The sequence below is a fragment of the Ramlibacter sp. P4_H7 genome (genome assembly GCF_056400765.1).
The window spans coordinates 1-222,014 of the sequence record NZ_JBFUKP010000002.1; the positions used below are offsets into that span (position 1 = coordinate 1).

The window sequence follows — 222,014 nt, forward strand, 5'->3', positions numbered from 1 at the left end:
GCGCCGGGGCGCCGGGGCCGCCGAGCGGCGCTGCGGCAGCGAGAAGGCGGTCGCGCGGCCTTCGATCCAGTCGATCTTGTTGGGCGTGATGAAGCAGCCGCGGTTGAGGCCCTCCGCCGCCGGCTCGCCGGTGACGTGCACCGCGCACACCAGCGCCTGCAGGGTGCCGCTGCTGTTGTCCAGGTGGTAGACCGGCGAGCCGCTGTTGCCCTTGAGCGTGAGCAGCGGGTACTCGATCACCTCCAGGTTGCTCTGGCTGGTGGCATAGCCACCGTGCAGGTGCTGCTTGTCACCATCGATCGCCTGCGTCAGCTGCGGCACCGTGACGGACCGCTTGGCGTAGCCGCACACCACGATCGGCATGCGGTCGGACGGCGTCGCGTTGAGGAAGCGGAACCACTGGCCGTTGGGCGCTTCCAGCGGCACGTTGTCGATGACCGCCAGGTCGTTCTCCCAGTTGCCGTCGGTGGTGTAGGGCGGCCGCGCGATGCGCCAGGACGCGCTCTGCACGGTGGTCTCGCCGAAGGGCTTGTCCGTGCCGTTGCGCCCCGGGATGATGGTGACGCTGGCCATGCCGTCCAGGTTGTGCGCGCAGGTGAGGATGCGGTTGGCGCCGATGTAGAAGCCGGTGCCGATGTAGCGCTTGCCGTCCGGCGCCGTCATGCGCAGCTGGCAGATCGCCGAGTGCGGGAACTGCGTGGTGTCGGCCACGCCCATGAACCATTCCTCGCGCGCCAGGCTGAACGCATTGTCCTGGCAGGTCAGCGCGCTCATCGGGTCCGACTGGTCATAGAACGGCGTGATGATTTCCTGCGCCTGCGCCAGCACCCGGCGGCCCAGCGCCTGCGAGACGGCGGGCGCGGCGGATTGCGCGGCGAGCGCGTCCGCCTCCTCCTGCACCATCGCCATGTAGCGCTCCCAGTCCCAGACGGAATTGGGGCAGTCGGTGTGGGTGGTGTGGGTGTCGGCCTCGGCGTGGCCCAGCACGTGGGTGCGGTCTATCGGCAGTCCGAACTGGCAGCACAGCCAGGCCACGAGGCGGGCCGAGCCGCGGTATTCGTCGTCCGTGGGCAGCAGCCGGCGCGTGCTGTTGGCGACGTGCTCGATGCCGATGCTGTGGGCGTTGGCCGCATTGGCGTGCCACGCGATGTCGTTGTTGCGCACCATCTGCACGACCTCGCCGTCGCGCCCGACCACATAGTGCGCGCTGACGTGGATCGGCTGGTTGCGCGCGTTGCGCTGGTTGGGGTTCTGGAACCACCCGATGGTGCCGGTGATGCGGCTGCCGCCATCGGTGATGTGGATCACGATCTGGCGGATCTCGCGCGGCGTGCGCACCGTGCGGAAGTTGGAGGCATGCGCCGGCGCGAAGCGGCTGGCGCCTGGATATTCCGGCTGCGGCGTGTCGAGCGCCTGCGAGCGCAGGGCCTGCTCCACCGCGGCGGCGGTTGCCTCGTCGTCGGGGATGGGGCCTTCGATCCCTGCGCCTTCGCCATCGTCCGCGTCGGCATCGAGTGCGCGCGGCTGGCGTGCGAGTGCCTGCGCGGTCGCGGGTGCGGCGGCACTGGCCGGGGAACTGCCTGCTGCGCCGGCAGGACCGGGCGCGGCCGTCACCGGTGCGGTCCCCGTAGACGCAGCCGGGAATTCGCCGAAACCGTCGTCGTAGTGCGCGGCCGGGCCGGGCGACGCAGCGCCGCTGCCGTTTCCGTTGCGGGTGGCCGGCGTGGTCGGCGTGGCCGGTGCGACGGGCGCCGCCTGCGCGGCTTGCGGCTGCGCGTCGCCGCCCCAGTCGAGGCTGGGATCGTGCCCGGCCACCGCGCCGTAGGCCGAGCCGGAAGGCCGCAGCGCCAGGCGCCGCAGGCCGCGTTCGGTCAGCCCCGACAGGTTCACGTACATGTGGCCCTCGGTGGGCGCCTGCACGAAGTCGGGCACGCCGCCGCTGCCGTCGCGGTAGGTGGCCAGGCCGAAGTACAGCCTGGGTTGCCCGATGAAGTTGGCCAGCACGTCCGGCGGCACCAGGTACACCGCTTCGCCGCGGCGGGCGCGGATCGCGCCGTTGATGCGGCTCGAATGGAAGTTGGCGTGGGCGCGCCGCTCGCGGTTCTGCGTGCTGAACAGCCGGGGGTCGGTGGCCACCGCCACCTCGAACAGGGGACTCTCGGTGCGCACGGTGAAGCCGAGCACGCTGAAGCGGTCGTCGATGGTGTCGCGGTTGGCCTGGATCCGGGGCATGGCGCTCTCCTGTGTTCGCGCGGCGTTCAGCGGCCGTGGCGCTGGGGCTTGCGCACCGGCAGCGGCGCCGCCGGCGGCGGTTCCGGGGCCACGAGGTCGTCCACGTGTTCCCAGAAGCGCATGGGTTCCTCGATGCCGAGCCGGACGAGGCGGGGTCTCATGAACGCGATCACGGCATCCAGCTCCGTAAAGAAACTCCGCTCGCCACTGTCGACCTGCTCGATCGAGCCGCGCCAGGCCCGCACCGCCCCCGGGGTCTCGCCGCTCTCGCACCACACCCGGACGATGAACGCGGCACTGCGGTCTTCGAACAACGGCATGGTGTGTTCCAGTCGGCCAAGCGGCGGAGGCGCTTGCTCGGTGGATGGAGTGTCGACAGCACCCGTCACGGGCCGGTCACACGCGCATCACACGGTGATCTCAGGGGCTGGCATGAACATGCGAGGCGACGGGGCCGGGGCGCGACCGGGCCCTGCTCTCGCCGGGGCCGGTACAATCGACCCTCTACGCGGCTGTAGCTCAGTGGATAGAGTATTGGCCTCCGAAGCCAAGGGTCGTGGGTTCGATCCCCGCCAGCCGCACCAGAATCCTCACTCCCCCCGCTTCCCGGCCGGGTGCCTGCGGGCGCAGCTTCTTCGCCGGCTCGGGTTCGCGTGCCACGGCACAACCTGGTTTGCCCAAGCCGCCGGCGCCCCGCACAATCCGGCCGCATGACCTCCCCCAAGCGCATCGGCATCCTCACCGGCGGCGGCGACAGCCCCGGGCTGAACGCGGTCATCCGCGCGGTCGCCAAGAGCCTGATCCTGGATGCCGGCGCCGAGGTGATCGGCATTGCCGACGGCTTTGCCGGCATGGTCGAGCGGCGCGTGCGACCGCTGGGGCTGCCGGACGTCTCGGGCATCCTGGCGCTGGGCGGCACGGTGCTCGGCACCAGCAACAAGGCCAATCCCTTCTCCTGGCACGATCGCGGCGGCGCGGACGTGTCGGCCGAAGCGATCCGCTACGCCCGCGAGGACCTGAAGCTCGACGCCGTGGTGGCGATCGGCGGTGACGGGACCATGTCCATCGCCCACCGGCTGCAGCTGGGCGGCCTGCCGATGGTGGGCGTGCCCAAGACGATCGACAACGACCTGGTGCACACCGACCGCACCTTCGGCTTCGACACGGCCGTGGCGATCGCGACCGAGGCCATGGACCGGCTGCGCACCACCGCGGAGAGCCACCATCGCGTGATGATCCTGGAGACCATGGGCCGCCATGCCGGCTGGATCGCGCTGTATGCGGGTGTCGCGGGCGGCGCGGACGTGATCCTGGTGCCGGAGATCGACTACGACGTCGACGAGGTCGCGCGGGTGTGCCGCGTGCGTGAGCAGGGCGGCCAGCGCCATACCCTCATCTGCATCGCCGAAGGCGCCAAGCCCCGCGGCGGCGAGCAGGCGGTGCGGCAGGTCGTGGCGGACAGCCACGATCCTGTGCGGCTGGGAGGCATCGCGCACGTGCTCGAGCGCGCGCTCGCGCAGCGCCTGAGCAGCGAAGTGCGCACCGCGATCCTGGGGCACGTGCAGCGCGGCGGCCCGCCCACGGCCTACGACCGCACGCTCGCCACGGCCTTCGGCGCCTACGCGGCCGCGCTGGTCGCGGCGCGGCGCTACGGGCGCATGGTCGCCGTGCAGGAGGGCCGCCTGACCAGCGTTGCGCTGGCCGACGTGGCGGACCGCCAGCGCACGGTGCCGCAGGACGCGCCCATGGTGGCCGCCGCGCTCGCGATCGGCACCTCGTTCGGCGCGGCCGGCCTGGGCCTGTGCTTCGACCCGGCGCGGCCGTCCGCCCTGATGACCTGAGGTTCAGCCTTCCTTCTTGGGGATCTGCAGGCCGCGCAGCACCGCAGGCCGCTGCACGAAGGCCTCCAGCACGCGCTGCACTTCCTTGAAGCGGGAGAAGCCGACCAGGTCACCGGCGCCGTAGAAGCCCACCAGGTTGCGCACCCAGGGAAAGATCGCGATGTCGGCGATGCTGTAGTCATCGCCCAGCATCCATGACTTGCCCTTCAGGTGGCCATCGAGCACGGTGAGCAGGCGCCTGGCTTCATCCACGTAGCGGTCGCGCGGACGCTTGTCCTCGTAGTCCTTGCCGGCGAACTTGTGGAAGAAACCGAGCTGGCCGAACATGGGACCGATCCCGCCCATCTGGAACATCAGCCACTGCAACGCCTGGTAGCGCCCGGCGGAATCGGCCGGCATGAGCTTGCCGGTCTTGCCGGCGAGGTAGACCAGGATCGCGCCCGACTCGAACAATGCGAGCGGCTCGCCGCCCGGCCCGTCGGGATCGAGGATCGCCGGGATCTTGTTGTTGGGGTTGAGTGAGAGGAATTCGCTCGAGAGCTGCTCGTCGTTCTCGAAGGCGACGCGGTGCGCCTCGTACGGAAGGCCCAGCTCTTCCAGCGCGATCGACACCTTCACGCCGTTCGGGGTCGGCAGTGAATACAGCTGGATGCGGTCCGGATGCTGCGCCGGCCACTTGCGGGTGATGGGGAAACGGGAGAGATCGGTCATGTCGGTCCTGATGGGATCCGACAGTTTGCCGTGAGCCCAATGACCGAGGGTGCATGGGGGCAGGCCGTGTACGCGCATCGCGTGCTGCCTCAGCCGCAACGGCTGCATCGCTTGCAGTCGCCCCATTGAAAAAGCCTCCCGAAGGGAGGCTTTCAATTTGGTTGCGCGGGCAAGATTTGAACTTGCGACCTTTGGGTTATGAGCCCAACGAGCTACCAGGCTGCTCCACCGCGCGTCAGAGGGGCAAGTATAGCTTATTCAGCGGCCGCTTGCTCGTCGCCGGCAGCTTCCGTGATCTCGGGACGGTCCACCAGTTCGACCAGCGCCATCGGCGCGTTGTCGCCGACGCGGAAGCCCATCTTCAGGATGCGGGTGTAGCCGCCCGGACGCGCCTTGTAGCGCGGGCCGAGTTCGTTGAACAGCTTGCTGACGTTGTCGCGGTTGCGCAGGCGGTCGAAGGCCAGGCGCTTGTTCGACAGCGTGGGTTCCTTGCCGAGCGTGAGCATCGGCTCGATCACGCGGCGCAGTTCCTTCGCCTTCGGCACGGTGGTCTTGATGACCTCGTGCTCGATCAGCGAATTCATCATGTTGCGCAGCATGGCGAGGCGGTGCTCGCTGGTGCGATTGAGTTTGCGAAGGCCGTGTCCGTGACGCATGGTGTGTTCCTTTCCTTATGCATCCCGCAGCCGTATCAGGTACTGCGGGGTCACCATCGATTGATTAACGCTTGTCGAGGCCGGCGGGCGGCCAGGATTCCAGTTTCATGCCAAGGGTCAGGCCGCGCGAGGCGAGCACTTCCTTGATCTCGTTGAGCGACTTGCGGCCCAGGTTCGGGGTCTTCAGCAGCTCGTTCTCGGTGCGCTGGATCAGGTCACCGATGTAATAGATGTTCTCGGCCTTCAGGCAGTTGGCGGAACGCACCGTCAGTTCGAGTTCGTCGACCGGGCGCAGCAGGATCGGGTCGAACTGCTGCGAGCTGCGCTGCACCGGCTGGTCGAAGGCGGCCAGTTCGGAGCCTTCCAGCTGCGCGAACACGGCGAGCTGCTCGACGAGGATCTTGGCGGAGGCGCGCACGGCGTCCTCGGCGGTGATCGCGCCGTTGGTCTCGATCTCCATCACCAGCTTGTCCAGGTCGGTACGCTGCTCGACGCGGGCGCTTTCCACCGTGTAGCTCACTCGCTTGACCGGCGAGAACGACGCGTCCAGCACGATGCGGCCGATCGACTTGGTCGGCTCGTCACCGTAGCGGCGGACGTTGCCCGGCACGTAGCCGCGGCCCTTCTCCACCTTGATCTGCATGTCGATCTTGCCGCCTTGCGACAGCGTGGCGATCACGTGGTCGGGATTGATGATCTCGACGTCATGCGGGGTCTGGATGTCGGCGGCCGTGACGACGCCTTCGCCATCCTTGCGCAGCGACAGGGTCACCTCATCGCGGTTGTGGAGCTTGAACACCACGCCCTTGAGGTTCAGCAGGATGCCCACGACGTCTTCCTGCACGCCGTCGATCGACGAGTACTCGTGCAGGACGCCGGCGATCGTCACCTCGGTCGCCGAGTACCCGACCATCGACGAGAGCAGCACCCGGCGCAGCGCGTTGCCGAGGGTGTGGCCGTAGCCACGCTCGAACGGCTCCAGGGTCACCTTGGCACGGTTGGTGCCAAGCTGTTCCACGTTGATGGATTTGGGTTTCAGCAGGTTGGTTTGCATGCAGGACTTCCTCTCAATACCCCCGGCTCGTTACACCGGTAAGGCTGGTGAAGCACCTTGCCGCGAGGCGGCAAGGAACAAAAAAATTCGACCAAGGACGAGGCTGCGCAAGCGGCCTCGTTTTCTCCTCGTGCTCGCGTTTAACGCGAATACAGTTCGACGATCAGCGCTTCCTTGATGTCGGCGCCGAACTCGTCGCGGTCCGGGACCTTCTTGAAGGTGCCTTCGGCCTTGTCGACGCTGACTTCCACCCACGCGGGCAGGCCCACTTGCGTCGCCAGTTGCAGCGCCTCGACCACGCGGTTCTGCTTCTTGGACTTGTCGCGCACGGCCACCACGTCACCGGCCTTGACCAGGTAGGACGGGATGTTGATCACGGAACCGTTCACGGTGATCGCCTTGTGGCTCACCAGCTGGCGCGCTTCGGCGCGCGTGGAGCCGAAGCCCATGCGGTACACCACGTTGTCCAGGCGGCACTCCAGCAGGAACAGCAGGTTGGCGCCGGTGTTGCCCTTGCGGCGGTCGGCTTCCTCGAAGTAGCGGCGGAACTGCTTTTCCAGCACGCCGTACATGCGCTTGACCTTCTGCTTCTCGCGCAGCTGCAGGCCGAAATCGGAGGTGCGCTGGCCCGAGGTGCGGCCGTGCTGGCCGGGCTTGGAGTCGAACTTGGCCTTGTCGCTGATGGAGCGGCGGGCGCTCTTCAGGAACAGGTCGGTGCCTTCACGGCGGGAGAGTTTGGCCTTGGGGCCGAGGTAACGTGCCACTTTCTCTTTCCTTCAAATGACTACCGCGGCCTGTTGCCGCGGGAGCTGGCAGCGGGTGCGCCGCCAGCGGTGGTCTTCAAACACAAGTGCAAGGCGTGCCGATAGGCATGCCTTGTTTTGCCCTTAAATCCTACGGCGCTTTTGCGGGCGGCAGCCGTTGTGCGGGACCGGCGTCACGTCGGAGATCGACGTGATGCGGATGCCCAGCGCGGCCAGCGCGCGCACGGACGACTCGCGGCCCGGGCCGGGGCCACGGATCTCGACGTCCAGGTTCTTGATGCCCTGCTCCATCGCGGCGCGGCCGGCCACTTCCGAAGCCACCTGGGCGGCGAACGGCGTGGATTTGCGCGAGCCCTTGAAGCCCTGGCCACCCGAGGAGGCCCAGGACAACGCGTTGCCCTGGCGGTCGGTGATCGTGATGATCGTGTTGTTGAAGGACGCGTGCACGTGGCAGACGCCGTCCGACACGTTCTTGCGAACCTTCTTGCGCACACGCTGCGCGGCGTTGTTGGCAGGAGCCTTGGCCATGTCTGATCTCTTTCCGATTTATTTCTTCAGCGCCTGTGCCGCCTTGCGCGGACCCTTGCGGGTGCGGGCATTGGTGCGGGTGCGCTGGCCGCGCATGGGCAGGCCACGGCGGTGGCGGAAGCCACGGTAGCAGCCGATGTCCATCAGTCGCTTGATGTTCATCGTCGTCTCGCGGCGCAGGTCGCCCTCGATCGTGAACTGGGCGATCTGGTCGCGGATCTTCTCCAGGTCGGCGTCGGTCAGGTCCTTCACCTTCTTGGAGTAGGGGATGCCCGTCGCTTCGCAGATCAGGCGAGCGCGCGTGCGGCCGATGCCGAAGATCGCGGTCAGGCCGATCTCGGCGTGTTGGTGCGGCGGGATGTTGATGCCAGCAATACGTGCCATGTCGTTCCTCTAAATCTCTCTCAGCCCTGGCGCTGCTTGTGACGCGGATCGGTGCAGATCACGCGGACCACGCCCTTGCGGCGGATGATCTTGCAGTTGCGGCAGATCTTCTTGACGGAAGCCGAAACTCTCATGTTCTTTCTCCTGTATCTCTAAATCAGCCGCCAAGCGACGTCTTGAAATTGGCCTTCTTGAGCAGCGATTCGTACTGCTGGCTCATCAGATAGTTCTGCACCTGCGCCATGAAGTCCATCGTGACCACGACGATGATCAGCAGCGAGGTTCCGCCGAAGTAGAACGGGACGTTGTACTTCAGGATCAGGAACTCGGGCAGCAGGCACACGAAGGTGATGTACACCGCGCCGGCGAGCGTCAGGCGCGCCAGGATCTTGTCGATGTACTTCGCCGTCTGCTCGCCCGGACGGATGCCCGGGACGAACGCGCCGCTCTTCTTCAGGTTGTCCGCCGTCTCGCGGCTGTTGAACACCAGCGCCGTGTAGAAGAAGCAGAAGAAGATGATCGCCGCCGCGTAAAGCATGACGTAGATCGGCTGGCCGGGGCTCAGCGTGCTCGCGATGTCCTTGAGCCAGCGCATGCTGTCGCCGGTCGAGAACCAGCTGACCACCGTGGCGGGCAGCAGGATGATCGACGAGGCGAAGATCGGCGGGATCACGCCGGCCATGTTCAGCTTCAGGGGCAGGTGCGAGGACTGGCCGCCGTAGACCTTGTTGCCCACCTGGCGGCGCGCGTAGTTGACCAGGATCTTGCGCTGGCCGCGTTCCACGAACACCACGAAGTAGGTCACCAGGGCCACCAGCGTCACGATGAGGATGGCCGCGAGCGGTCCCATCGCACCGGTGCGCACCAGCTCCAGCAGTCCGCCGATCGCGTTGGGCAGGCCCGCGGCGATGCCGGCGAAGATCAGGATCGAGATCCCGTTGCCGAGACCGCGTTCGGTGATCTGCTCGCCCAGCCACATCAGGAACATCGTGCCGGCCGTCAGGCTCACCACCGCGGTCATGCGGAAGCCGAAGCCCGGGTTCATCACGAGGCCCGCGGTGCCTTCGAGCGCCATGGCGATGCCCAGCGACTGGAACAGCGCCAGGCCCAGCGTCCCGTAGCGGGTGTACTGGGTGATCTTGCGACGTCCGGCCTCGCCCTCCTTCTTCAGCTGCTCCATCGACGGCAGCACGTACGTGAGCAGCTGCATGATGATGGAGGCCGAGATGTACGGCATGATGCCCAGCGCGAACACCGTGAAGCGCGACAGGGCCCCGCCCGAGAACATGTTGAACAGGCTCAGGATGCCGCCCTGCTGGCCCTTGAACAGCTGCGCGAGCTGGTCCGGGTTGATGCCGGGCACGGGGATGTGCGCGCCCACGCGGTAGACCACCAGGGCGAGCATCAGGAAGACCAGCCGGCGACGCAGGTCGCCGAACTTGCCGGTCTTCGCGATCTGGGCTGCGCTCGTTGCCACGAATGTCCTTGTCTGGTCAGGCCAGGGAGCCGCCGGCCGCCTCGATGGCAGCCTTGGCACCCGCGGTCGCACCGATGCCCGTCAGCTTGACGGCGCGCTTCAGTTCGCCGGTCTTGATGACCTTGACGTTCTGCACGATCTGAGCGACCAGCTTGGCGGTCTTGAGCGCCAGCAGGTCGACTTCGGCCAGGCCGAGCGTCTCGAGGTCCGCCAGCGTGACTTCGCCGTTGAACTTCAGGTTCTGCGAGCGGAAGCCGCGCTTGGGCAGGCGGCGCTGCAGCGGCATCTGGCCGCCTTCGAAGCCGACCTTGTGGTAGCCGCCCGCGCGGGACTTCTGGCCCTTGTGGCCGCGGCCGGCGGTCTTGCCCAGGCCGGAGCCGATGCCACGGCCGACGCGGCGACGCGCCTTCTTCGAGCCGTCAGCCGGCTTGAGGTTGTTCAGTTCCATGTCAGAGCACCTTCACCAGGTAGTCGACCTTGTTGATCATGCCGCGCACCGCGGGCGTGTCCTGCAGTTCGCTGACGGAGTTCAGCTTGCGCAGGCCCAGGCCGCGCACGGTGTCGCGGTGGGACTGCTTGGTGCCGATGGGGCTGCGCACCAGCTGCACCTTGACGGTCTTTTGTTCGGTTGCCATTGCGTGTTTCCTCAGGCGGTGAAGATCTCTTCGACCGACTTGCCGCGCTTGGCCGCCACCTGACCCGGGGTCGTGGCGTTCTTCAGCGCGTCGAACGTGGCGCGGACCATGTTGTAGGGGTTCGTGGACCCGTGGCTCTTGGCCACGATGTCGGTGATGCCCATCACTTCGAACACGGCGCGCATCGGGCCGCCGGCGATGATGCCGGTGCCGCGGGGAGCCGGCGACATCATCACGCGGGCGGCGCCATGGTGGCCGAACACGTTGTGATGGATGGTGCCGTTCTTCAGCGTGACGCTGGTCATGTTGCGGCGCGCTTCTTCCATCGCCTTCTGCACGGCCAGCGGCACTTCCTTGGACTTGCCCTTGCCCATGCCGACCTTGCCGTTGCCGTCGCCGACCACGGTCAGTGCCGCGAAGCCCAGGATCCGGCCGCCCTTGACGACCTTGGTGACGCGGTTGACCGCGATCATCTTTTCCTTCAGGCCGTCTTCCGGACCGTCACCCTGACGATTTGCTTGAATCTTTGCCATATCGAGTTTCCGTGTCCGTTAGAACTGCAGGCCGGCTTCGCGGGCCGCTTCGGCCAGCGCCTTGACGCGGCCGTGGTAGGCGAAACCGGCGCGATCGAAGGCGACCTTCTCGACGCCGGCGGCCTTCGCCTTCTCGGCGATGCGCTTGCCGACCGACTGGGCGGCGGCGACGGTGGCACCCTTGCCGGCTCCACCGAGCTCCTTGCGGATGTCGGCTTCGACGGTGGAGGCGGTCGCCAGCACCTTGGAGCCGTCGTCGGAGATCAGGCTCGCGTAGATGTGCAGGTTGGTGCGGTTCACCGTCAGGCGGGCCACACCTTGCGTCGCAATGCGGATGCGGGTCTGGCGCGCACGGCGCAGACGCTGCTCTTTCTTGGTCAACATCATGTGGCTCCTTACTTCTTCTTGGTCTCTTTGATCACGATCTTCTCGTCCGCGTAGCGGATGCCCTTGCCCTTGTACGGCTCGGGCGGACGGACAGCTCGGATCTCCGCGGCAAGTTGGCCCACGCGCTGGCGGTCGGCGCCCTTGACCACGATTTCCGTCGGGGTCGGGGTGGCCACCGTGATGCCGGCGGGCATTTCGATGTTCACGGGGTGCGAGTAGCCCACCGTGAGGTTCAGCTTGTTGCCTTGCGCGGCGGCCTTGTAGCCCACGCCGACCAGCGACAGCTTCTTCTCGAAGCCGTTGGTCACGCCCAGCACCATGTTGTTCACCAGCTGGCGCATGGTGCCGCTCATGGCATTGGCTTCGCGCGATTCGTCGGCGGCCGCGAAGGTCAGCTTGCCGCCTTCGTTGCTCACCTTGACCAGGGCGTTCTGGGTCAGCGACAGCGTGCCGCCCTTGCCCTTGACGCTGATCTGGTCATCCTTGATGGCCACGTCGACGCCCTGGGGGACGGCGACCGGCATTTTTCCGACTCGGGACATTTTCTTATCCTTCCCTTAGGCGACGTAGCACAGCACTTCGCCACCGACGCCGGTGGCGCGCGCCTTGCGGTCCGTCATCACGCCCTTGGGGGTGGTGACGATCGCCACGCCCAGGCCGTTCATGACCTGGGGAATGGCGGCGCTGCCCTTGTAGACGCGCAGGCCGGGACGGCTCACGCGCTCGATACGCTCGATCACAGGACGGCCTGCGTAGTACTTCAGGGCGATCTCGAGTTCGGACTTGCCGTTCTCGCTCTTGACCTGGAAGCCGTCGATGTAACCCTCGTCCTTCAGCACCTGGGCGATGGCCACCTTCACCTTGGAAGAAGGCACGCTCACGGTGGCTTTGGAGACCATCTGCGCGTTACGGATACGCGTCAGCAGGTCGGAGATGGGATCACTCATGCTCATATCTGAATCTCCTGCCCTGGCTTACCAGCTGGCCTTGGTGATGCCGGGAATGTCGCCGCTGAAGGCGAGTTCGCGGATCTTGGCGCGGGCCAGGCCGAACTGGCGGAAGGTTCCGCGCGGACGGCCGGTCATTTCGCAGCGGTTGCGCTGGCGCGTGGGGTTCGCGTTGCGCGGGAGCTTCTGCAGCTGCAGGCGGGCGGCCATGCGCTCTTCGTCGCTCTTCTTCGCGTCGTTCGCGATGGACTTCAGTTCCTCGTACTTCTTCGCGTACTGGGCGACCAGCTTGTCGCGCTTGAGTTCACGCTGGATCAAAGCAGTTTTTGCCACGTCGTACTTTCAGTTCTTGAACGGGAAACGGAAGCCCGCGAGCAGCGCCTTGCACTCGTCGTCGGTCCTGGCCGTCGTGGTGATGGAGATGTTCAGGCCGCGCAGGGCGTCGACCTTGTCATACTCGATCTCCGGGAAGATGATCTGTTCCTTGACGCCGATGTTGTAGTTGCCGCGGCCGTCGAAGGCACGGCCCGACACGCCGCGGAAGTCGCGCACGCGGGGCAGGGCAACCGTCACGAAACGGTCCAGGAATTCGTACATGCGGGCGCCGCGCAGGGTCACCATCGTGCCGATGGCCTGCTGTTCGCGGATCTTGAAGCCGGCGATGGCCTTCTTGGCCTTGGTCACGACGGGCTTCTGGCCGGCGATCTTGGTCAGGTCGGACACCGCGTGTTCCATCACCTTCTTGTCCGCCACGGCCTCGCTCACGCCCATGTTCAGCGTGATCTTGGTGATGCGCGGAACCTGCATCGGCGACTTGTAGCCGAACTTCTCGGTCAGCTGCGGGACGACCTTCTCGCGGTAGTGTTGTTGCAGTCGGGACATGGTCAGGCCACCTTGATTTCTTCGCCGGACGACTTGAACACGCGGCTGCGCGCGTTGCCGTCGACCTTGATGCCCACACGGTCAGCCTTGCCGGTGGCGGGGTTGAAGATCGCCACGTTGGACTGGTGGATCGGCATGGCCTTTTCCACGATGCCGCCGGTGGTGCCCTTCATGGGGTTGGGCTTGGTGTGCTTCTTCACCAGGTTGATGCCCTCGACGACGAGATGCTCGTCGTCCTTGCGCAGCACGACGCGGCCGCGCTTGCCCTTGTCCTTGCCGGCCAGGACGATGACTTCGTCGCCTTTGCGGATCTTGATCATGGCGGGTTCCTTACAGGACTTCCGGGGCCAGCGACACGATCTTCATGAACTTCTCGGTACGCAGTTCGCGCGTCACGGGTCCGAAGATGCGGGTGCCGATCGGCTCCAGCTTGTTGTTGAGCAGCACGGCGGCATTGCCGTCGAACTTGATGAGGGAGCCGTCGCCGCGGCGGATGCCCTTGGCGGTGCGGACGACCACTGCGCTGTAGATCTCGCCCTTCTTGACGCGACCACGCGGAGCGGCTTCCTTGATGCTCACCTTGATGACGTCGCCGACGCTGGCGTAGCGACGCTTGGAGCCACCGAGCACCTTGATGCAAAGAACGGACTTCGCGCCGGTGTTGTCGGCAACTTCGAGCCGGGATTCAGTCTGGATCATTTCGTTTGTTCCCAACTTGTCCCGAATGCACCCTGCAGGACGATCCGGCAGGACATCGGGGCAGTCTTGGGCCCGCCGTCGCCTCCGGCCGCCACCGCGTGACAGACCGGAAACTTCGTTTGGGCAGAATCTCGCCTCCAAAAAGGCGAGCCCGCGATTATGGCAGATCTCGCGGGCTTGTCAAACGCCTCCTACAGACACCGCCCTCCACGGGCAGCTCAGGACGGCATCTGTAGGTAGCTCGCGGCCAGTTCCCGGAAGGCGGCCGCCTGCGGATCCACCCCGGTTTCCTGGCGCAGCAGTTCGCCCACTTCGGCGGCCAGCCCGGCGGCCTGGGCCGCATCCAGGAACAGCAGGCGGATGCGCCGGGCCAGCACGTCCTCGACCGTCCGCGCATATTCATGACGGGCGGCGAACCGCACCATGGCGACGGTGAGCCCACCGCCCAGGTGGCGGTTGCCGCCGGGCAAGGCCGCGACCTCCGCCGCTTCGCTGCCATACAGATGCAGCCCCGGCGCGGCGCTGAGGGAAGTCGCGACGGCGTCGGTTGAAGGTGCCCCGACCAGCGGCAAGTTGGCGGTCACTCCAGCCGGATGCCTCGCCACCAGACGAGCCTCGAAACATTTCTCCAGCACGTCCTCGGCCATCGCGCGGTAGGTCGTCCACTTGCCGCCGGTGACCGTCACCAGGCCGCTGCGGCTCACCAGCACGGTGTGCTCGCGGCTGAGCGACTTCGTCGGCTCGCCATCGTCCCCCACCGGCTTGACCAGCGGGCGCAGGCCCACCCACAGGCTGCGGATGTCCTGGGCACGCGGCGCGCGGACCAGGTAGCGGCCGGCTTCGTTCAGGATGAAGTCCAGCTCCTCGCGGAACGGCCGGGGTTCGCGCGGCAGGTCCCCGCGCGGGGTGTCGGTGGTGCCCAGGATCAGCTTGCCCATCCAGGGCACGCCGAACAGCACCCGACCGTCCGCGGTCTTCGGGACCATCAGTGCATGGGAGCCCGGCAGGAACTCCCGGTCCACCACCGCATGCACCCCCTGGCTGGGCGCCACCATCGGCCGGACTTCCCGGTGCATGGCTTCGGCATCCTGCCGCCGCAGTTCGTCGACCCATACGCCCGTCGCGTTGACGACGCAGGTGGCCCGCACGTTGAATTCGCGCCCGGTCTCCGCATCGCGGCAGGTCAGGCCGCTGAGCTTGCCGTCGCGGTGCACCAGCGCCGTCACCGGGCAGTAGTTGACCACCAGCGCGCCGTGCGCCGCGGCCGTGCGCGCCAGCGCCAGGGCCAGCCGGGCGTCGTCGAACTGCCCGTCCCAGTATTTGACGCCGCCCTTGAGCCCCTCGGGCCGGGCGGTGGGCAGGCAGGCCAGCGTCTCGCTGCGGCTCAGGAATTCGGTGTCGCCCAGGCCCGAGTGGCCGGCCAGCGCGTCGTACATCTTCAGGCCGATGCCGTAGAAGGGGGTCTCCCACAGCTTGTACGACGGCATCACGAAGGGCAGCGGCTGCGCCAGGTGCGGCGCGTTCTGCAGCAGCGTGGTGCGTTCGCGCAGCGCCTCGCGCACCAGGGCGACGTTGCCCTGCGCCAGGTAGCGGACGCCGCCATGCACGAGCTTGGTGGCGCGGGACGACGTGCCCTTGGCGAAGTCGTGCGATTCCAGCAGCACGACGCGCAGCCCGCGCGCCGCCGCGTCGAGCGCGACGCCCAGCCCGGTGGCGCCGCCGCCGACGACGGCGATGTCCCAGGTGCCCCCCTGGGCGAGTCGCGCCAGCAGGTCCTCGCGCCGCGTGGCAGCGGCAGTGGCATGCACGGGGGCGTTCAAGGACGCGCCCAGCCCTTGGACCGCTCGACCGCCTCGCGCCAGCGCGCGAGCTTGGCCTGGCGTTCGCCCTCGGCCAGCCGCGGCTCGAAGCGCCGGTCCGCCGCCCATTGCGCGGAAATGTCCTCGGCGCCTTGCCAGAAGCCGGTCGCCAGGCCCGCGAGGTAAGCGGCGCCCAGCGCCGTGGTCTCGGTGACTTGCGGACGCACCACCGGCACGCCCAGGAAATCAGCCTGCAACTGCATCAGCAGGTTGTTGCGCGAGGCGCCGCCGTCCACGCGCAGTTCACGCAGCGGGATGCGGGCGTCGCGGCTCATCGCACCGAAGACGTCGGCCGACTGCAGCGCGATCGCTTCCAGTGCGGCGCGCGCGATGTGGGCGCGGCCGGTGCCGCGCGTCATGCCCACCAGCGTGCCGCGCGCGTAGCCGTCCCAGTCGGGCGTGCCGAGGCCGGCGAACGCGGGCACCAGGTAGACGTCGCCGGTGTCGTCCACCTGCGCCGCGAGCGATTCCACTTCGGCGGCCGACTGGATCATCTGCAGGCCGTCGCGCAGCCATTGCACGGTGGCGCCGGCCATGAACACGCTGCCTTCCAGGCAATAGGCGGTGCGGTGCGGCCCGATGGGGCCTTGCCAGCCCACCGTGGTGAGCAGGCGGTTGCGGCTCGTCACGGGCTGCGCGCCGGTGTTCATCAGCATGAAGCAGCCGGTGCCGTAGGTGTTCTTGGCCATGCCCGGCGCGAAGCAGGCCTGGCCGAAAGTGGCGGCCTGCTGGTCGCCGGCGATGCCGGCGATCGGCAGCGCGGCGCCGAACAGGGACGACTCGGTTTCCGCGAGCACGCCGCTGGAAGGCACCACGTCCGGCAGCACGGCGCGCGGCACCCGCAGCAGCGCCAGCAGCTCGTCGTCCCAGTCCTGTGTGTGCAGGTTGAACAGCAGGGTGCGCGAGGCGTTGCTGGCGTCGGTCGCGTGCACGCGGCCGCCCGTGAGGTTCCACACCAGCCAGCTGTCGATGGTCCCGAAGGCGAGCTCGCCCGCCTCGGCCCGCTCGCGCGCGCCGGGCACGTGGTCCAGCAGCCATTCGAGCTTGGTGCCGGAAAAATACGCATCGATCACCAGGCCCGTGCGCTGCTGGATGAGGCGCGCATGGCCGGCCGCGCGCAGCGCGTCGCAGCGCTGCGCCGTGCGCCGGTCCTGCCAGACGATGGCGTTGGCGACCGGCTGCCCGGTGGCGCGGTCCCACAGCACCGCCGTCTCGCGCTGGTTGGTGATGCCCAGGCCGACGAAGGCCTTCGCATCCGCGCCCGAGCGCTCCATCGCCTCCAGAGCGACGCCGTGCTGGGTGGCCCAGATCTCGCGCGCGTCGTGTTCGACCCATCCGGGCTGCGGGAAGATCTGGCGGAACTCGCGCTGGGCCTGCGACACGACCCGGCCTTCCTGGTCGAAGACGATCGCGCGCGAACTGGTCGTTCCCTGATCGAGCGCCAGGATGTATCTCATGGTTCGTTACTGTAGTGCAGGGTGGCCGGCCGGCGCGGCCACGCGGAAGCCGATGTTGCTGGTGCTGGTGCCGGGCGTGTTGGAGCCGCGCGCCGCCACGCGGTAGCGGTCGCAGTAGGACGCGTGGCACAGGAACGAGCCGCCGCGCAGCGAGCGGCGGCCGGTGGCGTGGCCCTGCAGCGGATCGAGCGCCGCCGTCGCACCGTGGTACTGCGGGCTGAACCAGTCGGCACACCACTCCCAGGCGTTGCCGGCCATGTTGAACAAGCCCCAGCCGTTCGGCGCGAAAGCGGCGGCGGGCAGCGTGCCCGGTTGCCAGCCCGGGGTTGGCTGCGACGGGAACTCGCCCCGCCAGATGTTGCAGCGGCGCGCGCCGTCCGGCTCCAGCTCGTCGCCCCAGGGGTAGCGCGCGCCCTCCAGGCCGCCGCGCGCCGCGAACTCCCACTCGGCCTCGGTCGGCAGCCGCAGGCCGGCCCAGGCGCAGTAGGCGGCGGCGTCGTTCCAGGACACGTGGACCACGGGATGGCCCAGCCGGTCGTGGATGCCCGAGCCCGGCCCGGCCGGCCGCTGCCAGCAAGCGCCTTCGACCGGCAGCCACCAGGGCAGCTCGCGCGAGACCTGGCGGACCGCGCCGCGGCGCTCCGGCTCGAGCTGCAGGTAGAACACGAAGGACGACCCGGCCTGCTCCGCCTCGGTGATGTACGAGGTGGCGCGCACGAAGGCCCGGAACTGCGCGTTGGTCACGGCCGTGCGCGCGATGGCGAACGGGCTCACGCGCACGCGGCGCGCCGGCCCTTCGCCATCCTCCGCGAAGCCTTCGGCCGAATCGGTGCCCATCGTGAATTCGCCGCCGGGCAGGTCCAGCAGCTCGGCGCGCGCAAGCAGGCCGCTGCCGCCCCGGGAGGCGGCCGGCGGCGGCAGGGGCGACGTCGCCGCCAGCCCGGGCAGGCAGCAGCCCTTCACTCTTCTTCCCAGAAGGCCTTGGTCACGCCCTGGCTGCGCATCAGCGCGACGACCTTGTCGCGCGGCAGCACGCCGCAGCGCGCCGCCCAGGCTTCGTACTGCCGCTGCATGTCGGCGACCCGATCGGGATGCTGCGCGGCCAGGTCGCGCGTCTCGGTGCGATCGGCCTCCATGTCGTAAAGCTCCCAGTCCCTCGGGTACTCGCGCACCAGCTTCCACTTGCCGATGCGCACCGCGGCATTGCCCTCGTGCTCCCAGAACATCGGGGGGCGATCGCCCGCGTCCGCCGCGAACGCCCGCTTCAGGGAGTGTCCCTCCAGGGGGAGGATGCCGCGGCCGTCGAGGGCCTGCGGATAGGCCGTTCCGGTCACGTCGCAAATGGTGGCCATGATGTCGGGCAGGTAGCCGGGCGTATGGCGGATCTCGCCGCGCTGGGCGATGCCGTTGGGCCAGTGGAAGATCAGCGGGGTGGAGATGCCGCCCTCGTGGATCCAGTGCTTGTACAGGCGGAAGGGCGTGTTGGACAGGTTGGCCCAGGCCTGGCCATAACTCTGGTACGTGTCCTCCGGCCCCGGCGCGATCTCCGGCTTGTTGCCGAAGCGGACCTCGGCGCCGTCGCGCGTGTGCGAGCGCGCGATCATCAGCTTGTTCACCAGCTCGTCGATCGTCACGTTCTCCGGGATGTCCTCGGCGCAGGCGCCGTTGTCCGACAGGAAGATCACCAGCGTGTCGTCCAGCTGGCCGGTCTCCTCCAGCGCGCGCAGGATGCGGCCGATGCCCTGGTCCATGCGGTCGATCTGCGCGGCATAGACCTCCATGCAGTTGGCCAGCCAGGCCTTGTGCTCGGCATCGGTCCAGGCCGGCTGGCGCGGATCGCGCCCGGTCAGCTGCCACTGCGCGTCGAGAATGCCCGAGTTCACCAGGCGTTCCAGCCGCTGTTCGCGCAGCGTGTCCCAGCCGGCGTCGAAGCGGCCCTTGTACTTGGCGATGTCCTGCGGGTGCGCGTGCAGCGGCCAGTGCGGCGCGGTGTAGGCGACGTACTGGAAGAACGGCTTCGCCGCGTGCTTCGCCTTGTGCTCGCGCACCATGCGCACGGCCTCGTCGCTGATCGCGTCGGTGTAGAAGAAGCCCGGCTTGCGCGCTTCCTGCTCGGCGTTCTCGTTGCCGCGCGTGAGCGTGTTGGGATCGTAGAAGCTGCCCGCGCCGATGATGGTGCCGAAGAATTCGTCGAAGCCGCGCTGCATCGGCCACGAGTCGGTAGGCTGCGTGAGGTTGCTCGACACGTGCCATTTGCCGCTCAGGTAGTTGCGGTAGCCGGAAGGCTTGAGCACTTCCGCGATGGTGGCGCAGCGCTGGTTCAGGTTGCCGGCGTAGCCCTCGGGGCCGGAGTCGTAGGTGAGGATGCCGATGCCCGTCTGGTGCGGGTGCAGGCCTGTCAGCAGCGAGGCGCGCGAGGGACTGCAGCGCGCGGTGTTGTAGAACTGCGAGAAGCGCAGGCCGCCCTGCGCCAGGCGGTCCAGGTTGGGCGTGTCGACCTCGCCGCCGTAGCAGCCGATGTCGGAATAGCCCATGTCGTCGTTGAGGATCAGCAGGATGTTGGGGCGCTTGGTCATGGACGGTCCTTCGTCAGAAATTCAGTTCAGGCGCGCGCCGCTGGCGCGGTCGAACAGGTGCGCGGCGCCGGGCGCGAAGCCCAGGTGGATGGTCTCGCCTTCGCGCACCCCGGCCTGGCCCTCGGCCTTGAGCCTCAGCCGGGTGTCGCCGGCCTTCAGGTCGACGATGCAGTGGTCGCCGAGCTCCTCGATGTATTCCACGCGCGCCGCGGTGCCCGCGCCGCCGGCGCGCAGCTCGCCCGGGCGCACGCCCAGCGTCACCTCGCGCGGCTGCGGCGTGCGCGCGCCGACCGGATGGGCCACGTCGTCGATCACCACGGCGTCGTCGCGCCAGAGGGCCGGCACCAGGTTCATGGGCGGCGTGCCGATGAATCCGGCCACCGCCACCTGCGCCGGCCGGCTGTAGATCTCGCGCGGCGTGGCGACCTGCACGATGCGCCCGTCCATGAAGACGGCCACGCGGTCGGCCAGCGTCATCGCCTCTTCCTGGTCGTGCGTCACGTAGACGGCCGTCACGCCGAGCGCGCGCTGCAGCTGCTTGAGCTCCAGCCGCGTTTCCAGCCGCAGCTTCGCGTCCAGGTTGGACAGCGGCTCGTCCAGCAGGAACAGCTTGGGCTGCCGCACGATGGCGCGCGCCAGCGCCACGCGCTGCTGCTGGCCGCCGGACAGCTGACCGGGCCGGCGCTGCAGCAGGTGGCCGATGCTCACCCGCGCCGCGGCATCGGCCACGGCCTGCGCGATCGCGTCTTTCGGCGTGCCCACCATCTTCAGCGGGAAGCCGATGTTCTGGGCCACCGTCATGTGCGGATACAGCGCGTAGCTCTGGAACACCATGGCGACGTCGCGCGCGCCCGGCTCGGTGCCGGTCACGTCGACGCCGTCCATCAGCACCTGCCCGGCGCTCACCGATTCGAGCCCGGCCAGGATGCGCAGCGTCGTCGTCTTGCCCGAGCCCGATGGCCCCAGCAGCACGAAGAACTCGCCCGCGCGGATCTCCAGGTCCACCCCGTGCAGCACGGTCGTCTCGCCGTGCCGCTTGACCACGCCCTGCAGGCGGACGTTTCCCAACTGGCTCATCGCCGGCCCCCTCCCTTGACCGCACCCACCGTGAGGCCCTTGACGATGTGCCGCTGCGCCGCCAGCCCCACCAGGATCACGGGGGCCATCGCCACCATCGCCCCGGCGGCCAGCCGCGCCCACTGCGTCTGCTCCACCGAAATGAAATTGAACATCGCGACCGTCACCGGCCGCACCTTGTTGCCGCCCAGCACGACCGCGAACAGGAACTCGTTCCAGGCATTGAGGAACACGAACACCGTGGTGACGGCGATGCCGCCGCCCACCTGCGGCAGGATCACGTACCACAGCGTGCGCAGCCGCCCGGCGCGATCGAGCAGCGCCGCCTCCTCCATCTCGTAGGGGATGTCCTCGAAGTAGGACACCATCAGCCAGACCGCGAACGGCAGCGAGAAGGTCAGGTAGATCGTGACCAGCCCGCTGTACGTGTCCAGCCCACCGATGCGCTGCAGCACCAGGTAGTACGGGATGATCAGCCCCACCGGAGGCAGCATCTGCGTGGCCAGCACGAAGAAGCCGCTGGCGCGCTTGCCCGGATAGCGCAGGCGCGCCAGCGCGTAGGCCGCGGGCAGCGCGAACAGCATCGTCAGCACCGTCGCCCAGCAGCTCACCACCAGGCTGGACCACAGGTTGGGCAGGATGGAGGAACTGCCGAACAGCACTTCGCGGTAATTCGCCAGCGTGGGCGCGAACACCAGTACCGGCGGATACGCCAGCACGTCGCGCTCGGTCTTGAAGGACGTGAGCAGCGCCCACAGCACGGGGAAGGCCCAGACCGACACCAGCAGGCCGGCGATGGTGAACAGCGCCACGCGGCGCGCAACGGAGCGCTGCATCACGGCGCCCTCCGCCGGCGGAACAGCAGCCAGGACACGGCCAGCGTGATCGCCAGCAGCACCATCGCGAGCGCCGAGCCGTACCCGATGTTCAGCTCGGTGAACGAGGTGCGGTAGGCGTACAGGTTCAGGATTTCCGTGGCGGTTCCGGGACCGCCCCCCGTGGCCGCGAAGATCGCGGCGAATGCCGAGAGCGCGGTCATCGTGCGCAGGATCACCACCATCACCACGGCGGGCCGGATCAGGGGCAGCGTGATGTGGCGAAAGCGCTGCCAGGCGCTCGCCCGGTCCAGCCGTGCGGCCTCGTACACATCGGGTGGCAGCGTGGCCAGCGTCGCCAGCAACACGAGGAATGCGAACGGCGTCCACTGCCAGGTGTGGATCGCGATCACGGAAACCAGCGCCAGCTGCGGGTCGCCCAGCCAGTTGTGGCTGCCCAGGCCGAGCGCGCGCGTGACCAGGTCCACGAGGCCGAAGTCGGGCGCCAGCACCAGCGTGCGCCAGAACAGGCCGACCACCACCGGGGCCAGCACGATCGGCAGGATGGCCGCAACGCGCAGGAGTGCCTGGCCCCTGGGAATCTGCAGCACCAGCAGCGCGAGCGACAGGCCGACCAGCACCTGCAACGTGACGGTGGACGCGGTGTAGATCACCGTCAGCGACAGCGAATTCCAGAAGCGCGGGTCCTCGCCCATCTTCACGTAGTTGGCCAGGCCGGCGAAGCCCTTGATCCAGGGCATGCCCAGGTCCAGGTTCTGCAGGCTGTTCCAGGCCAGGAACACCAGCGGCGCCGTGGTGGTGAGAAGCAGCAGCAGGAACGCCGGCGCGAACAGGGCGAGCGCAAAGCGCCGCTCCTGCCGTTCCAGCGTCCCCACGCCCGCGGGCGTGGCCGGGCTCATCGCGTCGTCAGCCCTTCATGATCTGGGCGATGCGCGCCTGCGCCTCGTCCAGCGCTTCCTTGGGCTTCTTCTGGCCGACCAGCGCCGCCTGGATGGCGGTGGCCATGGTCTCGCCGATGGCGGGCCACTGCGGCACGCGCGGGCGCCATTCGACGTCGGTGTCGTGCTCCAGCGATTCCAGCGCCGCCTCGATGAAGTTGTCGCCCGCGCCCTTCATCGCCGCGGCGAACTCCGGCGCCTTCCACAGCGACAGGCGGTTCAGGCCGGAGCGCTTGGCCGGGCCATCGAACTTCCAGGAAGTGCGCGCCTGCGTCTCGGCGGACGCGGCCCAGCTGATGAACAGCCAGGTTGCCTTCTTCTGCTTCTCGCTCAGCGCGGCGTTGATGGGGAAGCCCCAGTTCCAGATCGAGGTCACGCCCTTGCCGTTGGGACCCTTGGGCCAGCGGGCATAGGCCACCTTGCCCACCACCTTGGACTTCTCCGGATTGGTGATCACCGCCGCCGACGAGTGCGCATCGAGGTAGCAGCCCACGGTGCCCTGCGAGAAGGCGTCGGCGATGTCGGGCCAGTTCCAGTTGCGCACTGCGGGCGGCGCGTACTGCGCCAGCGCATTCACGTACCACTCCAGGGCCTTCACCGCTTCCGGGCTGTTGACGACCAGCTGCTTGTTGTGGAACCAGTCGCCGCCGAAACCGCGGAACAGCGACGGGTAGATGTACATGTTCTGGCCGGCGCCCGCAAAGCCGCGCAGGGCGAGGCCGTACTGGCGGTTGCCCGGATCGTTCAGCGCCTTGGCGTTGGCCAGCAGCTGGTCGTAGGTGTCGGCGGGCTTCAGGCCCTTGGCCGCGTACAGGTCCTTGCGATAGACCTGCACCGTCACTTCGCCGTCGTAAGGCATGCCATACAGCTTGCCGTCCATGGAGTTCGCGTCGCGCCAGGCCTTGAGCACGTCGTTCACGTTGAACCACGCCGGGTCGGTCAGAGTCGTGTCCGCCAGGTACTTGTCCAGCGGCTCGACCCACTTGTTGGACACATACAGCGGGTAGTACATGGGGTCCGCCGCGTGCGTGGCGTAGGTCGCCGTCTTGGACGACAGGTCCAGCATCGCCTTCTGCCGGATCTGGCCGGGCGGCACCTTCTCGGCCCGCACCTTGACGCCGGTGAGCGCCTCGAATTGCGGCAGCAGCCCCAGCAGGTTCTCGAAATAGCTGGCCGGGATCACGGCCACCGAGATGGACTCCCCCTCGGCCTGCTTCCAGTTGATCTTGGCGCGCGTGTAGGGCGCGAGGTCAGGCTGCTGGGCCAGCGCGGTGCCGACCCAGCCGCCGCCCAGGCCGGCCGCGCCGAGCGCCGCGGCCTGGCCGATGAACTGCCGGCGGGTCGCGGGCAGGGCGCCGGATGCCCCGGGGTTCGCTTTCTTCATCGCTGTGTCTCCTTCGTGTTCTGGCAAGGAAAGCCGCCGGGGCCGGCTCATCGTGCCGGCGCGGGATGTCGACCTGCCATGCAATCGATTACATGACCGTCTCAGTCTACCGGTCATCCGCGGGGGTGCGCACTCCGGGATTTCCCTGCGACAGAGGGATTTCATTGGCGATTTGATCGGGTTACAGTCCGGCCCAATGGGCGCGGTCGCGCTTGCAACCGATTACATGAAGGACCCATGGAGAGGCCGGATCCCGCGGAAAAGGGCGCGCCGCAGAAGTCCCGTTCGGGCGCCAAGGACGTCGCCCGGCTGGCCGGAGTGTCCACCGCCACGGTCTCGCGCGTCCTCAACCACTCGCTGCAGGTCGATCCGGCCACCCGGGACAAGGTGCTGGAAGCCGCCAAGAAGCTGCGCTACGTGCCGCACGGCGCCGCCCGCACCCTGCGCAGCCACCGCAGCAAGATGGTGGGCGCCATCGTGCCTTCCTTCGACTACGCGCTCTATGCGCGGACCACCAGCGCACTGCAGCAGCGGCTGGACGAGCGTGGCTACGCGCTGGTGCTGGCGGAGCACCACTACCAGCTGGCGAGCGAGACCCGCATCGCCGGCCAGCTGATCGAGCACGGCGTGGACGCGTTCCTGCTGGTGGGCCTGGACCACGAGCAGGGCCTGTTCTCGCAGCTGGAGGACTATGGCCGCCCCTACGTCCTCACCTGGGGCGTCGATCCGCTGCGGCGCCATCCCAGCGTGGGCTTCGACAACCGCGCGGCCACCTACCAGGCGGCGCGCCACCTGATCGAGCTGGGCCATCGTCACATCGGCCTGCTGAGCGCACCGCTGCCCGGCAACGACCGCGCCCGCGCGCGCGGCGAAGGCCTGCGCGCGGCGCTCGCGGACCACGGGCTGGTCCTGCCGGAGCATCACGTGGCCTATGCGCCGATCTCGCTGCCCGCGGCGGAGGCCGCCATGGCCGGCCTGCTCGCCCTGCCCGACCGGCCCACGGCCGTCGTCGCGACCAACGACGTGTTCGCCGTGGGGGCGATGGTGGCCTGCCGGAAGGCCGGCGTTCGCATCCCCGAACAGATGTCGATCACCGGCGTGGACAACACCGACCTGGGCGCCACGCAGACGCCGGGCCTGACCAGCGTGGCGACGCCCATCACGGACATCGGCCGTGCCGCCGCCGACCAGCTGGTCGCGCGGCTGGAGGGACGTCCGTTCGAGAGCTTCCTCGAGTACCCGGTCGAACTGGTGCGCCGCGGCAGCACCGCCCCGCCGCCGCGCTGAGCCCGGCCGCCGGCGCCGATAGACTTCCGGCCCATGTCCCTAGTTCGCCGCCGCACCGGCCTGGACCGGCGCACCTTCCTGCGCGGCACCGCCGCCGCCACGGCCTTTGCGCTCGCCGGTTGTGCCGCGCCTCCCGCTCCCACGCCAGCCACCGGGCCCGTGCGCCTGCGCCTGCTGGGCGAATCGCTGCTGCCGCACGGCCTGCAATTCCGCGGCACGACGGTCGGCGGCCTGTCCGGCATCGACCACGATCCCGCGACCGGCCTGTGGGTCGCCTTGAGCGACGACCGCTCGGAGCTGCAGCCGGCGCGCTTCTACACGCTGCGCGTCGAGCTGCAGCCGGCCAAGCTCGACGTACAGCTGCTCGACGTGGTGACGCTGCGCGACGCGCGCGGACAGCCTTTCCCCAAACGGCAGTCCGGTGGCGAAGTGGTGGACCCGGAAGCGATCCGGCTGCTGCCCGGCGGCCGCGGCGTGCTGTGGACCAGCGAGGGCGACTACCGCAACAACCAGTCACCCACGCTGCGCGAAGCGCGCATGGACGGCACGCACGTGCGTGACTTCGAGGTCCCGCAGATGCTGCACTTCGCGTCCCGGCCCGGCACGGGTCCGCGCGACAACAACACGTTCGAAGGCCTGGCGCTGACGCCCGATGCGCGCACGGCCTGGGTCGCGATGGAAGCGGCGCTGGAGCAGGACGGGCCGGTGCCGGGCGTGGGCCGGCCGGGTGGCCCTTGCCGCTTCACCGCCTTCGACGTGGCGAGCGGCCACGCCGTGCGCCAGGTCGCCTACCTGCCCGATGCGGTCCCGCGTGCGCCGCCGATCCCCGGCGGCTTCACCGACAACGGCGTGAGCGAGATCCTGATGATCGATGCCGACCGCATGCTGGTGCTGGAGCGGGCCTTCATCATGGGTGTCGGCACCTCGCTGCGCATCTACGAAATCGACGCCCGCGAGGCGAGCGACACGCTGTCGCTGCCGCGCCTGCGCAGCGGTGAGTACCGGCCCGCGGCCAAGCGCCTGGTCGCCGATTTCGACCATCTGGGCCTCTCGCGCCTGGACAATACCGAGGGCATGTGCTGGGGACCCCGGCTGCCCAACGGCCACCGCAGCCTGGTGGTGGTGAGCGACGACAATTTCAGCGCGCGGCAGGTGACGCAGTTCGCCGCGTTCGACTACGAGGAATCCGCATGAACGACCAGCACACCCGCATCGCCTTCATCGGCGGCGGCAACATGGCGAGCGCCATCATCGGCGGGCTGATCCAGCAGGGCCTGCCGGCTTCGCAGATGATGGTGGTGGAGCCCTTCGCCGAAGCGCGCGCACGGCTGCGGCAGCAGTTCGGCGTCGCGGCGGACGAACACGCCGGACCGGCGCTCGTCTCCGCCAGCCTCGTTGTCTGGGCGGTGAAGCCGCAGACCTTCAAGGAAGCGGCGGCGCAGGCCCGGGCGCACGTCGCGCAGGCGCTGCAACTCAGCGTGGCCGCCGGCATCCGCTCCGACAGCATCGCGTCCTGGCTGGGCACCGAGCGCATCGTGCGCTGCATGCCCAACACGCCCGCGCTGGTGGGCAAGGGCATGACCGGCCTGTACGCACGCCCCGCCGTGGGCAGCGAGGACAAGGCGCGCGTGGAACAGGTGATCGCCACCACCGGCGAGCACCTGTGGGTGGCGCAGGAGCGGCACCTCGACGCGGTGACGGCGCTGTCCGGCTCCGGCCCCGCCTACGTCTTCTACTTCCTGGAAGCGATGACCCAGGCCGGCACCGAGATGGGCCTGGATGCGCAGCAGGCCCGCCGGCTCGCGGTGGGCACGTTCGCCGGCGCCTCCGAGCTGGCGCGCGCCTCCACCGAGCCGCTGGCGACGCTGCGCGAGCGCGTGACCTCCAAGGGCGGCACCACCTACGCCGCGCTGACCTCGCTGGAGCAGGACCAGGTCCAGGCGGCGTTCGTGAAGGCGCTGCACGCCGCCTGCAGGCGCGCGGAAGAACTCGGGGACGAATTCGGCAAGTGAGTCCGATGCTGTGGCGTCGTAGGCTGGGGTGACGCAGGAACCCCAGCGATGCGCGCAAGCGCTGGGGTTCGGCTGCGCGCTCACCCCAGCCTACGAATTCCTACGCGTTCAGCGCGTACCCGGCCACCGTGCCCGCGAACAGCGTGAACCCCACCCAGTGGTTCAGGCGAAACGCCTTGAAGCATCCCTCGCGCGAACGATCGCGGATCAGCGCGAAGTGCCACAGCGCCTGCCCCGCCGCCGCCGCGGCGGTGAGCAGGATCACGGCCAGCGGAATGCGCCCCACCAGCACCATTGCCCACACGGCGATGGCGGCGGCGTAGCAGGCCATCACCACGGCCACGTCGGCGCGCCCCAGCGTGATTGCCGAGGTCTTGATGCCGATACGCATGTCGTCGTCGCGGTCCACCATCGCGTACTCGGTGTCGTAGGCCAGCACCCAGAACAGGTTGCCCAGCAGCAGCACCCACGCGAGCAGCGGCACCTCGCCCTGCACCGCGGCGAAGGCCATGGGAATGCCGAAGCTGAAGGCCACGCCCAGCACCGCCTGCGGCATCGACACGTAGCGCTTGGCATAGGGGTAGGCGATCGAGATCGCCAGCGCCGCGAAGGACCAGGCGACGGTGGCCGCGTTGGTGGTGAGCACCAGCAGGAAGGCGGCCAGCGCCAGTGCCGCGCCCAACACGAGCGCCTCGCGCACCGACACCGCGCCGGTGGTCACCGGCCGCTGTGCGGTGCGCTTCACGTGCCGGTCGAATTCGCGGTCGGCCACGTCGTTCACGCAGCAGCCGGCGCTGCGCATCAGGATGGTCCCGAGCGTGAACACCGCGAGCAGGTGCCAGCCCGGGAAGCCCCCCGCCGCGATCCACAGTGCATAGAGCGACGGCCACAGCAGCAGCAACCAGCCCGCGGGACGGTTCCAGCGGATCAGGTCGAGGTAGAGCGCAAGCCTGGTCTTCACGTCACGCCGAGGCCCAGCCGGCGCAAGTCCAGTCGCCCGTTGCGCATGGGCGGGCACCAGAAGTAGGCGCCATCGACCGGCCTGGAGATGGTGAACAGCGCATCGACGATGCCGTCCTCGTGGCCCGCCATCCGGCGCATCTGCTGCTCGAAGGCCTGGTGCGACTGGCCGAAAGCCACGAACATCAGCCCCGCCTGCATGCCGGCCATCCACGGCATCGACCGGCGCAGCACGAAGGCTTCCGGCTCGAAGCTCTCCTGCGCGGTGCGCTTGACATGTGCCGCCTCCGGGGCGTCCTCGATCTCCTCGTTATCGGCCAGGCGCCGGCCGAAGCAGTTGTCGCGCTCGGCGTCGCCCAGGGCCTCGAAGGCGTCGAGGTCGTGCAGCCATTGCTGCACGGCGACGTAGCTCGCGCCGTCGAGCCCATCGCCCAGGCCGTGCGCGAAGGCGGCTTCTTCCGCCTTCTCTCCGGTCGGGTTTTCCGTTCCGTCCTCGAAGCCGGTGAGGTCGTGGCCATGCCCGCCCTCCCGGTACGCATGCCGGAAGCCATCGACCGCGCCTTGCACCGTGAAGGCCGGCGCGAGGGCCTGCTGCACCTTGCGGGTGACGTGCAGCAGGTCGCCCAGGTCCGAGCCGCGCAGCCAGCACCACAGGACGCCCGGCGTCACCGGCACCGGCACGCCTTCGCGCGAGAAATCGGGGAACTCGTGCAGGCCGGGAATCTCGGCGCCCAGCGCCCGCACCAGCGACGGACCGACACCGACCACCACGTCGCTGCCGTTCACCAGCGGCGTCAGGCGGGTCAGTGCCTCCTTGATGGCTACGGCGTCGACGTCCCGGCCCAGCTTGAACAGCACGTAGCGGGCCACCGGCGGAACGCCGTCGAAGATGCCCGGCTGGTACAGCTTGTCGCCGGGCGTCGTGCTTTCTTTTCTCATGACAGTCTTTTCACGCCCGGCAGCTCGCAGGCGTAGATGGAATTGCGCAGGGCGGCGATGGCCTCGTAGCGCGTGAAGCTGCGGCGCCAGGCCAGCACGACACGGCGGCTGGGCGGATCGCCGTCGAAGGGGATGTACTTGACGAAGGACTGGTCGTCGCTGCGCCGCCTGGGACGCGTGGCGAACGCGTCCTTGGGGACCGACAGCCGCGGCACCAGCGTCACGCCCATGCCCGCGGCGACCATGTGCTTGATGGTTTCCAGCGACGAGCCTTCGAAGCTCTTGCGGATGCCTTCCGCATTGCTGGAAAAGCGCGCGAACTCGGGGCACACCTCCAGCACGTGGTCGCGAAAGCAGTGGCCGGTGCCCAGCAGCAGCATGGTCTCCTGCTTGAGCTCTTCGGACGTGATGGTCTTGCGCTCCGCCAGTGGATGCGTGCTGGGCACCGCAGCCAGGAAGGGTTCGTCGTACAGCGGGGCGATCGCCAGCCCGGTGTCGGGAAAGGGCTCCGCCATGATGGCGCAGTCGATCTCGCCGGTGCGCAGCATCTCCAGCAGCTTGACGGTGAAGTTCTCCTGCAGCATCAGAGGCATCTGCGGCGTGCGGGCGATGGCCTGGCGCACCAGGTCGGGCAGCAGGTAGGGGCCGATCGTGTAGATCACGCCCAGGCGCAGCGGGCCGGCCAGCGGGTCCTTGCCGCGCTTGGCGATCTCCTTGATGGACGCCGCCTGCTCCAGCACGCTCTGCGCCTGGCGCACGATCTCTTCACCCAGCGGGGTCACCGACACTTCGTTGGCGCTGCGCTCGAACAGCTTCACCTCCAGCTCATCCTCGAGCTTCTTGATCGCCACCGACAGCGTCGGTTGCGACACGAAGCAAGCCTCCGCCGCGCGGCCGAAGTGCTTCTCGCGCGCGACAGCGACGATGTATTTGAGTTCGGTGAGCGTCATGCGGGTTGTTCTTCGGTTCTTCTCACGCTTTCAGGTACTCCGATTTTCCACCCAACCAGCGGGCCACGTGCTGGGAGGCCAGGCCGGGATGGCGGTCGAGCAGGAGCGGCGCCACTTCGCGGGCCCATTCCAGCAGGGCGACGTCGGTCGTGAGGTCGGCGAAGCGCAGCAGCGGCGCGCCGGACTGGCGGGCGCCGAGGAACTCGCCGGGCCCGCGGATCTCCAGGTCGCGCCGCGCGATCTCGAAGCCGTCGTTCGTCTCGGCCATGGCCTTCAAGCGGGCCCGCGCCGTTTCGCCCAGCCGGCCGTTGTCCCCCGCCGCGTACAGCAGCACGCAGGCCGAGGCGGCGGCGCCGCGGCCGACGCGCCCGCGCAGCTGGTGCAGCTGGGACAGGCCGAAACGCTCCGCATGCTCGATGACCATCAGCGAGGCGTTGGGCACGTCCACGCCCACCTCGATCACGGTGGTGGAGACCAGCACGCCCATCTGCCCGCCGGTGAAGAGCGACATCACCGCCTTCTTCTCCGGCACCGGCATGCGCGAATGCAGCAGGCCCACCATCACCCCGGGCAGGGCGTGGCTCAGTGCCTCGTGGGTGGCCGTCGCATTGGTGAGGTCCAGGCTCTCGCTCTCCTCGATCAGCGGGCAGACCCAGTAGACCTGGCGTCCTTCGGCCAGCTGGCCCCGGATGCGCTCGACCACCTCGTCGCGGCGGCTGTCGGAGATCAGCTTGGTGACCACGGGCGTGCGGCCCGGCGGCAGTTCGTCGATGGTGGAGACATCGAGATCGGCGTAATAGCTCATGGCGAGCGTGCGCGGGATCGGCGTGGCAGACATCATCAGCATGTGCGGTTCGCCGCCGCCTTCGTTCATCTTGCCGCGCAGGGCCAGCCGTTGCTCGACACCGAAGCGGTGCTGTTCGTCGATCACCGCCAGGCCGAGCGACCGGAACTGCACCTGGTCCTGGATCACGGCGTGCGTGCCCACCACCAGCGCGGCTTCGCCGCTGGCGACCAGCTCCAGCATCTCGCCCCGTTCCTTCTTGCGCTGGCTGCCGGTCAGCCACGCGACGCGCAGCCCGCGCGGCGCCAGCAGCGGCTCCAGCCAGCCGATCAGCTTGCGAAAGTGCTGTTCCGCCAGGATCTCGGTCGGCGCCATCAGGGCGCACTGCCAGCCGGCGTCGATCGCGATGGCGGCGGCCAGGGCCGCGACGATGGTCTTGCCCGATCCGACGTCGCCCTGCAGCAGACGGTGCATCGGCCGGTCGCGCAGCAGGTTGGCCGCGATCTCCTCGCTCACCCGTCGCTGCGCGCCCGTGAGCTGGAACGGCAGGGCCGCGAGCAGCTGTTCATGCAGGCCACCAGGCCGCGCCACCAGCGGCGGAGCGCTCAGCGCATCGTGGGCACGGCGGCTTTCGACCTGGGACAGCTGCTGCGCCAGCAGTTCCTCCGCCTTCAGCCGCAGCCAGGCCGGATGGCTGCGATCCTCCAGCGCGGCCAGTGAGGCCTCGGGCGTCGGGTGGTGCAGGAAGTGCAGGGCCTCGCGCAGGCTCCAGCGGGTCGCCTGGCCCGGCGCCGGCGGCGCGTCGGCGGGCACGGTCTCGGACAGGTCGGCGCGCGACAGGCCGCTGGCCACCGCCTTGCGCACGTAGGCCTGGGGCAGCGCGGCCACCGTGGAATACACGGGGGTCAACGCGTTGGGCAGTTCGCCGCCCGCCGCCTTGTAGGTGGGATGCACCATCTGCCAGCCGAGGAAGCCGCCTTTCAATTCGCCGCGGATGCGCAATCGCGTCCCCGCGGCCAGCGCCTTCTGCTGCGAGGGATAGAAGCTGAAGAACCGCAGCACGCAGGTGTCGCTGCCGTCGTCCACCGTCACCACCAGCTGGCGGCGCGGGCGGAATTGCACCTGCGCGTCGGTGACCGTCGCCTCGATCTGCACCGTGTCGCCCTCGCGGGCATCGCGCAGGGCGACGATGCGGGTCTCGTCCTCGTAGCGCAGCGGAATGTGCAGGGCCAGGTCGATGTCGCGCGCGAGGCCCATCTTGTGGAGGGCAGCCTGGGGCCCTTCCGGCCGCCGCGCAGCAGCGTCCGCTCCCGCGGTAGGAGCGGAACCCTTGCGGCGCCCCGGCGGTTTCCGGGGCTCGGACAGCGCCTTGTTGTCGGGCATGGGACAATTCTGCCCTCTTGTTTGGAACGGGCCTGTCCAGCCCTCAAGCGCATGCGCCAGTTCACCCTGGGCGATTTCGACTTCGCCCTGCCCCCCGACCTCATCGCCCAACAGCCCGCCGCCCAGCGCAGCGGCTCGCGCCTGCTCGATGGCACGGGCCCCGCGCCGGTCGACCGCGTGTTCCACCAGCTGCCGGACCTGCTGCGGGCGGGCGACCTGCTGGTGTTCAATGACACGCAGGTGGTGAAGGCACGCCTGTACGGCGAGAAGCCCACCGGCGGCAAGCTGGAGCTGCTGGTGGAACGCGTGCTGGCCGGCCACGAGGTGGTGGCCCACATGAAGGTGAGCAAGAAGCCGCCGGTGGGCACCGCGCTGCGCATGGACGGCGGTTTCACCGCCACCCTGCTGGGTCGCTGGCCGCAGGAGGATGGCCCCCTGTTCCGCTTCGCGTTCAGCGAAGATCCTTACCGCCTGATGGAACAGCACGGGCACGTTCCACTGCCGCCCTACATCACTCACGAGGACACGGCGGAGGACGCGCGGCGCTACCAGACGGTGTTCGCGAAGAATCCGGGCGCCGTCGCCGCGCCGACGGCCGCCCTGCACTTCGACGAAGACCTGCTCGCGGCACTGGAGGCGAAAGGTGTGCAGCGCGCCAGCGTCACGCTGCACGTGGGCGCCGGCACCTTCCAGCCGGTGAAGACGGAAGACATCGCGCAGCACCGCATGCACAGCGAGTGGTACGAAGTGCCGGAGGCCACGCAGCAGGCGATCGCCGCGCTGCGCGCGCGCGGCGGCCGGCTGGTCGCCGTGGGCACGACCACCGTGCGCACGCTGGAGTCCTGGGCGCGCAGCGGCCAGGCCAGTGGCGACACCGACATCTTCATCACCCCGGGCTTCGCCTTCCGCGAGGTGGACCTGCTGGTCACCAACTTCCACCTGCCCAAGTCGACGCTGCTGATGCTGGTGAGCGCCTTCGCCGGGTACAACGCGATGATGCAGCTCTATCGGCACGCGGTGGAAAGCCGCTACCGTTTCTTCAGCTACGGCGATGCCATGCTGCTGGCGCGCAAGACTTCCTGAGACCCCCACGATGCTCCAGTTCGAACTGCTGAAAACCGAGGGCCTCGCGCGGCGCGGCCGCATGACCCTCAACCACGGCGTGGTTCAGACGCCGATCTTCATGCCCGTGGGCACCTACGGCACCGTCAAGGGGGTGATGCCGCGTTCGCTGGAGGAGATGGGAGCGCAGATCATCCTGGGCAACACCTTCCACCTGTGGATGCGGCCCGGCCTGGACGTGCTGCGGCAGTTCGGCGGCCTGCACCGCTTTGAGCAGTGGAACAAGCCGATCCTCACCGACTCGGGCGGCTTCCAGGTCTGGAGCCTGGGCGAGATGCGCAAGATCGCCGAGGAGGGCGTGAAGTTCGCGTCGCCCGTCAACGGCGACCGGCTGTTCCTCACGCCCGAGATCTCCATGCAGATCCAGACGACGCTGAACTCCGACATCGTCATGCAGTTCGACGAGTGCACCCCCTACGACACGCAGGGCCACGTCACCACCGAAAAGGAGGCGCGCTTCTCGATGGAGCTGTCGCGCCGCTGGGCGCTGCGCTGCCAGGCCGAATTCGCGCGGCTGGAGAACCCCAATGCCCTGTTCGGCATCGTGCAGGGCGGCATGTTCGAGAACCTGCGCGAGGAGTCGCTGGCGGCGCTGGTGGAGATGGACTTTCCCGGCTACGCCGTGGGCGGCGTCAGCGTGGGCGAACCCAAGGAAGAGATGCTGCGCATCATGGCGCACACGCCGCACCGGCTGCCCACCCACAAGCCGCGCTACCTGATGGGCGTGGGCACGCCCGAGGACCTGGTGGAGGGCGTGGCACAGGGCGTGGACATGTTCGACTGCGTGATGCCCACGCGCAATGCGCGCAACGGCCACCTGTTCACGCGCTTCGGCGACCTGAAGATCCGCAATGCCAGGCACCGCAGCGACGAGCGCCCGCTGGACGAAACCTGCGGCTGCTACACGTGCAAGGGAACCACGAATCCGGATGGCAGCGTGACGGGCGTCTTCTCGCGGGCCTACCTGCACCACCTGGACCGCTGCGGCGAGATGCTGGGCCCGATGCTGGCCACCATCCACAACCTGCACTTCTACCTGAACCTGATGCGCGAGATCCGCGATGCGCTGGACACCGGCCGCTTCGCCGCCTTCGCGGCGGAGTTCCGCGCCGACCGCAAGCGCGGGATCTGAGCCCGCGCCGCGGCGTTCAGTAGCGCGGCGACGCGCCGGTGAAGGACGGGTCGTACCTCTGCATCTGCTTGCGGTCGTCGCGGTTGCGGATGCCGCAGGACAGGTACTGGTCGTGCAATCGCGCGAGCGCCTCGCGGTCCAGTTCGACACCGAGGCCGGGCCGCGTCGGCACGCGCACCGCGCCTTCGGTGAAGGCGATGCGGCCGCCGCGCACGATGTCCTCGTCCTGCCAGGGATAGTGCGTGTCGCACGCGTAGGCCAGGTTCGGGATCGCCGCAGCCACGTGCGTCATCGCCATCAGGCTGATGCCCAGGTGCGAGTTGGAGTGCATCGAGATGCCCAGCCCCCACAGGTCGCACATCCGCGCCAGCTGCTGCGTGGCGCGCAGCCCGCCCCAGTAATGGTGGTCGGACAGGATCACCTGCACGGCCTTCTTCTCGACGTTCTGCCGGAACTCCTCCAGCGTCGTCACGACCATGTTGGTCGCCAGCGGGAGCCGCGTGTGCCGCGCCAGTTCGGCCATGCCGTCCAGGCCGGGGCAGGGATCCTCGTAGTACTCCAGCAGCGCGTCGAGTTCCTCGGCCGCGCGCTTGCTGGTCGCGACGGACCAGTTGGCGTTGGGATCGAGGCGCAGCGGCAGGCCCGGAAAGGCCTCGCGCAGGGCGCGGATGGTGGCGATCTCGTGCTGCGGCTCGAACACCCCGCCCTTGAGCTTGATGCTCTGGAAGCCGTACAGGTCGATCATGCGTCGCGCCTGCGCGACCACCTGCTGCGGGCTGATGCCCTCGCCCCAGGCATCGGGTTCGTACGGGCGGCCGTTGTGCTCGGCGTACTTGAAGAACAGGTAGGCGCTGTACGCCACCTGCGGACGCAGCGCGCCGCCCAGCAGGTCCACGATGGGCGCACCGATCACCTGTCCCTGCAGGTCCAGCATGGCGACCTCGAAGGCGCTGACCGCCTTGGCCGCGTTCTTGGCGCTGTGCGAACCGGGGGCCAGCGTGTATTCGATCGCGCCGGGTTTCGGGCGGATCGCCGCCTTCAGACGCTCTTCCATCGTGTTGAGCGCGAAGGGCGACAGGCCCAGCACGTGGGCACGGGCGTCGTCCAGCACGGCCAGCATGGGCGCGTCGCCGTAGGTCTCGGCCAGGCCGACGCGGCCGTCGGACGTCTCCAGTTCGACGATCGCGCGCAGCGCCCAGGGTTCGTGGATGCCCGCGGCGTTCAGCAGCGGGCCGTCGCGAAAGGCGACCGGGGTGATGCGAATGTGGGTGATGCGGACGTCGCGGCTCATGCGCTGCACCTCAGTTCGCCGAGGCGCCGGACTTCTTCACCAGCGCGGCCCAGCGCGGGATCTCCCGGGCCATCAGCGCGGCCAGTTCGTCGGGACCGCCGGCCACGATCTCCATGCCCATCTGCTTGCCCAGCTTGTCCTGCACGTCGGGCAGCCGGAGCGCCTTCTGGATCTCCTGCGCGAGGCGCTGCACGATCGGCTTGGGCGTGCCCTTGGGCGCATAGATCGCCTGCCACGAGGACACGTCGAAGCCGGCCACGCCGGACTCGATCAGGGTCGGCGTGTTGGGCGACAGCGCGATGCGCCTGGCCGTGGTCACCGCCAGCAGCTTGAGCTTGCCGGCCTGCAGCAGCGGCAGCGCCGCGGTCATCTGGTCGAACATGAAGGTGACCTGGCCGGCGGACACGTCGATCATCGCGGGCGGCGTTCCCTTGTACGGCACGTGCGTCAGCGGCACGCCGATCAGGTCGGCGAACAACTCGCCCGCGAGGTGCGTCGAGGTGCCGTTGCCGGACGACGCGAAGGTGCGCCGCTTGGGGTCCTTCTTCAGGAGCGCGACCAGGTCCTGCACCGAGTTGACGCCGGCGTTGGGGTCCACCAGCAGCACGTTGGGCAGGAAGGCGACCAGGCACACGGGCTCGAAGTCCTTCACCGGGTCGTAGGGCAGGTTCTTGTACAGGCTGGCGTTGATCGCGTGCGTGCTGATGGTGCCGCCGAACAGCGTGTAGCCGTCGGCGGGTGCCTTCGCCACGTAGGCAGCGCCGATGCCGCCGCCCTGCCCCGGCTTGTTGTCCACCACCACCGACTGGTGCAGGGCGGCGGCCAGCTTCTCGGCGACGGCGCGGGCGACCACGTCGGTGGAACCGCCGGGCGTGAAGGGCACGACGTAGGTGATGGGCTTGGCCTGCGGCCATTCGGTGCCCTGCGCGAAGGCAGGGGCCGCCAGCGAGGCGGCGATGCAGGTCAGGACGGAACGGCGCTTCATGGGATGTGTCTCCTCGGGGGTCGTTGCGCGGCCCGGCGTGGCCGCGAGCGGTGCAGTAAAACACAAATATATTAGTACGTCAATGCACGGTCGCGCCCTAGAATCGCCGCATGCCCACCGCCCTGTCCACCCCCGCCCACGCGCGCAAGCCGCGCACCCTGGACCCCAAGCGGCAGGCGGCGCCGCAGGTGTTCGACCGCCTGCGCGAAGCGATCCTGGCGCTGGAGCTCGCGCCCGGCGCGGTGCTTGCCCGCAACGAGCTGGCCGCCATGTTCGGCGTCAGCCAGACCCCGGTGCGCGACGCGCTGATCAAGCTGAGCGAGGAAGGCCTGGTCGACATCTTTCCGCAGCACGCCACGGTGGTGAGCCGCATCGACATCGCGCAGGCCCTGCAGGCGCACTTCCTGCGCCGAGCGATCGAGCTGGAGGTGGCGGGCACGCTGGCGGCGCAGCCCACCGAGCTGCTGGTGGCGCAGCTGCGCGCCCAGATCGAGGTGCAGGCGGCCGTCGCCGCCGGCGACGACTACGGCAAGTTCATCGCCGCCGACCGCGAGTTCCACCGCCTGATGTACGTGGCCGCCGGCGTGCCGGACCTGTTCGACCTGGTGCGCCAGCGCAGCGGCCACGTCGACCGCCTGCGGCGGCTGCACCTGCCTGCGGCCGGCAAGGCGAAGTCCGTGGTGCGGGACCATCGGCGCATCGTGGAAGCGATCGCCGTCGGCGACGCCGCTCAGGCGCGCGAGCGCGTGCGTGAACACCTGTCGGGGACGCTCAGCCAGGCGGACCGCATCCGGGCCGAGCACCCGGACTACGTGGTCTGAAGGCGAAGCTCAGCCCGCCAGCAGCTTGGCGACTCGTCCCTGCAGCAAGGCCGGCTCCACCTGCGCCGGAGTCATGGGCGCACCCACCTTCAGCCCCACGCGGCTGAACACCCCGCGCCGGAACGGCCGCACCATCGCGCCGCCCTGCTCGATGCGGCTGAAGAAGGAGCCCCACAGGTTGGTGAGCGCCATCGGGACCACCGGCGGCTCGACGCCTTCGGCCCGCGCGAGCGCCAGCACCTTCATGATGCCGGCCTTGAACTCCTGCAGCTCGCCATCGCGCGTGATCGCGCCTTCCGGGAAGATCGCCAGCAGGTCGCCGTCGCGCAGCACCTGCGCCGCGCGCCGGAAGGCCGCTTCGTAGACCTCGGGATCCTCCTTCTGCGGCGCGATCGGGATCGCCTTGGCCAGCCGGAACAGCCAGCCCAGCACCGGCTGCCGGAAGATGCGGTGGTCCATCACGAAGTAGATCGGCCGCGGGCTGGCCGCCATCATCAGCACGGGATCGACGAAGCTCACGTGGTTGCAGGCCAGCACGGCCGGGCCGGCCACCGGGATGTGCTCCTCGCCCTCGACACGGAAGCGGTAGGCGACGTGGGTCGCCATCCACGCGACGAAGCGCAGCAGGTACTCCGGCACCAGCAGGAAGATGTAGCCGGCCACGACCGCGTTGGCGATGCCCACCAGCAGGAAGATCTGCGGGATGGTCGCGCCGGCGCCGAGCAGCGCCCCGGCGATCAACGAGCTGGCGATCATGAACAGCGCGTTGAGGATGTTGTTGGCGGCGATGATCCGCGCGCGGTGCGTGGGCTGGGCGCGCAACTGGATCAGCGCGTACATGGGCACCGAGTAGAGCCCCGCGAACAGCGACAGCAGCGCCAGGTCCGCCATCACGCGCCAGTGCGCCGGGACCGCCACGAACTGCGCCACGCCCAGCGTCGCCGAGGGCGGCAGTCCACGTGCGGCGAAGTACAGGTCCACCGCGAACACCGTCATGCCGATGGCGCCCAGCGGCACCAGCCCGATGTCCACGTGCCGGCGCGAGAGGACCTCGCACAGCAGCGAGCCGGCGCCGATGCCGATGGAGAACACCACCAGCAGCAGCGAGGCGACCTGCTCGTTGCCGTGCAGCACCTCCTTGGCGAAGCTGGGGAACTGGCTCAGGAACACGGCGCCGAAGAACCACATCCAGCTGATCCCGAGCAGCGAACGGAACACCACCTGGTTGCCGCGCGCGAGCTTCAGGTTGCGCCAGGTCTCGGTGAAGGGATTCCAGTTGATCCGCAGCCCGGGATCGATCGGCGGCGAGGCCGGGATCCAGTGGGCCACCAGGCGCCCCGCCGCCGCCAGTGCGATGCAGGCGGCGCCGACCCAGTGGGCACCCACTTGCGGGATCGCGACGATCAGGCCGCCGGCGACGTTGCCCAGCAGGATGGCGACGAAGGTGCCCATCTCCACCATGCCGTTGCCGCCGGTGAGCTCGCGCTCGTCCAGGTGCTGCGGCAGGTAGGCGAACTTCACCGGGCCGAACAGCGTTGAGTGCAGCCCCATGAGGAAGGTGCAGGCCAGCAGGATGGGCACGTTGGCGGCGAAGAAGCCGATGGCCGCCAGCACCATGATGCCGACCTCCAGCCACTTCACGAACAGCACCATGCTGCGCTTGTCGTACTTGTCGGCCAGCTGTCCGCTGGTGGCGGAGAACAGCAGGAAGGGCAGGATGAACAGGGCGCCGATCACCAGGCCGGCCATGGCCGGCGGCATCCAGGCGACCTGCAGCTGGTAGGTCACCAGCACGGTGAAGGCGAACTTGAACAGGTTGTCGTTGGCGGCGCCGGCGAACTGCGTCCAGAAGAAGGGCGCGAAGCGGCGCTGGCGCAGCAGGGCGAACTGGTTGGGATGCACGGGCGCGTGCGCTTGCGTGCCGGCCCCGGCCACGGCGGTGTTGTCCATCGTCCTCTCCTCCTGCTCAGGCCGCGCGCACGGCGGGCTGCGCGCCATTCTGCCGCTGCGCCAGTGCGGTCAGCCCCGCGATCACCGGCCACGCCGCGAAAGCGGCCACCACGTGCTTGAGCGTGTGGCCGGACAGCAACTCGCCGCTCGCGTGGAACACCTGGTGATCGCCCAGCTCGAGCAGCTTGGCCACCGCATACGCCAGCAGCACGAAGACCCAGCGCACGTCCAGGCCCTGCGCGGGCCGGGGAGCGAACGCGGCGACGAGCACGATCAGCACCATGCCGGCACCTTGCCCCAGCACCCAGGGCAGCAGGTTGCCCGTGACGTACCACTGCGCGACGGCGGCCGGTGCGCACAGCAGCAGCGCCGCCATCAGCGCGCGGCCGGCCCGCTCGCTCACGCCGCAGGCGGCCACCAGTCCCAGCAGCCCCGCGAACGCCACCGACATGGAGAGCCGGTCGATCGCCAGGCCCGGGTCGTGCGGTGCGAGGTGGTACCAGCTGGACCCGGCGGCGGTGACCAGCAGGCCCACGAAGAACAGGCGCGCGCAGCGGCGCTGCACCGGCGGCATGGCGTCCTGCGGCACGCGCCCTAGCACCGCCAGCCCCACCAGCCCCGCAATCGCGAAGGGCAGGTTGGACAGCACGTCCAGCGCGTGCGGGATGCCCCACAGCGCGCGCTGTTCGGCGAAGGCGTGGAAGCCGGCGGGCTGGCCGACCCCCGGCGCGAACAGCGCGACGGCGACCAGCAGCGCGGCGGCTCCCAGCAGCAGGACTTCGGACCGGTTCGGGCGCATGGCATCTCTCCTCGTGGGTGAAGACCCAGTCTCGGACGCAAGGCTGGGATGGTCGCGCCTTTTCGGCTACATTGCCACCGCATTGGCCGATGGGTATCGCAAACCTGTACCTCCATGAGCACCACCGCCGACCTCGTCACGGTCCTGAAGAAAGAGCTGAAGTCCGCGCAGATGACGTACGCGGACCTGGCCAAGGGACTGGGCATGGCCGAATCCAGCGTCAAGCGCATGCTGGCCAAGGGCGACATGGCGCTGTCGCGGATCGACGCGATCTGCCGCGTGCTCAAGATCGATTTCGCCGAACTGGCGCGGCGGGTGGCCGACGCCCAGCCGCTGCTCCGCGAGCTGACCCAGGAGCAGGAACGCGCCGTCGTGGCCGACAAGAAGCTGCTGCTGTGCGCGTTGTGCGTGCTGTCGCAGTGGACGCTGGAGCAGCTCACCACCGAGTACCGCCTGACGCAGGCCGAGGGCATCAAGTACCTCGCGCAGCTCGATCGCATCGGCATCATCGAACTGCGGCCGCAGAACCGCTACCGGCTGAAGCTGGCCAAGACCTTCCGCTGGCGGCCGCACGGCCCGGTGATGGACTACTTTCGCGACCACGCCGTGCTGGACTACTTCGGCGGCGGCTTCGACGGCCACGGCGAGACGGTGCTGCTGGTGCACGGCTCGGTGAGCCGCGCCATCGCCCCGTCGTTCGTCGACCGGCTGCAACGCGTGGCGCAGGATTTCGCCCAGCAGCACCAGGCGGACCAGAAGATGCCGCAGAAGGAGCGCGAGGGCTACACGCTGGTGCTGGCGATGCGCAACTGGGAGTTCTCGGCCTTCACCCAGTTGCGGCGGACCTAGCGCACCGCGGCCGCCCGGTCCGCGCAGCGCGCTAGCGGAAAACGGTCAGCACGCCGGTGTAGCCGTACAGGTGGCTGCGGGCAATCTCGCCCCCGGCGAAGAAGCCCACCAGCGGCACGTCGCCCAGGGCGCGGCGCACGATCTGCATCTCGGCGCTCGGTCCGCCGAAATGCGGCCCGCCGCGGCCGGCGCAGCTGACGTAGACGGCGCCGGCGATCTGGCGGTCGGGCGTCGGCGCGGCCATGGCGTTGGATGCGGCGAGCGCGCTCGCCACCGCCAGCGGCAGTTCCTCCGGCTCCAGTTCCTCGCGGATCTCCGAGCAGATGCGCACGAGATCGGCGCGCGCCGCCTCCACGTTGCGCCGGCAGAAGGCGAGCTTCATGCCCTCTTCCACCTTGTTCGCGATGGCGACCCCGCGCCGGCGCGGATCGATGCCGATGATGTGCCGCACCACCACGTCGTTGCCGAAGTGGCCGGCGCGGTTGGTCACGTCTTCCGAGGCCTGGGTCAGTCCCACCAGCGTCCCGCGCAGCGCCGCCATCGCGGCCTCCGGCTGGTCCAGGGTGACGCGCAGGTCTTCCAGCAGGACGTCCAGCGCCGGCTCGCCATCCAGCTCGGTCACCAGGTTGTGGTCCGCGCCCGTGATGGTGCGCGCGGCCGCGACCGGCTGGCAGCCTTGCGTCACGCGCGAGAGCAGGGCGACCTCCTCGGAGAAGGCGACTCCGGAGAGACCGCCCCTGAACACGCCGCCGGCCTTGCCGTGGCCCTGCAGGTTGCCGTTGCCGCCGATGGCGAACTGCACGACGTCGCCGCGGCTGGACGCGAGCCCGCCGAACAGGTAGCCGGTGGTGGTGCGGTCCGACAGTTCCGCGATCAGTTCCGCGACGTCGGGCATGCCGGCATCGGCATGCACCAGCGCCGTGTGCGGCGTGAAGGTGGCCGGCAGGGGCGCGACGCCGGAGAAGACGCGGTACTGGTCGGACGGCACGGCGCACAGCATCACCGCCATCGCGGGCTCGTCGAAGTACTCGACGTTCGAGGAGGCGATGCCCACGCCCACGGTGCCCGACCAGTCGGTGACCAGCGGCAGTTCGCCGCCCAGGTGGTCCAGGATGTCCTGGGCGTCGGCCGCGTAGTGGTCGGTGATGTAAAGCAGGCCCAGCGTGGGCGCCGGGGCATACCCGTGCAGCGTCATCTGCGCGCGCAGTTGCGCGAGCACGAGCCCGGCCGCCATCTGCCACTGCGGATGCGTGGCATGGCCGAAGGGGAACAACTGCATGGCCGCCCCTCAGCCCTTGCCGGCGCTGCGCTTCCGTGAAGGTGTCTTGGCGGCCGCGGATTTCTTCGCCGCCTTGCCCGCTTCGGCGGCGCCGCCGGCGGCCTTGTCCTTGCCGGTGTCGGTGGCCTTCTGCGCCGCGTCCTTCATCGCGTTGGCGGCGATTTCCTGGAACTGCTGCGTGAGCGCGCCCCACCACTGCATGGGGTCCACCGGCGCGGCGCCGGCACTGCCGTCACCCTTGGCGGGCTTGGCCTTCTTGGCTGCGGGCTCGTTCTTGCGGCGCGCCGCCTCGGCTGCACCGGTCACGGCGTCGGCGGCGTCGCTCACCTTCTGCACGCCCGAGGCCACCTTCTCGACGGTCTTGAGCTTCAGCGCATTGGCGACGTCGCCCATGCTGAAGTTCATGCCCTGCAAGGTGGCCAGCGTCATCTTCTGCACTTCCAGCGCCTGGATCGTGGCGCCCAGCGCCTTGGAGTTCTGGTCCAGCCAGAAGTGCACCGCCTTGAGTTCGCCGATGCGCTTGTCCAGCTCCTCCACGTTGATCGTGGGCGCGACCCAGCTGGAGAGACTGGGCATGTGGGGCAGGTTCTGCGACGCGCCCTTGGCCAGGTTCTGCAGGAAGTCGAAGCCCGGGACGAGTTTGGCGAAGCCGAAGGGATTGTTTTCGCTCATGGCCGGTCTCCGGTGGTCTGTCGGCTGACAGCTTACCCCAAGGACGGGCTGGCGAGAGCGACGGTCAGCGGTGGGCCGGGGGGCCGCCGGCCGCCACCGGCACGGTGACCGGCAGCGTCTGCTCGGCGCCCTTGGCGTCGCGCAGGCGCAGCGTCAGGCGGATCTCGCTGCCGGCCTTGAACGGCGCCTTGAGGTCCATCAGCATGAAGTGGAAGCCGTTCGGCTTGAGTTCCAGCGGCTTGCCCGGAGTCAGCGGCAGCGTCTCGGTCGCACGCATCTTCATCACGTCGCCGACCATGCGCATCTCGTGGATCTCCACGATGCCGGCCGCGGGCGACTCGGCGCCCACCAGCGTGAGCGGCGCGCGGGAAGTGAGCGTCATGTAGGCGCCGGTGGAGTCCTGCCCCGGCACGATGGGGCGGGCCCAGGCCCCCTGCACGGCGACGGGCGCCGAAGCATCGGCGCAGGCGGCGGCGGAGGCGGCGAGCAGCAGGGCGGCGAGGACGGTCTTCATTGCCGGGGATTATCCCGCGCCGGCCCTGGCTTGCCGTTGGCCGCCTTCATCTGGATGTCCCGCACCGTGCCGTCGGGTCCGTGGCGCGTGATGCTCGGCGTTTCGCAGCGCGAGCAGTCGACGTTCATGGCATCACCTGGGAGAGGGGAAAGGAATGCGCTGGACCTGGAAGCCCTGCGCGCGCAGCAGTTCCGGCAGCGCCTTGGGACCGGTCATGTGCAGGGCGCCGACCGCCGCGAAGAAGCGCCGGCCCTGCACCTGCAGCCCCACCAGCCGGGACGCGATCGCCTCGTTGCGGTCGTCGTTCACCTGCTGCATGAAGCGCCGCTGCGCCGGCGTGTCCAGGCAGTGGCACCACTGCGGATAGCTGCCCAAGGCCGCCTCGTCGCCCCGGGCCCAGGCTGCCAGCAGCCGCCCGAACAGCGGGCCGCTCTCGCCGGACTCCAGGTCGTGCACGCCCTGCTCCAGCAGCTGGCGCTCGTCGTCCTCGCTGGCCGGCGTCAGCGCGGCCAGCTGGGACGCGACGGTCTCCAGCGCCACCACCGGCTTGTCCAGCCGGCGCGCCAGGCCCCACAGTACGGCGTCCACCGCGAACTCGGGATGAAAGCCGTCGCGGCGTCCCTCCGACAGGCTCAAGGTCGCGAGCTGCAGCAGGGGCGCGATGCCGGCGAGCTGCTCGGCGGGCAGGCAGGCCCGGGCCGCCAGGCGCGCGAGGCGCGGCTGCAGGCCGGCCGCCACGCGGGCCCCGCGCGCCGGGTCCGCCGACGTCTTGAACGCGGTCGGAAGCGCCGGGTCGCCCAGGTCCAGTTCCAGCGCCAGCACGTCGCTGCCCGCCAGTGCCGCCTGCACCGCTGGCCCCGGAACCAGCCACTCGATCCGGCTCGCGTGCACCGTGCCATAGAGCCAGGACGTGCGGCCCTCCTTGTCCAGGCGCCACAGGAAGCCGCGGTCGCGCACGTCGGCGCGCAGCTGCTCGGGACGCAACGCGTCCGGGCGGGGGGCGGCGGGCGGGCAGTTCGCCTGCGCGAGCGCGCGGCCGGCCACCAACAGCAGGCCGGCGACCACCAGGGCGTGGCTCAGGAATCGGGCGATGCGCATGGCCGGCCATTGTGCGGCAGGCGCTATCCTCACCGCATGACCGCGCTGTTCCACCTCGCCTTCCACGTGACGGACCTCGACGTCGCGCGCCGCTTCTACCGCGACGTGCTGGGATGCCGCGAAGGGCGCAGCACGGACACCTGGGTGGACTTCGACTTCGAGGGCCACCAGCTGTCCCTGCACCTGGGCGAGCCCTTCCGGACCACGCGCACCGGCCGGGTGGGCGACCAGCTGGTGCCGATGCCGCACTTCGGGCTGGTGCTCGAGCTGCCCGCGTGGCAGGCGATGGCGCAACGGCTGGAAACAGCCGGCACCGACTTCGTGCTCGAGCCGCAGGTGCGCTACCCCGGCGAACCGGGCGAGCAGTGGACGATGTTCTTCTGCGATCCGTTCGGAAATCCCATCGAGGTCAAGGGCTTCCGTTCCCTGGCGGGGCTGTACGCACGCTGATCCACCCCGGCCGCCTGTAGGAACGCTCCTACGGAGTGCGGCGTCGGGCGGGTGTGGCGTGGCGGGCCCGGCTTTGGTACGGTCAGGTCGCATGACGCTTGCGGAGATCCTCCATCCCTCCTGCGCCCTGTTTCTCGACTTCGACGGGACCCTGGTCGACATCGCTCCGCAGCCGCAGGCGGTGCATGTGCCGGAACCCTTCCTCGGCGTGCTGCAGGACCTGCACCAGTACCTGCACGGCGCCGTCGCGGTGATCTCCGGGCGGCCGCTCGCACAGATCGACGCCTTCCTGCATCCGCTGCACCTGCCCGTGGCGGGCGTGCACGGCGCCGAGCGGCGCAGCGACGACGGCCAGGTGCACCTGCTGGACACGCATCCGCTCGGCCACGTGGAGGCGGTGGCGGTCGCGCTCGCGGCCGATCATCCCGGCCTGCTGGTGGAGAACAAGCGCGGCTCGGTCGCCCTGCACTACCGCCAGCGCCCCGAGCTGGCAGACCTGTGCCTGGGCGCGATGCAGCGGGCGGTGGACGAATCCCCTGGGCTGACCCTGCAGCGCGGCAAGATGGTGGCCGAGGCCAAGCCCGGCGGCGCCAGCAAGGGCCGCGCGATCGAGGAATTCCTGGCGGAGCCGCCGTTCACGGGCCGCATCCCCGTGTTCATCGGCGACGACGTCACCGACGAGGTGGGCTTTTCCACCGTGCAGCGCCTCGGCGGCATCGGCATCAAGGTGGGCGAGGGCGCGACCGTGGCGTCGCGCCACCTGCCCGACCCCGCGGCGCTGCGCCGCGAACTGGCGGCGGCCCTGCCCGCCCGCCCGACGAGAACCGAATGAACGACAACGCATCCTTCGTCACCCCCAACTCGCTGCAGGTCGCCATGATCGGCAACTGCGCGTACAGCGCCCTGATCGACCAGCAGTCGCGCGTGGTCTGGTGCTGCCTGCCGCGCTTCGACGGCGACCCGGTGTTCAACGCCATGCTGGACCCCAGCGCGAACGGCGGCCTGTGGGCGTTCGAACTGGAAGGCTACGAGCGCAGCGAGCAGTTCTACGAACCCAACACCGCCGTCGTGCGCACGCGCATGTACGACGGCAAGGGCCAGGGCATCGAGGTGACGGACCTGGCGCCGCGCTTCTGGAGCCGCGGCCGCACCTTCCGCCCGCTCACCATGGTGCGGCGGGTGAAGGTGCTGTCCGGCTCGCCGCGCATGCGCGTGCTGCTGCGCCCCCGCTTCGACTACGGCCGCCTGACGCCCGCGGTGACGCAGGGCAGCACCCACATCCGCTACGTCGCGGGCAACAGCACCATCCGCGTCAATACCGACGCGCCGATCTCGTACGTGCTGTCGGAGACCTTCTTCGTGGTCGACCGCCCGATGAACTTCATCATGGGACCGGACGAGACGCTGGCCAGCGGCATCGAGGACACGGCACGCCTGTTCGAGCAGGAGACGGTGAGTTACTGGAAGGCCTGGACCCGCGCGTTGTCGCTGCCGCTGGAATGGCAGGACGCCGTGATCCGCGCGGCGATCACGCTCAAGCTCTCGCTGTTCGAGGACACCGGCGCGATCGTCGCGGCGATGACCACCAGCATCCCGGAGGCGCCGTTCAGCGGCCGCAACTGGGATTACCGCTACTGCTGGCTGCGCGATGCCTTCTTCGTGGTGCGGGCGCTCAATTCGATCTCGGAAGTGGCGACGATGGAGGAGTACCTGCGCTGGCTGATGAACGTGGTGATCCGTTCCGGCGGCGGCCACATCCAGCCGTTGTACGGCATCGGCCAGGAGGAAAAGCTGCCCGAGCAGATCCTGGACCACCTGCCCGGCTACCGTGGCATGGGCCCGGTGCGCGTGGGCAACCAGGCGCAGGAGCACTTCCAGCACGACGTGTACGGCAACATCCTGCTGGGAGCCGCGCAGGCCTTCCACGACCACCGGCTGCTGCGGCGCGCCGGCCGCGCCGAGTTCGCCCACATGGAGGCCGTGGGCGAGCAGGCCTTCAAGATCTACGACACGCCCGACGCCGGCATGTGGGAGCTGCGCACGCGCGCCCGCATCCACACGTCGTCCGCGCTCATGAGCTGGGCGGCTTGCGACCGGCTGGCGAAGATCGCCTCCACGCTGGGCATGCCGGAGCGCATCCGCCACTGGCGCGAGCGCGCCGACCTGATCCGCGGCCGCATCCTCAAGGAGTCCTGGAACGACCAGCGCCAGGCCTTCGCGGAGAGCTTCGGCGGCCGCGACCTGGACGCCAGCGCGCTGCTGATGGCCGAAGTGAACATGATCGACCCGAACGACGCGCGCTTCGTCGCCACCGTCGATGCGCTGGAGAAGTCGCTGTGCGACGGCCCCTACATGCGGCGCTACGAGGCGGCCGACGACTTCGGCAAGCCCGAGACCGCGTTCAACATCTGCACCTTCTGGCGCATCGACGCACTGGCGCGCATCGGCCGCAAGGCGCAGGCGCGCGAGATCTTCGAGGTGATGCTCAAGAGCCGCAACCACGTGGGCCTGCTGTCCGAGGACACGCACCCGGTGACCGGCGAGATGTGGGGCAACTTCCCCCAGACCTATTCCATGGTGGGCACGATCAACGCCGCCGTGCGCCTGTCCGCCCCCTGGGACACGGTCATCTGAGAGCACGCGTTGGGCCGCCTGGTCGTCGTCTCCAACCGCATCGCGGACCCGCGCAAGACGGCGGCCGGCGGCCTCGCCGTCGCGCTCGCGGAGGTGTTGAACGGCACCGGCGGCCTGTGGTTCGGCTGGAGCGGCAAGATCGTGGACCACAGCGAGGACGACGACGTCCGCATGCAGCAGGCCGGGCCGGTCAAGCTGGCGATGGTGGACCTGTCCAAGGTGGACCACGACGCCTTCTACCTGGGTTATTCGAACGGCGTCCTGTGGCCGGTGTTCCATTACCGGCTGGACCTCGCCGATTTCGACGCGGGCTACATCACCGGCTACCGGCGGGTGAACCAGCTGTTCGCGCGCAAGCTGCTGCCGCTGCTGCGGCCCGACGACGTGATCTGGGTGCACGACTACCACCTGATCCCGCTGGCCGCGGAGTTGCGCGCGCTGGGCTGCACGCAGCGCATCGGCTTCTTCCTGCACATCCCGCTGCCGCCGCCGCTGATCCTGGCCGCCATCCCCGGACACGACTGGCTGATCCGCGCCCTGTTCGCGTACGACCTGGTCGGCTTCCAGGCCAAGGCGGACCTGCACCACTTCGCCGGCTACGTGGAGACCGAGGCGCACGCGCAGCCCCTGGGCGGCCACCGCTGGCGCGCCTTCGGCCGCACCGTGCATGCCGGCGCCTACCCCATCGGCATCGACGTGCAGGAGTTCGCCGAACTCGCGCGCAGCAAGGAGGCCGTGGAGATGTACGAGCGCATGCGGCGCGAGTACTCCCGGCGCAAGCTGCTGGTCGGCGTGGACCGCCTCGACTACTCCAAGGGCCTGCCGCAGCGCATGCGCGCCTTCCGCGAATTCCTGGACAAGAACCCCGACCTGCGCTCCAGCGCCACGCTGATCCAGATCGCCTCGCCCAGCCGCGAGAACGTCAGCGCCTACACGGACATCCTGCACGAGCTGGAAAGCCTGTGCGGCTCCATCAACGGCAACTTCGGCGAGCTGGACTGGATGCCGGTGCGCTACATCCACCGCACCGTCGCGCGCGCACGCCTGCCGGGGCTCTACAAGGCGAGCCGCGTGGCGCTGGTGACGCCGCTGCGCGACGGCATGAACCTCGTCGCCAAGGAGTTCATCGCCGCCCAGGACGAGCAGGATCCGGGCGTGCTGGTGCTCTCGCGCTTCGCCGGCGCGGCGGAGCAGCTGAAGGAGGCCCTGCTGGTGAATCCCTACGACACCGAGGGCACGGCCGCCGCGATCCTGCTGGCGCTGCAGATGCCGCTGGAGGAACGCCGCAACCGGCACGAGGCACTGATGCGCACGGTGCGCCAGTACGACGTGCACTGGTGGTGCGACACCTACCTGCAGGACCTCGCCGAGGCGCAGGCGGAGGAAAAGGGCACGTCGTGGCTGCGGCTGTGAAGCCGGCCGCGCAATCTCCTGAATCCGGCGGAGCGTTCGCCGCGTATCCATCGGGTGGGCCGGCATCGTGCCGGTCCCGTCCCACCGACAGGAGACCCTCATGCAACGCCACCTCATCGCCACCCTCGCCGCCACGCTCGTTGCCGCCGGCGCCGCCCACGCCGACGGCTACGGCCGCGGCTTTCCCGACAACAACGCCTTCCTGCCCGCGGCCACCATGACCATGGGCGCCTCGGCTTCCACCAAGATGGTGGGCGGTGCGGCGATGTACCCGACGCGCGACATCATCGACAACGCGGTGCACTCGAAGGACCACACCACGCTGGTCGCCGCCGTGAAGGCTGCGGGCCTGGTCGACACGCTCAAGACGGCAGGTCCGTTCACCGTGTTCGCACCGACCAACATGGCCTTCGGCGCGCTGCCGGCCGGCACCGTCGACACCCTGCTCAAGCCCGAGAACAAGGCGACGCTGACGCAGGTGCTGACCTACCACGTCGTGCCCGGCCGGGTCGACGCCGCGGCGCTGGGCGAACAGATCCGCGCCGGCGGCGGCAAGGCGATGCTCAAGACCGTCAGCGGCGGCATGCTCACCGCCACGATGCGCGGCAACGACGTCGTGATCGTCGACGCCAAGGGCAACCAGTCGGTGGTGACGACGGCCGACGTGTACCAGTCCAACGGCGTCATCCACGTGGTGGACAAGGTGCTGCTGCCGGGTTGAGCGATCAGAACACCGTCGCCAGCAGCCCGGTGATGCCGATCGCGAGCGCCGCCAGCGCGTCGCCCGCGATCAGCCCGCCCCCGAACAGGGATGTGCCGCTCATGTCCTCCGGCACGCCCGGCCGCTGCGGCGTGCGCCGACCGACCAGGCTGGCGACCACGCCGCCCGCGCCCAGCCACAGCGAAGTCGGCAGGTTGACGAAGCCGCCGAACGACAACGCATACGGCGAAGGCAGCAGCACCGCGTCGACCAGGAAGGAGCGCGGCTTGAGCAGCTTGCGCAGCACTTCGATGGCCAGGCCGATCGCGATGCCGATCACGATGGCCGTACGCTGGTACGGCTTGTCGTCGGTCAGGCTGCGCAGCACCCCGACGAACTTGTAGGTCATGGCGGAGCTCCACTCCGCCGGCTGCTGGCCCGCCTTCATCACCGTCTGGTCCAGCGCCAGCACCGGGTAGGCCGCCATGAACACCCGCGCGAACACCACCGCCAAAACAGCGCCCACCAGGATGCCGAGCACCTGGTAGCGGAACTGCAGCACGCGCGGCGTGCCGAGCCGCCAGCCGGTGGAGCGGTCCTGCTGCATGTCGCAGGCGACGCTGGTCGACACCAGCAGGATCGCCCCCGCCATCAGGCCAGCGCCGGCGTCTGCGAGGCCCAGCATCGCCATCACCACGATCGACACCACGAACGCGGAGGAGATGGGATTGGAGTCGCTGACGCCGACCGAGATGCCGTTGACCAGCGCGAACAGGAAGACCAGCGCGACCGCCAGCGCGAGGAAGAACAGGGGCTGCCGCAGCAGCAGGTGGCCGGTCGCCAGCGTCGCCGCGCCCCAGGCCAGCACCCACAGCCAGAGGCGGCCCCGGTGCACGCGGCGCCAGTCGTCGGCGGGCGGATCTTCCGCGAGCTGCCGCCGCGCGCCGGGCAGCGCGCGCCAGAAGATCAGCGCGAGGTCGACCGCTGCGGCGCCCATGATGGTGCCCAGCGCGATGAGGAACATGATCTTGCGGAAGGGATCACCGGGCGCGAGCCAGCCGATGGAGACGAAGAAGGGCTGCGTCGCCCACCCCAGCAGGCCGCCGATCACCGCCGGGACGCCGATGCGCGCACCGACGACCATGCCGGCCCCGAACGTCGACGCGGAAAATTCGATCGCTCCGAGGAACGCGATGCGGGTCGCCGCCAGGCCGCCGGCGAGGCCCAGCGCGGCGCCCGAGCCGAGCTGCCCGACCGAGCGCCGCAGCAGCGCGGTGTCGGTCAGCGCGCGCAGGATGTTGGCCACCGCCAGGCCCGAGGGAAAGGCGAGCCGCAGCCGGTCCACCAGCACCGGCGTGTAGAGCATGCCCACGCCGACGCCGAACATGCCGATGCACACGAAGTAGGCGACCAGGTGCCAGGCAGGCGGCTGCGGCAGCCCCATCCACACCATCGCCTGCACCAGCACGCCCATGCCGCTCATGCTCGCCACCGACGCCGCGGCGGTCTGGATGTAGTTGGCGCCGTGCCGGCCCTCGCTGCCATAGCCCGCGGTCACGGCCGACCCCAGCAGCCCCGCCAGCACCTGGCCGCCCACGAAGAAGCCCAGCGAGAAGTTCATGTACGCCGCGGTGACGCCGGCCAGCGGACCGAGCACCAGCATGCCGGTGGCGGCGAGCAGGAAGTGGTAGGCCCAGCTGCCCTGCTCCGGCAGCCAGGCCCAGCGCGGTGCGGCGGGACGACCCATCGCGCGGAGTATGCGGGCGGGTGCGCGATTCAGTCGTCGCCCGCCGCCAACAGCCACTCCATCGCGTCCTCGTACGCAAGGAAGGCGCGCACCCGCGTGAAGCCGTGGCTGGCCGCCAGCAGGCTGAAGAAGCGGGCGTTGTCGAAGCGCTCGCGCGGGCACAGCACCGCCGTCTTGCGCAGGAAAGTGGGCCCGTGCGCGACCAGCGCGCCGGCGAGTTCGTGCAGGTCCTCGGGCGTGAGTCGGCCGACCGCGTCGCGGATGTCGATCAGGACCTGGTAGTCCTCCAGCGGCGCGGCCGCGGCGGCGACCTTGGCCAGCAGCTCCTTGCCGGTCTCGCGGTCCACCTGGCCGTCCGCCCGCGCGCGCAGGAAGTCCGAGGCATGGATCACCCTCACGTGGTTGCTCATCAGGCTCTCCGGTTGGACCGACCCGCCATTGTTCCGGAGTGCGGGGCGGCGCGCATGGGACGAAGGTCCCAGTGCGCACGCTCTGCTAGGCAGCCTGCGGACCGACCACTTTCTGCTCGATCACGCCGAAGACGCTCTGGCCGTCCTTGCCCTTCATCTCGATGCGGATGGTGTCACCGAAGCGCATGAACTCGGTGGAGGGCTTGCCGTCCTGGATGGTCTCGATCGCGCGCTTTTCGGCGATGCAGCTGTAGCCCTTGGGCCATTCGGTCTTGCCGCTGGCGTCGGTCACGCCCTTGTTGCTGACCGTGCCGGAGCCGACGATGCTGCCAGCGCGCACGTTGCGTGTCTTGCAGACGTGGGCGATCAGCTGGCCGAAGTGGAAGGTCATGTCGGGGCCGGCTTCGCACATGCCGACATTGCGGCCGTTCCAGCTGCTTTGCAGCACCAGGTTCACCCGGCCGCCCTCCCACGCGTCGCCCAGTTCGTCCGGCGTCACCGCCACGGGGCCGAAGGCGGTCGCGGGCTTGCTCTGGAAGAAGCCGAAGCCCTTGGCCAGCTCGTTCGGGATCAGGTTGCGCAGGCTCCAGTCGTTGGCGATGAGGAGCAGGCGCACGCCGTCCAGCGCCTCGTCGGGCGTGGCCCCCATGGGCACGTCACCGGTGACCACCGCGACCTCGGCTTCGAAATCGATGCCCCAGTCCTCATTCAGGAACTTCGCCGCGTCCATCGGCCCCAGGAAGTCGTCGCTGCCGCCCTGGTACATGAGCGGGTCCTCGTAGAAGCTCTTGGGCACTTCCGCATTGCGGGCGGCGCGCACCAGCTCCACGTGGTTGATGTAGGCCGAGCCGTCCGCCCACTGGTAGGCACGCGGCAGCGGCGCCATGCACTGGGCCGGATCGAAGGGGAAAGCGTGGCGCGCCTTGCCGTTGTTCAGCGTGTCGTACAGGTCCTGCAGTTGCGGGGCGAGGAAGTTCCAGTCGTCCAGGACCTGCTGCAGCCGGCCCGCGATGCCGGTCGCATAATGCGCCGACTGCAGGTCCCGCGACACCACCACCAGCTGCCCGTCGCGCGAGCCGTCCCTGTACGTTGCCAATTTCATCGATGGACCTCGTCCTCCGGATGCGCTAGAGTGCCGCGCCGGACATTACGCATTGTGAAATGAGTTTACCTAATCGTAATTCTATCGGAAGCTCTTGCCGATGAAGGAACGCGCGGGCATCCAGTCGGTGGAAGTGGGCTTCGGGCTGCTGCAGGTGCTGGGCGAGGCGCAGGGACCGCTGATGCTGCGCGACCTGGCGCGAGCCGCCAACATGAGCGCGGCCAAGGCGCACCGCTACCTGGTGAGCTTCCAGCGGCTGCAGCTGGTGGTGCAGGACGCGGGCAGCACGCGCTACGACCTGGGTCCGGCGGCGCTCAAGCTGGGACTGGCATCGCTGTCGCGGCTGGACGCCGTCAAGCTGGCGCGCGAGCGCATCACCCCGCTGATGGAGCAGATCGGCCACACGCTGGCGCTGGCGGTCTGGGGCAACCACGGACCGACCATCGTCCATTGGGAGGAATCGCCTTCCGCCGTCACCGTGAACCTGCGACTGGGCGACGTGATGCCGCTGCTCACGTCCGCCACCGGCCTGTGCTTCGCCGCCTACGCTCCCAAGGAGGCGATCGCATTGATGCTCAAGGAGGAGATGGGGCGGGCGCAGAAACAGGGCCGCGGCGACGTGCCCGGCACGCTCGCGGAAGTGCGCGCACTGCTCGATGCCGTGCGCCAGCGGGGCGCCGCGCGCGTGGTGGACACGCTGCTGCCCGGCATCGTCGGCTTCTGCGTCCCGGTGTTCGACTCCGACGGCCACATGGCACTGGGCATGGTGGCGCTCGGCCCGGCCGGCAGCTTCGACGCGGAATGGGGCGGCGCGGTGGAAAAGCCGCTGCGCGCCGCCGCCGACCAGCTCTCGAGCGACCTGGGCCACCGCGCATGAACCAGGGGCCGGCGCCGCTGTGGCGGCGGCTGTGGCCGCTGGCGGGCGTGGTGCTGGCCGCCCACCTCGCGCTGCTGCAGGGCGGCTGGCAGGCCCTGGTGCCCACCCGCGACCGCTGGGTGCAGCGCTTCACCACCCGCACCATCAGCGTGGCGCGGCCGGCCGAGGCGCCGCAGCCGCCGCACAACCCGCCGCAGGCCGTCGCAGCGGCGGCGACAACACCGCCGCCTGTGGCGCAAGCCCTTCCCCGTCGGGAGCAACGCGCGGAAGCTCCCGCCACCAGCGCGACGCCGGCGCCGTCCGTGCCGCTGCCACCGTCGGCAGCGCCGGTCGCGCCGCAGACGCCCGCGCCCCAGCCGCAGGACAAGCCGCGCTCGACCGACCCCGGCAGCGCCGCGCCCGACACCGCGGTGACGCCTTTCACGCCGACGGTCCTCGGCGTGCCGCAGCCCTCGGTCATGCGCTACGAAGTCACCTTGCGCAGCCGCGGCTTCACCGTGCAGGGACAGGCCCGCCTCGACTGGTGGCACAACGGCCAGCAGTACGACCTGCGGCTGGAAATCGCCGCGCCCGGGCTGCGCGAGCGCGTGCAGCACAGCGCCGGCCAGATCACCGAGGAAGGGCTGGCGCCGGATCGCTTTTCGGACAAGTCGCGGGGCGAGCAGGCCACGCACTTCGACCGGGCGCAGCAGCGCCTGGTGTTCAGCAACAACCGGCCGGAAGCCGCCCTGGCGGCCGGCATGCAGGACCGCCTGAGCGTCGTGGTGCAGCTGTCCATGCTGGTGGCCGGCGACGCGGCCCGTTTCTCGCCCGGCACCCAGATCGCGATCCCCACCGCCAGCACCCGCGAGGCGGAAGACTGGGTGTTCCGGGTCGAAGGCGAGGAAGAACTGGAGCTGCCGGGGGGGCACCTTCGGGCCCTCAAGCTGGAACGCCTGCCTCGCCGAGAATTCGACCAGAAGGTGGAATTGTGGCTGGCCCCCGGCAAGGATTACGCCCCGGTGCGCCTGCGTCTGACAAACCCGGACGGTGGCACGGTCGATCAGCGCTGGGCCTCAACCGACAGGGGCTGAGCTCCCGGGGGACTAGATTGGGGATGTGGCCAATCGGGCCGGTCCCTGCGGTGTTCGGTTTTGAGTGCCACACTTGAATCGGAGCCCATCGCAGCCAGCTAGGGCAAAAGGAATAGACCATGCAAATGCTTTATGACTCCGATTCTTTCGTGGTGGTGCACCTCCAGGCGAACGAGCCTGTAGAGGGAGAGCTGCACAACGGAGCCGTGCGCCACGGCTTCGAGATCGTGGACAAGCGGTCGAACAAGGAGGTCTACCTCGACGGGATGTGGGCCGACGCGTTCCAGCGCCAGATCAACGCCTGGCAGCTGAATACCCCCACCCAGGAAGAGGTCGAAGAAACCCTGGACGGCTACGCCGAACTGGCGCAGAACCCCCTGGTCATCCACTGAGTCGAGTTCACGCGGGCGGTCCGGCCTGGCCCGGCCCGACCCGGCGGTACAGCGGCTCGACCAGCACGAGCACCGCCACCAGCCGGCAGACCTGGAAAGCGGTCACCACCGGCACCCCCAACTGAAGCACTTTCGCGGTGATCGCCATCTCGGCGATGCCGCCGGGCGACGTGCCCAGCACCAGCGTCGCCGGGTGCAGGCCGGTGCCCCAGGCCAGCAGCCAGGCGAAGGCCGCGCACAGCAGCACCATCGCCAGCGTCCCCAGCGCCACGTCCAGCAGCCAGCGCGGCGCCGCGTGCAGGAACTCGCGCTGGAAGCGCACCCCCAGGCTCACCCCGATCAGCAATTGCGCGGCGTTGGTCAGCTGCGTCGGCATGGCCGACAGTTCCACGCCCGCCATGGTGATCCCCATGCTGGCGACCAGCGCGCCCATGAACCACGGATTGGCCCGGCCCGTGCGCGCCAGCAGCCAGCCGCCCGCCGACGTCGCCACCCCCAGCAGCGCGAGGCCGGTCCCATTGACGACTCGGGCCCCGGGCAGCGTGGCATCGGCTCCGTGCAGGCCTGCGTACTGGAAGGCGAAGGGGATCAGCAGCGTGACGATCACCAGGCGCACCGTGTGCGCCGCCGCCACCAGGTCGCTGCGGCCCTGCTCGCGCTCGGCCAGCAGCGTCATCTCGGAAGCACCGCCGATGGCGCCGGCGAAATAGGTGGTGGCCCAGGCCGTGCGCCCGCCACCGCCGATGCGCTGCGCATGGCGCGCGTGCAGCCAGCGCCCGAAGGTCCAGCCCAACGCCAGCGCCCAGGCCACCGCCAGCGCGATCGCCCACCACAGGCTGGCCACCAGGGCGGTGACCTGCGGCGTGAAGTAGAGGCCGAGGGCGGAGCCGATGACCCACTGCGCCGCGTTGCGCAGGGGCGGCCAGTTGCGCGTGGGCGTGCCCAGCACCGATGCGATCGAGGTCGCCAGCAGCGGGCCGATCATCCAGGGCAGCGGCGTGCGCAGCCACGCGCACAGCAGGGCCGCCGCGAGGGCGAGCACCAGCGTGCCCACGGTGCGCAGCAATAACGGAAGGGACATTGGGCCAGGTCAACTTGTCCGGCCCGTCGTCGCGGGCGGACCGCGTAGTATGGGTGAATGCGCCTTCCCCTCGCCGTTGCCGCCTGCGCACTGCTTGCCGCCTGCGCCGCCCCTCCCCGCCTGCCCGACGTCACCGGCGTCGACGCCCTCCTGATCGGCGAACAGCACGACGCCGAAGCCCACCCGCAACTGCAGGAACGCTGGGTCCGCTCGCTCGCAGAGCGCGGAACGCTGAGCGCCGTGACGCTGGAAATGGCGGAGCGCGGCACCAGCACCGCGGGCCTGCCGCGCACGGCGACCGAAGCGCAGGCGCGCGAGGCGCTGCAGTGGAACAAGAACGGCACCGGCTGGCGCTGGGAACGCTACGGGCCGGCCATCATGGCCGCCGTGTCCGCGGGGGTGCCGGTGATCGGCGCCAACCTGCCGCGCGACGACCAGCGCAAGGCGATGAAGGACGAGACGCTGGAGGCGCTGCTGCCGGCGCCCGCGCTGCAGACGCAGCAGCAGGCGATCCGCCGCGGCCACTGCGAGATGCTGCCCGAGCACCAGGTGCTGCCCATGACGCGCGTGCAGATCGCGCGCGACCTGGCGATGGCCCAGACCATCACCGCCGCCACGGCCGAGGGCAAGACGGTGATCCTGCTGGCCGGATCGGGCCACGTGATTCCTCAGCTGGGCGTGCCGCAGTACCTGCCGGAACGGCTGAACGTGCGCTCGGCGGTGCTGCCGCCGGAAGAAACCAACAAGGACTACTGCGCGGAGTTCAAGAAGCAGCAGGCGGCGCCGAAAGCGACCAGCTGAAGCGCGGGGGTTCGTGCCTCACCCCAGCCTACGAGGCCTGAACCCCGTAGGCTGGCGGTGAGCCTTGCGAACCCCAGCTCACCCGCCGCCCTGGCCCACCCGGGCTTCACCCTCAGGCGTGCGCCCGGATCGAATCGGCCAGCGTGTTCACCAGCCGGTCGATGTCCGACTTCTCCACGATGTAGGGCGGCGCGATCACCACGACGTCGCCGGCCGGGCGCACCAGCGCGCCCTTCTTGAAGCAGTCCACGAAGATGTCGTAGGCCCGCTGGCCCGGGGCGCCGGCACGCGGCGCCAGTTCCACCGCGGCGGCGCAGCCGAGGCTGCGGATGCCGATCACGTTGGGCAGGCCCTTGAAGGTGGAGTGGAAGGCATCGCCCAGCACCTTGCCCATTTCACCGGCGCGCTGGAACAGGCCTTCCTTCTGGTACAGGTCGAGGGTGGCGACCGCTGCCGCGCAGGCGACCGGATGGCCCGAGTAGGTGTAGCCGTGGAAGAACTCGATGACGTGCTCGGGCGCTTCCGTCTTCATCAGCGCGTCGTACAGCTTGTCGCGGCAGATCACGCCGCCCAGCCCGATCACCCCGTTGGTGACGCACTTGGCGAAGTTCAGCATGTCGGGCACCACGCCGTAGAAGTCCGCGCCGAAGTTGGTGCCCATGCGGCCGAAGCCGGTGATCACCTCGTCGAAGATCAGCAGGATGCCGTGCTTGTCGCAGATCTCGCGCAGCCGCTTCAGGTAGCCCTTGGGCGGCAGGTACCAGCCGGCCGATCCGGCCACCGGCTCGACGATGATCGCGGCGACGTTGCTCGGGTCGTGCAGCGGCAGGATGCGGTTCTCCAGCTCCAGCAGGTAGTCCTCCTGGCTTTCCGGCTCCCTGTTGTGGATGTAGGCGTTGGCCGGATCGTGGATGAAGCGCATGTGGTCCACGCGCGGCAGCAGCGCGCCGCCGTACACCTTGCGGTTGGCCGGGATGCCGCCCACGCTCATGCCGCCGAAGCCGACGCCGTGGTAGCCCTTCTCGCGGCCGATGAACACGTTGCGATGGCCTTCGCCGCGGGCGCGGTGGTAGGCCAACGCGACCTTCAGCGAGGTGTCGGCCGCTTCCGAACCGGAATTGCAGAACAGCACCTTGTTGAGGTCGCCGGGCGCCATTGCCGCGATCTTCTCGGCGGCCAGGAAGGCCTGGTCGTTGCTGGCCTGGAACGCGGTGGAATAGTCCAGCGTGTCCAGCTGCTTCTTGATCGCCTCGTTGATCGGCAAGCGGCGGTGGCCGGCGCCCACGCACCACAGGCTGGAGATGCCGTCGATGACCTGGCGGCCATCGTGCGTGGTGAAGTTCATGCCATCGGCGGCGACGAACACGCGGGGGTCCTTGCGGAACGCACGGTTCGGCGTGAAGGGCAGCCAGTGGCTGTCCATGTTGAAGTCGTTGGGGGCCATCGGTACTCCTGGGAACAGGCCCCACATTTTGCCCCTACTTCATTTCAGCGCACCGAACACCCGGGACAGCAGCGCGCTGCCTGTGCCCACCGGATCGCGGCGGATCTTCTTTTCTTCCTCGCCGATCATGAGGTACAGGCCGTCGAGCGCCTTGCGCGTCACGTAGTGGTCGATCGTCGGGTCCTCGGGCCGGTACAGGCCCATGCCCTGCGCCTTCTGCGACACGCGCTCGTACTGCTCCACCGCGCCGACCTTGGCGGTGGCCTGGTGCACCACGGGCATGAAGGTCCCGGTGAGCGGCGTGCGCGTCTTGTCCGCGAAGAAGTCGGTGACCGAGGTGTCGCCGCCGGCGAGGATCTTCTTGGCGTCGGTGACGCTGATGTTCTTCACGGCGTCCACCAGCAGGTTCCTGGCCATCGGCACGGCGGACTCGGCTGCGCGGTTCATCGACACTTCCAGCTCCTCGAGCTGCTTGCGCATGCCGATCGCGCCGAGGAATTTCGCGATGTCCTGCAAGGCCTTGGGCAGCGGGATGTGCACCTGCGGGTTGGCGAGGAAGCCGTCGGGCTTGCCGAGCAGCTGCACGGCGGCGAGCGCGCCCTTCTCCAGCGCGCCCTTGAGGCCGCGGCTGGCATCCAGGTCGCTGATGCCGGCGAGGCCTTGCGCATGCAATGCCAGCGGCCAGGCGGGCAGGGTGACCAGGGACAGGGTGGAGCAGAACCGGCGTCGTTGCATGGGGAGGGCGTGAGTGGCTGTGCGGACCATCATGCGCACCGGGCGTGCGTGCGTCAATTGGCCGGCGCGTCGAGCGCCGCCGGGCGTCGCAAGGAGCGCACAAGTGGCGTTACCAGTCGTTGCGCGCCGAGCGCGCTCAGGTGGCTGCGGTCCTTGTAGAAGGGACGGCCGGGCATGCCGACGGCGCAGCGCTCCGCGTCGCACAGCACGCTGTCGAAATTCAGCAGCTCGCGTGGCGCCAGATCGGTTGCGCGCAGCACCGACACCGCGAAAGCCTGCTGCAGGTGATGGCGGGCCAGCGTCACGGAAGCTTCCGACAGCAGCGCCTGCGCCTGCGCGCCGCCTTGCGATTCGAGCCGCTTGTAGAGCGCCCGCGGCTCCTGCTCCTGCTGCGGGACCTGCTCCACCACGTGCAGCCGGACACCGGCGGCGGCGTAAGCGCGCACGGTCGCCTCGTAGCCGTGGCGAAAGGCGCGCCGGCTGCCTTCCACCGTGGACGGATCCGAACGGCTGAGCCCCAGCGCGTTGACGAAGCCGGTGGACCACGCCTCGGTGTAGTAACTCCACTTGGCGACCAGGTAGACATCGCGGATGCCGGCGCGGCGCACCTGCGCCAGCATCTGCGTGTTCATGGCTTCGCAGTCCCGTTGCGCACGATCGGGGCTGTACAGCAGCACCACGTCGAGCAGCGGCGGGCAGGCGCTGAAGCCGGCGAACAGGCCGCGGCGGCCTGCGGCGCGCGCCGCGGCCTCGAAGGCTTCCAGCAACTGCAAGGCATGGCTGTCACCGTACAGGGCGAAGCTCGGAGTCGCCTCGGCCTCCGCGTTGATTGCGCACCAGGCCTCGGGGCGCGCGTGCCCCTGAGGCAGGTCGAAGCAGGTGGCGGTGCGCGGCGGCGGCTCGAACGCGTCGGCGATACCGCTGGCCGTGGTGGGGAGCAGGCGCGCCGCGGCCACCACGCCGATGCCGCCGGCGAGGACCACCGCGAGCGACGCAGCGCCGGCGAACACCAGGGTCCGGCGCTGGCCGCCGGCGCGGCCCGCGCGGAACGGCTGCTCGACGAACTTCCAGGTGAGCGCCGCCAGCAGCAGGCTCGCCGCGATCGCGCCCCAGCGCCATGCCGGCGGCAAGGGCGCGCCAAGCGCGATGCGGGAGAAGGCCAGCAGGGGCTGGTGCCACAGGTACACGCTGTAGGAAACGAGGCCGATGCCCACCAGAGGCCGCAGCGCCAGCACGCGGCCGGCCAGCGTCCCCGTGTCCGCGCACAGGAGCACCAGCACCGTGCCGGCCACCGGCAGCAGCAGCGCGACGCTGGGCGACGGCGTCGCGCGATCGAACCCGAAGACCGCCGCCGCGATGGCGACGAGACCGCCGGCCGCCAGGGCCTTGCGCCATGCACGCGGCAGCGCTTGCGCACGCGCAGCGCCCATCGCCGCGAGACTCCCCGCGAGCAGCTCCCAGGCGCGCCCGAACGGCAGGAAGAAGTTGGCGTTGGCGTGGCTGATGGCGCCCTGCTGGGCCACCGCGAGCGAGACCAGGGCCAGAAGAGCCAGCAGCGCGAACCGGCCAGCGGACCGCCAGCGCGCCGTCGCCACCAGCAGCAGCGGAAAGACCACATAGAACTGTTCCTCGACGCCCAGGCTCCAGGTGTGCATCAGCGGCTGGTCTTCCGCGGCGCCGTCGAAGTAGCCGGTGGTGGCGGCCAGCACGAAGTTGCTGCCGGCCACCGCGACGCTCGCCAGCAGCCGGAAGAACGCACGCAGCTCGCGCGCGTCCATCAGCAGCCAGGCGGGAACGATGCAGGCGAGGCTCACCGCCAGCAGCGCCGGGCCGATCCGGCGCGCGCGCCGCGCGTAGAAGCCGGCGAGCGAGAAGCGGCCCTGCGCCTGCTCGCGCAGCAGGATGCCCGTGATCAGGAAGCCGCTGATCACGAAGAACACGTCGACGCCGACGAAGCCGCCGGCGAACGGTCCCAGCTGCGCATGGAAGAACAGCACCGACAGCACGGCCAGCGCGCGCAGGCCGTCCACCTCGGGGCGGTAGGACAGGGCGGGGGCGGGGCCCGCGGCGGACGCGGGCGGCAGGGCGACGGGCATGGGCCGCGCCATTCTAGGGATCGCTTTCCCGCAGGCGGCGCCTGCGACAATGTGCCCCTATGTCCGAAGCCTACATCCTGACCCTCTCGTGCCCGGACCGACCCGGGATCGTCCATGCCGTTTCGGGTTTCCTGCTCGAGCGCGGCGGCAACATCGAGGAAGCCGCCCAGTACAACGACCACGATACGGGCCTGTTCTTCATGCGCGTGCGCTTCGCCTGCGGGCAGCTCACGCAGGACGACCTGCGCCTGCAACTGAAGATGTTCGCCGAGGGCTTCCAGATGCAGTGGAAGCTGCACGACTCCGCGCAGCCGATGAAGACCGTCATCTTCGTCAGCAAGGAAGGCCACTGCCTGAATGACCTGCTGTTCCGCTGGAAGAGCGGCCTGCTGCCGCTGGACATCCGCGCGATCGTGTCCAACCACCGCGACTTCTACCAGCTGGCGGCGAGCTACAACGTGCCCTTCCACCACATCCCCATGACGGCCGCGACCAAGGCGCAGTCCGAGGCGCGCCAGTTCGAGGTGATCGAGGCCGAGGGCGCGGAACTGGTGGTGCTGGCCCGCTACATGCAGATCCTGTCGGACGACCTGTGCCGCAAGCTGTCGGGCCGCGCGATCAACATCCACCACAGCTTCCTGCCCAGCTTCAAGGGCGCGAAGCCTTACTACCAGGCGCACGACCGCGGCGTGAAACTGATCGGCGCCACCGCGCACTACGTGACCGCCGACCTCGACGAAGGCCCGATCATCGAGCAGGACGTGGCGCGCGTGGACCACAGCTACACGGTGGAGACCCTCACCGCCACCGGCCGCGACACCGAGAGCATGGTGCTGGCGCGCGCGGTGAAGTGGCACAGCGAGCACCGCGTGCTGATCAACGGGCACAAGACCGTCATCTTCAAGTGACATGGCCGCGGTGCGCATCCCGCCGATCCAGTGCCTCCTGACTTTCGAGGCGCTGGCGCGCTTGCGCTCCGTGACGCTGGCCGCCGACGAACTGTGCGTGACGCCCAGCGCGGTGAGCCATCGCGTGCGGCAGCTGGAACAGATCCTGGGGGCCAAGCTGTTCGGCCGCGCCGACTTCTCGCTCACGACCGAAGGCAGCGAGTACCTCGCGCACGTGCGCGAGGGACTGGCGGTGCTGGAACGCTTCCCCGGGCGGGACGGTGGCGCCGGCAAGCGCAAGCTGCGCGTGGCGGTGACGCCCACCTTCGCGCGCTCGATGCTGATGCCGCGGCTGCGCGGCTTCACCGAGGCCTACCCGGAGGTGGACCTGACGCTGCAGGTGTCGATCCCGCTGCTGGACGTGGTGGCGGAGGACGCCGACCTCATGATCCGCTTCGGCACCGGCCGCTACGCCGACGTCGAGCACCTGTGCCTGATGACCGACGAGGTGACGCCGCTCGCCTCGCCGGCCTACCTGCGCGAGCACGGGCCCTTCGACACGGTGGAGGAGCTGCTGCAGGCCAAGTTGATCAAGAGCCCGCTGGAGCCCTGGCGCACCTGGTTCCTGGCGCACGGGGTGGACGCCCCGGAACCGGCCGAAGGCTCGACCTTCAACGACATCGGCCTGATGTGCGATGCCGCCGCGCAGGGCCTGGGCGTGGCGCTGGTCCGCCTGAAGCTGGGGCAGCCCTGGCTGGAGAACGGCACGCTGGAGCGGGTGTCCGAGCGCAACGTGCCGAGCCCGCACGCGCACTACCTGTGCTGGCGCACCGGCACGATGGACCGCTGGGAGTGCGCGGCCTTCGCGGAGTGGCTGAAGAAGACCCTGGCGTAGCGGCGCAGCGGCGGCACACCCCGGTGGCGAGGGCCGCGGTCGTGCCGGACCGCCGGCTTCCGCTCCCTGCTTTTTCAGCGTCCGCCGGAAAATTCTTCATGCCCGCGGGCCGCCGGCGCGCCTAAAGTGTCGCCATGAACGCCCCCGCCGATCCCGACGTCCTCCAGCGCGCCGAGCGCCAGGCCCAGGTCGTGGCCGCCCTGAAGCCAGTGCTGCCCGCGCACTGCCTCATCTGGCACGAGGAAGAGACGACGCCCTATGAATGCGACGGCCTGACCGCGTACCGCCAGCGACCGCTGGTGGTGGCGCTGCCCGAGTCGGAGGCGCAGGTGCAGGCGGTGCTGAAGGCCTGCCATGCGATCGGCGCGCCGGTGGTGGCGCGCGGCGCCGGCACCGGCCTGTCCGGCGGCGCCATGCCGCACCGCCTGGGCGTCACCCTGTCGCTGGCGAAGTTCAATGCCATCCGCAGCGTCGATCCCGTCGCGCGCACGGCGGTCGTGGAGTGCGGCGTGCGCAACCTCGCGATCAGCGAGGCCGCGGCGAGCTACGGCCTGTACTACGCGCCCGACCCGTCCAGCCAGATCGCCTGCACCATCGGCGGCAACATCGCCGAGAACTCCGGCGGCGTGCATTGCCTGAAGTACGGCCTGACGGTGCACAACGTGCTGAAGGTGCGCGGCTTCACCGCGTCCGGCGAGCCGGTGGAATTCGGCAGCGCCGCGCTGGATGCGCCGGGCTTCGACCTGCTGGCGGTCATGGTCGGCAGCGAGGGCATGCTGGCCGTCGCCACCGAGATCACGGTGAGGCTGGTGCCCAAGCCGCAGCTGGCGCGCTGCATCATGGCCAGCTTCGACGACGTGCGCAAGGCCGGCGATGCGGTCGCCGCGGTGATCGCCGCGGGCATCATCCCCGCGGGCCTGGAGATGATGGACAAGCCGATGACGGCCGCGGTGGAGGACTTCGTGCACGCCGGCTACGACCTGACGGCCGAGGCCATCCTGCTGTGCGAGAGCGACGGCACGCCCGAGGAAGTGGAGGAAGAGATCGGCCGCATGAGCGAGGTGCTGCGCAACGCGGGCGCCACCGCCATCGCGGTGAGCCGCGACGAGGCCGAGCGGCTGAAGTTCTGGAGCGGCCGCAAGAATGCCTTCCCGGCGTCGGGCCGCATCAGCCCCGACTACATGTGCATGGACTCCACCATCCCGCGCAAGCGCCTGGCCGACATCCTGCTGGCAATCCAGCAGATGGAGAAGAAGTACGCGCTGCGCTGCGCCAACGTGTTCCACGCGGGTGACGGCAACCTGCACCCGCTGATCCTGTTCGACGCCAACGATCCGGACCAGCTGCACCGCTGCGAGCTGTTCGGCGCCGACATCCTGGAGACCAGCGTGGCCATGGGCGGCACGGTCACCGGCGAGCACGGCGTGGGCGTGGAGAAACTCAACTCGATGTGCGTGCAGTTTAGCCCCGAGGAGATGGAGCAGATGCGCGGCGTCAAGCGCGCCTTCGACCCGAAGGAGCTGCTCAACCCCGGCAAGGTGATCCCGACGCTGAACCGCTGCGCCGAGTACGGGAAGATGCTGGTGCGCGGCGGCCGGATCGCGCATCCGGACCTGCCGCGCTTCTGAAGCAGCACGCTGCCGCCGCGCCTCCATGCGCATCTTCCTCAGCATTGCGTCGTACTGCGATCCGGTGCTGCCGTTCACGCTGCAGCGCGCGGTGGAAACCGCGAGCGCGCCGCAGCGCCTGCACTTCGGGGTGGTGGAGCAGTCCACCGCCGGCGGCCCGCGCATCGACCTTTCCGGGCCGGCGCGGCTCACGCAGGTGCAGCTGCAGGCGCGCGACGCGCGCGGACCGTGCTGGGCGCGCGCGATCGCGATGTCCGTGTCCGACGGCGAGGACTGGTTCCTGCAGCTGGATTCGCACATGGACTTCGATCCCGGCTGGGACGAGCAGCTGATCGCCCAGGCGATGGCGCTCGGGGCGCCCGAGCGCGGGCTCGTGCTGTCCACCTATCCGCAGGCCTTCCGCTTCGTGGAGGGACAGGCCGTGCGGCAGGTTCCGGACCCCGGCGTGCTGGTGCAGGTGGTGAAGGCCGGCGCGCGGTTCGAGCCCGGCCACCCCGTCCTGCCCTTCGAGGCCCAGCCGTTCGACACCGATGCGGCGGTGCCGGCCTTCCACCTCGGCGCCGGCTGCCTGTTCGCGCCGGGCCGCATCGCGCAGCTCTTTCCCTACGACCCGTGGCTGTACTTCCACGGCGAGGAGCAGGCGCTGGCGCTGCGCCTGTACACGCATGGCTGGGACCTGTTCCACGTGCCGGCGCTGCCCATCCACCACCTCTACAACGACGAAGGCTCCGGCGCGGCGCGGCGGCCGCTGCACTGGGACGCGCAGCAGGAAGCGGGACGCGACGTGCACTGGTGGGCGCACGAGCAGCGTTCGCGCGCGCGCCTGGGCGCGCTGGTCGCGGGCGAGGACCTGGGCGTTTACGGGCTGGGACGGCAGCGCAGCCTCGCGGACTTCGCGGCGTTCAGCGGGATCGACTACGCCGCGCGCACGCTGTCACCGGCGGCCCACCTGCCGCGCTCGCGCTAGGCCTGTCCGCGCAGCACCGCCTGCGCCAGGCACAGGTCGGCCCAGGCCTTGGCCTTGTCCGGCAGGTTGCGCAGCAGGTAGGCCGGGTGGTAGGTGACCACCACCGGCACGTCGTTGTAGCGATGCACGCGGCCCCGCAGGCGGCCGATCGGTTCGCTCGATTGCAGCAGCGTCTGCACCGCGAAGCGGCCCACGGCCAGGATGATCTTCGGCCGCAGCAGTTCCACCTGCCGGCGCAGGAAGGGCTCGCACTGGGCGATCTCGTCCGGCTCGGGGTTGCGGTTGTTGGGAGGCCGGCACTTCAGCACGTTGGCGATGTACACGCCCTCGCGCCGCGAGATCTTCAGGGCGCCCAGCATGTTGTCCAGCAGCTTGCCCGCCTGGCCCACGAAAGGTTCGCCCTGCAGGTCCTCGTTTTCGCCCGGGGCCTCGCCCACGACGAGCCAGTCGGCCCGCTGGTCGCCGACGCCGAACACCGTGTTGTGGCGCCCGGCGCAGAGCTTGCAAGCCTGGCAGCCGGCCACGGCCTCCCGCAGCGGCTCCCAGTCCATCTGCTCGATGCCGGGCAGGCGCTGGCGCGGCGCGGCGATCGGCGCGGTCCGCTCCGGGGCTGCCGGCGCGGCGCCAGTGGGCTCCGCAGACCGCGGATCCGCTGTCCCCCTCGCCTGGCTGGCTTCAGGGATGGCGACGTCGACAGCCGCAAGCCCATCGGCCTGCGGTGCGAACACCCGCACCCCCATCTCCTCCAGCATCGCGCGCTGGCGTGCATCGAGCCCCGCGCTCATAGCTTCAGGCTCATGACGATCGCGTCCTCGCGCCCGACCGCGGCCGGGTAGTAGTTGCGGCGTTCGCCCACCCGGCGGAATCCGTAGCGCAGGTACACGTCCTGCGCGCGCGCGTTGCTGGTACGCACCTCCAGCCACAGCCACTGCGCCTTCTGCGAGCGGGCCCACAGCGCGAGCGCATCGAGCAGGACGCAGCCCCAGCCCTGTCCCTGGTAGGGCGGATCGACGGTGATGTTCAGCAGGTGCACCTCGTCGACGCCTTGCATGGCGACGAAGTAGCCGAGGAGGGTGTCGCCGGCGCAGAGCAGCTGCGCCTGGTAGCCGGAACGCAGCGAGTCCGAGAAATTGCCCCGCGTCCAGGGATGGCCGTAGGCGCGCCGCTCGATGGCCACGACCTCGTCGAGCCGGGCCTCGGTCATGGGCTCGAAACCCGCTTCCATGGACTTGAAGACTGCGCTCATCTGGGCTCCACCGCGGACGCGCCGCGAAGCAGGTCCTTGCGCGCGCGCTCGGCAGCACGCTCCTCCGTAGTTTGCGCCACTTTGTCCCGGATGTAGAGCGGCAGGGCGTGCGCGGCGGCATGGTCCGCGCCGTCCGCCAGTGCCTGCGGTGCCAGCCGTAGCAGCGCCCGCGCGGTCGGCAGCGCCGGCACGCGCGCGGCCGCGGCGGCCAGCCGGTCCCCATGCAATTGCAGGACGTTGCCGGCCAGGGCCCAGCCGGAGGGCACCGTCACGTCCTCCGGGCGGCCCAGCGCCGGCGCCTGCCGCGTCAGCCAGCGGCCCTGGACCCGCTCGTAGCCGGCGAAGTAAACCTCATCCATGCGCGCGTCCAGCAGCGCCATCACCTGCTCGGCCCCCGACTGGGCGTGCGCCTCGTCCGCCACCGCCAGCAAGGTGTCGATCGGCAGTACCGGAACCCCGGTGCCGAAGCCGAGACCCTGCGCTACGGCCGCCGCGGTGCGCAGGCCGGTGAAGGAACCGGGCCCGCGTCCGAAGGCGATGCCGTCCAGGTCCCGCAAGGCCAGGCCGGCACGCGCCAGCAAGTCCGTGATCGCCGGGATCAGGGCGGCCGAGGCCTGCGCGCCACCGGCCCCGGTGTGCTCCAGCACCGGCGCATCCCCTCCGGCGCTGACCGCAATGGACAGCGTTTCGGTGCTGGTGTCGAAGGCGAGGAGTTTCATGGGCAGGCAGCGAACCCGCCATTATCGAAGGTCCGGCCATCCCATAATCACGCGCATGCCGCCCTGGTTCCGCCTTGCCTTGTTCTGCGTTGCCTGGGCGACCGCCGCCGTGTCCGCCCAGGGCCTGCCGCCGGAGGTGGAGCGCGCCCTGGCCGAGCAGGGCCTGCCGCGCGACGCCGTGGTGATGCTGGTCGCGCCGGCCGAAGGCGGGACGCCGCGCGTGGCGCACCGCATCGACGTGCCGGTGAATCCGGCATCGATCGCCAAGCTGGCCACGACCTTCGCGGCCCTGGATCTGCTGGGGCCCACCTTCGCCTGGACCACGCCGGTGTATTTCGACGGGCCGGTGCGCCTGGGCGTGCTGCAGGGCAACCTGGTGATCAAGGGCCAGGGCGATCCGAAGCTGGTGATCGAGCGGCTGTGGCTGCTGCTGCGCCGCGTGCGTGCCTTGGGCGTGCACACCATCTCGGGCGACATCGTGCTGGACCGCAGCGCGTTCGCCCTGCCGCCGCACGATCCGGCCGCGTTCGACGGGCAGCCCCTGCGGCCCTACAACGCCAGTCCCGACGCGCTGCTGGTGAACTACAAGGCCGTCACCGTCACCATCACGCCGGACGGATCGCAGGCCCGGGTGCGGACCGACCCGCCCCTGGCGGGCGTCCAATGGCCGGCGACCGTGCCGCTGTCCGCATCGGATGGCTGCGGCGACTGGATCACGGCCCTCGGTGCCGATTTCCGCAATGCCGCCCAGGTGCGCTTCACCGGCGGCTTTCCGCGCGGCTGCGGCGAGCAGGTGTGGCAACTCGCGTATCCCGACGCCGACCGGTACGCGGCGCGGGCCATCGCCGAGATGTGGCGCGAGGTGGGCGGCCACTTGCGCGGCGAGGTGCGCGACGGCGCCGTCCCGGCGGGGCTGAAGCCGGCCTTCGAATTTTCTTCGCCGCCGCTGGCGGAAGTGATCCGCGACATCAACAAGTTCAGCAACAACGTGATGGCGCAGCAGCTGTTCCTGACGCTGAGCCTGCAGCAGCGCGGCAGCGGAACTTTCGAGGGATCGCGCGACGTGCTGGGCGTCTGGTGGCGCGAGCGCCTGGGCGGCGAGCCGCCGGTGACCGGCAACGGCTCCGGGCTCTCGCGCAACGAGAGCATGACTGCGCGCCAGCTCGGGCTGTTGCTGCAGGCCGCCTGGGTCTCGCCGCTGATGCCGGACCTGGTCGCCTCGCTGCCCGCGCTGGGGCTGGACGGCACGCTGCGCCGGCAGCGCCAGAACGTGGGACTGGCCCACCTGAAGACCGGCAGCCTCAACGAGGTGTCCGGCGTCGCCGGCTACGTGCATGGCCCCCAGGGTCGGCGCTACCTGCTGGTGGCGATCGCCAACCACCGCAAGGCCTCGGCGGTGCGGCCGGCCGTGCAGGCGCTGGTGGAATGGGCCGCGCGCCAGCCATGACCGCAGGCATCGGCATGCAGGAACTGATCGGCTACTGCGCGGCCTTCCTGACCACCCTCAGCTTCGTGCCGCAGGCCTGGCTGACCTACCGCACGCGCGACGTCCGCGGGATCTCGCTGGGCATGTACAGCGCGTTCACCCTCGGCGTCGCGCTGTGGCTGCTGTACGGCGTGCTGATGGGCGCCTGGCCCATCGTGCTGGCCAATGCCGTGACGCTGGCGCTGGCCAGCGTCATCCTCGGCATGAAACTGCGCTACGGCTAGCGCTTACCAGCGCTCGCGGATGCGGTTCAGGGCGAATTCGCCGAGCAGCTGGTGGCCCCGGGGCGTGGGGTAGATGCGGTCGGCGAACAGGTAGCGCGTGTAGTTGCTTCCGGCCACCACCGTGGCCGGCGTGCACAGCAGCGAGTTCACCTGGTTGGCACCGGTGCCGATGCCGGGACCAGGATCCACCGTGGTGCAGACCGCGTTGACCACGTTGTCCAGGCCGGCACTGGCCGGATTGGCCGTGTCGAGGTTGAACATCAGCGCGGAGTCCACGTACAGGACGTTCGCGCCCAGGTCGACGATGGAGATCAGCAAGGCGTCGGTGAATCGCGTGCTGGTCCTCTCCATCAGCCCGCCCTGGCCGGTCTGCACGGACCACACCGAGCGGCCGAGGTTGTAGGGACCGATCGCGACGACGTGCTTGGCGCCCGCATCCACCAGGCGGCGGATCTGGGCCCCGAAGTCGCGTGCGGCGGCCTCGAGGTTGGCGCGTGCCTGGTCTTCCGATTGGGAACCCTCGATCACGCCGCGCAGCTGGACGATCATGTCCGAGGTGCCGGCGCTCACCAGGATCAGGTCGTTCTCGGCCGGGTGGTCCGCGGCCAGGAAGGCGTCGACCTGCTCCTTGACGGTCGGCGTGCTGCTGTCGCCCGCCGCGTCCGGCTTGGCCGTGATGCGCGCATTGCCCACCGCGAACGCCAGGCCGCCGGCCTTGCGGGCCGTGAGGGGGCGGCCGTAACCGCTCGCCACGTACTGGGTCCAGTTGTTGTTGGAGCCGTCGTTCACCGTGTAGCGGGCGCCGGCGCTGTTGTTGCCCAGGTCGCCCATGCCGTCGCCGAAATTGACGACGCGCGTCGGCTCGAGCTTGGACACGATGGTGCCGCCGCCGCAGGCGGCGAGCAGCACGGCCGAAGCGGCCAGCAGCCACGCACGGCGCAACCACTGAGTTGCCATGGAATTTCTCTCCGGTGAAACGACTGAGTTTAACGAGGGCGGGTAAAGCGCTGGTGATGCAGGGTTGCCCTCAGCCTGCCGCTGCGCGGCGCAGCCGGTCGCGCACGCCGTCCCAGGCGGGATCCTCGGGCAGCGTCTCGACCCAGATGAGCTTGACGCCGGCGGCGTCGAAATCGCGCAGCACAGCGAACAGCTGCTTCGCCGTTTCCACCGCGTCGTCGGGCATGCGCCGGTAATGCGGCGTGCGGGTACGCAAGGGGCTGCGCGCGTAGACCGCGATCGCGGCGCTGTCCCGGCCCAGCAGGTCCAGGGCGGTCTGCAGGCTCTTGGCCTCCATCAGCCGCACCTTGGCATGGGGGGCGTAGTGCGATTCCAGCGTGCCGGACGCGCGCGGCGCGGCGCCTGGCATCTCCTCCGGCAGCCACAGGCGTTCGCCGCAGGCGGACTCGATCTGCGCGCGGGTGAGCGTCCCCGGCCGTAGCAGCACCGGACCGCCACGCGTGCAGTCGACGATCGCCGATTCGATGCCGACCTGCGTGGCGCCGCCGTCGAGCACCAGCAGCTGCTCGTCGAATTCGGCCGCGACATGGGCCGCGGTGGTCGGGCTCACGCGGCCGAAGCGGTTGGCGCTCGGGCCGGCCAGCCCGTGCACCGGTGGCTGCGCCTGCGCGCAGGCCAGCAGCAGCGCATGCGCCACCGGATGCGCGGGGCAGCGCAGGCCGATGGAGTCCTGGCCCCCGGCGGCGGCGCGCCCGACTTCGGCGCGGCGCGGCAGGATCAAGGTGAGCGGGCCCGGCCAGAACGCCCGCATCAGGCGCTGCGCAACCGGCGGGATCGCGGCGGCAAAGCGCTCGGCGCCGGCGGCATCGGGCACGTGGACGATCAGGGGATGGTCGCTCGGGCGGCCCTTGGCCGCGAAGATGCCGGCCACCGCCTGCTCGTTGCCGGCGTCGGCGCCCAGGCCGTACACGGTTTCGGTCGGGAAGGCGACCAGTCCGCCAGCGGCAAGCGTCTGCGCAGCCTGCGCGATCGCGCCGGGCTCGCGGCCGTCCAGGATCATGGCGCCAAGGGCGCGATGCCCAGGCGCTGCGCGGCCTGCGAGGCCGTGGCGCGCACTTCCTCCACGCGCTTGCCGGTCACGGTGAGGTGGCCCATCTTGCGGCCCGGCCGCGCGCTCAGCTTGCCGTACAGGTGCAGGTGCGTGCCGGGCAGCGCCAGCACGCCGGCCCAGTCGGGCGTCGTTTCCGGCGCACCGTCGCGGAACCACAGGTCGCCCAGCAGGTTGAGCATGATCGCCGGGCTGTGCTGGCGCGGCTGCACCAGCGGCAGTCCCGCCAGCGTGCGCACCTGCAGCTCGAACTGCGACACGTCCGCGCCCTCGATGCTCCAGTGCCCGCTGTTGTGCGGGCGCGGCGCCATCTCGTTGACCACCAGCGTTCCGTCCTGCAGGCCGAAGAACTCCACGCACAGCACGCCGACGTAGTCGAGGCCCTGGGCGATCGCGCGCGTTGCGTCGATCGCGCGCCGCGACTGGTCGGGGCTGACGGCCCCTTCGTGCACCTGCGTCACCGCCAGGATGCCGTCGCGGTGCAGGTTGCGCTGCACCGGCAGGTGGACCATGGCGCCGTCGCGGCCGCGCGCCACCACCACCGAGCATTCGAAGGCGAGCGGCAGCATCTTCTCGAGCACGCAGGGGGCGCGCTTCAGGCCGTCCCAGGCGGCGCTCAGTTCGGCCCGCGTCGCGACGCGGACCTGGCCCTTGCCGTCATAGCCCAGCCGGGCCGTCTTGAGGATGCCCGGCAGCAGCGCGTCGTCCACGCGCGCGAGCTCCGCCTCGCTGGTGATCACGGCGTGCGGCGCGCACGGCACGCCGCAGCGGGTGAAGTGCGCCTTTTCCGCGGCGCGGTCCTGCGCGATTGCGACCGCGGCGGCGCCCGGCGCCACGGGGCGGTGCTCGGCCAGCCGCGCGAGCGCATCGGCGGGCACGTTCTCGAACTCGGTGGTGACCGCGTCGGCATGGCCGCACAGGCGGGCCAGGCCGATCTCGTCCAGGTAGTCCGCCTGCACGTGATGGTGGCTGACGCGGCCGGCGGGACTGGCGGGATCCGGATCGAGCACCGCCGTGAAGTAGCCCATGCGCTGCGCCGCGTGCACGAACATGCGCCCGAGCTGGCCCCCGCCCATGACGCCCAGCGTGGCCCCCGGCAACAGCACGGTCATGCCGGGTCCCGCGGCGGCAGGGTCATGTTGCGCGCCGCCTCGGTCTGGCGGGCACGGAAGGCGTCGAGCTTGGCGCGCAAGGCGGGGTCGGTGACGGCGAGCATGGCGACCGCGAACAGCGCCGCATTGGCGGCGCCGGCGGCGCCGATGGCGAAGGTGGCGACCGGGATGCCCTTGGGCATCTGCACCATGCTGTGCAGCGAATCCACGCCGTGCAGGTGGCGGCTGGCCACCGGAACGCCCAGCACGGGCACGGTGGTCTTGGCCGCGAGCATCCCCGGCAGGTGGGCCGCGCCGCCCGCGCCGGCGATGATGGCCTTGAGGCCCCGCCCGGCCGCGGCTTCCGCATAGGCGAACATGTCATCCGGCATCCGGTGGGCCGACACGACCCGGGCTTCGTGGGCGATCCCGAATTCCTGGAGAATCTCCACCGCGTGCTGCAGGGTGTCCCAGTCGCTGCTGGACCCCATGACGACTCCGATGGACACGGCGTTGATGTTCATAGAATTCGAAGAGAGAAGCCCCAAATTTTACTTTGACCTGCCAAGGGAGCCGGAATGATCGACGTCACCATCGAAAACTTCGAACAGGAGGTGATCGCTGCCTCGATGAGCCAGCCCGTGCTGGTGGATTTCTGGGCCGAGTGGTGCGGCCCGTGCAAGGCGATCGGCCCGATCCTGGAAAAGCTGGAGACCGCCTATGGCGGTGCCTTCAAGCTCGCCAAGATCAACTCCGACGAGGAGCAGCAGCTCGCGGGCGCCTTCGGCATCCGCAGCATTCCCACGGTGGTGCTGCTGAAAAACGGCCAGCCGGTGGACGGCTTCATGGGCGCGCTGCCGGAGGGCAAGGTGCGCGAATTCCTCGACAAGCACGTGCAGGCACTGGTCGAGGAGGAAGAGGAGGCACCGGAGCTGGAAGAAGAGGCGCCCGGCGCCGCCGACCCCGAGGCACTGCTGGAAAAGCTGCAGCACGCCGTCGCCACCGACCCCGCTAACGACGAGGCCCGCTTCGACTACGTGAAGACGCTGCTCGCCATGGGCCGCGAAGCGGAGGCGCGCCGCGCATTCGAGCCGGTGGCCAGCAAGGTGGTCGCCTCCCGCAAGCTGGACGCACTGGCGCGCTGGCTGGATGCCGTGGCGTTCGCCAAGGCGCATCCGAACCCGGGCGAAGAGGACGCGAAGATCGCGGCCAACCGCCGTGACTTCCATGCGCGCTTCGACCGGGCCCGCCTGTTGATGGCGGAGCAGCGCTGGACCGCCGCGATGGACGAGCTGCTGGAGATCCTGATGCGCGACAAGGCGTGGAGCGAGGAACTCGCCCGCAAGACCTACATCGCGGTGCTGGACATCATCGAGCCGCCCAAGCCGAAGGTGGCCGAAGGCCAGATCCCGCCAGACGACCCCACCGTGGCCACCTACCGCCGCCGCCTGTCATCGGTGGTGCTGAGCTAGCACCTGCTGCTAGCGCGTCACCATCACGACGCGCTCGCCCGGAACGCGCACGCGCAGCTCCACGAGTTCGCCGCCGGTGCGCAGCTTCGGGAAGCTCACCTGCTCGACGTCCAGCACGCCGGCCGACAGCGCCGGCACCGGCGTCTTGCGGCCGGCCGGCTCGTTGTCGGCGCTGGCCAGCGCGTTGTCGCCGTCGCACTTCGAGAGCAGCGCCGGTTGCGCCAGGCGAACCTGGCGCACGCCGGCCAGCAACTGCTTGCCTGGGCCGGTCACCGCCTGGCCGCCCGGCCCCAGCAGCTGGAGGCCCGCCATGCGCGGCGCCCACTGGCCGTCGCTGATGCGGCCGGCAACGATGCACGGCGCGTCGGATTGCGCGAAGACCGGCGCGGCCAGGGCCGCGCCGGCAAGGACGAGAAGGAAGCTGGCTTTCATCGGGCCAGCATAGTCCGCACGCGAGGCCGGTGCGAGGCCCTTTACACCGGGCTACGAAACGAGCCGGTCCAGCGCTTCCCGGTACTTCGCGGCGGTCTTCTCGATCACTTCCTTGGGCAGGCGCGGCGCGGGCGGCGTCTTGTCCCAGGGGTGGCCGTCGACTTTCACGGCCTCCAGCCAGTCGCGCACGAACTGCTTGTCGTAGCTGGGCGGGTTCTGTCCCGCGGCAAAGGCCTGCTGGTAGCCCTCCACCGGCCAGTAGCGCGAGGAGTCGGGCGTGAGCACCTCGTCCATCAGCACGACGTCGTTCTGCTCGTCGAGACCGAATTCGAACTTGGTGTCCGCGATGATCAGTCCCTTGGTGAGGGCGAAGTCGGCGGCCTCCTGGTAGATGCGCAGGGACAGATCGCGGATCTTCGCGGCCACCGCGGGGCCGATCATCTCGACCACCTTCTCGTAGCTCACGTTCTCGTCGTGCCCCGAGACCGCCTTGGCGGCCGGCGTGAAGATCGGCTGCGGCAGCTTGCTCGCGTTCTTCAGGCCGGCCGGCAAGGCCACGCCGCACACCGACTGGCTCTCCTGGTATTCCTTCCAGCCGCTGCCCGCCAGGTAGCCGCGCACCACCGCTTCCACCATGATCGGCTTGAGCCGCTTCACCAGCATGGAGCGGCCCTTCACCTGCGCCGCTTCGGCCGGCGTCACCACGCTTTCGGGCGCCTCGCCGGTGAGGTGATTGGGGCACACGTGGCCCAGGCGAGCGAACCAGAACAGCGCCATCTTCGTGAGGATCTCGCCCTTGCCGGGAATCGGCTCGCCCATGATGACGTCGAAGGCCGAAAGCCGGTCGCTCGCCACCATCAGGATGCGGTCGTTGCCGACCGCGTAGTTGTCGCGCACCTTGCCGCGCGCAAGCAGCGGCAGCGAGGTGATGTTGGAGGTGTGGAGGGCGGCGGTCATACGGGAAGGCTCTGGAAAGAAAACGGCCCGCCGTGGGGCGGGCCATCGATTATCGCAAGCGCGGCAGGCCTCAGTTGACCGTCTGCGCCAGCTCGCCCTTGGCGTACCTGGCCGCCACGAGCTGCAGGTTCTCACCCTTGATCTTGCCGGCCTGGCCTTCGCAGCCGAACTCGATGAAGCGCTGCTTGCAGATCAGCCGGGCAGCCTCGCGCGCCGGCTTCATCCACTCGCGCATGTCGAACTTTTCCGGGTTCTCGGCCATGAACTTGCGCACCGCGCCGGTCATGGCCAGGCGGATGTCGGTGTCGATGTTGATCTTGCGCACGCCGTGCTTGATCGCTTCCTGGATTTCCTCCACCGGCACGCCGTAGGTTTCCTTCATGTTGCCGCCGTACTGGCGAATGATGGCCAGCAGATCCTGCGGCACCGAGGACGAACCGTGCATCACCAGGTGCGTGTTGGGGATGCGCCGGTGGATTTCCTTGATGCGGTCGATCGCCAGGATGTCGCCGGTGGGCTTGCGGGTGAACTTGTAGGCGCCGTGGCTGGTGCCGATGGCGATGGCCAGTGCGTCCAGCTGGGTCTTCTTGACGAAATCGGCGGCCTGCTCGGGGTCGGTCAGCAGCTGTTCGCGCGTCATCGTCGCATCGGTGCCGTGGCCGTCTTCCTTGTCGCCCTTCATGGTCTCCAGGCTGCCCAGGCAGCCCAGCTCGCCCTCGACGGTGACGCCCAGCTTGTGCGCCATGTCGACCACCTTGCGCGTGACGTCCACGTTGTAGTCGTAGCTGGCGATCGTCTTGCCGTCGGCTTCCAGCGAGCCGTCCATCATCACCGAGGAGAAGCCCAGGTCGATCGCGCCCTTGCAGACGTCGGGGCTCTGGCCATGGTCCTGGTGCATCACCAGCGGGATCTTGGGATAGGCCTCGATCGCGGCCTGGATCAGGTGCTTGATGAAGGACTCGCCCGCATATTTGCGCGCGCCGGCGCTCGCCTGCAGGATCACGGGCGCGCCCGTCTCCTTCGCGGCCTCCATCACGGCCTGGACCTGTTCGAGGTTGTTGACGTTGAAGGCCGGGATGCCGTAGCCATTGGCGGCGGCATGGTCCAGCAGTTCGCGCATGGAGACGATCGGCATGGAAATTCCTGGAGGGACTACAGAGGGGAGACGGTCGAGGTAACCGCCCCGTAACTCCCGGAATTCTAGCGGCTGAGGCTTGCGCCGGCGGCGCCGTGCAGACCTTACGCGGCCCGGATGATCTTCAGCATGTTGGTCCCGCCGGGCGCACCCATCGGTTCGCCGCAGGTGATGGCGTAGATGTCGCCCGAGGTGACGATGCCACGGCTCTTGAGGTGCGCTTCCGCTTCGGCCAGGGCCGTGTCGCGGTCGGCGCTCTGGTCCATCAGCAGCGGCGAAACGTTGCGGTACAGCGCCATGCGGCGCTGCGTGGCCAGCCGGGGCGTGAGCGCATAGATCGGGATGTGGATCCGGTGCCGGCTCATCCACAGCGGGGTGGAACCGGAGTCGGTGAGCGCCACGATCGCCTTGCAGCCCAGGTGGTACGCGGTGAACAGCGCCCCCATCGCGATCGACTGGTCGATGCGGGAGAAGGCCATGCCGGTGAAATCGGCATCCAGCCGGACGTCCTCGGCCATCTCGGCCTCGGCGCAGATGTTCGCCATCTGCCGCACCACTTCCACCGGGTACTTGCCGGTGGCCGTCTCGGCGCTGGTCATCACGGCGTCGGTGCCGTCGAGCACCGCGTTGGCGACGTCGCTCACCTCGGCGCGCGTCGGCACCGGCGCGGAGATCATGGATTCCATCATCTGGGTCGCCGTGATCACGACCTTGTCGTGTTCGCGCGCGAGCCGGATCATGCGTTTCTGCAGCGCGGGCACCGCCGCATTGCCGACTTCCACCGCCAGGTCGCCGCGCGCCACCATGATGGCGTCGCTGGCCCTCAGGATCTGCTCCAGGTTCGGGATCGCCTCCGCGCGTTCGATCTTGGCGATCAGCGCCGGCTTGTGCCGGAACTCCGCTGCCGCCACGTTGCACAGCTGGCGCGCCATCTCCATGTCGGTCGCGTTCTTCGGAAAGCTCACCGCCACGTAGTCGGCATGGAAGCTCATGGCGGTCCGGATGTCCTCCATGTCCTTGGCCGTCAGCGCGGGAGCGGTCAGGCCGCCGCCCTGCTTGTTGATGCCCTTGTTGTTGGACAGGACGCCGCCGAGTTTCACCGTCGTGCGGATCTGCTCGCCCTTGACCGAATCGACGGTCAGCACGATCAGGCCGTCGTTCAGCAGCAAGGCATCGCCCGGCTTCACGTCGCGCGGCAGCTCCTTGTAGTCCAGCCCCACCGCATGGATGTCCCCCGCCTCGGTGCGGCCGGCGTCCAGCACGAACTTCGCGCCCGGCTCGAGGTTCACCTTGCCCTCGGCGAACTTGCCGACGCGGATCTTGGGGCCTTGCAGGTCGGCCATGATGGCCACCTCGCGGCCGGCGGCCTGGCTCACCTGCCGGACGAGGTTCGCCCGGTCGATGTGGTCCTGCGCGGTGCCGTGGCTGAAGTTCAGGCGCACCACGTTCACGCCTGCGCGCAGCATCTGCTCGAGGACGGCAGGATCGCTGGAAGCGGGGCCGAGGGTGGCGACGATCTTGGTGGCGCGACGGGCCATGCAGGCGTTCTCCATGTAATTTAGTTTCGGATTCTCACACGGAAGCGGTTACGACCCGGTTACCAACCCGGTTGCTTGGTCGCGGTTGACGCAGATCAGCCGCACCTGCCCGACCGTGGATAGCATGGCCGGTCCATGTCGATCCCGCCCGCCCCCATTCCGCCCTCCGCGGCCATGCCGCACCGCAAGGACATCCGCCAGTGGCTGCTGTCGCTGTCCACCCGCACCACGTTGTATCCGATCGCGCTGCTCGCCTTCGACTACGTTCTGCTGCTGTCCGCACTGGCTGGCGCCGTGCTGCTCGATGCCTGGTGGGCGCGGCTGCTGTGCGGGATGGCCGCGGGTTTCGTGACCGGCCGCCTGTTCGTCATCGGCCACGACGCCTGCCACCAGAGCCTGACGCCGCACCGCCGCCTGAACCAGTGGCTGGGACGGATCGCCTTCCTGCCCTCGCTGACGCCCTACAGCCTGTGGGAAGTGGGACACAACGTCGTGCACCACGGCTACACCAACCTCAAGGGTTTCGACTTCGTCTGGGCGCCGTGCACGGCGCAGGAATTCGCCGCGCTCACGCCGACCCAGCGGCTGCTCGATCGCATCTACCGCAGCGGCTGGGCGCCGGGGCTGTACTACATGAACGAGATGTGGTGGCGAAGGATGTTCTTCCCCAGCCGCACGCAGATGCCGACGCGCCGTCGCGTGTTCCTGCTGGACAACCTGCTGGTGTCCGCCTTCGGCCTGGTGTGGATCGCCGGCCTGGCTTTCATCGCCGGCATCACGGGACAGGACCTGCTGCCGGTGCTGCTCACCGGTTTCGTCGTGCCCTTCCTGTTCTGGTGCGCCATGATCGGCTTCGTGGTCTACGTGCACCACACGCACACCGAGGTCCAGTGGCATTCGGAGCGGGCGGCGTGGTCCCGCGCGCAGCCTTTCGTGTCGACCACCGTGCACCTGACCTTTCCCTTCGGCATCGGCAGCGCGATGCACCACATCATGGAGCACACCGCGCACCACGTGGACATGACGATCCCGCTGTACCGTCTCAAGGGTGCGCAAAGCACGCTGGAGCACATGCTGCCCGGTCGGATCGTCGTCCAGCCCTTCTCCTGGCGCTGGTACTTCGACACCGCGCGGCGCTGCAAGCTGTATGACTTCGAACGCGGGTGCTGGACCGACTACGCGGGCGAAGCCACGAGCGCGGCGACTGAGGTGACGCCGGGATCGGCGGCGCAGGGCGCCTGAAGGTTCAGGTCAGGCCCAGCCCCGCGAAGGTGCTGAGGGCCGACGACGGGCGCGGCGGCGGCGTGAGCGAGGCGGAAGTCATCGTCTCGCCTTCGTACTCACTGGTCAGCATCCAGCTGGCGACGCTGCCCACAGCGTCATGCACGCGCACGTAGGTCTCCGGCGAGATGCGGATGCTGCCGGGTGCGGCCTGCCGGGCCACGGACTCCGCCTGTTCCACGGCGCCGCCCACGAAGGTGCGGATCTCCCGATCTTCCAGCTGCAGCGTGGCGAGGTTGCAATCGCCGGTGACGAGGCCGATCTGGAAGCGCGCCTCGCAGGCCATTTGCTGCATCTCCAGCGCCATCTCGAGCGCCGCGAACGGATCCTCGAAGTGCACCAGCACCGTGGCCGGCGGGCACGGGTCCAGCTCGCCGCCGTGGGCGGCGGCCAGGAGGGCCAGCTCCGACGCCAAGCCCGCGCCGGGACTCCACGCCGGCAATTGCGCCGCAGCGAACAGCAGCGTTCCGCCGACGCTGCGCCAGCGCATCACCTCCTGGTGGGGTCGAAGGAAGATCTTGCGCCATGCCACGGGGGCGAAGCTGTGAAGCACACGCGTGGACAGCGCATCCAGCAGCAGGGAGGGATCTTCGGCAGGGGACATGGGCTCCTCACGACGTTCTTCTTGGAGCCAGTGTCGCGACTGTGACGGGGCGCCACAAGCCGTAAATGTATGTAAGCGGATGAGGGAGCCCCCTAAGCTCCCCCGCCACTTCAGCCCGCTGCGCGCTTCTGCAGGATTTCGAACGCGGGCAGGACCTTGCCTTCCAGCACTTCGAGGAAGGCACCTCCCCCGGTGGAGATGTAGCCCACCTTGTCCTCGATGCCGTACTTGGAGATTGCCGCGAGCGTGTCGCCGCCACCGGCGATGCTGAACGCCGGGGACTCCGCGATCGCACGGGCGATCGCTTCCGTGCCCTTGCCGAACGCGTCGAACTCGAACACGCCCACGGGTCCGTTCCACACGATGGTGCCGGCAGACTTGAGCTGCTGCGCGAGCTTCTGCGCGGTCTGCGGTCCGATGTCGAGGATCATGTCGTCGGCAGCGACGTCGGGCGCAGCCTTGACCGTTGCCGGCGCGTCGGCGGCGAAGGTCTTGGCCACGACGACGTCGGTCGGGATCGGCACTTCGGCGCCGCGCGCCTTCATCGCCTCGATCACTTCCTTCGCCTGGCCCAGCAGGTCGGGCTCGGCCAGCGACTTGCCGATCGGCAGGCCCGCGGCCAGCATGAAGGTGTTGGCGATGCCACCGCCCACCACCAGCTGGTCCACCTTGTCCGCCAGCGACTTCAGGATGGTCAGCTTCGTCGACACCTTCGAGCCGGCCACGATGGCCACCAGCGGGCGCTTGGGCTGCGCCAGCGCCTTGGTGAGCGCATCGATCTCGGCGGCGAGCAGCGGCCCCGCGCAAGCGACCTTGGCGTACTGCGCGATCCCGTAGGTCGTGGCTTCCGCGCGGTGGGCGGTGCCGAAGGCATCGTTGACGTAGATGTCGCACAGCGCCGCCATCTTCTGCGCGAGCTCGGGACTGTTCTTCTTCTCGCCTTTGTTGACGCGGCAGTTCTCCAGCAGCACGACTTCACCCGGCTGCACGTCCACGCCGCCCACCCAGTCCTGCTTCAGCGGCACGGGACGGCCCAGCAGCTCCGACAGCCGCTTGGCCACCGGCGCCAGCGAGTCTTCCGGCTTGAACTCGCCCTCGGTCGGGCGGCCCAGGTGCGAGGTCACCATCACCGCCGCGCCGCCGGCCAGCGCCAGCTGGATGCAGGGCACCGACGCGCGGATGCGGGTGTCTTCGGTGATGTGGCCCGCATCGTCCAGCGGCACGTTGAGATCGGCACGGATGAAGACGCGGCGGCCGCGGGCGCGGCCTTCGTCGCACAGGTCGGAAAAGCGCAGGACGTTCATGACAGCTGTTGGTAGGTGGATCGGGAAACCCACCATTCTAGGAAGCGCCGGCGACGCCGGGCTTACCAGCCCAGGCCGAGGTGCAGCGCCAGGTACACCGCCATGCCCAGCACGAGCGTGAGCAGCACGCTGCGCCGCCAGAAGTACACCAGCGCCCCAACGCACGCAGCGAACAGGCGCGCGTCCTGCCAGCTGGCCACCAGGTGGCCGTTGCTCATGACCACCTCGGGTACCACCACGCCCGCGAGCGCGGCGACTGGCGCGTAATGCAGCGCGCGGTGAGCCCAGGAAGGCAGGGACCAGGGCCGGTCGAGGATGAAGAAGAAGCAGCGGGTGAGCACGGTCACCCCGGCCAGCCCCAGGATGACGAACAGGGTCCAGGCATCGGTCACCCCCCTCACGTGGCCCGCTCCCGCGGCGCAGGCATGCGGCCCTCGAGCCAAAAGCAGGCGAGCACGGCCACCGTGATCGCGGCCACGATGTTCAGCTTCAGCGGCAGCGCGTAGGCGGCGACCGCGGCTGCGCCCGCCACCACCGCGGCAAGCAGGCGCAGCGGCGTATTGGCGAGCGAACAGAGGATGCCGACCAGGCACAGCACGCCGGCGAACCCCAGGCCCCAGGTCGTGGGGATCAGGTTGCCCAGCGCGATGCCCGCGAGGCTCGCCCCGGTCCATGCAACCCAGGTGACGAAGTAATTGCCGGCCAGAAAGGACTCCTGCGCGAGCCGGCCCGGGGCGTCGGCGGCGGGCTGCGGAAAGCGGCTGGTGAATACGGCGTAGGTGAGGTCCGCCGTGAGAAAACCGTTGACCAGCCGTCGCCAGCGCGGCAGGTGCATGAGGTAAGTGCGCAGGTGGAGGCTGAACACCACGAAGCGCAGGTTGACGCAGAAGCCGGTCGCCCAGATCACCCACGCCGGCGCGCCCGCCACGATCAGCGGGATGGCGGCGAGCTGGGAACTGCCCGCGTACACCAGCAGCGTCATGGCCGTCGCCTCGATGACGCTCATGCCGGACTTCACCATCGCAACGCCGGTCATCAATCCCCAGGCCGCGATGCCAGGTGCCACGGAGGACGTGGCCCGAATGCCTTCGCGGAATTGGGCATGCCGGTAGATCGAACGCAGGAAGAACATCAGGCCTCGAAGCGCATGCCGGGCTCGAGCGGAAAGCCGCGCAGGAAGTCAGCCGCGGGCAAGCGCTTGCCCCCCGCGCGCTGCAACTCCGAGATCTCGAGGCGGCTGCCGTCGCCGCAGGCCACGCCGATGCCCTGGTCGTCGAGGGACACCACGGTCCCGGGTGCAACCGTCCCGCGGCCCGGAACGGCGTGGGCGCGCCAGACCTTGACGGTCTCCGCGCCGACGCGCGCGATGGCGCCCGGGAACGGATCGAACGCGCGGATGCGCCGCTCGATCGTGGCAGCGGAGTGCGACCACGCGATCGCGGCCTCGGCCTTGTCGATCTTGTGGGCGTAGGTGACGCCCTCCGCGGGCTGCTTCACGGCCCGCAGGCCGCCGCAGGCAGCAAGCTCGAGGGCCTCCACGATCATGCGCGCGCCGAGCACCGCGAGCCGGTCGTGCAGCGCGCCCGTGGTGTCATCCGGAGCGATTGGGACGCGCTCGGCCAGCAACATGTCGCCGGTGTCGAGACCGGCATCCATCTGCATGATGGTGACGCCGGTCTCCAGGTCTCCGGCTTCGATGGCCCGGTGGATGGGAGCCGCGCCCCGCCAGCGCGGCAACAAGGAAGCGTGGATATTCAGGCAGCCCAGGCGCGGCAAGTCCAGCACCCACTGCGGCAGGATCAGGCCATAGGCAGCGACCACCAGTACGTCGGGCTTCGCGCTTTCCAGCGCATGGCGCGCCGCGGCGGCCTCCTCGGGAAACTTGCCGTCCAGCCGCAAGCTGCGCGGCTGCGCCAGCGGGATTCCATGCGCCTGCGCGAACTGCTTCACCGGCGAGGGCTGCAGCTTCATGCCGCGGCCGGCAGGCCGGTCGGGTTGGGTGAGCACCAGCGGAATGGCGAAACCCGCGGCATGCAGGCGTTCAAGGGCGGCCCGGGCAAATTCGGGCGTGCCGGCAAATGCAACCCGCATTCAGTGCCTGGGCGTCCGGTCGTTCAGGAATTCCATGCCCGGATGGGCGCGCTGCACCACGCCCTGTGGATCCACGTAGACCCAATAGAACATGTCGGTGCCCGCCATGTCCTTCCACCGGTACGTCAGCACCCGCCCGTAAAAGCTCGAAACGGCGTCGACGCGCGCCGGCGGCCCGAACTCACGGTCCACGTCGGCGATGGTCCAGCGGCCAGGTTCGATGCGGTTGAAGTTGGCCTCGGTCAGCACCTGCCGGCTGTTGACGACGCGGCCGGAAGCATCCAGGTCCACCATGAAGGCGTATTGGCCCATGGGCTGCATGGTGTACTGCATGCGCTGCCCGCCCTGGGGCAATGAAACGACACGCAGCGGGGGACCCGCTTGGGCGATCACCTGGTCCTGCGTGCTGCCTGGCGGGATCTGCATGGCGTTCCAGGGATGGGCGCATGCACCGAGCAGCAGTGCCGCGGAGAGGAGGGCGGGCCAGGTTCGCATGACGGCTCCTTTCAAACCCGCTCGGTGTCGCGGCGGGCCTTGAGCATCTTGGTACGGATGCGATTCCTCTTCAGCGGGGATAGGTATTCCACGAAGACCTTGCCCGTCAGGTGGTCCATCTCGTGCTGGATGCACACCGCGAGCAGGCCCTCTGCGTTGAGCTCGCGCGACTGCCCGTCAGCGTCCAGTGCCCGCACGCGTACTGCGCGCGACCGTTCCACGCCGTCATAGATGTTCGGCACGGACAGGCAGCCTTCGTCGCTCACCTGCTTGTCCTCGCTGGCCCACACGATCTCGGGGTTGACCAGCACCAACGGCTCGTTGCGCTCTTCGGAGACGTCGATCACCACCAGGCGCTCGTGCACGTCCACCTGCGTGGCGGCCAGGCCGATGCCATTGGCTTCGTACATCGTCTCGAGCATGTCGGCGACGAGCGCACGGATGCGCGCGTCGACCGCTGCAACGGGCCGGGCTACCGTATGCAGCCGCGGATCAGGGTAGGTAAGGATTGGAAGGAGTGCCATGGACGACAGATGGAACCGGTGTCGCTATTTTCGCCACTTTTGCCGTTGCCGGTGGACCACAGCGGCCATAAACATTGCCCAATCAAGGACTTGACGCCAGAATCGCCAGCAACTTGTCAAGAGCGGACGAAAACGAGATGGCTCCAACCAAGGCAGCTTCTGGCCTGACGGCAACCCGCACGATCGCGGCCTGCGCGGCACTGATCGTGGGAGGCGGGTTCGCATTGTCGGCCTCCGCGCAGAACTTCCCCATCACACCGGGGCAGCGATCCACGGCGGAGCAGGTGGCCTCTGCGGGGGTGCCGCTGTCCGAACTGGCGACCGATGCGCCGGACAGCTACACCGTCAAGTCCGGCGATACCTTGTGGGCCATCTCCGGCAAGTTCCTCAAACGCCCCTGGCGCTGGCCCGAGCTCTGGGGCATGAACATGGAAGAGGTGCGCAACCCGCACCTGATCTATCCCGGCCAGACCCTGTATCTCGAAAAGGGCAACGGCATGGCGCGCCTGCGGATGGGCAAGCCCAGTGCGGGCGACCCGATCGACACAGTTCGTGTCTCGCCGCGCACGCGCATTTCCGGTCTCGCCGACAACGCGATTCCCGTCCTGCCGGCTCACATCATCGAGCCCTTCCTGAACGAAGCGATCATCATCGACGCCAATGCGCTGGAGCTCGCTCCCCGCATCGTCGGCCTGCCCGAGGACCGGGTGCTGATCACCCGTGGCGACCGCGCCTATGCACGCGGCAAGGCTGGACTGCCGCTCGTGGAGAGCGATCCGCGCGCGGTCGACACCTACCGGATCTATCGCAACGCCACGCCCTTGACGCACCCCGTCACCGGCGTCGTCCTTGGCTATGAAGCGCGCTACCTCGGCTCGGCAGAGCTCGTGCGCAGCGAATCGGTGCAGCCGGTACTCGTCGCCAACGGCCAGGCGCGGCCGACCGTGGTTCCGGCCAGCCTCGACATCAAGCGTGCCAAGGAAGAAATCCGGGTTGGCGATCGCCTGATGCCCGAGCCTCCGCGCGCGGTCAGCAACTATGTACCGCGCGCACCGTCGCTCCCTGTGGACGGAGCCATCGTGTCGGTCTATGGCGACGCCGTGTCGCTCGTGGGCCAGAGCCAGGTGGTGGTGGTGAGCCTGGGCACGGCGGACGGTCTGGAGCCCGGCAACGTGCTCTCGATCCTCCGCACGGGCCGGCGTGTCGACGACCGAACCGACATGTCCGAGCGCACGACGATCAAGCTCCCCGACGAACGCAACGGCTACGCGATCGTGTTTCGCACCTTCGACCGCCTTTCCTATGCGCTGGTCATCGACGTGGAAAGTGTCGTGACCGTTGGCGACCGGGTGATCAACCCGCGCTGAGCGCCGGCATGCAGCGCGACGAGCTGGCCGGCTGGCTGCGCCTCGCGCTGAACCCAGCGATCTCGGCACCGGTCGCGCGCAGGCTGCTCGCCAGCTTCGGCCTTCCGGCCTCGATCTTTGCGCAGGACACCGACGCGCTGGCCCAGGTCGTGGACCGCGCGCGTGCCGAGGAGCTGCAGCGCGATCCCGAACGCTTGCAGGAACTGATCGACTCCACGCTGCTCTGGCTGGACCAGGACCGCAGCTGTCGCGAGGTGCTGACCCTGGGCGATGCAGCCTATCCGCAGGCGCTGCTCGCCCTCGAAGATCCACCTTTGATGCTGTACCGCATGGGCCTGCTGTCCCAGCCGCCGCAACGGGCACTTGCCGTCGTCGGCAGCCGCAATCCGACGCCGCAGGGGTTGCAGAACGCGCGCCAGTTCTCGCGAGCGTTCGCCGAGGCAGGGGTGACCGTCGTCTCGGGCCTGGCACTGGGCGTGGACGGTGCGGCACACGAGGGGGCGCTCGAAGGGGCGGCCGCCGACGCGGTGGCCACTATCGCCGTGGTGGGGACCGGCCTGGATCGCGTGTACCCCAAGCAGCACCTGGACCTGGCCCATCGCATCGGCGAGCGCGGCATGCTCGTCAGCGAATACCCATTGGGAACGCCCCCGCTGCAGCACAACTTTCCGCGCCGCAATCGGCTGATCGCGGGGCTGAGCCAGGGAACCCTGGTGGTCGAGGCCGCGCTTCAGTCCGGATCCTTGATCACGGCTCGGCTTGCCAGCGAGCAGGGCAAGGAGGTGTTCGCCATCCCCGGGTCGATCCACTCACCGCAGGCCCGCGGCTGCCATGCCCTGCTGCGGCAAGGAGCCAAGCTGGTGGAAAGCGCGCAGGACGTACTCGAGGATCTGCGCTACGTGCTGCCGGCCTCGCCCGAGACCGCTCCCTCCGCCGACCCGGAAGACGATGACGCGCTGCTCGCTGCGCTGGGTTTCGACCCCATGGGCCTGGACGCGCTGGTCGCGCGCACCGGCATTCCCGCACACCTCCTGCAGGCGCAACTGCTCGAGCTGGAACTCGCAGGTAAAGTCGCGCGCCTTCCGGGCGGCCTGTTCCAGCGGCTTGCAAGCGCGTAGCCTCCAAGGTCCGACGCGCGACTGCAACAGCCGTCGCAAAAACGTTTGGCGGGGATGCCGCCGCAGCGGCTATATTGGGGTTCATGTTTGAAGTGCTGGTGTTCGTTTACGAAAACTACTGGCGCGGCGATGCCTGCCCCGAGCTGCACCTGCTCGAACGCAAGCTCAGCGCGCACGGCTTCGAACCCGATGAGATCCACCAGGCGCTGATCTGGCTCGACGGCCTGAACAACGCGGCGGAGAGCATCTGCCTCCCCGTGGACTCCGAAGTCGAATGGACGCCGGAACCGAGCGCCACGAGCATGCGGGTGTTCTCCATCGCCGAACAGGACCACCTGGGCGCCGAATGCCTCGGCTTCCTCAGCTTCCTCGAAAGCGCTGGCGTGCTGCCTCCTGCGCTGCGCGAGATCGTGGTGGACCGCGCGATGGCGGCGCCCGGCGACCCGGTGCCGCTGGATGCGCTGAAGATCATCGTGCTGATGATCTACTGGCGCTTCAGCATCGAGCCGGACGCACTGATCCTCGACGAGCTCTGCGAAGACACCCACGAACGACTGGCGCACTGAGCGCCAGAAGCACAAAGGCCCGCTTCGGCGGGCCTTTGTGCTTCTGGCAGGTATCAATTACTGCAGCAGTCGTTCGGGGTTGGCGTCCAGCTTGGCGAGCGCGTCGCGCGTCGCGCGCACGGTGAGCGCCTCTTCCTCGGTCGGAACGAGCAGCGCCGCCTGCAGGTAGGAAGCCAGCCGGCGCAAGGGCATGAGGTAGCAGTAGCCATCGCCCGAGGCGAACAAGTGCAGCTGCCGCCTTTCGCTGCGCCAAGCGTATTGAACCTGCGCAACGCGGCCGTTGTGGTCCAGCGTGAACCAGTTGCCCAGCTGCAGCTCGTTCGCCCAAGCCATCATGGCGGCGCTGGGCTGCGCGCCCCCGGCGCTGATCACCTCAATCATGGAGGCGTCGATGCCCAGCATCATCTCGATGCTCTCCTGGTCCAATGGCAGCTCGCCGGCATCGTCGTCCGACACGAAGTCCTCCAGGTTGGCGAGGCGCCGCGTCATCTCTTCGATGCGGGCATGCGGAATGGCCTCGGTCTTGGAGAGGAAGGCATCGGCGAGCGTGTCACCGATCACCTTGATGTGGTTTTCCTGGTCGGCCGAGTCCAGGCCCAGCAGCGTCATCCCACGGCGCAATCGCGCCAGCAGGTCCGGCAGGTCCTGGATCACCCTGGCGCGGTCATGCCGGTTGGGCTTGGCGCTCGCGGCCCACACCAGGTCGCTGGCCGACTTCTTCAAGGCCAGCGTCTCCTCGTGCTGGGGACCGTTCTTCACGGCAGCGACGGCCAGCACCTCCGCCCAGACCTTGAACAGGAATTCCCGGATCTCATCGCGCACCGGCACGTCGCTGAGCATCTTGCGCAGCTCGATGGTGTACTGGATCGCCATCGTCTCCTTCTGCTCCACCTGCTGGGCGATGCTGACCAGCTTCTGGGTCGGCCCCTTTTCCGTCAGGAAGCGGGAGAGGAAACGCTGGAACTCGTCGTACACCAGCTGGAACACGCGCCGGCCGGTCTCCGGGTACTGTTCGATCACCTGCACGACGCGGCGAATCTCGGTCTCGAGCGCGCTGCCGGAGATCTGGATGGCGTCGAACCCGAGCACGCAGGATCCCATCCGGTCGATCAGCTGCCGCGCCGGATGCTCCAGCGAGCCGAAGAATTCCGGCTCCTGCAGGGCGACGCGCAACACCGGCATTTGCAGCCGCGCGAACCACACGCGCACTGCGGGCGGGATGCGTTCCTCGGCCAGGATGCTCTGGAACATCAGCGCCACGATCTCGATCGTGGCCTTCTCGCTGGTCGTCGAAGCCTTCTGCTTCAGCTGCTGGGAACGGTGCCGGAGATCGACGGCCACCTGCTCCACCGAGTCGTCGTCGAAGATGACGATGTCCCCGACCGTCATCGCCTCGTTCACGCGTGTCTGGACTTGCGTCTGCACCTGCGTGGCATGGTGTGTGACCGCAGCCACCAGCGAAGCCGAGGGTGGCGTCGGGTGGGTGGCACCGTCCTGGCCTTCGAAGCCGGGGCCCACCTTGTCGCGCAGCATGCGCTTCAACTGGCCGATGACGCCGGACGCGCGGGCCTTGGCCTTGGCGAGCGGGGTCGCAATGGCGGGGTCCGCCATCGGGCCTTGGCCGTGCATGACCTGCGCGGGCGAGAAGAACGAATCCCCCATCCCGCCCTGGGCCGACGCAGCTGCCGCGGCCGGGACCGTCGTGCCGCCCGGTCCACCAGCACCTGCTGCACCGCCGCCACCCGCGCCGGCACCGACGGCGCCTCCAGCGCCCGGACCCGTCCCACCAGCGCCGCCCTGGGCCACGCCCTTGGGCTGCGCCGGCCGTTCCGACTGGCCCGCAGGCCGCTTCACCCGGGCACGCAGGTCGATGTGGGGCAGCACACCGCTTTCCACCAGGAACTCGTTCGCCTGCTGGTACCCCTCCAGGGCACGCGGCACGATTGCCTGCTGGACGATGTCCTTGACGGCGACGAAGGTTTCGCGCGGCAGCTTCGTCGCGGCCCACTGGTCCAGGAGGACCTGCGACAGCGCCTCCGGCCGCAACACATCCTCGCTGGAAAGTTCCTCGCCGCCCTCCAGGTGCGTGATGCGCAGCTTGAGGTCGTTCAGGTCCCAGACCACCTTTTCCTGCACGGCCATGGCAAGCCGCGAGGAGAGGATCTTGTTCTCGACGACATCGTCGCCGATCAATTCCAGGCTCGCCAGCTCCAGCCGAACGCGGCCCGTCGCCGTGGGCGGGATGATGGCCCGGCGCCAGGCGCGGGCGACGGCGTCGACCCACTTGGCTGCCGTTTGCTCGAACTCCACGAGGGCATCACGGCGCTGCTGCACGTCGCGGCTGTTCTTGGCCGCGCTCATCTGCTCGGTGAGCGCATGGCGGATCGCCTCCGCCAGGGACGGCAGGACGCCCTGCATGTGGGCCACGAAACGCTCACGCGCCTGGCGCGCGAGCGGCGCGGAGGCGGGAGTCAGCGTGGACGACATCCCGGTCGGTTCCCTAGACCGTGGCGCCCGCGTTCGGGTCGTTGGGGTCCCCTTCGCGCTTCGCGGCGGGCTTCACGAGGTCCTCGCGCTTGATGCCCAGCCACATGGCGATCGCCGCGGCCACGAACACCGAGGAATAGATCCCGAACAGGATGCCGATGGTCAGCGCCAGGGCGAAGTAATGCAGCGTGGCGCCGCCGAACAGCAGCATCGACAGCACCATCATCTGGGTGGAACCGTGGGTGATGATCGTGCGGCTGATGGTGGATGTGATCGCGTTGTCGATCGTCTCCACCGTGTTCATCTTGCGGTAGCGGCGGAAGTTCTCGCGGATCCGGTCGAAGATCACCACCGACTCGTTCACCGAGTAGCCCAGCACCGCCAGCACCGCGGCGAGCACCGCCAGCGAGAACTCCCACTGGAAGTAGGCAAAGAACCCCAGGATGATCACCACGTCGTGGAGGTTCGCGATGATCGCGGCCACGGCGAACTTCCATTCGAACCGCACCGCCAGGTAGATCATGATGCCGGCGACCACCATGGCCAGCGCCTTCAGCCCGTTGGACACGAGTTCCTCGCCCACCTGGGGACCCACGAACTCCACGCGGCGCAAACTGACTCCCGGGTCAGTGGCCTTGAGGGCGGCCACCGTGCGCTCGCTCTGTTGTGCCGAACTGACGCCTTTCTGCGCCGGAAGCCGGATCAGGACGTCCCGCGCCGTGCCGAAGTTCTGCACCTGGACATCGGCATAGCCCAGGCCTGCCACCGTGCGACGCACGCTTTCGATGTCGGCGGGCTGCGAATAGCTCACCTCCATCACCGTGCCGCCGGTGAACTCCACCGACAGGTGCAGTCCGCGGCTGAAGAGGAAGAACACGGCCGCGAGGAACGTGACGAGGGAAATCACGTTGAACACCAGCGCGTTCCTCATGAACGGGATGTCCCGGCGGATCTTGAAAAACTCCACGAACTTGTCCTTTGGAGGGGCGCGTACGCCCCCGAAGCAATCTCTACTCTGCCTTGGTTATAGCGCCATCGGCGTCCGGCCGCCAGACCGTTCCGATGGACACGGCCTTCAGCTTCTTCTGTCGCCCGTACCAGAGGTTGACCAGCCCGCGCGAGAAGAACACCGCGGAGAACATCGAGGTCAGGATGCCGATGCAGTGGACGACCGCAAAGCCGCGGACCGGCCCGGAACCGAAGGCGAGCAGCGCCACGCCGGCAATCAGCGTCGTCACGTTCGAGTCCAGGATCGTGGCCCAGGCGCGGTCGTAGCCCGCATGGATCGCCGCCTGCGGCGACGCGCCGTTGCGCAACTCCTCACGCACCCGCTCGTTGATGAGAACGTTGGAATCAATCGCCATGCCCAGGGCCAGCGCCATGGCGGCCATGCCCGGCAGGGTCAGCGTCGCCTGCAGCATGGACAGGATGGAGACCAGCAGCAGCAGGTTCACCCCGAGCGCGATGGCGGAGAACACCCCGAACAGGTTGTAGTACACGATCATGAACAGGCAGATCGCGGCGAATCCCCAGGCGACGCTATGGAAGCCCTTGGCAATGTTCTCGGCGCCCAGGCTGGGGCCGATGGTCATCTCCTCGATGATCTCCATCGGCGCGGCCAGCGAGCCGGCCCGCAGCAGCAGGGCCGTGTCGTTGGCTTCCGTGGTGCTCATGCGTCCCGAAATCTGGACACGGCCGCCGCCGATCTCGCTGCGGATCACCGGCGCCGTCACGACTTCGCCCTTGCCCTTTTCGAACAAGAGGATCGCCATGCGCTTGCCGACGTTGTCGCGCGTGATGTCGCGGAAGATCCGGGCGCCCTTGGCATCCAGCGTGAGATGGACCGCCGGCTCCTGGGTCTGGTTGTCGAAGCCCGCCTGCGCATCGGTGAGGTTCTCGCCGGTCAGGATGACCTGCTTGCGCACCACCACGGCGCGGCCTTCCCGATCGAGGTAGCGCTCGTCGCCGAACGGGACCGGGCCGGTCCCGACCTCGGCCGCGCGGCCTTCCGTGCTTTCGTCGACCATCCGCACTTCCAGCGTCGCGGTGCGGCCCAGGATGTCCTTGGCACGCGAGGTGTCCTGCACACCCGGCAGCTGCACCACGATCCGGTCGACGCCCTGCTGCTGGATGACCGGCTCGGCCACGCCCAGTTCGTTGATCCGGTTGTGCAGCGTCACCATGTTCTGCTTGAGAGCCTGGTCCTGGACCCTGCGTGCCGCTTCGGGCTTGATGCTGCCCGTGAGCAGGGTGGCGTCGCCTTCGGCCCGCTCAGCGACCTGCAGGTCCGGAAACTGGTCCGTGAGCACGTTGCGGGCGGCCGCGAGCGCCGCCGGGTCGCGAAAGCGCACCAGCACGGTCTGGCCGCTGCGCTCTATTCCGGCGTGGCGCACGTTCTTCTCGCGCAGCACCGTGCGCAAGTCCCCCGCGAGCGACTCGGCCCGCTTCGTCAGCGCCGCCTGCATGTCCACCTGCAGCATGAAGTGCACGCCGCCGCGCAGGTCCAGGCCCAGGTACATGGGCCGCGCGTTGACGGAGGCCATCCACGTCGGCGTCTTGGACAGCAGGTTGAGTGCGACCACGTAGCCGGCGTCGTTCGGATCCGGCGCCAGCGTGCGCTGGATGGCATCCTTCGCCTTGAGCTGCGTGTCCGTGCTATCCAGCCGGACCTTGATCGAACTGGCTTCCTGGCTGATCGACAGCGGCTTGATGCCCACCTGGGTCAGCGCCTGTTCGATGCGGCCCCGCGTGGAGGCGTCGACCCGCACGCTGCTGCGGGCGGCGGACACCTGGACGGCGGGGTCTTCGCCGAAGAAGTTGGGCAGGGTGTAGAGCACCCCGACGAGCAACGCGACCACGAGGATCGCGTATTTCCAGAGCGGGTATCGGTTCACGGTTTACTTGAGCGAACCCTTCGGCAGCACCTGCACGACGGCCGTGCGCTGGATCTGCACTTCCACGCCGGGGGCGATTTCGACGCCCAGGTAGGTATCGCCCAGCTTCGTCACGCGACCGAGCATGCCACCGGAGGTGGCGACTTCGTCGCCCTTGGCCAGCGCCTCCACCATCGAGCGATGCTCCTTCTGCCGCTTCATCTGCGGACGGATCATCACGAAGTACAGGACCACGAACATCAGGACCAGCGGCAACAGGCTCATGAAGGAGGACTGCATGTCGCCGCCGGAGGCGGCCGGCGCCGCTTGGGCGAAGGCGGAAGAAATGAACACGGTGACTCCAGGTCGAAAACCGTTAAGGCAAGGGAAACGCCCAGGGCGCGGCCGCTCGGTGCGGCCCCCCGCGCCACGGGAGGAAGGTGGATTGTATGCGGCCCCTCCGCCACGGAAGGGTTCGCAGCGTCAGGCCCTCAGGCCGCCTGCCGTTGCGCGGCGCCGCTGCGCCATTGCTGCAGCAAGCGATCCCATTCGGGTCGAACCGCCGCCAGGTTGCGTGCCTTGACATGGCCATACCCGCGGATCTTGTCGGGCAGGGCAGCGATCTCGACCGCCAGCGCGTGATTGCCGGGGTTAAGCCCGGCGACCAGTTCCTCGACCGTCCGCCGGTATTCGTCGATCAGCGCGCGTTCCGCCCGGCGCTCCTCGGTCCGGCCAAACACGTCCAGCGCCGTACCCCGCAGCCCGCGCAGGCGCGCAAGCAGCTTGAACAGGTAGTAGGTCGAGGGGCCGAACTTGCGCTTGACCAGTTCGCCCTTGTCGTTGTGCTTCGCGATGAGCGGCGGCGCGAGGTGGTAGTGAATCTTGAAATCGCCTTCGAACTGCGCGGCGACCTTCTCGCGGAATCCGGAGTCGGCGTGCAGGCGGGCCACTTCGTATTCGTCCTTGTAGGCCATCAGCCGGAACAGCGATTTGGCGACCGTCTCGGTCAGGGTCGTCTTGCCTAGCGGCAGCTCGGCGACCCGGACCCGCTCGACCATGTCCTTGTAGCGCTCGGCGTACGCAGCGTTCTGGTAGTCCGTGAGGAACTCCACCCGGCGCGCGACGATGCTGTCCACGGTTTCCCGCTTCTTGAACTCGATCACTTGTGCACCCGTGCCCAGCAAGGCCGCGACGGCTGCCGGGTCCTGCGCGGCGCGGCGGCCCCACTCGAAGGCGGCCTTGTTGTTGTCGACGGCCACCGCATTGAGCTCGATCGCGCGCATCAGCGACTCGCGCGCCAGGGGCACCCAGCCCTTTTGCCAGGCAAAACCCAGCATCAGGGGGTTGGTGTAGATGCTGTCGCCCATCACCTTGGCGGCGAGACCGTCGGCGTTGAAGGTCGCCAGGTTCTCGAAACCCACGGCCTTGCCGATCTCCACCGCGCAGGCGTCGGAAGGGTTTTCCCAGGCGGGGTTCTTGACGAAGGCCGCGGTCGGCGTGCTGTGCGCATTGAGCGCCACGCGCGTGCGGCCGGGCCGCATGCGCAGCACGGTTTCCGCGCCGCCGGCGACGATCGGGTCGCAGCCAACGATCAGGTCGGCGCCCGCCATGCTCACGCGCGTCGTGCGGATCGCTTCCTGCGTGTCGGCGATCAGGACGTGGCTCCAGGTGGCTCCGCCCTTCTGGGCCAGGCCAGCGGCGTCCTGCGTGACGATGCCCTTGCCCTCGATGTGCGCAGCCATCCCGAGCAGCTGGCCGATGGTGATSACSCCGGTGCCGCCGACGCCGGCGACGACGATGCCGTAGGCCTCGGCGGTCGCGGGCAAACGGGGCTCGGGCATCTCCGGCCCGTCGTACGGGGAGGGCCCGGCTTCCTTCTTCGTCTTGCCTTTCAGTTGCCCGCCCTCGACCGTCACGAAGCTCGGGCAAAACCCCTTCAGGCAACTGGTGTCCTTGTTGCAGGTGCTCTGGTTGATGGTGCGCTTGCGCCCGAATTCGGTCTCCAGCGGCTCCACGGACAGGCAGTTGGATTTCACGCTGCAGTCGCCGCAGCCCTCGCACACCAGGTCGTTGATCATGACGCGCAGCGCCGGGTCCACCATCGTGCCGCGCTTGCGGCGGCGGCGCTTTTCGGTGGCGCAGGTCTGGTCGTACAGGAGGGCCGTGACGCCGGGAATATCGCGCAACTCGCGCTGGACGCGATCGAGTTCGTCGCGGTGGTGAACGGTCGCGCCAGCGGGCAGCTTGGCGCCTTCGTACTTTTCGGGCTCGTCCGTCACCACGACGATCTTCACGACCCCCTCGGCATCCAGGCTCTGCGCGATCTGCAGCGGCGTATGGCCTTCGGGCCGCTCGCCCACGGGCTGGCCGCCGGTCATGGCAACGGCGTCGTTGTAGAGGATCTTGTAGGTGATGTTCACGCCCGCAGCGATTGCCTGGCGGATCGCGAGCAGGCCGCTGTGGAAGTAGGTGCCGTCGCCCAGGTTGGCGAAGATGTGCTTGTCGGTGGTGAAAGGCTGCTGGCCCACCCACGGTACGCCCTCGCCGCCCATCTGCGTGAAGCCGATGGTGGAGCGGTCCATCCAGGTCGCCATGAAATGGCAGCCGATGCCGGCCATCGCGCGCGAACCCTCGGGCACGACGGTGGACGTGTTGTGCGGGCAGCCGGAGCAGAACCAGGGCATGCGGTCGCCCTTGACCTCCACCACCTGCATCGCCTTTTCCTTGGCTTGCAGGATGGCGAGTTGGGCATCGATGCGCGCCTGCACGTCGGCATCCAGGCCCAGCTTGCGCAGCCGCCGCGCGATCGCCCGGGCGATCAGCGCCGGCGACAGGTCTGCATTGGCCCGCAGCAGCGTATGCGCCGTCGGGTTGGGCATGGACCACTCGCCGCCCGAGTATTCGCCCTCGCCTTCATCGAATTTGCCCAGGACGTTGGGCCGCACGTCCGGACGCCAGTTGTACAGCTCTTCCTTCAGCTGGTATTCGATGACCTGGCGCTTCTCCTCGACGACGAGGATCTCGCGCAGCCCCTGCGCGAACTCGCGGGTGCCCTGCGCTTCCAGCGGCCACACCACGCCCACCTTGTGCAGGCGGATGCCCAGGCGGCGGCAGGTTGCGTCGTCGAGCCCCAGGTCCAGCAAGGCCTGGCGCGTGTCGTTGAAGGCCTTGCCGCTGGCGATGATGCCGAAGCGGTCGTTCGGCGATTCGATGACGTTGTAGTTGAGGCGGTTGGCCCGGATGTACGCGAGCGCCGCGTACCACTTGAAGTCGAACAGGCGCGCTTCCTGCTCGAGCGCCGCGTCCGGCCAGCGAATGTGCAGGCCGCCCGGCGGCATCTGGAAATCGGTGGGGATGCGGACCTGCACGCGCTCCGGATCGATCGCTGCCGTGGCGCTGGATTCGACGATCTCCTGGATCGTCTTCATCCCCGCCCAGACACCGGAGAAGCGGCTCATGGCAAAGGCATGAACGCCCAGGTCCAGGATCTCCTGCACCGTGGCCGGGAAGAACACCGGCAGGCCGCAGGCCTTGAAGATGTGGTCGCTCTGGTGGGCGGCCGTGGAACTCTTTGCGACGTGGTCATCGCCGGCCACGGCGATCACGCCACCCCAGGGCGTGGTGCCCGCCATGTTGGCGTGCTTGAAGACGTCCGAGCAGCGGTCGACGCCCGGGCCCTTGCCGTACCAGATGCCGAACACGCCATCGAACTTGTTGGTGCCGGGCGGGGCGAAGCCCAGTTGCTGCGTGCCCCACAGCGCGGTGGCCGCGAGCTCCTCGTTCACGCCCGGCTGGAACACGATGTTCTGGGCTTCCAGGTACTTGCGGGCTTTCCACAGCGCCTGGTCGTAGCCGCCCAGTGGCGAACCGCGGTAGCCGCTGATGAAGCCGGCCGTGTTCTTGCCGGCCAGCGCATCGCGCTGCCGCTGCAGCATCGGCAGCTTGACCAGAGCCTGGATGCCGCTCATGAAGGCACGCCCGACGTCGAGCGAGTACTTGTCATCCAGCGTCACCGTTTCCAGCGCCTTGCGGATGTGTTCGGGCAGCGGTGCGTTCATCGTGCGTTGTCTCCGGCTACGCCTATGGTGACTGCACAGTGTATGTGCGGCAAGCGGATAAGTTTTTGCTTTCTTTGCCCTTGCAGGGGTAGGATGAGAAAGGATCTTTCGCAAATCGGCAGTTTATGGAAACGCTTGACAGGTACGACATCCAAATCCTTACCGAGCTGCAGGCGGATGCGCGGCTGACGAACGCCGAGCTGTCGCAACGCGTGGGCCTGTCGGCGGCGCCGTGCTGGCGCCGCGTGCGCGCCCTGGAGGAGGCCGGTTTCATCAAGGGCTACCACGCGGAGATCGACCGCCACAAGATCGGCCTGGGCGTGCTGGCCTTCGTGCGGCTCGATGCCGACCGCAACACCGGCGAGCGCACGCGCGAGATGGAAGAAGCGATCCGGCAGATCCCCGAGATCGTGTCCTGCCACTACATCAGCGGCGCCGGCACCTTCGAACTGCAGGTGGTCTCGCGCGACCTGGACACCTTCTCCCAGTTCGCGCGCAAGGTGCTGATCAACCTGCCGAACGTGAAAGACATCCACACCAGTTTCTCGCTGGGCGAGGTGAAGGCCAGTTTCAGCTGGCCGCTGGCGCACCTGAAGGGCTGAGCGTTCAGCGCGGCCACAGCACCCACAGCGCCAGCGGCTGCTTCAGCCGCCCCGCGATGTCGCCGGCCTCGGGGCCCCACCCGACGAAGTAGTCGGCGCGCACGGCTCCCACGATCGCATTGCCGGTGTCCTGTGCGAACACCAGCCGGTTCAGCGCCAGCACCGGTCCCGGTGTCGAGAGCCACACCGGCGTGCCGTAGGGGATGCTGTCCTTGTCGACCGCGATCGATCGCCCCGGGGTCAGCGGCACGCCCTGCGCCCCCCGCGGGCCGAAAGAAGCATCGAGGTCCGACAGGGGTTCCTCGCGGAAGAACACCACGCGGGGATTGGTCCACAGCATCTCCTGCAAGCGCTGCGGATTGGCGCGGGCCCAGGCCTTGATGCCGGGCCACGACGCATCGCGCACGGCCCCTTGCTGCAGCAGCCAGCCGCCCACGCTGCGATACGGCTGCTCGTTGCTGCCGGCGTAGGCCACGCGCACGAAGCTCACGCGGCCGTCCGGTTCGGTGATGCGCAGGCGGCCGGACCCCTGGATCTGCAGTGACAGCGCGTCCAGCGGATCGGCGAGGTACGCGATCTCGCGTCCGCGCAATGCGGCCCGCGCTTGCGGGAGGGAGTCGATCTCCTGCCGCGTGTACCAGGGTCGGCGCGTGGCGAGGTCCGCCGGCGGACGGTACAGCGGGATCTGTTGGGTGGCCGTGGGAACCCGCGCTGCTTCGAGCATGGGCTCGTAATAGCCGGTCAGCAGGGATTCCGGACCCGGCTGCAGCGGCTCGACGCGGAAGGGCTGCAGCCGCTGCATGATCCACGCGCGCTGCTCCTCGGCCGATCCGATGGACAGCCGCCGCACCTCCGGGCACAGCACGGCCTGACCCGGCTGCGGCTTCTCGCAGCTGCGGATCCAGGCATTCCACGCCTCGTGCAGCGCGTCACCCGCGAAGCCCGGCAGATCGGACCAGCGCACCGGCACCCAGCGGGCCTTGCCGCGCGTGAAAGCGGGCAGCAACGGCGCCGCATCCGCGGGCCCGGCGGCGGGCGGCGGCGCCGGGCGTGAAGGCGCGGCAGGCTCGGGCGGCAGCGGCACGGAGCCGCAGGCCGCCAGCATTCCTACAATGGCGGCGAAGGTCAGGACCCGATACATGCTGCTGATTCTGCTGGAAGCGCTGGGCGCGATGTTGCTGCTGGTGCTCATCGTGTGGTGGACGATGTTCTCGGGGCGCAAGGGCGGCGAGCCGCCGCGGGACGAGCCGCCCGGGGACGGCCCGCGCTAGACGTCGCGCAGCAGGTTCGCCAGTTCCACGGCCGACTTCACTTCCATCTTGTCGAACACGCGCGCGCGGTGCACCTCCACCGTGCGCACGCTGATGGCGAGCTGGTCGGCGATCAATTTGTTGGGCAGGCCCTTGGCCACCAGCCGCATGACGTCGCGTTCGCGATCGGTCAGCTCGGCCAGCCGGCTTTCCAGCGCTCCCTTTTCCCGCTGCGCCGCCAGCACCTCGGCCGAGTGCCGCAGCGCGTCCTCGATGCGGTCCACCAGCGCGTTGTCGGAGAACGGTTTCTCGCCGAAATCGAAGGCGCCGCGCTTGACCATGTCCACCGCCGTCGGCACGTCGGCGTGCCCGGTCAGGAAGATCACGGGCATCAGCTTGGCCAGGCCACGCTCCAGGATCTTCTCGAACAGCGCGAGGCCGCTCATGCCCGGCATGCGCACGTCGAGCAGCAGGCAGCAAGGCTGGGACGGCCGGAAGCCACCGGCGAGCATGGCCTCGAACTCCTCGGCACTGGCAAAGGTGGAAGACAACAGCCTGCGCGAGCGCAGCAGCCACGCGAGGGCATCGCGGACGCCGGCGTCGTCGTCGACGATGAACACGGTGGCATCGGTGGCGGGTTGCATGGTCAGGCGGATTGCGCAGGCAGCGTGAACCGGAAGATCGTACCCTGCGGCTGGATGGGTTCGAACAGGAGCTGTCCCCCGTGCTGTTCGACGACGGTGCGGCACAGGCTCAGGCCGAGGCCCATGCCTTCGGCCTTGGTCGTGAAGAAGGGCGTGAACAGTTGCTGCTTCACCTCCTCGGGGATGCCGGGGCCGCAGTCGGAGACCGAGAACTCGACCCAGCGCTTGCCGGCTTCCGTCGCGGGCGTGGCCCGCGCCTGCACCACCAGCGCCGGCAGCGGCACGTGGGCCTCGTCCATCGCCTGCATCGCGTTGCGCGCGAGATTGAGCAGCACCTGCTCGACCATGGTGCGGTCGCAGAGCACCTGGGGCAATCCGGCCGGCACGCGGACTTCCATGCGCACGCCCAGCTTGCGGGCCTGCAGGTTCATGAGGGGCAGGACCGCATCGACCAGCACCTCCGGCGCGATCGCCTCGCGCGCCTGGTCGCGTCGCCGCACGAAGTCGTGCACGCTCTTGATGACCCGCCCGGCGCGGTCCGCCTGCTCGGCGATGCGCTTCATCGCCATCTCCAGCTCGCTGGGTGGCGCCGCCGAATGCTGCAGCAGGTTGATCGATCCGTTGGCATAGCTGGCAATGGCGGCCAGCGGCTGGTTCAGCTCGTGGCTCAGCAGCGAGGCCATCTCGCCCACGGTGGCCAGGCGAGCGGTCGCCTGCAGCCGTTCCTGGCTGGCGCGGGAGAGTTCTTCCACCCGACGCTGCTCGCTGATGTCCAGCACCGCGCTCATCCAGCCGGTCTGCAGGCCCTGCGCGTTGATCAGCGGCGCCTCGATGATGAGCACCGGGAAGCGCATGCCGTCCTTGCGCATGAACACCGATTCGAAGCCTTCGCGCGGCGGCCGGCTGCCGCCGGTCAGGCGCACCGCCTGGCGCTTGCCATATTCCTCCGCCAGCTCGGGCGGCCAGTACGGCGCGGGCGCTCCCTTGCCCAGGAGTTCCTCGGGCGTGAATCCCACCATCTGGCAGAAGGCGGGGTTGACATAGGTGGTGCGCCCCTGCAGGTCGCGCGCGCGCAGGCCGGTGACCAGCGAGTCCTCCATCGCCTTGCGGAACGCCAGCGCATCCGCCAGGTCCTGTTCCACCCGCAGGCGACGGCGGGTGTCGTGTCCCAGCATGAACAGCACCGTGACGAGCGCGATCGACATCACGGTGACCAGCGCGGTCAGCACGTTGGGGAACAGGTCCGGTTCCGAGCGGCGCCAGCTGTCCATGCGCAGCACCATGGTGTTGCCGGGCAGGTCCAGCAGCTGCTGCGCGGAGAACACGCGGATCCCGCGGCGCGCGAGGCCATGCATCGCCAGGCGGGTGCCGTCGGCCTCGGTGAAGGAGATTTCCTGGCTGCGCCCCATCTGCGGGCCGATCTGCGTGGCCAGCAGGTCCGTCAACGAATAGGTGGCGACCACGAAACCGGTGAGCCGGCCCACGTCCACCTGCGGCAGGCAGAGCTCCATCAGCTCCAGGCCCAGTCCATCCGCCTGCGGAACGAAATGGCTGCGCGCATAGGCGTGGCTGCTCAGTCGCCGCGCGGAAGCGCAGGCCTGCTGCACTTCCGGCAGCGAATTGGCGCGGCCGAAGCGGGAGAACACCGGCGAACGGAACGGCGTGTCGGCTTCGGCGAGCAACTCGAGGTTGGGACCGCGCCATTCGATGCGCACCCATTCGCGGTGGCCGCGCAGCAAGGCGCCCGCCTGCGCCTGCCATGCGTCGTGAGAGGCCCGGCCGGATTGCAGGGCCTGCAGCTCCTGCACGTTGCGGGTCAGCGCCGAACGCATGTCGCTCAGCGCGTCGGCCACGTCGCGTTCCACGTTGGCCTGCGCCACGCTCGCCTCGTAGCGCGCGGCCAGGTAGACCAGCGTGACCAGCAGCGCGACCACGAGTACGCCGAGCAGCATCCACAGCGACCAGCGCCGCCAGCTCGAAAGCCGGCGAATGCCGCCCGGCAATGGCACGCCCAGCGCGCTCACAGCACCCGGTGTTCCAGTGCGGGCAGCTGCGCGCGCACCTGGGTCAGCCGGGCCGCGTCGATGTCAGCGAGCACCAGGCCGGCGCCTTCTTCGGCACGCACGGCCAGCACGCTGCCCCAGGGATCGACCACCATCGAATGGCCCCAGGTGCGCCGGCCGTTGTCGTGCCGGCCGCCCTGCGCCGGCGCGCAGACGTAGGCCAGGTTCTCCACTGCGCGGGCCCGCAGCAGCAATTCCCAGTGCGCTTCACCGGTAACGTAGGTGAAGGCGCTGGGCACCAGCAGCAGGTCCGCGCCGAGCGCGCGATACAGCTCGGGGAAGCGCAGGTCGTAGCAGACCGACAGGCCGATGCGCCACGCATGGCCGTCGCGCGAAGGCAGCGCGAAGCACTGCGGCGCGCTGCCGCGCTCGATCACGCGCGACTCGTCGTACTGCTCGCGGCCGTTGTCGAACCTGAAGAGGTGGATCTTGTCGTAGCGCGCCGCGCATTCGCCCTGCGGCGAATACGCCAGGCTGGTGTTGCGCACGTGCTGGTCGCTGTCCGCCACCAGCGGCAGCGTCCCGCCGACGATCCACAGTCCCAGCTCGCGTGCCTGCCCCGCAAGGAAGGACTGGACTTCCCCGCTGCCGAACGCCTCGCGCGCGGCCAGCTTGTCGCGGTCCCGCTGCCCCATCAGGCAGAAGTACTCCGGCAACACCGCCAGCTCGGCCCCCGCCGCCTGTGCCTGCCCGAGCAGGGCGCGCGCGCTTTCGAGGTTGGCGGCCACGCTGGCGCCCGAGACGGTCTGGATCGCGGCAATCTTCATCGCAGGCCTCCTTGGTCAGCGCGTGGCGGGATCGGCAGGCGCCCCGCTGGCGCCGGTCTCCGGCCCGCGGCCCACGCGGGTCACGCGCGGATCGGCCCAGGTTCCGTCGACCCGGAACTCCTGGGTCGCCGCCTTCATGAGTGGTTCGCGCAGGAACAGCTGCGCCAGGAAGGTCCCCAGGCCGATCGCGGGGTTGATCGCCGTGGCCACCAGCGAGGCCGTGCCGGCGTTGATCTCCGGTACGACCAGCACCTTCAGGTTCTGCGTTTCGCGCGCGATGTCCGCCTTGCCCTCCATCAGCACGGCGGCGTTGACGCCCTTCATCTGCAGGTTGTTGGTGGCGGCGATGCCCTGCTCGATCAGGATGTCCCCGCGCACGAAGTCGAAGGCGAAACCCTCGCTGAACACGTCCCGGAAGTCCAGCGACAGCCGGCGGGGCAGCGATTGCAGGCTCAGCACGCCCAGCAGCTTGGCCAGGCCGGGATCCGCCTTGAGGAACTGGCCGGCTTCCACGTTCACGTGGAAGTTGCCGCTCATGCTCGGATAGTCGAACGCCAGCGGCGAGCCCATCCAGGCCACGCTTCCCTCCATCTGGCCGCGCCCCCGCCGCACCACGTCCTTCATCCCGAAGCGATTGAGCAGCTGGCCGGCGTCGCCGATGTCCAGCTGGAACTTCATCGACGTGCGCCGCCGCTCCGGCGGCGCGGCGGTGGGACGGGCGCCCCCGCTGCTCGCCGGCTGCGCACCCAGCGCTGCCCAATTGCCGGAGGCCGTGAAGCTCGCCTCTGGCAACGTGAGGCTCAGCTTGTTCAGGCGCCACTCGCGGATGCCGCCTTCGCGCGCGACCGTTCCGGGACCGCGGTTGATGGCCTCGATCTCCAGCCGCCCGAGCTTGCGGCCCTTGAGTTCGAAATCGTCGACCACCACGTCCAGCGCGGGAATGTTCCCCGGCTGCTGATCCAGCAGGTTCTCCACGTTGGAGGCGGCGGACGCCGCGATGGTCAGGCGGGCGAGCCGGGCATGGAAGCGCCCGGCGCCGTTGTTCTGCGGCTGCCGGTATTCGATGTAGCCATTGAGTTCGTCTGCACTCACGTTGCCCCGCCACACGCGCCCCTCGCGCGAGCCGCCCACGACCACGTTGTGCAAGGTGTGGCCTTCGGCGCTGAGGTCTTTCGCGCGCACGGCCAGCAGCGTCGGCAGGTAGCCCATTCCGTTGCCATTGCCATTGCCATTGCCGTTGCTTTCGGCGCGCGGCGCCGGGGTCCCGCCGGGCGCCGCGGTCTCGGTGCCCGACACGCGGGCCAGCGCGTCTTCCCATGCGTCCACGTTCAGGCTGCCCAGCTGCACGTTCGCCATCACGCCTTCCACCGGCATCGTCACGCTTTCCCCGGGTGCGAGGCCGATGGCGACAGTGCCGCGCACCACCTGCGGCACCGTTCCGCCGAGGTCGCGCACATAGCTCACGCTGCCGAGCCGTCCCAGCTCCACCGCCAGCACTTCCTGCAGTCGCGCCCCGGGCGCCAGCGACTCGCGGGTCAGTGCGGTTTCGTAGCGCAGCGGCAGCGCGGTCTCCGCCGGCTTGTTCAGCGGCGCCGGCAGGTTCACGCCGAGTCCCTGCAGATTGCTCGTGATCAGGACTTCGGGCGTGCCGCGGCGGAAGGCCAGCGCCAGGGCGTAGCCGGTGCTGCCGGTGAAATCACGCGCCAGCCGAGCGACGAAACCCAGTTCGTGCGCCTGCCTCAAACCCTCGGCGGTGACGACTCCCTGGGCGCGCAGCAGCACGGAGGCCGGCTCGCCTGCCGCCCCCGGCCGGGTGCCGCCGTCCATGCGCACGTCGCCACCCAGCGCCCGCGCCTGCACGTTGGCCAGCTGGAAGCCGCGCTCGGAGAAATTCACCGCGCCGCGCGCCCGGGTCAGCAGCGGGCTGTCCGGGGTGACCTGCACGTCGTTGCCGGCGAACGTGACGCTGCCCTGCACCTGGGAGCGCGCGAAATCGTGCACCGGCAGCACCAGCCGCAAGTCCAGGTCGGTGTTGCCCGAAGCGGTGGCGCGAGCGAGCGCGTCATTCGTCATGGCCGCCAGCGGCGAAGTGTTCACCACGGCCAGCGCATCGGAAAGGGGCCCCTTGATGTTGCCCTTGACGCGCACTTCGTTCACCCGGAATTCCGCGATGTCGGCATCGGCCTGCACCAGCAGGCGCGGGTGTCCCTGGACCTTGCCCGAGACGCCCTTGATGCGCATGCCGTTGCCCTGGAACACCAGCTCGGCCGACAGTTCGGACAGCGCCGGCCAGGCGAGCCCATTGGCCTGCAGGCTGCGTGGCACATAGGCATAGGTCACCCCGCGGACCTGGGCGGTGACCAGGAACTCGCCTCCCTTGTTTTCAGGGAAGGGGAACTGGCGCAGGTCGCCCCGGACGCGGAACTTCGCGCTGCTGGCGGTGCCGGCCTGCACCGCCTCGTGCACATACTCGCGCGCTTTCTTGGGCACGCCTTGCGGGAGGTAGCGCCAGACGCGCGTGCCGTCGGCGCGGCTCAGGCTGGCGCGCAGGTCCAGGGTGCCGGGAAAGCGCGCGGGGCCGCTGGTGTGCCAGCTGCCCTCCGCTTCGCCCTGCGCGTCGGCGTTGCGAAAGCGCAGGCGGTCCAGGTTGACGTTGACCTGGCCGTCGTTCGACTGCCAGCGCAAATCGCCTTCCAGCATGTCGAAGGACAGCACCGGCTCCTCGAACACCCCGGGGGTCTCCAGCGCACCCTGCTCCAGCGCCAGGTGCGCCTTGCCACCGGCCTGCGTGAAATCGAAATCCACCGAGGCACCGCGCACGCCCGGCGTTCCCGCCTTGCCCTCCGGATCCGGGCGGGCGGCCAGCTCGACCCTGCTGGCGCGGCCCCGCGCCTCGTATTTCTGCAGCGCATCCAGCGGCCCTTCCCAGCGCGCCTGCACCCGTTCGACCAGGCCACGCGGTGCATAGGCCTGCAAGGCGCCGTGCGCCGCCGTACCCAGCGGCAGCCGGGTGGCGATCTGGCTCAAGGCGCCGAGGTCCAGCCGGTCCGCGACCAGTTCCCCGCGCTCCGCGGTCTGGGCCTGGGCGGCCGTCCAGGTCACCGCCACGTTGCCGCCGGGCCAGCGCTGGCCGTCCTGGGTCAGGAATTGCAGGTCCTGGGTGTGGAATTCGAAACCCTCCGCGTTGCGGCTGCCGCCCACCCGCCCGGAAACGGATTGCAGGGTCAGCGGCTGCAACTCGGGCGACAGCGTGGCCGTCACGTTGGTCAGCACGACGTCCGCGGTGCCGCCCACCAGCTGCCCCTTGTCGATGTCGGCCCACGCGCGCATGCGGCCCTGGCCCTGCGCCAGGTCGATGCCGAGGTTCGCGTGCCGGCGCAGATGCGACAGGTCCACGGCGGCAAAGTCCGCGTGCAGTTCGCCGGTCCACTGCCGCCAGTCCCCCGGCTTGATGGTCAGCAGCGGCTGGCGGAACACCCCCTGGAGGCTGAAGCGCTGGCCCCATTCGGCGGGCGGGGTGGCGTCCAGCCGCAGGAGATGGCGGCGGGAGCCGTTGCGGACGACGAAGTCCACCTGGCTGAGCATCAGGGGCGGCGCGCCGCGCTGCTCGTCGGTCCACTGGATCCAGCCGTTGCGGATGACGAATTCGGGTTGGCTGAAGAACCAGTCGGCGCCATCGCCGCCAGTATCGGTGGCACGGGAGAAGTCCAGGCCGGCGACGAACACCCGGCCATCGGCGGCGCGCCGGATGTCCAGCCGCGGCTGGTCGATGTACAACTGCTCGAAACCGAAATTCCACAGCGAGCGCGGCGACAGCGAACCGATCACCATCGGCAGACGCAACGCCTCGCGCCCCTGCGGATCCAGCAGGACGACGTCCTTGAGGGTGAAGGAGGGGATCAGGCCTTCGCTGCGGGCGGTGATCTCGCCGATGCGCACCGGTACCCCCAGGACCCGGCTGGCGCGCAATTCCACTGCGGGGCGCAGGTCACCGATTCGCGGCACAATGAATAAGTGGAGCGCGCCCCACGCCAGCGCGAGCAGCGAGGACGCGGCCAGCAGCAGCCACAGGGACCACTTGGCCGCTGCGGCAAACAACCTCAGCATGCGTGAGGGATTCGGCGGCGTCGCATTCATGAATACATCGGACTGGCAGGAATTATGACCCTGGGCGCTGCGCCGGGTTCTGGCGGCAACGACATCGCTGCCTGCGTCGACGGCGAAACGGCCGCGGCGCAGACCCTTCCCCTTTCGGGCCATTCTCGCTTCGTGCAGCGGCTGCGCCGCCGCTATGCCGCCGAATTGGAGCTGCTCGCCGGGGGCGCACCGACACTTTCAAGCATTGCCACCGCCTACGAGGCGTTACGCGCCGGCGGGCACGACGTGGCCGGTTCGCTGCGCGTCCTGCGCCAGCTGGTGCTGGAGCGGCTGGTCACCCTGGACTGTGACGAACAGGCGCCGCTGGAAACCATCACGTCCGCGATGACGGACCTGGCCGAATTCGCGCTGGACGTGGCCTGCCGGCAGGCCTTCGAGGACCTCGACGCGGCCCACGGCGCTCCCTTGACTTCGGAAGGCCGGCGAGCGCAGCTGTGGGTGGTCGGCATGGGCAAGCTGGGGGCGCGCGAGCTCAACGTGTCCAGCGACATCGACCTGGTGTACGTCTACGACCAGGACGGCGAAACCACCGGCACCACGCCGGAGGGCCGCGGCCGCATCACCAACCACGAATACTTCGGCAAGGCTGTCAAGAACGTCTTCGGCCTGATCGGCGACGTCACCGAACACGGGTTCGTGTTCCGGGTCGACCTGGCACTGCGGCCCAACGGCAACTCCGGCCCGCCGGCGGTGTCGCTGGGCGGCCTGGAAGACTACCTGCTGGTGCAGGGACGCGAATGGGAGCGCTTCGCGTGGATGAAAAGCCGGGTCGTGGCGCCGCGCGACTGCATCGACAGCGGCTCCGCGCAGGCGATGCGCGCCGTGGTGCTGCCTTTCGTGTTCCGCCGCTACCTCGATTACGCGGTGTTTGACAGCCTGCGCACGCTGCACCGGCAGATCCGCGAGCACGCAGCCCGCCGCGCCGCGGGCCGCCCGGAGCGCGCCAACGACGTGAAGCTGTCGCGCGGCGGCATCCGTGAGATCGAGTTCATCGTGCAGCTGCTGCAGGTGGTGCGCGGCGGCCAGTTCCCCGAGCTGCGCACCCGGCCGACCCTGCAGGCGCTCGAGCGGCTGGCGGTGGCGGGGCTGATGTCCGAACAGACGGCGCGGTCGCTCGCGGGCGCCTATACCTTCCTGCGCCAGGTGGAACATCGCATCCAGTACCTGGACGACCAGCAGACGCACGTGCTGCCCATGGGCTGCCGCGACGACGACGACGGCTCCGACCTGACCTGGATCGCCCGCACCATGGGCTATGCGGACTGCTGCCCCTTCCTGCACGAACTGGACGGGCATCGCGAATTCGTCGCCGAGGAATTCGACCGCCTGCTGGGCGGAGGTGCCACCGAGTGCCGCAGCTGCGCCGGGCCCAAGGGCAGCAAGGCGCCGCCGGACCTGGACACGATCCTGGAACAGCTGCCCGCGCAATTGCAGCTGCGCATCCAGCACTGGCGCACGCACCCGCGGGTGCTGGCCCTGCGCGATGATGCGCGCAACCGCCTGTTGCGGCTGGTCGCGCGCACCGGGCAATGGCTGCAGGAAGGCCGCGTCAGCGAGGAAGCCGCGTTGCGCATGGCCGACTGGATCGAGCCGCTGTTGCGCCGCGAGAGTTATCTCGCGCTGCTGTGGGAACGTCCCCCGGTCCATGAGCGTCTGCTGCGCCTGCTGGGCGAGGCGCGCTGGCCAGCGCGCTACATCATCCAGCACCCCGGCGTGATCGACGAACTGGCCAGCGACGGCCTGCTGAAGGAGCGCTTCAGCGCCGAGGATTTCGAACGCGAGCTGGAACACCGCCTGCGCTCGGTACAGATCACCGGCGAGGACGACGACGAGACCCTGCTGAACCTGCTGCGACGGGCGCACCATGCGGAACTGTTCCGCACGCTGGCGCGCGACATCGAGGGCGTGCTCACGGTGGAACAGGTGGCCGACGAACTGAGCGCCCTGGCCGACGCCACCTTGAGGGTGACGGCGCGCTGGTGCTGGGACCGGCTCAGGCAGCGGCACCGCGAAACGCCGCGCTTCGCCATCCTGGGCTACGGCAAGCTGGGCGGCAAGGAGCTCGGCTACGGCAGCGACCTGGACATCGTCTTCGTGTACGAGGACGACGACGAGCGCGCCCCCGATGCCTACGCGGCGTTCGTGCGCAAGATCATCAACTGGCTGTCCACCAAGACCGCGGAAGGCGACCTGTTCGAGATCGACACCGCGCTGCGTCCGAACGGGAACTCCGGGCTGCTGATCACCACCTTCCAGGCCTACGACGATTACCAGCAGCGCCGCGGCAGCAACACGGCATGGACCTGGGAACACCAGGCGATGACGCGCGCGCGCTTCGTGGTGGGCCTGGAGTCCCTGCGTCCGCGGTTCGACGCGGTGCGGCAGGCGGTGATCACCGCGCCGCGCGACGTGGCGGCCCTGCGGCGCGAGATCGTCACCATGCGCGACAAGGTGCGCGGCGCCCGCCCGGTGAAGGCGGGGCGCTTCGACCTCAAGCACAGCCCCGGCGGCATGGTGGACGCCGAGTTCGCGGTGCAGTTCCTGGTGCTGTCGCAGTCCGGCGGGCACCCGGAACTGGTCCCGAACGTCGGCAACATCGCGCTGTTGCAGCGCGCCGAAGCCTCCGGCCTGCTGCCCGCGGGCGTCGGCCAGGCCGCCGCGGCCGCCTACCGCGAACTGCGGCGACGCCAGCACCATGCGCGGCTGAACGAAGAATCGACGCAGGTCCCCGAGGACCAGCTCGCGGCCGAGCGCGAGGCCATCCTCGCCCTGACGCAGCACGTCTTCGGCTGAGCTGTTTCACCCGCCGGCAGGAGCCCCACGGCCGGCGCGCCGATGGTAGGCTAGCGCGTTTCGCTGCTGCCGCGCCGCACGAGGGCGCGCGCTGGTGGCCTGACGTCCAGCCCCATCCGGGAAGTACCCATGAAGCTCTTGCGCCCCCTCACGGCGGCGGCCGGCTTGCTGTTGCTGCTGGCCGCGTGCGCCGTCCCCCGTCCCCCCGGTACCGTGGCCGGCGACCCGCCGCCGCGTTGGTACGCGCCTTTGCCGCATGGCGGCACGCTGGCGGACCTGCGCCGCTGGTGGCAACAGTTCCAGGATCCACTGCTGGCGGAGATGGTGGCAGCGGCGCAGGTCGCCAGTCCTGACGTCGCGACGGCGGGGGCACGCATCGCCGAGGCCCGTTCCACGCGCGTCGCGGCGCAGGCGGCCCTGCTACCGTCGGTCGACGGCAGCGTGTCGGCGACGCGGAGCAACTCGCAATCGGGCACGCCACTGCTGTCGACGGTTGCCCAGGCCGGCCTCCAGACGGCTTGGGAGATCGATCTCTTCGGCGGACTGGGCGCTCGCTCGGACGCCGCGCGTGCGCGGCTGGCCGGCGCCGAAGCCGGCTGGCACGAGGCCCGCGTCGCGGTCGCCGCGGAAACCGCGACCACGTACGTGGACCTGCGCACGTGCGAGCGGCAACTGGCGATCGTCCTCAACGACGAGGCGTCGCGCGCGGAAACGGCGCGCCTCACCGCACTCAGCGCCGAGGCCGGCTTCACGGCGCCGGCCGTGTCGGCGCAGGCGCGCGCCAGTGCGGCCGAGGGGGCCGCGCGCAGCAAGCAGCAGCGCGGGCAGTGCGAGCTGACCGTGAAGGCCCTGGTGGCGCTCACCGGCATCGCGGAGCCGGCGCTGCGGCAGAAACTCGCTGCGCCCTGGACCGAGCCCGCAGGCTTCACGCTCGCGGCCCTGCCCACCGTGCCCGCCGAATTGCTGGCGCAACGCCCCGACGTCTACCGCTTCGAGCGTGAAGTCGAAGCGGCCAGCGCCGACGTCGGCGCCGCCCGTGCCGACCGGTATCCACGCTTGACGCTCACCGGCCAGGTCGCCGCCGGCGTGGTGCACGTAGGCGGCCGCACGCTCGATGCGCAGACCTGGGCGATCGGTCCCCTGGCCTTGAACGTTCCGGTGTTCGATGCCGGCCGGCGCGCCGCCGCCGAGGACGCGGCCACGGCGCGCTACGAAGAGGCGGCGACGCTTTATGCGGCGCGCGTGCGGCAGGCGGTGCGCGAGGTCGAGGAAGCGCTGGTCAACCTGCAGACGGCGCGCGATCGCAGCGACGACGTGCAGACCGCGGTGGAAGGCTACCGGGCCTCCTTCGTTGGGACCGAGTCGCGCTACCGCAGCGGCCTGGGCAGCCTGATCGAGCTGGAAGACCAGCGCCGCGTGCTGCTGGTCGCCGAGAACACCCAGGTGCTGCTGCAGCGGGATCGGCTTGCCGCCTGGATCGCGCTGTACCGCGCGGTCGGGGGCGGCTGGGTGCGGCCCGACGCGGCCGTGGCCCAGACCGATGGAACCGACCCGAAGAAGGAACGCCAGCCGTGATGCGAATCGCCCTCCTGCCCGGTGTCACCGCCGCCGTTCTGCTGCTCGCTGCCTGCGGCGACAAGACCGCCGACGCGAAGAAGGCGACGGCCAAGCCGGCGCTCACCGTCACGACGACGATGCCCCGGCAGGCCATGCTGCCGGTCACGCTCGCCGCCAACGGCAACCTGGCCGCCTGGCAGGAGGCCATCGTCGGGGCGGAGGCCAGCGGCCTGCGCATCGCCGAAGTGCTGGTGAACGTCGGCGACAACGTGCGCCGCGGCCAGGTGCTGGCGCGCTTCGCGGGCGACACGGTCCGGGCCGACACGGCCCAGGCGCAGGCCGCGCTGGCGGAAGCCCAGGCCAGTGCCGCTGACGCCGCCAACAACGCGGCGCGCGCGCGCACCCTGCAGCAGACCGGCGCCATGAGCGCCTCGCAGATCAACCAGTACCTGACCGCGGAGAAAACCGCCCAGGCCCGGGTCGAAGCCGCGCGCGCGCAGTTGCAGGCGCAGCAGGCGAGACTGGGCCAGACCGAGGTGCACGCGCCGGACGATGGCGTGATCTCTGCCCGCACGGCGACCGTGGGCGCGGTGGTCGCCAACGGAACCGAGCTGTTCCGCCTGATCCGCAAGGGCCGGCTCGAATGGCGCGCGGAGGTCACGTCGGCCGAGCTCGGCAGGCTCAGTCCCGGCACCCGCGCGCTGGTCACCGCGCCCAGCGGCGCCCGCTTGGAGGGGCGGGTGCGCATGATCGGTCCCACCGTCGACCCGCAAAGCCGTCTCGCCCTCGTGTACGTGGACGTGAATCCCCTGCCGGGGCCCGCTTCGGGAAGCGCGCGCGCCGGCATGTTCGCGCGCGGCGAATTCGACCTGGGCGCGCAACCGGCGCTGACGCTGCCGCAGCAGGCGGTGGTGGTGCGCGAGGGTTTCAGCTATGTGTTCCGCGTCAACCCGGACAACCGCGTGAACCAGGTCAAGGTCCAGATCGGCCGCATCGCCGACGACCGCCTGCAGGTGCTGTCGGGCGTCACGGCGGACATGCGCGTGGTGGCGAGCGGCGGAAGTTTTCTCAACGATGGCGACCTGGTGCGCGTCGCGGAGGCGCCGGCGAGTTCGACACCCGCGGCCGTGGCGGGGGGTGCATCGGCGCCCGCGGCATCGGCTGCGGCTTCCGCCGCCTCGGCACGGCGTTGAGGAGCCGGCCATGATGAACGTCTCCGCCTGGTCGATCCGCAACCCCATTCCGGCGGTGATGCTGTTCGTGCTGCTCACGTTCGGCGGGCTGCTGTCCTTCAAGACGATGAAGGTGCAGAACTTTCCGGACATCGACCTGCCGACCGTGATGGTCACGGCGTCGCTGCCCGGCGCCGCGCCCGCGCAGCTGGAGACCGACGTCGCACGCAAGATGGAGAACTCCATCGCCACCGTGCAGGGACTCAAGCACATCTACACCAAGGTGCAGGACGGCGTGGTAACGCTGACGGCGGAGTTTCGCCTCGAAAAGCCGGTGCAGGAAGCCGTGGACGACGTGCGTTCCGCGGTGTCGCGCGTCCGTGCCGACCTGCCCTCGGACCTGCGCGATCCGATCATCAGCAAGCTGGAGCTGGCGGGGCAGCCGGTCCTGGCCTTCACCATCGCCTCGCGTCGCATGGACGACGAGGCCCTGTCCTGGTTCGTGGACAACGAGGTCTCGCGCAAGCTGCTGGCCGTTCCCGGCGTGGGTGCGGTCAATCGCGTGGGCGGCGTGAGCCGCGAGATCCGCGTGGCGCTCGATCCGGTGCGGCTGCAGGCACTGGGCGCCACGGCCGCGGACATCTCGCGCCAGTTGCGCCAGGTGCAGCTGGACACCGCCGGCGGCCGGACGGACGTCGGCGGCGGCGAGCAGCCGGTGCGCACCATTGCCACGGTGCAGAGCGCCCGCGACATCGGGGCAATTCCGATCGCACTGGGCGGCGGCCGCACGATCAAGCTCACGGACGTGGCGGACGTCACCGACACGATCGCCGAGCCGCGGGCCGCGGCCCTGCTGGACGGCAAACCGGTGGTGGGCTTCGAGGTGGCGCGCAGCCGCGGCGAAAGCGAAGTGACCGTCGGCGCCGCGATCCAGCGCGCCTTGACCGAGCTGAAGGCCCAGCATCCCGACGTCGAACTCACGCAGGCTTTCGATTTCGTCACCCCGGTGCAGGAGGAATACGAGGGCTCGCTCAAGCTGCTGTACGAAGGCGCCATCCTGGCCGTGATCGTCGTCTGGCTGTTCCTGCGCGACTGGCGCGCGACCTTCGTGTCGGCCGTGGCGCTGCCGATGTCGGTCATCCCCGCCTTCATCGGGATGTACCTGCTGGGATTTTCCATCAACGTGGTCACGCTGCTGGCGCTGTCGCTCGTGATCGGCATCCTCGTCGACGATGCGATCGTCGAGGTGGAGAACATCGTGCGGCACCTGCGCATGGGCAAGACGCCCTACGAGGCCGCGATGGAGGCGGCCGACGAGATCGGGCTGGCCGTCATCGCCACCACGTTCACGCTGATCGCCGTGTTCCTGCCGACGGCTTTCATGAGCGGCGTGGCCGGCAAGTTCTTCAAGCAGTTCGGCTGGACCGCCTCGCTCGCGGTGTTCGCGTCGCTGGTGGTCGCGCGCGTGCTGACGCCCATGATGGCCGCCTACCTGCTGCGGCCCATCGTCGCGCTGGATCGCGATCCACGGTGGCTGCGGATCTACATGCGATGGGTGAACTGGAGCATGCGGCACCGCGTGAAGACCATGGTGCTCGCCACCCTGTTCTTCGTAGGCTCGGTGGCCCTGATCCCGCTGCTGCCCACCGGCTTCATCCCGCCGGACGACAACTCGCAGACGCAGGTCTACCTCGAACTGCCTCCCGGCTCGACACTGCAGCAGACGAACGACCTGGCCGAGCAGGCGCGCACCGCCGTGATGAAGGTCAAGCACGTCAAGAGCGTGTACACCACGATCGGCGGCGGCAGCGCCGGCGGCGACCCGATGGCCAACACGGGTGCCGCCGAGACGCGCAAGGCGACGCTGACCGTGCTGCTGGAGCCGCGCGAGGACCGGCCCCGCAAACAGGGCATCGAGAACGAGATGCGCAAGGCGCTGGAGCCGCTGCCGGGCGTGCGCACCAAGGTCGGACTGGGCGGCTCGGGGGAAAAGTACATCCTGGTGCTCACCGGCGAGGACCCGCAGGCCCTGCAGGCGGCATCGCTGGCCGTCGAAAAGGACCTGCGCACCATTTCCGGACTGGGGCAGATCGCCTCGACCGCCTCGCTGATCCGGCCCGAGATCGCGGTGCGGCCCGACTTCACGCGCGCCGCGGACCAGGGCGTCACGAGCGCAGCGATCGGCGAAACGCTGCGCATCGCCACCGCGGGCGATTACGACGTGTCGCTGGCCAAGCTCAATCTCTCCCAGCGCCAGGTCCCCATCGTGGTGAAGCTGCGCGACGACGCCCGGCGCGACCTGAGCCTGCTGGAGCGGCTGGCGGTTCCCACCAGCACCGGCCACACCGTGATGCTGGGCCAGGTGGCCACCCTCGAACTCACCGGTGGCCCGGCGGTGATCGACCGCTACGACCGCTCGCGCAACATCAATTTCGAGATCGAGCTGTCCGGCCAGCCGCTGGGCGACGTGGCGGAGGCCGTGCAGCAACTGCCTTCCGTGCGCAGCCTGCCGCCTGGCGTCAAGGTGGTCGAGATCGGCGACGCGGAAGTGATGGGCGAGCTGTTCGCGAGCTTCGGCCTGGCGATGCTCACTGGCGTGCTGTGTATCTACATCGTGCTGGTGCTGCTGTTCAAGGACTTCCTCCACCCGGTGACCATCCTCAGCGCGCTGCCGCTGTCGCTCGGGGGCGCGTTCGTGGCGCTGCTGCTCGCTCAAAAGAGCTTCTCCATGCCCTCGCTGATCGGACTGATCATGCTGATGGGCATCGCCACCAAGAACTCGATCCTGCTGGTGGAATACGCCATCGTGGCGCGGCGGGACCACGGCATGGGCCGCTTCGAGGCCCTGCTCGACGCCTGCCACAAGCGGGCGCGGCCGATCATCATGACCACCATCGCCATGGGTGCCGGCATGCTGCCGATCGCCATCGGCTTCGGCGCCGCGGACCCGAGCTTCCGCTCGCCGATGGCCATCGCCGTGATCGGTGGCTTGTTCACGTCCACGGTGCTGAGCCTGCTCGTGGTGCCGGTGGTGTTCGAGTACGTGGACGACCTGGAGCACTGGAGCCGGCGCAAGTTCCGGCAGCTTGGCGGGCGGATCGGCCGACGCGGAGCCGGGCCGGCAACCAAGGCGCCAACCGAACCTTGACGTGGCGGGCGCCGGATCGGCGCCTGCAGTCAGCCGCCGGCGCGAATGCGCTCGACCAGCCGGCTCGTGGAATAGCCGTCCACGAAGGGAATGGCCAGCGCCCGCCCGCCGTAGCCTTCCACCAGTGCGGTCTCGGCCAGCGTGCGCATGTCGTAGTCGCCGCCCTTGACGTACACCTGCGGCTTCAGTTGCGACAGCAACTGCACCGGCGTGTCCTCGTCGAACCAGGTCACCAGGCTCACGGCTTCCAGCGAGGCCATGACGATGGCACGGTCGGTTTCGTTGTTCAACGGCCGGTCCGGGCCCTTGCCCAGGCGCCGGGCGGACGCGTCGGTGTTGAGGGCCACCACCAGGCTGCCGCCAAGCGCGCGCGCCTGCGCCAGGTAGGTGACGTGGCCGCGGTGCAGCACGTCGAACACGCCGTTGGTGAAAACGACGGGGCCCTGCAGGGCCCCGAGGCGCGCCGCGGCTTCACGGCGCGAGACGATCTTCGCGAGGAACGCCGGTTCGCTCACGCCGGAGTCGGCGCGGCGCCGCCGCCGAGGCTCGCCTGCAGTTCCTTGCGGTAGCGATTGAGCTCCTGCACGCTCTTGAAGCTGTGGTCCATGAGCAGGCTCATGTTGTGCAGGATGCGGTCGATCACCTTGTTCTCCCACACCGAGTCGAAATTGATCTGCTTGTCCAGCCAGTGCTCGAGCCACTCCGGGTTCGGCAGGCGGGACTGGATCGTGTCGCGCGGGAACAGGGCCTTGTTCACGTGCAGGTTGGTCGGGTGCAGCGCCTGTGCGGTGCGGCGGGCGCTCGCCATCAGCACGCCCACCTTCGCGAAGGCGGCCTTGGCCTCGACGCCGAACTTGCCGATCGCGCGCTTCATGTAGCGCAGGTAGGCGCCGCCGTGCCGCGCCTCGTCCTGCGAGAGCGTGGCATAGATGTGCTTGATCACGGGCTCGGTGTGCCACTCGGAGGCACGGCGGTACCAGTGGTTCAGGCGGATCTCTCCGCAGAAGTGCAGCATCAGCGTCTCCAGCGCCGGCGCCGGGTCGAAGTCGAAGCGGATCTCGTGCAGTTCCTGTTCGGTCGGCACCAGGTCCGGCCGGAAACGGCGCAGGTACTCCATGAGCACGAGCGAGTGCTTCTGCTCCTCGAAGAACCAGATCGACATGAAGGCGGAGAAATCGCTGTCGTCGCGGTTGTCACGCAGGAACATTTCCGTGGCCGGCAGCGCCGCCCATTCCGTGATCGCGTTCATCTTGACCGTCTGCGCCTGTTCCTCGGTGAGCAGCGAGGCATCGAACTTGTCCCAGGGGATGTCCTTGTCCATGTCCCAGCGGACGGACTCGAGTTGCTTGAACAGTTCGGGATACAGCATGGCCGGCGATCTTTCGTGAATCCGCGATTTTAGGTCGTGGACGGCGCGGCTGCCTGACGCCATTGGTCCACCAGGTTCGACAGGAGGCCAATGTCGCGGACGGCCAGGACGCCTTCCGGCAGCCGCCGCTGCAGCGCCAGGCCGCTGCCGCCGGCCCAGATCGCCGTGGCCGCGGGCAGGCGACGGCGCAACTCCTGCAGCGATGCGGCCGCCTGGGCGGCGGGAAAGCTGCCGCTGAAGCTGAGGGCGACGATGTCCGCCGCGATCAGGCCCGCCGCGATCACGATGTCCTCCAGCGGCACCTTGACGCCCAGCGAAATGCAGCGCCAGCCCTGCAGGCTCAGCAGTGCCTCCACCATCAGCAGCCCCAGCCCATGCGGCTCCTGCGGCAGCGTGGCCATCAGGATCCGCGGCGCGGGAGGGGTCGGCTCCGGCATGCTGCCAATCGCCTGGCGCAGGACGAGTTGCACGGCTTCCGTGTAGACATGCTCCTGTGCCACACTGATCTCGCCGCGCAGCCACGCCTCGCCCACCGCGGCGTTCAGGGGGGCCACATGTTCGGTCACGAAACGATCCAGCCCCATGGCCAGCATCGCCTGCTGCAGCTGCCGCCGCAGGCCGCTGACGTCGTGGCCGCGCAGCAGCTCGGCATAGGGAGCACCCAGACCTGGCGACGCCGCCCCTGCCCGACCTTGCTCGTGCCCGAGGCTGTGCAATGCCTGGAGGTCCAGGCCCACCAATTTCCCGGGGCGGTGCCCCGCGTCCATCAGGCGCTTGAGCAGCCTCAGCTTTTCCACCTGGTCGGGCGGATACGCGCGTTCCCCTTGCGCGTCGCGCAGGGGTTGCGGAAAGCCGTAGCGTCGCTCCCAGATCCGCAAAGTGTCCTTGGACAAACCGGTGTCCCGCTCTACCGCGGCGATCGCGATGGCCGAGCCTGCAGCCGAAGCGCTCAAAGGCGACTCCAAAGGCACATGGGGTGCGTATGGAGGCTGGAGGGACGCCCAACCTGAAACAGGGTCATTTTGTTTTGTCCTAGACAAAAATAGTTTCTGACGTCATTATGAGGCTGAAATGAAGAGTCTTGCATCATTTGTCCTGGCCAGCGCTACTGGTTTGCTGACTTCCCTGCCCGCCTTGGCGCAGCCTGCGGTTGCTGCGAAGGCGGCGCAGGCTCCAGTTTGCCCGGCGCTGCTGCAGCACACGTTTCCGCGGCTGCAGGACGAAAAGCCGCAGTCGCTGTGCCAGTACAGCGGCCGGGTGCTGCTGGTGGTCAACACCGCCAGCTATTGCGGCTTCACGCCGCAATACGAGGGCCTGGAAAAGCTCCATGCGAAGTACAAGGACCAGGGGCTGGTGGTGCTCGGCTTCCCGTCGAACGACTTCGCGCAGGAGAAGGGCAGCAACAAGGAGGTCGCCGACTTCTGCGAGAACACCTTCGGCGTGAAGTTCCCCATGTTCGGTCTGAGTGCCGTGCGCGGCGGCGACGCCAATCCGCTGTACCGGGAGCTCAGCGCCCAGACGGGGCGCCAGCCGCTCTGGAACTTCCACAAGTACCTGATCGGCCGCGACGGCAAGGTCGTGGCGAACTACAGCAGCATGACGCGCCCGGACGATCCGGCGCTGCTCCGTGCGCTGGAACGGCAGCTCGCGCTGCACTGAGGTCACCATGCCCAAAAAGATGCGGCGCCGCGGGCGCCGGGGGAGAGCCTTCACAAAAATTTACGCCCTCTGCCATTCGCAGGAGGGAACAACTCGGGCGTGGGTGCACTCCATCCTCCCAAGAGGCAGGACTCCCGACTCACCCAGTTTTTACTGCTGCGAAGTCATCCGGACCCACGGGTATCGGATGCAATCCCGAGGCGATTCTTCTCCTCCTCCCTCCCTCCCTCCTTCGTTTCGGGGCGCTTCGCAGCATTTTTCTTTCCGGGGACGGCGGCCATGAAGGTCGCCGTCATCGGCTCCGGTATCGCCGGTCTTGCCGCAGCCCATCGTCTTCGCAAGGCCGCACGCGTCACCCTGTTCGAGGCGGGTGAGCACTTCGGTGGCCACACGCACACCGTCGACCTCACCCTTCCGACCCCCGACGGTCGCCTGGTCACGCACGGCGTCGACACCGGCTTCCTCGTCTACAACGAGCGCACCTATCCGGCGCTGGTCGAACTGTTCGCGCAGCTGGACATCGCCACGGCGGCGTCCGCCATGTCCTTCTCGGTGCAGGTGCCCGGCGCCTTCGAAGGCCGCCCCCTCGAGTGGAGCGGGAACAGTCTTTCGACCGTGTTCAGCCAGCGCCGCAACCTGCTGCGGCCCCGCTTCTGGCGAATGCTGGCGGAGCTGGTCCGATTCAATCGGCTGGCCACGCACATCGCGGATGCACAGGCGGATGCGGAACTGAGCCAGCCGCTCGAGCGCTTCCTGCGGGCGCACGGCTTTTCGCAGGCCTTCCAGGACTGGTACCTGCTGCCGATGATCGGCTGCATCTGGAGCTGCCCCACCGAGCAGATGCTGCGCTTTCCGGTGGGCACGCTGATCCGCTTCTGCCACAACCACGGATTGCTGCAGGTGAGCGATCGCCCCCAGTGGCGCACGGTCACCGGGGGTGCCCGCCACTACGTCCAACGGATCCTCGACGACATCCCGGACGCGCGGCTTGCCACGCCCGTGTTGTCCGTTCGCCGCGATGCGAACGGCGTGGACCTGCGCACGGCCGCGGGCTGGGATCGTTTCGACCACGTCGTGATTGCAGCGCACTCGGACCAGGCCCTGGCCCTGTTGACCGATGCCACGGACGACGAACACCGGGTGCTGGGCGCGATCCGTTATCAACCGAACCAGGCAGTGCTGCACACGGACCGTTCGGTGCTGCCGTCGCGCGAGCGAACGTGGGCTGCCTGGAACTACGAGCGTGCCAGCGGACGCAGCGACGCGCCGCAGGTCTGCCTGCACTACCTGCTCAACCAGCTGCAGCCGCTTCCATGGAAGCAGCCGGTGATCGTGTCCCTGAACCCCGTGCGACCGATCGCGCCGGAGCGCATCCTCGGCGCGTACCGCTACGCACATCCGGTGTTCGACGAGATGGCGGTGCGGGCGCAGGCGCAGCTGGGAAGCATCCAGGGCCGGCAACGCACCTGGTTCGCGGGGGCCTGGACCGGCTACGGCTTCCACGAGGACGGATTGAAGTCCGGCCTGTCGGCTGCGTCCGGACTGCTGCTGCAGTCCCACATGGACCACCAGCGCGACGGCCTGGAGTTGTCCACATGAAGGGGCCGCAGCTCGGGGTGGGGCAGGTGCGGCACACCCGTCTGCGCCCGGCGCGCCGTGCCTTCGCCTATCCGACCTTCTTCCTGCTGTTGCCGATGCGCAGCCTGCACGCCGGCGTGCCGTCCGATCTGGCGCACAACCGCGCCGGCGCGATCAGCTTCTGGGATCGCGACCATGGCGACGGACGTGCCGATGCGCTCGCCTGGCTGGACGAACTGCTCGCGCAGGAAGGCATCACCGATGCCGCGGGCGAGGTCTGGCTGCACTGCTACCCGCGCGTGCTGGGCTACGTGTTCAAGCCGGTCAGCTTCTGGTACTGCCATGGCGCCGACGGTACGCTGCGCGCGATCGTGGTGGAGGTGAACAACACCTTCGGTGAGCGCCACTGTTACCTGCTCGATGCCCCCGCGTGGGGCAGGGAGCAGATCGCACGCAAGGTGTTCCACGTGTCGCCGTTCTGCCCGGTCGAGGGCGAGTACCGCTTCCGCTTCCTGCTCTGTCCGGTCCGGCGCCGCACCGTGGCACGCATCGACTATGCCGACGCAAACGGAGCGCTGCTGCTGACCAGCGTCAGCGGCGAGCTGCAGCCGGCGACCGGCGCCGCATTGCGCGCGGTCCTGTGCCGCCATCCCTTCCTCACCTTCGGCCTGATCGCGCGCATCCACTGGCAGGCGCTGCGGCTGTGGGCCGCGCGCGTGCAGGTATTCCGCAAACCCGCTGCGCCGCAAGCTTTCCTCACCCGCTGACACCGCTCGATGAACACGACGACGACCACCGCCACCGGAGTCGCCTGGACTCCAGGCGCGCCCGCCGCGGCCCGCACCCTCCTGCGGCTGCTGGAGCGCCTGCATCACGGCAGCCTCGCGCTGCAGTTGCCCGATGGCAGCACGCGCCGCTACGGCAATGGCCAGCCGCGCGCCACCATCCAGTTCAACAACTGGCGCCCCTTCCTGCGCGCGCTGCGGAGCGGCGATGTCGGCTTCGCGGAGGCCTACATCGAAGGCGAATGGCACACACCGGACCTCATGGCGCTGCTGACCGTGCTGCTGCGCAATCGCCACGCGCTGGAGGACGCCGTGTACGGCCGCTGGTGGGGCGGGCTCGCGCAGCGTTTGCGCCACCTGCTGAACCGCAACTCGCGCTCCGGCAGCCGGCGCAACATCCACGCGCACTACGACCTGGGCAACGCGTTCTACCGGCTGTGGCTGGACGACACCATGAATTACTCCGCGGCGCTGTTCGATGGCGTCGCTGCTGGCCAGCCCATGGAGCAGGCGCAGCACGCCAAGGTGCATCGAGCCCTGCACGCGGCCGGCGTGCAGCCGGGTGCGCGCGTCCTGGAGATCGGCTGCGGCTGGGGCGCGCTGGCGGAGGCCGCCGCCCGCGACTTCGGCGCCCACGTGACCGGCGTGACGCTCTCCAGCGAGCAACTCGCGTTCGCGCGCGAGCGACTGGAGGACGCCGGCATGTCCGCGCAGGCCGATCTCCGGCTGCAGGACTATCGCGACATCGACGAGCCCCCGTTCGACGCGATCTGCTCCATCGAGATGGTGGAAGCCGTGGGGCGCACGTACTGGCCGCAGTACTTCGGCGCGCTGCGGCGGCTGCTGAAGCCGGGCGGCCGCGCGTGCGTCCAGAGCATCGTGCTGCACGACGGCCTGTGGGACCGCTACATCCAGTCGACCGATTTCATCCAGCAGTACATCTTTCCCGGAGGCTGCCTGCCCTGCCCGCGCGAGTTCGAGCGCGCCGCGGCGGCGGCCGGCCTGCGGGTGGTCGAGGCCTTCGCGTTCGGCCCCGACTATGCGGAGACCCTGCGCCGCTGGCGCGAACGCTTCCTCGCGCGCCGCACCGAAGTGCTGGCGCTCGGCTTCGACGAGAGGTTCCTGCGCACATGGGAGTTCTACCTGGTCTATTGCGAAGCGGCTTTCGCCGAGGGCAACACGGACGTCGTGCAGTACACGCTGGAGCACGCCTGAGCGCCACGCTGCTGGCACTCGGACTCTGTGCCCTGCACGCCGCCGCGAATCCGCAGCTGCAGGCGTGGACTCCGGGCCTGCAGCCTGCGGGCGCCGGCCGGCTGACGTGGTGGGGCTTGCAGGCGTACGACGCGCGCCTGTGGGTGGCGCCCGGGTTCCGCCATCGGCGCTTCGAGCAGCACGCCTTCGCGCTGGAACTCACGTACGCGCGGGCCTTCTCTGGTGCCGACATCGCAAGCCGATCGCTCGACGAGATGCGCCGCGCCGGCCCCCTCGCGGAGCAGGACGCCGCGCGCTGGCAGGAGCAGCTGCGTGCCCTGCTGCCCGATGTGCGGCCCGGAGACCGCATCACCGGAGTGCACCAGCCGCAGGCAGGGGCTCGCTTCCTGCTGAACGGAAAGCCCCTCGGGGAGATTGCCGATCCGCAATTCGCGACCCGCTTCTTCGGCATCTGGCTGGCGCCGGGCACGTCCGCCCCCGAGCTGCGCGCGGCGCTGCTGGCCGGCACGCCGCCATGAGCAGCGTCGCCTTGCGCTTCACCGCCGCGGAGGGCTGGCGCTATGGCTTGCTCGGACTGCCGCTCGCGTTCGTCGCGCTGCCGCTGTACGTGCTGCTGCCGAACCACTATGCGCGCAACTTCGGGCTGCCGCTGGCCGCGCTCGGCGCGCTGCTGCTGGCGGTGCGCCTGCTCGATGCGCTGCTGGATCCCTGGATAGGCCGCGTGTGCGACCGGCTGTTCGCGCGCTCCCCCGCTGCGGTCCTGCGGCTGGGCCGGATCGCCGCCGTGCTGCTCGCCGCGGGCTTCGCCTTGCTGTTCTTTCCGCCGGTCCGTTCCGAAGCGACCCTGCTGGCATGGGCGGGCGCCTCCCTGGTGCTGACCTCCCTCTCGTTCAGCGCGCTGGCCATCGGCCACCAGTCGTGGGGAGCGATGCTGGGCGGCGATGCAGCCATGCGCAGCCGCATCGTCGCCTGGCGCGAAGCCAGCGGCCTGCTGGGCGTGCTGCTCGCATCGGTGCTGCCGCTGCTGGCCGGCTTCGCCGTCACCTCGGGGGTGTTGGCCCTGGCCCTCGCGTTCGCCTGCATCGCCTGGGCGCGGGCACCGCAGCCGCAGCCGACACCCCGCACTTCTCAGCCGCCCTGGCAGTTGCCGTGGCGCACGCGTGCTTTCCGCCGGCTGCTCGCGGTCTTCGTGCTCAATGGCGTCGCGAGTGCCGTGCCCGCGACCCTGGTGCTGTTCTTCGTGCAAGACCGGCTGCAGGCCCCGGCCGCGATGGAACCGCTGTTCCTCGGCGCCTACTTCCTTTGCGCTGCCGCCGCCATTCCCGCCTGGCTGGCCCTGGTGCCACGTCTCGGTCTGGAGCGGACCTGGCTGGCCGGCATGCTGCTCGCGGTGATCGCCTTCGCAGGGGCGGCTTCCTTGCAGGCGGGCGACGCTGCAGGTTTCCTGCTGGTGTGCGTGCTCTCCGGTGCCGCGCTCGGCACGGACCTGGCCCTGCCCGGCGCGCTGCTCGCCGGCGTGATCGCGGGCGCCGGCCAGCGCGGGCAGGCCGAAGGCGCTTACTTCGGCTGGTGGAACTGCGCAGGCAAGCTGAATCTCGCGCTGGCGGCCGGACTGGCCCTGCCGCTGCTGGGACTCGCCGGCTACGTGCCGGGCAGCCGCGCGCCCGATGCGCTGCAAGCACTCGTGCTCGCCTACTGCGTTCTGCCCTGCCTCCTGAAACTTGCCGCCGCGGCCTTGCTGTGGCGTTTCCTGATCCGCAACGAAGGACCCCCATGAACCGGAGACACGTCTTGTGGCTCGCTCCCGTGTGGCTGGCCGCCTGCGCCGCGCCCGACGTGGGCGACTACGCGCGCGAGCAGCCCCCTCTCGACCTGCGCGCCTACTTCAACGGTCGCGTCGACGGCTACGGCCTCTTCACCGACCGCAACGGCAAGGTCGTGCGCCGCTTCACCGTGGTGGTCGACGGCCGCTGGAGCGGTGACGAGGGCGTCCTCGACGAGGACTTCAGCTACTCCGACGGCACCCGGCAGCGCCGCGTCTGGCGCCTGCGCGCGCTGCCAGGCGGCCGCTTCGTGGGCCAGGCCGACGACGTGATCGGCGAGGCGACGGGCCAGGCGAGCGGCAACAGCCTGCACTGGAACTACACGCTGGCGCTGCCGGTGGATGGCCGCACCTGGCAGGTGCAGATGGATGACTGGATGCACCTGGTGGACCGCGACGTCCTGCTGAATCGCACGGCGATGCGCAAGTTCGGCATCCACCTCGGCGACGTGACCCTGTCCTTCCGGCGGCGCCCGTGAATCCGCGCCTCACCGACTGGAGCGGCAAGCGCGTGTGGATCGTGGGCGCCTCCAGTGGCATCGGCCGGGCGACCGCGTCGGCGTTGCATGCGCGGGGCGCGACTGTGCACGTCAGCGCGCGCGACGCGGCGGCGCTGGACGCCTTCGTCGCGCAGCACCCCGGGGCACTGGCGGTTCCCGTGGACGTGTGCGACCCGGCGCAGGTGCGCAAGTCGGCGCGCCAGATCCTCGCGCAGGGCCCGATCGACCTGGTGATGTACTGCGCCGGCTACTACCGCGCGCTGCGTGCCACCGCCTTCGACCTGCAGCAGGCCCTGCGGCACCAGCAGGTCAATTACGTCGGGGCGCTGCACGTGATCGACGCCGTGCTGCCCGGCCTGCTCACCCGCGGCGGCCACCTGAGCCTGGTCGCGAGCGTCGCCGGCTACCGCGGCCTGCCGCAGGCGCTCGGCTACGGGCCGACGAAGGCAGCGCTGATCAACCTGGCCGAAACGCTGCAACTGGACCTGCACGGGCTCGGCGTGGGCGTGAGCGTGGTGAATCCGGGTTTTGTCGAAACACCCATGACGGCGCAAAACCGCTTCCGCATGCCCGGACTGATGACACCGGAGGATGCGGCGCGCGCGATCCTGGGCGGCTGGGAGCGCGGTCGCTTCGAGATCCACTTCCCCGCGCGCTTCACCCTGTGGCTCAAGCTGCTGCGGCAGCTTCCCTTTCCCGTGCACGCCTGGCTGGTCAGGAGGTGGACTGGCCTATGAACGCAGAAGCCGCAGTGGACCGGATCGTGGAGCTGTTCGAAAGCATGGTGCCCGGGGACGTGCACCGGCTGCACGACTACTACCAGCCGGACGCATGGTTCAAGGACCCGTTCAACGAAGTGCGCGGGCTGCCCAGGGTGAAGCGCGTCTTCGCCCACATGTTCGACACGCTGGAGCAACCGCGCTTCCGGGTCACCACGCGCATCGTGCAGGACCGTGAATGCTTCCTGGCTTGGGAGTTCCGGTTCGGGCTCCAGCGTCGGCGTCGCGACAAGGAACTGCTGGTGCGGGGCGGCTCGCACTTGAAGCTGGCGAATGACGGCCGCATCGCCTGGCACCGCGACTATTGGGACGCCGCGGAGGAGTTGTACGAGCAGCTGCCCGTGCTCGGCGCCTTGATGCGCTGGCTGAAGCGCCGCGCGGCCGCCTAGGCCGGCACGGTTTCGGTGAAGCTCGGGCGCTGAACGAGCTTTTCGTGCAGCTTGGCAAGATTGGGATACGACGAGCGCCAGTCGATGTCCGGGAAGCGGAAGTCGAGGTAGCCGAGCGCACACCCGACGGCGATGTCGGCGAGGCTCAGGTAGATACCCGCGCAGAAAGGCTTTTCGCCGAGGCCCTGGCTCATGGCCTTCAGGCTGGACTGGGTCTTGGCGAGCTGCCGCTCGATCCAGGCGCCGGAGCGCTCCTCCTTCTTGCGGCCGGCCCAGTTGGCCTCGAGCCGTGCCAGGATCAGGGCGTCCAGCACGCCGTCGGCCAGCGCTTCCCAGGTCTTGACCTCGGCGCGCTCGCGGCCCAGGGGCGGAATCAGCTTGCCCACGGGGGACAGGGTGTCCAGGTATTCCACGATGACGCGGGAGTCGAACAGCGCCTCGCCACCTTCCATCACCAGGCAGGGCACCTTGCCGAGGGGGTTGGACTGCATGATGCTCGTGTCGGCGGACCAGACGTCCTCCTCGACGAACTGGTAGTCCAGCTTCTTCTCGGCCATCACGACGCGGACCTTGCGCACGTAGGGGCTGGAGAGGGATCCAATCAACTTCATGGGCAGTGCCTGGCTGTTCGAGTTATGGGTTGGGGGACGGATTCATTCTAGGGGAACGCATTTTCGCCGCTGTCGTGCACCCGCGACATGGTCCATGCGGCGGAGGCCCGGAACGCGCCGCCTACAATTCAGGCATGGCACTCTCCACGATTTCCGCGCTGTCGCCGCTGGACGGCCGCTACGCCGCGCGCCTGGCGCCGCTGCGACCGCTGATGAGCGAACACGGCTACATGCACATGCGCGTGCAGGTGGAAGTCTGCTGGTTCATCGCGCTGTCGGACGCCGGCTTCGCCGAATTCAAGTCCTTGTCCCCCGGAGCGCGCACTTACCTCCTGGGGCTGGTGAAGAACTTCTCCGAAGCTGACGCCGGGGCGATCAAGGAGATCGAGAAGACCACCAACCACGACGTGAAGGCCGTGGAGTACTGGATCAAGTCCAAGTTCGAGGCGCGGCCCGAACTGCGCGCGGCCAGCGAGTTCGTGCACTTCGCCTGCACCAGCGAGGACATCAACAACACCAGCCATGCCCTGCAGCTGAAGGGCGCGCGCGAAGAAGTCATCCTGCCCGCGCTGGATGCGCTGATCGTGAAGATGCGTGCCATGGCGCACGCCCACGCCGCCGTGCCCATGCTCAGCCGTACGCACGGCCAGACCGCCAGCCCCACGACCGTGGGCAAAGAGATCGCCAACGTGGTGGTGCGGCTGGCGGCGGCGCGCGAGCGCATTGCCGCCGTGAAGCTGATGGCCAAGATGAACGGCGCGGTCGGCAATTACAACGCGCACCTGGCCGCGTGGCCCGACTTCGACTGGGAAGCCTTCAGCCGCAAGGTGGTGGAAGCGCCCGAGCCCCTGGGCCTGGGCCTGAGCTTCCAGCCTTACAGCATCCAGATCGAGCCGCACGACTACATGGCGGAGCTGTTCGACGCGGTCGCGCGCACCAACACCATCCTGGTCGACTGGTGCCGCGACGTGTGGGGCTATGTGAGCCTCGGGTATTTCAAGCAGAAGCTGCGGGAAGGCGAGATCGGCTCGTCCACCATGCCGCACAAGGTCAACCCGATCGACTTCGAGAATGCCGAAGGCAACCTGGGGCTCTCCAACGCGCTGCTGCGGCACCTGTCGGAGAAGCTGCCGATTTCGCGCTGGCAGCGCGACCTGACCGACTCCACGGTGCTGCGCAACATGGGCGTGGCCCTCGGCTACGCGCTGCTGGCCTACCACTCGCTGGGCATCGGCCTCGGCAAGCTCGAACTGAACGAGGAGGCGCTGCGGGACGACCTGGACGCCGCGTGGGAGGTGCTGGCGGAACCGATCCAGACCGTGATGCGCCGATACGGCGTGCAGGGCGCCTACGAGAAGCTCAAGGAGGTCACGCGCGGCAAGACGGTCGCCGCCGAGGACCTGCACGGGCTGATCCGCTCCCTGAACATCCCCGACGCCGAGAAGGGGCGCCTGCTGGCTATGACGCCGGCGTCGTACATCGGCAAGGCCGCCGAACTCGCGCGTCGCGCGTAGGCGGCCCATTGGCACTCAAATCCACCGTCTTCAAGGCGCAACTGGCGGTCGCCGACATCGACCACGGCTACTACGCCGACCACGCACTCACGCTGGCCCGCCATCCGAGCGAGACCGACGAACGCATGATGGTCCGGCTGGCGGCACTCGCCCTGCACGCCCACACGCTGCAGACCGTGTGCGGCGGCGACGGCACGCTGGCCTTCGGCAAGGGCCTGAGCGATCCCGAGGAACCGGACGCCTGGCTGCGCGACTTCACCGGGGCCACCCGCCTGTGGATCGAGGTGGGCCAGCCCGATGACGTGGCGATCACCAAGGCCTGCCGCAAGGCGGACCAGGTGGCGCTGTACGCCTTCCATCACGCCGCCGAGGTCTGGTGGAAAGGCATCGAGAGCAAGCTGACGCGCCTGACCAACCTGCAGGTCTGGCGGATTCCGTCGGACGCTTCCCAGCAACTGGCGGCCCTCGCCCAGCGGTCCATGCAGCTGCAAGCCACGCTGCAGGAGGGCACCCTGATGCTGGGCGACGGCGCGCGCCACGTGGACATCGAGCCGCTGCGCTGGAAATAGCCCGGGTCAGGCCGGCATCGCCAGGCCGCAATTCCAGCAGGATTCGAACCCGCCCTCGACGAGTTCCCCGCAGGCGCAGCGCCAGCGGCGCTGGGGCACGCTCTGCAGGTCCTTGAGCAGCCCGCGGGCCTGCGCCTCCTGCTGGTCGTGCGTGATCCAGATTTCCGGCAGGCACTGGTCCGGCGGCAGCTCGCCGGCGACGCTGGACAGGAACTGCCGCTGCACGCTGGCGGCGATGCCCGCCTGGCGCAGGAAATCCACCCACATGGCGGCGATCGCGATGTTGGGCGCCTGCGCGATACGCCGCATGTCAGCGCCGTTCGCGGGCGTCGCCGGGGGCGCGCTCTGCGTAGCGGTTGAAGCGCCAGGCGTCGCCCAGCAGCGTGATGCGGCGCCACACGGTGCGCTTTTCTGCGGGGGTGAGCTCGGTCCAGCGCTGGACCTCGTCGAAGCTGCGCCCGCAGCCCTTGCACTGGGCGTCTCCCTGGCTGGTGGAACAGATCGCGATGCAGGGCGTGTCGGGCTGGGTGTCGAACCAGGCCTTCCAAGCGGCATAGGCCTTCGGCGGGCAGCTTGCCTCGTCCGCCTCGTCCTCGTGGTGGAAGATCATCAGCGCGTACACCTCGGCCAGGGCCCGCAGCTCGGGCGCAAGAGTAACCCCATCCGGCGAGGGACTTTTCTCCCGCCAGAAGTTGATGGCGGCTTCGATGTCGGTGATATGGATGCCGGCCATGGCTGGGCACGCGCGGGTACTGCTGGGTGGGACGAGGATGATACGTGTTTGTCCTGCTGCAGGAACATCGGCCTTGTGTTCTAATTTCTGCAGCGAAGGGGAGTAGCTCCCTCATCGGCACGTCGTCAATACGAAGCTTCGGCTTCCGGCGTGCCGGGCGGTCCGCAGCAGCGGCCGTCGAGCAAGACCTTCGATCGGGCCCGGTGCGGTCCGGATCGAAGCCCGTCGCCCGTCCTGCGCAGCTTTCGGTCCTGTCCGCCCCGGGCGAACTTGTCCTGATCCGGAGCTCATTCGCATGGAATTTCTTTCGACCGCCTGGTGGTCCGCACTGCTGGCCATCATCCTCATCGACCTGGTGCTCGCCGGCGACAACGCGATCGTGATCGCGCTGGCCGCGCGAAACCTTCCCGCGCACCTGAAGAACAAGGCGATCGTGTGGGGCACCGTCGGCGCCATCGTGGTTCGATCCCTCATGACGATCGGCGTCGTGTGGCTGCTGAAGATTCCCGGGCTCATGGGCCTGGGCGGCGCGGCGCTGCTGTGGATCGCATACAAGCTGATCGCGGATGAAGGGGGTGACGACGAGCACGGTGCCGCCGCGACCACCTTCTGGGGTGCCATGAAGACGATCGTGATCGCGGACGCGCTCATGGGCGTGGACAACGTGCTGGGGGTCGCGGGCGCGGCGCACGGCGCGATGGACCTGGTGGTGCTCGGCCTGCTCATCAGCGTGCCGATCGTGGTGTTCGGCAGCAAGCTGGTGCTGAAGATGGTCGAACGGTTCCCGGTCATCATCCACCTGGGCGCTGCGGTGCTGGCCTTCACGGCCGCCAAGATGATCGTCGCCGAGCCCCTGCTCGATGCGGTGTTCGAACCGAATGCATTCGCGCGCTGGAGCACGTATGCTGTCTGCATCGTCGGCGTGCTCGGCGCGGGTTGGCTCGCGACCCGCGGCTCGCGCCGGCGCGACGCCCACTGAAGCGCCCGCAGGAGTGCCCATGAACAAGGTGATCGTGTATCTGGACGATCCCGCCTACGCGCGGCAGCAGATGTCTGCCGGCGACGCGGGACCCACGCACTGGGTGCTGGTCGCCTGTGCCCCGCGGATGACCCATCGCATCAGCAAGTGGGTGAGCCACTCCGCGCGCGAGAACTGGCGCGCGAAGTGGGCCGACCGCCTGTTCGACCAGGTCATCCCGCCGCTGCGGGCGCGCGGTGACGACGTGACGCCCGTGCTCGCGCGCGGGCCCCTGCCGGAGCTGACGCGCCTGCTGATGGCGGAACACGGGACGGCGCATGTGCTGGACGTGCGGCGCCCCAAGTCCGACGACGGCGGCGCGCAAGGCAGCAGCCGCTGGTCGGCGGGAGGACTGCTGGGGCTCACCGCGGCGCTGATGCTGGTCTTCGATTAGGGCGCTGCAGCATGGGGTGATATGCTGCGCGCCCATGCTGAAGATCCTCGCCAAGTGGCTGCTCAGCGCTTCCGCGCTGCTGTTCGTGGCCTACCTTTACAGCGGCGTGCAGGTGCAGAGTTTCGGGTCCGCGATGCTGGCGGCGCTCGTCATCGGCCTGCTCAATGCGGTCGTCCGGCCGGTGCTGGTGGTGCTCACGCTGCCGGTGACCATCCTCACCCTCGGGCTGTTCCTGTTCGTCATCAACGCCATCACCTTCTGGGCGGCGGCGGCGGTGCTGGACGGCTTCCTGGTTCGCAACTTCGTGGCCGCGCTGGTGGGCTCGCTGCTCTACACCGCGATCGGGATGGTGATCGAATCAGCGCTCGAGCGCCTGTTCGCGAAGAAGTGATTCAACCTGGCGGGCTCGGGTGTCGATGATGGACGCCTCGATGTGGTCGCCCGCTCCCCCCTTGCGCGCCATTTCCTGTCCGGCCTTGAACCGGTCCAGCGCCGCCGCGTAATCCAGCTGCGCCACCCGCGCCTCGGCCTCCGCGCGCACCGCGCGCAGACGCTGGCCCTGCGCGCCATACGCAGTGGCGAGAAGTTGCCAGGCCGCCGCATCGCGCGGATTCTCCGCCACCCAGGTCTGCAGGCGTTGGGCGGCCTCGGCCCCCTTGCCGGTCTGCACCAGTGCCTGCGTGCCCAGCAGGACGTCCGGCCGGCGCCGGCCGTCGAGTTCCACCAGTTTCAGCGTCCGACCCGGATCGCCCTGGGCGAGCGCGGTCTCGGCGGTCAGCAGGCGCGCCAGCCGCTCCCCGACGGGGTCACCCTTCACCGTCGTGTCCAGCCGCGCCAGCAACCGGGTCACTGCGGGGCCGTCCCGAAGCTGCGCGGCTGCGAAGATGGCGGCATAGAGCACCCCGGCCTGCCGCACTCGCGGCAATGCGGCAAAGCTGCCACCATCGGCGTCGGCCACCATGCCGCGTTGGGCATCGACCCCCGCATAGGAGATCGCCCGGGCCCGACCGGCCGCGAGCGCATGCTCCAGGGTGGTGGGGGCCGGCGTGCGGCCGGCCAGCTGGATGCGCGACTGCATGTCGGCAGCGCGTTCCGTCGTCATGGGGTGCGTGCGCAGGTACGGGTAGGCGCCGTTGTCATTGAGGCGCGCAGCCTGCTGCAGTTTTTCGAACATCGAGACGAAGCCCTGGGGCTCGAACCCCGCAGCCGTCATCACGCCGAATCCGATCCGGTCGGCCTCGCGCTCCATGTCGCGCGAGAAATTCAGCTGCTGCTGCACCGCGAGACCCTGCGACCCGGTGATCAGCGCCGCGCCCGCCTGCGGATTCTTGCTGGCGGCGAGCGCCCCCAGGATCATGGCGCCCAGCATCCAGGGGGACTGCTGGTTCTGCTGCGTCATCATCCGCGAGATGTGGCGCTGGGTCACGTGGCTCAATTCGTGCGCGAGCACGGAGGCCAGTTCGTCTCGGCTGGTGGTGACGCTGACCAGGCCCAGATGCAGGCCCAGCCACCCGCCGGGCAGCGCAAAAGCGTTGACCGAACGGTCCTTGCCCAGCAGCACCTGCCACGCGAACCGGTCGCCCAGTTCGGACGTGAGCTCGCCCCGTGCGCGCGCGGCCGCGAGCAAGGGCTGCCAGATGCCCTGCACGTATTCGACCAGGATCGGATCGTCGATGTAGTCGGGATCGCGGTACAGCTCCCGGGCGATGCGCTCACCCAGCTTGCGCTCCGCACCCGTGGTCAGGTCGCCGCCGTCGCCCATGGCGGGAAGCTGCGCGTGCAGGGGCGGGGCGGCCAGCAGCGACACGGCGAGCGCGGCCGCCATCAGTCGGCGAAGGGGGCGAAGTGGTCTCAAAACGAATCCAGCGGAAGGTAGCCGATCACCTCGGCCGTGCCGGCATCGAGGAACACCGTCCAGGCAGTTTCCTTGCGGGCGATCAAGGGCAAGTATGCGACGGCGGCGGGGTCGTGCCGGGTGGTTCGCAACAAGGTGTCAATCTCGTCGGCGCGCTTGGGGAAGCGGCTCTTCAGTTCGGCGACCGGCCGCGCCGCGGCAAGCACCCGGGAACGGGCGCTTTCGTACGGTTGCCAAAGTTCGGGGCGCGCAGACAGCGAGATGCCCTGCAGTGCGGCCAGCGTCATTTCCGTATTTTCCTTGGCGCTATGGAACTCGCGCAGCGCCAGCAGCGTGGGGCCGCCCCATGGGATCGCGGTGACACCGGCGGGGGCCCTGCCCAGAAGTTCTTCGGGCACGTCGACCTGGTGCACGACGCGGAAGCGATCGATTTCGAACACCATGTGCACAGGCCGCGCGAGCTGGACGGTCCAGAGGCCATACCCCAGTCCCGCCAGCTGCAACAACACGATGACGGCGAGGTCGCGGCGCAGCTCGGCGCGGGGCTTGGCCCGATTGAAAACGGTAAAGGTAAGCAGCGGGCCCAGCACGATGTCGACGGCCACCACGAGCTGGAACAGTTCACGGCCGCCGGACACCTCCCGGTACGGATAGGGGTACCAGACGGCGAACACCAGCAGCGCCGCCAAGGTGGCGACCAGCACGCTGAGCCCCAGGTGGATCGTGGCCGCGCGCAGACGCGCGATCCCGTCGAACCTGGCCGTATGATGATCAAGAGAAACGGATGGTTGTTGCATGAGCGGACTCACCCACTTCGACAAGCAAGGTCAGGCACACATGGTAGACGTTGCCGCCAAGCCGGCAACGCACCGGGTGGCCGTCGCGCGGGGCCGGATCGAAATGCTACCGGCGACCTTGGCCATCATCCAGGGCGGGAACGTAAAGAAAGGCGATGTCCTGGGCATCGCCCGGATCGCGGGGATCCAGGCCGCCAAGAAGACCAGCGACCTGATCCCCCTGTGCCATCCGCTGGCACTGACCCGCGTGGCGGTCGAGTTTGCGCTGGAGCAGGCGCAGGGCGCCTCCCAGGCGGCAGTGGCCTGCACGGCCACCGTGGAAACGGTCGGCCCGACCGGGGTGGAGATGGAGGGGCTGACGGCCGTGAACGTCGCGCTGCTCACCATCTACGACATGTGCAAGGCGGTCGACCGCGGGATGACGATCACTGGCGTCCATCTGGTCGAAAAACACGGCGGCAAGTCCGGCAGCTACGTGGCGCCCTAGCGCTGCGGCAGCTTGGGCATCTTCTGCGCCTGTCGCCACGCCTCGTAATCCCGCGGAAAGGCGGCCCGGTAGCGCGCCAGCAGCAGCACGGCCTCGTCGAAGTGCTCCAGGAAGGTGGCGCTCTCGATCGCGCGTTCGATCACCCGCGGCTCGGGGGAGTAGTGCAGCACCCGCCGCGACAAGGCGTACATCCGCTCCGCGTTGTCCTTCTGCGGCGTCATCAGGGTGAGCTCCGCAAAACTCGCCTGTCCGGAGAACAGCCAGGAGCGCCGGACTTGCGCCAGCGTGTCATCGCTCCAGGCAGCCCGACGCTGTTCCGGAGGCAGGTAGATCTGGCTGACGCGCGCGTAGTCCCAGGCGGCGTAGGCGACGGCAGCGAACAGCAAGACTCCGGCGAACAAAGCCGGAATCCTGCGAGGTTCCTGCGCCGTTGCCGTCTGCTCGCGCATCATCAACCAACCCAGGCTTGCGCCGAAGGCGATCTGGAACGGGCCGTACCAGAGGGGATATTCCAGCATGCTGTGCAAGAGGATCAGCGCCAGCGTGGCCCACGCCAGCTGGCGCAGCGGGGCCTCCTCCGCCCAGGGCCGTTGCCGCCAGGCCCACCAAAGCGCGAACGCACACACGGCGACGGCGGCCGGCAGCCCCAACTCCACCGCCAGATGCAAGGGCAGGTTGTGCGCGTTGTCCAGGATGTCGCAGAAGCGCGGGCCGGCATAGAGCGTGTCGAAGTGCGCGTAATCGAGCTCGCCCCAGCCCCAGCCGGTGAGCGGCTTCAGCGCGATGAGATGGAGGACGTTGGACCAGAGCACCAACCGGCTGCTGCAGCCCTGGCCGCCACCGAGGCGACCCCAGAGGGTGCGGGCGGGCATGGCGCCCGTGAGGGCATCGAGCAACAAAGGCAGCAGCACCGCTGCCGCGAAGTAGCCAATGGCGGCGATGGCGCAGAGAAGAAGACGCTGCCGGCGTTCTGGTCCCTTCCACAAGGCGGCCAGGAGCGTGAGCACGAGCCCCTGGAACATCCCCGTGCGTGACACGGATGCGGCGCTGCCGGCCGCCAACAGGAGCAGCAACAACACGGCAGCCCACCGCGGCAGCGTCAGCGTTCCGAACAGCACGATGGCGGCGCCGATCCAGCAAAGGGTGGCGTACTGGTTCGGCTGGCGGAGGTTGGCGTAGGCTTCTCCAACTTCGGCGATGTTCATCCACGGCGAGAAGCGCGCCGCCACTCCGAAATACTGACACAGCCCGATCACGGCACTCAGGCCTGCCGCCAGCAAAGTCCCCACCTGGAGGGCGCGAGCGAGCTCCGGGTCTCCGGCGAATGCCGAGACCAGAAGGACCAGCGCCAGTCCCCCGGCGAACATGAAAAGCTCCGGTCGAATCACGCCCTGCGAGAGCGCGCCCCACGCCACGGCGGCGAGGGACGCCCAAATCAATCCGGGCGCGACGCGCAGTTGAGCGCTCCCGGCCACGGCGAACATCCAAAGCGCAACGCCACACGCCGCAGCGAACAGCCAGGGAGCGACGGATGCCGAAGGGCCGATCGAGACCGGATTCAGCCAGGGAAGCGCCGCAAACAACACTGCGGCCGTCCCGCGAGTCAGTGCCGGACGGATCTTGGGACCCATTCAGGCGACCGTGCACACTGGACGGCGTTGGCTCGCGCATTGGAAAGCGATAGTGGAAGCACCGTACGGCCAAGGATCGGGACGGACATGCGAAGAGCGTACCATCCGAACGCTGGCATTTTGGGAGGGGTCTTGGGGTCGATGCGCGTTGCAGTCGTGATGTCCACCTACCGCGGCGAACGATTCGTCGACGAACAGGTCTCCTCGATCCTTTCGCAGTTGCCCCCCGACGGTTGGCTGCTGGTGCGCGACGATGGCTCGGACGATCGCACAGTGGAACGCATCAAGGCCATCGCAGACCCGCGCATCCGCCTGACGGAGGGTCGCAACGTCGGTTTTGCCCACAGTTTCTTCCTGCTGTTGGCTAGCGTTCCTTCTGATGCCGAGTGCGTGATGCTGGCCGATCAGGATGACGTCTGGCTGCCCGGCAAGATCGACAAGACCTACGCTGCGCTGCAAGGACGCACGGGACCGGCACTCTACTTTTCGCGACTGCGTCTGGTCGACGAGGCGCTGCAGCCACTGGGACTCACGGCCGGATGGCCCCGTGGTCCGTCATTCACGAACGCACTGGCCGAAAACATCGTCACGGGTTGCACGATCGGCCTCAACCGACCCGCAGTGAGCCTCGTGCTACAGCTAGGCGACCCCGCGAAGCTTCGCTTCCATGATTGGTGGATCTACCTGGTGGTCTCTGCGTTCGGGGAAGTGATCGCCGACCCTGCGCCGTCGATGCTGTACCGGCAGCATGGAGGGAACGTGGTCGGTCGGGGTTCGGGCTGGCGAAGGTATCTGGTCAACCTGCGCTTTCTTCGCAAGGCGAGTTGGGTGCACATCATGTTCAGCCAGCTCGAAAACTTCCGCGCGGTGTTCGGCGCCTCGTTGACTTCAGAACAGCGGGCGCTCCTGGATCGCTACTTCGACCCCTCCAATCCCGCCGCCGTCCGCCGGCTTCTGATTGCGCCCCGGCGCTTCCGCCAGCGTTTGCTGGACGAGTTCCTGCTGCGGCTTCTGCTGGCGTGGGAAATTGCGAGCGGCCGCGGATTGCTGCCTCCCGGGGAAGGGCGGCTGAATCAACGGTAGGCGCCGAAGCGCCGTAGCCCGAAGTCGCGAAAGCCGCGCGCCACGGCAAGAAGCTTTGCCGCCTTCTCCCTCTCCCCGAGGACCGACGCGACGGCTCCCGACAGCATCACTGCCAGGCCCTTTGCGCACCAAGCGGGGTCGAACAGAAAATAGCGCGTACAAACCTCGAGCATGTTGCGGGTGATGTAGTAGCGGCGCAGGGGTGAATGGTGCGTGCAGACCAGGCGCACGCCCAGCAAGCGGTGCTCGGTCGATGCGCCGAGGGAGTGCGCCATGACGATGTCGCGCGCCTCCCCGATGCGCCAGCCGTGCCGGCGAATGCGCATGCAGAACTCGAGGTCCACTGCGTCGATGAAGAGCCGTTCTTCAAAGAGGCCCTCCTGCGCCAGCACATCGCAGCGGATGAGACTGCCCGAAGTGATGGTGCAACGCAGGACGCGCCACTCTCGAGTTTCTTCAAGGATGTCGACGCGGTGGTGGTAGTCGCGGCTGGTCCCCCGGTCCTGGTGTGACGGAGCCACGACTGCGAAGCGGGCGGCCTCGGGCTGGAGCGCGAGGCGGGCGAGCACGCCCTCGATCGCCCCCCGTGGCAGCAAGCTGTCCTGGTCGTAGGTTGCCAGCCAGGTGGCGCCGCGCTGTAGGGCCAGCGCGGCGCCTTGGTTCAGTGCCGCCGCAATTCCCCGGTTTTCCGCGTTGGCCTGGAACGCACACCCAGCCGCAACAGCAGCGGATTCGACGGCCGCCGCGTCGACCGAGCCGTTGTCCACGACCAGGACTTCTGCGATCTGGGAACGCAATTCGGAAAGGTTCAGGACCAAGTCGTCACCCGGGTTGTAGGTGACCACCACGGCCACCACATCAGATCGTGGTCCTGCGGGTTCAAGCATCGGTGGGCACGGTGGCGGTCAACGTGACGAACTCGCGTTGCATCGGATCGTCGTGGCCAATACGGCTCGGGTCGCGAGGCAGCTTCAAGTCGACCGGGGAACACCCGGCTTCTTCCGCAAGCGTGGCACTCGCCTGCGCCGTGGCCTGCCAGTCGTCCTGCCATGGGCCTTGGCGTACGTCGGTGAAGCCTGCCTCTTGCAGCTGGCGCCTGAGCAAGTTGGGGTGGAAGATCTGCAAGTGGCGCGGAGGCTCAAGACCGCGCCAGTGGGCCCCGAAGCAGCGATGCCCCAGCGCGTCGATGTTCGGGGTTTCGATCCAGAAATGCCCTTTCGCCTTCAAGAGCCTACGGGCGAGCGCCAGAAGCCGGGTCGGGTCGTGGACGTGCTCGAGCACATGGCTGATCGTGACAGTGTCGAATCTGCGGCCTGAAATGACCAGATCGTGCAGATCGCCCACGTGGACTTCGAAGCCGCGTTCCCTCGCTTTCGCAGCAGACACCGCGTCGACCTCGACGCCGGCACACTTCCATCCGGCCACGCGCGCCCACGCCATGAACCGTCCATTCCCGCACCCAACGTCCAGCAGCGTCGCCCCCGGGCGCGGCCTGGGGAGATGCCGCATCGAAGCATCGAACGAAAGGCGAAGTATCGGCCGCAGGCCAAGCACGGCGGCCACCAGCCTGCTCCTGAACGAAGGCTCCCCCGAGTAACGGGCTTCGATGTAGTTGCGCAGCACGTACTGCTTGGCCCGCGTCGCCCAGTGCCTGCCGCGGGCACGTGGGTCGTCATCCAGGCGCTCTCCGTGCGTGTAGTACTTCTTGTACGCCAGACCGATCGACAGCAGATCCGGGCGCGGATCGAGATAGGCGAGGCCGCAGCCCTTGCACCTGAAGAGATCCCAGGCTCCAGGGGCATGGAACAGCCGATCCGCCATCGCCTTGTGCAAGATGTCGCGGGCCTCGTCTCCGCACAGCGGACACGCTCCCAGCTGTTCCAGTCCGTCCACTGGCCAGATCTCGCCAACCGGGGGCCGATTGGCTTCAGCGAGACCCTTCAAAGTCATGTTCGAACCGGCTCACCGAGCATATAGGCCAAGATCGTTCGGCGCATCGCGATTCCGACGGCGCAGAGCAAGCATGCGATAGCAGCACGAATCCACACGGACGGAATCCAGGCCATCGCGCTGAACGCGCAGCCCAGGACGATTGCAAGTCCCGTCACCCTCCAGCATTCCCGCCGCTCGCGTTCGCTGGTTCTCGCGCCCACGAAGCCGCACAGGAAGAGGCAATCCACAGCAACCCGTACCCCCCACGCCAAGGCCACGCCAACAACACCCCAGCGCTCCGTGAAGGTCCAGAGGAGCACGACATAAAGGGCCAGTTCGCAAAGATGGAGCTTTGCGACGACATCGGTCCGTCCCATGGCCTGGAGCTGCATGAAGAACACTTGCGCCAAGCAATTGAGGTAGACCGCTCCTGCCAGGACCTGCAGCGCCGCAGCGCTGCTCTCCGGGACCTGCGCTTTCATCCAATGGCGCATGATCTCCGGCCCAAACACAGCCAGGGCAGCAGCCGGCAATGCGCAGCCCACCGCCATGGCGGCGGCGAGCTGCACGGACAGGCGGCTGCCGCCCACGGATCGATGCACCCAACGGGCGACCAGGATGGGGAACAACACCGGCAGCACCCCTGCCGGGATGAGGGCCAGCTTGGTGGCGAGCTCATACGGAGCGACGTAGTACGAGACTTCGGCGACCGGCCGCACCGCAGCCAGGTAGAAGCGATCCATGTACACCATGAGGGGGCCGACCAGATTCGAGACTGTGAGCCAGCCACCAAAGGAGAGAAGGGCGGCCAGCGCGCCATGAGAAGGACGCCACGGCGCCCCTTCGGAATCAGGTCGCAGCAGCACGCGACACTGCAGCAGATGCACCATGGCAGCACCGATACGCACCGCTGCCAGAATGCCGCAAGCCAAGGCGATATCCGTTCGCCAGAAGCTCGCGAGCGCGGGACCCAGCGTGAAGAGCACTCCGGACACGATACGCACGGCGTTCACCTGCGCGAACCGGCTGTGGCCCGACAGGAGCGCCGCGAGCAAGGTGCCCGCAAAAGCCATTGGAAGAGAGAGTGCGAGGATGCGAAGGCCCTGCACCGTTTCCGCCTCGAGCTCACGGGAACTCCCGTCGATCAGCAACGGCGCCCAGCCAGCCGCGAACCACCCGACGATCGCGAACCCGCCACCGAGCGCCACAACGACGATGCCCGCCGTATAGACGAGTTTCAGCATGCTCTGGCGCGGCTCACCGCGTGCCAGCGCTTCAGCGACACGGAACGTGATTGCCGATGCCAGCCCCAGGTCAAGCATCAAAACGTAGGCATACGCCGCCACCACCAGGGAGAATGCGCCGAACCGTTGAAGTCCGAAGTTCTGCATCAGCAGAGGGATTGCGACGAACGCAGCCACCAGGGGGAGCGCGAGTCCGGCGACGTTCCAGCCCAGGTTGCGGTTCGATGAAAGCGCACGCGACGCGCTGTCAGCAATCCCCGGCGTGGCCGGAGCGACTAGATCCCGCGTTCCCATGGCAAACCTGACCGTCCACGGATGACGGTGCAGTCAGCCCGTTTGCCAGCGCGAAGTTCGTCGGTGCGCCCGAGCAGCTCCGGATTTAGCGCGCGCCAATACTTGTAATAGACATTTCCGCTGTCCATGACGTACAGACGGATGTCTGCTTGCGGATACACGCGCAGCCAGCCTCCCTCTACGCGCGCTGCATTAGTCTGTCCAGGCTGATAGAAGCGGGGGCACTGCTTTTCGATCAGTCCGAAGATGGCATTGACTTCGGGGTCGCCGCCTTTTTCCGACGGAGGCGGCGGGAACGGATAGGCCAACGTGCAAACCCAGAAACCGATCTTGTCGACCTGTTCAACAGGCGTCTTGTCAACGTCCTTCAAAGCCGTCCTCGCCAGGCCGCGGGATCGCAACAGACGACAGTCCAGCGGGGCGGCCAGGGCCAGCCGCTGACCGATCAACATGTTGTTGATCACGGCCTGCAGGTCGGGGTTGGGCTGCATCTCGTTGGTCATGAATTCCGGCCGGGAGGGCACGAACAGCTTGAGGGACTTGGATTGCGCGAGTAGTTTTTGCATCCGCGCGTTCTCCGCTCCGCCGCCGCCAGCGTCAGGCAGGCTCGATATGTTCACCCAGCGCGACTCCTGAGCGAACTTGTGAGCCACCAAGGAATAGGAGATGTTGGCAACGGTCACGTAGGTCGCGGGTTGGGTGCGCGCCTGCTCGTCCAATTCCAGTTCGAAGTAGGGCGTGTCCCCCCACTTACCCAAGCCCCACCAATGCCAAGGATCATTGTTGTAGACCACCCAGCCTTGCAACAGGACAATTCCTGCTGCGACCGAAAGACGCAGCGCCTTCGTGCCTGGCAGTCGCGCCACCATTGCTATGCAGATGGGGCCCGCGGCTATCAATGCCACCATGATGTAGCGGCCGTTGCCTGTGGTGGCGAGCCACACCACAAACACGGCGAACAGCCACAGAAGCAAGCCAGAGAGCGGCGTCATCGTGGCTGACGGCCTCCGGCGCTTCCAGAGGAACACGCCACCCAGAACCAACCCCAGCAGAACGATGATGGCAAATCGAAGGTCGGGAGCCGGAATCTCGACGTAGATGCCTCCGTCCGGTGCTGCCATTGCAAGTGGCCGCAGCAGGGCGTCACGCCATGTGTCGGGCAAGAATCGAATCATTGCGCCCAGCCCGCCCACCGGCGCAACGGCTCGAAATAAGCGTCGCCAAAGGGATAAACCGGGTTGCCCACGGCGACCCAGAGTTGCCAGCCCCAGTAGCCATAGGCGAAGGCAAACCCGATGACGGCGGCAAAGCAGCCCGTCAGCACCATCCTCAACCTCTCCGTCATGCTGGTTCCTGCTGCCACCCAGAGCAGCGGACCCAGCACCGCGACCGGTCCGTTGCTCAGCTTGCAGGCGACAGATACACCCGCCAGCACACCAGAAACAAGCACAGCATGAGACGGCCGCAGACCCACCTCGGGAGCACGCTCCATGGCGTGCAGGGCCATGGCCACGGACCAGACAAGTGGCACTGTCGACAGCAGATCGTTCGAGGTCGAATCGAACATGGACAACAGGAGTACGCTCGAAAACGCCAGCACGACAGCCAGTGCCCGAAGCACTGAGTCGGTCCAGAGCCGACCCGGAATGCAGCTGTTTGCAATCATCCACACAGCGGGAATGGCCGCAGCATGGAGCGTGGCGAGCACCACGCCGGCGACTTGCCCTGAGACGCCCGCCGCCGCCAGCTTGTACACCGGCCAATACAGATAGGGGAACTGGAAAGACTGGAATGAAGCAGCCAGGTAATCGCGCGCGAAGCGCGGACTTTCCGCGGTCCACCCGAGATAGATGTGATGGTTCAGCGCGTCCCAGCTCAGTCCGATTTGTCCCAGCGAAAGGGGGATCGCAATGAACGCCAGCCAACCCGCCAAAGTCACAAAGAGCAGTTCCATTCGCTTCGAGAGTTGCGGAACGCGCTGAATGCCAATCACGCAACCGCCCTTCCACGTGACTGCCAGGCGGCTTGCAGGGCCCCAGCGAAGAGACCTGTCGCACCGGCCTGCGCGCCGACGATCATGAGCGTGACTGCCGGAATGGCTTGTCGCATGACCTGGGCGGGCTCCAGCATGCCGAACCCGGCTCCGCTCCACTCCAGCACCAGCCTCACCGACAAGGTCACCCCCACGCCGATGACGATTGTGCTGGCGATCAGGCCAACTTCCACGCTCAGGTAGCGGCTGGCGATCGCCACCCAGCGAGGCTGCTCCACGATCCCCGCGAGTACGGCCATCCATTTGGTAATCAATGCCAGCGAGACGAGCTGCGCACCGATGACGGCCGCCGCAGCCATGTACAACAGCGAGTGAATGTCGAGCCCGAGCGATGCAATGTGCACGCTGCCGTGGCTAAGGAGCCCGAGTCCCAGCATGCCAATGGACGACAGCAGCAGGCCGGGGTACAGGAACAGCCAGCGCGGACAAAACAGCAGCAAGAAGCGAAGGTGGCGCCAGCCATCGCGCCACGTACGCAGATGCGGCGGCCGGTCGCGGCCATCGGGTCGTAGTACGGTCGGGACTTCGACGATCCGCAGGCCAGCGAGCGCCGATTTCGCGACCATTTCGCTGGCGAACTCCATGCCGGGCGTGACGAGCCCCAACCGCTCGATGGCGACCTTCCGGAAGCCTCTCAACCCGCAGTGGAAGTCGCGAATGGACGTGCGAAAGAACAAGCGGCCGATGAAGCTCAGAACCGGGTTGCCGAGATATCGGTGCAGCACAGGCATCGCACCACTTTCGATGCCGCCGGCAAAGCGGTTGCCCATGACCAGGTCCGCTCCGGAACGGAGTTTCTCCAGGAAACCCTCGAGTTGCGCGAAGTCGTAGCTGCAGTCGGCATCACCCATGATCACGTAGGTGCCGCGAGCCGCGCCAATTCCCCCCATGAGGGCCGCGCCGTAGCCCCGGTCGGGCACCGGGACCACTCGAGCGCCGGCGGCACTTGCCAGCTCACGCGACCCGTCGGTGGATCCGTTGTCGGCCACCACCACCTCTCCGTCGATGCCGACGCGGCGCAGGAACGTGAACGCGGCCTCCACGCACTGCACGACAGTCTTTGCCTCGTTCAGGCAAGGCATCAGAATCGTCAACTCCACCGTGGGGAGTGTACGGGAAGGCACTTCGACTTGTTCCGTCGCGGTGCCACAGAAAAAAAGGGGCCTTGCGGCCCCTTCTCCAGCAAGCATCGCTGATCAGCCGCCGCGGCAGGAACCCGGCAGGAACTTGGGCTCGACCGTCGTGCCAGTGGCGCCGCAGATCCACTTGAAGATGGTCTGGGACGTGGCCGAATAAGTCATTGCCGTTCCGGCGCTGTCGGTGGGCAGCAAGACCACATCGCCGTCAGCTCCAGTGCCAATGCCCTGGGACTGAACAGTGACCTTGCCGTTGGCGTCCGTCGAGATCTTCGCCACATACTTCGAAGACGCCGTCGAGGACTCGCAGCCCCAGTTGCCGCCCGTCATGGTGCTCTGCGAGCCAGACTGGTACACCTCGGTGATGGTGGTGCGGCAGGCGGAAGCCGCCAGAATCACTTCCGACATCTTTGCGCGCTTGGTGTAGTCCTGGTACGCGGGCAGGGCCACCGCAGCCAGAATACCGATGATCGCGACCACGATCATCAGTTCGATCAGGGTAAAGCCCTGTTGAAGTTGACGCTTCATGAGTACCTCCAGGTTGTGTAAGAGAAGCTGGGTGGTAGTGCAATCGGTGTGCCAGCCTCGTTTGCGCCGCTCTTCGCTTGAATCCGGCCGCTCACGGCCGGCGGAGGGACACGGGGCGTCAGCGGCCTGACAAATCCGTCAACGCAAGCGACTGCAAACGACCAATCTGCCTCAGTTCGGCTCCTCGACCAAAGGAGTTCGTCTTCCCGAATTTCGGAGGTGACGGATTGCAGGTGCTGAACCGGCGGGGCAACTTGGTCCCTGCCATTGACCGCGTTCACAAGTCGAACACCTGCCCCGCGCGCAGCCACCTGATGTCGTGGGTCACATCCAGGCCGGATGGGTGTGTCTGGTCGAAGCGCTGGATCTCCGTCATGATCAGCTCAGTCTCCGCCGGCTTGGTGTGCGTGATGAAGATCGGAAAGTTCTTGTTCCTGTCGATGCAATCCAGTTCCTCGGCCAAGGCGCACGGCGAAAGGTGCAGGCTGCGCTGCGCCAAGTCCTTCTCACGGTTGCTGAACGCAGTCTCGATCACAAGCGCCGCGACTTCCATCTGATTCACGCGTCGCCAGAATGCCGGATTGCGCTCCGTGTCACCAGTAAAGACCCAGTGCCCCTGCCCGGCGCTCACGGCAAACCCGCACGCCGGCACCGTGTGCACAGCGGGCAAGACTTCAACACTCTTGTCGCCGAGTTGCAGGATCTGCCCCGTTTGAATTTCGTGAAAGCTCACGAACGGCGATTGCGGCGTGGGGATGCGGCTGAAGTCCGGCCAGATCACGTTGTTGAAGATGTGAGCCTTGAGCGCGGCGATCGTCCCCGGCAAGGCATAAACGTGGATCGGTTCATTCAATAGCGCAGCGATGGAATCCACCATCAGCGGAAGTGCCGCGACGTGGTCCAAATGGGAGTGCGTGAGCAGCACGGAGCGGATGTCGCGCATCTCCTCGAGGGAGAGGTCGCCGACGCCCGTGCCGGCATCCACCAGTAAATCTCCATCGATCAGGAAGGACGTCGTCCGGGAATCCTTCGCGATTGCGCCGGAACACCCCAGCACACGCACCCTCATTGGCAACGCCCCTGTCTATGTCATCTCGAAGTGGTCACGCCGTGGCAATGGGCCCATGGCGACGACTTCTTTGAGGCTACACGTTCGGGGTGCGGCGCGTAAAGGCACTTTTTGACGCCAAGCCGCTTGGGATCGCCGCGTGATGTTGGATGCGCCTTCGATGCCGCTCCGCCCCTGCGGCACAAGCCCTTGGCTTCTTCGATCATCGCGAACTTGCACGTTGCAGGATGAGCTGAACCGGGGAGGTGGGCAATCCCGCAGCCAGGATCGAATCAAGAAATGAGCCGCGGTCGCGACGGGTCGCTCGGCTCAGCAAGCCATCACGGCGAATCTTCCGGTCAGGCCAACTGTAGAAACTGCATCTGCGTGCCCGCGAGCTCAAGCATGTCGCCGTTTTTCAGCGTCACCGGCTCCGGGCCAATGGCAGCGCCGTTAAGGGTTGGCTTGTTCGTGCCTTCGACATGCGCCACCACGAAGCCGTGGGCACGCTTGGTGATGGCCGCCACGGCAACGCCGGGCTTGCCGATCGTGGTCACCACTTTGACCAGTGGCACTTCCCGGCCAGCGGCCGCACCGGACAGAACCTTGATGCTGGCATTCACGAGCCCATCAGAACCAAGGCTCGCTGGTGCGGCGGAGGCAGTCAATGCCTCGGGCGTGACAGTCTTCGCCGTGGCGGGGACAGCCGCACTCGGCGCAGCAGGCTTCGCCATAGGCGGCACCGTGCCTGGCTTGATGATCATGGTCTTCTCGAAGGTCGCTCCCGGCGCTTCGTTGATGAACTTGATCTTGTACTTTCCGATTTCAACCGTGTCGTTGTTCTGCAACAACTGCTTCTTCACGGCCTTGCCATTGACGTAGGTTCCGTTGGTGCTGTTCAGGTCTTCCAGGAAAACCTCATTGCCCGTCAATTGCAGCACGGCATGTTCGCCGGACACCGCAAGGTTGTCGATCACGATGTCGTTGTACGGCCGGCGCCCCAGCGTTGTCCGGTCTTTCGTCAACTGCACTTCCTTGATGACGACACCGTCGATCGAAACGATCATCTTCGGCATGGTCGACTCCTAATCAATCAATTCTGAACGCTCAAACCGTCGGGCTCATTGTCCCAGCCAACGCGAGATCAATCCCCTTTTCTTGGAGCCGCTGTTGGCCAGCGCCAGCAGCACCGAAATGTTGTCGCGACCTCCGTTGGCGTTGGCCGCGTCGATCAGCTGCACCGATTTCTGCTCCAGGGAGATGTCGCTGGCCAGTATTTGGGCGATCGAGTCGTCGTCCAGCATATCCGACAGGCCGTCGGAGCACATCAAATACAGATCCCCAGGATCCACCCTGTGCTCGTTGACCTCGAGGAGCACGGCATCTTCGACCCCGAGGGCTCGGGTGACCAGGTTCTTGTTGGTAGACGTTGCCGCCTGCTCCGGGGTGATGAGGCCGGCGTCCATCTGCTCCTGCAGCAAGGAGTGATCCTTCGTGATCTGCTCGAGCTGGTTGCTCCGCAGGCGGTAACACCGGGAATCACCGATGTGTCCGAGCATGAGTCGCCCGTCCTGGAACACGCCCACAACGAGGGTCGTGCCCATCCCGCTGTACTGGGGGTTCGAGTTGGCCGCATTGAAGATGGAGCGGTTCGCGTTGTCGACGCAGATCTCCATGGCCCGGCGCACTTCGCGCGAATTGGCATGCCGGCCAGCTTGGGCGAGCCAGCGACCCAGTTCGGACTTGATGAAGGTCGTTGCCATGCCGCTGGCGACTTCGCCTGCGTTGTAGCCTCCCATTCCGTCCGCGAGGATGCCGAGGCGCGTCGGTTCGTCGATGGCGACGGAATCCTCGTTGTTTTCGCGCGCAAGACCGGGGTCCGTGCGCATGCAAAACTCGTAGTTCATAGTTCGCGGGTCAAGGCATGGCCGGTGTTGCCGCCGCCGGCCTGGGGCCTCTCCGGAGCCCACGTCTTGTTCATCACGGTGATTGGGTCGAACTGCGCCCTTGGCGCCAGCCCCTCTTTCTGTGCCGCATCATAGCCGCGCGGCGCATTTGCTGACACAGTCGCGGCGAAAGCGTTGTCTGCCGCCATCACTGCGGAACCGGCGGCCTTCCGCGACCCGGCGGAGGCAGCGGAAGGCACGGGTTTGCGTTGCCTCACAAGGCGCGTGCGGAATGTGGACGGAAGCTCGCACCGATCGAAGATCGCGTCCGCGAACTCTCTGATGCAAGTCGGGGCAGGCCGCTCCGCCGCATGGAATGAAGGAACGCAGAGGCCGGCAGTCCTGGCATTCGAAGGAAGATGGGTCCGCTGAACGAGCGACCCGCTGACGCACTGGTGCGAAGCAGCCGCCGTACGGAAGTCAGAAGAGCGTTCGCCAAGTGCGTCGTTGAAACCGGCGGACCGCGTGGCCACCACCGGGGCGCTCCCGAACCCACCAGGACGCCTGAACTTGCTGCGTCGTGCAGACAACGATGTACCCACTTCCACCCCTTGCCCGGATTACCGACCGGCCCAAACCCGTGCAATGCGCACAGGGATTGCTTCCCACCCGACGCCATCCGGGGCCGGAGTCCTGCGGAGAAGCTATCAGAGGCTGTTGGGGCTCACAAGCGACTTTGTCACGCCCTCAAAACATTTTGTTTCATTTTGGTCGTTGCCGTCAAAGCGTCCGCGCCAAACAAAAGCCGGCCCATGGGGCCGGCTCTTAAGCGAATGAAAGCATCCGCCTAAAGAAGCGCCTTCAGGAGTTTGCCCATCTCTGAAGGATTGCGGGTGACCTTGAAGCCGCACTCTTCCATGATGGCCAGCTTCGCGTCGGCTGTGTCCGCGCCGCCGGAGATCAATGCGCCGGCATGGCCCATGCGCTTGCCGGGAGGCGCGGTCACTCCAGCGATAAACCCCACGATCGGCTTCTTCATGTTGGCCTTGCACCAGCGGGCGGCTTCCGCCTCGTCGGGCCCGCCGATTTCTCCGATCATGATCACGGCGTCGGTGTCGGGGTCATCGTTGAAGGCTTGCATCACGTCGATGTGCTTCAGGCCGTTGATCGGATCACCACCGATGCCCACGGCGCTGGACTGGCCCAGGCCGATCTCTGTCAACTGCGCCACCGCCTCGTAGGTGAGCGTGCCGGAGCGCGAAACCACGCCGATGCGGCCCTTGCGATGAATGTGGCCGGGCATGATGCCGATCTTGATTTCGTCAGGCGTGATCAAACCGGGGCAGTTGGGGCCCAGCAGCAGCGTCTTCTTGCCGCCCTTGGCTTCCTTGGCCTTCATCTTGTTGCGCACTTCCAGCATGTCGCGCACGGGAATGCCCTCGGTGATGCAGATGGCCAGGTCCAGGTCGGCTTCCACCGCTTCCCAGATCGCGGCCGCGGCACCCGCCGGCGGCACGTAGATCACGGAGACGGTCGCACCGGTCTTGTCCTTGGCGTCCTTCACCGAGGCGAAGATCGGGATGTCGAAGATCTTCTCGCCGGCCTTCTTCGGGTTCACGCCGGCCACGAAGCAATTCTTGCCGTTTGCGTACTCCTGGCACTTCTCAGTGTGGAACTGGCCGGTCTTGCCCGTGATGCCCTGGGTGATGACCTTGGTGTCCTTGTTGATGTAAATCGACATGGCTCTTTCCTGGATTACTTGCTGACGGCGGCGACAACCTTCTGGGCCGCTTCGGCCATGGTGTCCGCGCTGATGATCGGGAGGCCGCTGTCGGCCAGCATCTTCTTGCCCAGTTCCTCGTTCGTGCCCTTCATGCGCACGACCAGGGGAACCTGCAGGTTCACGGCCTTGCAGGCGGTGATGACACCGGTGGCGATGGTGTCGCACTTCATGATGCCGCCGAAGATGTTGACCAGGATGGCCTCGACCTTCTTGTTCTTCAACATGATCTTGAAGGCCTCGGTCACCTTTTCGGGGGTGGCGCCGCCACCCACGTCGAGGAAGTTGGCCGGCTCGGCGCCAAACAGCTTGATGGTGTCCATCGTCGCCATCGCCAGGCCAGCGCCATTCACCAGGCAGCCGATGTTGCCGTCCAGGCTGATGTAGGCCAGGTCGAACTTGGACGCCTCGATCTCCGCCGGATCCTCTTCGTCCAGGTCACGCAGCGCGACGATCTCGGGATGGCGGAACAGCGCGTTGCTGTCGAAGTTGAACTTCGCATCCAGCGCCTTGACGTTGCCGTTGCCCTCGAGGATCAGCGGATTGACTTCCACCAGCGAGGCGTCCGTGTCCATGTAGCACTTGTAGAGCTTCTGGAACACGTCCACGGCTTGCTTCTGCGAGGCCTCGGGGATGCCGATGCCCTTGGCAAGTTGCACGGCCTGGTCATTCATCAGTCCGGCCAGTGGATCGACGAACACCTTGATGATCTTTTCGGGAGTCGCGTGGGCCACCTCTTCGATGTCCATGCCCCCTTCGCTGGAGGCCATCATCGCGACCTTCTGGCTTGCGCGATCGGTCACGACGGAGACGTACAGCTCCTTCTTGATGTCGGCACCGTCCTCGATGAGGAGACGTCGCACCTTCTGGCCCTCCGGGCCCGTCTGGTGCGTCTTCAACTGCATGCCGAGGATTTCGCCAGCCAGCTTCTTCACTTCGTCGATCGAGCGGCCCAGTTTCACGCCGCCGCCCTTGCCGCGGCCGCCTGCGTGGATCTGCGCCTTGACGACCCAGACCGGGCCGCCCAGCTTTTGCGCCGCTTCCACGGCTTCCTGCACCGTGAATGCCGGGATGCCACGCGGCACGGGCACGCCGAAATTGCGCAAGATCTCCTTGCCTTGGTACTCGTGAATCTTCATGAGGTCTCTCTCGGGGATAAGGGAATCCGGGGATGCCGGTCAGTGGCTTCGCTAGGCCATCCGGCAAGGGCGGCAGCAGCTGGGGCACAGCAGCCAGCAAACTGTATCATGGTGCACTGCACCAAAACCCACACGGCGCTTACAGTAACGATAAGCAGTTGCTATAGGAAAAGAGATGCCCAAGGTTTTCATCGATGGCGAGGCTGGCACCACCGGCCTGCAGATCCGGGAGCGGCTCGAGAAGATGCCGCAGATCGAGCTCGTGAGCATCGCCTCGGAAAAGCGCAAGGATCCCGCCGCCAAACGAGAGTTGATGGCCGGGGTCGACCTGGTGATTTTCTGCCTGCACGATGACGCCGCTCGCGAGTCCGCTGCGATGGTGGAGGAGATCGGCAAGGGTGGCGCAAGGAAGCCCCGCATCATCGACGCATCGACCGCCCACCGCACTGCCGATGGCTGGGTGTTCGGCTTTGCGGAACTGGCCCCCGACCAGCGGGATGCCATTGCGAAGGCGGAGCGCGTGAGCAACCCAGGTTGCTACGCCACCGGCGCCATTGCTTTGCTGCGGCCGCTGGTGGATGTCGGGGTGCTGCCTGCCGACTACCCGGTGGTGCTTCCCTCAGTGAGCGGCTACACGGGCGGCGGACGCACCATGATCGAGGCCTACGCTTCGGGCAGCGCCCCGGCCTACGAGGTCTACGCCCTGGGCCTGAAGCACAAGCATCTGCCGGAGATCATGAAGTACACGGGCTTGGTGCGCCGTCCCATCTTCATTCCGGCCGTCGGCGACTTCGCGCAAGGCATGCTCGTGCAACTGCCGCTGCATCTGAACACGCTGCCTGGCAAGCCCACCGCGGCTGACCTGGAAACCGTGCTCAAACGCCATTACCAGGGAAGCGAGTGGGTGAGCGTAGAAGCGCCAACGGCGGACGGCAAGCTGGAACCCACAGCGCTGAACGACACCAACAAGATGGAACTGCGCGTCTATAACAACATGGACTATGCGCATGCGGTGCTGATTGCACGCCTGGACAACCTCGGCAAGGGGGCCAGCGGCGCGGCGGTGCAGAACCTGAAGATCATGCTCGGCTTGTGAGGGGGCCGGCGTCGGCCGGAGTCCCCTGAAAAGCCGAACGGCGGTGCGCCCTGAGGCGCCCGCCGTTCTTTCTTTTGGACCCTGCTGCGTGCCGTCTCCCAACGACATCCGCTCTTGCATGTCGGGACCGATGATGGGGCTGCCGCCCCGCTGCGTCGCCGTCCAGCCGACAAGCGTGCCGGCAGCGAGCGACCAGCGGCGCCCGGCGTTCGATTCTGCTCAGTCTTCGTCCATGCGCAGCACGCGACCGATGACCTCGCCGCCGAAACCTCGGGCCGCGAGGAAGCGCGCCTGCCGGGCCCGCTCGGCGGCATCGACGGGCGGCACGCCGAACTTCTTGCGCCAGACCTCGCGGGCACGGGCGATTTCGGTGGCCTTCAGGCTCGCCACGGCCAGGGCCACGCGTTCGGCATCCAGGCCCTTGGCCTGCAGTTCCTGCTTGATGCGCCCCGCACCGAGCCGCGCGCTGCGCCGATGCAGCAGCGAATCCACCACGCGCTGTTCATCGATGAAGCCGCGGGACTGCAGTTCGTCCAGCGCGGTCTTCAGTTGCCCCGGCGCCTGCTCATGCTGCGCCAGCTTGCGCTCCAGCTCGCGCCGGGAATGCTCGCGGGCCGCGAGCAGCTTCAGCGCGCGGCCCTTGAGCGAGATCTGGCCGAAGCCCATGCCTGCAGCCGCGCCTTATTCAGCGACCGCGTCGGCCGGCAGCAGCGGGATCTCCAGCGACGCGCGCACCTTGTTCTCGATTTCGCGTGCCAGCTCGGGGTTCTCGCGCAGGAACTCCCGCGCGTTGTCGCGGCCCTGCCCGATCTTTTCACCGTTGTAGGCGTACCAGGCGCCCGACTTCTCCAGCACGCCCGCACCGACGCCCATGTCGATGACCTCGCCCTCGCGGCTGATGCCCTCGCCGAACAGGATGTCGAATTCCGCGGTCTTGAATGGGGGTGCCACCTTGTTCTTGACCACCTTGACCTTGGTCTCGTTGCCGATGGCTTCCTCGCCCTTTTTGATCGTGCCGGTGCGGCGGATGTCCAGCCGCACGGAGGCGTAGAACTTCAGCGCGTTGCCGCCGGTGGTGGTCTCGGGGCTGCCGAACATCACGCCGATCTTCATGCGGATCTGGTTGATGAAGATGACCATGCAGTTGGTCTTCTTGATGGTGGCGGTCAGCTTGCGCAGCGCCTGGCTCATCAGGCGCGCCTGCAGGCCCGGAAGGGAATCTCCCATCTCGCCTTCGATTTCGGCCTTGGGCACCAGCGCCGCGACGGAGTCGATGACGATCAGGTCCACGGCGCCGGAGCGCACCAGGCTGTCGACGATCTCCAGTGCCTGTTCGCCGGTGTCGGGCTGGGAGATGAGCAGGTCGGAAACGCTTACGCCCAGCTTCTGCGCGTACTGGATGTCGAGGGCGTGCTCGGCGTCGACGAAAGCGCAGGTGCCGTTCTGGCGCTGCATCTCGGCGATGACCTGCAAGGTGAGGGTGGTCTTGCCCGAGGATTCCGGGCCGTAGATCTCGACGACGCGACCGCGCGGCAAGCCGCCGACGCCCAGCGCGATGTCCAGGCCGAGCGAGCCGGTGGACACCACCTGGATGTCCTCGATCTTCTCGCCTTCGCCGAGCCGCATGATGGTGCCCTTGCCGAACTGCTTCTCGATCTGGGCGAGCGCAGCCTGCAGGGCCTTGGCCTTCTCGGTGTCGGCCGGAGCGATCTTGCTTCCTTTGACTTGGACATCCATCTCGTTTCTCCTTGACATTCGGTTCCGTGGGTTTGGGTTGCGGCCGACATCCAGTGGATTTAAGTACAGGCTGGATGCATGGCCAGTAATGTAACGAGCGAGATGCCAAGCGGACAACAGGTTTTTTGGTCAGTTTGCCTTACGATTTCGCCATGACCATGGAAGAGGACGGTTGGCGACTGACCCATCTCGGGCGCCTGCTCGGGCACGCGATGCGGCGCTTCGACGAGCGCGTGCTCCACCTGATGGCGCACAACGTCGACGTGCCGCTGGCCCTCTCCAACCTTGCCGCGCGGGCCCAGATCGGCGCGGCCCATGTCCACATCACGCGCCACCTGGAGTTGGGGGGCACCCGGCTCACGGACCTGGCCCAGAAAGCCGGCATGAGCAAGCAGGCCATGGGCGACCTGGTCGACCAGAGCGAGGCCTGGGGCCTGGTCACCCGCGAGGCCGACCCGCGGGACGCCCGCGCCCGCCTGGTGCGCTTCACTCCCACGGGCCTGCTGTGGCTGCAGGCCTTCAAGGACGCCGTTGCGCAGGCGGAAAGCGAGTTCCGGCAGGAGGTCGGGCCCGAAGTGGCGACGGTCGTGGCCATCGGGCTGGAGGCCTACGCAGGCGGGTCCGACTGATCTGCATCAGATGGCGGCCGGATGCGCCGCCTAGAATTTCAGCTCAAAGCGTCCGGATGCGAAGAAGACGCCCACCTCCAGGAGACAAGCATGCGGATCCTCATCGCCGAAGACGACCAGGTACTGGCCGACGGCCTGCTGCGCAGCCTGCGCGCCTCGGGTGCGGCCGTCGACCACGTGGCCAGCGGCTCGGAAGCCGACGCGGCGCTGATGACGAACAACGAGTTCGACGTCGTCATTCTTGACCTGGGGCTGCCCAAGATGCATGGCCTGGAAGTGCTGCGCAAACTGCGCGCGCGCGGATCCACCATGCCAGTGTTGATCCTCACCGCGGCCGATGCCATCGAGGAGCGCGTCAAGGGCCTCGACCTGGGCGCGGACGATTACATGGCCAAGCCCTTCGCGTTGTCGGAGCTGGAAGCGCGGGTGCGCGCCCTCACGCGGCGCGGCATGGGCGCCACCAGCAGCACGATCAAGCATGGCCCGCTGGTGTACGACCAGGCCGGCCGCGTCGCCACCATCGACGGCAAGATGGTCGAACTGTCCGCCCGCGAACTGGGCCTGCTGGAAGTGCTGCTGCAGCGCGCCGGCCGCCTGGTCAGCAAGGACCAGTTGGTGGAGCGCCTGTGCGAGTGGGGCGAAGAAGTGAGCAACAACGCGATCGAGGTCTACATCCACCGCCTGCGCAAGAAGATCGAGAAGGGCCCGATCCGCATTGCCACGGTGCGCGGCCTCGGGTACTGTCTGGAAAAGATCCCGGGCTGACGCATTGCCGCGTCCCGGGCTGGCGGGACCCTGAACTGAGTCGATGAAGATTTTCCAGCGTGAGCAGCGTTCGCTGTTCGGCGAAATCCTGGACTGGATGCTCACGCCGCTGCTGCTGCTGTGGCCGGTGAGCCTGGCGCTGACCTGGCTGGTGGCGCAAAGCATCGCCGGCAAGCCCTTCGATCGCGCCCTCGAATACAACGTCACGGCCCTGGCGCAGCTGGTCACCGTCCACAACAACCGCGCCGCGTTCAACCTGCCGCAGCCCGCGCGCGAGATCCTGCGCGCCGACGATTCCGACCAGGTCTACTACCAGGTGCTCGGCTCCAAGGGCGAGCTGCTGTCGGGCGAGCGCGACTTTCCGCAGCCGACCGAGGACGAGAAGCCCACCCCCGGCGAGACGCGCCTCCGCGACGACGAGATGCGCGGCCTCGACGTGCGCGTGGCCTACACCTGGGTCAAGCTGGATGTCGCCGGCGCACCGGCGCTGGTGCAGGTCGCGGAGACGCGCGAGAAGCGCTCCGTGCTCGCCACCGAAATCATCAAGGGCGTGATGCTGCCGCAGCTCGCCATCCTGCCGGTGGCCGTGCTGCTGGTGTGGCTGGCGCTGGTGCGCGGCATCAAGCCGCTTTCGGAGCTGGAGGAGCGCATCCGCCAGCGCAAGCCGGACGACCTGAGCCCCCTGGACGAGAAGGTGGTGCCGCTGGAGGTCGCGCCGCTCGTGTCGTCGGTGAACGACCTGCTGACCCGCCTGAAGAGTTCCATTGCGACGCAGAAGCGCTTCCTGGCCGACGCCGCGCACCAATTGAAGACCCCTCTCGCGGGACTGCGCATGCAGGCCGACCTCGCCCAGCGCGAGCAGATGAACACGGAGCAGCTGAAGCAGTCGCTCAAGCAGATCGGCCGCTCGAGCATGCGGGCCACGCACACGGTCAACCAGCTGCTGTCGCTGGCGCGCGCCGAGACCAGCGGCAAGTCGCTGGTGCGCCAGCCGTGCGACCTCGCCGCGCTGGCGATCGACGCCGTGCAGGACACCGTGCCGCGCGCCATGGACAAGCACATCGACCTCGGCTACGACGGCGCGCAGCCCGGCTCCGGCGTCACGCTGCAGGGCAATCCGACGCTGCTGACGGAAATGGTCCGCAACCTGCTGGACAACGCGGTGAACTACACGCCCTCCAGCGCCCAGCATCCCGGCATCGTCACGGCGCGGGTGCTGGCCGACCCGTTCAGCGGCGTGCAGGTGCTGCAGGTGGAGGACACCGGGCCCGGCATCCCCGAAGCCGAGCGCGAGCTGGTGTTCCAGCCGTTCTATCGGGCACTCGGCACCAACGTCGACGGCTCGGGGCTCGGGCTGCCGATCGTGCTGGAAATTGCGCGCCAGCACCACGCGGTGGTGGAGGTGGAGGACGCGCGGCCCGGACAGACCCCGCCGGGCACGCGCGTCAGCGTGCGGTTCGACGCCGCCGCCGGCGAAACGGTCGACGCGGCCTGAGCGCCACGTCCGCTGCGGCCGGTTTATTCCGCGCAAGGCGACATCCTTGCGCCAGCTCAATAGGCATTCCACGGCGCGGCCTAGCCTGAAGGACGAGCTTTCAGCACGGAAGAAAGGGTCACCATGCGCCATCGCGCCCGTACGGCCGTCGCCGCCACACTCCTCCTTGCCAGCGCCGCGGGCTTCGCGGCCGACCCGCAGACGCTACCCTGGAGCACGATCCCGGTGAAGAAGGTCACGCTGTTCTATCCCGGGGAGTCCACCTATGAATGGCTGCTCAGCCCGGCCCATGAGAAGGCGAACACCCGCGTCGCTCAAGGTCGCGCCTGCACCAGCTGCCACGAAGAGGAAGAAACCAAGGATCTCGGCGACAAGCTGGTGAAAGGCGGGCGGCTGGAGCCGACGCCGATCGCCGGCAAGAGGGGCACCGTCGACCTTCAGATCCAGGCCGCGCACGATGCGGAATACCTCTACCTGCGCGCCCAGTGGAAAACGCAGATGAACCGCGAGGGCCGCATGCACGACTACGTGCGCTTCGATGGCCAGAACTGGAAGTGGTACGGGCACGACCGCAATGACAAGAAAGTGCGTGCGGGCACCGAGCCGCCGCTGTACGAAGACCGCTTCTCCATCATGCTGGACGATGGCAAGGTGGCACGCTTTGCCGAGCAGGGGTGCTGGCTCACCTGCCACGACGGCATGCGGGACACCCGCAACCAGGCGGTGGGCGAGGTGGTCAAGCGCCACCCGCTGCTGGGGGATTCCGGCCTGAAATCATCGGACGTGCGCAAGTACCTGCCCTCGACCCGCACCGGGCCGGAGGCCACCTGGGACCAGACGCGCTCCGCCGAGGAAATCGCCCGGCTCAAGGCCGACGGCGCCTTCCTCGACCTGATGCAATGGCGGGTGGCACGCTCCGCCCCGGTGGGCATGGCCGACGACGGTTACGTCCTGGAGTACCGCAACTTCGACGCCGGCAAGAACCCGTTCTCCGGGAACATCGACGAGAAGACGATGACCCCGAAGTTCATGTTCGACCCGGCCAAGGTCGGTGTCCGGGCGCTACAGGCGCGCGACATCGGCGATGCGAGCAAGCCGGCCGCTCTGGTGCGCGAAGCGAACGCCATCGCGTACGACCCGAATGCAGGCTGGAAAGAGGGCGACATCCTGCCCGGACGGCTCCTGAGCCGGGTGGACGCGACGGGCTCCGCGGCCGACAACGACGCGGTATTCGGCAGTTGGAAAGATGGTACGTATACGGTGGTCTGGCGGCGCAAGCTGAACACCGGCCATGCCGACGACAAGCTGCTCAAGGTGGGCGGCCGCTACACGATCGGTATCGCGGTGCATGACGACAACGTCACCACCCGCTTCCACCACGTGTCCTTCCCGCTGTCGCTGGGCATCGGCGTCGATGCCGACGTCCGCGCCACCACGCTGAGGTAGCGCCGCGCTCAGGCCTTGTACAGGTTCAGCTGCAGCCGCTCGCGCTCGATCGCCCTGGCGACGCCGGGCAGCTGGGCCACTTTCTGCACGTGGGCCCACAGCGCCGCAAAGCCGGTCGGATCGATCTGCGCGAAACCGCCCCAGCGCAGCAGCGTGAGCGCGTAGGCATCCAGCGGGCCGAAGCGCTCGCCGCCCAGGAAGGCCTGCCCGTCATCGGCCGCCTTCTTAGCCATCGCTTCGAGCTCGCCCAGCAGCACGGCATAGGCCTTCGCATTGAAGGCCTTGAGTTCCGCCTGCGCCTCGGGCGTGCCGGCGAACTTGAAGGGCATGAACACGTGCGTGAAGGTCGGGTGCACCGTGTTGTTCATCCACGCCAGCGTTTCCAGCACCCGGGTGCGCGCCAGGGTGTCGCGCGGCAGGAAGCCCTGTTCCGGGAACCTGGCGTCGAGGTGGTTCACGATGGCCACGATCTGCGTGATCGTCTGCCCGCCATCCACCAGCACCGGCACCTGCCCGCGCGGGTTGACGGCGCGGTAGGCCGGCTCGTTCTGCTCGCCCTTGTGCAGCTTCACCATCACGGGTTCGAACTCGGCGCCGGCCGTTTCGAGCAGCGTGTGCGGGACGAAGGAGCAGGCACCTGGGGAGAAATAGAGCTTCATGGACATCGGGGTCTCCTGGGTTCAGCGGCACGGCCGCAAGGTCTTGCTGGCCAGCACCGTCTTCAGCTGGTCCACGCGCGGACGCAGGCCGTCATCCACGGCGGGCAGGACCAGGCGCTGCCCCCGCTGCTCGGCCCGCTCCTGGACCACCCGGGCGGTGCGCACGCCCCGGTCGGTCAGCGTATTGAGCTGGGTCGTGGCCGCGGCCTGGCTGCTGAAGCTGCCCAGCGAGAGGCCCGGCTCGAGTTCCGGGTTGGCCAGAGCCTCGAAGGAGATGCCACGCTGGCGAAGTTCCGCGCGCTTGCGAGCCACCTGCTCCACGTCGGCGTACTTGCCCATGTAGATGATCCACCGCGCCGGTTCGGTCACCGAGTCCAGGCTCCAGGCGCTCGCCGGCCAGGACTCCAGCGCCCGGCGCAGCGGCTCGATCTGGCCGGAGTCCAGCGTGGGCGTCTGCAGGCATTCGGGTGCGCGCGGCCCTTCGGAGGCCAGCACTTCCACGCGCCGCAGTTCGTCGCCGGGCAGCACGCGGACCACGTCCGGACGCACCTGCTGCTGCACCCGCTGCGGTTCCGACTGCTGCGCCGGACCGAAGCCCCAGGCCAGCAGGAGGCCCTGGGACCAGGCGAAGAACAGGCCATTGGCCAACAGCAACAGCAGGACGATGAGGCGCAGCATCACGGGTGTGTTCAGCCTGCGGCGGGACGCACGCTCACCTCGGAGCTGCTGACCGACTGCAGGCCGGCCGCAGTATGCACCAGCAGCGCGCCGGCCTCGTCCACGCCCTGCGCGGTGCCGCTGGTGCCGTCACTGAGCACCACGGCCCGGCCACGCAGCGCGTCCCGCGCATGGAAACGCTCCCGGAAGGGGCTGAACCCGGTGCGGGCGAATGCCAGCACATCACGCACCAGAGGCAGGGCCAGCCGCCCCAGGACGTCCCCGGCCTCCAGCTCGGGCAGCAACTCGCGCACGGCCGCCGGTGGTGTCGCCAGGCCCGTACCGTCGCGCGGCACGATGTTGATGCCGATGCCGATCACGGCGTGGCGCACGCCCGAGCCGCCCTCGCCCTGACTGGCGGTCTCGATCAGGATGCCGCCGAGCTTGCGGTCCTGCAGCCAAAGGTCGTTCGGCCATTTCAGCCGCACGGCGGGATCCAGGCTGTCGGCGACGCTGGTGCCGACCGCAAGCGACAGCCCGGACCAGTCGGCGGGCGCCAGCGGCAGGCCCAGCGAGAAGGTCAAGGACTCGCCGGCCGCGCTGTGCCATCCGCGCCCCATCCGGCCCCGCCCCGCGGTCTGCTGCTCCGCGACCAGCAACACCGGCTCGGTGCGGCCCGCGCGGGCGCGGCGCATCAGCTCCGAATTGGTCGAGTCGAGCTCCCTCAGCACTTCGACCGTGAAGCCGGGCAGCAAGGGCGCCACGGCATCCCAGATCGCTTCCGCCGGCCACTGCATGCCGATCGTCCGGCTCAGCGGCCCCGCTTGGGCGCCAACAGCGTGCCGCGGCAGTTCTTGCTGCCGCACCAGCAGGGATACTCGGCCTTCAGCTTCTTCGTGTACCGCTCATCGATGATCAGGCCGTAGTCGTAGTTCAGTTCCTCGCCGGCCTTGATGTTGCGCAGGCTCTTGATGAACACCCGCCCTTCTTCCTCGTCCGCCTCGCAGTTCGGGTTGCAGCTGTGGTTGATCCAGCGGGCGGCATTGCCGCCATGGGCGGCGTCGATGACCCTGCCGTCATCGATGTGGAAGTAGAAGGTATGGTTCGGGTCTTCGGGATTCCACGGGTGGCGGCGCTGGGCCTCCTTCCACGTGATGATCTCGCCCAGGTATTCGATGAGCGTTTCGCCTTCAGGAATGTCCTGCAGCGCGAACACCCCCTTGCCGTGGACGCCCGACTTGCGGACCTGGATTCTGCGCTGGGTTCTGGGTGCTGCGGCACGGGGCTTCGCGGCGGTCTTGGCGGGCATGGAAAGAATTCGTGTTAATTTGGATTCGTACACGTGCGCGCATGCGCGTGCGCGTACGCGCGCGAGAAAAGCGCGATTGTAAGAACACCCAAGGAGGGGGGCCGCAAGGCGCCCGCTGATTCCGTGAGCAAAACATTGGTCATTGCCGAAAAGCCGTCCGTGGCCCAGGACATCGTCCGGGCCCTGACGCCCGTGGCCGGCAAGTTCGACAAGCACGACGAGCACTTCGAAAACGACACGTACGTCGTCACGAGTGCGGTCGGCCACCTGGTGGAGATCCACGCACCGGAGCAGTTCGACGTCAAGCGCGGCAAGTGGAGCTTCGCCCACCTGCCCGTGATCCCGCCTTACTTCGACCTGAAGCCGGTGGACAAGACGAAGTCGCGCCTGAACGCCGTGGTCAAGCTGGCCAAGCGCAAGGATGTCACCCAGCTGGTGAACGCCTGCGACGCGGGCCGGGAGGGCGAGCTGATCTTCCGGCTGATCGAACAGTACGCCTTCGGAGCGGACGGGACGGCCGCCGGCAAGAAACCGGCCGCGCTGAAGCCGGTGCGGCGGCTGTGGCTGCAGTCGATGACGCCGCAGGCCATCCGCGAAGGCTTCGACAAGCTGCGCAGCGACAAGCAGATGGAAGGCCTGGCGCACGCCGCGCGTTCGCGTTCCGAGGCCGACTGGCTGGTGGGCATCAACGGCACGCGGGCCATGACGGCCTTCAACTCGCGCGACGGCGGCTTCTTCCTGACCACCGTGGGTCGCGTGCAGACGCCCACGCTGGCCATCGTGGTCGAGCGCGAGGAGCAGATCCGCAAGTTCATCAGCCGCGACTACTGGGAGGTCCACGCCAGCTTTCTGGCCGAGGCCGGCGAATACCCCGGCAAGTGGTTCGATCCCAAGTGGAAGAAGGATCCCGAGGACGCCGAGAAGCGGGCCGACCGCGTCTGGAGCCAGCAGGAGGCGCAGGCCATCGCCGACGCCGTGCGCGGCAAGGCGGCGAGCGTCACCGAGGAGTCCAAGCCGACGACCCAGGCCGCGCCGGGGCTGTTCGACCTGACTTCATTGCAGCGGGAGGCCAACGGCCGCTTCGGCTACTCCGCCAAGACCACGCTGTCGCTGGCGCAGTCGCTGTACGAACGGCACAAGGCACTGACCTATCCGCGGACCGACTCGCGCCACCTGCCGCAGGACTACGTGAAGGTGGTGCACGACACCATGGGCATGCTGGCCGACAGCGGCATGGGCCACCTGGCCCCCTTCGCCAAGCAGGCGATCCAGGAAGGCTACGTCAAGCCGATCAAGCGCGTGTTCGACGACAGCAAGGTGTCGGACCACTTCGCGATCATCCCGACGCTGCAGGCCCCCAGCGGCCTGTCGGACGCCGAGCAGAAGCTGTACGACCTGGTGGTGCGCCGCTTCCTGGCGGTGTTCTTCCCCAGCGCCGAGTACATGGTGACCACGCGCGTGTCGCAGGCGGTGGGCCATCACTTCAAGACCGAAGGCAAGGTGCTGGTGAAGCCGGGCTGGCTGGCCATCTACGGCAAGGAAGCCGCCGACCAGGACCCGGACGCCAAGGAAGGCGACAAGGGCCAGAACCTGGTGCCGGTGAAGGCCGGCGAGATGGTGCGCACCGAGTCGGTGGAGGCCAGGGGCCTGAAGACGCGGCCCCCGGCCCGCTACAGCGAAGCCACGCTGCTGGGCGCCATGGAGGGCGCCGGCAAGTTCGTGGAGGACGACGAACTGCGCGAGGCCATGGCCGAAAAAGGCCTGGGCACGCCGGCCACGCGCGCCGCCATCATCGAAGGCCTGATCAACGAGAAGTACATGCTGCGCGAGGGCCGCGAGCTGATCCCGACCGCCAAGGCCTTCCAGCTGATGACGCTGCTGCGCGGCCTGGGTGTCGAGGAACTGAGCAAGCCCGAGTTGACCGGCGAGTGGGAATACAAGCTGGCGCAGATGGAGCACGGCAAGCTGTCGCGCGAGAAGTTCATGCACGAGATCGCCGACATGACCAAGCGCATCGTCATGAAGGCCAAGGAGTACGACCGCGACACGGTGCCCGGCGACTACGCGACGCTGCAGACGCCCTGCCCCAACTGCGGGGGCGTGGTGCAGGAGAGCTACCGGCGCTACAACTGCGTGGGCGCCAAGGGCAAGGAGCCCTGCGGCTTCTCGTTCACCAAGATCCCCGCGGGACGCGCCTTCGAACTCGACGAGGTGGAGCAGTTCCTGCGCGACAAGCGCATCGGCCCGCTGCAGGGCTTCCGCTCCAAGGCGGGCTGGCCGTTCACCGCCGAACTGGCTCTGGTCTTCAGCGAGGAAGACAAGAACTGGAAGCTCGAATTCGACTTCGGCGAAGACAAGAACCCGGCGGAGACCGGAGAGATCATCGACCTGTCCGCGCAGGAGCCGCTGGGTCCCTGCCCCAAGTGCGGCCACCAGGTGTTCGAGTGGGGCAGCAACTACGTGTGCGAGCGCTCGGTGCCCACCGAAAAGCATCCGACGCCCACCTGCGACTTCCGCAGCGGCAAGATCATCCTGCAGCAGCCGGTGGAGCGCGAGCAGATGGCCAAGCTGCTGGCCACGGGCAAGACCGACCTGCTGGACAAGTTCGTCTCCATGCGCACGCGGCGGCCCTTCAAGGCCTACCTGGCCTGGGATGCCGAAGCCAACAAGGTGAACTTCCAGTTCGAGCCGCGTGTCTCCAAGTTCCCGCCGCGCAAGACGGCGGGCGGAGCGGCCGCCAAGGAACCGGGGACGCCCTACAAGGCCACGGCCAAGGCGGCGAAGGCGGTGGCGGGCAAGAAGGCGGCGCCAGCGAAGAAGACCGCGGCTCCTGCGAAGAAGGCGCCGGCCAAGAAGGCCGCGGCGCCCCGCAAGACCGGCCCCGGGCTCAAGCCGAGTGCCGAACTCGCGGCCGTGATCGGCAGCGAACCGGTGGCACGCACCGAAGTGATCAAGAAGCTGTGGGACTACATCAAGGCCAAGGGCCTGCAGGACCAGAAGAACAAGCGCGCGATCAACGCCGACGACAAGCTGCGGCCGGTGTTCGGCAAGCCGCAGGTGACGATGTTCGAGCTCGCCGGCATCGTCGGCAAGCACTTGTCGGCGGAGTAGCGCTCAGGCGGGCGGACGGCTGGGCGACGGCATCCGCACCGCCAGCACCGCCCAGTCGATCAGGCGCTGCACCGCTTCCGGCGGTTCCATCACCTGGGTCACGGCCACGGTCGAACGGCCGACGTTGCCGGGCGGGAGCTTGCCGAACAGGTGCCCGAGCGGCAACAGTGCGATGCGCAGCAACTGCCCGGCGACTTCGCGCGAGTCCCGGCTTTCCCGCGCCAGCCCCAGCATGCGGCGGTGGCTGTCGAAGTGCAGCCGCGCCTGGTGCTGCCCGACCACGTGGGCGGCCATGAGCCAGCTCCAGCGTTCTTCCAGGGTGCCCGCATGGACGGGCGTCGCGGCGAATGCGCGAACGAGGCGTTCGTAGACGAGGGGGCGTTCGGCCGTGGCGAGGGAGTCCATTGGCACCAGATGTAACAGTTCGCTACGGACCCTGTCGGGAAGACCGGGTCCGTCCTCCGTTCGGGTGAGCGGATTGTCGTCGGTCCGAGACGAGACAGGGGCGTCCTCGCCGATGCATGATTCGCCTCCGCGCAATCGAACCCCTACGACTGGAGGATCCATGACCCGCATGTTGCTCACCGCCGCAGTCCTCGCGCTCGCCGCCAGCGGCAGCCAGGCCGCCGGCTTCAAGCTGGAAAGCCCGGACATCAAGCCCAACGGGACGATGGACAAGAGGTTCGAGGCCAACGTCTTCGGCTGCGGCGGCGAGAACAAGTCGCCCGCGCTCCGCTGGAGCGGCGCGCCCAAGGACACCAAGAGCTTCGCCGTGACCGTGTACGACCCCGACGCGCCCACGGGCTCGGGCTGGTGGCACTGGTCGGTGATCAACATCCCCGCCGGCACCACGGAGCTGAAACCGGACGCGGGCAACGTGAGCAACGCCAACCTGCCGGCGGGCGCGCGGCAGGTGCGCATCGACTATGGGGTCGCGGCCTGGGGCGGCGCATGCCCGCCGCAGGGCGACAAGCCGCATCGCTACGTGTTCACGGTGTACGCGCTGAAGACGGACAAGCTGGACATCCCGCCGGACGCCACGGCCGCGCTCGCCGGCTTCATGGTCAACGCCAACTCCCTCGCGAAGGCGAGCTTCACGGCCAGGTACGGCCGTCCGAAGGCGAAGTGAGGACCGGCGCGCTGCTGCCCGACGCGCAGGCGCTGCGGCTGCGCAGCGTGCTCGCGGCGGCGGCGGCGATCCTGGCCATCCTGTGGCTCAAGCTGCTGTCCGCCCTGTTCGCGGGCCTGGCCGGCTATGTGCTCTACCGGCGTGTGCGCAACTTCACGGGACCGGCGCACGGCTCCTGGGCCAAGCGGGCCGTGCGCTGGCTGATCGTGTTCGCCTGGATCGCCGCCATGGCCCTCGCGCTGCTCGCTGCCGTCGAACTGCTCTTCAAGTCCGGCGGACTGGCCCGGCTGATGGGGCTGGTCGCGGACACGCTGGACCAGCTGCGCGCGACCGCGCCGGGCTGGGTGGTCGACCGCCTGCCGGAATCCGCGGACTCCGTGCAGCACGCCGTGAGCCGCTGGCTGCGCGAGCACGCGGGGGAGATGCAGCGCTGGGGCGCGGAAGCCCTGAAGATCCTGGTGCACATCCTCATCGGCCTGGCCATTGGCCTGATGGCGGCGTCCTCCAGGCCCGACGTGCAGGCGCCCGCGCGGCGGCCCCTCATCGCGCTGGCCCAGGCCCGCATGCTGCAGCTGGCCAACGCCTTCGGCGACGTGTTCTCCGCGCAGCTGCGCATCTCGCTCATCAACGCAGCGCTCACCGCCGTGTACCTGCTGGTGATCCTGCCGGCCTTCGGCTACCGCGTGCCGCTGGGGCCGACGCTGGTGGGCTTCACCTTCTTCGCCAGCCTGGTGCCCATCATCGGCAACCTGCTGTCCAACGCGGCCATCACCATCGCCGCGCTGACCGTCTCGGTCTGGCTGGGCATCGCGTCGCTCGGCTTCCTCGTGGTCATCCACAAGCTGGAGTACTTCCTGAACGCGCGCATCGTCGGCGGCCGCACCAACGTGCCGACCTACGCGATGCTGGCTGCCATGCTGGTGCTGGAGGCCGCTTTCGGCCTGGGCGGGCTCGTCGCCGCGCCGGTCTATGCCGCGTGGCTCACCCGCGAGCTGCGCGAGGGCGGCTGGATCTGAGGGCCCAGGGCGGCCAGCAGCTCGCCGCTGCTCGCCGTCCAGCCGACGATGGCGCCCTGCGCGCGCATCATCTCCACCGCCGCCGCCTTGAAGCGGGGAAAGTAGCTTTCGGTGCAGTCCTCCAGCAGCAGGCAGTCGTAGCCGCGGTCGTTGGCTTCCCGCATGCTGGTCTGCACGCAGACCTCGGTGGTGACGCCCATGAACAGCAGGTGCGTGATGCCCGCGCGCTGCAGCAGGTCGTGCAGCGGCGTGGCATGGAAGGCGCCCTTGCCGGGCTTGTCGATCTCGATTTCACCCGGCGCCGGCGCCAGCGCCGGGATGATCTGGTTGCCCGGCTCGCCCGCCACCAGGATGCGCCCCATCGGCCCCGCATCGCCGATGCGCAGCGTCGGGTTCCCGCGGTTGCGCTTGGCAGGCGGACAGTCGGACAGGTCGGCGGCGTGGGCCTCGCGCGTGTGCACCACCAGGCCGCCCAGCGCCCGCCAGGCGTCGAGCACCGACCGGCAGGCCGGCACGATCGCTTCCAGCAGGCGCACGTCGTTGCCCAGCGACTCGCCGAAGCCCCCGGGCTCGATGAAGTCGCGCTGCATGTCGATGATCACCAGCGCCGTGTGCGCCGGCACGAAGCGGAAGGCGAAGGGCTGCGCCGCGACTTCGACGGCGGTCTCGGGCGCGCTCATGCCATCTCGCTCACGTGCGCGGCCACCACGCGCCAGCCCTCGGGCATGCGCACCCAGGCCTGCGTCTGGCGGCCGGTGCGCGGGTTGCCTTCGCGCCGGAACTCGATGTCCGCGGTGGCGAAGTCGCGCCCGAACGTCGTGATGGCCGTGCGCGTCACTTCGCGTTGCAGGCCTTTGCCGGGGCGCGCGGCTCGAAAGGCGGCGATGGCCTGCGCGCCATAGAGGGTCTCGGTGATGCCGAAGCGGCGCGTGTGCGGACTGTTCCAGAACAGGAGGTCGAGTTCCGGCACGTCGTTGCCCACGAGCGCCCGTTCGTACCGCAGCAGCTGTTCGCGCACCTCGGCGACGACCTCGGGAAGGTTCACGTCCATCATCCAGCCTTCATGAAGGGACCCAGGCGGGCCAGCCCCACATCCTGCAGCAATTGCGCGGCGCGCAGGCAGAGGTCTTCGCGCCAGGGCGCGGCAATGATCTGCACGCCCAGGGGCAGCCCGCCCGTGCCTTCGGGCCACAGGGGCGCCGCCACCACCGGGCAGCCGGCGAACGAGATGGGTTGCGTGAGCAGGCCGAGCGCCGGGCGGCAAGGGTGCTTGACGCCGCCGATGTCGATCCACTCGGTGCCGATCAGCGGGGCGGGGATGGGCGTCGCCGGCGCCAGCAGCACGTCCCATTCCTCGAACAGGGCGTTGACGCGGTCGCGGTACACGCTGCGAAAGCGCTGCGCCTTCAGGTACCAGTGCGCGGGCTGCAGGGCGCCTGCGATGAAACGGTCCACCGACAGCGGCTCGAAATCCTGCGCGCGGATGCGCAGGTCGGACAGGTGCAGGCTGCCGCCCTCGCTGGCGCTGACGATGAAGGCGGCGGCGCGGGCCAGCGCGGGATCGGGCCAGGCCACTTCGTCGTGCGCATCGAGCGCCCGCGCGGCCGCGTCGACGGCGGCGCGGGCAGCGGGCGTGGCATTGGTGCGGAAGTAGCCGCCCAGCACGCCGATGCGCAGGCCGCCGATGCCGCGCCCCAGGGCCGGCATCACGGGGTGCACGGCGCGCGCGTGACAACCGGGATCTTCGGCATCGGGGAACTGCAGCGCGTCGTAGCCCAGCGCGAGCATCTCCACGCAGTCGGCGAAGGGACCGAGGTGATCGATGCTGTCCACGAAGGGATGGCTGCCGCGGCGCGACAGCCGGCCGAAGGTGGGCTTCAGGCCCCACACGCCGCACAGCGACGCGGGCACGCGGATCGAGCCGTTGGTGTCCGAGCCCAGGGCCAGCGGCACCTGTCCCGCCGCGACGGCCGCGCCGCTGCCGCCCGAGGAACCGCCGGCGCTGCGCGCCAGGTCGTGCGGGTTGTGCGTCGGTCCGTAGTGCGTGTTCTCCGTGGTGAAACCGTAGGCGTACTCGTCCATGTTCAGGCCGCCCAGCAGCACCGCCCCCGCGGACTTCATGCGCGCCACCAGCACCGCGTCCGCGCGCGCCACCGGCCGGCCGCGGTTGACCTTGGACCCCGCAAGCGTCGTGAGCCCCTCGATGTCGAACAGGTTCTTCGCCGCGTAGGGCAGTCCCGCCAGCGGGGGCAGCACCTCGCCGCCCAGACGCTGCGCATCGACCGCGTCGGCCTCGGCGCGGGCACGCGTGAAGGTGCGATCTGTGAAAGCGTTCACCGCGCCGTCGGTAGCCGTGATGCGCGCGATGGCCTGCTCGCAGGCCTCGCGCGCGCTGCAGCCCCCACTGGCGATGTCCTTCAGGAGCGCGGCGCTGTTCACGGCCGCAACTCCTGCGGAAAGGGCGCGGGGCAGTAGATCTCGGCGATCTCGTCCGCCGGCGCCAGCGGCACGGTGTCCAGCATGCGCGCCATGGCCGCCGTGCGGGCCAGGTGCAGCGAGACGGCCAGCGCGCGCGCATCGTCCAGCGGAAGTTCCAGCAGCGCCGCCGTCGCCTTCACGTAGGCCAGGACTTCGTCTTCGCTCATCACCGGCGCACCTCGCGCTGGAAGATCTCCAGGCTGCGCTTCTTGGTGGCGACGAAGCCCGCTTCGGACAGCGTCTCCACCGTGCGCGGCCGCGGGTCGCCGTAGTCCAGGATCTCGGCGACCCGGGTCGGCCGTTTCGTCAGCAGCAGCACCTGGTCGGCCAGGTACACCGCCTCCTCGAGATCGTGCGACACCAGCAGCATCGTCGTGCCGGTCTGCATGAACACTTCCTGCAGCTTCTCGCGGATGAACAAGGTCATCTCGAAGTCCAGCGCGGAGAAGGGTTCGTCGAGGAACAGCACCTCCGGCTCGTTGGCCAGCGCGCGCATGATCGACGCCGTCTGCTGCTGGCCGCCGGACAGCTCGTACGGATAGCGGCGCAGGTCGAATTTGACGTCGAACGACGCCACCAGTTCCGCCATGCGCCGATCCACGTCCGCCTTGGAGCGGCCTTCCAGCCGCAGCGGATAGGCGATGTTGTCGATGGTGCGCATCCACGGGAACAGCGCCTCGCGGTAGTTCTGGAACACGTAGCCGATCTTGGTGTCCTTGAGCGACTTGCCGTCGAACAGGATCTCGCCCGCGTCCACCGGAATCAGCCCCGCGATCATGTTGATCAGCGTGGACTTGCCGCAGCCGTTGGGCCCGAACACCGAGACGATCCTGTGCTTCGGGATGTCGAGGTCGAAGTTCTCGTACAGCGGCCAGCCGGCGAAGTGCTTGGTCAGGCCGCGGATGGTGATCTCGGTGCCCGCCGGCCCCGGCTTGAACGCCGGCTTTGGCACGTCGGCATACGCCTCGACGGGCGCCTTCAGGACGGCGTTCATCGTCCGCTCCAGTGCACGATGCGGCGCTCGGCCAGCAGGAACAGCACGTTGAGCGCATAGCCCAGGGCGCCGGCGGCCAGGATGGCTGCGTACATGCTCTTGACGTTCAACACCTGCTGCGCGTCGATGATGCGGTGGCCCAGGCCGTTCTCCGAGCCGATGAACATCTCGGCGACGATCACGATCACCAGCGCCATGGACACGGCGGAGCGCAGGCCGACGAAGCTGGGCTGCAGGCTCTCCCACACCAGCACGTCGCGGAACACCTGCCACCGCGAAGCGCCCATCACGCGCGCCGCCATCACCCGCTGCTTGCGCGCGTTGATCACGCCGTAGGCGCTGTTGAACACCACGATCAGCAGCGCGCCGAAGGCGGCGATGGCCACCTTGTTGATGTCGGACACGCCGAAGATCAGCAGGAACAGCGGGATCAGCGCGGACGAGGGCGTGGAGCGGAAGAAGTCGATCAGGAACTCCACGCTGCGGTAGGCGCGCTCGGTGCTCCCCAGCAGGACCCCCAGCGGCACACCGACCACCGCCGCGATCGCGAAGGCCTGCAGCGTGCGCTTGACCGTCACCAGGAAGTCGAGCAGCAGCGGGCCGCCCAGCAGGCCGGTGACCAGCGTCTCGATGGTGGCGGCGGGCGGCGGCAGCAGGATCGGCTTGATGAAGCCGAAGCGCACCACGAAGTCCCACACGATGAACAGCAGCACCGGCCCGAGCAGGGGCAGCGCCCTGCCCCACTGGCTCCTGCGCGGACCCGCGGCGGGCGTGGAGGTGACGGGCGGCGACCAGGGAACGGCATCGGCGGGCGTGGCCATGCTCAACCCCGGTACAGCAGGTTCTCGACCACCACCTTCTTCTCGAAGATGCCCTTCTCGGTGAACAGGTCGTAGAACTTCTGGAAGTAGGCCACGTCGCTGGGCTTGAAGTCGCTGTACAGCATGTACGAAGCGAGCGGCACCTCGCCGGTGATCGCGCCTTCGATCGCGGTGTAGCCCTTGAGGAACTGGCGTGCCTCGGCCGGGTTCTTGCGCACCAGGTCGATGGCGCGCGCATAGGCGGCGATGTACTTCTTCGCCACCTCGGGGTACTTCTTCAGGAACTCGCTGGTCAGGCTCGCCGAGCCGCCGTGCCAGGGCGCCTGCGGATCGCCCAGGATGTAGTGCGCGACGACGCCGGCCTCCAGCACGCGCGTCGTGCCGTTCAGGCGGCCGACCGTGCCGGTGGGCTCCAGCGTGTAGACCGCATCGACCTGCCCGGCGGCGATGGCCGCGACGTGCTGGCCGATCGGCAGCTCGGTGACGGACATCGCGCCGGCGCCCGAACGCTCCAGCATGGTCTTGGCCAGCGTGACGTTCTGGATGCCCGGACCGCTGGCGACGCGCTTGCCCTTCAGGTCGGCCATCGACCTGGCCGGGCTGTCCTTGGGGACGATGAATTCCTCCAGCACGTACCTGGCGTTGCTGGGGTTGGTGCAGAAGATCTTGAACAGGCCGGGCTGCGCAATCTCGCCGATCGCCAGGTTGGCCGAGCCGGTGCCGTTGGCGCTGCCGTCGGAGCGACCCGCCAGCATCGCCTCCATCACCTGCTGCGCGCCGGCGAACTTGAGCGGCTCCACGTCCAGGCCGGCTTCCTTGAAGTAGCCCTTCTCCACCGCGGCGAAGAAAGGCAGGCCGGCGGCGACGGGCCAGTAACCGATGCGCAGTTTCGGCGTGCCCTGCGCACGCACGCGCTGGGCGCCGGCGAGGCCGAGCGCGGCAGCGGCCAGCCCCCCTTGCAGCAGTTGGCGGCGGGAGCCGGGAAGGGTGCGGGGCTTGGCGTGGGGCATCGGTGTCCTCTTGGTCGGTTCAGGCAGGCGCAGGGACGGCGGCGCGGGCCATGAAGGCCCGCCAGCCACCGAGGTGGGAGATCTCTTGCGCCCCGCCGGTGGCGAGCGCCTCGCAGGCGAAGCCCTGTACCTGGTCGCCGTCGGTGAGGGTGAGCGTGGCGATGCCCAGCGGCGGCGGAATCAGGGCGACGAAGGAACCGTAGTGTTCCACCGGCATCTCCCACACCTCGACCGCGATGCGGTAGCCCGAACCGGGCGCGACGCGCAGCAGTCCCGGCTTGGGCGGCGTGGTGCCAGGCAGTGCGAACAGCCGGTAGTCGGGTGCCGTCTCCGTGCTCGCGAGCAGCCGGGCCCCGCGCTCCACCAGCTGGCCGTTGAGCGGCATCCCGGAGAGATGGGCACCGACCACGGCGAGCTTCACCTTCGCGGCAGCCGGCTGCAGGCCCGGGATGGATTCGAGGGCGGGCAGGCGCTGGTCGGTGGCGCCGACGGGAAGCCCGGTCGCGTGGTGGTAGCGCTGGCCCAGCTCGGCCAGCTGCCAGTCGCTGCCGCAGGGACCGACCAGCGTCACGCCGAAGGGCAGGCCGTCCGGGCGCAGGCTGCTCGGCACGGACAGCGCCGCGTAGTCCAGCAGGTTGACGAAGTTCGTGTACGCGCCGAGGTTGCGGTTGAGTCCCACCGGGTCGGCCTGCAGCTGCGCGATCGTGTAGTGCGTGGGCGCCGTGGGCAGCAGCAGCACGTCGATGCGCTCCCACATGGCCGCGGCGACCTGGCCGAAGGCCCGCAGCCTGGCCTGCGCTTCGCACAGGTCGGCGGCGCTGAAGCCGCAGCCCGCGCCGATGATGCTGCGCACCGGTTCGATCACGTCCTGCTCGCGGCCATCGAAGAAGCTGCGGATCGCCGCATAGCGTTCCGCCACCATCGCGCTGTCGTACAGCAAGGCCGCCGACTGCGCGAGGGGCGCGTAGTCGACGGTGACCGGCGTGCCGCCCAGTGCGCGCAACTGCTCCGTGGCCTTGCGGAACTCGGCGCGCGCGAGCGCATCGCCGAAGAACTCCAGCCGGTCGGGCACGCCGAAGCGGAACTCCGTGGGGAAGGGACGCGTGGCCAGCGCGAGCCGGCGCGAATACGGGTCGTCCATGTCGGGCGCCATGGCCTGCGCCAGGACGCGCGCCGCCAGGCCGACGCTGCCGGCGAAGATCGACACGCAATCCACGCTCTGCGCCGCGGGCACCACGCCGCGCGCGCTGATCAGGCCGCGGGACGGCTTCAGGCCGACGATGTTGTTCAGGCCCGCCGGCACGCGGCCGGAGCCGGCCGTGTCGGTGCCCAGCGCGAAGTCGGCCTGGCCCGTCGCCACCACGTAGGCCGACCCCGAGCTCGAGCCGCCGCAGATGTAGGCCGGATCGAAGGCGTTGGGCACCGCGCCATAGGGCGAACGCGTGCCGTTGAGCCCGCAGGCGAACTGGTCGAGGTTGGTCTTGCCCAGCACGGACGCTCCGGCATCGCGCAGCCGCCGCACCACGGTGGCGTCCCGGCTGGGGCGGTAGGCGAAAGCGGGGCAGGCGGCCGTCGTGGGGACGCCCTCGACGTCGATGTTGTCCTTGACGGCGAAGCGCAGGCCGGCCAGTGCGCCCGAAGGAGCCCCCGCCAGCGGCGCGTCGAGGTGCGTGATCCACGCATTCCGGGCAAGGGAGGAGGGCATCGAGGTTCCTGTTGCAATGGACGTGCCAGTTCCGGCTCAATGGCCGACGTACGGCTGCGTCAGCGCGGCTGGTGCCACCTGCCGTCCCACCAGGCCACCGACGGCGAGCAGGGCCAGCACATAGGGCAGCATGATCAGCAGCGCACTGGGCACCTGCACGCCCATGCCGGGCAGCTGGAACTGCAGCGCGGTGGCCGCGCCGAACAGGCCGCAGGCCAGCAGCGTGCGCCCCAGCTTCCAGTTGCCGAAGATCACCGCCGCGATCGCGAGGTAGCCGGCGCCGCTGGTCATGCCTTCGGTGAAAGTGTGGATGTCGCCGATCGACAGGAAGCAGCCGGCCAGCGCCGACATGAAGCCGGTGAAGAGCACCGCGCCGTAGCGGATGCGCGTGACCGGCAGGCCGGAGTTGCTGGCCGCCTGCGGTGCGGTGCCGGCCGCGTGCACGGCGAGTCCCAGCGCGGTGGATCGCATCACCCAGGCGGCACCGATGATCAGCAGCACGGCGAGGTACAGCAGCCAGCTTTGCTGGAACACGTGTTCGCCGAGATAGGGGATGTCGGCGAGTCCGGGCGGCGCCCACTTTTCCAGGCCGGGGATCTCGGCGCGCGAGCGGCTGCCGAAGATGGCGCGGTAGCCCAGCGTGGTGGCGCCCAGCACCAGGATGTTGATGCCGATGCCGGTGACGATCTGGTTGGCGCGCAGCGTGATGCTCAAGAAGGCCTGCAGCCAGGCCACCGGCAGCACGCACAGCACGCCGAACGCGAGGCCCGCCAGCGGCGAGCCGGTGGCGAAGGAGCCGACCGCGCCGGCGAAGGCGCCGGTGAGCATCATTCCTTCGACGCTCATGTTCAGCACGCCCGCGCGTTCGCTCACCAGTTCGCCGGTGGCGGCAAGCAGCAGCGGCGCGGCCAGCCGCACGCTGGAGCCGACGAAGACGGCCGCAAGTTCCGGACTCATGATGCACGCCCCTTTTCCATGCGCTGGATCGCCAGGGCCGCGCCCGCCAGCGTCACGATGATCACGCCCTGGATCACCACCACCAGGGCCGTGGGCACCTGCGCCACCATTTCCATGTTGATCCCGCCGGAGCGCAGGAACCCGAACAGCAGCGAGCCGGCGACCACGCCCGTCACCGAGCCGCGCGCCAGCAGGCCGACCACCAGGCCGTCGAAGCCGTAGCCCGATGAGAACCCCGCCTTCAGCGTGTACTGCTCGCCTTGCAGCATGCAGGCGCCGGCGAGTCCGCCCAGCGCGCCGGCGGCGCACAGCACGCCGATGCTGAGTGCGTCGATCGGCATGCCGGCGCGGCGGGCGGCGCGCGGGTTCAGTCCGGCGGCGCGCAGCTTGAGGCCCAGCACGGTCCACCCGAGAACGATGGCGACCAGCACCGCCAGCACGATGCCGATCAGCAGGCCCGCATGCAGCGGCATCGACGGATCGCCACCCAACAGGGGCAGCCGGGTCGGGTCCGGGATCTCCAGCGATTCAGGCAGCGTGGCCGAGGTCGTCATCGGCCGGCGCAGCAGCTTCTCCGACTGCACGCTGCCGTACACCATCCACACGGCGATGAAGGACAGCAGCAGCGTGGCGATCACCTCGTTGGTCCCCGCCTTCACCTTCAGCACGCCGGCGATGCCGCCCCACAGCGCGCCAGCCAGGCAGGCGCCCAGCATGGGCACGAGGAAGGCGAGGCCCAGCGGCAAGCCCGCTACGGGCGGCCACAGCGCCAGTGCGGTCGCGGCCATGCCGCCCACGGCGATCTGGCCTTCGCCGCCGACGTTGGTCAGGCTGGCGCGTTCGGCGAGCACGAAGCCCAGGCCCACCAGCATCAGCACCAGCGCGCGGTTGACCGAGGCGGCGAGCGCATAGGGCGAGCCCCAGGCGCCGTCGGCGAAGGCGGCGATGGCGTCCTTCACGGGCACGCCCAGCAGCGCGACCAGGCCGGCGCCGAACACCAGCGCCGCCAGCACGGAGGCGACCGACACGGTGAGGGCCGGCCCGGGTCGCAGGGTGCGCCAGGAGAGAACGGCAGTGTTCATGCGACGGCCCCTTCGGTGCGCGCGGATTCGGACTGGCCGGCCATCCAGGCGCCGATGCGCGGCCGCTCGCTCGCCTCCGCCCGGCAGGTGCCCATGATCCGGCCCCGGTACAGCACGACGACGCGGTCGGCCACCGCCAGCAGTTCGTCGAGCTCGGAAGAGATCAGCAGCACGCCGACGCCACGCGAAGCGGCGACGCGGATGTGGTTGTAGATGGCCTCCACCGCGCCCACGTCTAGCCCGCGCGTGGGCTGCGAGGCGAGCAGGAAGCGCAAGGGATCGAGCGTGAGCTCGCGCGCGAGCACGGCCTTCTGCTGGTTGCCGCCGGACAGTCCGCCGAAGGCGACGTCGGGACTGGCCGCGCGCACGTCGAAGCGCTGCATCAACGCGCGCGCGGCGGCATTCAGTGCCGGGCGGTCGAGCAGCCCGAAGCGGCGAAAGCGCTGCAGGCGGTCCAGCATCAGGTTCTCGGCCACGCTCATGCCGGTGACGCAGGCCAGCGCATGCCGGTCTTCCGGAACGACGCCGCAGCCGGCCGCCGTGAGGGTGCGCGGAGTCCGTCCCGTCATCTCGTCGCCGCAGACGAAGAAGCGGCCCTGGGAAGGACGCAGCATGCCCGAGAGCACGGCGCCCAGTTCGCTCTGGCCGTTGCCCTCGACCCCGGCGACGGCGACGATCTCGCCGGGCGCCACCATCAGGGTGAAGTTGTCCAGGCGCAGCACGCCGTCCGCGTCGCGCACCGTCAGACCGTCGGCCTGCAGCGCCATCTCGCGCACCGGCTCGCCTTCCTGCACCAACGCGAATTCGGAGACCGTCGCGGCGGGCTCGGCCGGTGGCGCGGCCTGCAGGTCGCGCTGGATCATCGCCCGCACCAACGCGTCGATCTCGGTCGCGGGCGAGGACGAGCGCGCCACCACGCGGCCGCCGCGCAGCACGGTGGCGCGCTGCGCCACCTCGCGGATCTCGGCCAGCTTGTGCGTGACCAGCACGACGCCGCAGCCTTCCGCGGCGACGCGCTTGCAGACGGCGAGCAATGCTTCGATCTCCCGCGGCAGCAGCACCGCCGTCGGTTCGTCCAGCACCAGCAGACGCGGCTCGCGCACCAGGCACTTGACGATCTCGACGCGCTGGCGCTCGCCGACCGAGAGATCCTGGATGCGCGCCTGCGGGTCGAGCGCGAGGCCGTAGCGCTCCTGCATGGTCCGCAGCCGAGCCGACCCGGCCTTGCGATCGAGCACGCCTTTCGCCTGCCCGAGCAGCAGGTTGTCGACCACGCTCAGGTCGGGCACGAGGCTGAAGTGCTGGTGCACCATGGCGATGCCGTGCGCCAGCGCGTCGGCCGGCGAACGCGGCGTGTAGGGCCGGCCGTCCAGCGCCATCTCGCCGGCATCGGGCTGGTGCACGCCGAACACCAGGTTGCACAGCGTGGACTTGCCGGCGCCGTTCTCGCCCAGCAGGCAGTGGATCTCGCCGGGCAGGATCTCCAGCGATGCGTCCTGCAGCGCCTGCAAGCTGCCGAAGCGCTTGCCCAGGCCCGACAGCCGCAGCAGCGGCGCGGCCGGCGCGGGGGCCGGCGCAGTCGCACCCGCCGCGGTGTCGGTGCCGGCGCGCATGGCGATCAGCCTTCCAGCACCTTGATCTTGCCGGACAGGATGTCCTTCTTGATCTGTTCCAGCTTGGCCTTCTGATCGGGCGTGCCGCCGCAGATCACCATGTCGGAGGCCGCAGGGCCCATCGCGAGGCCGAAGGGCTTGTAGCCCGCCTTCCAGCTGCCGCCCACGGCTTCCTTGATCGCGTAGTGCACCTGGTAGCCCACGCCGGTGATGCTGTAGGCGGGATACAGGGCGTCGCTGCCGCACCGGTCGGTGTAGCTGCCCACGATCCTGGTGCCCTTTTCCTTGGCCGCCTGCTCCATGCCGCGCAGGCCCAGGTTGAGGATGTGGTAGTGGACATCCGCGCCCTGCGCGATCGCCGCCAGCGTCGCTTCCTTGGACTTCGCCACGTTGTCGAAGTCGCCGGTGTAGTTCTCGAAGTACTTGACCTTCGGGTTGACGAACTTGGCGCCGTTGCCGAACTCCTTGCCGGCGTTGACGATCGAGGGGATCTCCATGCCGCCCACGTAGCTCACCGCGCCGTTCTTGGACAGCATCGCGGCGGCGGCGCCGGCGACGAAGGCGATCTCCGCCTGCTTCACGTCGTAGCCCGCGACGTTGGGCATGTCCTCGGCCTTGTTGCCCCCCACGATGGAGAACCTGGTGTTGGGGAAGCGCTTGGCCACCTTGAGCACCGCGGCCTGCGTCTGGCCGCCCACGCCGATCACCAGCTTGTTCTTGGAGGCCAGGTTGGTCAGGGCCTGCTCCATGTCGGCGTAGTTGATGTTCTCGATCATCTGCACCTTGACCTTGTCGCCGTACTCCTTCTGCGCGGCGACCAGCCCGTCGTAGCCCGACTCCATCCAGCCCTTGTCCGACTTGGAGCCGGGAATCAGGATGCCCACGGCGAGCGGGTCCGCGGCCTGCACCTGCGGCGCTAGTGCGCCGGCGGCGAGCAGCGCGGCCGAGAGGCCGGCCAGGCTGAAGTTGCGGCGGGAGAGCAGGGAGATCTTCATGGCATGCCTTTCGCTTTCTGAGGGGGTGAAGTAATCAATCAATTACTTAGCCCATGCTTTGCAATATCGATGCCAGTGCAAAACCCCGCGTTTCCGCTGCCGCAGGCAGGCCGCGGCGCGCCAGGAAGGTGCGCGCGCACCACGATGGCAAGGCCCGACCCGCGGATGCCATGACCCAGGAGCCAACATGAAGCGCCACCCCTACCTGCCCGACGCCCGGCCCGACAACGCGCTGGGCCTGGGCCACCAGTACTACTGGGTGGCCGACGAGAAGGAAGTGGACATGTCGGTCGCGCCGCCGGCGCCGGTGCCGGTGCGCATCGCGGCCGCGCCGCAGAACGTGGTGCTGGACCTGCGCCGCACGGCCATCGTCATCATCGATTTGCAGAACGACTTCTGCACCCAGGGCGGCTGGGTCGACCACATCGGCGGCGACTTCGCCGCGGACCGCACGCCGATCGCACCGCTGCAGCTGCTGCTGCCCGAACTGCGTGCCCAGGGCGTGCCGGTCGTGTGGGTGAACTGGGGCAACCGCCCCGACCTCGCGAACATGCCGCCGAACCAGATCCACCTGTACAAGAACAGCGGCGCCGGCGTCGGCCTGGGCGATCCGCTGCCCGACGGCCGGGGCAACGTGCTGGAGAAGGATTCGTGGGCGGCGGCGATCGTCGACGAGCTCGCACCGAAGCCCGGCGACATCCTGGTGGACAAGCACCGCATCAGCGGCTTCTGGGACACGCCGCTGGACAGCATCCTGCGCAACCTGGGCATCAAGAGCATCCTGTTCGCCGGCTGCAACACCGACCAGTGCGTGCTGCACACCTTGACCGACGCCAACTTCCTCGGCTACGGCTGCGTGATGCTGGAGGACTGCTGCGCCACCAGCTCGCCGGACTTCTGCACCGAGGCGACCGTCTGGAACGTCAAGAAGTGCTTCGGCTTCGTGACCGGTTCGAAGCAGGTGCGCGAAGCGCTGGCACGGTGACGGACGCGGGCGCCGACTTCGGCGCGTGGGTGCCGGGTCCGCGCTGCCATCGGCCGGCCACGGGACGCGGCGTCCTCGATGGCGTGCGGCTGGCGGTGAAGGACCTGATCAACGTGCAAGGCGCCGTCACCGGCGGCGGCAATCCGGACTGGGCAGCGGACCACGCGCCGGCCTTCGAGGATGCCCCGGCCGTCGCCCTGCTGCGCGCGGCCGGCGCGCAGCTTGTCGGCAAGACGGTCACGGACGAGCTCGCGTTCAGCCTGGAAGGCCAGAACGCGCACCACGGAACGCCGCGCAACCCGCGCGCGCCGGCGCGCCTGCCCGGCGGCTCTTCCAGCGGGTCCGCGGTGGCGGTGGCCGCCGGGCTCGCCGATCTCGCGCTCGGCACCGACACGGGCGGCTCGGTGCGCGTGCCGGCGTCCTTCTGCGGCGTGTGGGGCATGCGGCCCACGCATGGCCGCGTTCCGCTGCAAGGCGTGCTGCCGTTCGCGCCCAGCTATGACACCGTGGGCTGGATGGCGAACAGCGGCGACCTGCTGGCGCGCGCGGGTGGCGTGCTGCTGAATGCAGCGCACGGTGATTCCGCGCGGCCGCTGCGCCTGCGCATCGCGGACGACGCGATCGAGCTCGCCGAGCCGGCGGTCCAGGACGCCCTGCGCAACGCAGCCGCCAGACACGGCATCGCGCAGGCCGTGCGCGCCTTTGCCGAACCCTGGCAGGAATGGCTGGATGCCTACGCCTTGCTGCAGGGGCTGGAAATCCAGGCCAGCCTGGGCGCCTGGATCCGCGAGCGCGCCCCGCGCTTCGGCCGCTCCATCGCGCCGCGCTTCCAGGGAGCGCTGGCACTGGACCCCGCCAGCGGTGCGGCGTGGCGTGCGTGGCGCCAGCGTGCCAGCGAGCGCCTGGTCGCAGCGCTGGGCGCCGACGCGGCCTGGCTGGTGCCGGCCGCGCCCACGGTGGCGCTGCCGCTGGATGCCGGCGGCGAGGAGCGCGGCCACTTCTACCAGCGGGCGCTCGCACTGGGCGCGCTGGCGGGACACGCCGGCCTGCCGCAGGTCGTGATGCCGCTCGCGCAGGCGCAGGGCCTGCCGGTGGGCGTGTCGCTGATCGCGGGTCGCGGCAACGACGAGCGCCTGCTGGCGCTCGCGCGGAACTGGGAGCGAGCAGGGAGGACCGGGTGAGCCTGGAAGGCAAGCTGCCGCGCGAGGTGGAGGACGAGGCTCCGCGCCGCGATCCCGCGCGCACGCGCACCAGGCTGCTGAAGGCGGCCATCGCCGAGTTTTCCGAGCAGGGCTTCCACGGCGCGCGCACGGACCGCATCGCCAAGCGCGCCAGCACCAACATCCGCATGCTGTACCACTACTTCGGCAGCAAGGACGACCTCTATGTCGCCGTGCTCGAGGTGGTGCTCGCCGAACTGCGGCACGACGAGCTGCGCATCGACCCGGAAACCGGGGATCCTCTGGAAGCACTGCTGCACGTGTTCGACTATGTCGACGCGCACTTCGGAAAGCACCCGGAACTGCGCAAGCTGCTCGCCTTCGAGAACCTGAACGAAGCGCGGCACCTTGCGCGCTCGCAGAGCATCTTCGCAACGTCCTCGCCGGTGATCGCGCTGCTGCGCCGCCTGCTGCAGCGTGGCGCGTCGGCCGGCAGCGTGCGGGCCGGCGTGGATGCGCTGCACCTCTATGTCGCCATGGTGAGCCTCGCGTACTACGGCCGCGCGCACGCATTCACCCTGTCGCAGATCTTCGGGCGCGACCTGCACCGGCCGGCCTGGCAGGCGTCGCACCTGAAGCTGACCCGCACCATGGTCGCCAGCTACCTGGCGCCGGCCTGACCCGCTTCAGCGCAGGTGCAGGACGCGCCAGCCCCGTTCGCGCGCGATAGCGTCCAGGCGCGCGTCGGGATCCACCGCCACAGGCAGGTCGACGGCCTGCAGCAAGGGCAGGTCGTTGATGGAATCGCTGTACGCGGCGCTGGTGTGATCGGCCAGGGCAAGCCCACGCTCCGCCAGGAAGGCGTGCAGCCGGGTGACCTTGCCTTCGCGCATGTTCAGCGTGCCCGTGGGCCGGCCGGTGAAGATCCCTTCGCGCAGCTCCGGTTCGGTCGCCAGCAGGTGCGCGATGCCGAAGTGTTCCGCCGTCAGCTCGGTGAGGAAGCGGTTGGTCGCGGTGGTCATCACGACCAGTTCCTGCGCCGCAAGGTGCTCGCCCACCAAGACCATCGCGTCGCGCGGGATGCGCGGGACGATCCACTCCGCGAGGAAGCGTTGGCGCAGCGACTCCCATTGCGCCGGGCTGCGGCCGGCGAGCGTGCTGACGTAGAAGCCCGCGAACGCGGCCGCGTCCACCGTGCCGGCCTGGTAGCCCGCCTCCATCTGCGCATTGCGGGCCGCGAACTGCTCCCGGTCCAGCACGCATTGCTCGAGCAGGAACTCGCACCACAGCACGTCGCTGTCGCCATGCAGCAGCGTGTGGTCGAGGTCGAACAGGGTGAGCCGCGGCTTCATGCGGACGCGATGCCGCCGCTCAGCCGGCCCGTCGCAGGTGCCAGGCCTTGGGCCGCGTGAAGGTCTGGATGCCGTAGCGGGACAGCGTGAGGCCCACTCCCGAGTCGCCGACACCGCTCCAGGGCAGCCGCGGGCTGACGCGGTCGCAGCAGTTCCAGTAGACGCTGCCGGCCCGGACGTGGGCCAGGATGCTGCGCGCCCGTTGTTCGTCCGGCGTGTACACGCCCGCCGTGAGGCCGTAGCGCGTGTCGTTCATCAGCGCCAGGGCTTCGTGGTCGTCCGCCACTTTCTGGATGCCGATCACCGGGCCGAAGCTTTCCTCGCGCATCACGTCCATCTCGTGGTTCACGTTCACCAGCACGGTCGGCTCGTACCAGTTGCCCGGTCCCGCGCCCTTGCGGCCCCCCAGCAGCAGGTCGGCGCCCTTGCGCTGCGCATCGGCCACCTGCCGGTCCAGCACATCGAGCTGCGGCGCCCGGGTGATCGCGCCGATGTAGGTGTCCTCGCTCATCGGATCGCCGCGCCGGAAGCCGCGGACCGCCTGCACGAAGTGGGCGACGAAAGCGTCGTGGATCTTCTCGTGCACGTAGATGCGCTCCACCGAACAGCAGCTCTGGCCCGTGTTGTACATCGCGCCATCGGCGAGCGACTCGGCCGCCGCCTTCGGGTCCGCGTCTTCGCAGACGTAGGTCGGATCCTTGCCGCCGAGTTCGAGCTGCAGCTTGACGAAGCGCTGGCCGACCGCTTCGGCGATGCGCTGGCCGGTGGCATGGGAACCCGTGAAGAACACGCCGTCGACCGGTTGCGCCAGCAGCGCGGCGCCCACTTCGCCTGCGCCCACCAGGCACACCATCACCTCGCGCGGCACGCCGGCTTCGTGCAGCAGCCGCGCGATCTCCAGGCCGGTAAGCGTCGCGTATTCGGACGGCTTGTACAGGACCGCGTTGCCGGTGAGCAGCGCGGGCAGGATCACGTTGCAGCCGACGAACCACGGGTAGTTCCACGCCGAGATGTTGGCGACCAGCCCGAGCGGCTCGTGCTGGATCTGCTCGCGCATGCCGCCCTCGTCGAACACGGTTTCGGGCGCGACGGCCTGCTCCGCTTCCGCCAGGAAGAAGTCGATGCGCGGCAGCAGGCCATTCAACTCGTTGCGCGACATCCTGATCGGCTTGCCGGTCTCGCGCGTCATGACCTGCGCCAGCGACTCGAGGTCGCGCACCACGCCGGCGCGGAAGCCCGCGACGCAGCGAATGCGCTCCGCCAGCGGGCGCGCCGCCCAGGACGGCTGCGCCGCGCGCGCGGCCTGCGCCTTCGCGGCCACGCTCGCCGCGTCGTCGGCCGGCAGCGTTGTGATCAGTTCGCCGGTCGCCGGGTTGTGGATGTTCAAGGTGCTCATGGTCTGCGGGCCGCGCGCGCGGCGTCCAGGAAGTCGCGCAGCAGCGGGGTGTCGTCGATCACGCCCAGCTCGGGTCGGTGGAACTCGGGGTGCCACTGCACGCCGGCCACCCAGGCGCCGTGGGTGTTGCGGATCGCTTCGATCACGCCGTCGGCGGGCGAGACCGCTTCCACCACGAAGCCGGGCGCGAGGTCCTTGATGCCCTGGTGGTGGACGCTGTTGATCTTGTGCCGCCCGGGTGGCAGCAGCTGGGCCAGCCGCGTGCCCTGCAGGATGTCGACCTGGTGGAAATTCAGGTCGTAGGCCTCGGCATCGCGGTGCACCAGTGCGCCCGGCTTCTGCGTGCGGATGTCCTGGTACAGCGAGCCGCCATGCGCCACGTTGAGCAGCTGCACGCCACGGCAGATGCCGAACACCGGCTTGCCCGCGTCGGCGAATGCGCGCACCAGCGCGATCTCGTATTCGTCGCGCACCCGGTCGCCGTGCCACTCGGGCCGCAGCGGCTGCTCGCCATAGCTGCCCGGCCAGACGTCGGCGCCTCCATGCATCACCAGGCCGTCCAGCCACTGCGCGAAGTCGGCCACGCGAACATCGCCGCGGAAGGTGGGGCCGTCCAGCGAGGGCACCATCACCGGCAGCGCGCCTTCGGACATGACCCAATGCGCGGTGGACTGCTCGATCCACAGCAGCGTCTTCGAAGGCGCCGCCTTGCGCTCCCCGTCGGGATGGAAGAAGCAGGCGCTGATGCCGATCTTCAGCCGGTCCATCGCAGGCTCCTCACAGCGCGGCGGCGAACAGCCGCTCGAAGTCCTGCGCGCTCACCGGACGCGGATTGGTCAGGTGGCAGATGTCCTTGACCGCGATGTCGACCAGGCTGGGAATCTGCTTCTTGCGCACGCCGTGCGAGGACAGGGTGCCGGTGATCCCGATCTGCTGCTTCAGGTGGCCGAGCCAGCGCACCAGGCCCGGCCCGCCGCCGCCGGAACGGCAGACGTGGGCCAGCTCCTCGAACTTCTCGGGCGCGGCTTCGATGTTCCAGGCCAGCACGGTGTCGATCATCAGCGCGTTGGCCAGCCCGTGGTGCATGTCGCAGACGGCGCCCAGCGCGTGGGCGCACGAGTGCACGGCGCCGAGGTCCTTCTGGAAGGCGATGGCGCCCATCATGGAACTCATCATCATGTCGCTGCGCGCCTGCAGGTTCCCCGGTTCGCGCACGGCCGCCACCAGCGAGCGCGCGGCGATCCGCGCCCCTTCCAGCGCAATGCCGTCGCACAGCGGGTGGTAGGCGGGCGAGAGATAGCTCTCGATGTTGTGCGTGAGTGCGTCCATGCCGGTCGCGGCGGTCACGTGCGCGGGCAAGGCCAGCGTCAACTCCGGGTCGGCGAACACCTTGCGCGCCAGGATCTTCGCGCTGAACACCACGCGCTTGAGATGCGTGGCGTCCTCGCTGATCACGGCCGAACGCCCCACTTCCGAACCGGTTCCGGACGTCGTGGGCAGCGCGACGAAGTAAGGCAGCGCGGCGGTGATCGAGCGCACCTGCGGATGGTCCCACGCGTATTCGATGATGTCGCCCTCGTGGGTGGCCGCGATGCCGACCACCTTGGCCACGTCCAGTGCAGCGCCGCCGCCAAAGCCGATGATGCAGTCCGCCTGGTGCGCCCGGTACGCAGCAGCGCCGGCCATCACCTGCGAAGCGGTCGGGTTGCCGAACACGCCGGAGAAGACCGCGACCTGCAGGTCCTTCAGGTGCGACTGGAATTCGGCCAGCACCGGCAAGGCGGCCAGCGCCTTGTCGGTCACGATCAGCGGCCGCTTCAGCCCCTGCTCCTGCAGGTGCTGGCGGACCTCCTTGCGGGCGCCCGGCCCGAAGGCGATGGCGGTGGGAAACGAAAAATTCGACAGGCTCATGGTGCGGTGCCCAGGTCCAGGTGCATGTGGTTCTTGGCGAAAGAGCGGTCCGCCACGCGGATGGCATCGGGCTCCACGCCGAAGCTTCGGAAGCCGGCGCCGGTATACAGGCGCTGCGCGTGCGCATTGCCTTCGGTGACGGTGAGGACCAGGGACGCGATGCCCTGGTTGCGTGCGTGCGCCAGCAGCGCCTGCAGCAGGGCCCGGCCGACGCCCTGCCCCGCGATTTCGCGGGCGACGTACATCGCGATCACCGTGCCCTTGTGCCGGTTCTTCGGCCGCGGCTCGTGTTCGAGGCCCACCATGCCGTACAGCTCGGTCCCCTGGAAGGCACCCCAGAAGGCGTACAGCGGCGAGGTGAGGCGCGCCAGCGCCACCTGCAGCGGATGGTTCACGTCCTCTTCGTAGCTGGAGGTGAAGGCATCGGGGTGCTCCTGCAGCGCGCGCAGCCGCAGCGCGCGGAAAGCGGATGCGTCGTCAGCGGTGAGGCGCCGGATCTCCATCAGATGATCTCGAAGTAGCGCTTCAATTCCCAGTCGGTCACGGCGTCCTGCCACTGGCGCCATTCCCAGTCGCGGGTGGCGGCGTAGTGCTCGACGAAGGTGTCGCCCAGCCAGTCGCGCGCGACCTCGGACTTCAGGAACACCTGGGTCGTCTCGATCAGCGTGCGCGGTGCCCGCGGAATGTGTTCGCCGCCCTGGTTGGTGCCGGTGATCGGCGGCGCCGTGAGCTTCAGGCCCTTTTCCACGCCATGCATGCCCGCGGCGATGACCGCCGCCATCGCGAGATAGGGGTTCACGTCGGAGCCCGGGCAGCGCGTCTCCAGCCGGGTCGCCTTGGGCGAGCCGGCCAGCACGCGGAAGCTCGCCGTGCGGTTGTCCATGCCCCAGGTCGGCTTCACCGGCGCCCAGAAGCCGTCGACCAGCCGCTTGTAGCTGTTGATGGTCGGCCAGATCATGGGCGCGAAGTCCATCATGCAGGCCACCTGCCCGGCCAGGTAGCTCTCGAACAGCGCGCTCATCCTGCGCGGTGTCTTCTCGTCGAAGAACAGATTCGTCTTGCCGTCCGACAGGCTCTGGTGGATGTGGCCGCTGCAGCCCGGGTAGCGCTGGCTCCACTTGGCCATGAAGGTGGGCATGATCCCGAAGCGCTTGCCGATCTCGCGGGCGCCGGTCTTGAACAGGATGGCGCGGTCCGCCTGCTCCAGCGCCGGCGAGAAGGCGATCGCCGCCTCGTACACGCCGGGGCCGGTCTCGGTGTGCAGCCCTTCGATCGGTACGCCGAAAGCGAGCATCTCGTCCATCAGCGCATTGAAGAAGCCGGGGTTGTCGGCCATGCGCAGCAGCGAGTAGCCGAACATGCCCGGCGTGATCGGCTCCGGCGGCTGCCCGTTCTTCGCGGCCCAGGTGTGCGGCGTCTCGCGGAAGTTGAACCACTCGAACTCCATGCCCGTCATCACCTGGTAGCCGAGCTTCTCGGCGCGCGCGAGCACGCGCTTGAGCGCCTGCCGAGGGCACAACGGATGCGGCGAGCCGTCCGCATTGACGAACTCGCCGAGGAAGAACGGGACGTTGTCGTCCCAGGGCACGTTGCGGCCGGTGCCGAGATCGAGCCGGGCCAGCGCGTCGGGAAAGCCGTGCTGCCAGCCGGTCACCTTCGTGTTGTCGTAGGTGACGTCCAGCATGTCCCAGCCCAGCACCACGTCGCAGAAGCCGAAGCCGCCGTCCGCCGCGCCCATGAACTTGTCGATGTGCAGGTACTTGCCGCGCAGCACGCCGTCGATGTCGCTCACCGCCACCTTCACCTTGGTGGCGTTTGCCTTGCGCAGCTTGTCGAGCGCGGGATGGTTGTTCTGCGTGGCCACGTGCTGGGTTCTCCCTGGTTCTTGCTGCTAGAGGGCGGGCTCTCCCGAGGCGATGCCCATGTCCTGCAAGGCGAGCTCCACCGCGTGCACCGCCTGCTCCATCTCGTGCCGGCCGATCGCGCCGATGCAGCCGACGCGGAAGGTCTCCACCTGCGTGAGCTTGCCCGGGTACAGCACGAAGCCGTGCTCGCGGGCGAAGGCGTAGAAGGTCTTGAAGTCGTAGCGCGGGTCGCCCGGCGCATGGAAGGTGACGATGATCGGCGCCTGCACCGAGGGATCGAGGAAAGGCATGAAGCCCAGCCGCGACATGCCATCGATCAGCGTGCGGTAGTTGTCCGTGTAGCGCGCCAGCCGGGCGGGCTGGCCGCCCTCTTCCTCGAACTGCGCGATCGCTTCGGCCAGCGCCACCACCACGTGCGTGGGCGGCGTGAAGCGCCACTGGCCGGTCTTCTCCATGTAGACGTGCTGGTCGTGCAGGTCCATGGCCAGCGACTGGCTGTTGCCGGCGCAGCCTTCGACGATGGCCTTGCGCAGGAACACGAAGCCCATGCCGGGCACGCCTTCCAGGCACTTGCCGCTGGCGGCGACCAGCGCGTCGAAGCGCACCTCGCGCGCGTCGATCGGCAGCGCGCCGAACGAGCTCATGGCATCGACGATCAGTCCCTTGCCGCGGCGCGCGCAGATGTCGGCGACCTGCTCCAGCGGATTGAGCACGCCGGCGCCCGTCTCGCAGTGCACCAGCAGCACATGGGTGATGCTGGCATCCGCTGCCAGCTTGGCCTCGAGCGCGCCCGGGTCCACCGGGCGCGATTCGTCGAAGGGCATGACCGTGCATTCGCGGCCCATCAAGCTCGTCAATTTCGCGGCGCGCTTGCAATAGGCGCCGTTGTCGAGCACCAGCACATGGCCGTCGCGTGGCACGACCGTGGCGACGGAGGCCTCCACGCTGAAGGTGCCGCTGCCCTGCAGGGGCACGACCACGTGCGAATCCTCGCCGTGGACGACCTGGAGCAAGCTCTTGCGTACGCGCGCCGTCACCGCATTGAAGTCGCCATCCCAGGACCCCCAGTCGCGCAGCATGGCGAGCTTGGTCCGCAGCGTGGTGGTCAGCGGGCCGGGGGTGAGGAGGATGCGTTCACGGTCCATGGGTCGTCTCTCCTATCTTGACAGCGTTCGCCACGCCTGTGTGCGGCGGTGGATCCACCAGGCCAGCGCCATGAAGCCCAGCGTGGCCACCGCAGAGGCGGCGGCGATCATCACGGCCATGGCCGCCGCCGCGCCCATCTCGCCGGCCTCGTCCAGGTTCAGGATGGCGATCGACGCCACCTTGGTCTCGGGGGAATAGAGGAAGACCACCGCCGAGATCGTGGTCATCGCGTTGACGAAGAAGTAGCGGGCGATGTCCACCAGCGCCGGCGTGCAGATCGGCACCGTCACGCGCCAGAAGGTCTTGAAGAACGGCACCTTGAGCGACGCGCTCACCGCCTCGAATTCGCCGTCGATGGACTTGAGCGCCGTGACCGCGGTGAGGTGGCCGGTGGTGTAGAAATGGACGATGGTGCACAGCGTCAGCAGCGTGAGGGTGTGGTACAGCGCGCCCAGCGGGTTGCCCGGTGCGTTGAAGAAGAAGATGTAGCCGAGCCCGAGCACCAGCCCCGGCACCGCCATGGGCAGCATGGCCAGGGCGCGCACCAGCGTGCGCAGCCAGGCGACCGGGCCGCGATCCGCCGCCTGGGCGCCGGGCATCTTCTCCAGCAGGTAGGCGCCGCAGAACACCAGCACCGTGCCGAACAGCGCCGTGCCGCCGGCCATCGCCAGGCTGTTGAAGAACGCGGTGCCGACTTCCGCGTCCACCAGTCCCAGCACGTAATGCCGCAGGCTGGGCGTCAGCTTGTAGGGCCAGAAGCTCGCGAAGGAAGCGAACACGGCCATGCCCAGCATCGCCAGCATCAGGAACGCGATCAGCACGCAGTAGACGGTCATCAGGGCATCGAAGCCCGCGGAACGCTTTGGCGCGTACGGCACGGCGCGTGCGGTCAGCATGGCCGTTTGCCGGCGGCTCACGTAGTGGTCGGTGGCGAAGGTGAGCACCGCCGGTGCCAGCAGCAGGATCGCGACGACCGCCCCCTTGGCGAAATCCTGCTGGCCGATCACCAGCTTGAACACGTCGGTGGCCAGCACGTTGAAGTTGCCGCCGATCACCTTGGGGATGCCGAAGTCCGTGATCACCAGCGTGAAGGTGACCAGCGCCGCCGAGATGAGCCCGTACTTGGCGCCGGGCAGCGTGATCGTGAAGAACTTGCGCGCCCGCGAGGTGCCCAAGGCGTCCGCCGCTTCGTACAGGCGGGCATCGGCGAGCGACAGCGCGGTGACCAGGATCATCAGCGCGTGCGGGAACACGGCGAAGCATTCGCCGAGCACGATGCCCGGCGCGCCGTAGATCTCGGCGAAACCGAACGCCTGCAGCCAGGACTTCAGCACGCCCTGGTTGCCGAACCAGTAGATCAGCGAGATCGCCGACAGCAGCGAAGGCGCCAGCAGCGGGATCAGCGTGATGCCGCGAATCAAGGGCTTCAGCGGCATGCACGAGCGGGCCAGCGCGTAGGCGAAGCCGAACGCGAGGGGCACCGCGACCACCGTCACCAGCGCCGACACCCAGACGCTGTTCCACAGGCTTTGCAGCAGCGCCGGCGTGCGCGCGTAGGCGACGAAGTTGGCGAGGCCGACGAACTGGTCCTCGCGCCCTTGCACCGCCTCGACCAGGATGGTCGCGAGCGGCATGGCCAGGAAGGCGAGCAGCAGCACGGCGACCAGCAGCAGCACGCCGTGCGCCACCCGGTCGCTCCAGTGCGCGGACTGGCGCACGGGCGCGGCTTCGGGGACGGGCAGGACGGCGGCCATCGGAGAACTAGAACACCTTGAGTCGCTCCGGCAGCAGCTTGAGCTTCAGCGGAGACCCGACCGCGAGCGAGGCTTCGGACAGGTAGTTGAGGGACAGGTAGACGGTGAGCTTGTCCGGCTGCAGCGCGGGGGACGCCACGTGCACGTGGCAGTAGGAGCCGAGGAACTCGATCTTCTCGATGCGGGTGTCGAACACGTGCGGGTCGCCGGGCGCTATCGGCCGCGCGAGCACGTCTTCCGGCCGCAGGTACACGCGCGCCTCGCGGTCGGGACCGCGATAAGGGATGCGCAGGCCACCGAACTCGAGCTGGCCCGCGTGAATCCGGCCGGGGAGCACGTTCGCCTTGCCGACGAAGTCCGCCACGAAGGGCGTCGCCGGCTCGCGGTAGATCTCCATGGGCGTGCCGACCTGCTCGATCACGCCCTGGTTCATCACCACGATGCGATCGGCCACGGACAGCGCCTCTTCCTGGTCGTGCGTCACCATCACAGCGGTCACGCCCACCTTCTGCTGCAGGGTGCGGATCTCCTGCCGCAGCCGCACCCGCTCGAGCGCATCGAGCGCCGACAGCGGCTCGTCCAGCAGCAGCAACCCGGGCGAGGTCGCGAGGGCGCGCGCCAGCGCGATCCGCTGCTGCTGGCCGCCGGACAGCTGCGCCGGGTACTTGCGCTCGGTGCCCGGCAGGCCGACCAGTTTCAGCAGTTCGGTGACGCGGGCGGTGACCTGCGCGCGCGGCGTCCTGCGGTTCACCAGCCCGTACGCGACGTTCTCCGCCACGCTCAGGTTGGGAAACAGCGCATAGCTCTGGAACACGATGCCGTAGTCACGCTGCGCCGGCGGCAGCCGCGAGATGTCGCGCCCACCCTGCCAGACCTCGCCGGCCGACTGCACCTCCAGGCCCGCGATCACGCGCAGCAGCGTCGTCTTGCCGCAGCCCGAGGGTCCCAGGAAGCAGACGAACTCGCCGCGCTGGATGCCCAGGCTGATGTCCGCCAGTGCGGTGAAGGTGCCGAAGTCCTTGCGGATGTGCCGCAGTTCGAGGAAAGCTTCCTGGGCCACGCGATGTCCTCAGACCCGGCGCCGGGCCGTCATCGTTTCTCGGTCTTGCCGTCGTAGCGCTTCTTCCACTCGTCCAGGATGCGCTCGCGGTTGTCGGCGGCCCAGCTGAAGTCCATCTTCACCAGCCGGGCCTCGTAGTCCTTGGGCACGTTCGCCAGCGGCGCGGCGACGCCGGGCTGCGCGGTGATCGCGAAGTTCTTGCCGTACAGGAGCATCGCGTCCTTGCTCGACGCCCAGTCGGCGAGCTTCTTCGCGGCGTCCAGCTTCTTCGTGCCCTTCATGATGCCGAAGGCCTCCAGGTCCCAGCCCAGGCCTTCCTTCGGGAAGATCAGTTCGATGGGGGCGCCCTTGGCCTTGTTGGTGTTGCCGCGGTACTCGAAGGAGATGCCCACCACGTACTCGCCGGCGGCTGCCATGTTGCAGGGCTTGGAGCCGGAGTGCGTGTACTGCGCGACGTTGTCGTGCAGGCCGTCCATGTACTTCCAGCCGCCACCCTTGCCGGCATCGTCGCCCCACAGGGACAGCCAGGCCGTCACGTCGAAGAAGCCGGTGCCGGACGAAGCCGGGTTGGGCATCACGACCTGCCCCTTGTAGACGGGCTTGGTCAGGTCCTTCCAGGTCTCGGGCTTCGGGATGTTCTTCTTGAGCGCTTCCACCGTGTTGAAGCAGACGGTGGCACCCCACACGTCCATGCCCCACCACGCCGGGACCTTCTTCTTGTCCCGGTACTGGCTCATGATCGCGTCGAGGTTGAGCGGGGCGTACGGCTCCAGCATGCCCTGCTTGTCCAGCAGCGCGAGGCTGGAGGCCGCCACGCCCATCACCACGTCCGCCTGCGGATTCGCCTTCTCGGCGAGCAGCTTGGCGGTGATGACGCCGGTGGAATCCCGCACCCAGCGCAGCTCGATGTCCGGGTGGACCTTGTTGAAGCCCTCCTGGTAGGCCTTGAGCTGGTCGGTCTCGAGCGCGGTGTACACCAGCAGCTGCGCCTTCTGCGCGAAGGCGGCGCCGGTGAAGAGGGCCGCGCAAGCGACGAGCGCGAACGCGGCACGCGAGGCGGAACGGCGGGATGCAAGCATGAAGAACTCCTCGGGAAGAAAAGTCGGAAGCTTCCGGGTGACCCAGACCGCGCGATGGAACGAGCGTTCCCCCTGCATCGCCGCGTGTTCGGAATCATTGGAGAGGCAAGCTGCCAGCTTGTCAATTGTTTTTTGCAGATTGTTGACAATCCGGGGCGGCAGTGCTTTGATGGGCCCATGACGGCCGTCCTGCACCCCACGATCGCACTGCTCCAGAGCAGTTCGCTCGCCAACGTGGTGCAGCAGGAAGTCGAGCGCGCGATCCTCGCCGGCGAGTACGCGCCGGGCAGCAAGCTGATCGAAGCCACGCTCGCCACGCGCCTGGGCGTGTCGCGCGGGCCGGTGCGCGAGGCCTTCCGCATGCTGGAGGAAGCGGGCCTGGTGCGCACCGAAAAGAACCGCGGCGTCTTCGTGCGCGACATCCCCATCGACGAGGCCACCGAGATCTTCGACCTGCGCGCCACGATGGACGAACTGGTGGGGCGCCAGCTCGCCGAACGCATCACGACGGCGCAGCTGAAGGAGATCAAGGCACTGGTCGATGCGATGGAGAAGTCGGTGAAGGCGCAGGACGCACACGCCTACCACCTGCTCAATCTCCGCTTCCACGACCGGCTGGTGGAGATGGCGGGCAACCGCAAGCTGACCGCGATCTATCGCAAGCTGATCAAGGAGCTGTCGCTGTTCCGCCGCCTCAACCTCGCCGACAACTGGCTGCTGCCGATCTCCGCCGGCGAGCACCGCGCCATCGTGAAGGCGATCGCCTCGGGCGATCCGGAGGCAGCGGGCAAGGCGATGTTCCAGCACGTGATGGACAGCAAGCAGCGCACCATCGCCAACGACCTGCGGCGACAGGCCCGCAACTGAGAGCCCAGGAGGCGCCATGCCCACGGTCAACCAGCGCAGCTACCGCGCACCGAAACAAGCCACCGTGGTCGTCTGCGTCGATGGCTGCGAGCCCGATTACCTGGGTCAGGCCGTGGCCGCCGGCCGCATGCCCTGGCTGAAGCGCACGCTGGCCGAAGGCACCGGCATGGTGGCCGACTGCGTGGTGCCCACCTTCACCAATCCCAACAACCTGTCCATCGTCACTGGCGCACCGCCCAGCGTGCATGGCATCTGCGGCAACTACCTGTTCGACACCGCGACCGGCACCGAAGTGATGATGAACGACCCCAAGTGGCTGCGCGCCCCGTCGCTGCTGGCCGCGCTGGCGGACGAGGGACACAGCGTCGCGGTCGTCACGGCCAAGGACAAGCTGCGCCGACTGCTCGGACACGGCATGCAGGGCATCTGCTTTTCCTCCGAGAAGGCCGACCAGGCCACGCAGGAGGAGCACGGGATCACGGGCGTGGTGGAGATGGTCGGCATGCCGGTGCCCGACGTGTACAGCGCGGAGCTGTCCGAATTCGTGTTCGCCGCCGGCGTGCAGCTGATGAAGACGCGCAAGCCGGACGTCATGTACCTGTCCACCACGGATTACGTGCAGCACAAGCACCCGCCGGCCAGCGAGGGCGCCAATGCCTTCTGCGCGATGATGGACCGCTACCTCGGCCAGCTCGATGCGCTCGGCTGCGTGATCGCGCTGACGGCGGACCACGGCATGAACGCCAAGGTGGGCATGGACGGACAGCCGCAGGTGATCTACCTGCAGGACTGGTTCGACCGCGCGATCGGCCCCGGCAAGGCGCGCGTGATCCTGCCGATCACCGATCCCTACGTGGTGCACCACGGCGCACTCGGCTCCTATGCCACGGTGTACCTGCCGGCGGGCATGGCGGCGGATCCCCTGGTGGCGCAGTTGCAGGCGTTGAACGGCATGGAAGTGGTGCTGGACCGCGAAGCGGCCGCGCGCCGTTTCGAGCTGCCGGCGGACCGCATCGGCGACATTGTGTGCGTGTCGGAGCGCTTCACCGTGATCGGCACCTCGCGCGAGCGGCACGATCTTTCGGGGCTGGACGCGCCCTTGCGCTCGCACGGCGGGATCAGCGAGCAGAAGGTGCCGCTGATCGTCAACCGCAAGCTGCCGGGGCTGGACACCGCCCGGCGCTTCCGCAACTTCGACGCGTTCGACCTCGCCCTGAATTACGCGCAGTGAGGCGGCCATGAGCACCATCACCGCCTTCATCCGCGACCACGAGCTGGACCGCATGCGCATCGCCGGCCGCAAGGCCGGCGGCGAGCGCTCGGTCGACGTGTTCAACCCGTACACCGCGGAACGCATCGGCAGCGTGCCGAAGGCGAGCCTGGCCGAACTGCGCGAAGCTTTCGCGACCGCCCACGCGTTCCAGCCGCGACTCACGCGGGCCGAGCGGGCGGGCATCCTGCAGCGGACCGCCGCGCTGGTGCAGGAGCACCTGCAGGACATCGCACGCCTGATCACCGCGGAGTCGGGCCTGTGCCTCAAGGACTCGACCTACGAGGCGGGACGCGTCAGCGACGTGCTGCTGTTCGGCGCCGGCGAAGTGCTGCGCGACGACGGCCAGATCTTCAGCTGCGACCTGACGCCGCACGGCAAGAAGCGCCGCGTCTACACGCAGCGCTCGCCGCTGCTGGGAGTGATCAGCGCCATCACGCCCTTCAACCACCCGATGAACCAGGTGGCGCACAAGGTGGTGCCCAGCATCGCGACCAACAATCGCATGGTCCTGAAGCCCTCGGAGAAGGTGCCGTTCTCCGCCCTCTATTTCGCCGACCTGCTGTACCGCGCCGGCCTACCGCCGCAGATGCTGTCGGTCCTCACCGGTGATCCGCGCGAGATCGCCGACGAACTGGTCACCAATCCGCTGGTGGACCTCGTCACCTTCACCGGCGGTGTCGCCATCGGCAAGCACATCGCGTCGCGCGCCGGCTATCGCCGCATGGTGCTGGAGCTCGGTGGCAACGATCCGCTCATCGTCATGGAGGACGCCGACCTGGACGAGGCGTCCACGCTGGCGGTGCAGGGCTCTTACAAGAACTCGGGCCAGCGCTGCACCGCGGTCAAGCGGATGCTGGTGCACCAGTCCGTGGCCGGCCGCTTCACCGAACTCGTGGTGGAAAAGACCCGCGCCTGGAAGCACGGCGACCCGATGGATCCCGCCTCGGACATGGGGACGGTGATCGACGAGGCGGCCGCGACGCTGTTCGAGTCGCGCGTGCAGGAAGCGATCGGGCAGGGCGCGCGCCTGCTGGTGGGCAACCAGCGCGAGGGTGCCCGCTACGCACCCACCGTGCTCGACAACGTGCGGCCGGAGATGACGGTGGTGCGCGAGGAGACCTTCGGCCCGGTGTCCCCCATCCTCCGGTTCGCGGACATCGACGAGGCGATCCGGATCGCCAACGGCACCGCGTACGGCCTGTCCAGCGCCGTCTGCACCAACCGCCTCGACTACATCACGCGCTTCGTCGACGAACTGCACGTGGGTACGGTGAACGTCCGCGAAGTGCCGGGCTACCGTCTCGAGCTCACGCCCTTCGGCGGCATCAAGGACTCGGGACTGGGCTACAAGGAAGGCGTGCAGGAGGCGATGAAGAGCTTCACGAACGTGAAGACCTACTCGCTGCCTTGGGCCTGAAGCCGTGGCCCTGACGCTGGAAGACATCGGCGAACTGTTCGCCCTGCGCGGCGGCGAGCAGTACGCGGGCGAGCCGGTCACCCAGCTGGAGCACGCGCTGCAGAGCGCCGCGCTGGCGGAATCCGAGGACGCCGACGACGAGCTCGTGACGGCAGCCCTGCTGCACGACCTGGGCCACCTGCTGCACGACCTGGGCGCCACGCCCACGCTGCGCGGCATGGACGACGTGCACCAGTACCGCGCGATTCCTTTCCTGCGCGGGCTGTTCGGCGAGAACGTGCTGGGCGCCATCGCGGGGCATGTGGACGCGAAGCGCTATCTGTGCGCCACGCGGACCGGCTACGAAGCGGCGCTGTCGGACGACTCGAAGCGATCGCTGGCGCTGCAAGGCGGCGTGTTCGACGCCACCGCCGCGCAGGCCTTCCTGGCGAAGCCCGGCGCCGAGCGCGCCGTGCGCCTGCGCATCTGGGATGACCTGGCCAAGGTGCCGGGGCGGGCGACGCCGCCGCTGGCGCACTTCCTCGCGCGCGCCCGCCGCTGCGCCCTGCGCGCGCCATGATCCTGACCTGGCCCGTGGTGGCAGCGGTGCTGTTCGGCGCCCTGCTGCACGCGAGCTGGAACGCGATGGTCAAGTCCAGCAGCGACAAGGCGCTGGACACCGCACTGATCCACCTCACGGGCTCGGTGATCGCCGTGCCGCTGCTGCTGGCCGTGGGCCTGCCCGACGCGCGCGCCTGGCCCTTCATCCTGGCGTCGCTGGTCATCCACATCGGCTACTACATCGCGCTCACCGGCGCCTACAAGCACGGCGACCTCGGCCTCACCTACCCGTTGATGCGGGGCACAGCGCCGCTGCTGGTGGCGCTGTCGGCCACGCTGACGGTCGGCGAGTCGCTGTCGCCCACCGCGTGGGCCGGGGTGCTGGGCGTGAGCTGCGGGGTGCTGGCGCTGGGACTCTCGCGCCACGCGATGGATTCGCCGCGCGCGGTGGCCTTCGCGCTCACCAACGCGGTGGTGATCGCGGTCTACACGGTGGTCGACGCTCTCGGTGCGCGCGCCTCGGGCAACGCGCTGCAGTACGTGGCGGCGCTGTTCGTACTGGACGGCTGGCCCTTCGCTCTGATGGTGCTGCGCCGGCGCGGCGTGGCGCTCGCGTGGTCCTACGCCAGGAAGCGGACGCCGCTCGCCGTCGTCGGCGCCGCGGCCTCGCTCGGGTCCTATGGCATCGCCTTGTGGGCCATGACCCGGGCGCCGGTCGCCACCGTCGCGGCGCTGCGCGAGACCTCGGTGCTGTTCGCCGTGCTGATCGGCAGCTGGCTGCTGAAGGAAGCCTTCACGCTCCGCCGTGCCGTCGGCACGGCCGCCATCGTGGCCGGCGTCATGGCCCTTCGCCTGGGGTGAACCATGGCCTTGCCCACGCATGCGCAGATCGTGATCGTCGGCGGCGGCATCGCCGGCTGCTCCACCGCCTACCACCTGGCGAAGCTGGGGAAGACCGATGTCCTGCTGCTGGAGCAGGGCAAGCTCACCAGCGGCACCACCTGGCATGCCGCCGGGCTGGTCGGCCAGATGCGACCGAACCGCACGATGACGGCCATGAGCAAGTACGGCATCGAGCTGTACGCGACGCTGGAGGCGGAGACCGGGCTGGCCACCGGCTGGAAGCAGTGCGGCAGCATCAATGTCGCGAAGACGCCGGAGCGCATGAAGGTGCTGCGTAAGCAGCTCGCGCTGGCGCGCAGCTTCGGCGTCGAATGCCACGAAATTTCTCCCACGGAGGCGGGCGAGCGGGCCCCGGTGCTGCGCACCGACGACCTGCAAGGCGCGCTCTGGCTGCCGGGAGATGGCAAGGCAAACCCCGCTGACCTGTGCATGTCGCTGGCCAAGGGCGCGCGCCAGCGTGGCGTCAAGATCGTGGAAGGCGTGGAGGTCACCGGCGTGGGCACGACCCGCGGCCGCGTCGCCGGCGTGCGCACGGCGCAGGGCGAGATCACCTGCGACGTCGTCATCAACTGCGCCGGCCAGTGGGCGCGCCAGTTCGGCAAGCTGGCCGGCGTCAACGTCCCGCTTTATCCGGCGGAACACTTCTACGTGGTCACCGGACGGATCCCCGGCGTCGAACCCATGATGCCGGTGCTGCGCGACCCGGACGGCTTCATCTACTACAAGGAGGAAGTCGGGGGCCTGGTGATGGGGGGCTTCGAGCCGCAAGCCAAGCCGTGGACGGTGGATCCCATTCCGTCGTCCTTCCAGTTCCAGCTGCTCGACGAGGACTGGGACCAGTTCGAGATCCTGATGCGCAATGCGATCCATCGCACGCCGTGCCTGGAAACGGCGGAGATCAAGATGCTGCTGAACGGGCCGGAGAGCTTCACGCCCGACGGCAATTTCATCCTGGGCGAAGCCCCGGAGCTGCGCAACTACTTCGTGTGCGCCGGCTTCAATTCCGCCGGCATCGCCAACAGCGGCGGTGCCGGCCGGCTGATCGCCCAATGGGTCGCCGACGGCGAGCCGGGCACCGATGTCTGGGACGTGGACCTGCGCCGCTTCGCCGGCTTCACCGGCAACCGCAAGGCGCTGGCAGAGCGCACCGGCGAGACGCTGGGCCTGCATTACGCGATGCGCTGGCCGCGGCAGGAACTGGAAACGGCGCGGCCGCTGCGCACCTCGCCGCTGTACGAACTGCTGCAGGCGAAGGGCGCAGAGTTCGGCAGCAAGAACGGCTGGGAGCGGGTCAACTACTTCCGTGCGCCGGGCGCGCCACGGCCTGCGCACACGCTGGGCACCCCGGGCTGGCTGCCCTGGATGCTCGAGGAGCAGCGTGCCACCCGCGAGCGCGTCGCCCTGTACGACCAGACCTCCTTCGGCAAGCTGCTGCTGCAAGGGCGCGGCGCGCTGGCGCTGCTGCAGCGTCTGTGCGCGAACGACGTGGACGTGCCGGTGGACCGCATGGTCTACACCCCCATGCTGAACGCCCGCGGCGGCATCGAGACCGACCTGACAATCACGCGCGAGGCAGCGGACCGTTTCCTGCTGGTCACGGGCTCGGCCCAGCCCACGCGCGATGCCGACTGGATCCGCCGCCACGTCGCCGATGAGGAGCAGGTGGTGCTCACCGACGTGTCGGCGATGTACAGCGTGCTGTCGCTCATGGGCCCGCAGGCGCGCTCCCTGCTGGCGCGCGTCAGCCCCGACGACCTGTCCTCCGAGAACCTGCGCTTCTCCTGGACGCGCCAGATCGACCTGGGGCATGCCCGCGTGCGCGCCGCCCGCATGAGTTACGTCGGCGGCCCGGGCTTCGAGCTTTATGTGCCGGTGGAAATGGCGCGGCACGTCTATCTCGCGCTGCAAGAGGCCGGCAGCGACCTGGGGCTGCGCGACGCGGGCTACTACGCGCTGGACGCACTGCGCATCGAGCAGGGCCGGCGCGCCTGGGGCGCCGAGCTCGGGCCGGACGAATCGCCCTGGGAAGCCGGCCTGCAGTTCAGCGTCAAGCTGGACAAGCCCGGCGGCTTCCTCGGGCGCGATGCCCTGCTCGCCGCGCAGGGCCAGCCCTTGCGCAAGAAGCTGGTGAGCGTTGTGCTGGCCGACGGGCAGGCGTATGCCTGGGGCGGCGAGACCATCGTGCGGGGCGGCGATCCCGTGGGCGAACTCGCTTCGGTCGGCTTCAGCCCGCTGGCGGACGCCTGTGTCGGCCTCGGCTACGTGCGCGGGCCGGCGGCCAACCTCCCCCACGACGGCACGCCAGCGCACATCCTGCTTTGGGGCGAATCGGTCCCGGTCCAGCTGCACGACCGGTGGCCGCCGCGGTGAGCGCAGCCCCGTAGGACGCGGCGCCGGGTCGGCGTGAGAACGACCTGACGCAGCGCAAGCCCGACGCAACCGCTGGGTTGGCCACATTGCAGGCGCCGGGGGAGCTGCGTAGGATGGTCTTCCCTTGTGTTGCAGGAGGGCTTTTCGTGGCTACCCATCGCGACATCGCCTCGCGCCGCACCCTGGCCCTCGTGGGCCCGAGTGCCGCGGGCAAGACCAGCCTGGCCGAAGCCTTGCTGTGGAAGGCCGGGGCGGTGGGCGCACCCGGCAGCGTAGAAAAGGGCAGCACCGTGTCGGACTACGACCCGCTGGAAAAGCGCGGCCTGCGGTCCCTGAACACGACGCTGCTGCACTTCGAACACCGCGGCATCACCAGCCATCTCATCGACACCCCCGGCGCCCCGGACTTCCTCGGCCAGTCGCTGCCCGCGCTGGAAGCGGTGGAGACCGCCGCGGTGGTGATCAACGCCGGCGCCGGCATCGAGCCGATGGCGGTGCGCATGATGGAGTGGGCGCGGCAACGCGAGCGCGACCGCATCATCATCGTCAACAAGATCGACGCCCAGGGCGTGGACCTGCAGGCGCTGGTCGGGCAGATCCAGGCCGCCTTCGGCCGGGAATGCCTGCCCCTGAACCTGCCGTCGCAGCGGGGCGAGCGGGTGCTGGACTGCTTCTGGAAGATGACGGACGACGGCCCGCCGCCGGACTTCTCGTCGGTGGAGCAGGCCCACCGGGCGCTGGTCGAGCAGGTGGTGGAAGTCGATGCCGCCTTCGTCGAGCGCTACCTCAATGACGGCGACGTCGATCCGGCGGAGCTGCACGCGCCCCTGGAGCAGGCGCTGCGCGAAGGCCACCTGGTGCCGATCTGCTTCGTCTCCGCGCGCACGGGCGCCGGTGTGCCCGAGCTGCTCGACGTGATCGAGCGGCTGCTGCCGGACCCGACCGAGAGCAACCCGCCGGCCTTCCTGGAAGGCGAGGGCGACGCCGCGCAGCCGATCGCGGCGGAGGTCGATCCCGACAAGCACGTGCTCGCCCACGTGTTCAAGATCACCCAGGACCCCTACGTCGGCAAGATGGGCGTGATGCGCGTGCACCAGGGCACGATCACGCGCGACAGCCAGCTCTACGTGGGAGACGGCCGGCGCCCTTTCAAGGTAGGCCACCTCTTCATGCTGCAGGGCAAGGAGCTGAAGGAGGTGGCGAAGGCGGTTCCGGGCGACCTGTGCGCGATCGCGAAGGTGGAGGAACTCCATTACGACGCCGTGCTGCACGACGCGGCAGAGGACGCGAACATCCACCTGGAGCCGCTGCAGTTCCCCGTGCCGGTGCACGGCCTCGCGATCTCGCCCAAGCGGCGCGGTGACGAGCAGCGCCTGCACGACATTCTGCTCAAGGTGGTGAGCGAGGATCCGTGCCTGCGCGTGGAGCACGTGGCCAGCACCAACGAGACCGTGGTCTACGGCCTGGGCGAGTTGCACCTGCGCACGCTGCTCGATCGCCTGACCGAGGTGCACAACTGCCAGGTGGAGACCCGTCCGCCGCGCATCGCCTACCGCGAGACCGTCACCGCGCCGGCCGAGGGCCATCACCGGCACAAGAAGCAGACCGGCGGCGCCGGCCAGTTCGGCGAGGTCTTCCTGCGGATCGAGCCGCTGCCGCGCGGCACCGGCTTCCAGTTCGTCGACGAGGTCAAGGGCGGCGCCATTCCGCACAACTTCATGCCCGCCGTGGAGAAGGGCGTGCTGCAGGCGATGGAAGAAGGCGTGATCGCCGGCTACCCGGTGGTGGACCTCAAGTGCGTGGTCTACGACGGCAAGCACCACACGGTGGACAGCAAGGAGATCGCCTTCATTTCCGCCGGCAAGAAGGCGCTGATCACCGCGGTGCAGTCGGCCCGGCCCTGCCTGCTGGAGCCGATCGTGGACGTGGAGATCTCCGCGCCCGAGGCCTACATGGGCGACATCACCGGCGACCTCGCGGCGCGGCGCGGCCACGTGGGCGGCACCCGGTCCGACAGCAGCGGATCGCTGACGGTGCTGGCCAAGGCGCCGCTGTCCGAACTGGCGAGCTACCAGTCCCGGCTGAATTCGCTGACGGGCGGACAGGGCCGCTACACCATCGCCTTCAGCCACTACGAGCAGGTGCCCCCCACCGTGCAGGCGCAGCTGGCCTCGCAATACAAGCTCAAGGACGAAGGCTAGCCCGGCCGAACCGGAAACGACAAGGCGGCCGAAAGGCCGCCTTGCCATTGAAGAGGTGATGGCGCGCGCGATCAGTCCCGCTGGCCGCGTCCCCGTCCCTCGCCGCCGCCGCCTTCGCGGTGGCCGCGGCCTTCGCCCCGGCCTTCCGGGCCGCGCGGGCCTTGCGGCTGTTGCTGTTGCTGGTGCTGCTGTTGCGGCTGCTGGCGCACCACTTCCTGCACGGACTGCGGAGGCACCCGCTGCAAGCCCTGCACCTCGCGCGGCTGTTCGCGCTGCCGTTGCCAGCCCTCGCGGCGGGCCTGTTCCTGCTGCTGGCGCTGCACCTGTTCCTGTTGCCGCTGGAACTGCTGCTGTTGCTGGCGCTGGGCCTGCTCCTGCTGGCGCTGCGCTTGTTCCTGCTGGCGCTGCTGCTGCTGTTGCTGGCGCTGGGCCTGCTGCTGTTGCCGCTGTGCTTGTTCCTGTTGTTGCTGGACCTGCTGTTGCTGCCGCTGGAACTGCTGCTGTTGCTGCCGCTGGATCTGCTGTTGCTCGCGCTGCGCTTGTTCCTGCTGCTGCCGGCCTTCGCGCTGGGTCCGCTGGTCCTGTTGCTGGCGGATCGCCTGCTCCTGCTGCTGCCGGCGCTGCCACGCTTCCTGCTGGAAGCGCTGGTCCTGCACCTGGCGCTGCTGGAAGGCCTCGCGCTGGACGCGCGGATCCTGCGGATGCCGCGGCTGTTCCTGCTGCCGCACCTGGTCGCGCGCGTTGCGGTCGGCGTCGTGCTGCAGGCGGTCCTGTTCACGCTGCGCGCGGAACTGTTCCTGCACCGCCGGGGCCTGCGCGCGGCCGGACCAGAAGCGTTGCGGCACACCGCCTGGGAGCATCGATGCCGGCGGCTGGCTCTGCAGGCGCGGGCCATTGGTGGATTCGCGCGGTTGCCGCGTCTGCGGCGCACCCGGCACCACGCCGACCTGCACCCGGCCGATCATCTGCGGCGACAGGGCTTGCCAATGGCGGTACACCGGCCGCCCACGGCGGAAATCGTCCTCGCTCACCGCGGTCGCGGCGAACGGCCGCTGGCGCCAGACGTGGTGGTCGTAGCTGCGCGGATAGTTGCTGAGGTTGATGCTGTAGTTGACGAAGCTCACGTAGCGCGGGCTCGTGCGGTAGGCCGGCCACCAGGCCTCCCCGGGGGCCAGCGGGTACCAGCCGACGCCCGGGCCGGAACCGACGCTGAAGCTGAACTGCGCGCCGCTGCCCATGAACACCACCAGGGCGGGGGCATAGGCGGGTCGCGCCACCATGCGGCCCGGCACCCAGGCCCAGCGCTGCCCGATCATCGTCCAGCGGCCGTAGTGGAAGGGCGCGAAGCCCCAGGGCGCGTCGTCGATCCAGGTCCAGCCCCAGGGCGAGATCCAGTCCCAGTGGCCGTAGCGGTAGGGCGCCCAGTCGGCGACCGCGACACGGGGATACCAGACTGCGCCATAGCCGGGGTCCTGGCTCCAGGTTCCGTAGGGATCCAGCTGCGCATAGCCGACCACGCCGCGCGGCACGTGACGGGCGGCCAGGGACTGGTCTTCCGTGCGGTTGCGCTCGGCGGCCCAGGCGTCGAAGGCTTGCGGGCGCCATTCCGGTCCCTGCACCTGCGCCAGGTACCGGCCGGCGAAGATCGCCTGCTGGCCCGCGCCCATCTGGATCGACTGGCCGCCCTCGCCGAAGATCGCGGCCAGGCCGCTATGCACCACCACCCGGGTCTGCTGCGTGCCGGGGTCGACGTCGATGCGGTAGTCGCCGGGCTGCAGCGCGCGGAACGCGACGTTGGGGGTGCCGATCTCGAAATTCTCGCCCTGCAGCAGTTCGCGCACGCGGGCATTGACGGCGCCTTGCTGCAGGATGAACTGCGCGGCGCGGTCGTCGAGGTCCGACAGGCCCAGGTGGCTCTGGCCGTCGAGGTGCAGCGTGGCGGAGCCCAGCTGCAGTTCGGCCCGGGCGTCCTGGTCGCTCCAGATGCGGTCGCCGCTGGTGAGCGGCCGGTTGGCGGGCAGTTCGATCCAGTCCTGCTCACCCTGGGGCGCGAACACCACGCTGCCCTGGCGGAACGACAGCGTCGCGACCCGCCCGGGCGGATCGCCCTCCTGCGCGGAAGCGGCAGCCGCCAGCCAGAACGCGAACAAGGCGCCCAGCCAGGGCAGGGCACGCCAGCAGCGGGATCGGACAGGGGTCATGGCAGGCTCCGGCAGGTCGGGTATGAGGCTTCAACGCGCGAGGTTGGTCCCCCGCGGTTAAGGCTTCGTAAATTGAGCAACCTGCGAAGTCCGCGGAGCATGCCCGCGTGACTAATTAACGGCCAGCCGACCGGCGGTCAGCCGCGGAAGATGGCCTCGAGGTCCGCCTCGCCGCTGCTGTGATCGAGCTGCAGGCTGCCTTCGATGTGGTCCAGGTGGTCCAGCATGATCTTCTCGGCCCGGGCGCGATCGCGCTTGGCCACTGCGTCGATGATCATCTGGTGTTCGTCGTCCCGGCAGCTTTGCGCCGTGGGGGCGTCGTACAGGAAGATCGTCAGGCAGGTCAGCATGCAAAGCTCGCGCATGCTGCGCGCCAGCGCCGAATTGCCCGCCAGTTCCGCCAGCAGCGTGTGGAACTCGCCCGACAGGCGGATCACCGCCCGCTTGTCGCCGCGGCGGCGCGCATCGGCTTCCAGCTCCACGTGCTGGCGCAGGCGCTGCGTCTTCTCCGCAGACAGCGTGTCCACCAGGCGGCGCAGCACCGCCGGTTCGATCAGCCGGCGCGCCTCGAACACGTCGCGCGCCTGCTCGGTGGTCGGCTTGGCCACGTAGGCGCCGCGCTGCGGGAACAGTTCGACGATCTGCTCGTGCGCCAGCCGGGCGAGCACCTCGCGAATGCGGGCGCGGCTGACGCCGAAGATCTCGGCCATGCGCTCCTCGCCGAGCTTGGTGCCCGGATGCAGGCGGTGCTCGAGGATCGCGATGTAGATGCGCTCGTAGATCTCGTCGACGGATTTTTCGCGCTCGGCGCGGGCCGGCGTGGTGCGCGCGGTGGCGGGCATGGATCGGGTGCGGGATGCGGGGTGGGCGTGGCCGGCGATTCTATCGGCGAGCTTGCCGTCGGTCGTGCTCAGGTCCATTGGAACAGCTCCCCCCAGCCGGTGATCGCGGCCGGCGAGCCGCCCGCCGCGCGCACCATGCCCCACACCGTGGTGCTCACCGTGTCGAGCAACGGGATGCCGTGCGTGCGTTCGATGGCGGGCGCCAGCGGCGCGGCATGCAGGTTGGTGCAGAAGGTGGTGATCGCCTGCGGCTTCGCGCGCGCGACGTCGTCCATCAGCTCGCGCAGGGTGTGCGGCGTCACGCCGGCGAAGTCGTGGTTGACGCGGATGCCCAGGTGGCGCTCCGCGACCACCTCGATGCCGATCGCGCGGTAATTGGTGACGATGCGCTCCTGCACGTCGGGCGTGTAGGGCGAGACCAGTGCCAGCCGCTGCACCTTCTTCAGGGCCAGCAGCTCGTTCAACGCCAGCACGGCCGTGGTGGCGCGGATGCCGGTGCGCTCGCGGATGCGCTCCACCAGCTGCAGGTCGCGGTCGAAACCGAGCCAGCCCGCGGCGGTGCCGCTCCAGCCGATCACGTCGACCTTGGCGTCCGCCAGCAGCTCGGCCGCCGCCAGGATCTTGCTGTCGTCGAACTGGCCCAGCGCCGCCGCGTCCAGTGCGATCTCGGTCACGCGAAACCGAGAGAAGTGGGCACTGGCATTCGGAAGTGCAGCCACCAGGGCGCTGGTCAGCGGTTCGAGTGCGGTGTTGGAGGAGGGGGTCAGCACCCCCAGGCGCAAGGGTCGGGTCACGGTCGGTCTCCTGCGGCGGCAGCGCCGCGATGGTCGCAGTATGGACCAAGGCCCGGATGCGATTCCACGCATTTTGGTCGAAATTGTCGACATTGGTGTAAACACCGACGGCGACGGAAGGTCCTGTCGTCCATAGTTCGCCCACTCCGGCATGCCCTCCGAAATCTGGCGGCAATGGCCCGGAAGTTGCAGTTCCTCCGTAGCCAAATATGATCCAACTGAGCTTCGCACCAGAATCCGCACCCGACTCGTTGTCGACAATCTTGTCTGCACTTTTCTGGGATGTTGGCCGCACCGGCCTGGGGCAATCGGGAGTCCGCCATGGCTGACGCGCTCGACCTGGTGATCCGCAACGCCCGCGTCGCGACCGCCAGCGACACCTTCGCCTGCGACATCGGCATCCGCGGCGGCCGCATCGCCCTGCTGGGCGAGGGCCTGCCCGCCGGCCGGAGCGAGATCGACGCGGCCGGCCGCACCGTCACCCCTGGCGGCGTCGATGCCCACTGCCACCTGGACCAGCCGATGGAAGGCCCGGTCAAGATGGCCGACGACTTCCTCACGGGCACCCGCTCCGCGGCCTGCGGCGGCACCACCACCGTCATTCCCTTTGCCGCGCAGATGAAGGGGCAATCGCTGGAGGCGGCCGTCGTGGACTACCACGGCCGGGCGGAAGGCAAGGCCTGCATCGACTACGCCTTCCACCTGATCGTCAGCGACCCGACGCCCACCGTGCTGGCCCAGGAGCTGCCCAGGCTGATCGGCCAGGGCTACACGTCGTTCAAGGTCTACATGACCTACGACGACCTGAAGCTGGACGATGCGCAGATCCTCGACGTGCTCGACGTCGCCCGCACCCATGGCGCGCTGGCCATGATCCACGCCGAGAACGCCGACTGCATCGAGTGGCTGACCAAGCGACTGGAAGCGGCCGGCCGCACCGCACCGCGCTGGCACGCGCACGCGCGGCCGATGCTGGTGGAGCGCGAGGCCACGCACCGTGCGATCGCGCTGTCCGAACTGGTGGACGTGCCGATCCTGATCGTGCACGTGTCCGGCCGTGAAGCCATCGAGCAGATCCGCTGGGCGCGCGCCCATGGCCTGTCGGTGTTCGCCGAAACCTGCCCGCAGTACCTGTTCCTCACCGCCGAGGACCTGGGCATCGACGACAGCTACCAGGGCGCCCGCTGCGTGTGCAGCCCGCCGCCGCGCGACAAGGCCAACCAGGAAGTCATCTGGGACGGCCTCGGCGACGGGCTGTTCACCGTGTTCTCCTCGGACCACGCGCCCTTCCGCTACGAGGACCCGCAGGGCAAGAAGCCCGGCGGCCAGGAAGTGCCTTTCCGCCACATCCCCAACGGCATCCCGGGGCTGGAGACGCGGCTGCCGCTGCTCTATTCCGAAGGCGTGCTGGCCGGCCGCATCACGCTGCAGAAGTTCGTCGAGCTCACGTCCACCAACCCCGCCAAGGCCTATGGCCTGCATCCGCGCAAGGGCACCATCGCCGTCGGCAGCGACGCCGACCTGGTCGTGTGGGACGAGCGGGACTTGCAGATTGCCAACGGCCAGCTGCACCATGCCGTCGACTACACGCCTTACGAAGGCATGCGGCTGAAGGCCTGGCCGGGCCTCACGCTGTCGCGCGGCGAAGTGGTCTGGGACGGCAAGAATTTCACCGGCGCCGCCGGCCGCGGCAGGTTCCTGCCCTGCGGCACGCCGACCCTGATGCCCCGGAGGACCTGATGCGCCTGCTGCTCGTCAACCCCAACATCAGCGACAGCGTCTCCGACCTGATCCGCGCGGAGGCGCAGCGCAGCGCCTCGCCCGGCACCGAGATCGAAGTGCTGACCGCTCCCTTCGGAGTGGCCTACATCGAGACCCGCTTCGAATCGCTGGTCGGTGCCTACGCCACCGCGCAGGTGGCGGCGGAACACGTCGATCGCTTCGACGCCGTGGTCGTCGCCGCCTTCGGCGACCCGGGCCTCATGGGCCTGCGCGAAGTGCTACCCGTGCCGGTGACCGGCATGACCGAAGCGGCCCTGGCCAGCGCGCACCTGCTGGGCCATCGCATTTCCATCATCGCCATCTCGCAGCGGATCCAGGCCTGGTACCGCGAGGTGGTGGACAGCTACGGCTTCGGCAGCCGGCTGGCGAGCATCCGCGCGCTGGACCGGCCGATCAGCGCCATCGGCGGGGTGCAGGAAGAACACGCGCAGGCGCTCAAGGCGCTGGCGGAACGTGCGGTCGCCGAGGACGGCGCCGAAGTGATCATCCTCGCCGGCGCGCCGCTCGCCGGCCTGGCCCGCTCGCTGCACGGGCAGCTGCCCGTGCCGGTGGTGGATGGCGTCTCCAGCGCCGTGCGCCACGCCGAGACCCTGGTCGCACTGAAGCCCGGCCGCGCGCAGGCCGGCAGCTTCGCGCGGCCTCCCGCCAAGCCCAACAAGGGCCTCCCTCCCGCGATCGCCGCTCTGCTCGCGTCCGGCAACCGCTGAACCCCATGAACTCCGGAGACATCGCCGTGAAGAACCCACCCGCCGTGCACATCGACGTGCCACTTGCCGACACCACCGCGCCGACCAAGGTGCGCTGGAAGATTTTCCTGATGATGCTGTTCCTTATCTCGATCAACTACATCGACCGCGCCTCGCTGTCGGTGGCGATGCCGATGATCGCCAAGGAGTTCGACATCGGCCCGGCCACGCAGGGCCTGCTGCTGTCCTCCTTCTTCTGGACCTACGCCTTCATGCAGATCCCGGGCGGCATGCTGGCCGACCGCTTCGGCCCGCGTGGGGTGATCGCCGGCGCCACCATCGGCTGGGGCTTCTTCCAGGCGATCGCCGCCGTCTGCACCGGCTGGGTCAGCCTGCTGGTCACGCGACTGGGGCTGGGCGCGGCAGAAGCGCCGATCTACCCGGCCGGCGGCAAGCTCAACGGCATCTGGATGACGCAGAACGAACGCGGCCGCGGTGCCACGCTGCTCGACGGCGGCGCTCCCCTGGGCGCGGCGCTCGGCGCCATCCTGATCTCCGCGCTGATCGCGACCCTGGGTTCCTGGCGCATGGCCTTCGTGATCGCCGGCGTCGGCACCGTCATCGCCGGCTGGTTCGCCTGGCGCTACATCCGCAACCACCCGCGCCAGCACCCTGACGTCAACGAAGCCGAGGCCCGCTACATCGAGGCCGCCCACGCCGAGGACGCCGCCAATGCACCGGCCAATGCCAGCGGCCGCGCGCTCGACTTCTTCCGCTACCGCTCGGTGTGGGGCATGTTCTTCGGGTGGATGTGCTTCAACGCGCTGTTCTACGGCCTGCTCACCTGGATGCCCAACTACCTGTCGAAGGTGCACGGCTTCGACATCAAGCAGATGGGCGGCGCGGTCTTCATCATGTTCTTCTCCGGCTTCGTCGGCGAGATGCTCGGCGGCTGGATCGCGGACAAGTGGCGCGCGGCCGGCGCCTCGCAGGCCAAGGTGCTGCGCACGCTGTTCGGCGTCGCCTCCGTCATCGCCACCATCGCCATCTACAGCGTCGCGCAGATCAAGGACCCGGTCAGCGTCGTGGTGCTGCTGTCGGTCACGCTGTTCTTCCTGCGCTGGTGCGGCCTGTTCTGGTGCGTGCCCTCCATCCTGGGCACCAAGGACCGCGTCGGCTTCCTGGGCGGCACCATGAACCTGGGCGGCAACTGCGCCGGCATCGGCGTGCCGATCATCGTCGGCCTGATCGTGCAGGCCACCGGCTCCTACGACCTGGCGCTGATGCTGTTCGCCGCCGCCGGCGCGGGCCTGTTCGTCTGCTCCACGCTGCTGATCGACTACAGCAAGAAGCTGCCGGTCTGACCGTTTCCTTCCACCCGAGAACCTCCATGAAGAACACCTTCACCCGCCTCGCCCTCGCTTCCTGCCTCGCGCTGGCCACCGCGCTGCCTGCCGCTGCCCAGCAGAAGCTGCAGATCGCCGGCAACTTCGCCACCGAGCATCCCTCGAGCGTCGCGGTGGAGCAGGTGTTCCGCAAGGAGGTCGCGCGGCTGACCAACAACCAGCTGCAGGTGGACGTGTTTCCCGCCATGCAGCTGGGCGGCGCCAAGGAGAACGTCGACGCCGTGCGCTCCGGCACGCTGGCGATCACCTGGGTGGGCGCCGCCTTCCTCTCGCGCATCGCGCCCGAGCTGGAGGCCGTGAGCCTGCCCTTCGTGTTTGCCAACCGCGAATCCGCCTTCCGCGTGATCGATGGGCCGGTGGGGCAGGCCATCGACAAGAAGCTGCAGGACAAGGGCTTCCTCTCGCTGGGCTGGATGGAACTGGGCATGCGCCACGTGACCAACAGCAAGACGCCGATCCGCACGATGGCCGACCTCAAGGGCTTGAAGGTCCGGCTGCAGCCGAACGAAACGCACCTCGCCACCTTCCGTGCCCTGGGCGCCAACCCGGTGGCGATGGACGTGAAGGAGCTGTACTCCGCGCTGGAGCAACGCGTGGTGGACGGCCAGGAGAACCCCTACACCGTGATCTCCGCCAGCCGCTTCAGCGAAGTGCAAAAGCAGTTGTCGAACACCGGCCATTTCTTCGACTTCATCGCCGTGGTCGCGAGCAAGAAGGCCTTCGAGCAGCTCAAGCCCGAGTACCAGAAAGCCGTGCGAGAAGCGATGACCGCCACCATCACGGCGCAGCGCAAGCTCGCCGCCGAACAGGAGGCCGCGAAGTTCGCGGAGCTGAAGAGCAAGATGGCTTACACCGAGATCACGCCGGCCGCGCGCGAGGACATGCGCAAGGCCTCGCTGCCGGTGATCGAGGAAGTGAAGAAGCGCGCCGGCGCCGACCTGGTCAACCAGGTGCTGGCCGAAGCCGCCAAGCACTGAACCGATGGACGAGCGCGCGATGGAAGAGACCCTGCTCCTGCCGCCGCTGGCAGCGCCTGCCGCTTGGCCGCTCCGCGTGCTGCACGCGGCCGACCGCGCGCTCACCGGCGTGCTGCTCGCCGCTGTCGCCGTGATGGTGGCCGTGGTTTCGGCCCAGGTGGCGCTGCGCTACGGCTTCAACCGCTCCATCGACTGGGCCGACGAGGTCGGACGGCTCGCCTTCGTGTGGGCGATCTTTTTGGCGATTCCGCTGGGTGTGCGCGACGGCGCGCACATCGGCATCGACCTGCTGGTGGACAAGCTGCCGCCCGCGGGGCAATCCGCCCTGCGGCGCGCGGGTGCCGCGCTCGGCGCCGCGCTGATGCTGGCCATCTGCTGGGCCGCCGTGCGCACCTGCCGCGAGCAGTGGGACGAACTGATGTCGACCATCGATTTCAGCGTGGGCTGGTTCATCGTCCCGGTGGCCGTGGGCGCGCTGTTCAGCGCCTTCCACCTGCTGCACATCGTGATCGCCGGTCCGCCCGAGCGGAAGACCGGAGGCGCGGAATGAGCTATGCAGTCGTTGCCGGCTTCATGGCCCTGTCGTTGCTGGGCCTGCCGATCGCCTTCGCCATGGGCGTGGCGGCGCTGATCGCGCTGCTGGCCTCGGGGGTGGACCTGAGCATGGTGCCGCAGCGCATGATGCATTCGGTCAATTCCTTCCCGCTGATGTCGATCCCCTTCTTCATGCTCGCCGGCGAGCTGATGATCAAGGCGGGCATCGTCGAGCGGCTGATCACGCTGGCCAACACCATGGTGGGCCGCGTGCGCGGCGGCCTCGCGCACGTGACCATGCTGTCGGGCGCCGGGCTCGCAACCGTCTCCGGCGCGGCGGTGTCGGATGCGAGCGCGCTGTCCTCCATCCTGGTGCCCTCGCTGTCCAAGGTGTACGACAAGGGCTTTGCCACGGCGATCGTCGCTGCAGCCGCCAACCTCGGCCCGATCATCCCGCCCAGCGGCGCGATGATCGTCTACGCCTTCATGGCCGGCTCCTCGGTATCGGTCGGCGGCATGTTCATGGCGGGCGTGGTGCCGGGCGTCATCATCACGATCGGTTTCATGGCCCTGTGCTCCTGGATCGCGACCAAGCGCGGCTGGGCCGTCACGGGCGAGCCTTTCGCCATCCGGGCCGTGCTGCACGAGCTGCGCCGCTCGGCCATCGTGCTTGCCATGCCGGTGCTGGTGATCGGCGGCATCGTCGGCGGCGCCTTCACCGCCACCGAGGGCTCCGCGATCGCGGTGGTCTACGCCACGCTGCTCGGCTTCTTCGTCACCCGCACGCTCAGCCTGAAGGACCTGCCGGGCATCGTCGTGCGCGCCGCCATCACCTCCGCCATGGTGGGCGCGCTGATCGCGTTCGCCTCGGTCATCACCTACCTGATGACGGTGGACCTGCTGCCGCAGAAGCTGACGCTGCTGCTCAAGGGGCTGACCGACAGCGGGCTCGTGTACATGGGGCTGGTGGCCGTGCTGCTGTTCGTGGTCGGCATGTTCCTGGAGTCGAACGCCGCCTACATCATGCTGGTGCCGCTGCTGCACCCGATCGCCATCCAGTACGGCCTCGACCCGCTGCACTTCGGTTTCCTGTTCGTGCTGAACCTCGTGATCGGCATGCTCACCCCACCCGTGGGCGTGGTCCTGTTCGTCGTCTGCGGCATCACCGGCGTGCGCATGCGCGAGCTGGTCGCCAACGTCTGGCCCTTCATCGCGCTGATGTACGGCGTGCTGGTGGCCTGCATGCTGTTCCCCCCGCTCGTGACCGCGCTGCCGCGTGCGCTCGGCTACTGATTCCCGTCCTTCCACCTTCAACACCCGAGGAGCTCTCCATGTCGTTGTTCTCCCTGAAAACCCTGGCCGCCGTCGCGGTGGCCGCCTCGCTGGCCACGCCGGCGCTGGCGCAGGAACGCATCAAGTTCAAGGCCATCGGCCAACCCCTGGCCACCGGCCTGATCCAGAAGAACAAGGAACAGCCCTTCTTCGAGAACTTCGCCAAGAACACCGGCCTGCCGATCGACGTCGACTACAAGCCGATCGACACGCTCGGATTGAAGGACACCGAGCAGCTGCGGGTGATGAAGGCCGGCCTGTTCGACCTCGTGTCGCTGCGCGTGTCGCAGAACTCGCGCGACGAGCCCACCATCCTGGGACTGGACCTGGTCGGGGCCGCGCCCGACTATGCGACCGGCCGCAAGGTGGCCAAGGCCTATTTCGCCACCATCGACGAGCGCCTGCAGAAGCAGTTCAACGTCAAGCTGCTGGGCGTGTGGCCCTTCGGCCCGCAGATCCTGTTCTGCAGCAAGCCGATCACCAAGCTGGCGGACGTGAAGGGCATGAAGGTCCGCGTCTATGACCAGAACCTGGCCAAGTTCATCGAGATGGTCGGCGGCACGCCGGTGCCGGTGTCGTTCGCCGACACGCAGCAGTCGCTGTCGCTGGGCGTGGTGGACTGCGCCATCACCGGTCCCAGTTCCGCCAATTCGGCCGGCTGGCCCGAAGTGACGACGCACCAGATGCCCCTGGGCTTCCAGATGGCGCTGAACGGCTACGGCATCACGCTCAAGGCCTGGAACCGTCTCAGTCCCGACCAGCAGGCCAAGCTCGCCGCCGCCTTCGACAAGTTCACCGACGAGATCTGGACCTATTCGGAAGAGCTGTTCCAGGACGCACTGAACTGCAATGCCGGCAAGGACCCTTGCACCACCGGCAAGAAGTACAAGCTGACGAACGTGCCCGTCACGCCCGCCGACCTGGCGCTGGTGCGCAGCGCGGTCACCAAGGTGTCGCTGCCGGCCTGGTCCGAAGTGTGTGACAAGTCCAACCCGGACTGCTCCAAGAAGTGGCACGCCACCGTCGCACCGGTGCTGGGGATGAAATGAGCACGATGCTGGACTCCTCCACCCCGATGGCGCCGCCGAAGGCGGCGCCATCCAAAGCCGTGTCGATGAAAGAGCACGTCGAGACCGCACTGGCCACGGTGTTCGGGCTCGTGTTCCTCAGCCTGGCCGCGCTCGTCACGGTCGAGACCACTTCGCGCAAGCTGTTCAACGTCTCGCTGCAGGGCGCGGACGAACTGGGCGGCTACGCGCTGGCCGTCGGCTCCACCATCGCCTTCAGCCTGGCGCTGATGGGGCGCAACCACATCCGCGTGGACGTGTTCCACGAGATGCTTCCGCGCAAGGCGCAGGCCGTCCTGAACTGGGTGTCGATCACCTCGCTGGCGGTGTTCGCGCTGTTCATCGACTACGTCGCCCTGAAGGTGGTCGCCGACACGCTGGAGTACCGCAGCACGGCCCAGACGCCCTGGGCAACGCCGCTGATCTATCCGCAGATGGTGTGGTACGCCGGTCTGGTGATCTTCTCGCTGGTGGCGGTGGGCTACGCGGTCCGCGCGACCTTCCTGCTGTTCAGCGGCCGGACCAGCGACGTGCTGCATGAATTCCAGCCCAAGAGCGCCAAGGAAGAACTCAAGGAAGAACTCGACGACCTGGCCCAGCGGCATGCGGCCGCAGGAGCGCACCAATGAACCTGACCTACGTCACCATCGCCTTCTTCGCGATGCTGGGGATGATGCTGATCGGCATGCCGATCGCCGCTTCGATGGCGGCCATCGGCATCGTCGGTGGCCTCGCGGCCTTCGGCATCCCCTTCCTCGACTCGATCGCCCCGGTGGTCTGGGGCGTGCAGAACGACTCGCTGCTCACCTGCATCCCGCTGTTCGTGCTGTTGGGTGAACTGCTGCTGCGCTCGGGCATCGCCGACCGGATGTACATCGCACTGTCCGCCTGGCTGGGCAACCTGCCCGGCGGCCTGCTGCACACCAACATCGGCAGCTGCGCGCTGTTCGCCGCGACGTCGGGCTCCTCCGTCGCGACGGCGGCCACCATCGGCACCGTGGCCCTGCCCTCGCTGCACAGGCGCGGCTATTCGATGCGCGAGTCGCTCGGTTCACTGGCCGCCGGCGGCACGCTGGGCATCCTGATCCCGCCGAGCGTGAACATGATCGTGTACGGTTCGCTGACCAACAACTCGATCGGCAAGCTGTTCATCGCGGGCATCATCCCCGGCCTGCTGCTGACGGCGTTCTTCATGCTGTGGATCTACATCTCCAACGTGATGGGCGGCAAGCCGATGCGCGAGGCCAAGGTGCCGATGAAGGAGCGCATCTCCACGCTGCGCCACCTGGTCGCCCCGGCCGTCGTCTTCGGCATCGTCATGGGCAGCCTGTACACCGGCATCGCCACCGCGACCGAGAGCGCCGCGCTGGGCTGCATGGCGGCGGTGTTCTTCGTCTGGCAGTCGGGCAAGCTGACCTGGGAAGTGATGCGCACCTGCTTCATCTCCACGGCACGCGTGAGCGGCATGATCCTGTTCATCATCATGGCGGCGTTCATCCTGAACCTGGCGATCAGCCTGTCGGGCGTGGCCGAGGCGATGACCAAGTGGGTGACCGGGCTGGGCCTGTCGGCCACCGCGCTGATCCTGGTGCTGATCGTGTTCTACCTGATCCTGGGCATGTTCATGGACGTGCTGTCGATGCAGGTGGCGACCATCCCGATCACCTACCCGATCGCCACCGCGCTGGGCGTGGACCCGATCTGGTACGGCATCTTCATCGTGCTGATGTGCGAGCTGGGCCTGATCACCCCGCCGGTGGGCATGAACCTGTTCGTGGTGCACGGCATCCGGCCCGACAAGGGCGGCATCCAGGACGCCATCTGGGGGGCCTTGCCCTACGCCGTGATCATGATCCTGTTCACGCTGCTGCTGCTGGCCGTGCCCCAGCTGGTCACCTGGCTGCCGGCCCACATGTGATGGCGGCGACGGACCTCTGGCGGCTATCCGCCACCGAGCTCGCCCGTCGCTACCGCGACGGCAGCCTGACGCCCACCGCGGTGGCGCAGGCCTGCCTGGCGCGGCTGGAGGCGGTGAACCCGCGCATCAATGCGGTCATCGCCCGGCGCGATCCGGAATTCCTGAAGGAAGCGGCGGCCTCCACCGAGCGCCACGCGCGCGGTGCGGCGCTGTCGCTGCTGGACGGCGTTCCGCTGTCGGTGAAGGACAGCCTGTACACCGCCGACCAGCCGACCACGTGGGGCTGCCCGGCGCTGCGCGAGCATGCGACCGGCCACGACGAATTCGCCGTGGCGCGGGCGCGCGCGGCGGGCGCGCTCCTCATCGGCAAGACCAACGTGCCCGAGTTCGCGCTGGAGGGTTACACCGGCAATCCGATCTTCGGCGTCACGCGCAATCCCTGGAACACCGCACTCACGCCCGGCGGCTCCAGCGGCGGCGCGGTCGCATCAGTTGCGGCCGGCATCACGCCGCTGGCGATCGGCCAGGACGGCGGCGGCTCCATCCGCCGGCCCGCTTCGCACACGGGACTGGTCGGACTCAAGCCCTCGCTGTCCGCGGTGCCGCGCGAGCACGTGCTGCCCAGCCTGCTGCTGGACTTCGAGGTGATCGGCCCGCTGGCGCGCACGGTCGCCGATGCGCGCCTGCTGTTCGACGTGATGCGCGGTCCCGCGGCGGTGGACCGATCCTCGCTGGCCGCGGCCCACGCGGCTTCGGCCGCGCCCGCGCCTGGTTCTCTGCGCATCCTGTACGTCGAGCGCTTCGGCAACGCGCCGCTGGATCCGCAGATCGCGGCCAGCGTCGGCGAAGCGGTGCGGCGGCTGGAAGCCCTGGGCCATTCGGTGCGCACCGGCGCCTTGCCGCTGAACCTGGATTTCTTTGCCGAGGCCTGGCCGCAGATCGGTCAGATCGGCCTGGCCCAGCTGTTCGATCGCCAACCCGGCTGGGCCGCGCAGGCGTCCGCCAAGTACCTGGGCATGGCGGACCAGGGACGCACGCTGCCGGCCGCGCGCCTGTGGCAGATCCTGGAGCAGGTCAAGCAGCTGCGGCGCGAAAGTGTCCCGCTGTTCGCGGACACCGACGTGATCGTGCTGCCCTCGGCCGCTGCCTTGCCGTGGAACGCGGAGGACGCCTATCCGACCCACATCGACGGACAGGAAGTGGGCCCGCGCGGCCACGCCGTGTACACGGGCTGGGTCAACGCCGCCGGACTGCCGGGACTGGCATTGCCCTGCGCCCCTTCGCGCGAAGGCCTGCCCATCGGCATGCAGCTGGTGGGGCGCTACGGCAGTGACGACCTGCTGCTGGCCCTGGGTGAAGCGTACGAAAGTGCGCATCCCTGGGCCGACCGGTGGCCCGCGCCGTGAGTGCTTGACGCAGCGCAGCACGGCGTTCCTTCCATCGCTTTTGGGCAAAAGCGTTTCACCTTTGCGCCGCGCCCCGCTCGGGCGCACACTCGCGCGCGAGCCGATCGCGGCTCGATGAAGTAGCAGTACCAAGAGGAGACAACATGAGCAAACAACGCAAGATCCTGATCCTGGGCGCCTCCTATGGCTCCCTCCTGGCTTCCAAACTGATGTTCGCGGGACACGAGGTCAAGCTCGTCTGCCTGCCCGCGGAAGCGGACCTGATCAACGCCGAAGGCTTCCGGGTGCGCATGCCGATCCGCGGCCGCGCCGAGCAGGTCGAGATCGATTCGCGCAAGCTGCCCGGCAAGGTGTCCGCGGGCGGCACGGGCGACGTGAACCCCGCCGACTACGACCTGATCGGCCTGGCGATGCAGGAACCGCAGTACCGCTCACCGGGCGTGCGCGAACTGCTGGCCGCCGTCGCGCGTTCGCGCGTGCCCTGCATGTCGATCATGAACATGCCGCCGCTGCCCTACCTGAAGCGCATCCCCGGGCTGGACGCCGATGCGCTCAAGCCGGCCTACACCGACGCCAGCGTGTGGGACGCCTTCGACGCCCGCACGCTCACCCTGTGCAGCCCGGACCCGCAGGCGATCCGGCCGCCGGAAGAAAAGGTCAACGTGCTGCAGGTCACGCTGCCCACCAACTTCAAGGTGGCGCGCTTCGACGACGAGGCCAACACGCAGCTGCTGCGCGAGCTGGAGCGCGACGTCGACGCAGTGCGCTTCCCGGCGCCGGAAGGCCCGATCGAGCTGCCGGTGAAGCTGCGCGTGTCGGACTCGATCTTCGTGCCGCTGGCCAAGTGGTCCATGCTGCTGGCGGGCAACTACCGCTGCATCACGGCCGACGGCATGCGCACCGCGCAGGAGGCCGTGCACTCCAACCTCGAGGAGTCGCGCTCGGTCTACGACTTCGTGTTCGACGTGTGCGTGCGGCTGGGCGCCCGTCCCGAGGACCTGGTCCCGTTCGAGAAGTACGCCGCGGCCGCGGCCAGCCTCACGCGCCCCGCTTCCGCCGCCCGCGCGCTGCAGAACGGCGCGCCCTACATCGAGCGGGCCGACAAGCTGGTGCAGCTGGTGGCGCGCCAGCTGGGCCTGCGCCATCCGGTGATCGACCGCATCGTCGACCTGGTGGACACCCGCCTGCACGCCAACCGCGAAGCAGCGGCGAAGAAGTAGCATCGCCGGTTCGCACGCACCAGGAGTCCTTGCCATGTCCCCCTCCGTCCAGACCGTGGCCGACGCGCTGCTGCAGGCCTATCGGCAGCAGCGCCCGGTCGACGCCGCGCCGCTCGAGCGCCTGCTGCATGGCCCCGACGACGCGTACGCGGCGCAGGACGCGGTGGCCCGCGCGGGCAACTGGTTCCCCGACGCGGTGCCGCGCCACTGGAAGTCCGGCGGCGCTTCGCGGCCCGCCGTGCTGACGCACGCACCGCTGCCGCCGCGGCACGTGTGGCCCAGCCCCGCCGATGCCAGCCGCACCCACTTCAACATGCGCCTGATCGAGGCCGAAGTGGCCCTGCGGCTGGGCCGCGACGTCACGCCCGCGGAGGCGCAGGCGCTGTCGCACGAGGAAGCGCCGGCCCTGGTGGACGCGATGGCGGTGTCGATCGAGATCGTGGATTCGCGCTGGCAGCAGGCGCGCGATGCCGGCGCGCTGCTCAAGCTGGCCGACCTGCAGTCGCATGGCGCGCTGGTGCTGGGCGAGTGGAAGCCCTTCACCGCGCGCGACTGGGCGAAGCAGACCTGCGTGGTCAGCATCGGCAACCTGGCGCCCAAGTCGTCCCGGGGCACGCATTCGCTGGGCGATCCGGCCTGGCTGCTGCCGATCTGGCTGCGGCACGTCACGCGCAACGGCGCCACCGCACCGCGCGGCGCGGTGGTCACCACCGGCACCTGGTGCGGCATGCTGGAGGCCCACCGCGGCGACCGCGTGCGTGCCGTGTTCGACGGCATCGGCGAGGCTGAAGTCCAGCTCTGAGTCTCAGGCCGCCAGGACCAGCGGGGCCGCCTGCCGCGTGCGCGGGCGCAGCGCCAGCCGTTCCGCCTGCAGTCCGTCCGCCAGCTGGCGCAGGCCGCCGCGGCGTGCCGCTTCCAGCAGCGTGAGGTCCAGCACGTCGCGCTGCGCGTGGCTGCCGCCGAACCGATGGGCGCTGCTGCGGATGCGGCGCAACAGCTGCGCGCAGCGTGCGTGGTCGCCCTGTGCGAAAGCCTGGATCGCGCGCGCCGCGCCATCGCCCACCACCCGGGTGAATTCCGCGTTGTCCTCGTCGCGCTGCAGCGCCTCCGACTGCGCCTGCAGCACCCCGGCCTGCGCCGCGTCACGGCCGGCGCCGCAGTAGGCCATCATCATGTGCAGGTCGTTGAAGGCGTACAGGCCGGGCTGGCCCGCCGATTGCCAGAGGTCGGCCACGGTGTCCCAGCGCGGCCCGACGTCGACACCGCGCAGCTGCAGCCGCCACAGCATGGCGGTGGCGTCGACCAGGTCCAGGATCACCGAGGAGCCGGTGGCGATGGACGCGTCGTACAGCCGCAGCACCTCGTCCACCTGCCCCAGTTCCAGGTGGTACAGGGCCAGGTGCCACCAGTTGTGCACTGCGAAGAAGCTGCCCTCCGACCAGGTCGCCGCGTGCTGCCCGAGCCAGGCGATGCCGGCGAGCGGATCGTTGCGCATCTCGTGCACGTGCGCCACCGCGTGCCAGCCCCAGCCGTCGCGCGGCTGCAGTTCCACGCTGCGCCGGCCCTCGCGCTCGGCCTGGGCGTAGTCGCCGGTCTCCTCCAGGCCGAAGGCGTGCATCGAGAGCAAGGCGTGGTAGCCGGGCAGCGCGGGCTGCCAGGCGGGCAGGGCGCGGGCAATCCGGTCGCGCAGCATGCGGGCGTTGCCGGTGAAGAAGTCCACCTGGTGGCCCGCCTGCAAGGCCAGCAGGTCGCGCGGGTGCTGCAGGCTCAGGTCCTCCAGCACGCGGCCGCACTCGTGCCAACGGCCGTGCGCGAGCAGGCGGGCCGCTTGCAGGTGCAGCCGCTCGCGCTCGTTGGCCGGCAGCTGCGCCGCCGCGTCGCAGGCCGCGCGGGCGATGGCGGGGCCGCCGGGTTCGGTGCCCAGCAAGTGCAGCCAGGCCTTCAGCAGGTGGGCCATGGTGAAGTCGGGATCGGCCGCGATGGCCTGCTCGGCGAGCGCGACCGGGTCGCCGATGTAGCAGCGAAACTGGTCGAGCGCGGCCTGGTAGGCCACGAGGCCGGCGGTGCCGGCGCCGGAAAGGTCCTGGTCGTGCGCGTCTTTCATGGTCGGGCTCCGGGGTGGGTTAGGGGGGTGACGCACAGTGTGCTGCCGGGGACGGTCCTACACTCAGGCCTTTCGTGCAACCAACCGGTCATTCCTGCCATGCCCCGCACGATCGAAGCGATCACGGTGGCGCTGCTGGCGCTTCCGGCCACCACGGCAGCCACCCTCTACGGCTTCTTTGACGCGCTGGCCAGCGTGCGGCGCGATTGGCGGATGCTGCACGGCCAGCCGCCCGCGGACTCCCCGTTCCGTCCGCTGGTCGTGAGCGAGGACGGCCGCCCATTCGATGCGGCGAACGGTGTGCGCATCACCCCTCAGGCCAGCTTTGCCGAGTGCCCGGCGCCCGAAGTGGTGGTGATCGCCGACGTCCAGATGGCTCCCGACGATGTGGAGGCCGAGGCAGGAGGCTTCGACGCCGCCGTGCGCTGGCTGCTGGCCTGCCATGCGCGGGGAGCGCTGCTGGCATCGGCCTGCTCGGGGGCGGTCGTGCTTGCGCGCACCGGCCTGCTCGACGGCGCGGATGCGACCTCTCACTGGGCCTACTGCAGCTACCTGCAGCGCGCGCATCCGCGCACGCGCTGGCACGCGGACCGCGGGCTGGTCAGCGCCGGCGAGGGCCAGCGCATCCTCATGGCGGGCAGCGGCGTCTCTTGGCACCTGCTCGTGCTCGCACTGATCGCGCGCTTCGCCGGACCGGAAGAGGCCATGCGGGTGGCGCGCATCAACCTGCTGGACCTCAACAGCACCAACCCGGTGGCCTACGCCTCGCTCACGCACGGCAACCGCGCCGCCGACCCGGTGGTGGCCAGCTGCCAGCAATGGGCGGCGCTGCACTACGCCAGCGCGGCGCCGGTGGCGCAGATGGTGGCGCTGTCGCAGCTGCCCGAGCGCACCTTCAAGCGCCGCTTCACCCAGGCGACCGGCATGGCGCCGCTGGACTACGTGCATCATGTGCGGCTGGAGGAAGCCAAGCAGATGCTGGAGAGGGGAGACGAGCCGGTGGAAGCGATCGCGATCGACATCGGCTACAGCGACAGCAGTTTCTTCAGCCGGCTGTTCCGGCGCAAGGTGGGCCTGAGCCCGGTGCAGTACCGGCAGCGTTTCGGGCGCCTCGCGCGCGAGCTGCAGAGACTGGCGAAAGCCCCCGCATGACGGACCGGGCACCGCGCGGCGCCTGGCTGATGCTGCTGGTGCTGATCTCCGGCTTCGCCCTGAGCCAGGCTTTCCGCACCGCCGCCGGCGTGATGGCGCCGCCGCTGCAGCAGGCCTTCGCCTTGACGCCGCAGCAGCTGGGCCTGTTCGCCGGCGCCTTCCACTTCGCTTTCGGTGCGCTGCAGCTGTTCATGGGCATGGGGATCGACGTCTACGGGCCGCGCCGCACCGTGCTGGCGGTGTTCCCCCTCACGATCGTCGGCGGACTCGTCACCGCCAGCGCCTCGGGCTACCCGGGGCTGATCGCGGGGCAGGTGCTCACGGGCATCGGCTGCGCGCCCGCTTTCCTCGCCTGCACGGTGTTCATCGCGCGCCGCTTCCCCGGCGGCCAGTACGCATCGGTGAACGGCGCGGCGCTGGGCATCGGCTCGGTCGGCCTGCTGCTGACGGGCACGCCCCTGGCGTGGATCGTCACCCAGTGGGGCTGGCGCGCCGGCTTCGTTTCGCTGGCCGTGTGCGCGGCGCTCGCCTGGCTGGCCATCCTGCTGCTGGTGCGCGAGGAAGCGGCGACGCCCGCCGCGCAGCGACCCGGCGTGCTCGCCGCGCTGCGCGGCTACGGCGAGCTGTTCCGGCTGCCGCAGACGCTGGGCATCATCGGCCTGGCCCTGTTCACCTACGCGTCCTTCCTCTCGCTGCGCGGGCTGTGGCTGGGGCCCTTGCTGATCGACCGCTACGGCTACACGCTGGTGCAGACCGGCAACGTGGCGCTGGCGGTGTCGGTGCTGGGCATGGTCGGCCCGCCGCTGTTCGGCCGCTTCGATCCGGGCGACGCCAGCCGCCGCCGCTGGATCCTGGGCTTCACGCTGGCGTGCGCCGTGGTGTTCGCCACCATGGCCGCGCCGATCGCGGCCGCCGGCGAGGTCGCGCTGGCGCTGGTCATCGGCATCGTCTCGGGCTACATGGTGATGCAGTACGCCGACGTGCGCGCCGCCTATCCCGCCCAGATGACGGGGCGGGCGATGGCCGTGTTCACGATGGCGATGTTCCTGGGCGTCGCGCTCATGCAGTGGCTGACCGGGGTCGCCGCCTCGGCGGCCGCCGTGCTGCGCATCGAGACCTACACGGCGGTGTTCGGCGCGATCGCCTTCTTCCTGTTGCTGGGCATGTCCCTGTTCCGCTTCCTGCCGGGCCCGGGCGCCAGCGCCGTCCGGGGCGAGCCGTCACAATCGGCGCCATGAAAATCGCCAAAGACACCGTCGTCACGCTCCAGTACAAGGTCGCCGAACCCGGCGGCAAGTTGATCGAGCAGAGCAGGGAACCCATGGTCTACCTCCATGGCGGCTACAACAACACGCTGCCCGCCATCGAGCAGGCGCTGGACGGCCAGGAAGCCGGCTACGAGTGCACGCTCAACCTGCAGCCGGAAGACGCCTTCGGCCAGCGCGACGAAGCGCTGGTGCGCGTGATCCCCAAGAGCGAGTTCCCGCCCGGCGTGAAGGTGGGCGGCCAGCTGGAAGGCCGCACCGACGACGGCCAGCCGCACGTGTTCCACGTCATGAAGATCAAGGGCCCCGAAGTGCACCTCGACGGCAATCATCCGCTGGCGGGCAAGGCCCTGAAGTTCACGCTCAAGGTGACCGGGGTGCGCATGGCCAGCGGCGAGGAGATCGCGCATGGGCACGTGCATGGGGAACATGGAGTGCATCACTGATCGTTCACTCGCAAATCGCCGGAGCGATTTGCGAGTGCCCTGATCGGTGTGCAGAGGACCGGCGAAGCCGGATCCTCTGCACAAGAGGGCCGCGCTGCATGCTATTCCGCGCGGTCCACGCGCCGCTAGCGGAGGCTCAGTGGAAGCTGTGGCTTGGCCGTCGCGGCTTGAAAGCGGGCGGCCAAAGCCTCATGTTGGATCTTTGAAAGGTCTGCCAATGTCCGCCTCTGCCGTGCTCGCGGTGAAGCCGCTCGGCTTCCCCTGGGAAACCGCCGATCCCTTCCTGTTCTGCGCCTACCACGACGACGCCTATCCGCGCGGCAATGGCGCGATGGGTCCGGCCGTGTCGCTGGCAGGGCGTGACATTGGCCAGGACTTCAGCCGCAAGGACGGCTGGAGCATGTACCACGGCGACAGCGTGCCGGGCTTTCCGGCGCACCCGCACCGCGGCTTCGAGACCGTGACCATCGTGCGCAAGGGGCTGATCGACCACAGCGACTCGCTGGGCGCCACCGCGCGCTTTGGCGGCGGCGACGTGCAGTGGGTGACCGCGGGCCGCGGCATCGTGCACTCGGAGATGTTCCCGCTGCTCGCGACCGACGGCGACAACCCGCTCGAGCTGTTCCAGATCTGGCTGAACCTGCCCCGGCGCAACAAGATGGCCGAGCCGCACTTCACCATGCTGTGGAACGAGCAGGTGCCGCGCCGCGTGCTCGAGGATGCCGAGGGCCGCCGCACGGAAGTGGCGGTGATCGCGGGGCGCTTCGGCGATGTCGCGCCGCTGGCGCCGCCGCCGGACTCGTGGGCGGCGCAGGACCAGGCCGAGGTCGCGATCTGGACGCTGCGCATGGAACCGGATGCCGGCTTCCAGCTGCCGCCGGCGACGCTGGCCGGCACGCAGCGCACGCTCTACTTCTTCAAGGGCGCCAGCGCCAGCGTGGGCGGCCGCACCGTCGAAGGGCCGGTGGCGATCACCCTCGACGCCGGCGTGGAAGTGGCGATCGTGGCCGGCGACACCGCGTGCGAGTTCCTGCTGCTGCAGGGCCGCCCGATCGGCGAGCCGGTAGCCCAGTACGGGCCCTTCGTGATGAACACGCAGCAGGAGATCCAGCAGGCGATGCAGGACTACCGGCGCACGCAGTTCGGCGGCTGGAAGTTCGACGATCCGGCGCCGGTCCACGGCAGCGGGCCGAAGCGCTTCGCCAGGTATCCCGACGGGCGCGAGGAAGTGCCCGCCGCGTCCTAGCGTGTACGACCGGCCGGGGCTGGCGTTGCCAACCCCGGCCCACAAGGCTTTCGCGGCCGAACCCTCCGCATCCCTTGCGCCGGAGCCGAAGCCGCCCAGGCCCCGGCAGGCGCAAGCCTTGCGCTGGCGCAAGTGGAAACCTGATTTGCACAGCTAGACTGGACTCACGAAGACGGGCCATCCGTGCCCGGAGGAGACCGCTCGTGAGCCTGAACCGCCGCCTCTTCCTGCAATCCGCCGGCGCAGTGGCGGGGACCACCCTGCTGCCCCCGGCCACCTCCCTGGCGGCGCCGATTCCCTCGGAACTGGTCGCGGGCGTCTTTCGCCAGCCGGTGCGAGAAGCCGGCGCGGAGACCTCGGTGTGGGGCTTCAACCAGTCCGTGCCCGGCCCGGTGCTGCGCTTCAAGCGCGGCGAGGAAGCGGTCGTGCAGCTGAAGAACCGGCTGCCGCAGGCCACCACCGTGCACTGGCACGGCGTGCGTGTTCCCAACGAGATGGACGGCGTGCCCAACGTCACGCAGG

Annotated in this window: 215 protein-coding genes and 2 tRNA genes (1 of these 217 running past the window's edge); 86 read left to right on the top strand and 131 right to left on the bottom strand. The window is 68.8% G+C overall.

What is annotated here, in order from left to right; genetic code table 11:
- Together AC1DSA_RS03155 and AC1DSA_RS03160 are read right to left on the bottom strand one after the other, a co-directional pair.
- The coding region (locus tag AC1DSA_RS03155) for an N-acetylmuramoyl-L-alanine amidase (protein WP_477885979.1) at window positions 1-2,232 on the bottom strand (2,232 nt) is incomplete at its 3' end.
- 26 nt (window positions 2,233-2,258) lie between these two features.
- Window positions 2,259-2,552: a hypothetical protein gene (locus AC1DSA_RS03160; protein ID WP_477885981.1), complete on the bottom strand. Its 294-nt coding sequence runs from the start codon at window positions 2,550-2,552 to the stop codon at window positions 2,259-2,261.
- Window positions 2,553-2,740: 188 nt separating this feature from the next.
- Here AC1DSA_RS03160 and AC1DSA_RS03165 point away from each other — a divergent pair.
- Window positions 2,741-2,816: transfer RNA gene (locus AC1DSA_RS03165), tRNA-Arg, on the top strand.
- Between the two features lie 126 nt (window positions 2,817-2,942).
- On the top strand, window positions 2,943-4,073 hold the full coding sequence (locus AC1DSA_RS03170) for a 6-phosphofructokinase (RefSeq protein ID WP_477885983.1): 1,131 nt from the start codon (window positions 2,943-2,945) through the stop codon (window positions 4,071-4,073).
- A 3-nt stretch (window positions 4,074-4,076) separates the two neighbouring features.
- Here AC1DSA_RS03170 and AC1DSA_RS03175 read toward each other — a convergent pair whose 3' ends face one another.
- The 27 genes from AC1DSA_RS03175 to AC1DSA_RS03305 form a co-directional block, all read right to left on the bottom strand.
- Window positions 4,077-4,784 (bottom strand): glutathione S-transferase N-terminal domain-containing protein, encoded by a 708-nt coding sequence (locus AC1DSA_RS03175; RefSeq protein ID WP_477885985.1) that lies wholly within the window; start codon window positions 4,782-4,784, stop codon window positions 4,077-4,079.
- Between the two features lie 158 nt (window positions 4,785-4,942).
- Window positions 4,943-5,019 (bottom strand) — tRNA-Met (locus AC1DSA_RS03180).
- A 19-nt stretch (window positions 5,020-5,038) separates the two neighbouring features.
- Complete coding sequence (gene rplQ / locus AC1DSA_RS03185; RefSeq protein WP_477885987.1) at window positions 5,039-5,440, bottom strand: 50S ribosomal protein L17; 402 nt, start codon at window positions 5,438-5,440, stop codon at window positions 5,039-5,041.
- Window positions 5,441-5,504: 64 nt separating this feature from the next.
- On the bottom strand, window positions 5,505-6,494 hold the full coding sequence (locus tag AC1DSA_RS03190) for a DNA-directed RNA polymerase subunit alpha (protein WP_477885989.1): 990 nt from the start codon (window positions 6,492-6,494) through the stop codon (window positions 5,505-5,507).
- Window positions 6,495-6,634: 140 nt separating this feature from the next.
- Window positions 6,635-7,258 (bottom strand): 30S ribosomal protein S4, encoded by a 624-nt coding sequence (gene rpsD, locus AC1DSA_RS03195; protein WP_477885991.1) that lies wholly within the window; start codon window positions 7,256-7,258, stop codon window positions 6,635-6,637.
- A 123-nt stretch (window positions 7,259-7,381) separates the two neighbouring features.
- The gene (rpsK, locus tag AC1DSA_RS03200; protein WP_193675917.1) at window positions 7,382-7,786 is read right to left on the bottom strand and encodes a 30S ribosomal protein S11; all 405 of its coding nucleotides are present in this window, start codon (window positions 7,784-7,786) and stop codon (window positions 7,382-7,384) included.
- Window positions 7,787-7,804: 18 nt separating this feature from the next.
- Window positions 7,805-8,170: a 30S ribosomal protein S13 gene (gene rpsM / locus AC1DSA_RS03205; RefSeq protein ID WP_193675918.1), complete on the bottom strand. Its 366-nt coding sequence runs from the start codon at window positions 8,168-8,170 to the stop codon at window positions 7,805-7,807.
- 20 nt (window positions 8,171-8,190) lie between these two features.
- The gene (gene rpmJ / locus AC1DSA_RS03210) at window positions 8,191-8,304 is read right to left on the bottom strand and encodes a 50S ribosomal protein L36 (RefSeq protein WP_011481465.1); all 114 of its coding nucleotides are present in this window, start codon (window positions 8,302-8,304) and stop codon (window positions 8,191-8,193) included.
- Window positions 8,305-8,327: 23 nt separating this feature from the next.
- Window positions 8,328-9,647, bottom strand: a complete 1,320-nt coding sequence (secY, locus tag AC1DSA_RS03215) for a preprotein translocase subunit SecY (RefSeq protein ID WP_477885994.1) — start codon at window positions 9,645-9,647, stop codon at window positions 8,328-8,330.
- Between the two features lie 16 nt (window positions 9,648-9,663).
- Window positions 9,664-10,095: a 50S ribosomal protein L15 gene (gene rplO / locus AC1DSA_RS03220; protein WP_477885996.1), complete on the bottom strand. Its 432-nt coding sequence runs from the start codon at window positions 10,093-10,095 to the stop codon at window positions 9,664-9,666.
- 1 nt (window position 10,096) lies between these two features.
- Window positions 10,097-10,282 (bottom strand): 50S ribosomal protein L30, encoded by a 186-nt coding sequence (rpmD, locus tag AC1DSA_RS03225; RefSeq protein ID WP_477885998.1) that lies wholly within the window; start codon window positions 10,280-10,282, stop codon window positions 10,097-10,099.
- Window positions 10,283-10,293: 11 nt separating this feature from the next.
- Entirely contained in the window at window positions 10,294-10,815 is a 522-nt protein-coding gene (rpsE, locus tag AC1DSA_RS03230) for a 30S ribosomal protein S5 (RefSeq protein WP_477886000.1), read from the bottom strand.
- A gap of 18 nt (window positions 10,816-10,833) precedes the next feature.
- Entirely contained in the window at window positions 10,834-11,199 is a 366-nt protein-coding gene (gene rplR / locus AC1DSA_RS03235; RefSeq protein WP_477886002.1) for a 50S ribosomal protein L18, read from the bottom strand.
- A gap of 11 nt (window positions 11,200-11,210) precedes the next feature.
- On the bottom strand, window positions 11,211-11,744 hold the full coding sequence (rplF, locus tag AC1DSA_RS03240) for a 50S ribosomal protein L6 (RefSeq protein WP_477886004.1): 534 nt from the start codon (window positions 11,742-11,744) through the stop codon (window positions 11,211-11,213).
- A 15-nt stretch (window positions 11,745-11,759) separates the two neighbouring features.
- Window positions 11,760-12,155 (bottom strand): 30S ribosomal protein S8, encoded by a 396-nt coding sequence (gene rpsH / locus AC1DSA_RS03245; RefSeq protein ID WP_171562340.1) that lies wholly within the window; start codon window positions 12,153-12,155, stop codon window positions 11,760-11,762.
- Between the two features lie 21 nt (window positions 12,156-12,176).
- Window positions 12,177-12,482, bottom strand: a complete 306-nt coding sequence (gene rpsN / locus AC1DSA_RS03250; protein ID WP_477886006.1) for a 30S ribosomal protein S14 — start codon at window positions 12,480-12,482, stop codon at window positions 12,177-12,179.
- A 9-nt stretch (window positions 12,483-12,491) separates the two neighbouring features.
- Window positions 12,492-13,031, bottom strand: coding sequence for a 50S ribosomal protein L5 (gene rplE / locus AC1DSA_RS03255; protein WP_477886008.1), 540 nt, complete (start codon window positions 13,029-13,031; stop codon window positions 12,492-12,494).
- Window positions 13,032-13,033: 2 nt separating this feature from the next.
- Window positions 13,034-13,351, bottom strand: a complete 318-nt coding sequence (rplX, locus tag AC1DSA_RS03260) for a 50S ribosomal protein L24 (RefSeq protein WP_477886010.1) — start codon at window positions 13,349-13,351, stop codon at window positions 13,034-13,036.
- Window positions 13,352-13,361: 10 nt separating this feature from the next.
- Complete coding sequence (rplN, locus tag AC1DSA_RS03265) at window positions 13,362-13,730, bottom strand: 50S ribosomal protein L14 (RefSeq protein ID WP_193675928.1); 369 nt, start codon at window positions 13,728-13,730, stop codon at window positions 13,362-13,364.
- A 218-nt stretch (window positions 13,731-13,948) separates the two neighbouring features.
- A complete protein-coding gene (locus AC1DSA_RS03270) occupies window positions 13,949-15,538 on the bottom strand; it encodes a glycerol-3-phosphate dehydrogenase/oxidase (protein WP_477886012.1) in 1,590 nt (529 codons plus the stop codon).
- Window positions 15,539-15,546: 8 nt separating this feature from the next.
- Complete coding sequence (gene glpK, locus AC1DSA_RS03275; protein ID WP_477886014.1) at window positions 15,547-17,046, bottom strand: glycerol kinase GlpK; 1,500 nt, start codon at window positions 17,044-17,046, stop codon at window positions 15,547-15,549.
- 6 nt (window positions 17,047-17,052) lie between these two features.
- Window positions 17,053-18,009: a formylglycine-generating enzyme family protein gene (locus AC1DSA_RS03280; protein ID WP_477886016.1), complete on the bottom strand. Its 957-nt coding sequence runs from the start codon at window positions 18,007-18,009 to the stop codon at window positions 17,053-17,055.
- Window positions 18,006-19,622, bottom strand: a complete 1,617-nt coding sequence (locus tag AC1DSA_RS03285; RefSeq protein WP_477886018.1) for an arylsulfatase — start codon at window positions 19,620-19,622, stop codon at window positions 18,006-18,008. The genes AC1DSA_RS03280 and AC1DSA_RS03285 overlap by 4 nt, the downstream gene beginning before the upstream one ends.
- 21 nt (window positions 19,623-19,643) lie before the next feature.
- On the bottom strand, window positions 19,644-20,699 hold the full coding sequence (locus tag AC1DSA_RS03290; protein ID WP_477886020.1) for an ABC transporter ATP-binding protein: 1,056 nt from the start codon (window positions 20,697-20,699) through the stop codon (window positions 19,644-19,646).
- A complete protein-coding gene (locus AC1DSA_RS03295; RefSeq protein ID WP_477886022.1) occupies window positions 20,696-21,535 on the bottom strand; it encodes a carbohydrate ABC transporter permease in 840 nt (279 codons plus the stop codon). The genes AC1DSA_RS03290 and AC1DSA_RS03295 overlap by 4 nt, the downstream gene beginning before the upstream one ends.
- Entirely contained in the window at window positions 21,535-22,434 is a 900-nt protein-coding gene (locus tag AC1DSA_RS03300; protein WP_477886023.1) for a carbohydrate ABC transporter permease, read from the bottom strand. Before AC1DSA_RS03300 ends, AC1DSA_RS03295 begins: the two co-directional genes overlap by 1 nt.
- A 7-nt stretch (window positions 22,435-22,441) precedes the next feature.
- Complete coding sequence (locus tag AC1DSA_RS03305) at window positions 22,442-23,857, bottom strand: ABC transporter substrate-binding protein (RefSeq protein WP_477886025.1); 1,416 nt, start codon at window positions 23,855-23,857, stop codon at window positions 22,442-22,444.
- A gap of 237 nt (window positions 23,858-24,094) precedes the next feature.
- Between AC1DSA_RS03305 and AC1DSA_RS03310 the strand changes: the two genes are divergently transcribed.
- Genes AC1DSA_RS03310 through proC form a run of 3 tightly spaced genes read left to right on the top strand, consistent with a single transcriptional unit; the run spans window position 24,095 to window position 27,156 of the window.
- Complete coding sequence (locus AC1DSA_RS03310) at window positions 24,095-25,144, top strand: LacI family DNA-binding transcriptional regulator (RefSeq protein WP_477886027.1); 1,050 nt, start codon at window positions 24,095-24,097, stop codon at window positions 25,142-25,144.
- 33 nt (window positions 25,145-25,177) lie between these two features.
- Entirely contained in the window at window positions 25,178-26,338 is a 1,161-nt protein-coding gene (locus AC1DSA_RS03315; RefSeq protein WP_477886029.1) for an esterase-like activity of phytase family protein, read from the top strand.
- Entirely contained in the window at window positions 26,335-27,156 is an 822-nt protein-coding gene (proC, locus tag AC1DSA_RS03320) for a pyrroline-5-carboxylate reductase (RefSeq protein WP_477886031.1), read from the top strand. The genes AC1DSA_RS03315 and proC overlap by 4 nt, the downstream gene beginning before the upstream one ends.
- 100 nt (window positions 27,157-27,256) lie before the next feature.
- Here proC and ubiA read toward each other — a convergent pair whose 3' ends face one another.
- From ubiA to recG, 4 genes are read right to left on the bottom strand one after another with little or no spacing between them, the layout of a single operon-like run.
- Window positions 27,257-28,117, bottom strand: a complete 861-nt coding sequence (gene ubiA, locus AC1DSA_RS03325; protein WP_477886032.1) for a 4-hydroxybenzoate octaprenyltransferase — start codon at window positions 28,115-28,117, stop codon at window positions 27,257-27,259.
- Window positions 28,114-29,055, bottom strand: a complete 942-nt coding sequence (locus AC1DSA_RS03330; RefSeq protein ID WP_477886034.1) for a Dyp-type peroxidase — start codon at window positions 29,053-29,055, stop codon at window positions 28,114-28,116. The genes ubiA and AC1DSA_RS03330 overlap by 4 nt, the downstream gene beginning before the upstream one ends.
- A complete protein-coding gene (locus AC1DSA_RS03335) occupies window positions 29,052-30,005 on the bottom strand; it encodes a LysR substrate-binding domain-containing protein (RefSeq protein ID WP_477886036.1) in 954 nt (317 codons plus the stop codon). The genes AC1DSA_RS03330 and AC1DSA_RS03335 overlap by 4 nt, the downstream gene beginning before the upstream one ends.
- Window positions 30,006-30,027: 22 nt before the next feature.
- Window positions 30,028-32,172 (bottom strand): ATP-dependent DNA helicase RecG, encoded by a 2,145-nt coding sequence (gene recG / locus AC1DSA_RS03340; protein ID WP_477886038.1) that lies wholly within the window; start codon window positions 32,170-32,172, stop codon window positions 30,028-30,030.
- Between the two features lie 51 nt (window positions 32,173-32,223).
- On the opposite strand from recG, the gene queA reads away from it, so the two are divergent.
- Together queA and tgt are read left to right on the top strand one after the other, a co-directional pair.
- Window positions 32,224-33,255: a tRNA preQ1(34) S-adenosylmethionine ribosyltransferase-isomerase QueA gene (gene queA / locus AC1DSA_RS03345; protein ID WP_477886040.1), complete on the top strand. Its 1,032-nt coding sequence runs from the start codon at window positions 32,224-32,226 to the stop codon at window positions 33,253-33,255.
- A gap of 10 nt (window positions 33,256-33,265) precedes the next feature.
- Window positions 33,266-34,426, top strand: coding sequence for a tRNA guanosine(34) transglycosylase Tgt (gene tgt / locus AC1DSA_RS03350; RefSeq protein WP_477886042.1), 1,161 nt, complete (start codon window positions 33,266-33,268; stop codon window positions 34,424-34,426).
- 16 nt (window positions 34,427-34,442) lie between these two features.
- Here the strand turns inward: tgt and AC1DSA_RS03355 are convergent, their stop codons facing one another.
- Together AC1DSA_RS03355 and AC1DSA_RS03360 are read right to left on the bottom strand one after the other, a co-directional pair.
- Entirely contained in the window at window positions 34,443-35,717 is a 1,275-nt protein-coding gene (locus AC1DSA_RS03355; RefSeq protein ID WP_477886044.1) for a glucarate dehydratase family protein, read from the bottom strand.
- A 10-nt stretch (window positions 35,718-35,727) separates the two neighbouring features.
- On the bottom strand, window positions 35,728-36,702 hold the full coding sequence (locus AC1DSA_RS03360) for a Bug family tripartite tricarboxylate transporter substrate binding protein (protein ID WP_477886046.1): 975 nt from the start codon (window positions 36,700-36,702) through the stop codon (window positions 35,728-35,730).
- Between the two features lie 110 nt (window positions 36,703-36,812).
- Between AC1DSA_RS03360 and AC1DSA_RS03365 the strand changes: the two genes are divergently transcribed.
- On the top strand, window positions 36,813-37,523 hold the full coding sequence (locus AC1DSA_RS03365) for a GntR family transcriptional regulator (RefSeq protein WP_477886048.1): 711 nt from the start codon (window positions 36,813-36,815) through the stop codon (window positions 37,521-37,523).
- Between the two features lie 9 nt (window positions 37,524-37,532).
- Here AC1DSA_RS03365 and AC1DSA_RS03370 read toward each other — a convergent pair whose 3' ends face one another.
- Together AC1DSA_RS03370 and AC1DSA_RS03375 are read right to left on the bottom strand one after the other, a co-directional pair.
- The gene (locus AC1DSA_RS03370) at window positions 37,533-39,473 is read right to left on the bottom strand and encodes an MFS transporter (protein WP_477886050.1); all 1,941 of its coding nucleotides are present in this window, start codon (window positions 39,471-39,473) and stop codon (window positions 37,533-37,535) included.
- 16 nt (window positions 39,474-39,489) lie between these two features.
- Entirely contained in the window at window positions 39,490-40,272 is a 783-nt protein-coding gene (locus AC1DSA_RS03375; protein WP_477886052.1) for a hypothetical protein, read from the bottom strand.
- 114 nt (window positions 40,273-40,386) lie between these two features.
- Between AC1DSA_RS03375 and AC1DSA_RS03380 the strand changes: the two genes are divergently transcribed.
- The gene (locus AC1DSA_RS03380; protein ID WP_477886055.1) at window positions 40,387-41,121 is read left to right on the top strand and encodes a helix-turn-helix domain-containing protein; all 735 of its coding nucleotides are present in this window, start codon (window positions 40,387-40,389) and stop codon (window positions 41,119-41,121) included.
- Window positions 41,122-41,152: 31 nt separating this feature from the next.
- On the opposite strand, the gene AC1DSA_RS03385 is transcribed toward AC1DSA_RS03380, so the two are convergent.
- The 5 genes from AC1DSA_RS03385 to AC1DSA_RS03405 form a co-directional block, all read right to left on the bottom strand.
- The gene (locus AC1DSA_RS03385) at window positions 41,153-42,400 is read right to left on the bottom strand and encodes an FIST signal transduction protein (protein ID WP_477886057.1); all 1,248 of its coding nucleotides are present in this window, start codon (window positions 42,398-42,400) and stop codon (window positions 41,153-41,155) included.
- Window positions 42,401-42,409: 9 nt separating this feature from the next.
- Window positions 42,410-43,072, bottom strand: coding sequence for a PhaM family polyhydroxyalkanoate granule multifunctional regulatory protein (locus AC1DSA_RS03390; protein ID WP_477886059.1), 663 nt, complete (start codon window positions 43,070-43,072; stop codon window positions 42,410-42,412).
- A gap of 64 nt (window positions 43,073-43,136) precedes the next feature.
- Window positions 43,137-43,586 carry a copper chaperone PCu(A)C gene (locus AC1DSA_RS03395; protein ID WP_477886061.1) on the bottom strand — a complete coding sequence of 150 codons (450 nt, stop codon included), beginning with the start codon at window positions 43,584-43,586 and terminating at the stop codon, window positions 43,137-43,139.
- Window positions 43,583-43,714: a hypothetical protein gene (locus AC1DSA_RS03400; RefSeq protein WP_477886063.1), complete on the bottom strand. Its 132-nt coding sequence runs from the start codon at window positions 43,712-43,714 to the stop codon at window positions 43,583-43,585. The genes AC1DSA_RS03395 and AC1DSA_RS03400 overlap by 4 nt, the downstream gene beginning before the upstream one ends.
- 4 nt (window positions 43,715-43,718) lie before the next feature.
- On the bottom strand, window positions 43,719-44,684 hold the full coding sequence (locus tag AC1DSA_RS03405) for a TraB/GumN family protein (protein ID WP_477886065.1): 966 nt from the start codon (window positions 44,682-44,684) through the stop codon (window positions 43,719-43,721).
- Between the two features lie 36 nt (window positions 44,685-44,720).
- On the opposite strand from AC1DSA_RS03405, the gene AC1DSA_RS03410 reads away from it, so the two are divergent.
- From AC1DSA_RS03410 to AC1DSA_RS03430, 5 genes are all read left to right on the top strand, one after another.
- On the top strand, window positions 44,721-45,134 hold the full coding sequence (locus AC1DSA_RS03410; protein ID WP_477886067.1) for a VOC family protein: 414 nt from the start codon (window positions 44,721-44,723) through the stop codon (window positions 45,132-45,134).
- 91 nt (window positions 45,135-45,225) lie between these two features.
- Window positions 45,226-45,966, top strand: coding sequence for a trehalose-phosphatase (gene otsB / locus AC1DSA_RS03415; protein WP_477886069.1), 741 nt, complete (start codon window positions 45,226-45,228; stop codon window positions 45,964-45,966).
- On the top strand, window positions 45,963-47,768 hold the full coding sequence (locus tag AC1DSA_RS03420; protein ID WP_477886071.1) for a glycoside hydrolase family 15 protein: 1,806 nt from the start codon (window positions 45,963-45,965) through the stop codon (window positions 47,766-47,768). The genes otsB and AC1DSA_RS03420 overlap by 4 nt, the downstream gene beginning before the upstream one ends.
- A 9-nt stretch (window positions 47,769-47,777) precedes the next feature.
- Window positions 47,778-49,181 (top strand): alpha,alpha-trehalose-phosphate synthase (UDP-forming), encoded by a 1,404-nt coding sequence (gene otsA / locus AC1DSA_RS03425; RefSeq protein ID WP_477886073.1) that lies wholly within the window; start codon window positions 47,778-47,780, stop codon window positions 49,179-49,181.
- Window positions 49,182-49,398: 217 nt separating this feature from the next.
- Complete coding sequence (locus AC1DSA_RS03430; protein ID WP_477886737.1) at window positions 49,399-49,902, top strand: fasciclin domain-containing protein; 504 nt, start codon at window positions 49,399-49,401, stop codon at window positions 49,900-49,902.
- A gap of 4 nt (window positions 49,903-49,906) precedes the next feature.
- Here AC1DSA_RS03430 and AC1DSA_RS03435 read toward each other — a convergent pair whose 3' ends face one another.
- The 3 genes from AC1DSA_RS03435 to AC1DSA_RS03445 all read right to left on the bottom strand — a co-directional run bounded on the left by AC1DSA_RS03435 (window position 49,907) and on the right by AC1DSA_RS03445 (window position 53,140).
- Window positions 49,907-51,628, bottom strand: a complete 1,722-nt coding sequence (locus AC1DSA_RS03435) for an OPT/YSL family transporter (RefSeq protein WP_477886075.1) — start codon at window positions 51,626-51,628, stop codon at window positions 49,907-49,909.
- 29 nt (window positions 51,629-51,657) lie between these two features.
- Complete coding sequence (locus AC1DSA_RS03440; RefSeq protein WP_477886077.1) at window positions 51,658-52,038, bottom strand: hypothetical protein; 381 nt, start codon at window positions 52,036-52,038, stop codon at window positions 51,658-51,660.
- Between the two features lie 85 nt (window positions 52,039-52,123).
- Complete coding sequence (locus tag AC1DSA_RS03445) at window positions 52,124-53,140, bottom strand: fumarylacetoacetate hydrolase family protein (protein ID WP_477886079.1); 1,017 nt, start codon at window positions 53,138-53,140, stop codon at window positions 52,124-52,126.
- Window positions 53,141-53,240: 100 nt separating this feature from the next.
- On the opposite strand from AC1DSA_RS03445, the gene AC1DSA_RS03450 reads away from it, so the two are divergent.
- The 3 genes from AC1DSA_RS03450 to AC1DSA_RS03460 all read left to right on the top strand — a co-directional run bounded on the left by AC1DSA_RS03450 (window position 53,241) and on the right by AC1DSA_RS03460 (window position 55,482).
- Complete coding sequence (locus AC1DSA_RS03450) at window positions 53,241-54,017, top strand: IclR family transcriptional regulator (protein ID WP_477886081.1); 777 nt, start codon at window positions 53,241-53,243, stop codon at window positions 54,015-54,017.
- Window positions 54,014-55,090 carry a DUF3108 domain-containing protein gene (locus AC1DSA_RS03455; protein ID WP_477886083.1) on the top strand — a complete coding sequence of 359 codons (1,077 nt, stop codon included), beginning with the start codon at window positions 54,014-54,016 and terminating at the stop codon, window positions 55,088-55,090. Before AC1DSA_RS03450 ends, AC1DSA_RS03455 begins: the two co-directional genes overlap by 4 nt.
- A 119-nt stretch (window positions 55,091-55,209) precedes the next feature.
- Window positions 55,210-55,482 (top strand): BTH_I0359 family protein, encoded by a 273-nt coding sequence (locus AC1DSA_RS03460; RefSeq protein WP_477886085.1) that lies wholly within the window; start codon window positions 55,210-55,212, stop codon window positions 55,480-55,482.
- A gap of 7 nt (window positions 55,483-55,489) precedes the next feature.
- On the opposite strand, the gene AC1DSA_RS03465 is transcribed toward AC1DSA_RS03460, so the two are convergent.
- Window positions 55,490-56,563, bottom strand: coding sequence for an AbrB family transcriptional regulator (locus AC1DSA_RS03465; protein WP_477886087.1), 1,074 nt, complete (start codon window positions 56,561-56,563; stop codon window positions 55,490-55,492).
- Between the two features lie 57 nt (window positions 56,564-56,620).
- Between AC1DSA_RS03465 and AC1DSA_RS03470 the strand changes: the two genes are divergently transcribed.
- A complete protein-coding gene (locus AC1DSA_RS03470) occupies window positions 56,621-57,364 on the top strand; it encodes a ChaN family lipoprotein (RefSeq protein ID WP_477886089.1) in 744 nt (247 codons plus the stop codon).
- A 112-nt stretch (window positions 57,365-57,476) separates the two neighbouring features.
- On the opposite strand, the gene aptA is transcribed toward AC1DSA_RS03470, so the two are convergent.
- Genes aptA through AC1DSA_RS03485 form a run of 3 tightly spaced genes read right to left on the bottom strand, consistent with a single transcriptional unit; the run spans window position 57,477 to window position 61,639 of the window.
- Window positions 57,477-58,808 carry an omega-aminotransferase AptA gene (gene aptA / locus AC1DSA_RS03475; RefSeq protein WP_477886091.1) on the bottom strand — a complete coding sequence of 444 codons (1,332 nt, stop codon included), beginning with the start codon at window positions 58,806-58,808 and terminating at the stop codon, window positions 57,477-57,479.
- 39 nt (window positions 58,809-58,847) lie between these two features.
- On the bottom strand, window positions 58,848-59,543 hold the full coding sequence (locus tag AC1DSA_RS03480) for a DUF4197 domain-containing protein (protein ID WP_477886093.1): 696 nt from the start codon (window positions 59,541-59,543) through the stop codon (window positions 58,848-58,850).
- 53 nt (window positions 59,544-59,596) lie between these two features.
- On the bottom strand, window positions 59,597-61,639 hold the full coding sequence (locus AC1DSA_RS03485) for an acyltransferase family protein (RefSeq protein WP_477886095.1): 2,043 nt from the start codon (window positions 61,637-61,639) through the stop codon (window positions 59,597-59,599).
- 59 nt (window positions 61,640-61,698) lie between these two features.
- Between AC1DSA_RS03485 and purU the strand changes: the two genes are divergently transcribed.
- The 4 genes from purU (at window position 61,699) to AC1DSA_RS03505 (ending at window position 66,016) form a co-directional block, all read left to right on the top strand.
- A complete protein-coding gene (purU, locus tag AC1DSA_RS03490) occupies window positions 61,699-62,547 on the top strand; it encodes a formyltetrahydrofolate deformylase (protein WP_477886097.1) in 849 nt (282 codons plus the stop codon).
- Window position 62,548: 1 nt separating this feature from the next.
- Entirely contained in the window at window positions 62,549-63,421 is an 873-nt protein-coding gene (locus AC1DSA_RS03495; RefSeq protein WP_477886099.1) for a LysR substrate-binding domain-containing protein, read from the top strand.
- A gap of 134 nt (window positions 63,422-63,555) precedes the next feature.
- Window positions 63,556-65,049 carry an FAD-linked oxidase C-terminal domain-containing protein gene (locus AC1DSA_RS03500; RefSeq protein ID WP_477886101.1) on the top strand — a complete coding sequence of 498 codons (1,494 nt, stop codon included), beginning with the start codon at window positions 63,556-63,558 and terminating at the stop codon, window positions 65,047-65,049.
- A gap of 25 nt (window positions 65,050-65,074) precedes the next feature.
- The gene (locus tag AC1DSA_RS03505) at window positions 65,075-66,016 is read left to right on the top strand and encodes a GlcNAc-transferase family protein (RefSeq protein WP_477886104.1); all 942 of its coding nucleotides are present in this window, start codon (window positions 65,075-65,077) and stop codon (window positions 66,014-66,016) included.
- Here the strand turns inward: AC1DSA_RS03505 and AC1DSA_RS03510 are convergent.
- Genes AC1DSA_RS03510 through tsaB form a run of 3 tightly spaced genes read right to left on the bottom strand, consistent with a single transcriptional unit; the run spans window position 66,013 to window position 67,981 of the window.
- Window positions 66,013-66,801: a uracil-DNA glycosylase gene (locus AC1DSA_RS03510; protein ID WP_477886106.1), complete on the bottom strand. Its 789-nt coding sequence runs from the start codon at window positions 66,799-66,801 to the stop codon at window positions 66,013-66,015. The two genes, AC1DSA_RS03505 and AC1DSA_RS03510, sit on opposite strands and share 4 nt — an antisense overlap.
- Complete coding sequence (gene rimI / locus AC1DSA_RS03515; protein ID WP_477886108.1) at window positions 66,798-67,262, bottom strand: ribosomal protein S18-alanine N-acetyltransferase; 465 nt, start codon at window positions 67,260-67,262, stop codon at window positions 66,798-66,800. The genes AC1DSA_RS03510 and rimI overlap by 4 nt, the downstream gene beginning before the upstream one ends.
- Window positions 67,259-67,981 (bottom strand): tRNA (adenosine(37)-N6)-threonylcarbamoyltransferase complex dimerization subunit type 1 TsaB, encoded by a 723-nt coding sequence (gene tsaB / locus AC1DSA_RS03520; protein ID WP_477886110.1) that lies wholly within the window; start codon window positions 67,979-67,981, stop codon window positions 67,259-67,261. The genes rimI and tsaB overlap by 4 nt, the downstream gene beginning before the upstream one ends.
- A gap of 55 nt (window positions 67,982-68,036) precedes the next feature.
- On the opposite strand from tsaB, the gene dacB reads away from it, so the two are divergent.
- Entirely contained in the window at window positions 68,037-69,428 is a 1,392-nt protein-coding gene (gene dacB, locus AC1DSA_RS03525; RefSeq protein ID WP_477886112.1) for a D-alanyl-D-alanine carboxypeptidase/D-alanyl-D-alanine endopeptidase, read from the top strand.
- On the top strand, window positions 69,425-69,691 hold the full coding sequence (locus AC1DSA_RS03530; RefSeq protein WP_477886114.1) for a SemiSWEET transporter: 267 nt from the start codon (window positions 69,425-69,427) through the stop codon (window positions 69,689-69,691). The genes dacB and AC1DSA_RS03530 overlap by 4 nt, the downstream gene beginning before the upstream one ends.
- A 3-nt stretch (window positions 69,692-69,694) precedes the next feature.
- On the opposite strand, the gene AC1DSA_RS03535 is transcribed toward AC1DSA_RS03530, so the two are convergent.
- The 4 genes from AC1DSA_RS03535 to purE form a co-directional block, all read right to left on the bottom strand.
- Window positions 69,695-70,648, bottom strand: coding sequence for an SGNH/GDSL hydrolase family protein (locus AC1DSA_RS03535; protein ID WP_477886116.1), 954 nt, complete (start codon window positions 70,646-70,648; stop codon window positions 69,695-69,697).
- Window positions 70,649-70,718: 70 nt separating this feature from the next.
- Window positions 70,719-71,708, bottom strand: a complete 990-nt coding sequence (locus AC1DSA_RS03540) for an L-threonylcarbamoyladenylate synthase (protein ID WP_477886118.1) — start codon at window positions 71,706-71,708, stop codon at window positions 70,719-70,721.
- The gene (locus tag AC1DSA_RS03545) at window positions 71,705-72,868 is read right to left on the bottom strand and encodes a 5-(carboxyamino)imidazole ribonucleotide synthase (RefSeq protein ID WP_477886120.1); all 1,164 of its coding nucleotides are present in this window, start codon (window positions 72,866-72,868) and stop codon (window positions 71,705-71,707) included. Before AC1DSA_RS03545 ends, AC1DSA_RS03540 begins: the two co-directional genes overlap by 4 nt.
- The gene (gene purE / locus AC1DSA_RS03550; RefSeq protein WP_477886739.1) at window positions 72,865-73,365 is read right to left on the bottom strand and encodes a 5-(carboxyamino)imidazole ribonucleotide mutase; all 501 of its coding nucleotides are present in this window, start codon (window positions 73,363-73,365) and stop codon (window positions 72,865-72,867) included. Before purE ends, AC1DSA_RS03545 begins: the two co-directional genes overlap by 4 nt.
- 60 nt (window positions 73,366-73,425) lie before the next feature.
- Between purE and trxA the strand changes: the two genes are divergently transcribed.
- On the top strand, window positions 73,426-74,319 hold the full coding sequence (gene trxA, locus AC1DSA_RS03555) for a thioredoxin (protein ID WP_477886122.1): 894 nt from the start codon (window positions 73,426-73,428) through the stop codon (window positions 74,317-74,319).
- A 9-nt stretch (window positions 74,320-74,328) separates the two neighbouring features.
- On the opposite strand, the gene AC1DSA_RS03560 is transcribed toward trxA, so the two are convergent.
- The 4 genes from AC1DSA_RS03560 to pyk form a co-directional block, all read right to left on the bottom strand.
- Window positions 74,329-74,751, bottom strand: a complete 423-nt coding sequence (locus AC1DSA_RS03560; protein ID WP_477886125.1) for a hypothetical protein — start codon at window positions 74,749-74,751, stop codon at window positions 74,329-74,331.
- Between the two features lie 51 nt (window positions 74,752-74,802).
- Window positions 74,803-75,708 (bottom strand): phosphoribosylaminoimidazolesuccinocarboxamide synthase, encoded by a 906-nt coding sequence (locus AC1DSA_RS03565; RefSeq protein WP_477886127.1) that lies wholly within the window; start codon window positions 75,706-75,708, stop codon window positions 74,803-74,805.
- A 70-nt stretch (window positions 75,709-75,778) separates the two neighbouring features.
- Window positions 75,779-76,843, bottom strand: coding sequence for a class II fructose-bisphosphate aldolase (gene fba / locus AC1DSA_RS03570; RefSeq protein ID WP_477886129.1), 1,065 nt, complete (start codon window positions 76,841-76,843; stop codon window positions 75,779-75,781).
- Window positions 76,844-76,947: 104 nt separating this feature from the next.
- Window positions 76,948-78,381: a pyruvate kinase gene (gene pyk, locus AC1DSA_RS03575; protein ID WP_477886131.1), complete on the bottom strand. Its 1,434-nt coding sequence runs from the start codon at window positions 78,379-78,381 to the stop codon at window positions 76,948-76,950.
- Window positions 78,382-78,516: 135 nt separating this feature from the next.
- On the opposite strand from pyk, the gene AC1DSA_RS03580 reads away from it, so the two are divergent.
- On the top strand, window positions 78,517-79,623 hold the full coding sequence (locus tag AC1DSA_RS03580; protein ID WP_477886132.1) for a fatty acid desaturase: 1,107 nt from the start codon (window positions 78,517-78,519) through the stop codon (window positions 79,621-79,623).
- Window positions 79,624-79,627: 4 nt separating this feature from the next.
- Here the strand turns inward: AC1DSA_RS03580 and AC1DSA_RS03585 are convergent, their stop codons facing one another.
- The 7 genes from AC1DSA_RS03585 to def all read right to left on the bottom strand — a co-directional run bounded on the left by AC1DSA_RS03585 (window position 79,628) and on the right by def (window position 84,680).
- Window positions 79,628-80,266, bottom strand: a complete 639-nt coding sequence (locus tag AC1DSA_RS03585) for a hypothetical protein (RefSeq protein ID WP_477886133.1) — start codon at window positions 80,264-80,266, stop codon at window positions 79,628-79,630.
- A 110-nt stretch (window positions 80,267-80,376) separates the two neighbouring features.
- On the bottom strand, window positions 80,377-81,570 hold the full coding sequence (locus tag AC1DSA_RS03590; RefSeq protein ID WP_477886135.1) for a phosphoglycerate kinase: 1,194 nt from the start codon (window positions 81,568-81,570) through the stop codon (window positions 80,377-80,379).
- A gap of 62 nt (window positions 81,571-81,632) precedes the next feature.
- Window positions 81,633-81,971, bottom strand: a complete 339-nt coding sequence (locus AC1DSA_RS03595) for an AzlD domain-containing protein (protein WP_477886137.1) — start codon at window positions 81,969-81,971, stop codon at window positions 81,633-81,635.
- The gene (locus AC1DSA_RS03600) at window positions 81,968-82,702 is read right to left on the bottom strand and encodes an AzlC family ABC transporter permease (protein ID WP_477886139.1); all 735 of its coding nucleotides are present in this window, start codon (window positions 82,700-82,702) and stop codon (window positions 81,968-81,970) included. Before AC1DSA_RS03600 ends, AC1DSA_RS03595 begins: the two co-directional genes overlap by 4 nt.
- Window positions 82,702-83,661 (bottom strand): methionyl-tRNA formyltransferase, encoded by a 960-nt coding sequence (gene fmt, locus AC1DSA_RS03605; RefSeq protein ID WP_477886141.1) that lies wholly within the window; start codon window positions 83,659-83,661, stop codon window positions 82,702-82,704. The genes AC1DSA_RS03600 and fmt overlap by 1 nt, the downstream gene beginning before the upstream one ends.
- Window positions 83,662-84,156, bottom strand: coding sequence for a hypothetical protein (locus tag AC1DSA_RS03610; RefSeq protein WP_477886143.1), 495 nt, complete (start codon window positions 84,154-84,156; stop codon window positions 83,662-83,664).
- An 11-nt stretch (window positions 84,157-84,167) separates the two neighbouring features.
- The gene (gene def, locus AC1DSA_RS03615) at window positions 84,168-84,680 is read right to left on the bottom strand and encodes a peptide deformylase (RefSeq protein ID WP_477886145.1); all 513 of its coding nucleotides are present in this window, start codon (window positions 84,678-84,680) and stop codon (window positions 84,168-84,170) included.
- Window positions 84,681-84,817: 137 nt separating this feature from the next.
- On the opposite strand from def, the gene AC1DSA_RS03620 reads away from it, so the two are divergent.
- The 3 genes from AC1DSA_RS03620 (at window position 84,818) to AC1DSA_RS03630 (ending at window position 87,731) form a co-directional block, all read left to right on the top strand.
- Window positions 84,818-86,047, top strand: a complete 1,230-nt coding sequence (locus AC1DSA_RS03620) for a LysM peptidoglycan-binding domain-containing protein (protein WP_477886147.1) — start codon at window positions 84,818-84,820, stop codon at window positions 86,045-86,047.
- Between the two features lie 8 nt (window positions 86,048-86,055).
- On the top strand, window positions 86,056-87,165 hold the full coding sequence (gene dprA / locus AC1DSA_RS03625) for a DNA-processing protein DprA (RefSeq protein WP_477886150.1): 1,110 nt from the start codon (window positions 86,056-86,058) through the stop codon (window positions 87,163-87,165).
- An 83-nt stretch (window positions 87,166-87,248) separates the two neighbouring features.
- The gene (locus AC1DSA_RS03630; RefSeq protein WP_477886151.1) at window positions 87,249-87,731 is read left to right on the top strand and encodes a Smg family protein; all 483 of its coding nucleotides are present in this window, start codon (window positions 87,249-87,251) and stop codon (window positions 87,729-87,731) included.
- 57 nt (window positions 87,732-87,788) lie between these two features.
- Here the strand turns inward: AC1DSA_RS03630 and AC1DSA_RS03635 are convergent, their stop codons facing one another.
- The 5 genes from AC1DSA_RS03635 to AC1DSA_RS03655 all read right to left on the bottom strand — a co-directional run bounded on the left by AC1DSA_RS03635 (window position 87,789) and on the right by AC1DSA_RS03655 (window position 97,149).
- On the bottom strand, window positions 87,789-90,218 hold the full coding sequence (locus tag AC1DSA_RS03635; RefSeq protein ID WP_477886153.1) for a DUF1631 family protein: 2,430 nt from the start codon (window positions 90,216-90,218) through the stop codon (window positions 87,789-87,791).
- Between the two features lie 13 nt (window positions 90,219-90,231).
- The gene (secF, locus tag AC1DSA_RS03640; RefSeq protein ID WP_477886155.1) at window positions 90,232-91,185 is read right to left on the bottom strand and encodes a protein translocase subunit SecF; all 954 of its coding nucleotides are present in this window, start codon (window positions 91,183-91,185) and stop codon (window positions 90,232-90,234) included.
- Between the two features lie 43 nt (window positions 91,186-91,228).
- A complete protein-coding gene (secD, locus tag AC1DSA_RS03645; protein WP_477886157.1) occupies window positions 91,229-93,112 on the bottom strand; it encodes a protein translocase subunit SecD in 1,884 nt (627 codons plus the stop codon).
- A 3-nt stretch (window positions 93,113-93,115) separates the two neighbouring features.
- A complete protein-coding gene (gene yajC, locus AC1DSA_RS03650) occupies window positions 93,116-93,445 on the bottom strand; it encodes a preprotein translocase subunit YajC (protein ID WP_477886159.1) in 330 nt (109 codons plus the stop codon).
- A gap of 137 nt (window positions 93,446-93,582) precedes the next feature.
- Entirely contained in the window at window positions 93,583-97,149 is a 3,567-nt protein-coding gene (locus tag AC1DSA_RS03655) for an indolepyruvate ferredoxin oxidoreductase family protein (protein WP_477886161.1), read from the bottom strand.
- Between the two features lie 125 nt (window positions 97,150-97,274).
- On the opposite strand from AC1DSA_RS03655, the gene AC1DSA_RS03660 reads away from it, so the two are divergent.
- Window positions 97,275-97,751 (top strand): Lrp/AsnC family transcriptional regulator, encoded by a 477-nt coding sequence (locus AC1DSA_RS03660; protein ID WP_477886163.1) that lies wholly within the window; start codon window positions 97,275-97,277, stop codon window positions 97,749-97,751.
- Window positions 97,752-97,755: 4 nt separating this feature from the next.
- On the opposite strand, the gene mltA is transcribed toward AC1DSA_RS03660, so the two are convergent.
- Window positions 97,756-98,943 (bottom strand): murein transglycosylase A, encoded by a 1,188-nt coding sequence (gene mltA, locus AC1DSA_RS03665; RefSeq protein ID WP_477886165.1) that lies wholly within the window; start codon window positions 98,941-98,943, stop codon window positions 97,756-97,758.
- On the opposite strand from mltA, the gene AC1DSA_RS03670 reads away from it, so the two are divergent.
- Window positions 98,891-99,022: a hypothetical protein gene (locus tag AC1DSA_RS03670; protein WP_477886167.1), complete on the top strand. Its 132-nt coding sequence runs from the start codon at window positions 98,891-98,893 to the stop codon at window positions 99,020-99,022. The two genes, mltA and AC1DSA_RS03670, sit on opposite strands and share 53 nt — an antisense overlap.
- Here AC1DSA_RS03670 and AC1DSA_RS03675 read toward each other — a convergent pair.
- The 4 genes from AC1DSA_RS03675 to AC1DSA_RS03690 form a co-directional block, all read right to left on the bottom strand.
- On the bottom strand, window positions 99,019-99,645 hold the full coding sequence (locus tag AC1DSA_RS03675; RefSeq protein WP_477886169.1) for a response regulator transcription factor: 627 nt from the start codon (window positions 99,643-99,645) through the stop codon (window positions 99,019-99,021). The genes AC1DSA_RS03670 and AC1DSA_RS03675 overlap by 4 nt on opposite strands.
- A 2-nt stretch (window positions 99,646-99,647) precedes the next feature.
- Window positions 99,648-101,597 carry a two-component system sensor histidine kinase NtrB gene (locus AC1DSA_RS03680; protein WP_477886741.1) on the bottom strand — a complete coding sequence of 650 codons (1,950 nt, stop codon included), beginning with the start codon at window positions 101,595-101,597 and terminating at the stop codon, window positions 99,648-99,650.
- 68 nt (window positions 101,598-101,665) lie between these two features.
- Complete coding sequence (locus AC1DSA_RS03685) at window positions 101,666-102,475, bottom strand: carbon-nitrogen hydrolase family protein (RefSeq protein WP_477886171.1); 810 nt, start codon at window positions 102,473-102,475, stop codon at window positions 101,666-101,668.
- Between the two features lie 15 nt (window positions 102,476-102,490).
- Complete coding sequence (locus tag AC1DSA_RS03690) at window positions 102,491-106,582, bottom strand: YhdP family protein (RefSeq protein WP_477886173.1); 4,092 nt, start codon at window positions 106,580-106,582, stop codon at window positions 102,491-102,493.
- A 54-nt stretch (window positions 106,583-106,636) separates the two neighbouring features.
- Here AC1DSA_RS03690 and glnE point away from each other — a divergent pair, with 54 nt between their 5' ends.
- From glnE to AC1DSA_RS03710, 4 genes are all read left to right on the top strand, one after another.
- Window positions 106,637-109,426 carry a bifunctional [glutamate--ammonia ligase]-adenylyl-L-tyrosine phosphorylase/[glutamate--ammonia-ligase] adenylyltransferase gene (gene glnE, locus AC1DSA_RS03695; protein ID WP_477886175.1) on the top strand — a complete coding sequence of 930 codons (2,790 nt, stop codon included), beginning with the start codon at window positions 106,637-106,639 and terminating at the stop codon, window positions 109,424-109,426.
- A gap of 129 nt (window positions 109,427-109,555) precedes the next feature.
- A complete protein-coding gene (locus AC1DSA_RS03700) occupies window positions 109,556-111,001 on the top strand; it encodes an efflux transporter outer membrane subunit (protein WP_477886177.1) in 1,446 nt (481 codons plus the stop codon).
- On the top strand, window positions 111,001-112,176 hold the full coding sequence (locus AC1DSA_RS03705; protein WP_477886179.1) for an efflux RND transporter periplasmic adaptor subunit: 1,176 nt from the start codon (window positions 111,001-111,003) through the stop codon (window positions 112,174-112,176). Before AC1DSA_RS03700 ends, AC1DSA_RS03705 begins: the two co-directional genes overlap by 1 nt.
- Before the next feature lie 13 nt (window positions 112,177-112,189).
- The gene (locus AC1DSA_RS03710) at window positions 112,190-115,303 is read left to right on the top strand and encodes an efflux RND transporter permease subunit (protein WP_477886743.1); all 3,114 of its coding nucleotides are present in this window, start codon (window positions 112,190-112,192) and stop codon (window positions 115,301-115,303) included.
- 29 nt (window positions 115,304-115,332) lie between these two features.
- On the opposite strand, the gene rfaE2 is transcribed toward AC1DSA_RS03710, so the two are convergent.
- From rfaE2 to AC1DSA_RS03725, 3 genes are read right to left on the bottom strand one after another with little or no spacing between them, the layout of a single operon-like run.
- Complete coding sequence (gene rfaE2 / locus AC1DSA_RS03715) at window positions 115,333-115,818, bottom strand: D-glycero-beta-D-manno-heptose 1-phosphate adenylyltransferase (protein ID WP_477886181.1); 486 nt, start codon at window positions 115,816-115,818, stop codon at window positions 115,333-115,335.
- Window positions 115,815-116,672, bottom strand: coding sequence for a ferritin-like domain-containing protein (locus tag AC1DSA_RS03720; RefSeq protein WP_477886183.1), 858 nt, complete (start codon window positions 116,670-116,672; stop codon window positions 115,815-115,817). Before AC1DSA_RS03720 ends, rfaE2 begins: the two co-directional genes overlap by 4 nt.
- A 29-nt stretch (window positions 116,673-116,701) precedes the next feature.
- The gene (locus tag AC1DSA_RS03725; protein ID WP_477886185.1) at window positions 116,702-117,625 is read right to left on the bottom strand and encodes a MerR family transcriptional regulator; all 924 of its coding nucleotides are present in this window, start codon (window positions 117,623-117,625) and stop codon (window positions 116,702-116,704) included.
- A gap of 118 nt (window positions 117,626-117,743) precedes the next feature.
- Here AC1DSA_RS03725 and AC1DSA_RS03730 point away from each other — a divergent pair, with 118 nt between their 5' ends.
- From AC1DSA_RS03730 to AC1DSA_RS03770, 9 genes are all read left to right on the top strand, one after another.
- Window positions 117,744-118,331, top strand: a complete 588-nt coding sequence (locus AC1DSA_RS03730; protein ID WP_477886187.1) for a glutathione peroxidase — start codon at window positions 117,744-117,746, stop codon at window positions 118,329-118,331.
- 279 nt (window positions 118,332-118,610) lie between these two features.
- On the top strand, window positions 118,611-119,930 hold the full coding sequence (locus tag AC1DSA_RS03735; RefSeq protein ID WP_477886189.1) for an NAD(P)/FAD-dependent oxidoreductase: 1,320 nt from the start codon (window positions 118,611-118,613) through the stop codon (window positions 119,928-119,930).
- Window positions 119,927-120,676, top strand: coding sequence for a DUF1365 domain-containing protein (locus tag AC1DSA_RS03740; RefSeq protein WP_477886191.1), 750 nt, complete (start codon window positions 119,927-119,929; stop codon window positions 120,674-120,676). Before AC1DSA_RS03735 ends, AC1DSA_RS03740 begins: the two co-directional genes overlap by 4 nt.
- A 9-nt stretch (window positions 120,677-120,685) precedes the next feature.
- Window positions 120,686-121,909, top strand: coding sequence for a class I SAM-dependent methyltransferase (locus AC1DSA_RS03745; protein WP_477886193.1), 1,224 nt, complete (start codon window positions 120,686-120,688; stop codon window positions 121,907-121,909).
- 116 nt (window positions 121,910-122,025) lie between these two features.
- Window positions 122,026-122,427 (top strand): chalcone isomerase family protein, encoded by a 402-nt coding sequence (locus tag AC1DSA_RS03750; protein WP_477886196.1) that lies wholly within the window; start codon window positions 122,026-122,028, stop codon window positions 122,425-122,427.
- A complete protein-coding gene (locus AC1DSA_RS03755) occupies window positions 122,424-123,686 on the top strand; it encodes an MFS transporter (protein ID WP_477886199.1) in 1,263 nt (420 codons plus the stop codon). Before AC1DSA_RS03750 ends, AC1DSA_RS03755 begins: the two co-directional genes overlap by 4 nt.
- Entirely contained in the window at window positions 123,683-124,210 is a 528-nt protein-coding gene (locus tag AC1DSA_RS03760; RefSeq protein WP_477886201.1) for a DUF3833 domain-containing protein, read from the top strand. Before AC1DSA_RS03755 ends, AC1DSA_RS03760 begins: the two co-directional genes overlap by 4 nt.
- Complete coding sequence (locus AC1DSA_RS03765) at window positions 124,207-124,968, top strand: SDR family NAD(P)-dependent oxidoreductase (RefSeq protein ID WP_477886203.1); 762 nt, start codon at window positions 124,207-124,209, stop codon at window positions 124,966-124,968. The genes AC1DSA_RS03760 and AC1DSA_RS03765 overlap by 4 nt, the downstream gene beginning before the upstream one ends.
- Window positions 124,965-125,399 carry a nuclear transport factor 2 family protein gene (locus AC1DSA_RS03770; RefSeq protein WP_477886205.1) on the top strand — a complete coding sequence of 145 codons (435 nt, stop codon included), beginning with the start codon at window positions 124,965-124,967 and terminating at the stop codon, window positions 125,397-125,399. The genes AC1DSA_RS03765 and AC1DSA_RS03770 overlap by 4 nt, the downstream gene beginning before the upstream one ends.
- Here AC1DSA_RS03770 and AC1DSA_RS03775 read toward each other — a convergent pair.
- The gene (locus AC1DSA_RS03775) at window positions 125,396-126,010 is read right to left on the bottom strand and encodes a glutathione S-transferase N-terminal domain-containing protein (protein WP_477886207.1); all 615 of its coding nucleotides are present in this window, start codon (window positions 126,008-126,010) and stop codon (window positions 125,396-125,398) included. The genes AC1DSA_RS03770 and AC1DSA_RS03775 overlap by 4 nt on opposite strands.
- A gap of 134 nt (window positions 126,011-126,144) precedes the next feature.
- Here AC1DSA_RS03775 and purB point away from each other — a divergent pair, with 134 nt between their 5' ends.
- Together purB and AC1DSA_RS03785 are read left to right on the top strand one after the other, a co-directional pair.
- On the top strand, window positions 126,145-127,524 hold the full coding sequence (purB, locus tag AC1DSA_RS03780) for an adenylosuccinate lyase (RefSeq protein ID WP_477886209.1): 1,380 nt from the start codon (window positions 126,145-126,147) through the stop codon (window positions 127,522-127,524).
- Window positions 127,525-127,532: 8 nt separating this feature from the next.
- A complete protein-coding gene (locus AC1DSA_RS03785; RefSeq protein ID WP_477886211.1) occupies window positions 127,533-128,093 on the top strand; it encodes a YaeQ family protein in 561 nt (186 codons plus the stop codon).
- A gap of 6 nt (window positions 128,094-128,099) precedes the next feature.
- Here AC1DSA_RS03785 and AC1DSA_RS03790 read toward each other — a convergent pair whose 3' ends face one another.
- Window positions 128,100-128,402 carry a putative signal transducing protein gene (locus AC1DSA_RS03790; protein WP_477886213.1) on the bottom strand — a complete coding sequence of 101 codons (303 nt, stop codon included), beginning with the start codon at window positions 128,400-128,402 and terminating at the stop codon, window positions 128,100-128,102.
- A gap of 1 nt (window position 128,403) precedes the next feature.
- Window positions 128,404-128,826: a DUF3717 domain-containing protein gene (locus AC1DSA_RS03795; RefSeq protein ID WP_477886214.1), complete on the bottom strand. Its 423-nt coding sequence runs from the start codon at window positions 128,824-128,826 to the stop codon at window positions 128,404-128,406.
- A 295-nt stretch (window positions 128,827-129,121) separates the two neighbouring features.
- Here AC1DSA_RS03795 and AC1DSA_RS03800 point away from each other — a divergent pair, with 295 nt between their 5' ends.
- Genes AC1DSA_RS03800 through AC1DSA_RS03810 form a run of 3 tightly spaced genes read left to right on the top strand, consistent with a single transcriptional unit; the run spans window position 129,122 to window position 130,629 of the window.
- Entirely contained in the window at window positions 129,122-129,805 is a 684-nt protein-coding gene (locus AC1DSA_RS03800) for a TerC family protein (RefSeq protein ID WP_477886217.1), read from the top strand.
- 19 nt (window positions 129,806-129,824) lie between these two features.
- Window positions 129,825-130,238: a hypothetical protein gene (locus AC1DSA_RS03805; RefSeq protein WP_477886219.1), complete on the top strand. Its 414-nt coding sequence runs from the start codon at window positions 129,825-129,827 to the stop codon at window positions 130,236-130,238.
- Window positions 130,239-130,275: 37 nt separating this feature from the next.
- The gene (locus AC1DSA_RS03810) at window positions 130,276-130,629 is read left to right on the top strand and encodes a phage holin family protein (RefSeq protein ID WP_477886745.1); all 354 of its coding nucleotides are present in this window, start codon (window positions 130,276-130,278) and stop codon (window positions 130,627-130,629) included.
- Here the strand turns inward: AC1DSA_RS03810 and AC1DSA_RS03815 are convergent.
- Both AC1DSA_RS03815 and tfpZ read right to left on the bottom strand, forming a co-directional pair.
- Window positions 130,597-132,063 carry a M48 family metalloprotease gene (locus tag AC1DSA_RS03815; RefSeq protein ID WP_477886221.1) on the bottom strand — a complete coding sequence of 489 codons (1,467 nt, stop codon included), beginning with the start codon at window positions 132,061-132,063 and terminating at the stop codon, window positions 130,597-130,599. The genes AC1DSA_RS03810 and AC1DSA_RS03815 overlap by 33 nt on opposite strands.
- Window positions 132,064-132,089: 26 nt before the next feature.
- Complete coding sequence (gene tfpZ / locus AC1DSA_RS03820; protein ID WP_477886223.1) at window positions 132,090-132,890, bottom strand: TfpX/TfpZ family type IV pilin accessory protein; 801 nt, start codon at window positions 132,888-132,890, stop codon at window positions 132,090-132,092.
- On the opposite strand from tfpZ, the gene moaC reads away from it, so the two are divergent.
- Window positions 132,889-133,377, top strand: coding sequence for a cyclic pyranopterin monophosphate synthase MoaC (gene moaC / locus AC1DSA_RS03825; RefSeq protein WP_477886225.1), 489 nt, complete (start codon window positions 132,889-132,891; stop codon window positions 133,375-133,377). The genes tfpZ and moaC overlap by 2 nt on opposite strands.
- Here the strand turns inward: moaC and AC1DSA_RS03830 are convergent.
- Window positions 133,374-135,008 carry a PglL family O-oligosaccharyltransferase gene (locus AC1DSA_RS03830; RefSeq protein WP_477886227.1) on the bottom strand — a complete coding sequence of 545 codons (1,635 nt, stop codon included), beginning with the start codon at window positions 135,006-135,008 and terminating at the stop codon, window positions 133,374-133,376. The genes moaC and AC1DSA_RS03830 overlap by 4 nt on opposite strands.
- A gap of 159 nt (window positions 135,009-135,167) precedes the next feature.
- Between AC1DSA_RS03830 and AC1DSA_RS03835 the strand changes: the two genes are divergently transcribed.
- Window positions 135,168-136,091: a glycosyltransferase family 2 protein gene (locus AC1DSA_RS03835; protein WP_477886229.1), complete on the top strand. Its 924-nt coding sequence runs from the start codon at window positions 135,168-135,170 to the stop codon at window positions 136,089-136,091.
- On the opposite strand, the gene AC1DSA_RS03840 is transcribed toward AC1DSA_RS03835, so the two are convergent.
- The 12 genes from AC1DSA_RS03840 to sucC form a co-directional block, all read right to left on the bottom strand.
- Complete coding sequence (locus tag AC1DSA_RS03840; protein ID WP_477886231.1) at window positions 136,082-136,945, bottom strand: glycosyltransferase family 2 protein; 864 nt, start codon at window positions 136,943-136,945, stop codon at window positions 136,082-136,084. The genes AC1DSA_RS03835 and AC1DSA_RS03840 overlap by 10 nt on opposite strands.
- A 25-nt stretch (window positions 136,946-136,970) precedes the next feature.
- On the bottom strand, window positions 136,971-138,041 hold the full coding sequence (locus tag AC1DSA_RS03845) for a class I SAM-dependent methyltransferase (protein WP_477886233.1): 1,071 nt from the start codon (window positions 138,039-138,041) through the stop codon (window positions 136,971-136,973).
- Complete coding sequence (locus AC1DSA_RS03850; RefSeq protein WP_477886236.1) at window positions 138,038-139,561, bottom strand: flippase; 1,524 nt, start codon at window positions 139,559-139,561, stop codon at window positions 138,038-138,040. The genes AC1DSA_RS03845 and AC1DSA_RS03850 overlap by 4 nt, the downstream gene beginning before the upstream one ends.
- Window positions 139,543-140,724, bottom strand: a complete 1,182-nt coding sequence (locus AC1DSA_RS03855; RefSeq protein ID WP_477886238.1) for a hypothetical protein — start codon at window positions 140,722-140,724, stop codon at window positions 139,543-139,545. The genes AC1DSA_RS03850 and AC1DSA_RS03855 overlap by 19 nt, the downstream gene beginning before the upstream one ends.
- Before the next feature lie 8 nt (window positions 140,725-140,732).
- Window positions 140,733-141,515 carry a hypothetical protein gene (locus tag AC1DSA_RS03860; protein ID WP_477886240.1) on the bottom strand — a complete coding sequence of 261 codons (783 nt, stop codon included), beginning with the start codon at window positions 141,513-141,515 and terminating at the stop codon, window positions 140,733-140,735.
- 35 nt (window positions 141,516-141,550) lie between these two features.
- Window positions 141,551-142,714, bottom strand: coding sequence for a glycosyltransferase family 2 protein (locus AC1DSA_RS03865; protein ID WP_477886242.1), 1,164 nt, complete (start codon window positions 142,712-142,714; stop codon window positions 141,551-141,553).
- Between the two features lie 96 nt (window positions 142,715-142,810).
- On the bottom strand, window positions 142,811-143,278 hold the full coding sequence (locus AC1DSA_RS03870; RefSeq protein ID WP_477886244.1) for a pilin: 468 nt from the start codon (window positions 143,276-143,278) through the stop codon (window positions 142,811-142,813).
- Between the two features lie 277 nt (window positions 143,279-143,555).
- The gene (locus AC1DSA_RS03875) at window positions 143,556-144,347 is read right to left on the bottom strand and encodes a 3',5'-cyclic-nucleotide phosphodiesterase (protein WP_477886245.1); all 792 of its coding nucleotides are present in this window, start codon (window positions 144,345-144,347) and stop codon (window positions 143,556-143,558) included.
- 338 nt (window positions 144,348-144,685) lie between these two features.
- Entirely contained in the window at window positions 144,686-145,402 is a 717-nt protein-coding gene (locus AC1DSA_RS03880; protein ID WP_477886247.1) for an FHA domain-containing protein, read from the bottom strand.
- Between the two features lie 45 nt (window positions 145,403-145,447).
- A complete protein-coding gene (locus AC1DSA_RS03885) occupies window positions 145,448-146,233 on the bottom strand; it encodes a Stp1/IreP family PP2C-type Ser/Thr phosphatase (RefSeq protein ID WP_477886249.1) in 786 nt (261 codons plus the stop codon).
- A gap of 826 nt (window positions 146,234-147,059) precedes the next feature.
- The gene (gene sucD / locus AC1DSA_RS03890; RefSeq protein ID WP_477886251.1) at window positions 147,060-147,953 is read right to left on the bottom strand and encodes a succinate--CoA ligase subunit alpha; all 894 of its coding nucleotides are present in this window, start codon (window positions 147,951-147,953) and stop codon (window positions 147,060-147,062) included.
- Between the two features lie 14 nt (window positions 147,954-147,967).
- Window positions 147,968-149,131 carry an ADP-forming succinate--CoA ligase subunit beta gene (gene sucC, locus AC1DSA_RS03895; protein ID WP_477886254.1) on the bottom strand — a complete coding sequence of 388 codons (1,164 nt, stop codon included), beginning with the start codon at window positions 149,129-149,131 and terminating at the stop codon, window positions 147,968-147,970.
- 175 nt (window positions 149,132-149,306) lie between these two features.
- Here sucC and argC point away from each other — a divergent pair, with 175 nt between their 5' ends.
- Window positions 149,307-150,227: an N-acetyl-gamma-glutamyl-phosphate reductase gene (gene argC, locus AC1DSA_RS03900; protein ID WP_477886256.1), complete on the top strand. Its 921-nt coding sequence runs from the start codon at window positions 149,307-149,309 to the stop codon at window positions 150,225-150,227.
- Window positions 150,228-150,446: 219 nt separating this feature from the next.
- On the opposite strand, the gene recX is transcribed toward argC, so the two are convergent.
- The gene (gene recX / locus AC1DSA_RS03905) at window positions 150,447-150,893 is read right to left on the bottom strand and encodes a recombination regulator RecX (protein ID WP_477886258.1); all 447 of its coding nucleotides are present in this window, start codon (window positions 150,891-150,893) and stop codon (window positions 150,447-150,449) included.
- 15 nt (window positions 150,894-150,908) lie between these two features.
- A complete protein-coding gene (gene recA / locus AC1DSA_RS03910) occupies window positions 150,909-151,964 on the bottom strand; it encodes a recombinase RecA (protein WP_477886260.1) in 1,056 nt (351 codons plus the stop codon).
- A 152-nt stretch (window positions 151,965-152,116) separates the two neighbouring features.
- Between recA and AC1DSA_RS03915 the strand changes: the two genes are divergently transcribed.
- From AC1DSA_RS03915 to AC1DSA_RS03930, 4 genes are all read left to right on the top strand, one after another.
- Window positions 152,117-152,593 carry a MarR family winged helix-turn-helix transcriptional regulator gene (locus AC1DSA_RS03915; protein ID WP_477886263.1) on the top strand — a complete coding sequence of 159 codons (477 nt, stop codon included), beginning with the start codon at window positions 152,117-152,119 and terminating at the stop codon, window positions 152,591-152,593.
- A 90-nt stretch (window positions 152,594-152,683) separates the two neighbouring features.
- Entirely contained in the window at window positions 152,684-153,358 is a 675-nt protein-coding gene (locus AC1DSA_RS03920) for a response regulator (protein WP_477886265.1), read from the top strand.
- Window positions 153,359-153,401: 43 nt separating this feature from the next.
- Window positions 153,402-154,853 (top strand): sensor histidine kinase N-terminal domain-containing protein, encoded by a 1,452-nt coding sequence (locus tag AC1DSA_RS03925; RefSeq protein ID WP_477886266.1) that lies wholly within the window; start codon window positions 153,402-153,404, stop codon window positions 154,851-154,853.
- Window positions 154,854-154,976: 123 nt separating this feature from the next.
- A complete protein-coding gene (locus AC1DSA_RS03930) occupies window positions 154,977-156,299 on the top strand; it encodes an ethylbenzene dehydrogenase-related protein (RefSeq protein WP_477886267.1) in 1,323 nt (440 codons plus the stop codon).
- Window positions 156,300-156,307: 8 nt separating this feature from the next.
- Here AC1DSA_RS03930 and AC1DSA_RS03935 read toward each other — a convergent pair whose 3' ends face one another.
- From AC1DSA_RS03935 to AC1DSA_RS03950, 4 genes are read right to left on the bottom strand one after another with little or no spacing between them, the layout of a single operon-like run.
- Complete coding sequence (locus AC1DSA_RS03935) at window positions 156,308-156,964, bottom strand: glutathione S-transferase family protein (RefSeq protein WP_477886269.1); 657 nt, start codon at window positions 156,962-156,964, stop codon at window positions 156,308-156,310.
- A gap of 15 nt (window positions 156,965-156,979) precedes the next feature.
- A complete protein-coding gene (locus AC1DSA_RS03940; protein WP_477886270.1) occupies window positions 156,980-157,636 on the bottom strand; it encodes an SPOR domain-containing protein in 657 nt (218 codons plus the stop codon).
- 11 nt (window positions 157,637-157,647) lie between these two features.
- Window positions 157,648-158,412, bottom strand: coding sequence for a biotin--[acetyl-CoA-carboxylase] ligase (locus AC1DSA_RS03945; protein WP_477886272.1), 765 nt, complete (start codon window positions 158,410-158,412; stop codon window positions 157,648-157,650).
- 14 nt (window positions 158,413-158,426) lie between these two features.
- Window positions 158,427-158,924 (bottom strand): SET domain-containing protein, encoded by a 498-nt coding sequence (locus AC1DSA_RS03950; RefSeq protein ID WP_477886273.1) that lies wholly within the window; start codon window positions 158,922-158,924, stop codon window positions 158,427-158,429.
- A gap of 123 nt (window positions 158,925-159,047) precedes the next feature.
- Between AC1DSA_RS03950 and AC1DSA_RS03955 the strand changes: the two genes are divergently transcribed.
- On the top strand, window positions 159,048-162,035 hold the full coding sequence (locus AC1DSA_RS03955) for a DNA topoisomerase III (RefSeq protein ID WP_477886275.1): 2,988 nt from the start codon (window positions 159,048-159,050) through the stop codon (window positions 162,033-162,035).
- 3 nt (window positions 162,036-162,038) lie between these two features.
- Here the strand turns inward: AC1DSA_RS03955 and AC1DSA_RS03960 are convergent, their stop codons facing one another.
- Window positions 162,039-162,440: a DUF3703 domain-containing protein gene (locus AC1DSA_RS03960; RefSeq protein WP_477886277.1), complete on the bottom strand. Its 402-nt coding sequence runs from the start codon at window positions 162,438-162,440 to the stop codon at window positions 162,039-162,041.
- Window positions 162,441-162,609: 169 nt separating this feature from the next.
- Between AC1DSA_RS03960 and AC1DSA_RS03965 the strand changes: the two genes are divergently transcribed.
- Window positions 162,610-163,164, top strand: a complete 555-nt coding sequence (locus AC1DSA_RS03965) for a YbhB/YbcL family Raf kinase inhibitor-like protein (protein ID WP_477886747.1) — start codon at window positions 162,610-162,612, stop codon at window positions 163,162-163,164.
- Window positions 163,161-164,180: an AI-2E family transporter gene (locus AC1DSA_RS03970; RefSeq protein WP_477886279.1), complete on the top strand. Its 1,020-nt coding sequence runs from the start codon at window positions 163,161-163,163 to the stop codon at window positions 164,178-164,180. The genes AC1DSA_RS03965 and AC1DSA_RS03970 overlap by 4 nt, the downstream gene beginning before the upstream one ends.
- Here AC1DSA_RS03970 and AC1DSA_RS03975 read toward each other — a convergent pair.
- The 12 genes from AC1DSA_RS03975 to AC1DSA_RS04030 are packed head-to-tail and all read right to left on the bottom strand — an operon-like array spanning window position 164,132 to window position 175,835.
- Entirely contained in the window at window positions 164,132-164,860 is a 729-nt protein-coding gene (locus AC1DSA_RS03975) for a cysteine hydrolase family protein (protein WP_477886282.1), read from the bottom strand. The genes AC1DSA_RS03970 and AC1DSA_RS03975 overlap by 49 nt on opposite strands.
- Window positions 164,857-165,231: an oxalurate catabolism protein HpxZ gene (gene hpxZ / locus AC1DSA_RS03980; protein WP_477886285.1), complete on the bottom strand. Its 375-nt coding sequence runs from the start codon at window positions 165,229-165,231 to the stop codon at window positions 164,857-164,859. Before hpxZ ends, AC1DSA_RS03975 begins: the two co-directional genes overlap by 4 nt.
- On the bottom strand, window positions 165,231-166,619 hold the full coding sequence (locus tag AC1DSA_RS03985; RefSeq protein ID WP_477886287.1) for an AtzE family amidohydrolase: 1,389 nt from the start codon (window positions 166,617-166,619) through the stop codon (window positions 165,231-165,233). Before AC1DSA_RS03985 ends, hpxZ begins: the two co-directional genes overlap by 1 nt.
- Window positions 166,616-166,825, bottom strand: a complete 210-nt coding sequence (locus tag AC1DSA_RS03990; protein ID WP_477886289.1) for a DUF4089 domain-containing protein — start codon at window positions 166,823-166,825, stop codon at window positions 166,616-166,618. The genes AC1DSA_RS03985 and AC1DSA_RS03990 overlap by 4 nt, the downstream gene beginning before the upstream one ends.
- Window positions 166,825-167,652 carry an ABC transporter ATP-binding protein gene (locus tag AC1DSA_RS03995; protein WP_477886290.1) on the bottom strand — a complete coding sequence of 276 codons (828 nt, stop codon included), beginning with the start codon at window positions 167,650-167,652 and terminating at the stop codon, window positions 166,825-166,827. The genes AC1DSA_RS03990 and AC1DSA_RS03995 overlap by 1 nt, the downstream gene beginning before the upstream one ends.
- A complete protein-coding gene (locus AC1DSA_RS04000; RefSeq protein WP_477886294.1) occupies window positions 167,649-168,473 on the bottom strand; it encodes an ABC transporter permease in 825 nt (274 codons plus the stop codon). Before AC1DSA_RS04000 ends, AC1DSA_RS03995 begins: the two co-directional genes overlap by 4 nt.
- 2 nt (window positions 168,474-168,475) lie before the next feature.
- On the bottom strand, window positions 168,476-169,483 hold the full coding sequence (locus tag AC1DSA_RS04005; RefSeq protein ID WP_477886296.1) for an ABC transporter substrate-binding protein: 1,008 nt from the start codon (window positions 169,481-169,483) through the stop codon (window positions 168,476-168,478).
- A gap of 19 nt (window positions 169,484-169,502) precedes the next feature.
- The gene (gene atzF, locus AC1DSA_RS04010) at window positions 169,503-171,188 is read right to left on the bottom strand and encodes an allophanate hydrolase (protein WP_477886298.1); all 1,686 of its coding nucleotides are present in this window, start codon (window positions 171,186-171,188) and stop codon (window positions 169,503-169,505) included.
- Window positions 171,189-171,224: 36 nt separating this feature from the next.
- Complete coding sequence (locus tag AC1DSA_RS04015) at window positions 171,225-172,145, bottom strand: ABC transporter permease (RefSeq protein WP_477886300.1); 921 nt, start codon at window positions 172,143-172,145, stop codon at window positions 171,225-171,227.
- Window positions 172,142-173,227: an ABC transporter permease gene (locus AC1DSA_RS04020; protein ID WP_477886302.1), complete on the bottom strand. Its 1,086-nt coding sequence runs from the start codon at window positions 173,225-173,227 to the stop codon at window positions 172,142-172,144. Before AC1DSA_RS04020 ends, AC1DSA_RS04015 begins: the two co-directional genes overlap by 4 nt.
- A complete protein-coding gene (locus AC1DSA_RS04025) occupies window positions 173,224-174,840 on the bottom strand; it encodes an ABC transporter ATP-binding protein (RefSeq protein WP_477886304.1) in 1,617 nt (538 codons plus the stop codon). Before AC1DSA_RS04025 ends, AC1DSA_RS04020 begins: the two co-directional genes overlap by 4 nt.
- Window positions 174,841-174,845: 5 nt before the next feature.
- The gene (locus AC1DSA_RS04030; protein ID WP_477886306.1) at window positions 174,846-175,835 is read right to left on the bottom strand and encodes a BMP family protein; all 990 of its coding nucleotides are present in this window, start codon (window positions 175,833-175,835) and stop codon (window positions 174,846-174,848) included.
- Between the two features lie 187 nt (window positions 175,836-176,022).
- Here AC1DSA_RS04030 and AC1DSA_RS04035 point away from each other — a divergent pair, with 187 nt between their 5' ends.
- From AC1DSA_RS04035 to AC1DSA_RS04045, 3 genes are read left to right on the top strand one after another with little or no spacing between them, the layout of a single operon-like run.
- On the top strand, window positions 176,023-176,820 hold the full coding sequence (locus AC1DSA_RS04035) for a cysteine hydrolase family protein (protein WP_477886307.1): 798 nt from the start codon (window positions 176,023-176,025) through the stop codon (window positions 176,818-176,820).
- The gene (locus tag AC1DSA_RS04040) at window positions 176,817-178,001 is read left to right on the top strand and encodes an amidase (protein ID WP_477886308.1); all 1,185 of its coding nucleotides are present in this window, start codon (window positions 176,817-176,819) and stop codon (window positions 177,999-178,001) included. Before AC1DSA_RS04035 ends, AC1DSA_RS04040 begins: the two co-directional genes overlap by 4 nt.
- Window positions 177,998-178,660 (top strand): TetR/AcrR family transcriptional regulator, encoded by a 663-nt coding sequence (locus tag AC1DSA_RS04045; RefSeq protein ID WP_477886310.1) that lies wholly within the window; start codon window positions 177,998-178,000, stop codon window positions 178,658-178,660. The genes AC1DSA_RS04040 and AC1DSA_RS04045 overlap by 4 nt, the downstream gene beginning before the upstream one ends.
- A 6-nt stretch (window positions 178,661-178,666) precedes the next feature.
- On the opposite strand, the gene AC1DSA_RS04050 is transcribed toward AC1DSA_RS04045, so the two are convergent.
- The 10 genes from AC1DSA_RS04050 to AC1DSA_RS04095 are packed head-to-tail and all read right to left on the bottom strand — an operon-like array spanning window position 178,667 to window position 189,543.
- Window positions 178,667-179,332, bottom strand: coding sequence for an HAD family hydrolase (locus tag AC1DSA_RS04050; protein ID WP_477886312.1), 666 nt, complete (start codon window positions 179,330-179,332; stop codon window positions 178,667-178,669).
- Window positions 179,333-179,351: 19 nt separating this feature from the next.
- Complete coding sequence (locus AC1DSA_RS04055) at window positions 179,352-180,728, bottom strand: aldehyde dehydrogenase family protein (protein ID WP_477886313.1); 1,377 nt, start codon at window positions 180,726-180,728, stop codon at window positions 179,352-179,354.
- Window positions 180,725-181,495, bottom strand: a complete 771-nt coding sequence (locus tag AC1DSA_RS04060; protein WP_477886315.1) for a gamma-glutamyl-gamma-aminobutyrate hydrolase family protein — start codon at window positions 181,493-181,495, stop codon at window positions 180,725-180,727. The genes AC1DSA_RS04055 and AC1DSA_RS04060 overlap by 4 nt, the downstream gene beginning before the upstream one ends.
- Before the next feature lie 10 nt (window positions 181,496-181,505).
- On the bottom strand, window positions 181,506-182,639 hold the full coding sequence (locus AC1DSA_RS04065; protein WP_477886316.1) for an iron-containing alcohol dehydrogenase: 1,134 nt from the start codon (window positions 182,637-182,639) through the stop codon (window positions 181,506-181,508).
- Window positions 182,636-183,142, bottom strand: coding sequence for an N-acetyltransferase family protein (locus AC1DSA_RS04070; RefSeq protein WP_477886318.1), 507 nt, complete (start codon window positions 183,140-183,142; stop codon window positions 182,636-182,638). Before AC1DSA_RS04070 ends, AC1DSA_RS04065 begins: the two co-directional genes overlap by 4 nt.
- Window positions 183,142-184,503 carry a glutamine synthetase family protein gene (locus AC1DSA_RS04075; RefSeq protein ID WP_477886320.1) on the bottom strand — a complete coding sequence of 454 codons (1,362 nt, stop codon included), beginning with the start codon at window positions 184,501-184,503 and terminating at the stop codon, window positions 183,142-183,144. The genes AC1DSA_RS04070 and AC1DSA_RS04075 overlap by 1 nt, the downstream gene beginning before the upstream one ends.
- 27 nt (window positions 184,504-184,530) lie before the next feature.
- Window positions 184,531-185,649 (bottom strand): 2-aminoethylphosphonate--pyruvate transaminase, encoded by a 1,119-nt coding sequence (locus AC1DSA_RS04080; RefSeq protein ID WP_477886321.1) that lies wholly within the window; start codon window positions 185,647-185,649, stop codon window positions 184,531-184,533.
- 12 nt (window positions 185,650-185,661) lie between these two features.
- The gene (locus AC1DSA_RS04085) at window positions 185,662-187,404 is read right to left on the bottom strand and encodes a putative 2-aminoethylphosphonate ABC transporter permease subunit (RefSeq protein ID WP_477886323.1); all 1,743 of its coding nucleotides are present in this window, start codon (window positions 187,402-187,404) and stop codon (window positions 185,662-185,664) included.
- A gap of 7 nt (window positions 187,405-187,411) precedes the next feature.
- Window positions 187,412-188,464: a putative 2-aminoethylphosphonate ABC transporter ATP-binding protein gene (locus AC1DSA_RS04090; RefSeq protein ID WP_477886325.1), complete on the bottom strand. Its 1,053-nt coding sequence runs from the start codon at window positions 188,462-188,464 to the stop codon at window positions 187,412-187,414.
- Between the two features lie 29 nt (window positions 188,465-188,493).
- Complete coding sequence (locus tag AC1DSA_RS04095; protein ID WP_477886327.1) at window positions 188,494-189,543, bottom strand: putative 2-aminoethylphosphonate ABC transporter substrate-binding protein; 1,050 nt, start codon at window positions 189,541-189,543, stop codon at window positions 188,494-188,496.
- 177 nt (window positions 189,544-189,720) lie between these two features.
- Here AC1DSA_RS04095 and AC1DSA_RS04100 point away from each other — a divergent pair, with 177 nt between their 5' ends.
- The 7 genes from AC1DSA_RS04100 (at window position 189,721) to fusA (ending at window position 199,114) form a co-directional block, all read left to right on the top strand.
- Window positions 189,721-190,410, top strand: a complete 690-nt coding sequence (locus AC1DSA_RS04100) for a phosphonate utilization associated transcriptional regulator (RefSeq protein ID WP_477886329.1) — start codon at window positions 189,721-189,723, stop codon at window positions 190,408-190,410.
- A gap of 16 nt (window positions 190,411-190,426) precedes the next feature.
- Window positions 190,427-191,641: a phosphonoacetate hydrolase gene (gene phnA, locus AC1DSA_RS04105; protein WP_477886331.1), complete on the top strand. Its 1,215-nt coding sequence runs from the start codon at window positions 190,427-190,429 to the stop codon at window positions 191,639-191,641.
- Window positions 191,642-191,693: 52 nt separating this feature from the next.
- Window positions 191,694-193,100 carry a phosphonoacetaldehyde dehydrogenase gene (gene phnY / locus AC1DSA_RS04110; protein WP_477886749.1) on the top strand — a complete coding sequence of 469 codons (1,407 nt, stop codon included), beginning with the start codon at window positions 191,694-191,696 and terminating at the stop codon, window positions 193,098-193,100.
- A gap of 4 nt (window positions 193,101-193,104) precedes the next feature.
- Window positions 193,105-193,659: a phosphonate degradation HD-domain oxygenase gene (locus AC1DSA_RS04115; protein WP_477886333.1), complete on the top strand. Its 555-nt coding sequence runs from the start codon at window positions 193,105-193,107 to the stop codon at window positions 193,657-193,659.
- Window positions 193,656-194,501 (top strand): EamA family transporter, encoded by an 846-nt coding sequence (locus tag AC1DSA_RS04120; protein WP_477886335.1) that lies wholly within the window; start codon window positions 193,656-193,658, stop codon window positions 194,499-194,501. The genes AC1DSA_RS04115 and AC1DSA_RS04120 overlap by 4 nt, the downstream gene beginning before the upstream one ends.
- 3 nt (window positions 194,502-194,504) lie before the next feature.
- Window positions 194,505-196,913, top strand: coding sequence for a GcvT family protein (locus AC1DSA_RS04125; protein WP_477886336.1), 2,409 nt, complete (start codon window positions 194,505-194,507; stop codon window positions 196,911-196,913).
- A gap of 146 nt (window positions 196,914-197,059) precedes the next feature.
- Window positions 197,060-199,114, top strand: a complete 2,055-nt coding sequence (gene fusA / locus AC1DSA_RS04130) for an elongation factor G (RefSeq protein WP_477886339.1) — start codon at window positions 197,060-197,062, stop codon at window positions 199,112-199,114.
- A 71-nt stretch (window positions 199,115-199,185) separates the two neighbouring features.
- Here the strand turns inward: fusA and AC1DSA_RS04135 are convergent, their stop codons facing one another.
- The 3 genes from AC1DSA_RS04135 to AC1DSA_RS04145 all read right to left on the bottom strand — a co-directional run bounded on the left by AC1DSA_RS04135 (window position 199,186) and on the right by AC1DSA_RS04145 (window position 202,951).
- On the bottom strand, window positions 199,186-201,315 hold the full coding sequence (locus AC1DSA_RS04135; RefSeq protein WP_477886341.1) for a DUF6600 domain-containing protein: 2,130 nt from the start codon (window positions 201,313-201,315) through the stop codon (window positions 199,186-199,188).
- Window positions 201,316-201,452: 137 nt separating this feature from the next.
- Window positions 201,453-202,157, bottom strand: a complete 705-nt coding sequence (locus tag AC1DSA_RS04140) for a GntR family transcriptional regulator (RefSeq protein WP_477886751.1) — start codon at window positions 202,155-202,157, stop codon at window positions 201,453-201,455.
- Window positions 202,158-202,225: 68 nt separating this feature from the next.
- Entirely contained in the window at window positions 202,226-202,951 is a 726-nt protein-coding gene (locus AC1DSA_RS04145) for a maleate cis-trans isomerase family protein (RefSeq protein WP_477886343.1), read from the bottom strand.
- A 321-nt stretch (window positions 202,952-203,272) separates the two neighbouring features.
- On the opposite strand from AC1DSA_RS04145, the gene hydA reads away from it, so the two are divergent.
- From hydA to AC1DSA_RS04205, 12 genes are all read left to right on the top strand, one after another.
- Window positions 203,273-204,691: a dihydropyrimidinase gene (hydA, locus tag AC1DSA_RS04150; protein WP_477886345.1), complete on the top strand. Its 1,419-nt coding sequence runs from the start codon at window positions 203,273-203,275 to the stop codon at window positions 204,689-204,691.
- On the top strand, window positions 204,691-205,440 hold the full coding sequence (locus AC1DSA_RS04155; RefSeq protein WP_477886348.1) for an aspartate/glutamate racemase family protein: 750 nt from the start codon (window positions 204,691-204,693) through the stop codon (window positions 205,438-205,440). Before hydA ends, AC1DSA_RS04155 begins: the two co-directional genes overlap by 1 nt.
- 26 nt (window positions 205,441-205,466) lie before the next feature.
- Entirely contained in the window at window positions 205,467-206,783 is a 1,317-nt protein-coding gene (locus AC1DSA_RS04160; protein ID WP_477886350.1) for an MFS transporter, read from the top strand.
- A gap of 26 nt (window positions 206,784-206,809) precedes the next feature.
- Window positions 206,810-207,802, top strand: coding sequence for a TRAP transporter substrate-binding protein (locus AC1DSA_RS04165; protein WP_477886352.1), 993 nt, complete (start codon window positions 206,810-206,812; stop codon window positions 207,800-207,802).
- A gap of 4 nt (window positions 207,803-207,806) precedes the next feature.
- On the top strand, window positions 207,807-208,352 hold the full coding sequence (locus AC1DSA_RS04170) for a TRAP transporter small permease (protein WP_477886354.1): 546 nt from the start codon (window positions 207,807-207,809) through the stop codon (window positions 208,350-208,352).
- Window positions 208,349-209,629: a TRAP transporter large permease gene (locus tag AC1DSA_RS04175; RefSeq protein WP_477886356.1), complete on the top strand. Its 1,281-nt coding sequence runs from the start codon at window positions 208,349-208,351 to the stop codon at window positions 209,627-209,629. The genes AC1DSA_RS04170 and AC1DSA_RS04175 overlap by 4 nt, the downstream gene beginning before the upstream one ends.
- 38 nt (window positions 209,630-209,667) lie before the next feature.
- A complete protein-coding gene (locus AC1DSA_RS04180) occupies window positions 209,668-210,717 on the top strand; it encodes a TRAP transporter substrate-binding protein (RefSeq protein ID WP_477886358.1) in 1,050 nt (349 codons plus the stop codon).
- The gene (locus tag AC1DSA_RS04185; protein WP_477886360.1) at window positions 210,714-211,364 is read left to right on the top strand and encodes a TRAP transporter small permease subunit; all 651 of its coding nucleotides are present in this window, start codon (window positions 210,714-210,716) and stop codon (window positions 211,362-211,364) included. Before AC1DSA_RS04180 ends, AC1DSA_RS04185 begins: the two co-directional genes overlap by 4 nt.
- Window positions 211,361-212,653, top strand: coding sequence for a TRAP transporter large permease (locus tag AC1DSA_RS04190; RefSeq protein WP_477886362.1), 1,293 nt, complete (start codon window positions 211,361-211,363; stop codon window positions 212,651-212,653). Before AC1DSA_RS04185 ends, AC1DSA_RS04190 begins: the two co-directional genes overlap by 4 nt.
- The gene (locus AC1DSA_RS04195; protein ID WP_477886365.1) at window positions 212,653-214,059 is read left to right on the top strand and encodes an amidase; all 1,407 of its coding nucleotides are present in this window, start codon (window positions 212,653-212,655) and stop codon (window positions 214,057-214,059) included. The genes AC1DSA_RS04190 and AC1DSA_RS04195 overlap by 1 nt, the downstream gene beginning before the upstream one ends.
- A 143-nt stretch (window positions 214,060-214,202) precedes the next feature.
- Entirely contained in the window at window positions 214,203-215,279 is a 1,077-nt protein-coding gene (locus AC1DSA_RS04200; protein ID WP_477886366.1) for a hypothetical protein, read from the top strand.
- Between the two features lie 34 nt (window positions 215,280-215,313).
- Window positions 215,314-216,081, top strand: a complete 768-nt coding sequence (locus AC1DSA_RS04205; RefSeq protein WP_477886368.1) for a fumarylacetoacetate hydrolase family protein — start codon at window positions 215,314-215,316, stop codon at window positions 216,079-216,081.
- Window positions 216,082-216,084: 3 nt separating this feature from the next.
- Here the strand turns inward: AC1DSA_RS04205 and AC1DSA_RS04210 are convergent, their stop codons facing one another.
- On the bottom strand, window positions 216,085-217,383 hold the full coding sequence (locus AC1DSA_RS04210) for a tetratricopeptide repeat protein (RefSeq protein ID WP_477886369.1): 1,299 nt from the start codon (window positions 217,381-217,383) through the stop codon (window positions 216,085-216,087).
- A gap of 99 nt (window positions 217,384-217,482) precedes the next feature.
- Between AC1DSA_RS04210 and AC1DSA_RS04215 the strand changes: the two genes are divergently transcribed.
- The 5 genes from AC1DSA_RS04215 to AC1DSA_RS04235 form a co-directional block, all read left to right on the top strand.
- Window positions 217,483-218,535, top strand: a complete 1,053-nt coding sequence (locus tag AC1DSA_RS04215) for a GlxA family transcriptional regulator (RefSeq protein ID WP_477886372.1) — start codon at window positions 217,483-217,485, stop codon at window positions 218,533-218,535.
- The gene (locus tag AC1DSA_RS04220; RefSeq protein ID WP_477886374.1) at window positions 218,532-219,773 is read left to right on the top strand and encodes an MFS transporter; all 1,242 of its coding nucleotides are present in this window, start codon (window positions 218,532-218,534) and stop codon (window positions 219,771-219,773) included. Before AC1DSA_RS04215 ends, AC1DSA_RS04220 begins: the two co-directional genes overlap by 4 nt.
- Window positions 219,770-220,246, top strand: a complete 477-nt coding sequence (locus AC1DSA_RS04225; protein ID WP_477886376.1) for an FKBP-type peptidyl-prolyl cis-trans isomerase — start codon at window positions 219,770-219,772, stop codon at window positions 220,244-220,246. The genes AC1DSA_RS04220 and AC1DSA_RS04225 overlap by 4 nt, the downstream gene beginning before the upstream one ends.
- 217 nt (window positions 220,247-220,463) lie before the next feature.
- Window positions 220,464-221,492: a pirin family protein gene (locus AC1DSA_RS04230; RefSeq protein WP_477886378.1), complete on the top strand. Its 1,029-nt coding sequence runs from the start codon at window positions 220,464-220,466 to the stop codon at window positions 221,490-221,492.
- A gap of 203 nt (window positions 221,493-221,695) precedes the next feature.
- Window positions 221,696-222,014 carry the start of a multicopper oxidase family protein gene (locus tag AC1DSA_RS04235; RefSeq protein WP_477886379.1) on the top strand. The gene runs 1,094 nt beyond the window's last position, so the window shows 319 of its 1,413 coding nt (coding positions 1-319); the start codon lies at window positions 221,696-221,698; its stop codon lies beyond the right edge, outside the window.

Coding starts and splice junctions, on each gene's coding strand:
- AC1DSA_RS03300 (WP_477886023.1), bottom strand. CDS start 22,434: ATGAGCCCGGCCACGCCCGCGGGCGTGGGGACGCTGGAACGGCAGGAG.
- AC1DSA_RS03830 (WP_477886227.1), bottom strand. CDS start 135,008: ATGGGTCCCAAGATCCGTCCGGCACTGACTCGCGGGACGGCCGCAGTG.
- AC1DSA_RS03565 (WP_477886127.1), bottom strand. CDS start 75,708: ATGACCGCCGCCCTCCACACCTCCAACATCACCTCGCTGCCGCTGCTT.
- AC1DSA_RS03880 (WP_477886247.1), bottom strand. CDS start 145,402: ATGCCGAAGATGATCGTTTCGATCGACGGTGTCGTCATCAAGGAAGTG.
- rplE (WP_477886008.1), bottom strand. CDS start 13,031: ATGTCCCGACTGCAACAACACTACCGCGAGAAGGTCGTCCCGCAGCTG.
- AC1DSA_RS03915 (WP_477886263.1), top strand. CDS start 152,117: ATGACCATGGAAGAGGACGGTTGGCGACTGACCCATCTCGGGCGCCTG.
- AC1DSA_RS03630 (WP_477886151.1), top strand. CDS start 87,249: ATGTTTGAAGTGCTGGTGTTCGTTTACGAAAACTACTGGCGCGGCGAT.
- AC1DSA_RS03740 (WP_477886191.1), top strand. CDS start 119,927: ATGAAGGGGCCGCAGCTCGGGGTGGGGCAGGTGCGGCACACCCGTCTG.
- AC1DSA_RS04020 (WP_477886302.1), bottom strand. CDS start 173,227: ATGAACACTGCCGTTCTCTCCTGGCGCACCCTGCGACCCGGGCCGGCC.
- AC1DSA_RS03450 (WP_477886081.1), top strand. CDS start 53,241: ATGAAGGAACGCGCGGGCATCCAGTCGGTGGAAGTGGGCTTCGGGCTG.
- AC1DSA_RS04190 (WP_477886362.1), top strand. CDS start 211,361: ATGAACCTGACCTACGTCACCATCGCCTTCTTCGCGATGCTGGGGATG.
- glnE (WP_477886175.1), top strand. CDS start 106,637: ATGACCCTGGGCGCTGCGCCGGGTTCTGGCGGCAACGACATCGCTGCC.
- AC1DSA_RS04095 (WP_477886327.1), bottom strand. CDS start 189,543: ATGCTTGCATCCCGCCGTTCCGCCTCGCGTGCCGCGTTCGCGCTCGTC.
- AC1DSA_RS04025 (WP_477886304.1), bottom strand. CDS start 174,840: ATGCGCGCCGGCACCGACACCGCGGCGGGTGCGACTGCGCCGGCCCCC.
- AC1DSA_RS04135 (WP_477886341.1), bottom strand. CDS start 201,315: ATGACCCCTGTCCGATCCCGCTGCTGGCGTGCCCTGCCCTGGCTGGGC.
- AC1DSA_RS03680 (WP_477886741.1), bottom strand. CDS start 101,597: ATGCTGCTCGGCGTACTCGTGGTCGCGCTGCTGGTCACGCTGGTCTAC.
- AC1DSA_RS03560 (WP_477886125.1), bottom strand. CDS start 74,751: ATGAAAGCCAGCTTCCTTCTCGTCCTTGCCGGCGCGGCCCTGGCCGCG.
- phnY (WP_477886749.1), top strand. CDS start 191,694: ATGCGCATCGCCGGCCGCAAGGCCGGCGGCGAGCGCTCGGTCGACGTG.
- rplF (WP_477886004.1), bottom strand. CDS start 11,744: ATGTCCCGAGTCGGAAAAATGCCGGTCGCCGTCCCCCAGGGCGTCGAC.
- AC1DSA_RS04185 (WP_477886360.1), top strand. CDS start 210,714: ATGAGCACGATGCTGGACTCCTCCACCCCGATGGCGCCGCCGAAGGCG.
- AC1DSA_RS03610 (WP_477886143.1), bottom strand. CDS start 84,156: ATGCGAACCTGGCCCGCCCTCCTCTCCGCGGCACTGCTGCTCGGTGCA.
- AC1DSA_RS03355 (WP_477886044.1), bottom strand. CDS start 35,717: ATGAGCCGCGACGTCCGCATCACCCACATTCGCATCACCCCGGTCGCC.
- tfpZ (WP_477886223.1), bottom strand. CDS start 132,890: ATGCAACAACCATCCGTTTCTCTTGATCATCATACGGCCAGGTTCGAC.
- AC1DSA_RS03580 (WP_477886132.1), top strand. CDS start 78,517: ATGTCGATCCCGCCCGCCCCCATTCCGCCCTCCGCGGCCATGCCGCAC.
- AC1DSA_RS03730 (WP_477886187.1), top strand. CDS start 117,744: ATGAAGAGTCTTGCATCATTTGTCCTGGCCAGCGCTACTGGTTTGCTG.
- AC1DSA_RS03500 (WP_477886101.1), top strand. CDS start 63,556: ATGAACGCCCCCGCCGATCCCGACGTCCTCCAGCGCGCCGAGCGCCAG.
- AC1DSA_RS03310 (WP_477886027.1), top strand. CDS start 24,095: ATGGAGAGGCCGGATCCCGCGGAAAAGGGCGCGCCGCAGAAGTCCCGT.
- rplQ (WP_477885987.1), bottom strand. CDS start 5,440: ATGCGTCACGGACACGGCCTTCGCAAACTCAATCGCACCAGCGAGCAC.
- rpsH (WP_171562340.1), bottom strand. CDS start 12,155: ATGAGCATGAGTGATCCCATCTCCGACCTGCTGACGCGTATCCGTAAC.
- trxA (WP_477886122.1), top strand. CDS start 73,426: ATGATCGACGTCACCATCGAAAACTTCGAACAGGAGGTGATCGCTGCC.
- AC1DSA_RS03190 (WP_477885989.1), bottom strand. CDS start 6,494: ATGCAAACCAACCTGCTGAAACCCAAATCCATCAACGTGGAACAGCTT.
- AC1DSA_RS04170 (WP_477886354.1), top strand. CDS start 207,807: ATGGACGAGCGCGCGATGGAAGAGACCCTGCTCCTGCCGCCGCTGGCA.
- AC1DSA_RS03705 (WP_477886179.1), top strand. CDS start 111,001: ATGCGAATCGCCCTCCTGCCCGGTGTCACCGCCGCCGTTCTGCTGCTC.
- AC1DSA_RS03965 (WP_477886747.1), top strand. CDS start 162,610: ATGTTGCTCACCGCCGCAGTCCTCGCGCTCGCCGCCAGCGGCAGCCAG.
- AC1DSA_RS03405 (WP_477886065.1), bottom strand. CDS start 44,684: ATGCGCATCGCCCGATTCCTGAGCCACGCCCTGGTGGTCGCCGGCCTG.
- AC1DSA_RS03870 (WP_477886244.1), bottom strand. CDS start 143,278: ATGAAGCGTCAACTTCAACAGGGCTTTACCCTGATCGAACTGATGATC.
- AC1DSA_RS03850 (WP_477886236.1), bottom strand. CDS start 139,561: ATGGGAACGCGGGATCTAGTCGCTCCGGCCACGCCGGGGATTGCTGAC.
- rplN (WP_193675928.1), bottom strand. CDS start 13,730: ATGATCCAGACTGAATCCCGGCTCGAAGTTGCCGACAACACCGGCGCG.
- AC1DSA_RS03960 (WP_477886277.1), bottom strand. CDS start 162,440: ATGGACTCCCTCGCCACGGCCGAACGCCCCCTCGTCTACGAACGCCTC.
- AC1DSA_RS03735 (WP_477886189.1), top strand. CDS start 118,611: ATGAAGGTCGCCGTCATCGGCTCCGGTATCGCCGGTCTTGCCGCAGCC.
- sucC (WP_477886254.1), bottom strand. CDS start 149,131: ATGAAGATTCACGAGTACCAAGGCAAGGAGATCTTGCGCAATTTCGGC.
- AC1DSA_RS03760 (WP_477886201.1), top strand. CDS start 123,683: ATGAACCGGAGACACGTCTTGTGGCTCGCTCCCGTGTGGCTGGCCGCC.
- purB (WP_477886209.1), top strand. CDS start 126,145: ATGGCACTCTCCACGATTTCCGCGCTGTCGCCGCTGGACGGCCGCTAC.
- AC1DSA_RS03330 (WP_477886034.1), bottom strand. CDS start 29,055: ATGAGAAAAGAAAGCACGACGCCCGGCGACAAGCTGTACCAGCCGGGC.
- AC1DSA_RS03590 (WP_477886135.1), bottom strand. CDS start 81,570: ATGAACGTCCTGCGCTTTTCCGACCTGTGCGACGAAGGCCGCGCCCGC.
- argC (WP_477886256.1), top strand. CDS start 149,307: ATGCCCAAGGTTTTCATCGATGGCGAGGCTGGCACCACCGGCCTGCAG.
- tsaB (WP_477886110.1), bottom strand. CDS start 67,981: ATGAAACTCCTCGCCTTCGACACCAGCACCGAAACGCTGTCCATTGCG.
- AC1DSA_RS03690 (WP_477886173.1), bottom strand. CDS start 106,582: ATGCTGAGGTTGTTTGCCGCAGCGGCCAAGTGGTCCCTGTGGCTGCTG.
- AC1DSA_RS03495 (WP_477886099.1), top strand. CDS start 62,549: ATGGCCGCGGTGCGCATCCCGCCGATCCAGTGCCTCCTGACTTTCGAG.
- AC1DSA_RS04035 (WP_477886307.1), top strand. CDS start 176,023: ATGAAGCGCCACCCCTACCTGCCCGACGCCCGGCCCGACAACGCGCTG.
- AC1DSA_RS03925 (WP_477886266.1), top strand. CDS start 153,402: ATGAAGATTTTCCAGCGTGAGCAGCGTTCGCTGTTCGGCGAAATCCTG.
- AC1DSA_RS03935 (WP_477886269.1), bottom strand. CDS start 156,964: ATGTCCATGAAGCTCTATTTCTCCCCAGGTGCCTGCTCCTTCGTCCCG.
- AC1DSA_RS04015 (WP_477886300.1), bottom strand. CDS start 172,145: ATGAGTCCGGAACTTGCGGCCGTCTTCGTCGGCTCCAGCGTGCGGCTG.
- AC1DSA_RS03445 (WP_477886079.1), bottom strand. CDS start 53,140: ATGAAATTGGCAACGTACAGGGACGGCTCGCGCGACGGGCAGCTGGTG.
- AC1DSA_RS04155 (WP_477886348.1), top strand. CDS start 204,691: ATGCGCCTGCTGCTCGTCAACCCCAACATCAGCGACAGCGTCTCCGAC.
- rpsK (WP_193675917.1), bottom strand. CDS start 7,786: ATGGCCAAGGCTCCTGCCAACAACGCCGCGCAGCGTGTGCGCAAGAAG.
- AC1DSA_RS03390 (WP_477886059.1), bottom strand. CDS start 43,072: ATGAGCGAAAACAATCCCTTCGGCTTCGCCAAACTCGTCCCGGGCTTC.
- AC1DSA_RS04225 (WP_477886376.1), top strand. CDS start 219,770: ATGAAAATCGCCAAAGACACCGTCGTCACGCTCCAGTACAAGGTCGCC.
- AC1DSA_RS03995 (WP_477886290.1), bottom strand. CDS start 167,652: ATGAACGCCGTCCTGAAGGCGCCCGTCGAGGCGTATGCCGACGTGCCA.
- AC1DSA_RS03385 (WP_477886057.1), bottom strand. CDS start 42,400: ATGCAGTTGTTCCCCTTCGGCCATGCCACGCATCCGCAGTGGCAGATG.
- AC1DSA_RS03460 (WP_477886085.1), top strand. CDS start 55,210: ATGCAAATGCTTTATGACTCCGATTCTTTCGTGGTGGTGCACCTCCAG.
- purU (WP_477886097.1), top strand. CDS start 61,699: ATGTCCGAAGCCTACATCCTGACCCTCTCGTGCCCGGACCGACCCGGG.
- rpsE (WP_477886000.1), bottom strand. CDS start 10,815: ATGGCAAAGATTCAAGCAAATCGTCAGGGTGACGGTCCGGAAGACGGC.
- sucD (WP_477886251.1), bottom strand. CDS start 147,953: ATGTCGATTTACATCAACAAGGACACCAAGGTCATCACCCAGGGCATC.
- AC1DSA_RS03365 (WP_477886048.1), top strand. CDS start 36,813: ATGCCCACCGCCCTGTCCACCCCCGCCCACGCGCGCAAGCCGCGCACC.
- atzF (WP_477886298.1), bottom strand. CDS start 171,188: ATGCCCTCCTCCCTTGCCCGGAATGCGTGGATCACGCACCTCGACGCG.
- AC1DSA_RS04220 (WP_477886374.1), top strand. CDS start 218,532: ATGACGGACCGGGCACCGCGCGGCGCCTGGCTGATGCTGCTGGTGCTG.
- fmt (WP_477886141.1), bottom strand. CDS start 83,661: ATGCGGGTTGCATTTGCCGGCACGCCCGAATTTGCCCGGGCCGCCCTT.
- AC1DSA_RS03400 (WP_477886063.1), bottom strand. CDS start 43,714: ATGAACGTCGACTGCTCGCGCTGCGAAACGCCGAGCATCACGCGCCAC.
- AC1DSA_RS03410 (WP_477886067.1), top strand. CDS start 44,721: ATGACCGCGCTGTTCCACCTCGCCTTCCACGTGACGGACCTCGACGTC.
- queA (WP_477886040.1), top strand. CDS start 32,224: ATGCGCCAGTTCACCCTGGGCGATTTCGACTTCGCCCTGCCCCCCGAC.
- hydA (WP_477886345.1), top strand. CDS start 203,273: ATGGCTGACGCGCTCGACCTGGTGATCCGCAACGCCCGCGTCGCGACC.
- proC (WP_477886031.1), top strand. CDS start 26,335: ATGAACGACCAGCACACCCGCATCGCCTTCATCGGCGGCGGCAACATG.
- mltA (WP_477886165.1), bottom strand. CDS start 98,943: ATGAGCACCAGCAGCAACATCGCGCCCAGCGCTTCCAGCAGAATCAGC.
- AC1DSA_RS03675 (WP_477886169.1), bottom strand. CDS start 99,645: ATGCAACCCGCCACCGATGCCACCGTGTTCATCGTCGACGACGACGCC.
- hpxZ (WP_477886285.1), bottom strand. CDS start 165,231: ATGGACGTGAACCTTCCCGAGGTCGTCGCCGAGGTGCGCGAACAGCTG.
- AC1DSA_RS04165 (WP_477886352.1), top strand. CDS start 206,810: ATGAAGAACACCTTCACCCGCCTCGCCCTCGCTTCCTGCCTCGCGCTG.
- moaC (WP_477886225.1), top strand. CDS start 132,889: ATGAGCGGACTCACCCACTTCGACAAGCAAGGTCAGGCACACATGGTA.
- pyk (WP_477886131.1), bottom strand. CDS start 78,381: ATGGCCCGTCGCGCCACCAAGATCGTCGCCACCCTCGGCCCCGCTTCC.
- rplX (WP_477886010.1), bottom strand. CDS start 13,351: ATGATCAAGATCCGCAAAGGCGACGAAGTCATCGTCCTGGCCGGCAAG.
- AC1DSA_RS04205 (WP_477886368.1), top strand. CDS start 215,314: ATGTCCCCCTCCGTCCAGACCGTGGCCGACGCGCTGCTGCAGGCCTAT.
- AC1DSA_RS04210 (WP_477886369.1), bottom strand. CDS start 217,383: ATGAAAGACGCGCACGACCAGGACCTTTCCGGCGCCGGCACCGCCGGC.
- fba (WP_477886129.1), bottom strand. CDS start 76,843: ATGCCGATCGTCTCCATGCGCGAACTGCTGGACCATGCCGCCGCCAAT.
- dprA (WP_477886150.1), top strand. CDS start 86,056: ATGCAGCGCGACGAGCTGGCCGGCTGGCTGCGCCTCGCGCTGAACCCA.
- AC1DSA_RS04050 (WP_477886312.1), bottom strand. CDS start 179,332: ATGAAGCCGCGGCTCACCCTGTTCGACCTCGACCACACGCTGCTGCAT.
- AC1DSA_RS03530 (WP_477886114.1), top strand. CDS start 69,425: ATGACCGCAGGCATCGGCATGCAGGAACTGATCGGCTACTGCGCGGCC.
- AC1DSA_RS04085 (WP_477886323.1), bottom strand. CDS start 187,404: ATGGCCGCCGTCCTGCCCGTCCCCGAAGCCGCGCCCGTGCGCCAGTCC.
- AC1DSA_RS03290 (WP_477886020.1), bottom strand. CDS start 20,699: ATGAGCCAGTTGGGAAACGTCCGCCTGCAGGGCGTGGTCAAGCGGCAC.
- AC1DSA_RS03635 (WP_477886153.1), bottom strand. CDS start 90,218: ATGTCGTCCACGCTGACTCCCGCCTCCGCGCCGCTCGCGCGCCAGGCG.
- AC1DSA_RS04000 (WP_477886294.1), bottom strand. CDS start 168,473: ATGGCCACGCCCGCCGATGCCGTTCCCTGGTCGCCGCCCGTCACCTCC.
- AC1DSA_RS03540 (WP_477886118.1), bottom strand. CDS start 71,708: ATGATCCTGGACGGCCGCGAGCCCGGCGCGATCGCGCAGGCTGCGCAG.
- AC1DSA_RS03975 (WP_477886282.1), bottom strand. CDS start 164,860: ATGAGCGCGCCCGAGACCGCCGTCGAAGTCGCGGCGCAGCCCTTCGCC.
- AC1DSA_RS03885 (WP_477886249.1), bottom strand. CDS start 146,233: ATGAACTACGAGTTTTGCATGCGCACGGACCCCGGTCTTGCGCGCGAA.
- AC1DSA_RS03360 (WP_477886046.1), bottom strand. CDS start 36,702: ATGAAGCGCCGTTCCGTCCTGACCTGCATCGCCGCCTCGCTGGCGGCC.
- glpK (WP_477886014.1), bottom strand. CDS start 17,046: ATGAGATACATCCTGGCGCTCGATCAGGGAACGACCAGTTCGCGCGCG.
- aptA (WP_477886091.1), bottom strand. CDS start 58,808: ATGGCCCCCAACGACTTCAACATGGACAGCCACTGGCTGCCCTTCACG.
- AC1DSA_RS03170 (WP_477885983.1), top strand. CDS start 2,943: ATGACCTCCCCCAAGCGCATCGGCATCCTCACCGGCGGCGGCGACAGC.
- AC1DSA_RS04140 (WP_477886751.1), bottom strand. CDS start 202,157: ATGCCCGCCACCGCGCGCACCACGCCGGCCCGCGCCGAGCGCGAAAAA.
- recX (WP_477886258.1), bottom strand. CDS start 150,893: ATGGGCTTCGGCCAGATCTCGCTCAAGGGCCGCGCGCTGAAGCTGCTC.
- AC1DSA_RS03585 (WP_477886133.1), bottom strand. CDS start 80,266: ATGTCCCCTGCCGAAGATCCCTCCCTGCTGCTGGATGCGCTGTCCACG.
- AC1DSA_RS04120 (WP_477886335.1), top strand. CDS start 193,656: ATGATCCTGACCTGGCCCGTGGTGGCAGCGGTGCTGTTCGGCGCCCTG.
- AC1DSA_RS03770 (WP_477886205.1), top strand. CDS start 124,965: ATGAACGCAGAAGCCGCAGTGGACCGGATCGTGGAGCTGTTCGAAAGC.
- AC1DSA_RS04230 (WP_477886378.1), top strand. CDS start 220,464: ATGTCCGCCTCTGCCGTGCTCGCGGTGAAGCCGCTCGGCTTCCCCTGG.
- AC1DSA_RS03430 (WP_477886737.1), top strand. CDS start 49,399: ATGACCATGGGCGCCTCGGCTTCCACCAAGATGGTGGGCGGTGCGGCG.
- AC1DSA_RS04215 (WP_477886372.1), top strand. CDS start 217,483: ATGCCCCGCACGATCGAAGCGATCACGGTGGCGCTGCTGGCGCTTCCG.
- AC1DSA_RS03860 (WP_477886240.1), bottom strand. CDS start 141,515: ATGGAACTGCTCTTTGTGACTTTGGCGGGTTGGCTGGCGTTCATTGCG.
- AC1DSA_RS03660 (WP_477886163.1), top strand. CDS start 97,275: ATGGAAACGCTTGACAGGTACGACATCCAAATCCTTACCGAGCTGCAG.
- AC1DSA_RS03305 (WP_477886025.1), bottom strand. CDS start 23,857: ATGAAGAAAGCGAACCCCGGGGCATCCGGCGCCCTGCCCGCGACCCGC.
- otsB (WP_477886069.1), top strand. CDS start 45,226: ATGACGCTTGCGGAGATCCTCCATCCCTCCTGCGCCCTGTTTCTCGAC.
- AC1DSA_RS03790 (WP_477886213.1), bottom strand. CDS start 128,402: ATGCGGCGTATCGCGCAGGCGCCCAACATCGCGATCGCCGCCATGTGG.
- AC1DSA_RS03420 (WP_477886071.1), top strand. CDS start 45,963: ATGAACGACAACGCATCCTTCGTCACCCCCAACTCGCTGCAGGTCGCC.
- AC1DSA_RS03620 (WP_477886147.1), top strand. CDS start 84,818: ATGGCTCCAACCAAGGCAGCTTCTGGCCTGACGGCAACCCGCACGATC.
- AC1DSA_RS04180 (WP_477886358.1), top strand. CDS start 209,668: ATGTCGTTGTTCTCCCTGAAAACCCTGGCCGCCGTCGCGGTGGCCGCC.
- AC1DSA_RS03835 (WP_477886229.1), top strand. CDS start 135,168: ATGTCCACCTACCGCGGCGAACGATTCGTCGACGAACAGGTCTCCTCG.
- AC1DSA_RS03795 (WP_477886214.1), bottom strand. CDS start 128,826: ATGGCCGGCATCCATATCACCGACATCGAAGCCGCCATCAACTTCTGG.
- dacB (WP_477886112.1), top strand. CDS start 68,037: ATGCCGCCCTGGTTCCGCCTTGCCTTGTTCTGCGTTGCCTGGGCGACC.
- rplO (WP_477885996.1), bottom strand. CDS start 10,095: ATGGAACTGAACAACCTCAAGCCGGCTGACGGCTCGAAGAAGGCGCGT.
- AC1DSA_RS04055 (WP_477886313.1), bottom strand. CDS start 180,728: ATGAGCACCTTGAACATCCACAACCCGGCGACCGGCGAACTGATCACA.
- rplR (WP_477886002.1), bottom strand. CDS start 11,199: ATGTTGACCAAGAAAGAGCAGCGTCTGCGCCGTGCGCGCCAGACCCGC.
- AC1DSA_RS03375 (WP_477886052.1), bottom strand. CDS start 40,272: ATGCGCCCGAACCGGTCCGAAGTCCTGCTGCTGGGAGCCGCCGCGCTG.
- AC1DSA_RS03485 (WP_477886095.1), bottom strand. CDS start 61,639: ATGCCCGTCGCCCTGCCGCCCGCGTCCGCCGCGGGCCCCGCCCCCGCC.
- AC1DSA_RS03940 (WP_477886270.1), bottom strand. CDS start 157,636: ATGCTGCGCCTCATCGTCCTGCTGTTGCTGTTGGCCAATGGCCTGTTC.
- AC1DSA_RS03395 (WP_477886061.1), bottom strand. CDS start 43,586: ATGAAGACCGTCCTCGCCGCCCTGCTGCTCGCCGCCTCCGCCGCCGCC.
- AC1DSA_RS03455 (WP_477886083.1), top strand. CDS start 54,014: ATGAACCAGGGGCCGGCGCCGCTGTGGCGGCGGCTGTGGCCGCTGGCG.
- AC1DSA_RS04125 (WP_477886336.1), top strand. CDS start 194,505: ATGGCCTTGCCCACGCATGCGCAGATCGTGATCGTCGGCGGCGGCATC.
- AC1DSA_RS03470 (WP_477886089.1), top strand. CDS start 56,621: ATGCGCCTTCCCCTCGCCGTTGCCGCCTGCGCACTGCTTGCCGCCTGC.
- def (WP_477886145.1), bottom strand. CDS start 84,680: ATGGCACTCCTTCCAATCCTTACCTACCCTGATCCGCGGCTGCATACG.
- AC1DSA_RS04070 (WP_477886318.1), bottom strand. CDS start 183,142: ATGGAGATCCGGCGCCTCACCGCTGACGACGCATCCGCTTTCCGCGCG.
- phnA (WP_477886331.1), top strand. CDS start 190,427: ATGCCCACGGTCAACCAGCGCAGCTACCGCGCACCGAAACAAGCCACC.
- AC1DSA_RS03800 (WP_477886217.1), top strand. CDS start 129,122: ATGGAATTTCTTTCGACCGCCTGGTGGTCCGCACTGCTGGCCATCATC.
- rpmD (WP_477885998.1), bottom strand. CDS start 10,282: ATGGCAACCGAACAAAAGACCGTCAAGGTGCAGCTGGTGCGCAGCCCC.
- AC1DSA_RS03335 (WP_477886036.1), bottom strand. CDS start 30,005: ATGACGCTCACCGAACTCAAATACATCGTCGCTGTCGCGCGCGAGAAG.
- AC1DSA_RS03160 (WP_477885981.1), bottom strand. CDS start 2,552: ATGCCGTTGTTCGAAGACCGCAGTGCCGCGTTCATCGTCCGGGTGTGG.
- AC1DSA_RS03465 (WP_477886087.1), bottom strand. CDS start 56,563: ATGTCCCTTCCGTTATTGCTGCGCACCGTGGGCACGCTGGTGCTCGCC.
- rimI (WP_477886108.1), bottom strand. CDS start 67,262: ATGAGCGCAGTCTTCAAGTCCATGGAAGCGGGTTTCGAGCCCATGACC.
- AC1DSA_RS03945 (WP_477886272.1), bottom strand. CDS start 158,412: ATGCAGTGGCCGGCGGAAGCGATCTGGGATGCCGTGGCGCCCTTGCTG.
- AC1DSA_RS03670 (WP_477886167.1), top strand. CDS start 98,891: ATGCTGCTGATTCTGCTGGAAGCGCTGGGCGCGATGTTGCTGCTGGTG.
- AC1DSA_RS03315 (WP_477886029.1), top strand. CDS start 25,178: ATGTCCCTAGTTCGCCGCCGCACCGGCCTGGACCGGCGCACCTTCCTG.
- AC1DSA_RS04065 (WP_477886316.1), bottom strand. CDS start 182,639: ATGAGCCTGTCGAATTTTTCGTTTCCCACCGCCATCGCCTTCGGGCCG.
- AC1DSA_RS04005 (WP_477886296.1), bottom strand. CDS start 169,483: ATGCCCCACGCCAAGCCCCGCACCCTTCCCGGCTCCCGCCGCCAACTG.
- AC1DSA_RS03845 (WP_477886233.1), bottom strand. CDS start 138,041: ATGACTTTGAAGGGTCTCGCTGAAGCCAATCGGCCCCCGGTTGGCGAG.
- AC1DSA_RS03370 (WP_477886050.1), bottom strand. CDS start 39,473: ATGGACAACACCGCCGTGGCCGGGGCCGGCACGCAAGCGCACGCGCCC.
- AC1DSA_RS03920 (WP_477886265.1), top strand. CDS start 152,684: ATGCGGATCCTCATCGCCGAAGACGACCAGGTACTGGCCGACGGCCTG.
- AC1DSA_RS03545 (WP_477886120.1), bottom strand. CDS start 72,868: ATGACCGTGCTGTTGCCGGGGGCCACGCTGGGCGTCATGGGCGGGGGC.
- AC1DSA_RS03805 (WP_477886219.1), top strand. CDS start 129,825: ATGAACAAGGTGATCGTGTATCTGGACGATCCCGCCTACGCGCGGCAG.
- recG (WP_477886038.1), bottom strand. CDS start 32,172: ATGCCCGACAACAAGGCGCTGTCCGAGCCCCGGAAACCGCCGGGGCGC.
- AC1DSA_RS04195 (WP_477886365.1), top strand. CDS start 212,653: ATGGCGGCGACGGACCTCTGGCGGCTATCCGCCACCGAGCTCGCCCGT.
- AC1DSA_RS03775 (WP_477886207.1), bottom strand. CDS start 126,010: ATGAAGTTGATTGGATCCCTCTCCAGCCCCTACGTGCGCAAGGTCCGC.
- AC1DSA_RS03745 (WP_477886193.1), top strand. CDS start 120,686: ATGAACACGACGACGACCACCGCCACCGGAGTCGCCTGGACTCCAGGC.
- AC1DSA_RS03175 (WP_477885985.1), bottom strand. CDS start 4,784: ATGACCGATCTCTCCCGTTTCCCCATCACCCGCAAGTGGCCGGCGCAG.
- AC1DSA_RS03685 (WP_477886171.1), bottom strand. CDS start 102,475: ATGAAGATTGCCGCGATCCAGACCGTCTCGGGCGCCAGCGTGGCCGCC.
- AC1DSA_RS03930 (WP_477886267.1), top strand. CDS start 154,977: ATGCGCCATCGCGCCCGTACGGCCGTCGCCGCCACACTCCTCCTTGCC.
- AC1DSA_RS03480 (WP_477886093.1), bottom strand. CDS start 59,543: ATGCAACGACGCCGGTTCTGCTCCACCCTGTCCCTGGTCACCCTGCCC.
- AC1DSA_RS03285 (WP_477886018.1), bottom strand. CDS start 19,622: ATGACCAAGCGCCCCAACATCCTGCTGATCCTCAACGACGACATGGGC.
- AC1DSA_RS03950 (WP_477886273.1), bottom strand. CDS start 158,924: ATGCCCGCCAAGACCGCCGCGAAGCCCCGTGCCGCAGCACCCAGAACC.
- AC1DSA_RS03600 (WP_477886139.1), bottom strand. CDS start 82,702: ATGTTCTTCCTGCGTTCGATCTACCGGCATGCCCAATTCCGCGAAGGC.
- AC1DSA_RS03720 (WP_477886183.1), bottom strand. CDS start 116,672: ATGCTGTATCCCGAACTGTTCAAGCAACTCGAGTCCGTCCGCTGGGAC.
- AC1DSA_RS03875 (WP_477886245.1), bottom strand. CDS start 144,347: ATGAGGGTGCGTGTGCTGGGGTGTTCCGGCGCAATCGCGAAGGATTCC.
- AC1DSA_RS03535 (WP_477886116.1), bottom strand. CDS start 70,648: ATGGCAACTCAGTGGTTGCGCCGTGCGTGGCTGCTGGCCGCTTCGGCC.
- AC1DSA_RS04060 (WP_477886315.1), bottom strand. CDS start 181,495: ATGGACCGGCTGAAGATCGGCATCAGCGCCTGCTTCTTCCATCCCGAC.
- AC1DSA_RS04175 (WP_477886356.1), top strand. CDS start 208,349: ATGAGCTATGCAGTCGTTGCCGGCTTCATGGCCCTGTCGTTGCTGGGC.
- AC1DSA_RS03710 (WP_477886743.1), top strand. CDS start 112,190: ATGAACGTCTCCGCCTGGTCGATCCGCAACCCCATTCCGGCGGTGATG.
- AC1DSA_RS03510 (WP_477886106.1), bottom strand. CDS start 66,801: ATGAGCGCGGGGCTCGATGCACGCCAGCGCGCGATGCTGGAGGAGATG.
- tgt (WP_477886042.1), top strand. CDS start 33,266: ATGCTCCAGTTCGAACTGCTGAAAACCGAGGGCCTCGCGCGGCGCGGC.
- recA (WP_477886260.1), bottom strand. CDS start 151,964: ATGGATGTCCAAGTCAAAGGAAGCAAGATCGCTCCGGCCGACACCGAG.
- AC1DSA_RS03380 (WP_477886055.1), top strand. CDS start 40,387: ATGAGCACCACCGCCGACCTCGTCACGGTCCTGAAGAAAGAGCTGAAG.
- AC1DSA_RS04100 (WP_477886329.1), top strand. CDS start 189,721: ATGACGGCCGTCCTGCACCCCACGATCGCACTGCTCCAGAGCAGTTCG.
- AC1DSA_RS03700 (WP_477886177.1), top strand. CDS start 109,556: ATGAAGCTCTTGCGCCCCCTCACGGCGGCGGCCGGCTTGCTGTTGCTG.
- rpmJ (WP_011481465.1), bottom strand. CDS start 8,304: ATGAGAGTTTCGGCTTCCGTCAAGAAGATCTGCCGCAACTGCAAGATC.
- AC1DSA_RS03505 (WP_477886104.1), top strand. CDS start 65,075: ATGCGCATCTTCCTCAGCATTGCGTCGTACTGCGATCCGGTGCTGCCG.
- AC1DSA_RS03295 (WP_477886022.1), bottom strand. CDS start 21,535: ATGCAGCGCTCCGTTGCGCGCCGCGTGGCGCTGTTCACCATCGCCGGC.
- AC1DSA_RS04200 (WP_477886366.1), top strand. CDS start 214,203: ATGAGCAAACAACGCAAGATCCTGATCCTGGGCGCCTCCTATGGCTCC.
- AC1DSA_RS03435 (WP_477886075.1), bottom strand. CDS start 51,628: ATGGGTCGTCCCGCCGCACCGCGCTGGGCCTGGCTGCCGGAGCAGGGC.
- AC1DSA_RS03815 (WP_477886221.1), bottom strand. CDS start 132,063: ATGGCGGCCGCGCTCGCCGTGTCGCTGCTGGCCGCCCCGCCCCTGCAC.
- AC1DSA_RS04030 (WP_477886306.1), bottom strand. CDS start 175,835: ATGAAGATCTCCCTGCTCTCCCGCCGCAACTTCAGCCTGGCCGGCCTC.
- rpsM (WP_193675918.1), bottom strand. CDS start 8,170: ATGGCACGTATTGCTGGCATCAACATCCCGCCGCACCAACACGCCGAG.
- AC1DSA_RS03990 (WP_477886289.1), bottom strand. CDS start 166,825: ATGAGCGAAGACGAAGTCCTGGCCTACGTGAAGGCGACGGCGGCGCTG.
- AC1DSA_RS04080 (WP_477886321.1), bottom strand. CDS start 185,649: ATGGACCGTGAACGCATCCTCCTCACCCCCGGCCCGCTGACCACCACG.
- AC1DSA_RS03440 (WP_477886077.1), bottom strand. CDS start 52,038: ATGAGCAACCACGTGAGGGTGATCCATGCCTCGGACTTCCTGCGCGCG.
- AC1DSA_RS03755 (WP_477886199.1), top strand. CDS start 122,424: ATGAGCAGCGTCGCCTTGCGCTTCACCGCCGCGGAGGGCTGGCGCTAT.